203 protein-coding genes, 8 tRNA genes and 3 pseudogenes (1 of these 214 running past the window's edge) are annotated in these 190,266 nt (G+C 66.8%); 123 read left to right on the top strand and 91 right to left on the bottom strand.

Annotation, left to right across the window (positions count from 1 at the left end; all coding sequences use genetic code 11):
• The 3 genes and pseudogenes from sod to ACFQEV_RS07730 all read right to left on the bottom strand — a co-directional run.
• Nucleotides 1–178 (bottom strand): annotated as a pseudogene (gene sod / locus ACFQEV_RS07740) (superoxide dismutase [Mn]); the annotation flags it as partial.
• A gap of 244 nt (nucleotides 179–422) precedes the next feature.
• Nucleotides 423–1,070, bottom strand: a complete 648-nt coding sequence (locus ACFQEV_RS07735) for a superoxide dismutase (protein WP_379694400.1) — start codon at nucleotides 1,068–1,070, stop codon at nucleotides 423–425.
• A 70-nt stretch (nucleotides 1,071–1,140) separates the two neighbouring features.
• The gene (locus ACFQEV_RS07730; RefSeq protein ID WP_379694398.1) at nucleotides 1,141–1,776 is read right to left on the bottom strand and encodes a DJ-1/PfpI family protein; all 636 of its coding nucleotides are present in this window, start codon (nucleotides 1,774–1,776) and stop codon (nucleotides 1,141–1,143) included.
• 317 nt (nucleotides 1,777–2,093) lie between these two features.
• On the opposite strand from ACFQEV_RS07730, the gene ACFQEV_RS07725 reads away from it, so the two are divergent.
• Nucleotides 2,094–3,188 carry a DUF8054 domain-containing protein gene (locus ACFQEV_RS07725; protein ID WP_379694396.1) on the top strand — a complete coding sequence of 365 codons (1,095 nt, stop codon included), beginning with the start codon at nucleotides 2,094–2,096 and terminating at the stop codon, nucleotides 3,186–3,188.
• Nucleotides 3,189–3,194: 6 nt separating this feature from the next.
• Here the strand turns inward: ACFQEV_RS07725 and ACFQEV_RS07720 are convergent, their stop codons facing one another.
• Together ACFQEV_RS07720 and folP are read right to left on the bottom strand one after the other, a co-directional pair.
• The gene (locus ACFQEV_RS07720) at nucleotides 3,195–3,872 is read right to left on the bottom strand and encodes a 6-hydroxymethylpterin diphosphokinase MptE-like protein (protein ID WP_379694395.1); all 678 of its coding nucleotides are present in this window, start codon (nucleotides 3,870–3,872) and stop codon (nucleotides 3,195–3,197) included.
• A 190-nt stretch (nucleotides 3,873–4,062) separates the two neighbouring features.
• Nucleotides 4,063–5,205, bottom strand: a complete 1,143-nt coding sequence (gene folP, locus ACFQEV_RS07715) for a dihydropteroate synthase (protein WP_379694393.1) — start codon at nucleotides 5,203–5,205, stop codon at nucleotides 4,063–4,065.
• A gap of 158 nt (nucleotides 5,206–5,363) precedes the next feature.
• Here folP and ACFQEV_RS07710 point away from each other — a divergent pair, with 158 nt between their 5' ends.
• The gene (locus ACFQEV_RS07710) at nucleotides 5,364–5,969 is read left to right on the top strand and encodes a hypothetical protein (RefSeq protein WP_379694391.1); all 606 of its coding nucleotides are present in this window, start codon (nucleotides 5,364–5,366) and stop codon (nucleotides 5,967–5,969) included.
• The gene (locus tag ACFQEV_RS07705) at nucleotides 5,970–6,782 is read left to right on the top strand and encodes an RNA methyltransferase (protein WP_379694389.1); all 813 of its coding nucleotides are present in this window, start codon (nucleotides 5,970–5,972) and stop codon (nucleotides 6,780–6,782) included.
• Nucleotides 6,783–6,815: 33 nt separating this feature from the next.
• Here the strand turns inward: ACFQEV_RS07705 and ACFQEV_RS07700 are convergent, their stop codons facing one another.
• On the bottom strand, nucleotides 6,816–7,307 hold the full coding sequence (locus ACFQEV_RS07700) for a MaoC family dehydratase (RefSeq protein ID WP_379694386.1): 492 nt from the start codon (nucleotides 7,305–7,307) through the stop codon (nucleotides 6,816–6,818).
• A 165-nt stretch (nucleotides 7,308–7,472) separates the two neighbouring features.
• On the opposite strand from ACFQEV_RS07700, the gene ACFQEV_RS07695 reads away from it, so the two are divergent.
• From ACFQEV_RS07695 to ACFQEV_RS07685, 3 genes and pseudogenes are all read left to right on the top strand, one after another.
• Entirely contained in the window at nucleotides 7,473–8,402 is a 930-nt protein-coding gene (locus ACFQEV_RS07695; protein ID WP_379694585.1) for a M48 family metallopeptidase, read from the top strand.
• 112 nt (nucleotides 8,403–8,514) lie between these two features.
• Nucleotides 8,515–8,703: pseudogene (locus ACFQEV_RS07690) on the top strand (DUF2249 domain-containing protein); the annotation flags it as partial.
• A gap of 49 nt (nucleotides 8,704–8,752) precedes the next feature.
• Nucleotides 8,753–8,986: a DUF2249 domain-containing protein gene (locus ACFQEV_RS07685; RefSeq protein WP_379694384.1), complete on the top strand. Its 234-nt coding sequence runs from the start codon at nucleotides 8,753–8,755 to the stop codon at nucleotides 8,984–8,986.
• A gap of 6 nt (nucleotides 8,987–8,992) precedes the next feature.
• Here ACFQEV_RS07685 and gatE read toward each other — a convergent pair whose 3' ends face one another.
• The 3 genes from gatE to ACFQEV_RS07670 all read right to left on the bottom strand — a co-directional run bounded on the left by gatE (nucleotide 8,993) and on the right by ACFQEV_RS07670 (nucleotide 12,816).
• Nucleotides 8,993–10,861 carry a Glu-tRNA(Gln) amidotransferase subunit GatE gene (gene gatE, locus ACFQEV_RS07680; RefSeq protein ID WP_379694381.1) on the bottom strand — a complete coding sequence of 623 codons (1,869 nt, stop codon included), beginning with the start codon at nucleotides 10,859–10,861 and terminating at the stop codon, nucleotides 8,993–8,995.
• 172 nt (nucleotides 10,862–11,033) lie between these two features.
• Nucleotides 11,034–11,198, bottom strand: a complete 165-nt coding sequence (locus ACFQEV_RS07675; protein ID WP_309473054.1) for an HVO_2901 family zinc finger protein — start codon at nucleotides 11,196–11,198, stop codon at nucleotides 11,034–11,036.
• A 208-nt stretch (nucleotides 11,199–11,406) separates the two neighbouring features.
• Nucleotides 11,407–12,816 (bottom strand): class II fumarate hydratase, encoded by a 1,410-nt coding sequence (locus tag ACFQEV_RS07670; protein ID WP_379694378.1) that lies wholly within the window; start codon nucleotides 12,814–12,816, stop codon nucleotides 11,407–11,409.
• Nucleotides 12,817–13,173: 357 nt separating this feature from the next.
• Between ACFQEV_RS07670 and ACFQEV_RS07665 the strand changes: the two genes are divergently transcribed.
• From ACFQEV_RS07665 to ACFQEV_RS07650, 4 genes are read left to right on the top strand one after another with little or no spacing between them, the layout of a single operon-like run.
• The gene (locus tag ACFQEV_RS07665; protein ID WP_379694375.1) at nucleotides 13,174–14,547 is read left to right on the top strand and encodes an extracellular solute-binding protein; all 1,374 of its coding nucleotides are present in this window, start codon (nucleotides 13,174–13,176) and stop codon (nucleotides 14,545–14,547) included.
• Nucleotides 14,548–14,565: 18 nt separating this feature from the next.
• Nucleotides 14,566–15,582, top strand: a complete 1,017-nt coding sequence (locus ACFQEV_RS07660) for a carbohydrate ABC transporter permease (RefSeq protein WP_379694373.1) — start codon at nucleotides 14,566–14,568, stop codon at nucleotides 15,580–15,582.
• Nucleotides 15,579–16,475, top strand: a complete 897-nt coding sequence (locus tag ACFQEV_RS07655; protein ID WP_379694371.1) for a carbohydrate ABC transporter permease — start codon at nucleotides 15,579–15,581, stop codon at nucleotides 16,473–16,475. The genes ACFQEV_RS07660 and ACFQEV_RS07655 overlap by 4 nt, the downstream gene beginning before the upstream one ends.
• On the top strand, nucleotides 16,475–17,665 hold the full coding sequence (locus ACFQEV_RS07650) for an ABC transporter ATP-binding protein (RefSeq protein WP_379694369.1): 1,191 nt from the start codon (nucleotides 16,475–16,477) through the stop codon (nucleotides 17,663–17,665). Before ACFQEV_RS07655 ends, ACFQEV_RS07650 begins: the two co-directional genes overlap by 1 nt.
• Before the next feature lies 1 nt (nucleotide 17,666).
• Here ACFQEV_RS07650 and ACFQEV_RS07645 read toward each other — a convergent pair whose 3' ends face one another.
• Nucleotides 17,667–17,930 (bottom strand): BolA family protein, encoded by a 264-nt coding sequence (locus ACFQEV_RS07645; RefSeq protein ID WP_379694367.1) that lies wholly within the window; start codon nucleotides 17,928–17,930, stop codon nucleotides 17,667–17,669.
• Nucleotides 17,931–17,986: 56 nt separating this feature from the next.
• Nucleotides 17,987–18,310 carry a hypothetical protein gene (locus ACFQEV_RS07640; RefSeq protein ID WP_379694583.1) on the bottom strand — a complete coding sequence of 108 codons (324 nt, stop codon included), beginning with the start codon at nucleotides 18,308–18,310 and terminating at the stop codon, nucleotides 17,987–17,989.
• Nucleotides 18,311–18,433: 123 nt separating this feature from the next.
• Here ACFQEV_RS07640 and ACFQEV_RS07635 point away from each other — a divergent pair, with 123 nt between their 5' ends.
• Nucleotides 18,434–19,414 carry an HhH-GPD family protein gene (locus ACFQEV_RS07635; RefSeq protein WP_379694364.1) on the top strand — a complete coding sequence of 327 codons (981 nt, stop codon included), beginning with the start codon at nucleotides 18,434–18,436 and terminating at the stop codon, nucleotides 19,412–19,414.
• A gap of 27 nt (nucleotides 19,415–19,441) precedes the next feature.
• On the opposite strand, the gene ACFQEV_RS07630 is transcribed toward ACFQEV_RS07635, so the two are convergent.
• A complete protein-coding gene (locus ACFQEV_RS07630; RefSeq protein WP_379694361.1) occupies nucleotides 19,442–23,614 on the bottom strand; it encodes a PAS domain-containing sensor histidine kinase in 4,173 nt (1,390 codons plus the stop codon).
• Between the two features lie 195 nt (nucleotides 23,615–23,809).
• Between ACFQEV_RS07630 and ACFQEV_RS07625 the strand changes: the two genes are divergently transcribed.
• The 6 genes from ACFQEV_RS07625 to ACFQEV_RS07600 all read left to right on the top strand — a co-directional run bounded on the left by ACFQEV_RS07625 (nucleotide 23,810) and on the right by ACFQEV_RS07600 (nucleotide 31,633).
• Nucleotides 23,810–24,391 carry an NADPH-dependent FMN reductase gene (locus tag ACFQEV_RS07625; RefSeq protein WP_379694358.1) on the top strand — a complete coding sequence of 194 codons (582 nt, stop codon included), beginning with the start codon at nucleotides 23,810–23,812 and terminating at the stop codon, nucleotides 24,389–24,391.
• Between the two features lie 97 nt (nucleotides 24,392–24,488).
• Complete coding sequence (locus ACFQEV_RS07620; protein WP_379694356.1) at nucleotides 24,489–25,076, top strand: thymidine kinase; 588 nt, start codon at nucleotides 24,489–24,491, stop codon at nucleotides 25,074–25,076.
• Between the two features lie 9 nt (nucleotides 25,077–25,085).
• Nucleotides 25,086–25,688, top strand: a complete 603-nt coding sequence (locus ACFQEV_RS07615) for a YIP1 family protein (RefSeq protein ID WP_379694353.1) — start codon at nucleotides 25,086–25,088, stop codon at nucleotides 25,686–25,688.
• 192 nt (nucleotides 25,689–25,880) lie between these two features.
• A complete protein-coding gene (locus ACFQEV_RS07610; protein ID WP_379694350.1) occupies nucleotides 25,881–28,088 on the top strand; it encodes a DHH family phosphoesterase in 2,208 nt (735 codons plus the stop codon).
• A gap of 266 nt (nucleotides 28,089–28,354) precedes the next feature.
• Nucleotides 28,355–30,079, top strand: coding sequence for a tRNA uridine(34) 5-carboxymethylaminomethyl modification radical SAM/GNAT enzyme Elp3 (locus tag ACFQEV_RS07605; RefSeq protein WP_379694347.1), 1,725 nt, complete (start codon nucleotides 28,355–28,357; stop codon nucleotides 30,077–30,079).
• A 339-nt stretch (nucleotides 30,080–30,418) separates the two neighbouring features.
• Nucleotides 30,419–31,633: a mechanosensitive ion channel family protein gene (locus tag ACFQEV_RS07600; protein WP_379694344.1), complete on the top strand. Its 1,215-nt coding sequence runs from the start codon at nucleotides 30,419–30,421 to the stop codon at nucleotides 31,631–31,633.
• A 9-nt stretch (nucleotides 31,634–31,642) separates the two neighbouring features.
• Here the strand turns inward: ACFQEV_RS07600 and ACFQEV_RS07595 are convergent, their stop codons facing one another.
• A complete protein-coding gene (locus ACFQEV_RS07595; RefSeq protein ID WP_379694580.1) occupies nucleotides 31,643–32,086 on the bottom strand; it encodes a GNAT family N-acetyltransferase in 444 nt (147 codons plus the stop codon).
• Nucleotides 32,087–32,186: 100 nt separating this feature from the next.
• Between ACFQEV_RS07595 and rqcH the strand changes: the two genes are divergently transcribed.
• The 5 genes from rqcH to ACFQEV_RS07570 all read left to right on the top strand — a co-directional run bounded on the left by rqcH (nucleotide 32,187) and on the right by ACFQEV_RS07570 (nucleotide 37,510).
• On the top strand, nucleotides 32,187–34,286 hold the full coding sequence (gene rqcH, locus ACFQEV_RS07590) for a ribosome rescue protein RqcH (RefSeq protein ID WP_379694342.1): 2,100 nt from the start codon (nucleotides 32,187–32,189) through the stop codon (nucleotides 34,284–34,286).
• A gap of 200 nt (nucleotides 34,287–34,486) precedes the next feature.
• Complete coding sequence (locus ACFQEV_RS07585) at nucleotides 34,487–35,203, top strand: DUF4013 domain-containing protein (RefSeq protein ID WP_379694340.1); 717 nt, start codon at nucleotides 34,487–34,489, stop codon at nucleotides 35,201–35,203.
• A gap of 71 nt (nucleotides 35,204–35,274) precedes the next feature.
• Entirely contained in the window at nucleotides 35,275–35,964 is a 690-nt protein-coding gene (locus ACFQEV_RS07580; protein ID WP_379694337.1) for a DUF4013 domain-containing protein, read from the top strand.
• Between the two features lie 73 nt (nucleotides 35,965–36,037).
• Complete coding sequence (locus ACFQEV_RS07575) at nucleotides 36,038–37,105, top strand: mRNA surveillance protein pelota (RefSeq protein WP_379694334.1); 1,068 nt, start codon at nucleotides 36,038–36,040, stop codon at nucleotides 37,103–37,105.
• A gap of 201 nt (nucleotides 37,106–37,306) precedes the next feature.
• On the top strand, nucleotides 37,307–37,510 hold the full coding sequence (locus tag ACFQEV_RS07570; protein ID WP_379694331.1) for a hypothetical protein: 204 nt from the start codon (nucleotides 37,307–37,309) through the stop codon (nucleotides 37,508–37,510).
• A 306-nt stretch (nucleotides 37,511–37,816) separates the two neighbouring features.
• Here ACFQEV_RS07570 and ACFQEV_RS07565 read toward each other — a convergent pair whose 3' ends face one another.
• The gene (locus ACFQEV_RS07565; protein ID WP_379694329.1) at nucleotides 37,817–38,815 is read right to left on the bottom strand and encodes an ornithine cyclodeaminase family protein; all 999 of its coding nucleotides are present in this window, start codon (nucleotides 38,813–38,815) and stop codon (nucleotides 37,817–37,819) included.
• A 146-nt stretch (nucleotides 38,816–38,961) separates the two neighbouring features.
• The gene (locus ACFQEV_RS07560; RefSeq protein WP_379694326.1) at nucleotides 38,962–39,213 is read right to left on the bottom strand and encodes a DUF8015 family protein; all 252 of its coding nucleotides are present in this window, start codon (nucleotides 39,211–39,213) and stop codon (nucleotides 38,962–38,964) included.
• Between the two features lie 365 nt (nucleotides 39,214–39,578).
• Between ACFQEV_RS07560 and ACFQEV_RS07555 the strand changes: the two genes are divergently transcribed.
• The gene (locus ACFQEV_RS07555; RefSeq protein WP_379694323.1) at nucleotides 39,579–40,919 is read left to right on the top strand and encodes an MFS transporter; all 1,341 of its coding nucleotides are present in this window, start codon (nucleotides 39,579–39,581) and stop codon (nucleotides 40,917–40,919) included.
• Nucleotides 40,920–40,965: 46 nt separating this feature from the next.
• Nucleotides 40,966–41,307 carry a hypothetical protein gene (locus tag ACFQEV_RS07550; protein WP_379694320.1) on the top strand — a complete coding sequence of 114 codons (342 nt, stop codon included), beginning with the start codon at nucleotides 40,966–40,968 and terminating at the stop codon, nucleotides 41,305–41,307.
• Between the two features lie 54 nt (nucleotides 41,308–41,361).
• On the opposite strand, the gene ACFQEV_RS07545 is transcribed toward ACFQEV_RS07550, so the two are convergent.
• Nucleotides 41,362–41,784, bottom strand: coding sequence for a DUF3054 domain-containing protein (locus ACFQEV_RS07545; RefSeq protein WP_379694317.1), 423 nt, complete (start codon nucleotides 41,782–41,784; stop codon nucleotides 41,362–41,364).
• Nucleotides 41,785–41,899: 115 nt separating this feature from the next.
• Here ACFQEV_RS07545 and ACFQEV_RS07540 point away from each other — a divergent pair, with 115 nt between their 5' ends.
• From ACFQEV_RS07540 to ACFQEV_RS07530, 3 genes are read left to right on the top strand one after another with little or no spacing between them, the layout of a single operon-like run.
• The gene (locus ACFQEV_RS07540; protein ID WP_379694315.1) at nucleotides 41,900–42,556 is read left to right on the top strand and encodes a GNAT family N-acetyltransferase; all 657 of its coding nucleotides are present in this window, start codon (nucleotides 41,900–41,902) and stop codon (nucleotides 42,554–42,556) included.
• Between the two features lie 26 nt (nucleotides 42,557–42,582).
• Complete coding sequence (gene fen, locus ACFQEV_RS07535; protein ID WP_379694312.1) at nucleotides 42,583–43,563, top strand: flap endonuclease-1; 981 nt, start codon at nucleotides 42,583–42,585, stop codon at nucleotides 43,561–43,563.
• A 45-nt stretch (nucleotides 43,564–43,608) separates the two neighbouring features.
• A complete protein-coding gene (locus tag ACFQEV_RS07530) occupies nucleotides 43,609–44,928 on the top strand; it encodes a transcriptional initiation protein Tat (protein WP_379694309.1) in 1,320 nt (439 codons plus the stop codon).
• A gap of 9 nt (nucleotides 44,929–44,937) precedes the next feature.
• Here ACFQEV_RS07530 and ACFQEV_RS07525 read toward each other — a convergent pair whose 3' ends face one another.
• The 3 genes from ACFQEV_RS07525 to ACFQEV_RS07515 form a co-directional block, all read right to left on the bottom strand.
• Entirely contained in the window at nucleotides 44,938–45,309 is a 372-nt protein-coding gene (locus ACFQEV_RS07525; RefSeq protein ID WP_379694306.1) for a DUF7344 domain-containing protein, read from the bottom strand.
• Between the two features lie 65 nt (nucleotides 45,310–45,374).
• Complete coding sequence (locus tag ACFQEV_RS07520; protein ID WP_379694303.1) at nucleotides 45,375–46,718, bottom strand: aminotransferase class III-fold pyridoxal phosphate-dependent enzyme; 1,344 nt, start codon at nucleotides 46,716–46,718, stop codon at nucleotides 45,375–45,377.
• A 63-nt stretch (nucleotides 46,719–46,781) separates the two neighbouring features.
• Nucleotides 46,782–48,107 (bottom strand): MgtC/SapB family protein, encoded by a 1,326-nt coding sequence (locus ACFQEV_RS07515; RefSeq protein WP_379694300.1) that lies wholly within the window; start codon nucleotides 48,105–48,107, stop codon nucleotides 46,782–46,784.
• A 100-nt stretch (nucleotides 48,108–48,207) separates the two neighbouring features.
• Here ACFQEV_RS07515 and ACFQEV_RS07510 point away from each other — a divergent pair, with 100 nt between their 5' ends.
• Nucleotides 48,208–49,539, top strand: a complete 1,332-nt coding sequence (locus tag ACFQEV_RS07510; RefSeq protein WP_379694297.1) for an AI-2E family transporter — start codon at nucleotides 48,208–48,210, stop codon at nucleotides 49,537–49,539.
• Nucleotides 49,540–49,642: 103 nt separating this feature from the next.
• Here the strand turns inward: ACFQEV_RS07510 and ACFQEV_RS07505 are convergent, their stop codons facing one another.
• Complete coding sequence (locus ACFQEV_RS07505) at nucleotides 49,643–49,939, bottom strand: PadR family transcriptional regulator (RefSeq protein ID WP_379694295.1); 297 nt, start codon at nucleotides 49,937–49,939, stop codon at nucleotides 49,643–49,645.
• Nucleotides 49,940–50,189: 250 nt separating this feature from the next.
• Between ACFQEV_RS07505 and ACFQEV_RS07500 the strand changes: the two genes are divergently transcribed.
• Nucleotides 50,190–50,480, top strand: a complete 291-nt coding sequence (locus ACFQEV_RS07500; protein ID WP_379694293.1) for an amphi-Trp domain-containing protein — start codon at nucleotides 50,190–50,192, stop codon at nucleotides 50,478–50,480.
• Between the two features lie 305 nt (nucleotides 50,481–50,785).
• On the opposite strand, the gene ACFQEV_RS07495 is transcribed toward ACFQEV_RS07500, so the two are convergent.
• Nucleotides 50,786–50,932 carry a hypothetical protein gene (locus ACFQEV_RS07495; protein ID WP_379694291.1) on the bottom strand — a complete coding sequence of 49 codons (147 nt, stop codon included), beginning with the start codon at nucleotides 50,930–50,932 and terminating at the stop codon, nucleotides 50,786–50,788.
• 92 nt (nucleotides 50,933–51,024) lie between these two features.
• Here ACFQEV_RS07495 and ACFQEV_RS07490 point away from each other — a divergent pair, with 92 nt between their 5' ends.
• Nucleotides 51,025–51,765 (top strand): DUF7117 family protein, encoded by a 741-nt coding sequence (locus tag ACFQEV_RS07490; protein WP_379694289.1) that lies wholly within the window; start codon nucleotides 51,025–51,027, stop codon nucleotides 51,763–51,765.
• Between the two features lie 32 nt (nucleotides 51,766–51,797).
• Nucleotides 51,798–52,028, top strand: coding sequence for a DUF7385 family protein (locus ACFQEV_RS07485; protein WP_379694286.1), 231 nt, complete (start codon nucleotides 51,798–51,800; stop codon nucleotides 52,026–52,028).
• 25 nt (nucleotides 52,029–52,053) lie between these two features.
• On the opposite strand, the gene folD is transcribed toward ACFQEV_RS07485, so the two are convergent.
• From folD to glyA, 3 genes are all read right to left on the bottom strand, one after another.
• Entirely contained in the window at nucleotides 52,054–52,947 is an 894-nt protein-coding gene (folD, locus tag ACFQEV_RS07480) for a bifunctional methylenetetrahydrofolate dehydrogenase/methenyltetrahydrofolate cyclohydrolase FolD (RefSeq protein WP_379694284.1), read from the bottom strand.
• 96 nt (nucleotides 52,948–53,043) lie between these two features.
• Nucleotides 53,044–53,712 carry a hypothetical protein gene (locus ACFQEV_RS07475; RefSeq protein ID WP_379694281.1) on the bottom strand — a complete coding sequence of 223 codons (669 nt, stop codon included), beginning with the start codon at nucleotides 53,710–53,712 and terminating at the stop codon, nucleotides 53,044–53,046.
• A gap of 144 nt (nucleotides 53,713–53,856) precedes the next feature.
• A complete protein-coding gene (gene glyA, locus ACFQEV_RS07470; protein WP_379694278.1) occupies nucleotides 53,857–55,110 on the bottom strand; it encodes a serine hydroxymethyltransferase in 1,254 nt (417 codons plus the stop codon).
• A gap of 319 nt (nucleotides 55,111–55,429) precedes the next feature.
• Here glyA and tbsP point away from each other — a divergent pair, with 319 nt between their 5' ends.
• Together tbsP and ACFQEV_RS07460 are read left to right on the top strand one after the other, a co-directional pair.
• The gene (gene tbsP, locus ACFQEV_RS07465; RefSeq protein WP_379694275.1) at nucleotides 55,430–56,254 is read left to right on the top strand and encodes a transcriptional regulator TbsP; all 825 of its coding nucleotides are present in this window, start codon (nucleotides 55,430–55,432) and stop codon (nucleotides 56,252–56,254) included.
• A gap of 136 nt (nucleotides 56,255–56,390) precedes the next feature.
• A complete protein-coding gene (locus ACFQEV_RS07460) occupies nucleotides 56,391–58,103 on the top strand; it encodes a YcaO-like family protein (protein ID WP_379694273.1) in 1,713 nt (570 codons plus the stop codon).
• A gap of 123 nt (nucleotides 58,104–58,226) precedes the next feature.
• Here ACFQEV_RS07460 and ACFQEV_RS07455 read toward each other — a convergent pair whose 3' ends face one another.
• Together ACFQEV_RS07455 and ACFQEV_RS07450 are read right to left on the bottom strand one after the other, a co-directional pair.
• The gene (locus tag ACFQEV_RS07455) at nucleotides 58,227–59,366 is read right to left on the bottom strand and encodes a DUF63 family protein (protein ID WP_379694270.1); all 1,140 of its coding nucleotides are present in this window, start codon (nucleotides 59,364–59,366) and stop codon (nucleotides 58,227–58,229) included.
• Nucleotides 59,367–59,456: 90 nt separating this feature from the next.
• Nucleotides 59,457–59,906, bottom strand: coding sequence for an Lrp/AsnC family transcriptional regulator (locus tag ACFQEV_RS07450; protein WP_379694268.1), 450 nt, complete (start codon nucleotides 59,904–59,906; stop codon nucleotides 59,457–59,459).
• Nucleotides 59,907–60,009: 103 nt separating this feature from the next.
• Between ACFQEV_RS07450 and ACFQEV_RS07445 the strand changes: the two genes are divergently transcribed.
• Entirely contained in the window at nucleotides 60,010–60,453 is a 444-nt protein-coding gene (locus ACFQEV_RS07445; RefSeq protein ID WP_379694265.1) for a DUF8101 family protein, read from the top strand.
• Between the two features lie 158 nt (nucleotides 60,454–60,611).
• Nucleotides 60,612–60,905, top strand: coding sequence for a hypothetical protein (locus tag ACFQEV_RS07440; RefSeq protein WP_379694263.1), 294 nt, complete (start codon nucleotides 60,612–60,614; stop codon nucleotides 60,903–60,905).
• A 380-nt stretch (nucleotides 60,906–61,285) separates the two neighbouring features.
• Here ACFQEV_RS07440 and ACFQEV_RS07435 read toward each other — a convergent pair.
• Both ACFQEV_RS07435 and ACFQEV_RS07430 read right to left on the bottom strand, forming a co-directional pair.
• Nucleotides 61,286–61,369, bottom strand: a tRNA-Leu gene (locus ACFQEV_RS07435).
• A gap of 96 nt (nucleotides 61,370–61,465) precedes the next feature.
• Entirely contained in the window at nucleotides 61,466–61,792 is a 327-nt protein-coding gene (locus tag ACFQEV_RS07430; protein WP_379694261.1) for a hypothetical protein, read from the bottom strand.
• Between the two features lie 124 nt (nucleotides 61,793–61,916).
• Between ACFQEV_RS07430 and ACFQEV_RS07425 the strand changes: the two genes are divergently transcribed.
• Together ACFQEV_RS07425 and ACFQEV_RS07420 are read left to right on the top strand one after the other, a co-directional pair.
• Complete coding sequence (locus ACFQEV_RS07425) at nucleotides 61,917–62,399, top strand: DUF309 domain-containing protein (RefSeq protein WP_379694259.1); 483 nt, start codon at nucleotides 61,917–61,919, stop codon at nucleotides 62,397–62,399.
• Nucleotides 62,400–62,461: 62 nt separating this feature from the next.
• A complete protein-coding gene (locus ACFQEV_RS07420) occupies nucleotides 62,462–63,280 on the top strand; it encodes a M14 family metallopeptidase (protein ID WP_379694257.1) in 819 nt (272 codons plus the stop codon).
• A gap of 63 nt (nucleotides 63,281–63,343) precedes the next feature.
• Here the strand turns inward: ACFQEV_RS07420 and ACFQEV_RS07415 are convergent, their stop codons facing one another.
• Complete coding sequence (locus tag ACFQEV_RS07415; RefSeq protein ID WP_379694255.1) at nucleotides 63,344–63,793, bottom strand: UPF0179 family protein; 450 nt, start codon at nucleotides 63,791–63,793, stop codon at nucleotides 63,344–63,346.
• Nucleotides 63,790–64,239, bottom strand: a complete 450-nt coding sequence (locus ACFQEV_RS07410) for a DUF5820 family protein (RefSeq protein ID WP_379694253.1) — start codon at nucleotides 64,237–64,239, stop codon at nucleotides 63,790–63,792. Before ACFQEV_RS07410 ends, ACFQEV_RS07415 begins: the two co-directional genes overlap by 4 nt.
• A gap of 498 nt (nucleotides 64,240–64,737) precedes the next feature.
• Here ACFQEV_RS07410 and ACFQEV_RS07405 point away from each other — a divergent pair, with 498 nt between their 5' ends.
• The 5 genes from ACFQEV_RS07405 to ACFQEV_RS07385 all read left to right on the top strand — a co-directional run bounded on the left by ACFQEV_RS07405 (nucleotide 64,738) and on the right by ACFQEV_RS07385 (nucleotide 73,121).
• Nucleotides 64,738–66,810 carry a PrkA family serine protein kinase gene (locus tag ACFQEV_RS07405; RefSeq protein WP_379694251.1) on the top strand — a complete coding sequence of 691 codons (2,073 nt, stop codon included), beginning with the start codon at nucleotides 64,738–64,740 and terminating at the stop codon, nucleotides 66,808–66,810.
• Between the two features lie 7 nt (nucleotides 66,811–66,817).
• On the top strand, nucleotides 66,818–69,097 hold the full coding sequence (locus ACFQEV_RS07400; protein WP_379694249.1) for a PrkA family serine protein kinase: 2,280 nt from the start codon (nucleotides 66,818–66,820) through the stop codon (nucleotides 69,095–69,097).
• Entirely contained in the window at nucleotides 69,088–70,410 is a 1,323-nt protein-coding gene (locus ACFQEV_RS07395; RefSeq protein WP_379694247.1) for a YeaH/YhbH family protein, read from the top strand. Before ACFQEV_RS07400 ends, ACFQEV_RS07395 begins: the two co-directional genes overlap by 10 nt.
• The gene (locus ACFQEV_RS07390; protein ID WP_379694244.1) at nucleotides 70,407–72,458 is read left to right on the top strand and encodes a SpoVR family protein; all 2,052 of its coding nucleotides are present in this window, start codon (nucleotides 70,407–70,409) and stop codon (nucleotides 72,456–72,458) included. Before ACFQEV_RS07395 ends, ACFQEV_RS07390 begins: the two co-directional genes overlap by 4 nt.
• 99 nt (nucleotides 72,459–72,557) lie before the next feature.
• The gene (locus ACFQEV_RS07385; RefSeq protein ID WP_379694242.1) at nucleotides 72,558–73,121 is read left to right on the top strand and encodes a DUF7344 domain-containing protein; all 564 of its coding nucleotides are present in this window, start codon (nucleotides 72,558–72,560) and stop codon (nucleotides 73,119–73,121) included.
• A 27-nt stretch (nucleotides 73,122–73,148) separates the two neighbouring features.
• On the opposite strand, the gene ACFQEV_RS07380 is transcribed toward ACFQEV_RS07385, so the two are convergent.
• The 3 genes from ACFQEV_RS07380 to ACFQEV_RS07370 form a co-directional block, all read right to left on the bottom strand.
• Nucleotides 73,149–73,598 (bottom strand): disulfide bond formation protein B, encoded by a 450-nt coding sequence (locus ACFQEV_RS07380; RefSeq protein ID WP_379694240.1) that lies wholly within the window; start codon nucleotides 73,596–73,598, stop codon nucleotides 73,149–73,151.
• A gap of 42 nt (nucleotides 73,599–73,640) precedes the next feature.
• On the bottom strand, nucleotides 73,641–74,306 hold the full coding sequence (locus ACFQEV_RS07375) for a DUF7344 domain-containing protein (RefSeq protein WP_379694238.1): 666 nt from the start codon (nucleotides 74,304–74,306) through the stop codon (nucleotides 73,641–73,643).
• Nucleotides 74,307–74,515: 209 nt separating this feature from the next.
• Nucleotides 74,516–75,061 (bottom strand): metal-dependent hydrolase, encoded by a 546-nt coding sequence (locus ACFQEV_RS07370; protein WP_379694236.1) that lies wholly within the window; start codon nucleotides 75,059–75,061, stop codon nucleotides 74,516–74,518.
• A 321-nt stretch (nucleotides 75,062–75,382) separates the two neighbouring features.
• On the opposite strand from ACFQEV_RS07370, the gene ACFQEV_RS07365 reads away from it, so the two are divergent.
• Entirely contained in the window at nucleotides 75,383–76,315 is a 933-nt protein-coding gene (locus tag ACFQEV_RS07365; protein ID WP_379694234.1) for a WD40/YVTN/BNR-like repeat-containing protein, read from the top strand.
• 475 nt (nucleotides 76,316–76,790) lie between these two features.
• Here ACFQEV_RS07365 and ACFQEV_RS07360 read toward each other — a convergent pair.
• The 5 genes from ACFQEV_RS07360 to ACFQEV_RS07340 all read right to left on the bottom strand — a co-directional run bounded on the left by ACFQEV_RS07360 (nucleotide 76,791) and on the right by ACFQEV_RS07340 (nucleotide 81,889).
• Nucleotides 76,791–76,865 (bottom strand) — tRNA-Glu (locus tag ACFQEV_RS07360).
• A gap of 69 nt (nucleotides 76,866–76,934) precedes the next feature.
• On the bottom strand, nucleotides 76,935–78,914 hold the full coding sequence (locus tag ACFQEV_RS07355; protein ID WP_379694232.1) for a 3-hydroxyacyl-CoA dehydrogenase/enoyl-CoA hydratase family protein: 1,980 nt from the start codon (nucleotides 78,912–78,914) through the stop codon (nucleotides 76,935–76,937).
• A 146-nt stretch (nucleotides 78,915–79,060) separates the two neighbouring features.
• Nucleotides 79,061–79,831 (bottom strand): acetoacetate decarboxylase family protein, encoded by a 771-nt coding sequence (locus ACFQEV_RS07350; RefSeq protein ID WP_379694230.1) that lies wholly within the window; start codon nucleotides 79,829–79,831, stop codon nucleotides 79,061–79,063.
• An 18-nt stretch (nucleotides 79,832–79,849) separates the two neighbouring features.
• The gene (locus ACFQEV_RS07345) at nucleotides 79,850–80,431 is read right to left on the bottom strand and encodes a DNA-3-methyladenine glycosylase family protein (RefSeq protein WP_379694228.1); all 582 of its coding nucleotides are present in this window, start codon (nucleotides 80,429–80,431) and stop codon (nucleotides 79,850–79,852) included.
• A 96-nt stretch (nucleotides 80,432–80,527) separates the two neighbouring features.
• Nucleotides 80,528–81,889, bottom strand: coding sequence for a putative ATP-dependent zinc protease (locus tag ACFQEV_RS07340; RefSeq protein ID WP_379694225.1), 1,362 nt, complete (start codon nucleotides 81,887–81,889; stop codon nucleotides 80,528–80,530).
• A gap of 207 nt (nucleotides 81,890–82,096) precedes the next feature.
• Between ACFQEV_RS07340 and ACFQEV_RS07335 the strand changes: the two genes are divergently transcribed.
• From ACFQEV_RS07335 to ACFQEV_RS07305, 7 genes are all read left to right on the top strand, one after another.
• Nucleotides 82,097–83,125, top strand: coding sequence for a succinylglutamate desuccinylase/aspartoacylase family protein (locus tag ACFQEV_RS07335; RefSeq protein ID WP_379694223.1), 1,029 nt, complete (start codon nucleotides 82,097–82,099; stop codon nucleotides 83,123–83,125).
• 161 nt (nucleotides 83,126–83,286) lie between these two features.
• Nucleotides 83,287–83,679, top strand: coding sequence for a succinate dehydrogenase, cytochrome b556 subunit (gene sdhC / locus ACFQEV_RS07330; RefSeq protein WP_379694221.1), 393 nt, complete (start codon nucleotides 83,287–83,289; stop codon nucleotides 83,677–83,679).
• A gap of 1 nt (nucleotide 83,680) precedes the next feature.
• Nucleotides 83,681–84,058 (top strand): succinate dehydrogenase/fumarate reductase transmembrane subunit, encoded by a 378-nt coding sequence (locus tag ACFQEV_RS07325; protein ID WP_379694219.1) that lies wholly within the window; start codon nucleotides 83,681–83,683, stop codon nucleotides 84,056–84,058.
• Between the two features lies 1 nt (nucleotide 84,059).
• The gene (locus ACFQEV_RS07320) at nucleotides 84,060–84,947 is read left to right on the top strand and encodes a succinate dehydrogenase/fumarate reductase iron-sulfur subunit (RefSeq protein WP_379694216.1); all 888 of its coding nucleotides are present in this window, start codon (nucleotides 84,060–84,062) and stop codon (nucleotides 84,945–84,947) included.
• A gap of 47 nt (nucleotides 84,948–84,994) precedes the next feature.
• The gene (locus ACFQEV_RS07315) at nucleotides 84,995–86,896 is read left to right on the top strand and encodes an FAD-binding protein (protein ID WP_379694214.1); all 1,902 of its coding nucleotides are present in this window, start codon (nucleotides 84,995–84,997) and stop codon (nucleotides 86,894–86,896) included.
• Nucleotides 86,897–86,996: 100 nt separating this feature from the next.
• Nucleotides 86,997–87,091, top strand: a tRNA-OTHER gene (locus tag ACFQEV_RS07310).
• 279 nt (nucleotides 87,092–87,370) lie between these two features.
• Nucleotides 87,371–87,610 carry a TrmB family transcriptional regulator gene (locus tag ACFQEV_RS07305; RefSeq protein ID WP_379694212.1) on the top strand — a complete coding sequence of 80 codons (240 nt, stop codon included), beginning with the start codon at nucleotides 87,371–87,373 and terminating at the stop codon, nucleotides 87,608–87,610.
• 9 nt (nucleotides 87,611–87,619) lie between these two features.
• On the opposite strand, the gene ACFQEV_RS19895 is transcribed toward ACFQEV_RS07305, so the two are convergent.
• Nucleotides 87,620–87,778, bottom strand: a complete 159-nt coding sequence (locus ACFQEV_RS19895; RefSeq protein ID WP_464391798.1) for a DUF7563 family protein — start codon at nucleotides 87,776–87,778, stop codon at nucleotides 87,620–87,622.
• A 268-nt stretch (nucleotides 87,779–88,046) separates the two neighbouring features.
• Between ACFQEV_RS19895 and ACFQEV_RS07300 the strand changes: the two genes are divergently transcribed.
• The 4 genes from ACFQEV_RS07300 to ACFQEV_RS07285 all read left to right on the top strand — a co-directional run bounded on the left by ACFQEV_RS07300 (nucleotide 88,047) and on the right by ACFQEV_RS07285 (nucleotide 93,274).
• Nucleotides 88,047–89,303 carry a helix-turn-helix transcriptional regulator gene (locus ACFQEV_RS07300; RefSeq protein WP_379694209.1) on the top strand — a complete coding sequence of 419 codons (1,257 nt, stop codon included), beginning with the start codon at nucleotides 88,047–88,049 and terminating at the stop codon, nucleotides 89,301–89,303.
• A 147-nt stretch (nucleotides 89,304–89,450) separates the two neighbouring features.
• Nucleotides 89,451–90,794, top strand: a complete 1,344-nt coding sequence (locus tag ACFQEV_RS07295) for a DUF7096 domain-containing protein (RefSeq protein WP_379694207.1) — start codon at nucleotides 89,451–89,453, stop codon at nucleotides 90,792–90,794.
• 102 nt (nucleotides 90,795–90,896) lie between these two features.
• Nucleotides 90,897–91,322: a DUF8133 family membrane protein gene (locus ACFQEV_RS07290; RefSeq protein ID WP_379694205.1), complete on the top strand. Its 426-nt coding sequence runs from the start codon at nucleotides 90,897–90,899 to the stop codon at nucleotides 91,320–91,322.
• A 104-nt stretch (nucleotides 91,323–91,426) separates the two neighbouring features.
• Nucleotides 91,427–93,274, top strand: a complete 1,848-nt coding sequence (locus ACFQEV_RS07285; protein WP_379694203.1) for an SLC13 family permease — start codon at nucleotides 91,427–91,429, stop codon at nucleotides 93,272–93,274.
• Nucleotides 93,275–93,367: 93 nt separating this feature from the next.
• Here the strand turns inward: ACFQEV_RS07285 and ACFQEV_RS07280 are convergent, their stop codons facing one another.
• The 3 genes from ACFQEV_RS07280 to ACFQEV_RS07270 all read right to left on the bottom strand — a co-directional run bounded on the left by ACFQEV_RS07280 (nucleotide 93,368) and on the right by ACFQEV_RS07270 (nucleotide 94,551).
• Nucleotides 93,368–93,652, bottom strand: coding sequence for a DUF7344 domain-containing protein (locus ACFQEV_RS07280; protein ID WP_379694201.1), 285 nt, complete (start codon nucleotides 93,650–93,652; stop codon nucleotides 93,368–93,370).
• Nucleotides 93,653–93,947: 295 nt separating this feature from the next.
• Nucleotides 93,948–94,021: transfer RNA gene (locus ACFQEV_RS07275), tRNA-Thr, on the bottom strand.
• A 14-nt stretch (nucleotides 94,022–94,035) separates the two neighbouring features.
• Nucleotides 94,036–94,551: a GNAT family N-acetyltransferase gene (locus ACFQEV_RS07270; RefSeq protein ID WP_379694198.1), complete on the bottom strand. Its 516-nt coding sequence runs from the start codon at nucleotides 94,549–94,551 to the stop codon at nucleotides 94,036–94,038.
• 340 nt (nucleotides 94,552–94,891) lie between these two features.
• On the opposite strand from ACFQEV_RS07270, the gene ACFQEV_RS07265 reads away from it, so the two are divergent.
• The 4 genes from ACFQEV_RS07265 to ACFQEV_RS07250 are packed head-to-tail and all read left to right on the top strand — an operon-like array spanning nucleotide 94,892 to nucleotide 98,766.
• Nucleotides 94,892–95,830, top strand: a complete 939-nt coding sequence (locus tag ACFQEV_RS07265; protein WP_379694577.1) for a branched-chain amino acid ABC transporter permease — start codon at nucleotides 94,892–94,894, stop codon at nucleotides 95,828–95,830.
• Entirely contained in the window at nucleotides 95,827–97,152 is a 1,326-nt protein-coding gene (locus ACFQEV_RS07260) for a branched-chain amino acid ABC transporter permease (protein WP_379694195.1), read from the top strand. Before ACFQEV_RS07265 ends, ACFQEV_RS07260 begins: the two co-directional genes overlap by 4 nt.
• A complete protein-coding gene (locus ACFQEV_RS07255) occupies nucleotides 97,145–98,014 on the top strand; it encodes an ABC transporter ATP-binding protein (protein WP_379694192.1) in 870 nt (289 codons plus the stop codon). Before ACFQEV_RS07260 ends, ACFQEV_RS07255 begins: the two co-directional genes overlap by 8 nt.
• Nucleotides 98,011–98,766 carry an ABC transporter ATP-binding protein gene (locus tag ACFQEV_RS07250; protein WP_379694189.1) on the top strand — a complete coding sequence of 252 codons (756 nt, stop codon included), beginning with the start codon at nucleotides 98,011–98,013 and terminating at the stop codon, nucleotides 98,764–98,766. Before ACFQEV_RS07255 ends, ACFQEV_RS07250 begins: the two co-directional genes overlap by 4 nt.
• A 141-nt stretch (nucleotides 98,767–98,907) precedes the next feature.
• Here ACFQEV_RS07250 and ACFQEV_RS07245 read toward each other — a convergent pair whose 3' ends face one another.
• Nucleotides 98,908–100,251 (bottom strand): ABC transporter substrate-binding protein, encoded by a 1,344-nt coding sequence (locus ACFQEV_RS07245; RefSeq protein WP_379694187.1) that lies wholly within the window; start codon nucleotides 100,249–100,251, stop codon nucleotides 98,908–98,910.
• Nucleotides 100,252–100,453: 202 nt separating this feature from the next.
• Between ACFQEV_RS07245 and udk the strand changes: the two genes are divergently transcribed.
• Nucleotides 100,454–101,143 (top strand): uridine kinase, encoded by a 690-nt coding sequence (gene udk / locus ACFQEV_RS07240; RefSeq protein ID WP_379694184.1) that lies wholly within the window; start codon nucleotides 100,454–100,456, stop codon nucleotides 101,141–101,143.
• 97 nt (nucleotides 101,144–101,240) lie between these two features.
• Here udk and ACFQEV_RS07235 read toward each other — a convergent pair whose 3' ends face one another.
• Together ACFQEV_RS07235 and ACFQEV_RS07230 are read right to left on the bottom strand one after the other, a co-directional pair.
• Nucleotides 101,241–101,546: a DUF5785 family protein gene (locus ACFQEV_RS07235; protein WP_092533898.1), complete on the bottom strand. Its 306-nt coding sequence runs from the start codon at nucleotides 101,544–101,546 to the stop codon at nucleotides 101,241–101,243.
• 176 nt (nucleotides 101,547–101,722) lie between these two features.
• Nucleotides 101,723–101,805, bottom strand: a tRNA-Ser gene (locus ACFQEV_RS07230).
• 289 nt (nucleotides 101,806–102,094) lie between these two features.
• On the opposite strand from ACFQEV_RS07230, the gene ACFQEV_RS07225 reads away from it, so the two are divergent.
• A complete protein-coding gene (locus ACFQEV_RS07225; RefSeq protein WP_379694181.1) occupies nucleotides 102,095–102,613 on the top strand; it encodes an Lrp/AsnC family transcriptional regulator in 519 nt (172 codons plus the stop codon).
• A 173-nt stretch (nucleotides 102,614–102,786) separates the two neighbouring features.
• Nucleotides 102,787–103,158 carry a DUF7344 domain-containing protein gene (locus ACFQEV_RS07220; RefSeq protein WP_379694178.1) on the top strand — a complete coding sequence of 124 codons (372 nt, stop codon included), beginning with the start codon at nucleotides 102,787–102,789 and terminating at the stop codon, nucleotides 103,156–103,158.
• 376 nt (nucleotides 103,159–103,534) lie between these two features.
• Here the strand turns inward: ACFQEV_RS07220 and ACFQEV_RS07215 are convergent, their stop codons facing one another.
• Nucleotides 103,535–104,623 carry a YihY/virulence factor BrkB family protein gene (locus tag ACFQEV_RS07215; RefSeq protein WP_379694176.1) on the bottom strand — a complete coding sequence of 363 codons (1,089 nt, stop codon included), beginning with the start codon at nucleotides 104,621–104,623 and terminating at the stop codon, nucleotides 103,535–103,537.
• 109 nt (nucleotides 104,624–104,732) lie between these two features.
• The gene (locus ACFQEV_RS07210) at nucleotides 104,733–105,494 is read right to left on the bottom strand and encodes a hypothetical protein (RefSeq protein ID WP_379694173.1); all 762 of its coding nucleotides are present in this window, start codon (nucleotides 105,492–105,494) and stop codon (nucleotides 104,733–104,735) included.
• A 67-nt stretch (nucleotides 105,495–105,561) separates the two neighbouring features.
• On the opposite strand from ACFQEV_RS07210, the gene ACFQEV_RS07205 reads away from it, so the two are divergent.
• From ACFQEV_RS07205 to ACFQEV_RS07190, 4 genes are all read left to right on the top strand, one after another.
• Nucleotides 105,562–105,792: a hypothetical protein gene (locus ACFQEV_RS07205; protein ID WP_379694172.1), complete on the top strand. Its 231-nt coding sequence runs from the start codon at nucleotides 105,562–105,564 to the stop codon at nucleotides 105,790–105,792.
• Between the two features lie 82 nt (nucleotides 105,793–105,874).
• A complete protein-coding gene (locus ACFQEV_RS07200) occupies nucleotides 105,875–106,150 on the top strand; it encodes a HalOD1 output domain-containing protein (RefSeq protein ID WP_379694169.1) in 276 nt (91 codons plus the stop codon).
• A gap of 142 nt (nucleotides 106,151–106,292) precedes the next feature.
• Nucleotides 106,293–106,706 carry a hypothetical protein gene (locus ACFQEV_RS07195; protein WP_379694166.1) on the top strand — a complete coding sequence of 138 codons (414 nt, stop codon included), beginning with the start codon at nucleotides 106,293–106,295 and terminating at the stop codon, nucleotides 106,704–106,706.
• Nucleotides 106,707–106,801: 95 nt separating this feature from the next.
• A complete protein-coding gene (locus tag ACFQEV_RS07190; RefSeq protein WP_379694164.1) occupies nucleotides 106,802–107,227 on the top strand; it encodes a hypothetical protein in 426 nt (141 codons plus the stop codon).
• Between the two features lie 2 nt (nucleotides 107,228–107,229).
• Here the strand turns inward: ACFQEV_RS07190 and ACFQEV_RS07185 are convergent, their stop codons facing one another.
• The 4 genes from ACFQEV_RS07185 to ACFQEV_RS07170 form a co-directional block, all read right to left on the bottom strand.
• Entirely contained in the window at nucleotides 107,230–107,826 is a 597-nt protein-coding gene (locus tag ACFQEV_RS07185; RefSeq protein ID WP_379694575.1) for a uracil-DNA glycosylase, read from the bottom strand.
• A gap of 229 nt (nucleotides 107,827–108,055) precedes the next feature.
• Complete coding sequence (locus tag ACFQEV_RS07180) at nucleotides 108,056–108,382, bottom strand: hypothetical protein (protein ID WP_379694161.1); 327 nt, start codon at nucleotides 108,380–108,382, stop codon at nucleotides 108,056–108,058.
• Complete coding sequence (locus ACFQEV_RS07175) at nucleotides 108,379–109,425, bottom strand: Mrp/NBP35 family ATP-binding protein (RefSeq protein ID WP_379694158.1); 1,047 nt, start codon at nucleotides 109,423–109,425, stop codon at nucleotides 108,379–108,381. The genes ACFQEV_RS07180 and ACFQEV_RS07175 overlap by 4 nt, the downstream gene beginning before the upstream one ends.
• A 121-nt stretch (nucleotides 109,426–109,546) precedes the next feature.
• Nucleotides 109,547–109,924, bottom strand: coding sequence for a winged helix-turn-helix transcriptional regulator (locus tag ACFQEV_RS07170; protein ID WP_379694156.1), 378 nt, complete (start codon nucleotides 109,922–109,924; stop codon nucleotides 109,547–109,549).
• A 190-nt stretch (nucleotides 109,925–110,114) separates the two neighbouring features.
• On the opposite strand from ACFQEV_RS07170, the gene ACFQEV_RS07165 reads away from it, so the two are divergent.
• Both ACFQEV_RS07165 and moaA read left to right on the top strand, forming a co-directional pair.
• Entirely contained in the window at nucleotides 110,115–110,522 is a 408-nt protein-coding gene (locus tag ACFQEV_RS07165) for a carboxymuconolactone decarboxylase family protein (protein WP_379694154.1), read from the top strand.
• Nucleotides 110,523–110,647: 125 nt separating this feature from the next.
• Entirely contained in the window at nucleotides 110,648–111,607 is a 960-nt protein-coding gene (gene moaA / locus ACFQEV_RS07160) for a GTP 3',8-cyclase MoaA (RefSeq protein ID WP_379694572.1), read from the top strand.
• Between the two features lie 91 nt (nucleotides 111,608–111,698).
• On the opposite strand, the gene ACFQEV_RS07155 is transcribed toward moaA, so the two are convergent.
• Together ACFQEV_RS07155 and ACFQEV_RS07150 are read right to left on the bottom strand one after the other, a co-directional pair.
• Nucleotides 111,699–111,923, bottom strand: coding sequence for a DUF7130 family rubredoxin-like protein (locus ACFQEV_RS07155; RefSeq protein ID WP_379694151.1), 225 nt, complete (start codon nucleotides 111,921–111,923; stop codon nucleotides 111,699–111,701).
• A gap of 107 nt (nucleotides 111,924–112,030) precedes the next feature.
• Complete coding sequence (locus ACFQEV_RS07150) at nucleotides 112,031–112,444, bottom strand: thioredoxin family protein (RefSeq protein WP_379694148.1); 414 nt, start codon at nucleotides 112,442–112,444, stop codon at nucleotides 112,031–112,033.
• Between the two features lie 251 nt (nucleotides 112,445–112,695).
• Between ACFQEV_RS07150 and ACFQEV_RS07145 the strand changes: the two genes are divergently transcribed.
• From ACFQEV_RS07145 to ACFQEV_RS07075, 15 genes are all read left to right on the top strand, one after another.
• Nucleotides 112,696–112,781: transfer RNA gene (locus tag ACFQEV_RS07145), tRNA-Ser, on the top strand.
• Between the two features lie 20 nt (nucleotides 112,782–112,801).
• Complete coding sequence (locus ACFQEV_RS07140; RefSeq protein WP_379694145.1) at nucleotides 112,802–113,323, top strand: 30S ribosomal protein S13; 522 nt, start codon at nucleotides 112,802–112,804, stop codon at nucleotides 113,321–113,323.
• Complete coding sequence (locus ACFQEV_RS07135) at nucleotides 113,323–113,850, top strand: 30S ribosomal protein S4 (protein WP_379694142.1); 528 nt, start codon at nucleotides 113,323–113,325, stop codon at nucleotides 113,848–113,850. The genes ACFQEV_RS07140 and ACFQEV_RS07135 overlap by 1 nt, the downstream gene beginning before the upstream one ends.
• Nucleotides 113,851–113,853: 3 nt before the next feature.
• Nucleotides 113,854–114,249, top strand: coding sequence for a 30S ribosomal protein S11 (locus ACFQEV_RS07130; protein ID WP_379694139.1), 396 nt, complete (start codon nucleotides 113,854–113,856; stop codon nucleotides 114,247–114,249).
• 8 nt (nucleotides 114,250–114,257) lie between these two features.
• Nucleotides 114,258–115,040, top strand: coding sequence for a DNA-directed RNA polymerase subunit D (locus ACFQEV_RS07125; protein ID WP_379694136.1), 783 nt, complete (start codon nucleotides 114,258–114,260; stop codon nucleotides 115,038–115,040).
• A gap of 190 nt (nucleotides 115,041–115,230) precedes the next feature.
• A tRNA-Leu gene (locus ACFQEV_RS07120) sits at nucleotides 115,231–115,315 on the top strand.
• Between the two features lie 27 nt (nucleotides 115,316–115,342).
• The gene (locus tag ACFQEV_RS07115) at nucleotides 115,343–115,693 is read left to right on the top strand and encodes a 50S ribosomal protein L18e (RefSeq protein WP_092533837.1); all 351 of its coding nucleotides are present in this window, start codon (nucleotides 115,343–115,345) and stop codon (nucleotides 115,691–115,693) included.
• Nucleotides 115,690–116,127, top strand: coding sequence for a 50S ribosomal protein L13 (locus tag ACFQEV_RS07110; protein WP_379694134.1), 438 nt, complete (start codon nucleotides 115,690–115,692; stop codon nucleotides 116,125–116,127). The genes ACFQEV_RS07115 and ACFQEV_RS07110 overlap by 4 nt, the downstream gene beginning before the upstream one ends.
• Nucleotides 116,121–116,519, top strand: coding sequence for a 30S ribosomal protein S9 (locus ACFQEV_RS07105; protein WP_379694131.1), 399 nt, complete (start codon nucleotides 116,121–116,123; stop codon nucleotides 116,517–116,519). Before ACFQEV_RS07110 ends, ACFQEV_RS07105 begins: the two co-directional genes overlap by 7 nt.
• Nucleotides 116,520–116,531: 12 nt before the next feature.
• Complete coding sequence (locus ACFQEV_RS07100) at nucleotides 116,532–116,726, top strand: DNA-directed RNA polymerase subunit N (RefSeq protein WP_379694128.1); 195 nt, start codon at nucleotides 116,532–116,534, stop codon at nucleotides 116,724–116,726.
• Nucleotides 116,726–116,902, top strand: coding sequence for a DNA-directed RNA polymerase subunit K (locus tag ACFQEV_RS07095; RefSeq protein WP_092533825.1), 177 nt, complete (start codon nucleotides 116,726–116,728; stop codon nucleotides 116,900–116,902). Before ACFQEV_RS07100 ends, ACFQEV_RS07095 begins: the two co-directional genes overlap by 1 nt.
• 1 nt (nucleotide 116,903) lies before the next feature.
• On the top strand, nucleotides 116,904–118,109 hold the full coding sequence (eno, locus tag ACFQEV_RS07090) for a phosphopyruvate hydratase (protein ID WP_379694124.1): 1,206 nt from the start codon (nucleotides 116,904–116,906) through the stop codon (nucleotides 118,107–118,109).
• Complete coding sequence (rpsB, locus tag ACFQEV_RS07085) at nucleotides 118,106–118,924, top strand: 30S ribosomal protein S2 (protein WP_379694121.1); 819 nt, start codon at nucleotides 118,106–118,108, stop codon at nucleotides 118,922–118,924. Before eno ends, rpsB begins: the two co-directional genes overlap by 4 nt.
• 109 nt (nucleotides 118,925–119,033) lie before the next feature.
• Complete coding sequence (locus ACFQEV_RS07080) at nucleotides 119,034–120,191, top strand: MBL fold metallo-hydrolase (protein ID WP_379694118.1); 1,158 nt, start codon at nucleotides 119,034–119,036, stop codon at nucleotides 120,189–120,191.
• A 96-nt stretch (nucleotides 120,192–120,287) separates the two neighbouring features.
• The gene (locus tag ACFQEV_RS07075; protein WP_379694117.1) at nucleotides 120,288–121,271 is read left to right on the top strand and encodes a zinc-dependent metalloprotease; all 984 of its coding nucleotides are present in this window, start codon (nucleotides 120,288–120,290) and stop codon (nucleotides 121,269–121,271) included.
• 35 nt (nucleotides 121,272–121,306) lie between these two features.
• Here ACFQEV_RS07075 and ACFQEV_RS07070 read toward each other — a convergent pair whose 3' ends face one another.
• The 3 genes from ACFQEV_RS07070 to ACFQEV_RS07060 form a co-directional block, all read right to left on the bottom strand.
• Nucleotides 121,307–121,546, bottom strand: a complete 240-nt coding sequence (locus ACFQEV_RS07070) for a hypothetical protein (RefSeq protein WP_379694116.1) — start codon at nucleotides 121,544–121,546, stop codon at nucleotides 121,307–121,309.
• A gap of 161 nt (nucleotides 121,547–121,707) precedes the next feature.
• The gene (locus ACFQEV_RS07065) at nucleotides 121,708–122,055 is read right to left on the bottom strand and encodes a hypothetical protein (protein ID WP_379694113.1); all 348 of its coding nucleotides are present in this window, start codon (nucleotides 122,053–122,055) and stop codon (nucleotides 121,708–121,710) included.
• A gap of 89 nt (nucleotides 122,056–122,144) precedes the next feature.
• Entirely contained in the window at nucleotides 122,145–122,708 is a 564-nt protein-coding gene (locus tag ACFQEV_RS07060; RefSeq protein WP_379694111.1) for a hypothetical protein, read from the bottom strand.
• 118 nt (nucleotides 122,709–122,826) lie between these two features.
• Here ACFQEV_RS07060 and ACFQEV_RS07055 point away from each other — a divergent pair, with 118 nt between their 5' ends.
• The gene (locus tag ACFQEV_RS07055; RefSeq protein ID WP_379694108.1) at nucleotides 122,827–125,556 is read left to right on the top strand and encodes an AAA domain-containing protein; all 2,730 of its coding nucleotides are present in this window, start codon (nucleotides 122,827–122,829) and stop codon (nucleotides 125,554–125,556) included.
• Between the two features lie 39 nt (nucleotides 125,557–125,595).
• On the opposite strand, the gene ACFQEV_RS07050 is transcribed toward ACFQEV_RS07055, so the two are convergent.
• Nucleotides 125,596–127,218 carry an SLC13 family permease gene (locus ACFQEV_RS07050; protein WP_379694105.1) on the bottom strand — a complete coding sequence of 541 codons (1,623 nt, stop codon included), beginning with the start codon at nucleotides 127,216–127,218 and terminating at the stop codon, nucleotides 125,596–125,598.
• Nucleotides 127,219–127,441: 223 nt separating this feature from the next.
• On the opposite strand from ACFQEV_RS07050, the gene ACFQEV_RS07045 reads away from it, so the two are divergent.
• The gene (locus ACFQEV_RS07045; RefSeq protein WP_379694102.1) at nucleotides 127,442–127,627 is read left to right on the top strand and encodes a hypothetical protein; all 186 of its coding nucleotides are present in this window, start codon (nucleotides 127,442–127,444) and stop codon (nucleotides 127,625–127,627) included.
• A 2-nt stretch (nucleotides 127,628–127,629) separates the two neighbouring features.
• On the opposite strand, the gene ACFQEV_RS07040 is transcribed toward ACFQEV_RS07045, so the two are convergent.
• Entirely contained in the window at nucleotides 127,630–130,413 is a 2,784-nt protein-coding gene (locus ACFQEV_RS07040; RefSeq protein ID WP_379694099.1) for an ATP-dependent helicase, read from the bottom strand.
• Nucleotides 130,414–130,590: 177 nt separating this feature from the next.
• Between ACFQEV_RS07040 and ACFQEV_RS07035 the strand changes: the two genes are divergently transcribed.
• Complete coding sequence (locus ACFQEV_RS07035) at nucleotides 130,591–131,382, top strand: MBL fold metallo-hydrolase (protein WP_379694096.1); 792 nt, start codon at nucleotides 130,591–130,593, stop codon at nucleotides 131,380–131,382.
• Between the two features lie 109 nt (nucleotides 131,383–131,491).
• Here the strand turns inward: ACFQEV_RS07035 and ACFQEV_RS07030 are convergent, their stop codons facing one another.
• The 4 genes from ACFQEV_RS07030 to ACFQEV_RS07015 form a co-directional block, all read right to left on the bottom strand.
• A complete protein-coding gene (locus ACFQEV_RS07030; RefSeq protein ID WP_379694094.1) occupies nucleotides 131,492–131,815 on the bottom strand; it encodes a rhodanese-like domain-containing protein in 324 nt (107 codons plus the stop codon).
• A 197-nt stretch (nucleotides 131,816–132,012) separates the two neighbouring features.
• Nucleotides 132,013–132,786 (bottom strand): isopentenyl phosphate kinase, encoded by a 774-nt coding sequence (locus ACFQEV_RS07025; RefSeq protein WP_379694091.1) that lies wholly within the window; start codon nucleotides 132,784–132,786, stop codon nucleotides 132,013–132,015.
• 3 nt (nucleotides 132,787–132,789) lie between these two features.
• On the bottom strand, nucleotides 132,790–133,806 hold the full coding sequence (gene mvk / locus ACFQEV_RS07020; protein WP_379694089.1) for a mevalonate kinase: 1,017 nt from the start codon (nucleotides 133,804–133,806) through the stop codon (nucleotides 132,790–132,792).
• Nucleotides 133,807–133,912: 106 nt separating this feature from the next.
• Nucleotides 133,913–134,329, bottom strand: coding sequence for a hypothetical protein (locus ACFQEV_RS07015; RefSeq protein WP_379694086.1), 417 nt, complete (start codon nucleotides 134,327–134,329; stop codon nucleotides 133,913–133,915).
• Between the two features lie 82 nt (nucleotides 134,330–134,411).
• Here ACFQEV_RS07015 and ACFQEV_RS07010 point away from each other — a divergent pair, with 82 nt between their 5' ends.
• Nucleotides 134,412–135,545, top strand: a complete 1,134-nt coding sequence (locus tag ACFQEV_RS07010) for a M20/M25/M40 family metallo-hydrolase (RefSeq protein ID WP_379694084.1) — start codon at nucleotides 134,412–134,414, stop codon at nucleotides 135,543–135,545.
• Between the two features lie 7 nt (nucleotides 135,546–135,552).
• Here ACFQEV_RS07010 and ACFQEV_RS07005 read toward each other — a convergent pair whose 3' ends face one another.
• Nucleotides 135,553–136,233 (bottom strand): DUF4336 domain-containing protein, encoded by a 681-nt coding sequence (locus ACFQEV_RS07005; RefSeq protein ID WP_379694081.1) that lies wholly within the window; start codon nucleotides 136,231–136,233, stop codon nucleotides 135,553–135,555.
• 129 nt (nucleotides 136,234–136,362) lie between these two features.
• Here ACFQEV_RS07005 and ACFQEV_RS07000 point away from each other — a divergent pair, with 129 nt between their 5' ends.
• The 7 genes from ACFQEV_RS07000 to ACFQEV_RS06970 all read left to right on the top strand — a co-directional run bounded on the left by ACFQEV_RS07000 (nucleotide 136,363) and on the right by ACFQEV_RS06970 (nucleotide 141,163).
• A complete protein-coding gene (locus ACFQEV_RS07000) occupies nucleotides 136,363–136,842 on the top strand; it encodes a 50S ribosomal protein L11 (RefSeq protein ID WP_379694078.1) in 480 nt (159 codons plus the stop codon).
• A 328-nt stretch (nucleotides 136,843–137,170) separates the two neighbouring features.
• On the top strand, nucleotides 137,171–137,809 hold the full coding sequence (locus tag ACFQEV_RS06995) for a 50S ribosomal protein L1 (RefSeq protein WP_379694075.1): 639 nt from the start codon (nucleotides 137,171–137,173) through the stop codon (nucleotides 137,807–137,809).
• Nucleotides 137,806–138,858, top strand: a complete 1,053-nt coding sequence (locus ACFQEV_RS06990) for a 50S ribosomal protein L10 (RefSeq protein ID WP_379694072.1) — start codon at nucleotides 137,806–137,808, stop codon at nucleotides 138,856–138,858. The genes ACFQEV_RS06995 and ACFQEV_RS06990 overlap by 4 nt, the downstream gene beginning before the upstream one ends.
• A gap of 18 nt (nucleotides 138,859–138,876) precedes the next feature.
• Nucleotides 138,877–139,206: a 50S ribosomal protein P1 gene (rpl12p, locus tag ACFQEV_RS06985; RefSeq protein WP_379694069.1), complete on the top strand. Its 330-nt coding sequence runs from the start codon at nucleotides 138,877–138,879 to the stop codon at nucleotides 139,204–139,206.
• A 155-nt stretch (nucleotides 139,207–139,361) separates the two neighbouring features.
• Entirely contained in the window at nucleotides 139,362–140,666 is a 1,305-nt protein-coding gene (locus ACFQEV_RS06980; RefSeq protein ID WP_379694066.1) for a tripartite tricarboxylate transporter permease, read from the top strand.
• Between the two features lie 46 nt (nucleotides 140,667–140,712).
• Nucleotides 140,713–140,892: an HVO_2753 family zinc finger protein gene (locus ACFQEV_RS06975; protein ID WP_092533758.1), complete on the top strand. Its 180-nt coding sequence runs from the start codon at nucleotides 140,713–140,715 to the stop codon at nucleotides 140,890–140,892.
• 4 nt (nucleotides 140,893–140,896) lie between these two features.
• Nucleotides 140,897–141,163 (top strand): elongation factor 1-beta, encoded by a 267-nt coding sequence (locus ACFQEV_RS06970; protein WP_092533755.1) that lies wholly within the window; start codon nucleotides 140,897–140,899, stop codon nucleotides 141,161–141,163.
• Nucleotides 141,164–141,190: 27 nt separating this feature from the next.
• On the opposite strand, the gene ACFQEV_RS06965 is transcribed toward ACFQEV_RS06970, so the two are convergent.
• Nucleotides 141,191–141,490, bottom strand: a complete 300-nt coding sequence (locus tag ACFQEV_RS06965; protein WP_379694063.1) for a hypothetical protein — start codon at nucleotides 141,488–141,490, stop codon at nucleotides 141,191–141,193.
• Nucleotides 141,491–141,580: 90 nt separating this feature from the next.
• On the bottom strand, nucleotides 141,581–142,744 hold the full coding sequence (locus tag ACFQEV_RS06960; protein WP_379694061.1) for a cystathionine gamma-synthase: 1,164 nt from the start codon (nucleotides 142,742–142,744) through the stop codon (nucleotides 141,581–141,583).
• Between the two features lie 148 nt (nucleotides 142,745–142,892).
• On the opposite strand from ACFQEV_RS06960, the gene ACFQEV_RS06955 reads away from it, so the two are divergent.
• From ACFQEV_RS06955 to ACFQEV_RS06915, 9 genes are all read left to right on the top strand, one after another.
• A complete protein-coding gene (locus ACFQEV_RS06955; RefSeq protein WP_379694059.1) occupies nucleotides 142,893–143,183 on the top strand; it encodes a 50S ribosomal protein L21e in 291 nt (96 codons plus the stop codon).
• Between the two features lie 11 nt (nucleotides 143,184–143,194).
• Nucleotides 143,195–143,551, top strand: a complete 357-nt coding sequence (locus ACFQEV_RS06950; protein WP_379694057.1) for an RNA polymerase Rpb4 family protein — start codon at nucleotides 143,195–143,197, stop codon at nucleotides 143,549–143,551.
• A gap of 42 nt (nucleotides 143,552–143,593) precedes the next feature.
• Nucleotides 143,594–144,244 carry a DUF655 domain-containing protein gene (locus ACFQEV_RS06945; RefSeq protein ID WP_379694054.1) on the top strand — a complete coding sequence of 217 codons (651 nt, stop codon included), beginning with the start codon at nucleotides 143,594–143,596 and terminating at the stop codon, nucleotides 144,242–144,244.
• A gap of 82 nt (nucleotides 144,245–144,326) precedes the next feature.
• The gene (locus ACFQEV_RS06940; RefSeq protein WP_379694051.1) at nucleotides 144,327–145,190 is read left to right on the top strand and encodes a 16S ribosomal RNA methyltransferase A; all 864 of its coding nucleotides are present in this window, start codon (nucleotides 144,327–144,329) and stop codon (nucleotides 145,188–145,190) included.
• 21 nt (nucleotides 145,191–145,211) lie between these two features.
• Nucleotides 145,212–146,465: a mechanosensitive ion channel family protein gene (locus ACFQEV_RS06935; RefSeq protein ID WP_379694048.1), complete on the top strand. Its 1,254-nt coding sequence runs from the start codon at nucleotides 145,212–145,214 to the stop codon at nucleotides 146,463–146,465.
• The gene (locus tag ACFQEV_RS06930) at nucleotides 146,462–147,076 is read left to right on the top strand and encodes a HemK2/MTQ2 family protein methyltransferase (RefSeq protein WP_379694046.1); all 615 of its coding nucleotides are present in this window, start codon (nucleotides 146,462–146,464) and stop codon (nucleotides 147,074–147,076) included. Before ACFQEV_RS06935 ends, ACFQEV_RS06930 begins: the two co-directional genes overlap by 4 nt.
• Nucleotides 147,077–147,135: 59 nt before the next feature.
• Nucleotides 147,136–148,143 carry a 5-methyltetrahydropteroyltriglutamate--homocysteine methyltransferase gene (locus ACFQEV_RS06925; RefSeq protein ID WP_379694044.1) on the top strand — a complete coding sequence of 336 codons (1,008 nt, stop codon included), beginning with the start codon at nucleotides 147,136–147,138 and terminating at the stop codon, nucleotides 148,141–148,143.
• A complete protein-coding gene (locus ACFQEV_RS06920; RefSeq protein WP_379694042.1) occupies nucleotides 148,143–149,213 on the top strand; it encodes a methionine synthase in 1,071 nt (356 codons plus the stop codon). Before ACFQEV_RS06925 ends, ACFQEV_RS06920 begins: the two co-directional genes overlap by 1 nt.
• A gap of 173 nt (nucleotides 149,214–149,386) precedes the next feature.
• Nucleotides 149,387–150,418 (top strand): plastocyanin/azurin family copper-binding protein, encoded by a 1,032-nt coding sequence (locus ACFQEV_RS06915; RefSeq protein WP_379694039.1) that lies wholly within the window; start codon nucleotides 149,387–149,389, stop codon nucleotides 150,416–150,418.
• A gap of 27 nt (nucleotides 150,419–150,445) precedes the next feature.
• Here ACFQEV_RS06915 and ACFQEV_RS06910 read toward each other — a convergent pair whose 3' ends face one another.
• The 5 genes from ACFQEV_RS06910 to rpl7ae all read right to left on the bottom strand — a co-directional run bounded on the left by ACFQEV_RS06910 (nucleotide 150,446) and on the right by rpl7ae (nucleotide 152,478).
• Nucleotides 150,446–150,991 carry a hypothetical protein gene (locus ACFQEV_RS06910; protein WP_379694036.1) on the bottom strand — a complete coding sequence of 182 codons (546 nt, stop codon included), beginning with the start codon at nucleotides 150,989–150,991 and terminating at the stop codon, nucleotides 150,446–150,448.
• Nucleotides 150,992–151,193: 202 nt separating this feature from the next.
• On the bottom strand, nucleotides 151,194–151,676 hold the full coding sequence (gene ndk / locus ACFQEV_RS06905; RefSeq protein WP_379694033.1) for a nucleoside-diphosphate kinase: 483 nt from the start codon (nucleotides 151,674–151,676) through the stop codon (nucleotides 151,194–151,196).
• Complete coding sequence (locus tag ACFQEV_RS06900; RefSeq protein ID WP_379694030.1) at nucleotides 151,673–151,882, bottom strand: 50S ribosomal protein L24e; 210 nt, start codon at nucleotides 151,880–151,882, stop codon at nucleotides 151,673–151,675. The genes ndk and ACFQEV_RS06900 overlap by 4 nt, the downstream gene beginning before the upstream one ends.
• A gap of 2 nt (nucleotides 151,883–151,884) precedes the next feature.
• Nucleotides 151,885–152,109 carry a 30S ribosomal protein S28e gene (locus ACFQEV_RS06895; RefSeq protein ID WP_006054022.1) on the bottom strand — a complete coding sequence of 75 codons (225 nt, stop codon included), beginning with the start codon at nucleotides 152,107–152,109 and terminating at the stop codon, nucleotides 151,885–151,887.
• A gap of 6 nt (nucleotides 152,110–152,115) precedes the next feature.
• Nucleotides 152,116–152,478 carry a 50S ribosomal protein L7Ae gene (rpl7ae, locus tag ACFQEV_RS06890; protein WP_379694025.1) on the bottom strand — a complete coding sequence of 121 codons (363 nt, stop codon included), beginning with the start codon at nucleotides 152,476–152,478 and terminating at the stop codon, nucleotides 152,116–152,118.
• A 346-nt stretch (nucleotides 152,479–152,824) separates the two neighbouring features.
• On the opposite strand from rpl7ae, the gene tmcA reads away from it, so the two are divergent.
• Together tmcA and ACFQEV_RS06880 are read left to right on the top strand one after the other, a co-directional pair.
• Nucleotides 152,825–155,086 carry a tRNA(Met) cytidine acetyltransferase TmcA gene (tmcA, locus tag ACFQEV_RS06885; RefSeq protein ID WP_379694022.1) on the top strand — a complete coding sequence of 754 codons (2,262 nt, stop codon included), beginning with the start codon at nucleotides 152,825–152,827 and terminating at the stop codon, nucleotides 155,084–155,086.
• 72 nt (nucleotides 155,087–155,158) lie between these two features.
• On the top strand, nucleotides 155,159–155,323 hold the full coding sequence (locus ACFQEV_RS06880) for a hypothetical protein (RefSeq protein WP_379694019.1): 165 nt from the start codon (nucleotides 155,159–155,161) through the stop codon (nucleotides 155,321–155,323).
• 6 nt (nucleotides 155,324–155,329) lie between these two features.
• Here ACFQEV_RS06880 and ACFQEV_RS06875 read toward each other — a convergent pair whose 3' ends face one another.
• The 6 genes from ACFQEV_RS06875 to ACFQEV_RS06850 form a co-directional block, all read right to left on the bottom strand.
• Nucleotides 155,330–156,067: a GNAT family N-acetyltransferase gene (locus ACFQEV_RS06875; protein ID WP_379694016.1), complete on the bottom strand. Its 738-nt coding sequence runs from the start codon at nucleotides 156,065–156,067 to the stop codon at nucleotides 155,330–155,332.
• A gap of 74 nt (nucleotides 156,068–156,141) precedes the next feature.
• The gene (locus ACFQEV_RS06870) at nucleotides 156,142–156,573 is read right to left on the bottom strand and encodes a hypothetical protein (RefSeq protein ID WP_379694013.1); all 432 of its coding nucleotides are present in this window, start codon (nucleotides 156,571–156,573) and stop codon (nucleotides 156,142–156,144) included.
• A gap of 4 nt (nucleotides 156,574–156,577) precedes the next feature.
• Nucleotides 156,578–158,248 carry an FAD-dependent monooxygenase gene (locus tag ACFQEV_RS06865; RefSeq protein ID WP_379694010.1) on the bottom strand — a complete coding sequence of 557 codons (1,671 nt, stop codon included), beginning with the start codon at nucleotides 158,246–158,248 and terminating at the stop codon, nucleotides 156,578–156,580.
• Complete coding sequence (locus ACFQEV_RS06860) at nucleotides 158,241–160,025, bottom strand: FAD-binding protein (RefSeq protein WP_379694007.1); 1,785 nt, start codon at nucleotides 160,023–160,025, stop codon at nucleotides 158,241–158,243. The genes ACFQEV_RS06865 and ACFQEV_RS06860 overlap by 8 nt, the downstream gene beginning before the upstream one ends.
• Before the next feature lie 2 nt (nucleotides 160,026–160,027).
• Nucleotides 160,028–160,900 carry an electron transfer flavoprotein subunit beta/FixA family protein gene (locus tag ACFQEV_RS06855; protein ID WP_379694004.1) on the bottom strand — a complete coding sequence of 291 codons (873 nt, stop codon included), beginning with the start codon at nucleotides 160,898–160,900 and terminating at the stop codon, nucleotides 160,028–160,030.
• 123 nt (nucleotides 160,901–161,023) lie between these two features.
• Nucleotides 161,024–161,353, bottom strand: a complete 330-nt coding sequence (locus ACFQEV_RS06850) for a 4Fe-4S dicluster domain-containing protein (RefSeq protein WP_379694001.1) — start codon at nucleotides 161,351–161,353, stop codon at nucleotides 161,024–161,026.
• Nucleotides 161,354–161,460: 107 nt separating this feature from the next.
• On the opposite strand from ACFQEV_RS06850, the gene ACFQEV_RS06845 reads away from it, so the two are divergent.
• Nucleotides 161,461–161,946 carry a DUF456 family protein gene (locus tag ACFQEV_RS06845; RefSeq protein WP_379693998.1) on the top strand — a complete coding sequence of 162 codons (486 nt, stop codon included), beginning with the start codon at nucleotides 161,461–161,463 and terminating at the stop codon, nucleotides 161,944–161,946.
• Here the strand turns inward: ACFQEV_RS06845 and ACFQEV_RS06840 are convergent.
• The 5 genes from ACFQEV_RS06840 to ACFQEV_RS06820 all read right to left on the bottom strand — a co-directional run bounded on the left by ACFQEV_RS06840 (nucleotide 161,943) and on the right by ACFQEV_RS06820 (nucleotide 167,751).
• A complete protein-coding gene (locus ACFQEV_RS06840) occupies nucleotides 161,943–162,557 on the bottom strand; it encodes a cyclase family protein (RefSeq protein ID WP_379693995.1) in 615 nt (204 codons plus the stop codon). The genes ACFQEV_RS06845 and ACFQEV_RS06840 overlap by 4 nt on opposite strands.
• Nucleotides 162,558–162,645: 88 nt before the next feature.
• Nucleotides 162,646–164,382, bottom strand: a complete 1,737-nt coding sequence (locus ACFQEV_RS06835) for a glutamate--tRNA ligase (protein WP_379693992.1) — start codon at nucleotides 164,380–164,382, stop codon at nucleotides 162,646–162,648.
• A 108-nt stretch (nucleotides 164,383–164,490) separates the two neighbouring features.
• Nucleotides 164,491–165,264 (bottom strand): helix-turn-helix transcriptional regulator, encoded by a 774-nt coding sequence (locus ACFQEV_RS06830; protein WP_379693989.1) that lies wholly within the window; start codon nucleotides 165,262–165,264, stop codon nucleotides 164,491–164,493.
• Nucleotides 165,265–165,350: 86 nt separating this feature from the next.
• The gene (gene idsA3, locus ACFQEV_RS06825) at nucleotides 165,351–166,397 is read right to left on the bottom strand and encodes a geranylfarnesyl diphosphate synthase (RefSeq protein WP_379693986.1); all 1,047 of its coding nucleotides are present in this window, start codon (nucleotides 166,395–166,397) and stop codon (nucleotides 165,351–165,353) included.
• A gap of 1 nt (nucleotide 166,398) precedes the next feature.
• Nucleotides 166,399–167,751, bottom strand: coding sequence for an RNase J family beta-CASP ribonuclease (locus tag ACFQEV_RS06820; protein WP_379694569.1), 1,353 nt, complete (start codon nucleotides 167,749–167,751; stop codon nucleotides 166,399–166,401).
• Between the two features lie 405 nt (nucleotides 167,752–168,156).
• Between ACFQEV_RS06820 and ACFQEV_RS06815 the strand changes: the two are divergent.
• From ACFQEV_RS06815 to ACFQEV_RS06790, 6 genes and pseudogenes are all read left to right on the top strand, one after another.
• A pseudogene (locus ACFQEV_RS06815) lies at nucleotides 168,157–168,240 on the top strand (hypothetical protein); the annotation flags it as partial.
• Nucleotides 168,241–168,397: 157 nt separating this feature from the next.
• On the top strand, nucleotides 168,398–169,141 hold the full coding sequence (locus ACFQEV_RS06810; protein WP_379693983.1) for a sensor histidine kinase: 744 nt from the start codon (nucleotides 168,398–168,400) through the stop codon (nucleotides 169,139–169,141).
• Between the two features lie 61 nt (nucleotides 169,142–169,202).
• Nucleotides 169,203–169,439: an LSM domain-containing protein gene (locus ACFQEV_RS06805; RefSeq protein WP_379693980.1), complete on the top strand. Its 237-nt coding sequence runs from the start codon at nucleotides 169,203–169,205 to the stop codon at nucleotides 169,437–169,439.
• A complete protein-coding gene (locus tag ACFQEV_RS06800; RefSeq protein WP_379693977.1) occupies nucleotides 169,436–169,612 on the top strand; it encodes a 50S ribosomal protein L37e in 177 nt (58 codons plus the stop codon). Before ACFQEV_RS06805 ends, ACFQEV_RS06800 begins: the two co-directional genes overlap by 4 nt.
• Before the next feature lie 356 nt (nucleotides 169,613–169,968).
• A complete protein-coding gene (purF, locus tag ACFQEV_RS06795; RefSeq protein WP_379693974.1) occupies nucleotides 169,969–171,534 on the top strand; it encodes an amidophosphoribosyltransferase in 1,566 nt (521 codons plus the stop codon).
• 220 nt (nucleotides 171,535–171,754) lie between these two features.
• Nucleotides 171,755–172,258 (top strand): YciE/YciF ferroxidase family protein, encoded by a 504-nt coding sequence (locus tag ACFQEV_RS06790; protein ID WP_379693971.1) that lies wholly within the window; start codon nucleotides 171,755–171,757, stop codon nucleotides 172,256–172,258.
• Between the two features lie 62 nt (nucleotides 172,259–172,320).
• Here ACFQEV_RS06790 and ACFQEV_RS06785 read toward each other — a convergent pair whose 3' ends face one another.
• Both ACFQEV_RS06785 and ACFQEV_RS06780 read right to left on the bottom strand, forming a co-directional pair.
• Nucleotides 172,321–172,830, bottom strand: a complete 510-nt coding sequence (locus ACFQEV_RS06785) for a hypothetical protein (RefSeq protein ID WP_379693969.1) — start codon at nucleotides 172,828–172,830, stop codon at nucleotides 172,321–172,323.
• A gap of 112 nt (nucleotides 172,831–172,942) precedes the next feature.
• Nucleotides 172,943–173,503 carry a DUF420 domain-containing protein gene (locus ACFQEV_RS06780; protein ID WP_379693967.1) on the bottom strand — a complete coding sequence of 187 codons (561 nt, stop codon included), beginning with the start codon at nucleotides 173,501–173,503 and terminating at the stop codon, nucleotides 172,943–172,945.
• A 152-nt stretch (nucleotides 173,504–173,655) separates the two neighbouring features.
• Here ACFQEV_RS06780 and ACFQEV_RS06775 point away from each other — a divergent pair.
• The 7 genes from ACFQEV_RS06775 to ACFQEV_RS06745 all read left to right on the top strand — a co-directional run bounded on the left by ACFQEV_RS06775 (nucleotide 173,656) and on the right by ACFQEV_RS06745 (nucleotide 178,526).
• Nucleotides 173,656–173,740 (top strand) — tRNA-Leu (locus ACFQEV_RS06775).
• A 185-nt stretch (nucleotides 173,741–173,925) separates the two neighbouring features.
• Nucleotides 173,926–174,447 (top strand): helix-turn-helix domain-containing protein, encoded by a 522-nt coding sequence (locus tag ACFQEV_RS06770; RefSeq protein ID WP_379693964.1) that lies wholly within the window; start codon nucleotides 173,926–173,928, stop codon nucleotides 174,445–174,447.
• Between the two features lie 62 nt (nucleotides 174,448–174,509).
• Nucleotides 174,510–175,709 carry an alanyl-tRNA editing protein gene (locus ACFQEV_RS06765; protein WP_379693962.1) on the top strand — a complete coding sequence of 400 codons (1,200 nt, stop codon included), beginning with the start codon at nucleotides 174,510–174,512 and terminating at the stop codon, nucleotides 175,707–175,709.
• A 38-nt stretch (nucleotides 175,710–175,747) separates the two neighbouring features.
• On the top strand, nucleotides 175,748–176,893 hold the full coding sequence (locus ACFQEV_RS06760; RefSeq protein WP_379693959.1) for an acyl-CoA dehydrogenase family protein: 1,146 nt from the start codon (nucleotides 175,748–175,750) through the stop codon (nucleotides 176,891–176,893).
• Between the two features lie 52 nt (nucleotides 176,894–176,945).
• On the top strand, nucleotides 176,946–177,509 hold the full coding sequence (locus ACFQEV_RS06755; protein ID WP_379693956.1) for an HAD family hydrolase: 564 nt from the start codon (nucleotides 176,946–176,948) through the stop codon (nucleotides 177,507–177,509).
• Between the two features lie 190 nt (nucleotides 177,510–177,699).
• Nucleotides 177,700–178,092 (top strand): hypothetical protein, encoded by a 393-nt coding sequence (locus tag ACFQEV_RS06750; protein ID WP_379693954.1) that lies wholly within the window; start codon nucleotides 177,700–177,702, stop codon nucleotides 178,090–178,092.
• Nucleotides 178,093–178,160: 68 nt separating this feature from the next.
• Nucleotides 178,161–178,526: a hypothetical protein gene (locus ACFQEV_RS06745; protein ID WP_379693951.1), complete on the top strand. Its 366-nt coding sequence runs from the start codon at nucleotides 178,161–178,163 to the stop codon at nucleotides 178,524–178,526.
• Between the two features lie 30 nt (nucleotides 178,527–178,556).
• Here the strand turns inward: ACFQEV_RS06745 and ACFQEV_RS06740 are convergent, their stop codons facing one another.
• The 5 genes from ACFQEV_RS06740 to ACFQEV_RS06720 form a co-directional block, all read right to left on the bottom strand.
• Nucleotides 178,557–180,029 carry an RtcB family protein gene (locus ACFQEV_RS06740; RefSeq protein WP_379693949.1) on the bottom strand — a complete coding sequence of 491 codons (1,473 nt, stop codon included), beginning with the start codon at nucleotides 180,027–180,029 and terminating at the stop codon, nucleotides 178,557–178,559.
• Nucleotides 180,030–180,100: 71 nt separating this feature from the next.
• Nucleotides 180,101–181,210 (bottom strand): DoxX family protein, encoded by a 1,110-nt coding sequence (locus tag ACFQEV_RS06735; RefSeq protein WP_379693946.1) that lies wholly within the window; start codon nucleotides 181,208–181,210, stop codon nucleotides 180,101–180,103.
• A gap of 57 nt (nucleotides 181,211–181,267) precedes the next feature.
• On the bottom strand, nucleotides 181,268–182,872 hold the full coding sequence (locus ACFQEV_RS06730; RefSeq protein ID WP_379693943.1) for a sensor histidine kinase: 1,605 nt from the start codon (nucleotides 182,870–182,872) through the stop codon (nucleotides 181,268–181,270).
• 67 nt (nucleotides 182,873–182,939) lie between these two features.
• Nucleotides 182,940–183,410, bottom strand: coding sequence for an archease (locus ACFQEV_RS06725; RefSeq protein WP_379693941.1), 471 nt, complete (start codon nucleotides 183,408–183,410; stop codon nucleotides 182,940–182,942).
• Nucleotides 183,407–184,483: a DUF502 domain-containing protein gene (locus ACFQEV_RS06720; protein ID WP_379693939.1), complete on the bottom strand. Its 1,077-nt coding sequence runs from the start codon at nucleotides 184,481–184,483 to the stop codon at nucleotides 183,407–183,409. Before ACFQEV_RS06720 ends, ACFQEV_RS06725 begins: the two co-directional genes overlap by 4 nt.
• Before the next feature lie 97 nt (nucleotides 184,484–184,580).
• On the opposite strand from ACFQEV_RS06720, the gene ACFQEV_RS06715 reads away from it, so the two are divergent.
• The 4 genes from ACFQEV_RS06715 to ACFQEV_RS06700 all read left to right on the top strand — a co-directional run bounded on the left by ACFQEV_RS06715 (nucleotide 184,581) and on the right by ACFQEV_RS06700 (nucleotide 187,855).
• Nucleotides 184,581–185,057, top strand: coding sequence for a GNAT family N-acetyltransferase (locus tag ACFQEV_RS06715; RefSeq protein WP_379693937.1), 477 nt, complete (start codon nucleotides 184,581–184,583; stop codon nucleotides 185,055–185,057).
• A 150-nt stretch (nucleotides 185,058–185,207) separates the two neighbouring features.
• Entirely contained in the window at nucleotides 185,208–186,176 is a 969-nt protein-coding gene (locus ACFQEV_RS06710) for a sugar phosphate isomerase/epimerase family protein (RefSeq protein ID WP_379693934.1), read from the top strand.
• Nucleotides 186,177–186,189: 13 nt separating this feature from the next.
• Nucleotides 186,190–187,302 carry a Gfo/Idh/MocA family protein gene (locus ACFQEV_RS06705; RefSeq protein WP_379693932.1) on the top strand — a complete coding sequence of 371 codons (1,113 nt, stop codon included), beginning with the start codon at nucleotides 186,190–186,192 and terminating at the stop codon, nucleotides 187,300–187,302.
• Between the two features lie 115 nt (nucleotides 187,303–187,417).
• Nucleotides 187,418–187,855, top strand: a complete 438-nt coding sequence (locus tag ACFQEV_RS06700) for a putative immunity protein (RefSeq protein ID WP_379693930.1) — start codon at nucleotides 187,418–187,420, stop codon at nucleotides 187,853–187,855.
• 56 nt (nucleotides 187,856–187,911) lie between these two features.
• On the opposite strand, the gene ACFQEV_RS06695 is transcribed toward ACFQEV_RS06700, so the two are convergent.
• The 3 genes from ACFQEV_RS06695 to ACFQEV_RS06685 form a co-directional block, all read right to left on the bottom strand.
• Nucleotides 187,912–188,760 carry an eIF2B alpha/beta/delta subunit family protein gene (locus tag ACFQEV_RS06695; RefSeq protein WP_379693927.1) on the bottom strand — a complete coding sequence of 283 codons (849 nt, stop codon included), beginning with the start codon at nucleotides 188,758–188,760 and terminating at the stop codon, nucleotides 187,912–187,914.
• Between the two features lie 112 nt (nucleotides 188,761–188,872).
• Nucleotides 188,873–189,154, bottom strand: coding sequence for a DUF5822 domain-containing protein (locus ACFQEV_RS06690; protein WP_379693924.1), 282 nt, complete (start codon nucleotides 189,152–189,154; stop codon nucleotides 188,873–188,875).
• A gap of 64 nt (nucleotides 189,155–189,218) precedes the next feature.
• Entirely contained in the window at nucleotides 189,219–189,728 is a 510-nt protein-coding gene (locus ACFQEV_RS06685; RefSeq protein ID WP_379693921.1) for a type IV pilin domain-containing protein, read from the bottom strand.
• 143 nt (nucleotides 189,729–189,871) lie between these two features.
• Between ACFQEV_RS06685 and panB the strand changes: the two genes are divergently transcribed.
• Nucleotides 189,872–190,266, top strand: partial view of a 3-methyl-2-oxobutanoate hydroxymethyltransferase gene (gene panB / locus ACFQEV_RS06680; protein ID WP_379693919.1) — the 5' portion only. It continues 415 nt past the right edge of the window; 395 of the gene's 810 nt are visible here — the first part of the coding sequence; its start codon is at nucleotides 189,872–189,874; the stop codon falls past the right edge of the window.

Genomic DNA, 190,266 nt, shown 5'->3' with positions numbered 1-190,266 from the left:
CGGGCGACGAGGAGAAGTCGCCGTCCTCGCGGTTCTGTTCGAGGGTCTCCTCGGCGGAGTTCCAGCCGTTGACGTAGCCCTGGTGGTGGGTGTCGTGGTGCCACGTCAGCACCTGCTCGGAGATGTGCGGTTCGAGCGCGTCGTAATCGTACGGGAGAGGATCGAGTTCGTAGCTCATAGTAAGACCTCGCCCGATTGTACGTTGACAATTCTGATAAAGTTTGAGAAGCCGTATGGTACCGAGTACCAACGAGGGGGCATCGATACCGGGGGTCGGTCCAGTTCGGTAGCGGGAGGGACGCGGCGACTCGGAGGGTACGCTGGTCCGTCGAACCGAAAGGGGCACCGCCGACGGACTCGCTGTTCTCGACGTAAAACTCGGAGCGGTTTCCCGACCAGTCCGAAAAAATCGGCGGGCCGCCTCAGTGCGTGTGCTGACCGACCACGTCGGCGTTCCGCGCCTCGTCGTACCGTTGGGCCACGTCGTCCCAGTTGACGACGTCCCAGAAGCTATCGACGTACTCGCCGCGGTTGTTCTCGTACTGGAGGTAGTAGGCGTGCTCCCAGACGTCGAGGACGAGAAGCGGCGTCGAAGCGGACACCTGTTGGTTCTGGTGGTTCTCGTTCGCGACGACCAGCAGTCGGTCGGCGGCGTGGTCGTAGACGAGCTGTCCCCAACCCGACCCTTCGACGCCCTTCGAGGCGGCCGCGAAGTCGGATTTGAACTGCTCGAACCCGCCGAACTGCTCGTCGAGGGCGTCGGCGAGTTCGCCGCCGGGTTCGCCGCCGCCGTCGGGACTCATGTTCTCCCAGAAGATGGTGTGGTTGACGTGCCCCGAGAGGTTGAACGCGAGGCTCCGCTTTACGCTCTTTACGTCCCCCATGTCTCCGCTCTCGCGCATCTGTTCGAGCTGCTCCAGCGCGGAGTTGGCACCGTCCACGTAGCCTTGGTGGTGCTTGTCGTGGTGCAGTTCCATGATTCGCTCGTCGATGACCGGTTCGAGCGCGTCGTAGTCGTACGGGAGTTCCGGAAGTTCGTAGGTGGCCATGGGTGCTTCGAACGAACCCACGACAGACACCCGGTTAAATGTTAGCCAAGTTATACTTTCGGGTCACTTTCACGGTCGATAAACAGTCGCTTCAGCCGTCCGTTCGTTCGATTTCGACCGCGCTCGACGATTCCTTGCGGCGGTCGTACTCTATCTCGCGGGCGACTTTGGCGGCGATGTCGCTCCCGAACTCGCGTTCGACGACGTGGAGGGCCAGGTCGATGCCGGAGGTGACGCCCCCGGCGGTGAGTACGTCGCCGTCGTCCACGAACCGGGCGTCTCGAACCTCGGCCCCGGCGTCTTCGAGGTCTGAGAGGGCGGAGTGGTGGGTGATCGCCGGACGGTCCTCGAGGAGGCCCGCGCGGGCCAAGAGCATCCCGCCGGTACAGACGCCGGCGACGGTCATCCCGAACTCCGCGAACGCCGCGAGTGCCCCCGGAATGTCCCCTTTCTTCGCCTCCATCCCCGCCCCGGGTTCCGTGGCGTCGCTCCACCCGCCCCCGGGCACGAGGATGAGGTCGGTCGATACCGAGGCTTCGGGGTTCAGTTGGCCGTCGACGGCCACCTCGAGTCCGTGATTCGCGGTGACCGTCTCCCGGTCGTCGAGGGTGACGAGTCGCACGTCGCAGTCCGCGCCGAACCCGGCGGCGGTCCGAAACACCTCGTACGGCCCCACGGCGTCCAGTTCGTCGAACCCGTCGTAGAGCAGGATGCGAACGTTGTACACGACTCCGAATCGTCCCGCAGGGGTAAATCGGGTTCGGCTACCCCCCTCGCCAGGGGCCGCCTCGAACCGCACTCCCGCCTGAAACAGTCGGTATCTTCTTAACGTCTCGGCAGTCTCCCCGCGCCGCGGATGCTCGTATCGAGCATCCATCAAGTTGGATGAACTTTACCGCCCCGATAGCGCGGGATTAGCGGCCGGTATCTCGGTTCGGTCGCCGTTAAGAACCGATAGGGACCGACAAAAATCGGGTGACGTATCGGGAATCGTGGGTATGCAGTTCATACCTATCGGCGGGAAACGCTTCTGGGGTAGACGTAGTGCACAGAACTATCGACGACGTGGCGCGGCACACCGCGTCCCTGTTCGGGTCGATTCGGTCGACAGCGACGGCGGTGAGGCGTCGGAAAGACCCTCGCGTTATCGTGCTCGCGGTGGCGACATTCGCCGTCGTCGCGGGCGTCGTCGTGGGACTCGTCGCGCGGTGGCCCCTCGAAGGTGTCGTCCTCTCGTTCCTCCTGACGGCGACGCTCGCGGCGGTGTACGCGACGTCCGGCCCGCCGGCGTTCCGGGGCGGGGAGATTCGTGCGTTCTCGGCGACGTTCCGGCGACGGACCGGCGGTCGGACGGCCGACGAGTCCGCCGCCCGCAGCGAATCGGAGGCTGGCGACGTCTCGGCCGAACGACTCCTCCAAGAGGCGGGACTGCTCGCAGACGACGCCGGCGTGCGGAACGCCGCGGCCTACGAGGCGGCAGTTCGCGGACACGACGCCGCCGAGTTACCCCGTATCGCGCGCGACTTCGAGTCGGAGTGGCGGCGTCGAATCGTCGACATGGACGGGCGGGACGGCGACGCCGCCGCCCTCGCGTCTCTGCTCCGCGTCCCCGAGGAGGACGTGGAGTTGGAGTGGGACCCCGAAGGACCCGCGCTCGTCGCCTCCGTCCGCGGCCAACGCGCGGGTAACTGGCCGTCGCGGGCGGCGTTCGTCGCCGACGTGACCGCCGTCGCGGAGTTCCGGTCGGCGTTCCCGAAGTGGTGGTCGCTCTCGCCGGCGATGCGGACGCGCGTCCTCGCGGCGCTCAGACTCTGTCTCGACTGGTGTCCCGCCTGCGACGGATCGCTCAGCATCGACCGCCGACCGTCGCGAACCGGCGACGCGGACAGACAACGTCCGACGGGCCGCCGAGATTCTCTCGGCGACGCGGACGAGACGCGACGCGTCTCGTCAGCCCCTCAGACTGCGTCCGATGACGTTGCCGAACGGAGTTCGGCAAGCAGTCGGGCTTCGCCTGACGGCGCCACCGTCCTCGCCTTGACGTGCCAAGCCTGCGGCGCGGACGTGTTCGCGGCCGAACTCGACGACGGGAAAATCGACCCCCGGACCGCCCCCGCCGACGCGGACGTCGAACTGTAGCTACGGTCACGGGAGGGGGTCGATGGCGTCGCGCCGACCGTCGAGAACCGCGAACCGTTCCCCCCGGAGACGCTCTAACAGGTGGAGCAGACGCTCCGCCCACCGCAGTTTCCGCGCCTTCGACGCCGAGAGGGAGGGGTCGTCGAACGCCCACCCGACAAACCGGAGTTCGTCCGCGCCGAAGGCGTCGGCGGCGAACGCGGCGCGGTCGCCGTCGGTGAACCCGCCGAAGTTGTAGACGGAATCGACCGGGGCCGCCTGCGTCGTCGCGAGGACGTGCGCGGGGTCGAACGTCGGAACCCACTCCCGCACCGCGGGCACGTTGTCGCCGTGGGCGTGGGCCGCGACGGGCGTCCCCTCGCGGGTGAGTTCCCGCGCCGTCTCGGGGTTCTTGTCCAAGTCCGTCACCATCAGGTCCACGTCGAACCCGGCGTCTCGAACCGCGTCCGCGGCGGTGGAGGCGGCGAACACCCGGTCGGCGTCGCCGACGCGTTCGACGTCGTCGGGGAGAGAGGGCGCCGCGCCGACGACGGCGACGGTCCGACCGGTGCAGTCGAGCCTCTCGACGTCGAACGGCGTCGCGTACTCGGCGAGAACGTCTCTGGCGCGTTCGTCGCCGCTCCGGGGGTACCCGAACTCCGCGAGAATCGACTCGTAGACGGGTTCCCACGCTTCGAACCGCACGGCTACCGCTCTCCGAGTATAATACGGTGTGGGCCGGAATGGCACCAAGTACCCCTACCCGTATGCCCTTCCGGCGTCCAGTGGTGCGTTTTACGTCCGTCCGGCATAAGTTTTCTCTTAACTACCTCTCCGTACCCCGGACGAACGCCCGTCTGTCGGGGGTTCTCCGCGGCACTCTCTGGCACGATACTCACCTCGCCTCCGAGACGACGGCGTCGAGTGCGGCATCCGCCGCGTCCGAGGGCGAGTCCGCCGCCGCGCGCGTCGCCCGCAGGGCGTCCGGCGTCCCGAACAGGAGTGCGCCGCCGTCGCTCCCGCGGACGAACGTCGCGCCGCCGTCGGACGCCGCCGCGGCCACGGTCCGTTCGTCGGCGGCGGAGAGGCCGTCGAGTTCGAAGACCCTGACGACGGCGTCGCCCGCCATGTCGTCCTCGACGCCGAGGCGTTCGAGGTGGCGTTCGACCTCTCGGGGCGTCGTCGCGTCCAGTTCCTCGACTTCGACGTCGCCGCCGACGCGCACCCTCTCGCGGGCGAACGCCTCGCCGATGAGGGCGGCGTCGCGCGTCTCCCGGACGTCGTGGGTCCGGATCACGTGCGCGCCGCGTTCGACGGCCATCGACGTGGCCGCCAGCGACACCGGCAACGCCTCCTCGGTCGAACGCCCGGCGAACTCCCGGAGGAAGTTCTTCCGGTTGATGGAGACGAGAATCGGCCGGTCGAGTCCGCGGAACTCCCGGAGGCGGCGGAACGCCTCCCGGTCGTCTTCGAGCGTCTTTCCCTCGGACCACCCGCCGAAGGCGGGGTCCACGATGGTCTTGTCCGTGAGGCCGTTCATCGTCAACGCCTCGTAGATGTCGTCCACGTCCTCGACGGCCCCCGGGCGTTCGAGGTCCGGCGGACTCGCCATCTTCGCAACCGCGGCGTCGAACTCCTCGCAGACGCGCGGCATCTCCGGGTCGGCGAACCCGCAGATGTCGTTCACCATGTCGAACCCCCGCGAGAGGGCTTCTTCCGCGACTTCGTGGTAGCGCGTCTCGATGGAGAAGACGGCGTCGCCGGAGACGCTCTCTACGACGTCGAGGGCCGTGTCGAGTCGTTCGAGTTCCTCCTCGGCGGACAGCACCTCGAACCGCTTGTTCGCGGATTCGAGGCCCACGTCCACGATGTCCGCACCCTCGGCGACGAGTTCGGCGTCGACGTACTCGGCGGCCTCGCCCGCGTCGTTGAACACGCTCGGGTCGTACGGCGACTCCTCGGAGACGTTCAGGACGCCCATGATTCGGGGCGGGTAGTCGTCGCCGATGCCGAGTCCGGCCGCGTCGACGTTCTGCATACCCGGGCGGAAGGACGGCGGTTACATAGTCCGCACGGTCCCGGTCGCTCCGCGGGCCGCCGGGCCGGGAACCGCGAAGCCTCGGCGAGGGGCGTCTCGAACGCGTCAAGGCGGGGAAGTCACGCTCTTTTTATCCGTCCGTCGGTTACGTTCGGTCCATGGCGAAGGTCAGCATCGGACTCCGCGGGTGGCGCTTCGAGGAGTCCGAGGTGTTCACCGAGGGCGAGGAGTTCAAACCGCTCGACGAGGTTCCCGAGGACGTGCGGCGGCGACTCATCCGCCTCAGCTACCTCATGGGGAAACCGTGCGACGCCTGCTATCTCGTCCACGGCGAGGAGGAGAAGCGTCGCTGCAATCAGGCCGCCATCGTCTACGGCGAACCGATGGAGGAGGTACTCCTCTGCGACGACCACGAGGCGGACTTCCTCTACTGGTACCGCGAGGCGGGGGGCCGCGAGTTCCGCGGCGCCGAGGAGTTCCGCGACGAGTTCCACGAGTGGTTCGCCGACGGCGGCCGCGCCCCCGAGGGGTACGGCGGCCTCGAACACGTCGAGACGGACCCGAGCGAACTCCCGTCGCCGCCGGACCCCGAGGAACTGAACCGCCGACTCAACGAGAACTACGGCGGGAAGCGAAAGCGCATCAACCTCAAGACGGGAACCGTCACCTACGAGGAACCCGGCGAGGAGACGGACGAGGACGACTCGGTCGAGGAGTTAGACGACTCCGACATCGACTTCGACCAGGAGTACCCGACGAAGTAGATGCCGCCGCGCCAACACAAACCCGTCGTCGTCGTCGTCGAACCGAAGACGCCCGGTAACATCGGAACCATCGCGCGCGCGATGAAGAACTTCGGGCTCACGGACCTCAAACTCGTGAACCCGCCGGAGATGGACCGCGACAGCGAGGCGTACGGCTTCGCCGGCCACGCCCGCGAGGACGTCCTCCCGAACGCCGAGGAGGTGACCTTCGAGGAAGTCGTCGAGAACTACCACACCATCGGCACGACGGCGATAACGAACGAGGACAGTCGCCGACACGTCCGCTTCCCGTACAAGACGCCCGTCGAGGTGCGCGAGAGCCTCGAAACCGTCGAGACGAGGACGGCGCTCGTCTTCGGGCGGGAGGGGAAGGGCCTCAACAACGAGGAACTGGCCCGACTCGACGAGGTGTGCTCCATCCCCGCGAGTTCGGAGTACCCCGTCTTGAACCTCGGACAGGCCGCGACGGTGCTCATGTACGAACTCCGGAGCCTCACCGTCGAGGAGACGCAACTGCCCGACGTGGAACGCGAACGCGCCGACGAGGCGGACATCGACCGGTTCTACGACTTCTTCTCTGACTTCCTCGACTCCGTGGAACACCGCGACCACAAGCGCCCGAAGACGATGCGGATGATGCGCCGCCTCCTCGGCCGCGCCCACCCGACCGAACGGGAGGTACACACCCTCATCGGCATCTTCCGCCGGGCGAACCGCCATCTCGGCGAACGCGCCTCCCCGGACGACTCGGACGCCGCCGACGCGACGGCGGACGCCGGAGCGAACGCCGAACCGCGCCCGGACGACGACTGAGCGTCGGATCCGCGTTCCCGAACCGCCCGCGCGTCACTCCTCGCCGTCCGCTCCGTTTTCTCCGTTCTCGTCGCCCTCTCCGCTCCCGTCGCGCCGGGCGAACATCGTCAGCGCCACCATCGAACAGACGTCCTCGCCGTCCCCGTTCGAGGTCGTAATCCGCACGCGGACGAGTCCGCGACTCGGCGTCTCCTCGACTTTCTCCAGCACTTCCGTCCGAACCGAGAGCGTATCGCCCGGTCTGACGGGCCGCCGCCAGCGGAGTTCGTCCACGCCCTTCGCGCCCAGCGACGCCGACTCCGAGAGGAACTCCTCGACGAGCATCCGCATCGTCATCGCGGTGGTGTGCCACCCGCTGGCGATGAGGCCGCCGTACATCGACTCCTCCGCCGCCCGTTCGGGGTCGGTGTGGAACCACTGCGGGTCATACTTCTCCGCGAACGCCAGAATCTCGTCCTCCGTCACGTCGTACTCGCCGAACTCCTCCTCGTCGCCGACGGAGAAGTCCTCGAAGAACGTCGTCATGCCAGGCACGTCGTCCGCCGCCGGCAAGTACGTGCGGGTGACGGACGACGACGCCGGATACGGAGAAAATCGACCGACTGCGGTATCTCTCGGTAACCGTTTTGCGCGTCCCGACCCTACCGAGCGAGTATGAGCCACCGTCCACCCCGGCGACTCCGCCCGCTGATGCTGTTGGTGGGCGTCTCCATTTTGGCGTTCTACTCGCTGCTCTCGTACGGGAGTTACGTCCTCCTCGTCACCCTCTGGCGGTTGCGCCCCGACCCGGTGACGGCCGGACTCGTCGTCGGCGCGACGGCCGTCCTCTTCGGGTACGCGAGCCTCCGCTTCGGCACGCGCCGCCTCCTCTCGCGCCTCGACGCGCGCGAACTCCCGCGGAGTCGGTATCCGGGCGTCTACGGCATCTCAGACCGCCTCGCGGCCGAGATGTCCGTCGATACGCCCCGGATTCTGGTGACGCGACTCCCCGTCCCCAACGCGTTCGCACTCGACACCGCGGGCCGCGACACCGTCGTCCTCGACGCCGCCCTGTTCCGACTGCTGGACCGCGAGGAGTTCGAGGGACTGCTGGCGCACGAACTCGCGCACCTGGAGAGCAAAGACAGCCTCGTGCAGACGTTGACGTTCACGACGCTCCAGACGGCGGTCGGACTCGTCTCGCTCCTCGTCGCGCCGCCCGTCTTCCTCGTGACGGGACTCGCCCTCGCGGCGGCGTGGGTTCGGGGCGACCCCCGGTCGTGGCCGCGGACGCTCCCGGGCCGCCTCAAGGCGCGCATCGAGGAGGCGGTGTCCGTGCTCATGGTCGGCATCACGCTTCTCGCGCGCGCGCACTCGCGGCGGCGGGAGTTCGCCGCCGACGACAGGGCCGCGGAGGTGACCGGACGGCCGTTGGCGCTCGCCCGCGCCCTCCGAAAGATAGAGCGCACCGCCGAACCGCGGTTCGGCCTGCTGTCGCCCCTGTGGGTGTACGGCGAAGTCGAGTCCGAGGAGGAACGCACCCTGCGCGACCTGTTCTCGACGCACCCCCGAACGGAGGACCGGGTCGAACGGTTGCGCTCGCGCGCCGACTCCGGCCGCGTCGAGGTGGAGGTGCGGTAGCGAACACCATCGGGAGAACACCCAATACCGTCGTCGTCCGACGTCCGGCCATGTCCGACGCCACCGACGCGGCAGACGCCGCAGACGCCGCCGTCCGAACCTCGACGCCAGAGAGATAGACGGCGAACCGTTCTCTCACGTTGCGGCCGCCCTCGACGAACTCGGCGAACGGGAGACGCTCCTGTTGGTGAACAGTTTCGAACCCGAACCGCTGTACGCCGTCTTAGAACGCCGCGGCTTCCACTCCGAGACGACGGAAGTCGCGCCCGACGAGTGGCACGTCGAAATCACGCCCGCGTGAACATATTCGGGGTAATCGACACCCCGGCCGGCGCGGAACGTCCGACCGCATGACTGAGCGAAAACTCGACTTGCGCGACGTTCCCCCGCCGGAGCGACACCCGAAGATTTTCGAGACGTTCGAGGGCCTCGACGGCGGCGAGCGTCTCACCCTCGTCAACGACCATGACCCGAAACCGCTGTACTACCAGATGGAGGCCGAGGTGCCGGAGTCCGACCCGGACGCGTACGAGGTAGAGCGGGTCGGTCCGAACGAGTTCGTGGCGACGATTCCGAAGAAGTAGCGCGGGTCAGGCGCGCTTTTGAATCTCCTCGCGGAGCACGTCGCTGACGATTTCACCGTCGGCGCGGCCGCGAAGCGCGCCCATCGCCTCGCCCATGAGGGCGGAGAACGCGCCCATTCCCTCCTCTTTCACCTGTCCCTCGTTTCGCTCGACGACGCCGGAGACGGCCTCGCGGACCTCGTCCTCGGAGACGCCGGAGAGCCCGGCCTCCTCGACGGCTTCCTCGGCGGTGAGCGTCGGGTCCTCGGCGATCGTTTCGAGCACGTCGTTGACGCCCTCCTTCGCGAGTTCGTCGTCCTCGACGAGGCGCATCACGTCCAGCAGGTGGTCCTCGGTGACGTTCTCGACGGGGACGTCGTCGCGCCGCAGTTCCGTCATCGTGGACTCCAGCAGTCCGGCCGCGAACGTCGCGTCGATGCCCTCCGAAACCGCCCGCTCGAACAGGGGCATCCGCCGGCCGTAGGCGACCTGTTCCGCGAGTCCCGGCCCGAGACCGAACTCGGACTGGTAGCGTTCGACCTTCTCGGTGAGCAGTTCCGGCGTCTCCACCTCGCTCTCGTCGAGTTCGACCGGCGGCACGTCCGTCTCGGGGTACATCCGCGCTGCGCCCGGGAGGGGACGGAGGTAGCGCGTCGTGCCGTCCTCGTTCGCGCCGCGCGTCTCCTCGGGCACGCCGTCGAGCGCCGTCTCCGCGCGTTCGGCCACGGCCTCGATGGCGAGTTCGGCCGTCTCGGCGTCGGCGGCGACGATGGCCACCGCGTCGTCGTCGCCCGCGCCCACCGCGTCCTTCAGGGCCGCGACTTCCTCCTCGGTGACGCCGTAGGCGGGGAGTTCGTCCGTGTGGAAGATGCCGCCCGCGCCGTGGCGCTTGGCGTGGTCGGAGAACTCGGTGCCGAGGCGGCGGTCCGGCTGAATCTCGCGGCCGACGAGTCCGTCGAAGCCGTAGAGGGGCACCGCCGTGACCTTCCCGCCGGAGTTCACCGCGCCGCCGACGACGCCGCTTTCAGTGTCCTCGAAGACGTCGGTCACGTCCGTCGTCTCGCCGACGGAGGCGTCCCGCGACCGGAGTTCGTCGCGGATGTCCAGCAGTTCGACCTGCCGGCCGACTTCGAGGCGGACTATCTCGTCTATCTGGTCCAGCGCCTGCACGCCCTTGATTTCGACGCGCGCGCCGTCTTCGATGGAGACGTTCACGTCCTGCCGGATGGTGCCGAGTCCGCGCTTGACCGTCCCGGTCGAACGGAGGAGCATCCCGATGGTCTCGGCCGCCTCGCGCGCCTGTTCGGGCGAGGAGATGTCGGGTCGCGTGCCGATTTCGACGAGGGGGATGCCGAGGCGGTCGAGCGAGTAGACGACGCCCTCGTCGGTCTCCTCGACTCGCTGGGCGGACTCCTCTTCGAGCATCAGGTCCTCGACGCCGACGGGGCCGTCGCTCGTGGATATCTGGCCGTCCTGCGCGACGAGCGACGTTCGCTGGAAGCCGGAGGTGTTCGACCCGTCGATGACGAGCTTCCGCATGACGTGGGCTTGGTCCACCGTCTCCATGTCCAGGAGCGAGGCTATCTGGAGGACCACCTCGCGCGCCTCCTCGTCGAGGCGGTGCGGCGGTTCCTCGTCCTCCTCGACCAGACAGGTCGTGTCGTACGCGAGGTACTCGAACTCGCGTTCGACGCGGCTCTCTTCGAGGGCGGCCTCGTCGAGTTCGCCCAGTTCGCTCTTCGTCGGGTGGAGAAAGCGCGTGAACCGTCGCTCGGACTCCGAGGGTTCGCGAATCTCCGTCGGACACTCGCAGAACAACTTCGTCTCGGTGTCGAGCTGCTGGTGTATCTCCAACCCCGCGACGAGCCCCAAACTCTCGTAGTCGTACTCGCTCATTGGTGCCAACTGCGAGTGCGGGGAGTAAAAAAGGATTCAGTCCGCGACGCGGGCCGCGCGGGAGGGTCGGCGGGACGGTTCCGACGGGAGTTCCGACGGACCGTCGCACCGTGGGGGGAGGGGCGAAATCGTGCGAGCCGTGTCGTTCGGTTCCGGGTCGCCGGCCGACGCCTCAGACGCGCCGCAACCCTTGGCCGATACCTCGGCCCTCGTCGCACTCGGGGCACTCGAAGTGCCATCCGTCGTTCGTCGCTCGCCCCTCGGGGAACGTGGCTCCGCAGCTTCGACATTCGAGCATGTCTCGGCCGCTCTCCCGCCGGTATTGAAGGCTCGGCATGATTCCAATTTTGAGTGATCGTATCTTGAAAATATCGGTTCTTCGCCGGATGTGTGACTGATTCTCTCTCCCGGACATTCGCTCGCCGACGAACTCTCGGATTCGGTTCGAGAAAGGAGGGTCGTCGTACCGCCGGCCGGCGATCGCCTGGTGACCGAGGGGCGACACCCGGTCGAACGGACGGGTGCGACGAGGCGCGGTCCGTCGTTCAGTCGTCGCCGAGGATGCCGCGGTGGGTCATCCTCTCGGGGTCGAGCACTTCGTCGGCCTCCTCCTCGGTGAGGTAGCCCTCCTCGACGGCGACTTCCCGGACCGTCTTGTCCTCCGCGAGCGCCTTCTTGGCCACCTTCGACGCCTTGTCGTAGCCGATGGCGGGGTTGAGCGCCGTCGCCAGCGCCATGCTCTGTTCGACCTGCGTCTCGCAGTGCTCCTCGTTCGCCTCCAGTTTGGCGACGAACCGTTCGGCGAACACCTCCGCGGAGTTCGAGAGCAGTTCCGCCGACTGCAGGAAGTTGTGCGCGAGGACAGGCTTGTAGAGGTTGAGGTCGATCTGTCCCTCGGCGGCCCCGGCGGCGACGGCGGCGTCGTTGCCGACCACCTGCTTGTGGACCTGGTTGACCGCCTCGGCGACGACGGGGTTTATCTTACCCGGCATGATGGACGACCCGGGCTGGTTCTCGGGCTGTTCTATCTCGCCGAGGCCGTTGCGCGGCCCCGAGGCGAGCAGTCGGAGGTCGTTCGCTATCTTGTTCAGAGAGCCCGCGATGGTCCGAAGCGCGCCGTGGGCCTCGCTCATGGCGTCGTGGGCCGCCTGCGCCTCGAAGTGGTCGTCGGCCTCGCGGAACTCGACGCCCGTCTCCTCGGACATGTACTCGGCGGCCTTCTCGGGGAACTCGGGGTGGGTGTTGAGGCCCGTCCCGACGGCGGTGCCGCCGAGTGCCAACTCCGAGAGGTGCGGTTGGACGTTCTCGGCGCGTTCGATGCCCTTCTCGACCTGCGTCCGGTAGCCGCCGAACTCCTGCCCGAGGCGGACGGGGGTGGCGTCCTGCAGGTGAGTCCGGCCGGTCTTGACGACCCCGTCGAACTCCGCTTCCTTCTCCGCGAGGGCGTCGCGGAGGGTCTCCAACGCGGGCACGAGGTCCTTCACGACCGCTTCGAGGGCGGCGACGTGCATCGCCGTCGGAATCACGTCGTTCGAGGACTGCCCGTAGTTGACGTGGTCGTTCGGGTGGACGACCCGGTCGCCGATGCCCTCGCCCATGATTTCGGCGGCGCGGTTGGCGATGACCTCGTTCGCGTTCATGTTCGAGGAGGTGCCCGACCCCGTCTGGAACACGTCCACCGGGAACTCGTCGTCGTGTTTCCCGGCGATGACCTCGTCGGCCGCCTCCACGATAGCGTCGGCGACGTCGTCCTCGACGAGTCCCAAGTCGCGGTTCGCCTGCGCGGCGGCCTTCTTCACCACGCCGAGTGCGCGGACGAACCGCCGCCCGAACGTGATTCCGGATATGGGGAAGTTCTCCACCGCACGCTGGGTCTGCGCGCCCCAGTAGGCGTCCGCAGGCACTTCCATCTCGCCGAGACTGTCCCGCTCGATGCGATAGTCGTCGTCGCTCATGTCCGGGGGCACGACGGGCGGGCGCGTAAAACCCATTGATACGAATCTATCGTCAGGGTACGGACCGCGTCCGAGTCGCCCCGGCGACGCGGAATCCGAGATGCGGTGAACTGTCTCCTCACGGATCCGACGCCCGGCTGTTAAAACTGTACGAGGATTTATAATGGGACGAAGCATTACTCGGCTGTGACCTCGCTGGGCGAACGAACCTAAATGTGCCGTAAAACCGGCTCTACGCCCGCAATATTCCCTTCTTCGATGCGGAACTAAAAACTGACTCACAAATAAGTAAACTAGTAGAAATCTTTAAGTTAATCGTGCAGAATGGTAGAGTGAAACTCATACAGAGGAACGATTATGAAGGAAAATCACGATACGGACGGCGGCGTCTCCCGTCGGACGTACCTCAAGTTAAGCGGTGTCGCAGGCGCGACAGGGATCGTTGCCGGGTGTGCGGGCGGCGGCAACGAAGGCTCCACTCAGACCGACTCGGGCGGGAGCACCGACGGCGGCGAACAGACGACCGGGGGCGAGAGCACGCAGGGCGGCAGCGGTAACGCCCTCGAAATCGTCCACTGGTGGACGGCGGGGGGCGAACAGGACGCCCTCAACGCCCTCCTCGAAGGCTTCAAAGAGAAGCACCCCGACGCGACCGTCAACAACAACCCCGCGCCCGGCGGTGCGGGTTCGGCGCTGGACACGGTCATCAAGAACCGCGTCCTCAACCAGAACCCCCCGAGCACCTTCCAGATTTGGCCCGGGAAGGCGCTGACCGAGTACGTCGACGGCGACGTACTCCGCGACATCAGCGACTCGGTGTGGTCCGAGGACATGCGCAGCGCCTACCGACAGGGCGTGCAGAACCTCTCGAAACCCGGCGGCAACTACGTCGCGGTTCCCATCAACATCCACCGCCTGAACAACCTGTTCTACAACGTCTCCGTCCTCAAAGAGGCGGGCGTGGACCCGTCGAGCATCTCCGACCCCGGAGCGCTCACGAACGCCCTCAAGAAGGTCTCCGAGAACACGGACGCGGTGCCGATGGCCCACCAGACGCAGTCCCCGTGGTCGTCCGTCCAGCTGTGGGAGAACATCTTCCTCGGCTACAACGGCGTAGAGGCCTACAACTCGCTCACGCAGGGCAAGGTCTCCCAGCACGAAGACGCCGTCAGGGAATCCCTGCAGACGCTGAAGGACTACAGCCAATACTTCAACGACGACGCCGGGTCCATTGCGTGGGACCAGGCGAACAGTAAGGTCGTCAACGGCAACGCGGCGTTCATCCACCAGGGCGACTGGGCCGCGGGCCAGTACCAGTCCGCGGAGGGCTTCGAGTACGAGTCCGGCTGGAACATGGTTCCGTTCCCCGGCACGAAGGGGATGTACTCCGTCGTGACGGACTCGTTCGTCTTCCCGAAGAACAACCCGTCGCCGGAGACGACGCGGAAGTTCCTCCAGTACTGCGGGTCCGTGGACGCCCAGAAGCGCTTCAACCCCGTCAAGGGCTCCATCCCGCCGCGGACCGACGTGCCGACGGACCCGTTCGGTCCGTTCCTGCAGTCGCAGATTAAGGACTTCAAGAACTCCGAATCGCAACCGCCGACCATCGCTCACGGCACGGCCGTCACGCCCGAAGTCCACGGCAACATCGACGAGGTGTTCGCCAGCTTCAACGGGCAGTGGAAGGTTGACTCCGCGTACAACGGCCTCGTGAACGCGTTCTCTAAGTAGAGGACGGCTCACAACAAAATGTCCAACTCACTATTTCGACGACTCGTGAGCAACCGGTGGGGGGACGACAGCGACGAGAGCAGCGTGCGAACCGACGGCGGAACCGTGACCGAATCGTCCGCGGCGGGTGCGACAGCCACCCAGTCCGACCGGTCGTGGCGCGATAGCGAGTTCGTCCGGTCGCTTCCGTTCTGGCTGCCGCCCGCGCTTCTGATGGGCCTGTTCGTCTACGGAGCCATCGGCTGGAACGCCATCATCTCACTCACGGAGTGGGAGGGCTTCGGGTCGCCCGACTACGGCAACCTCGACGTTTCGATGTACGCGCGGATGCTCAGCGACCCGTCGTTCGTGGCGGCCGCGCGGAACACCGTCGTGTTGCTCGTGGTGTTTACGGTCGTCTCGCTCGTCGTCGGCCTGCTCATCGCCATCCTCATCGACCGGGGGATACGGTTCGAGAACACGCTCCGAACCATCTATCTCCTCCCGATGAGCCTCTCGTTCGTCGTGACGGCCATCTTCTGGGCGTGGATGTACAACCCCGAGATAGGCCTCGTCAACGTCGTCCTCAGGGGAATCGGACTCGACTTCCTCACGACGGCGTGGATAAGCAACCCGCAGACCAAACTCGGGGCGGTCATCTTCGCGCTGATGTGGCAGTTCAGCGGCTACTGCATGGTCGTCTACCTCGCCGGTCTGCGCGCCATCCCGACCGACCAGTTCGAGGCGGCCCGCATCGACGGTGCATCGACTGTGCGGATGTACTGGCGCGTCATCATCCCGCAACTGCGGGCCTCGACGATGAGCGCCGCCGTCGTGCTGATGGTGTTCGCGCTCAAGGCGTTCGACTTCCTGTACGTCATGTTCGGCGACACGCCCGGCCCGGCGGCCGACATCCTCGCGACGATGATGTTCAGACAGGCGTTCAGCAACTCGAACTGGGCGTACGGCGCGGCGATAGCCACCGTCCTGTTCGGGTTGGCGCTGGTCGTCATCGGACCGTACCTGTACGTGCAGTACAAGCGGGGTGACCTATGAGCGTCCGCGACAGCGTCCGGTCCGTCGCCGCGTCGAAGGCGGTGCTGTACGCCGTCCTCCTCGCGATGGCGGCGTTCTACCTCGCGCCGTTGGAGAGCGGTCTCATGACCGCCATCAAGACGCAGGACGCGTTCTTCTCGACGACGCCGTTCGCCCCGCCCCTCGGTGAGGGGTTCACCCTCGACCCGTGGTTCCAAGCGTGGGCGCGCCTGCAGGGACCGCTGACGAACTTCTCCGGCGCGATGTACAACAGCATGTTCGTCGCCGTCCCGGCGACGGTGCTGTCGGGGTTCATCGGGTCCGTCGCGGCGTACGGCCTCACCAACCTCAAGTGGCGCGGACAGGCCGGCGTGCTGATGCTGTTCGTCGCGGGGATGTTCGTCCCCTACCAGTCCGTGTTGGTTCCGCTGACCCGGTTCTGGAGCATCGTGGGCCTCAGGGACATCCTCGCGGGGGTGCCGTTCCTCAGCACGCGTGTCGGTCTCATCCAACTCGTCGTCACCCACACCGCCTACGGGATTCCCATCTGCACCATCCTGTTCCGGTCCTACTACTCCGGCTTCGACGACTCGATGCTGGAGGCGGCGCGGATAGACGGCGCGACGTTCACGCGCATCTACCGCCGCATCATCCTCCCGCTGTCGAAGCCGATGTTCGCGGTGGTCCTCATCTACCAGTTCACGCAGGTGTGGAACGACTTCCTGTTCGCACTCGTCCTCGTATCGTCGCCGAGCAACGAAGTCGCGACCATCGCCCTGAACAAACTGCAGGGGTCGATGGTCCAACAGTACAACGTCCAGATGGCCGCCGCGTTCGTCGCGGCGCTTCCGACGCTTCTGGTGTACGTCCTGTTCGGAGAACAGTTCGCAGAAGGTGTCGCAGGTAACACATAATGTCAGAACTCGTATTAGACAACGTAACGAAGGTGTTCGACGACGGCGGGGAGGACATCGTCGCGGTTGACGGCGTCTCCGTCGACATCGACGACGGTGAGTTCCTCGTCCTCGTCGGCCCATCGGGGTGTGGTAAATCGACTACTCTCCGCATGATCGCGGGGTTAGAGACGGTGTCGAGCGGCGAGATTCGCCTCGACGGCCAGGTCATCAACGGGCGGCCGCCGCGGGAACGGGACATCGCGATGGTGTTCCAGTCGTACGCGCTGTACCCGCACATGACCGTCCGCCAGAACATGAGCTTCGGGCTCGAAGAGTCCACGGAGAAGTCGGACGACGAAATCGAGTCGCTCGTCACGGAGACGGGCGAGATGCTCGGTATCTCGCCGCTCTTGGACCGCAAGCCCGGCGAACTGTCCGGCGGGCAACAGCAGCGAGTCGCCCTCGGGCGCGCCATCGTCCGCGACCCGAAGGTGTTCCTGATGGACGAACCGCTCTCGAACCTCGACGCGAAACTCCGCTCGCAGATGCGGACGGAGCTCCAGCGTCTGCAGGAGGATCTGGACGTCACCACCGTCTACGTCACGCACGACCAGACGGAGGCGATGACGATGGGCGACCGAATCGCCATCCTCAACGACGGGGTGCTCCAGCAGGTGGCGACGCCGTTGGAGGCGTACCACCAACCCGCGAACCTGTTCGTCGCGGGGTTCATCGGCGAACCGTCGATGAACTTCTTCGAGACGGAACTGCGGGGCGACAGCCTCGTCGCGGACGAGTTCGAGTACCCCCTCTCGCAGGGGACGCTGGACGCCGTCGGCGACTCGACGCGCGTCACCCTCGGAGTCCGACCCGAGGACGTCGAACTCCTCGATTCGGGGTCGGCCTCGGGCGACCACGACTTCGAGACGCTCGTGGACGTGGTCGAACCGATGGGCAACGAGAACAACGTCTACCTTTCGTTCGCGTCCGGCGGCGTCACCGAGGGAACCTCGGTGGGCGACCAGACGCAGTCCGGCAACGTGACCGATTTCGTCGCGACGATAACCGGGATGCGCTCGATGGAGGGCGGCCAGTCCGTCGTCGCGCGCTTCCCCGAGTCGGCGATTCACCTCTTCGACACCGAAAGCGGCCGCACGCTGAAGAACCGGTCGCTCGACGAGCTCGAAGAGACCGAACCGCGACTCTGAGCTAGCGTTCGCGCCCCTCGTACTCTTCGGGCGTGAACGTCTTCATCTCCAAGGCGTGGATATCCGTCGTCATCGCGTCGCCGACGGCGTCGTACACCATCTGGTGCTGTTGCACGAGGCTCTTTCCCTCGAACGCCGGCGAGACGACGACGGCGGCGAAGTGGGCGTCCTCGTGTTCCTCGTCGGGCGCGCGGGGCAACGTCACCGTCGCCTCGGCGTCCTCGATACCCTCCTCGATGAGACGTTCGACTTCCGCGGTGTCCATGTCCGTACCGTACGTCGCTCTCGGATAAAACCCTCCGGAGTCCGCGGAGTCGGCGTCTACATCTGGTAGCGGCGTTCGTCGTCGCGTTGCGGGTACTGGTTCTGGCCGGTCATCTCGTCGTACGTCATGCCCGAGAGGTACTCGTCGTACGTCACGTCGTACCCCTGCCGGAGGTGGAAATCGAGGGTGCCGCGGTCCACGGTGGTCTGAAACAGGAGGTGGACCGCCCGGCGGACGAGTTCGTCGGTGTCGTCGGTGTCGAAGACGGCCGCGAGCATCGCCAGTTCGTGCCGCGTCTCCCGGTCGAGTCCGACGGCCTCCTCGTCGTCTATCTCCTTGAACGCCGTCTCCACGTCGGCGGTGAGTTCGTCGAGTCCCATGTCGCGGCCCGAGGGCCGGTCGGCGGATACCGTTTTCGCCTCGCGTCCGACGACCCGGCGGTCGGACGCCGCGCCGACGGGCGAATCGAGGGGGATAAACCGCCTCGCACCCACGAACCGACGATGACCGACGACGTTGACGAGGGTTCCTCGTCGAGCAGTCAGGCCTCGCCCGACGACGTCTCCGAGGCGGTCGAAGCCGACGCCCCCGCCCTCCCCGAGGACGCGGACGCCGTCCGCGAGGCGCTCGTCGAGTGGTACGAGGCGGACCACCGCGAGTTCCCGTGGCGGCGGACGGAGGACCCCTACGAGATTCTCGTCTCCGAGGTGATGAGCCAACAGACGCAGTTGGGCCGCGTCGTCTCCGCGTGGGAGGACTTCCTCGACCGGTGGCCGACCGTCTCGGACCTGGCGGCCGCCGACCGGAGCGATGTGGTCGCCTTCTGGACGAACCACTCGCTGGGCTACAACAACCGCGCGAAGTACCTCCACGAGGCCGCCCGACAGGTCCGCGACGACTACGGCGGCGAGTTCCCCGAGACGCCCGAGGAGCTCTCCGAACTCATGGGCGTCGGCCCCTACACCGCCAACGCCGTCGCCTCGTTCGCGTTCAACAACGGCGACGCGGTGGTGGACACGAACGTGAAGCGCGTCCTCCACCGCGCGTTCGACGTTCCGGACGACGACGCGGCGTTCGAGCGAGTCGCGTCGTTCCTCATGCCCGCGGGCGAGTCCCGCGTCTGGAACAACGCGATAATGGAACTCGGCGGCGTCGCCTGCGGGAAGACGCCGACGTGCGACGAGTCGGGGTGTCCGTGGCGGCGGTGGTGCCACGCCTACGAGACGGGCGACTTCACCGCGCCGGACGTGCCCGAACAGCCGAGTTTCGAGGGGAGTCGGCGGCAGTTCCGGGGGCGCGTCGTCCGAACGCTCGGCGAGTACGACGAACTGACGTTAGACGCGCTGGGGCCGCGGATTCGGGTCGACTACGGCGGGGAGTACGGTCGGGAGTGGCTCCGCGAACTCGCGGCGGATTTAGCCGACGACGGACTGGTCGAAGTCGAGGAACGCGATGGCGAGGCGGTCGTACGCCTCCGTCGGTGAGGGACGGAGCGAGACGCTCGGGTCGAATCAGCGTTCGCGCTCACCGTCGGCGGGCAGCGTGAACGTGAACGTCGCTCCCTCGCCGGGTTCCGAGTCCACCCATATCTCGCCGCCGTGTCGCTCGACGATGCGCTCCGAGAGGGCGAGACCGATGCCCGTCCCGGAGTGCTCGTCGGGGGCGTGGAGGCTCTGGAACACCTCGAACACCCGGTCGGCGTCCTCGGGGGCGATGCCGATGCCCTCGTCCGTGACCGAGACTTCCCACCGGTCACCGTTCCGTTCGGCCGAGACGTGCACCCGCGGCGGTTCGTCGCCGCTGTACTCGACGGCGTTGTCCAGCAGGTTCTGAAACACCTGGCGTAACTGCCCGCGGTCACCCTCGACGCGGGGTAACTCCTCGGCGGTAATCTCGGCGTCGGTCTCCTCGATTCGGACCTGCAGGTCGTCGCGAACGTCCGCGAGAACGCGCTCCAGTTCGACCGACTCGAAGGGGTTTCCGCGGGAGTCGACGCGCGAGTACTGGAGCAACCCGTCGACCATCTCGCGCATCCGGTCGGCGCCGTCGACGGCGAACTCGACGAATTCCCGGCCGTCCTCGTCGAGTTCGTCGCCGTACCGTCGCTCTACGAGTCGGAGGTAGCTCGACACCATCCGGAGGGGCTCTTGGAGGTCGTGGGAGGCGGCGTAGGCGAACTGCTCTAAGCGCTCGTTGGACTCCTCCAGCCGTTCGATCAGCTCTTCGAGTCGCTGCTCGCGCTGTTTGCGCTCGGTGACGTCCTGGGCCGCCCCGCGGAGGGAGACGACGTCGCCGTCGGCCGTCTGCGGGACGCCCTGAAGCCGTAGCCAGCGCACCTCGCCGCTGGCCGCCGTCCGGAGCCGAACTTCGAGATCGAACGGTTCGCCGGTGGCTAACGCCTCCTCGACGGCGTCCTCGACTGCGGGCTGGTCCTCCTCGTGGTACATGTCGAGGGCCTCCCCCAGCGGCGGTTCCTCGTCGGCGTCCACCTCCAACAGCGAGAAGATGTGGTCGGTCCAGAACACGTCCTCCGTCTTGGGGTCTATCTCCCAGCCGCCGACGTCCGCTATCTGCTCGGTCCGCCCGAGCAGATCGAGCGCCCGTTCGAGTTCCGCCTCGCGTTCGACCTGTTCGGTGATGTCCTGAGACATCCCCATCGCGCCGAAGACGGTGCCGTCGTCGTCCCGGACGGGGAACGTGCGGAACTCGGTGTGCCTGTCGCCGTCCCGGTGCGCGTACTCGAAGGTGTTCGCCTCGCCGTCGAGCGCCGCCCGGTACCGCGGCGTGAGATGCTCGGCCAACGCCGGCGATAGCACCTCCCGAACCGGCCGCCCTTCGAGGTCCTCGGCCGTCAGGTCGGACTCGGTGAGGGGGCTCCCGCCGATGGTCACGTACCGCATCTCCTCGTCGACGAGGCCCACGGCGCCGTTCGGGAAGTTCTCGACGACCGTCCGGTAGCGACGCTCGCTCCGTTCGAGTTCGCGTTCGCGTTCGACTCGCTCCGTGACGTCCTCGCCGATGCCCACGATGCGGGACAGCTCCCCGCTCTCGTCGTGCACGCTGGCTCCCCGGGCGTGGACCCACCTGACCTCGCCGTCGGGTCGGACGACCCGGTACTCCTCGTCGAAGTCGGTCTCCGGGAGGGCGGCGAACCCCTCTCGGACGCGGTCGCGGTCGTCGGGGTGGACGGCGTCGAGGAACGACAGCGGTTCGTCGTACAGGGTCTGCCTGTCGATTCCCCACACCTCCTCGAACGCGGGGTTGAGGTAGACGAACTCCTCGGCGTCTGCGGTCGCCATCCAGACGATCTCGTCCAGGTTCTCGGCCAGCATCCTGAACTTCGCCTCGCTCTCGCGGAGTCCCCGTTCGGCCTCCCGGCGTTCGGTGACGTCCTGGACGACGAGCATCCCCGCGTTCACCTCGTCGTCGACGTTTCTGACGGGCAGGGTGTGCGCGAAGAGGTGTCGGCCGTGGAACTCGGTCTCGAACGAGTTCATCTCGCCGTCGAGCGCGGCTCGGAAGTGCGGTCTGATCTCGTCGAGGAGTTCGTCCGGGTATATCTCGTAGACGCTGCGCCCGATTCGCTCCTCCTTCGGAACTCCGACCTCCTCCATGAGTTGCCCGCCGACGGCGGTGTACCGGAAGTCCTCGTCGAACAGCCCCACCGCGCCGTTCGGGAAGTTCTCCACGAGCGCCCGGTAGCGCCGTTCGGACTCCTCGGTCCTGCGCTGGGCCGCTTTGCGCTCGGTGATGTCGGTGAGTGCGCCGGGGAACATGACCGGGTTGCCGTCCTCGTCGCACTCGACGTGGCCGCGCGCGACGACCCACCGAAGCTCGTCGTCGGCGTTCCGGACGCGGTACTCCGCCTCGTACTCGCCGCAGGCCTCGACGGCGCTCTCTATCTCCCGTTCGACGCGCTCTCGGTCGGCCTCGTAGACGGACGAGAGGAGGCGGTCGAGCGACACGCCCTCCCGCGCCGCCTCGGGGTCGATGCCGAACGTCCGCGCGAGGGACGCGTTGGTTACGAACTTGTCCTCGGGGACGTGCCACTCCCACGTGCCGACCGCACCGGCCTCCGCGGCGGCTTCCAGTTGCGACTTCGCGTCGCGCAGGTACTGCTCGCGTCGCTTCCGTTCGGTGACGTCCTGAACGACCCCCACGACGCGGACCGCTTCGTCGCCGCCGTAGTAGAACTCCCCGTGGACGGAGATCCACCGTCGCTCGCCGTCGGCGCGGACGATTCGGCACTCGAACACCCACTCGCCCGTCTCGTGGGCCTCCTCGAAGGTCCGCACCACTCGCTCCCGGTCGTCCGCGTGGACGTGGTCGAGGAACGTCTCGAAGTCCCAGTCGTCGAGCGGTTCCTCGTAGCCGAAGATACGGTCGTGCTGCGGCGACCGGACGGGCGCGGTGCCGGTCCGAAGGTCGAGCTCCCACATCCCCATCTCCCCGGCTTCGAGGGCGAGTTTCAACCGCTCCTCGCTCTCGCGTAACTCGTGTACCGTCTCGTCGAGTTCGCGTTCGCGCTCCTTGCGTTCGGTGATGTCCTGGGTCATCGTCATGCCCGCGAAGACGTCGCCGCGTTCGTCGGTGATGGGGACGGCGTGGACGACCCACTCGCGGCCCGCGTAGCTGACCTCGGCCGACCCCTCCTCGCCGTCGAGGGCCCCTCGGAACAGGGGTTCGAGCACGTCGGCGGCGGCATCGTCCCACAGTTCGCCGAACCGGTGCCCTTCGACCGCTCCGGGTTCGACGGGAACCCTGTCGAACCCCCGGCCCGCCGCCAGCGTGTACGTCAAGTCGTGGTCGAACAGCGTCACGAAACCGTTCGGGAAGTGCCTCGCGAGCGTTCGGTACCGATGCTCCGACCTCTCGAGTTGACGCTCGCGCTCCTTCCGTTCGGTGACGTCTCGGATGAGACAGATGAGTTCGCCGTCCCCCGTCGAGACGAGCGAATGCTGACTGCGGAACGTACTCCCGTCGCTCCGGACGCAGGTCGTCGTCCCGGTCCACTGGTCTTCCTCCAAGATGGTCGGCAGAATCTCCCTCTCGAACCGCGCCGGGTCGGCCTCAATGCCGAGTTCGTTCCAGTGTTCGCCGATCATCTCCTCGGAGTCGTATCCGAACGTCTCGGCGTAGGCGGCGTTCACGTAGACGAACTCGCCGTCGCCGTCGAGCAGGCTGATCCCCTCGCGCGCGGCCCCGAGCGCTTCGACCATGCGCTCGCGGTTCATCTCACACTCGCCCGTCTCGCCCGTCTTGTCCCCCCGGCGGTCGGCGAGTTCGCGGACGATGCCGACGGTTCCCTCCAGAGCGCCGCCGGATTCGAGCGCGCTCATCCGCACCTCGCAGGGGACCCGTCCGCCGTCGGCGGTCCGCAGGGCGAGTTCGAGGAGGGGGCCTCGTTCGGCGGAGTTCGCTCGGAGCCGGTCGATTTCGTCTTCGATACCCGACTCGTCCCACCCGTCGAAGAGGACCGAGACGTGTTCGCCGAGTAGTTCCTCGCGTTCGTACCCCGTCAGTTCGACGATGAAATCGTTGACCGCGACGACGTCGCCCTCGGTGTTCAGTTGGTAGATTCCGTCGTCGACCGCGTTCACGAGCGTCTGATAGCGTTTACAGGCGTCTCCGTCGTCTCGGTCTCCCCAAAACTCCGACCCGGAGTCACCTGCCCGGTTACTCATATCGGCGGTAAAGAACATCGAACCGGATAAGTTCACGGTCCCGCCGTCGTCCTCCGATGAGATCCCCGACGGGACGCTCTGGCTGACTCCGACTGGGTCGAAGCGGAGACGCAACCCCCGGACTGTCGGGGACGCCCGGTTCGGACGCCGCCTCCCCCGCCAGACGTTATGTCCCTCCCGTCCGTCGGCACGCCCATGACGGACACCCACGTCGTCGCCGTCTGCGGAAGCCTGCGCGAGCGAAGTTACACCCGCCTCTCGTTGGAACGCGTCTTGGAGGCGGTCGGCGAGGTGGACGCGACGGGCGAACTGCTCGATTTGCGCGAGTACGACCTGCCGCCGATGAACGCCGACAGGGAGGAACAGGGCGACAGCGCGGCGGTGGTGCGGCGGATCCGGGAGGCGGACGCCGTCGTCCTCGGGACGCCGATGTACCACGGGTCGTACTCGGGCGTCCTGAAGAACGCGCTCGACTACTGCGGATTCGAGGAGTTCGACGGCAAGACGGTCGGACTCGTCGCCGTCGCGGGCGGGTCGTTCCCCGTGACGGCCCTCGAACACCTCCGGTCGGTGTGTCGGTCGCTGAACGCGTGGGTGCTCCCGCACCAAGCGGCGGTGCCGAACGCCTCCTCGCAGTTCGACGACACCGAACTCGCGAACGACTCCATCGACGAACGACTCGCGGTCCTCGGGCGGCGGACGGTCGGGTTCGCCGACATCGAACCCGACCCGGCGACGTTCGAGAGCGAGGAGAACGTGGGGGCCGAAGGGAAGTAGCGCGGCCGAGAAGCGGGAACGCGGCGCGCGGCACGCATCCTCGAACGCCGACGCCAAGAGACAATCGTTTTGACCTTCCTTCACGCCCGACAGAGATATGCACGCCATCACGAACAGCGGGTGGATAGAGGTCATCTCGGGGTCGATGTTCTCGGGGAAGACGGAGGAACTGCTCCGCCGTCTGCGGCGGGCCGAAATCGCGGGGCAGGACGTCGCGGCGTTCAAGCCCGAACTCGACGACCGGTACGGCGAGACCATCGTCGGGTCGCACGTCGGCCGCCGGTGGGAGGCGACGGTCGTACCCGCCGAGGGCGACGGCGTCTGGGACGCCTTAGACGCCCTCAACGGCGAGGAAGTCGTGGCGATAGACGAGGCGAACTTCTTCTCGAACGAACTCGTCGAACTCTGCGAGTACCTCGCGGACGACGGCCGGCGCGTCCTCGTCTCCGGCACCGACCAGACGTACCGCGGCGAACCGTTCGAACCCCTGCCGCAACTGATGGCGGTGGCGGAGTACGTGGACAAGTTACAGGCCATCTGTACCGTCTGCGGCGAACCCGCGACGCGGAATCAGCGACTCATCGACGGCGAACCGGCCCACGCCGACGAACCTACCTACATGGTCGGCGCCGAGGAGTCCTACGAGGCGCGGTGTCGGAACTGTCATACGTTCCGACGCGAATAGTCCGACGACGTGACCACGTGGGTTCAGAACCCGGAGGGCGGGCGCGAACGCGGACCGCGCGGTGTCGCGCGGGCGTGGGTCGAAGTGCTCGTTCGGCCCCGGCGGTTCTTCCGGAACGGCGTCGCGCCGGGCGACCAAGCCCCCGGCCTCGTCTTCGCCGTCGCCGTCGCCGTCGCGTACGCCGCCGGCCTGTTCGCGTTCGTCCCCGGCAGACTCCCCGCCCTCGGCGGCGGCCCGGCCGTCTCGGCGTTCGTCGGCCTCGCGTTCGTCGCCCTCCTCGTCGCGCCCGCCGTCCTCCACCTGACCGCCGCGCTACAGACGGTGCTTCTCATCGCCCTCGTGCGGGACCGCGGCGGCGTCAGCGAGACGGTGCAGGTTCTCGCCTACGCGGCCGCCCCGTGCGTCGTCGCCGGACTCCCCGTCACTGGACTCCGAGTCGCCTGTACCGCCTACGGCGCGGCGTTGCTCGTCGTCGGCATCGCCGAGGTTCACGGGACGACGCTCCCCCGGGCGGCCGCCGCCGCGGCCCTCCCCGCGGCACTCGTCTTCGGGTACGGGTTCGGCGGGTTCGGCGCACTCGAAGCGCTCCTTCGGACGGCCGGAGTTCTCTGACGGCTGAAAGTACGCCGAAGAAGCCATTTCGCGCCGAAACGCCGACGCTCGCGGACGGAGATGTCGCCCGTATGACGCTCTTACCGGCAAAATACGGGGGGTTCGGGAAAATCGGTCGCGCCTCGGTACGAGGGCGTAGTTTTCGCAGATGTTTCGACAATCGTTTTAGGCCGCGGACTTTTGTAGCACTCAATGGATTGGATAACGCACGAAGAAGACGTGTGGTTCGATTTCAGGGGCGACTCCCCACAGCAACTCACTCCCGGGCGGTACTACAAGGGTACCGTCGACGGCTTCGCCGAATTCGGTGTGTTCGTCGACCTCTCTCCCGGCGTCACCGGCCTCCTCCACCGGAGCGAACTCGACCGCAGACTCGAGAGCCTCGATTGGGAATCCGGCGACACGGTGTTCGTTCAGGTGAAGAACATCCGAGACAACGGTAACATCGACCTCGGATGGTCCATCCGCCAGCGCGAACGAGAGTTCCGCGGCGCGCGCGTTCACGACCCGAACGGCGACGCCGACGGCGAGGAGATAACCTCCACCGACGACGACGACGGCCCGGTGAAGACGAAGCCGAAGGGGATGTCCTCCTCGTCCACCTCCTCCTCACGCACGCAGAACGGCGAAGACGAGACGACGGACGCCGACGAAACCGTCTCCGCGTCCGCGTCCGCCTCCGCCGAGGACGACGAGTCGGCGTCCGACTCCGACTCCTCGTCCGTGGAGGCGTCCGAGTCCGCGGCGGCGTCCGACGAACCCGCCGAGACGCCCGGCCGGTCCGCGGAGCAGGTCTCGGACTCCGGGTCTGACTCTGACTCTGACTCCGACTCCGACTCCGACTCCGAGGAGCCCCCCGAACGCGTCGGCATCGACTTCCTCTCTGACCGCGTCGGCGACACCGTCACCGTCGAGGGCACCATCGCGAGCGCTCGGCAGACCGGCGGACCGACCATCTTCGAGGTGCGCGACGAGACGGGCACCGTCGACTGCGCCGCCTTCGTCGAGGCGGGCGTCCGCGCCTACCCCGATGCGGGCGAGGGCGACGTCGTCCGACTCGTCGGCGAAGTCGAACGCCGCCGCGGCGAACTGCAGGTCGAAACCGAGGACCTCACCGTCCTCTCGGGCGAGGAGGCCGACGAGGTCGAACAGCGTCTCGACGACGCCCTCTCCGCGAAGGCCCGCCCCGACGACGTGACCCCCCTCGCGGCGCACGACCCCGTGGACGCCGTCTCCGAGCAACTCCTCGACGCCGCGGAGACCGTCCGCCGCGCCGTCCTGCAGTCGCGCCCCATCGTCGTCCGCCACGCCGCCACCGCCGACGGCTACGTCGCCGGCGCCGCGGTCGAACGCGCCGTCCTCCCCCTCATCCGGGACGAACACGCGCGGGACGACGCGCAGTACCACTACTTCGTCCGCCGTCCCCTCGACGAGTCCGTCTACGGCATGGACGCCGCGACGAACGACGTGACCCGGATGCTGCAGGACCGCGACCGCCACGACGAGAAACTCCCCCTCGTTCTGCTCGTCGGGACCGGCGGCACCACCGAATCGCTCGACGGCCTCGGTCTTCTCGGCGTCTACGACGCGGAACGCGTCGTGGTCGAGGCGGCCGACGCCGACGAGGAAGTCGCGGAAGAGGCGGAAGTCCTCGTCAACCCCGGTCTGGCCGGCGCGGACGCGCACGACCTCTCGACGGGCGCACTCGGCGCGAACCTCGCGGCGACCGTCAACGACGAGGTGGCCGACGACCTCGCGCACCTGCCCGCGGTGAGTTACTGGGAGGACGCGCCCGAGTCGTACGTCGAACTGGCCGAGGAGGCCGGCTTCGACGCCGAACGGGTCCGCGAACTCCGCGAGGCCGTCGCCCTCGAAGCGTACTACCAGTCCTACGAGGACAAGCGCGAACTCGTCACCGACCTCCTGTTCGAGGACGGCGTCGCGCCCGGCGCACAACGGACCGAGGGTGAGGCCGTCGACAGCGACGGACTCGCCGGCCACATCGCCGAGCAGTTCCGCATCAAACTCGACGACGAAGTCGAGACGGCGCAGGCGAACCTGGAGACGCGCGACGTGGAGGGCGTCACCGTCGCCGTCCTCGACGCCGACTCCTACACGCACCGCTACGACTTCCCGCCGACGTCGCTCCTCGTGGACGAACTCCACCGTCGCAACCGCGAGGGCGACCGGTACGTCACCGTCGCCGCCGCCATGGACGAACTGTTCGTCCGTTCGACGGACGACATCGACGTGCGCACCGCCGCGGAGGCCGCCCGCGACGCCGTCCCCGAGGGCGGCGTGACCGCAGTCGGCGTCCGCGAGAACCGCATCGAGTTCCTCTCGGGCGCACGCGACGCCGTCATCGACGCCGTCATCGACGCCGTCGTCGACCAGTTCTAACGCGCGGACATCGCGTCCTCGTCCGTTCGTCCTCTCTCCTCGCTAGCGGCGCCTCCGCGATTCTTCTCACCTCCTCTCTCGGCCGCGCGAGCGACACCCTTAACCTCGAAACGCGTCGATTCCCCGGTAATGAAACACGTCTCTCTCCCAGCGCTCCCCTCGGAGGTGTCGACGGTACGTCGACAGCGCGTCAGACGCAGTCTGACGGAGGTGCCACCGAGACGATGGCATCGCGTTGAACGAAGTTCGACGGAGGTGGGTCGGCGGTGAGCACCGACGCCGAACCCGATGCCGAGGCGGAGGACCCGACGGAGACGGAAGCGTTCCGCCGGACGTGCGAGGAGCTCGTCGAGCGCATCCTCGACGGCGAGATAGAGCGCGACGACCTCGAATCGGCGAAACTGACCGCCTGTTCGAACCACTCCTCGCCGAAGGTGCCGAAGAACTCGGACGTACTCGAACACGCGCCCGAGGCGCGCCGCGAGGAGGTCAAAGAGGTGGTCATGCGAAAGCCCGTCCGCACGGCGTCGGGCGTCTCGCCGGTGGCCATCATGACCTCCCCGCACATGTGCCCGCACGGGAAGTGCCTCTACTGCCCCGGCGGCCCCGCCTCGGAGTTCTCCTCCTCGCAGTCGTACACGGGTCACGAACCCGCCGCCGCGCGCGGCGTCCAGAACGACTACGACCCCTACGGGCAGGTCACCCTCCGCCTCGAACAGCTGCGGAACATCGGCCATCCCGTCGACAAGGTGGAACTCATCCTGATGGGCGGGACGATGACCGCGCGGAGTCACGACTACCAGGAGTGGTTCGTCAAGCGCGCGTTGGAGGCGATGAACGACTACGACCTCGACTCGGAGCCGAACCCGGCCGAGGACCGGTCGTTCAAGCCCGACCCCGAGGAGGTGGAGTTCAAATACCTCGAAGACGTCATCGCGGAGAACGAGACGGCGGACGTGCGCAACATCGGGACGACGTTCGAGACGAAACCCGACTGGTGCGACCCCGAACAGATAGACCGGATGCTCGATTTGGGCGCGACCAAAGTCGAGGTGGGCGTCCAGACCACCTACGAGCGAATCAACCGCGAGATGCACCGCGGCCACGGCGTGCAGGCCTCCATCGACGCCAACCGCCGCCTCCGCGACGCCGCGTTCAAGGTGGGCTTCCACATGATGCCGGGGCAACCGGGGATGACCAAGGAGATGATCCTCGAAGACTTCCGGCAGATATTCGAGAACGAGGACTACCGGCCCGACTACCTGAAGATATACCCGACGCTCGTCGTCCGCGGGACGCGCATCTACGACCAGTGGCGGCGCGACGAGTTCGAACCCCTCGGCAACGAGGAGGCCGCGGAGATAGTCGCCGAGGTGATGGGGATGATTCCGAAGTACACGCGCTTGCAACGCGTCCAACGCGACATCCCGGCGGACTTCATCGACGCGGGCGTCTGGAAGTCGAACCTCCGGCAACTCGCCGAACAGAAGGCCGAGGAGAAGGGCATCGAGATAACCGACATCCGCTCCCGCGAGGTCGGGATGAACGAGGCCGACCCCGACCCGGAGAACGTCGAACTCGACGTGATGACGTACGAGGTGGCGGGCGGCACCGAGCACTTCCTCTCCTTCGAGGACCGACGGCAGGACCTTCTGGTCGGCTTCTGTCGCCTCCGGTTCCCGAACGTCTCCGCGAGCGGTGCGAGCGGAGGCTCGTCGGACGCGTCCGACGGTGACCCGGTGCGCCGCGAACTCGAAAACGCCGCCCTGGTCCGCGAACTCCACGTCTACGGGAGCGAAGTCGGCATCGGCGGCGAAGGAGACTGGCAGCACAAGGGGTACGGTCGGAAACTCGTCGAACGCGCCGAAGAGATGGCCAGGGACGCCGGCTACGACAAACTGAGCATCATCAGCGGCATCGGCGTCCGCGAGTACTACAAGAACAAACTCGGCTACCACCAGGACGGCCCGTACGTCTCGAAGCGCCTCTAAGTCGGTTAGCGGTTTTTCCACCAGGTTTTCCGGCCGAACGGAGTGAGGCCGGAAAAAGTGGGTTCGTCCGTCTCGAAGCGCCTCTAAAACCCACGTTTTCTCGGAGGCGCTACGCGCCCCCGACAAAACCCGGAGGAAAAAGACCGTTTACGACGAAGAAAATCCTTCGAGACGGCGGACTCCCGCCGGGACGGAGAACATCCGGAGATAAGTAGATTCCTCCGACTATCCACTTTCGCAGAAAAAGGTAGTACCGTAGACGTTTTGTAACCGCTCCATAGGTGTAGTGACGATGAAGGGGGATGCGGCACGTATCGACGCGGAAACGAGGTGTGAGGCGTGAACCTCCCGACGTGGTTCACGTCCGCTCGGTCGGCGCTGGCGCAGTTCGCGTCCACGGAGGCACGACTCGGAGCGACGGTGGCGCTTCTCGGCGCGGCGATTTTGGCCAGTCTGCTGGTCGCGCCGCGGATAGTCTCTCGGCTCTCGCGGGAGCTCCGCCAGCGGGTAATCGCGCACCCGACGGTTCCGGACATCGTCGACGACGTGACGTGGATGTTCCCGCCGAGCGTCGTCGTTCGCCTCCTGCAGTTCGCCGTCCTCGCCGCGACGGGACTGGCTCTCCTCGTCGTCTGGGGGTTCGAGGAGGTTGCGCTCGAGGGCGCGGTGTTCCTCGCGACGCTCGCACCGTACGTCGCGCGGGCGGCCGTCACGCTGGTGCTTCTGGCGGCCGCCGTCGTCACCACCGACCTCCTCGAATCGTGGCTGGACGGCTACGCCTCGGAGTCCGAGCAGATAAACGAACACCAGGAGGGTATCGTCTTCCGCGTCCTCCAGGTGGTCGTCCTGCTGGCGGCCGGCCTCGGCACGCTCACGGTGTGGGGACTCGACCTCAGCGGGTTGCTCGTCGGGGCGGGCTTCCTCGGCATCGTCGTCGGGATGGCCGCAAGACAGACGCTCGGATCGCTCATCGCCGGGTTCGTCCTGATGTTCTCTCGCCCCTTCGAGATAGGCGACTGGGTGGAGATAGACGGCGAGGAGGGCATCGTCTCGGACATCACCATCGTCAACACGCGCCTGCGGAACTTCGACGGCGAGGAGATAGTGTTCCCGAACGACCGGGTGACGAACGCGACGGTGACGAACCGGACGCGGCGGGGACAACTCCGCCTGACCGTGGACGTCGGCGTGGACTACGCGACCGACCTCGAACGCGCCGAGGAAGTCGCGGAGGCGGCGATCGAGGGCGCGGACATGGTCACGGAGGTTCCCGCGCCGAAAGTCCTGCCCGCCACGTTCGACGACTCGGCCGTGGGGCTCAAAGTTCGGTTCTGGATACAGAACCCCTCCGCGCCGCGGCGCGCGCGCGCCCGCGCCGCCGTCGTCCGCGCGGTGAAGACGGCGTTCGACCGCGAGGGGATCAAGATTCCCTACCCGCAGCGAGAACTGCAGGGCCGCGCGGAGACCGAGGGATTTCGAATCCGACGCGATCGGTCGTTCGAGGGGCGAACCGACCGCGACCCGGAGCGACTGTCGAAGACGTCCGACGACTGATCCGGACTCTCAGAGCCGCTTTCGCATCTCAACGTGCGGGATGTCGGCCTCGACGAACTCCTCGCCCACCGACTCGTAGCCGAGCGACTCGTAGAAGCCTTCCACGCGCGTCTGCGCGTGGAGTTTGAGCCTCTCGTACCCCTCCTCCCGCGCCGTCTCCTCTACGGCCTCCATCACGCGCTTGCCCCAGTCCTCGCCGCGCCTCTCGGCGGCGACGACGACGCGTTCGACTTTCCCGACGCCGGAGTCGGCCTCGCGGAGTCGCGCCGCGCCGACCGCCTCGCCGCCGTCGTACGCGACGAAGTGGACGGCGTCCGCTCCGGGTTCGTCGTGTTCGTCGTACTCCAGTTCCTCGTCTACGCCCTGTTCGTCCACGAAGACGTCCCGCCGGACGGCGAAGGCGTCCTCGCGTTCCGCGTCGGTGGTGACGACGCGGACGCCCGTCTCGTTCATGTCCGTCGGTTCCCCGTCGGAGTACCTGACGGTTACGAACCGAGGGGCGACGACCGACCGAAGCGACACCCCTTTTCCCCCGCCGCCGAAAAGCCAGTCCATGGACCCGAAGCGGGAGTTGACGAGCATCGACCTCGCGGCCCTCGTCACCGAGTTGAACCGGTACGAGGGCGCGAAGGTCGACAAGGCCTACCTGTACGGCGACGACCTGCTTCGTCTCCGCATGCGCGACTTCGACAGGGGTCGCGTCGAACTCCTCGTCGAAGTCGGCGAGATAAAGCGCGCGCACGCGGCGAAACCCGAGAACGTCCCGGACGCGCCGGGTCGGCCGCCGAACTTCGCGATGATGCTGCGGAACCGCCTCTCGGGGGCGGACTTCGCGGGCGTCGAACAGTACGAGTTCGACCGCATCCTCACCTTCGAGTTCGAACGCGGCGACGAGAACACGAAGATCGTCGCCGAACTGTTCGGACAGGGCAACGTCGCCGTCTTAGACGAGACGGGCGAAGTCGTGCGGAGTCTCGAAACCGTCCGCCTGAAGTCGCGGACCGTCGCCCCCGGCGCGCAGTACGAGTTCCCCTCCTCGCGTCTCAACCCGCTCACGGTGAGTTACGACGCGTTCAAGCGGCAGATGGAGGAGTCCGACACCGACGTGGTGCGGACGCTGGCGACGCAGTTGAACCTCGGCGGCCTGTACGCCGAGGAACTGTGCACGCGCGCGGGCGTCGAGAAGACCACCCCTATCGAGGAGGCGGGCGACGAGGAGTACCGCGCCGTCCACGGCGCGATGGAGGAACTGCGCGCGACGGTCAAATCCGGCGACTTCGACCCCCGACTCTACGTCGAGGACGACTCCGTGGTGGACGTGACGCCGTTCCCCCTCGAAGAACACGAACGCGAGGACCTGAACGGCGAGGCGTTCGACACGTTCAACGAGGCGGTGGACGAGTACTTCCACCGACTGGACCTCTCCGACGACGAACCCGAGGAGAACGACAACCGCCCCGACTTCGAGGCGGAGATAGCGAAGAAACAGCGCATCATCGAACAGCAGGAGGGCGCGATAGAGGGCTTCGAAGAACAGGCCCAACGGGAACGTCGCCGCGCCGAACTGCTCTACGCGAACTACGAACTCGTAGACGAGGTGCTCTCGACGGTTCGCGGCGCGCGCGAGGAGGGCGTCCCGTGGGACGAGATACGCGAGACGCTCGAATCCGGCGCGGAGCGAGGCATCCCCGCCGCGGAGGCGGTCAGAGACGTGGACGGCGCGGAGGGCACAGTCACCGTCGAGATAGAGGACACGACGGTCGAACTCGACGTCTCGACGGGCGTCGAGAAGAACGCCGACCGACTGTACACGGAGGCGAAGCGGATCGAGGAGAAGAAGGAGGGCGCACTCGCGGCCATCGAGGACACCCGCGAGGACTTAGCCGACGTGAAGCGTCGCCGCGACGAGTGGGAAGAAGAGGACGACGACGAGGACGAAGAGGAGGAGGAACCCGAGGACATCGACTGGCTGAACCGCGAGTCAATACCGCTCCGGACGGAGGAACACTGGTACGAGCGGTTCCGCTGGTTCCACACCTCCGACGGCTTCCTCGTCATCGGCGGGCGCAACGCCGACCAGAACGAGGAGATAGTGAAGAAGTACACGAACAAGCACGACCTGTTCTTCCACACGCAGGCCCACGGCGGCCCCGTCACCGTCGTGAAGGCGACGGGGCCCTCCGAACCGTCGAAGGAGGTGGAGTTCCCCGACTCGACGAAGCGGGAAGCCGCGCAGTTCGCCGTCTCGTACTCCTCCATCTGGAAGGAGGGGCGCTTCGCCGACGACGCGTACATGGTGTCGCCCGACCAGGTGTCGAAGACGCCCGAGTCCGGCGAGTACATCGAGAAGGGGTCGTTCGTGGTTCGCGGCGACCGGACGTACTTCCGCGACGTGGCCGCCGAGGTGGCCGTCGGCATCCGCTGTGAGGGCGAGACGCGCGTTATCGGCGGCCCGCCGTCGGCCATCGAGGGGCAGGCGGAGACGACGGTGCGCCTCCAGCCCGGCCAGTACGCGCAGAACGACGCCGCGATGATGTGCTACCGGAAGTTCCGCGAACGCTTCGCGGACACCTCGTTCGTCCGCAAGATAGCGAGCGCGGACAAGATACAGGAGTTCCTCGCGCCCGGCGGGAGCCAGATAGTCGAGGACTGAGACGAACCGCTGGCCGTTCTCCGGCGTAATCGTCCGTTATTTCGCGGTATCGTGCTCTATATTTATCATCTCGGACTGCGTATCTGATTGACAGAGCGCGTACGAAACCCAGTACGCAGCGTCGAACGCGGCAGTTCGGATCCGACCGAGAAGCCGAAGCGACGCCGTCGTGGGGCGACGCGAGCGCTCGGTGACACACCATGATTAGCGATTCACTCAACTACCTGCGCACCAGCGAAGACTGGGTCAAGACGGTCCTCATCGGGGGTATCCTCTCCCTCCTCGGCGTCTTCGTCGTCCCGGTCGTCTTCATCCTCGGGTACTTCGTTCGCGTCATCCGCGCGACGATGCACGGCGACGAAACCGCCCCGTCGTTCGACAACTGGGGCGAACTCGGGATGGACGGTCTGAAGGCGGCGGCTATCTCCCTCGTCTACGCCATCGTCCCCACCGCCGTCGCGGGCCTCCTCATCGGCGGGAGCGTCCTGACCTTCAGCGTCGGCGGAAACGGCCCCTCGGGCGGCCTCGCGGCCCTCGGCGGCGTCGCCCTGTTCGTCGGCATCCTTGCGCTGTTCGTTCTCGGACTCCTCGCGATGTACGCGATTCCCGCAGCCATCGCCAACTTCGTGGAGACGGGTGAGGTCGGTGCCGGGTTCCGCTTCGGCGAACTCCGACCCGTGTTGACCTCCGGGAAGTACTTCACCGCGTGGGTGACCGGAGTCGCCATCGTCATCGCGGGAAGCCTCATCTCGGGCGCGCTGAACGTCGTGCCCTTCCTCGGCGTCGTCGTCGGCGGGTTCGTCGGCTTCTACGCCTCCGTCGCGGCGTACTACCTCATCGGACGCGCGTGGGGCGACCTGCGCGAAATCGAACTGCGCGAGACGGGCGGCACGCCCGAGGAACGCCCCGCCATCTGAACGGCGGAAGGCGGAGCGATGCGGTATATTTTGGGCAAGAGTTAACCCCGTTTGAAGAGTCATTTCTGTTGATGTTACGCCACGCCCTCTCGTACCCACTGAACAGCGACGACCGCATCCCCACGATACTCATCGGCGGCATCCTGAGCGTCCTCGGGGTCCTCATCGTCCCCGCGTTCATCCTGCAAGGCTACTTCGTCCGCGTCCTCCGCGGGGCGGCCAAAGGGGAGGCGGCCGCCCCGTCGTTCACCGACTGGGGCGGCCTCATCGTGGACGGCGTCAAACTGTTCGTCGTGAACGTCGCCTACGGTCTCGTCGTGGCGATTCCGACGATACTGGTTTCGGCCCTCTTCGTCCCGACCAGCGTCGAGACCGGTCCCGGTGGGGCACCTACCCAACCGGGCGCGGGGTTCGGAACCGTCGCTCTCGTCGGCGTCCTCGTCGTCCTCCTCCTCGGCCTCCTCGTCGCGTACTTGCTGCCGGCCGCGATGGCGAACTTCGCCGTCGAGGACTCCCTCGGCGCGGCGTTCGACTTCTCCACCATCTGGACCGCCGCGACGACGAGTGAGTACTTCGTCGGGTGGGTTCTGGCCCTCGTCGTCGGCGTCGTCGGCGGCCTCGTCGGGAGCGCTCTCTCCCTCGTCGTCGTCGGCATCTTCGTCCTGTTCTACACGCAGGCGGTCACCTACTACCTGTTCGGCCGCGGGTTCGCGAAGGGACTGAGCAAGAAACGTCGCGCCGTCGCGGAGACGAACTTCTGAGCGGCGGGCGCGACTCGACGCTCTTCTCTCTCGGATAGCAGGAAACTTACCCGCGGGCGTCGCACCCGAACGTATGCGAATCTCGAGTCGCGGACGCGGCGAGGAGGGCCGCGAACGCATCACGCTCGTCCCCGAGAACGTGGACGACCTCTGGCACCTCTCGCACGTCCTCGAATCGGGCGATTCGGTCTCCGGCGACACCACCCGGCGCATCCAACGGAACGAGGAGAACCTCCGCGACACCGGCGGGGAACGCGAACACCTCTTTCTCACCATCGAAGTCGAGGACGTGGAGTTCGCGCGGTTCGCCAACCGTCTCCGGGTCGGCGGTACCATCGTCTCCTGTTCCCGCGAGGACCAACTCGGCCACCACCACACGCTGAACGTCGAGGAACACGACGAGATAACCATCGAGAAGCACTTCAAGCCGGACCAACTCGACCGCATCGAGGAGGCCGAGGAGGCGGCGGAGAACCCCGACGTAGCCATCGCCACCGTCGAGGAGGGCGAGGCGCACATCCACACCGTCGCGCAGTACGGCACCGAGGAGCGATTCTCCTTCACCGCGCCGACGGGCAAAGGCGAGTACGCCCGCCCCCGGTCGGAACTGTTCGCCGAACTCGGGCAGGCCCTCGGCCGGATGGACGTGGACGCCGTCATCCTCGCCGGCCCCGGATTCACGAAACAGGACGCCCGCGATTACATCAAAGAGAACCACGCCGACGTGGCCGAGAAGATGACCGTCGTGGACACCGCGGGCGTCGGCGACAGGGGCGTCCACGAGGTGCTGAAACGCGGCGCGGTGGACGAGGTGCAGACGCAGACGCGCATCTCCAGGGAGGCGGACCTGATAGACGACCTGATGGAGGGCATCTCCAAGGGCGAGAAAGTCGCCTACGGCATCGACCAAGTGGCGGAGGCCGCCGAGTTCGGGGCCGTCGAGACGCTTCTCGTCGTGGACGAACGCCTCCGCGAGGAACGGCAGGGCGAGGGCGACTGGGACGCGGACGTCAACGACGTCATCCAGAGCGTCGAACGGCAAGGCGGCGAAGTCACCGTCTTCTCCGGCGAGTTCGACCCCGGCCGCCAACTCAGCAACCTCGGGGGTATCGCGGCGCTTCTCAGATACCGGCTTCAGTAGTCCTCGGCGGCGTCGCCGGAACTCGTAGCCGCCCCGACGCGCGGAAGCCGTCCCCGGTACGGAAGCGGTATCTACCGATGCAGAAGGCATATACTGACGGTCACGCCTCGTTACACGGATGACCGCGGACCCGCTTTCGATCCTTCAGATGGCGTTTAGGAACTATTTACGCACGCTCCCGAGAGAGGTGAGATAACTGAGATGAGTCGACCGTACCGTCGCCTCGACGAGTGGGTGCGGAGTCTCTCACGCCCCAGATACGGCGTTCTCGCGGGAACGTTGTCCGCCGTCACGATGCTCCTCGTCGGTGCGTTGCTCCGTGAATCGATGGTCGTCGAGGCGGTCGCTCTGGGAGTTTCGACGGCGGTTTTCTACGTCTGGGTCGCCCCCGACGACGAGAGTTGATCGACGGAAGATTCGCGCCTTCTACTCGAAGAGATGGTCTCTGAAAGAACGAAACTGATCGTCCTTGCGTTCCTGACGGGGATACTCTTTAGAGCCGCCGACCTGCGGGAACCGTTTTCGAGGCTCTGGTTTCTCCTTCTCCTCGGTAGCCTACTTTGCGCGGTACTTCTTCTCAAGGTGTATCGACAGTACGGATCTGAGTAGTTGCTACCGACGCGCCCGCTATTCAGCGCGGCTCCCGAAATCTCTCATCACCCAAGGATTCCAACAGAGCAAAATCGGAGAGTGCTGTCCGCGTCGCGCCGGCTACTCGCCGGTGAGCGATTCGCTGGCGGGCGAGAAGTCGATGGTCGTCCCGAGGCCCTCCTCGACGGCCTTCTCGTAGAGCAGGTACGCCCCGGCCACCGTCTCGATGCCGGTGCCGCCGCTATCGAAGACGGTTATCTCGTCGTCGTCGGTGCGGCCCGGTTCGACCCCCGCGACGACTTCGCCCAGTTCGGCGTGGACGTGGTCCTCGTCCACGACGCCCTCCTCCATCGCGTGCAGGAACGACCCCGCGTCCTGCGCGACGCGTTCTCGCAAATCGGGGACGTACGTCGCCCTCTCGATGGTCTTCGCGTCGAGTTCGCGCTTCTTCGGGTTGTACTGTCCCATCGCGGTGACGTGCGCGCCGGGTTCGAGGTTGTCGCCGTCGAACACCGGTTCCGAGGCGTTCGTCGCGGTGATGACGATATCGGCCCCCTCGACGGCCGCGGCCGAGGAGGCGACGGCGGCGACGCTGGCGTCGAGCGTCCGGTCCATCTCCCCGGCGAACTCCTCTCTGCTCTCCTTCGTCGGCGAGTACACCCAGACGGTGTCCACGTCCCTGACGGTGACCGCGGCGCGGAGTTGACCGCGGGCCTGCGACCCGCTACCGACGAGAGCTATCGAGGAGGCGTCCTTGCGGGCGAGTGCGTCCACGCCGACGGCACCCGCCGCGCCCGTCTTGAAGGGGTTCATGCTCGCCCCGTCGATGAGCGCCAGCGGTTCGCCCGACTCGGCGTCGAAAAGCGGCGTCATAAACCACGCGTCCTTCGCGCCGAACCCCGCCGAGTAGGTGTACCCGCCCATGGCACCCGTCTCGGGAAGGACGGCGGCGTACGTCGTCAGAAAGCCCGGCGGGTCGGCGTTCGTCAGTTTCGTCCGGGGTTCCGCCGGCGCGCCCTCGCCTCGTTGACGGTACGCGTCGCGGACCGCGTCTACGAACTCCGCGGGCGTCGCGAGGCCAGAAACGTCGTCGCTCGTCAGAAACAGCGTCTCCGTCATGTGCGGAAAGTGGTCGGCCAGCGTGAAAACCGTGCGGGAAGTTCGGTCGCGGCCGTCCCGTAAGGCGGCCCGGACCGGTCGAGTCGAGAGTCGAAGTGGGTCGAGAAGTGAGACGCGCGTGGCGCGCGGAGACAGGGTTCGGACGTTCAGTCCGCGTCGACCGGCGCGCCGGAACTGGCGCGCGAACGCGGTTCGGTGGCGGTCGATTCGACGGTGCGAACGGGAGTCTCGGAGACGGGGCCGTTCACGAACAACGCGTGGCCGACGATGCTCGCCGCGACGCCTGCGGCGATGGGGGCGGCTTGCGTCACGCCGAGTCCTGCAACGTACAGCGTTCCAGTGAGACCGAACAGTGCGAGCGGAATGAGACCGAGGACGTAGTCGTAATACCCTGTCATAATACATGAATATATACGAGTGGGGGTCATATAATTCTTTCCCGTGGGGGATGGATATCCCCTGCATCCGTGCTCCAAAGGATTCCTATAACTTATGAGGTGCGGACTGTCGAGTCGAGCCGGTTAAACGCACGATTTCGAGACTTTCGCGCATCTCGGGAACGTCTACGAACTTCGATACTATCGGCGGACCGGTTCTCCGCGCCGCGCCTCGCCTCGATTTCGCGGCGCGGCCCGCGCCCGACTCGCGCCGGACCCGCACTCGGTTCGCGCCGGTGTCCGCGCGTTCGCTCTCTCCGTCGGACTCACCCGCGCCGACTGCCCCCACCGGTGGGTTGAATTGGACGCTCGTGCGTACAACGCACGTGAACCGGAACGACCGCGCCATCGTGGCTCTCGTGATGCTCGCGCACGGGATGGTGCACACGTACGAACTGTCCATCCCCATCTTCGTCTCCATCTGGCTGACGGAGTTCGACGTGGTGAACCTCGGGGTGACCCAGTTGGAGGTGACCGCCGCGACGCTCGGACTGGTCGTCACCGCCGGGTACGGCCTGTTCGGCGTCGGCGCGCTTCCCGGCGGCGTCCTCGTCGATAGGGTCGGCTCCCGGCGACTCATCGGCCTCTGCCTGTTCGGGATGTCGGCGTCGTTCCTGCTTCTGGGACTCGCCCCCAGCGTGGTGGTCATCACCCTCGCGCTCCTCCTTTGGGGTGCCGCCGCGAGCGTCTACCACCCCGCCGGGCTGGCGCTCATCTCGAAGGGCGTCGAAGAACGCGGCACGGGCTTCGCCTACCACGGCATCGCGGGCAACGTCGGCATCGGACTCGGACCGCTCCTGACTGCGATACTGCTTCTCTTCTTCGAGTGGCAACTCGTCGCGGGCGTACTCGCCATCCCCGCCCTCGTCGCCGGCGCGTACGCCACGCGCGCGCAGTTCGACGAGACGGCCGCCGTCGCCGCGGACGGAGGCGACGCGGGCGACTCGAAGGCCGACAGCGGCGTCGATTCGCTGGCGGAGTTCCTCGGCGAATCGAAGCGCATGTTCGCCGGCGGGTTCGTCGTCGTCTTCCTCGTCGTGATGTGCTCGGGGCTGTACTACCGCGGTATCCTCACGTTCCTGCCGAACCTGTTGGAGGGCATCCCGACGTTCCGGCCGATTCCGCTGGCCGCGTTCCTGCCGGCGGGCGTCGCGGAGGCCCTCGGCGTCGAAGCCGGGTCCGGCCGGACGCTCCAACCGGAGCGGTACTTCTACTCCGGGCTCCTCATCGTCGGCGTCGTCGGCCAGTACGTCGGCGGCAAACTCACCGACCGCATCCCCGTCGAGTGGGGCATCGTCGGCTCCTTCGGCGTCCTCGCCGCCCTCGCCGTCGTCTTCCTCCCCGTGGCGAACGCCGGGCTGGTTCCGCTGTTGGCCCTCGGCGCAGTGCTCGGCTGCTTCCTCTTCGTCATCCAGCCGTTCTACCAAGCCACCGTCGCGGAGTACACGCCCGCCGGGACGCGCGGTCTCTCCTACGGCTTCACGTACCTCGGCGTGTTCGGCGTCGGCGCTCTCGGCGGCGCAGTCGCGGGGACGATTCTGACGTACAGCACGCCCGCGGTGCTGTTTCTGACGCTCGCAGGGTTCGCCACCGTCGGCGCGGGACTCGGCCTCTACCTGGTCCGTCAGCGCGGAAGTCGGGCCGAGGCGGGCGCGACGGCGGACTGACCCCCGCCGCCACCGCTATTGCCTCCGAACCCCACGTTCCCCTACCATGTCTCTCATCGGCGTCCACGCGGGGTTCGCGGGGTCGGTGACCGAGATTCTCCTCGCTCGCACCGGCGTCCGGCGACCGGTTCGCTGGGGCCTCGTGTTCCTCAGCGCCGTCTGGGCGATGCTCCCCGACCTGCACCACGTCCTCCCGAGCATCAGACCGTGGTACAAACCGGTCGTCCACGACACGGCGGTCGCCAACGTGTTCTGGTTCCACGGCGTGTTCGACCGCCTCGACCCGCGGGACCGCCCCGTCTACTCGCGGGGGATGATGTCGGCGTTCTTCCTCGTGTTCTCGGTCACCGAGGCGTGGACGTTCCTTCGCGCGCGCCGCCGTCGGTAGGCGGACGAACGCTGCGGACTTCCGACGAGGCCGAAAAAGAGTCGATTCGAGGGGTCAGCCGGCGATTTTGAAGTACACCCACCGCCAGACGCCGAGAGCGACGGCGCCGGTGACGAGGGTGACGAGTGCGAACACGAGGACGACGCCGCCCGCGAAGAGCGGCGTCCACCGGAGTCCGAGGCCGATGACGGCGGCGAGCACCCACCCGCGCACCGCCAGCGGAATCGCGGCCTTCGCCGACTCGGCGGCGCCCGCGGAGTACGCGCCGATGAGCGGTCCCGCGACGGCCCACCCGATGAGGAACGGGACGAGCGTCAGGAGCCACGCGACGGGGAACGCGGTGAGGTAGTCCACACCGTTGTGGTTGACGACGCCGACGGTGAGAATCGCCGACAGCGCTACCACGTCGCCCACCGCGAGTGGAAGCGCCCCGGGGTCGATACGGCGGTCGATGAACGACGCGACCGAAGTTGCCATACCCGAGGGATGCTCCCGGACCCTAATGTCTCTCCCGCTTTCGTCCGTCGGTCGTCGGCCGCCCCCGTTCGGGGGACCGACGCCCTCTTTCGGCCGCCGCCCGTACCGTCCGAGCATGGAGTTCGCCCTCCTCGGGTGGCCCCCGGACGGACCGACGCTCCGCCTCGACTACCGTCGGTTCGCCTACGCCGGGAAGTTCGTGATGTCGAACACGGGGAAGGCCGTCGTCTCCGACCGCGGAGACCCGACGGCTCCCGTCCCGAGCGAGGAGTACGAGGCGGACGCGGCCGTCCTCGCCGCCGTCGCGTTCAGCGAGGACCGCACAGACGAGGGGGTGCTGTGGCTCCGGTACGTCACCGTCCGCGACGACCGGAAGGGCGAGAATCTCGGCCCGAAACTCTGCGCGTTCGTCGTCGCCCGCGCCGCGGGACGGGGGTACGACCGCCTCCGCATCGCCGTGAACAACCCGTTCGCCTACGAGGCCCTCCACGAGGCGGGGTTCGCGTGGACGGGCGAGACGACGGGCATCGCCGAACTCGTCCTCGAACGCCCCGCGGACGCGCCCGCCGACCGAAGCGGTGAGCGCTACCGGCGCGGACTCGACGAGTTCCGACGGCGCGACCTGAGCGACGCCGAGGTGGCGTTCCTCGCCGATCGGCGCGACGCCGACCCGCCGGAACCGCTCGACGGGCGGTCGGCCGGCGGCGCCGACGGACGGTGTCCGTCGGGCCGCCGAGGTACCCTCGGCGACGACGCCGACGCGGGATATTAAAGCGAACCGGGCACCAACGGGGGGCAATGGGAAACGCAGACCTCCGGAGTCTGGCGTCGCTCTCGGACGTGTCGTTCGACGACGTGTCGGGGAGCGTCGTCGCCGTGGACGCGCACAACTGGCTGTACCGCTACCTCACGACGACGGTCAAGTTCACGCGCGAGGAGGCGTACACGACCGACGACGGCGTCGAGGTGGCGAACCTCATCGGCGTCGTGCAGGGCCTCCCGAAGTTTCTGGACCACGACATCGTCCCCGTCTTCGTCTTCGACGGCGGCGTCACCGAGTTGAAAGACGACGAGGTGGAGTCGCGCCGCGAGCAACGCGAGAAGGCGAAGGAACTGCGGGAGGCGGCGGAGGAACGCGGCGACGTCGTGGCGGCGGCGCGACTCGAAGCGCGCACTCAACGCCTCACGTCGACGATTCACGAGACGACCCGCGGCCTCCTCGAACGCCTCGACGTGCCGATGGTCGAAGCGCCCGCCGAGGGGGAAGCGCAGGCGTCGTACATGGCGAAACGGGGCGACGCGGACTACGTCGGCAGCGAGGACTACGACACCCTGCTGTTCGGCGCGCCGTACACCCTCCGGCAGATCACCTCGAAGGGCGACCCGGAACTGATGGACCTCGACGCGACGCTGTCGAACCTCGACGTGACCCAAGAGCAACTGGTAGACGTGGCCATCCTCTGCGGGACGGACTTCAACGAGGGCCTCTCGGGCGTCGGGCCGAAGACGGCGCTGAAGGCGGTCAAAGAGCACGGCGACCTCTGGGGCGTCCTCGAAGCCCGCGAGGCGTACATCGAGAACGCGGACAGGGTGCGGAGTCTGTTCGTTGACCCGCCGGTCACCGACGAGTACGAGTTCGACACCGACATCGACCCGGACGTGGCGGCCGCGCGCGAGTACGTCGTCGAGGAGTGGCAGGTCGCCGAATCGGAGGTCGAACGCGGCTTCGAGCGAATCGAGGAGGCGGCGGTCCAGACGGGACTCGACCGCTGGACCTGAACGGGGACGAAAACCTACTTGTCACCGCGGGGGAGAGTCGGTGCTATGGTCCCCGACCCGACTCTCACCCGCCGCCGACTGCTCGCGGGCGCGGGCGCGACTGCGGGTGCCGCCCTCCTCGGCGCCGGCGCCGTCGCCCCTGAGTGGCTTCCGGACGCTCTGACCGACCGCCTCGTCGTCCACGCCGCCGAACCGCCGAATCACCTCTGGCGGCAGACCGTCACCGACGAACACGCCGACGAGGCCGTCGCCGCCCTCGAATCCGCCGTCGAACGCGCGAAGCAGTCGCGTTCGCGCGTGACCCTCTCGGAGGTGTCCGACGACCTCCGGCACTACCTCAACCACAGCCCCTCCGGCGGGTGGGTAGAGAGCGCACGGACGGAGTCCGACAACTGGACGCGCCTGTTCAACGCGACGTACGGGCTCCAGTTCGCCGGCGAGGCCATCGGTTACGCCCGCGTCGCACTCGGCGAGGCGGACCCCGAGGCGTTGGTCGAACGCGGGCGGACCCTCCGGAGCGACGCCGAGGAGGTACGCGACTCCGTGAGCGACTACCGCGTCTCCGACCCCGGACGCGACTTGGCGGGCCTGTACGCCGTCGAGCGAAGCCTCTCCTTCGCGAAGTCGAACTCGTACTGGAGCGGGACGTACACGGGCGGGGAAGCCGACGTCTCGGAGTACTCCGAGCACGGACTCGTCTCCACGTGGGGGTCCCAGTTGCAGGCCGAGCAGTACCTCCGAGACGCCCGCCACTACCGCGAACGCTACCGCGAGACTCTCGGCGAGGGCGCGCGGTCGTACGCCGACGAACTCGACGCCGCCCTGAAATCGCTTCGGAGCGACGTCGAGCAGTTCCCGACGCACCGAGAGATGCGCGAACGGTTAGAGACCGACGACGTGGGACAGGCGACGCCGTACGGGGTGGTCCGGTGGCGACTGACGAGGACGTGTTTCGACGAGGACTTCCGGTTCGACGCCGACGGGTACCGCGCGAAGCACGCCGTCGAACGCCTCGTCCGCCTCGCGCGGGCGCTTTTGGACCGCCGCGCCCACGAGTACGCGGTCGGCGAACTCGGCGTCTCGCCGGACGACTCTGACTACGACGCCGGACGGGCCCTGACGGCGAAGCGCGCCGCGATGCGGACGTTCCGGCGGGTGCGGCGGACCCGAAACTCGCCGTTCGAGAGCGTCCTCGCGGAGGAGTCGGCGAATCGAATCCGCGCGGGCGACATCGGCCTCGAGTCCGCGTTCCGGGACGGCGACAGGCCGGCGTGGCGGCCCCGCGTCGAGGCGTCCGTCTCCTTCCTCGTCGGCGAGGGAGGGATGCGCGAACTCGGCGACGTCGCGGGGGCGGTACTGGAATGAGGCCTCCCCTCACCCCTCGAATCCGTGCTCCGCCTCGATGAACCGGAGCCAGTTCTCGATTCGCTCGCTCGGGTGGTAGCGGAACTTCCCCGCCTCCCTGTCTAACGTGACGAGGCGGGCCTCCTCCAGTTTCGGCAGGTGAACGTGGAGGAGCGTTATCTCGAGGTGGTCGCGACTCGGCGTCTCGCCGGACCGTCGTCGCTCCCGTTCCAACAGGTACCCGACGGCGTCGTCGGAGTCGACTGTCCGCGCCGACCGTTCTCGAAAGAGGCGAAGCAGGTCGCGCCTGTACCGGTGACCGAGCGTCTCCAGAACGGCCGCGAGCGTCAGCGTCGCCTCCTCCCCGCTCGAACCATCACTGTCACAAGTACCCCTGGTCACAACAGTCACACGCGGCTGAGGTCCATAAGTGTACGGGCGAAGGGCGAGGAAAAAACGTCGGACGCTCAGGCGCACTCCTCGATGGCCGCGACGAGGAGGTCCGCGCCGAGTTCTACCTCCCGTTCGGTCACGTCGAGGGGCGGGAGGATTCGGAGCACCTTGTAGCCGCACGCGAGGATGAGAAGCCCCTTCTGCAGGCACGCCTCCTGGACGGCGTTTCGTCGCTCCTTGGTGTCGAACTCGACGCCGAGCATGAGGCCCTTCCCGCGCACGTCCTCGACCGGTTCGAGGGCGGCGTCTTCGACCGTCTCTCTGAACTGACGGCCCCGGACGACGGCGTTCTCCATCAGGTCGTACTCGTGGATGGCGTCGATGGTGAGCGCACCCTGTAGCGAGGAGATGATGTCGCCCGCGCCCCACGTCGAGGAGAGGCGGGCCTTCTGTTCGGGGAACACCTCCTCGCGGGAGACGGTCGCGCCGACGCGAAGCGCCTTCGCGGAGGTGATGACGTCCGGCTCGATGGCGAAGTGGTCGGAGGCCCACATCTCGCCGGTGCGGCCGATGCCTGACTGGATCTCGTCGGCGACGAGGGTGATGTCGTACTCCTCGACGACGGCGGCGAGTTCATCCATGAACGCCTCCGAGGGGATTCTGTACCCGCCCTCGCCCTGAATCGGCTCCAAGATGATGTATGCCACGTCCTCGGGGTCCACGTGACCCGTCTCGGGGTTCAGTTTCTTCCGGAGTCGGGAGGTGCCGTCGGCGAAGAACCCGCAGGAACACCTCTCCGCCGAGCAGGTTCGCTCGTCGCAGAAGGGGAGATCGATGATGCCCGAGATTTCGGGGAACTTCCGGCGGTACACCGGCTTCGACCGGTTGAGCGAAAGCGCGCCGAGGGTGCGGCCGTGGAACGCCCCCTCGAACGTGATGCCGTACTTCGCGCCGTCGGAGTGGTCGTAGGATATCTTGATGGCGTTCTCCACCGCCTCCGCGCCGGAGTTCGACAGGAAGACGGTGTCCATGCCGTAGTGGTCCGTGATGTCGACGAGTCGCTGCATCAGGCCGGCCGGGCCCGGAAGTTCCTCCGACCCCGGTTCCTGGCCGCCGGAGACGTAGAAGTCCTGCCCCGCGATTTTCAGCGGGTCCACGAGGTCGAACTCCCGCATCCGGTCCATTATCTTCGGGTTATTGTATCCGAGGGGGGCGGCGGCGACGTGACTGGTGAAATCGAGGAGGACGTTGCCGTCGGCGTCGGTGCAGAAGGGACCTTCCGCCTCGGCGGTGACGTCCCAGACGAAATCGTAGACGTAGGTGCTCTGCGCCGCCGTCTCGTGGTGGTAATCGACCCACTCGCGCGCGCGTTCGCCGGGGAGGGAATCGACCCGCGGGACGGCCGTGTCTCGGTCCATGACCCGGCGTACGGTGACTTCCGGGTTAAACGGTTCGTTCCCCGAACTGTCGGGCGTTCTTCGCTATATCGCACCCGCCCAGACGACGACTCCGGTGAGTGCCCCCGCCCCCGCGAGGAGGCCGACGGACCACCCGGTGACGCTCCGCGCGAACGCTCTGGGACCGGTCGCGGCGAGAAACACCTTCACGCCGACGCTGGCCGCCGTTGCCAGGAGGATGGACACCACCGCTGGCGCGGTGCCGATGGTTCCGCCCCGGTAGAGTAGCACCGCCGTCGTCGTCGCGCCCGCCGAGGAGACGAACCCCGAGAGGAGGGCGCTGACGTACAGACCGTACGTCCCGAACTCGCTCTGTGCGGCCGTCCCGCCGACGAGGATGAACAGGAACACCAGACCGAACGCGAGGGCGTTCCTGAGCGAGAAGGGGCTCTCCAGCGGGATATCGACCTGCTGTCGCCAGTCCGTGACGTACCACGCGGCGGCGACGCTCCCGACCACGAGTGCGCCGAGGGGGACGAGGACGCCGACGAGCGTCTGGTCGGGGAACGTGAAGGCCAGCGCGATGGCGAGGTTGCGAAGCGCCATCGCGGCGTCCGCGAGGAGGACGGCGGCGACGCCGTACATCCGGGCGTCGGGTTGCTGTTTGACGTGGTCGAGCATCGTCCCGACGACGGCCGACGAGGAGGCGAGCCCGCCGAAGAAGCCGGTGACGGCGACGCCGCGGCCCCCGTACTGCTGGACGACGGCGTAGTTGACGATGCCGATGCCGGCGACGGTGACGACCATCAACCACGCGACGCGGGGTTCGAAATCGACGCCGAGCACCGTCACAGGCCCCGCGGGGAGCAACGGGTACGCGACGAACGCGAGGATGGCGAACTCCGTCGTCGAGCGGAGTTCCTGCCGGTCGAGACGTCCGGCGAGGCTGTGGAGTTCCCGCTTCAACACGAGCAGCATCGACGAGACGACGGCGACGGTCACCCCCGCGAGCACCTCGCCGGAGGCGACGAGAGCGCCGACGCCGTACGCCGCCATGAGCGAGACGGCCGTCGTCAGAGAGAGGGCGTCCTCGCCCTCGCGTCTGAGTCCCTGCACGGCGAGGAGGATACCCTGCACGATGACGAGGACGCCCCCGACGCCGAGGAGGACGATACCGAAGGGGTACTCCACCGCGACGAGGGTGAAGACGGCGGCGACGAGACTCGTCAGCGAGAACGTCCGAATCCCCGCCGTCTTCTCGGACCACTCCCGTTCCAGTCCGAGAAACAACCCGAGCAGGGCCGCGAGAACGAGGCGAACCACCGGATTCGTCAGCGGTGCCGCGCCGACGCCCTCCAGTTGGAGGGCGTCGCCGAGCGGAACCGACCCGAAGAGAGCGAGGAGAGACATGCGGTTTCGTTGAACCAATCGGCACTTGAACCCGCTGGCTAGTTCGGTGACTGGTCAGTTGCGCGATAGACTTTTGCACCGCGGGAGTCCGTACACGGATATGACACTCCTGGAGATGGAACGTTCCCGCTTGGCGTGGTGGTCCCTCGGGAGTCTCCTCGCCGTCGCCTTCCTCTACGTCCTCTACTCGTTCGTCGGAACCGTGGTGTTCGGCGTGTTCATCTACTACGCCACGCGGCCCATCTACCGCCGCCTCAGGCAGCGCGTCCGCCCGGCGAGTCTCGCCGCCGCCATCGCCCTGTTCGCACTCGCGTTGCCCGTCCTCTCCTTGGTCTCCTACGCGCTCGCGATCGCGGCGGGCGAGGCGCTGAAACTCACCGACAGCGGCGTGTTCGACCTCTCGAACTACCCCATCACCGCCGACCAGTTCTACCGATTCGCCGACCCGTACGCCCTCCTCTCGCTCGAACTGACGGACCTCTCCCCGGAGCAGCTCCGCTCGGTCTTCGACTCGCTGAACTCCGCCGCCGGAACCGTCGCCTTCCTCGGCGTCGGCGCGGTGCACCTGTTCGTCATGATCGCGCTGGCGTTCTACCTCCTCCGCGACGACCACCGCCTCGCGAAGTGGACCTGCGTCCGCTTCGCGGACGACCGCGGCGTCTTCGAGGCGTACGCGAAGGCCGTGGACCGCGACTTCCACAACATCTTCTTCGGGAACATCCTCAACGCCGTCCTCACCGGGACGATCGGCGTCATCGCCTACGTCGGGTTGAACATGGCCGCCCCGCCGGGAATCGCGATTCCCGCGGCCGCCCTCGTCGGCTTGCTCGCGGGCGCGGCCAGCCTCGTCCCCGTCGTCGGCATGAAGCTCGTCTACGTCCCCGTCGCGGCGTACCTCGGCGTCACCACCTACCTCTCGGACCCGGGGACGCTGTGGTTCGTCTTCGCCTTCGTCGCCGTCTCGTTCGTCGTCGTCGATACCATCCCCGACCTCGTTCTGCGACCGTACGTCTCCGGGCGGTCGCTCCACGTCGGTGCGGTGATGATCGCCTACACGCTCGGTCCCCTGCTGTTCGGGTGGTACGGCATCTTCCTCCTGCCGATGGCTCTCGTCCTCCTCGTGAACTTCGCGAAGTACGTGCTCCCAGAGCTTCTCAGCGGAACGCCCGTCCAACCGTACGCGGTGGACCCCGCGGCGATAGACCCCACCGAACCGGCGGTGACGGCGGACGCCGAACCGACGGCCGACGAACCCGTCGGTACCGACGGGGCGACGACGGACGGGGGCGCAGAAACGGAGCGTGGACCCGAACCCGGACTCGGCGCGGGCGCGGAGACGCGCGCGTCCGCGCGGTCGAGCGTCGAACCGGAGGCGGGCGAGAGCGCGGAACGAATCGACCCGACGGACGACGACGGCCCGACGCCGTCGTGACCGGCGGCGGACGCCGTCTCAGCGTAGACGTCGCTCAGAGGGCGCTATCGTTCGGACGAACCGTTCGAACGGGGGCGGGGCGGTCTCACCGCGAACCGGCCGCTCAGGCGCTGATTCCGTCGTACTTGATGTCGATGTAGTCCGCTTCCCAGTCCTTCCGGGCCTTTATCTCGCGGCGGCCGCGGCGGGTGAGCGTGTAGTAGTTGGTCCGGCGGTCACGCTGACCCTTGTCGACGAGTCCCTTCTCGACGAGGGTATCGAGGTTGGGGTAGAGACGCCCGTGGTGGATCTCCTTCTCGTAGTACTCCTCTAGCTCTTCCTTGATGGCGAGGCCGTGTGGTTCGTCCAGTCCCGCAATCACGTACAGCAGGTCACGCTGAAACCCTGTCAGGTCGTACATCGGTAAATTCAGATGATGTGTTACTGTGTGGTTGAAATAAACATATCGAACTAGACGTCCCCAATCCGACGAGGTACCGCCGCATCGTTCGAGATAGATGTCGTCATCGGCGTGACAACTGCTGTCTGTGGCCCGCGCGAACGAGCCACGCGCGCGAGGAAATGTCGTCTCACTAACCACACTCGCCGAACCGCGCTCGCGGCCGGCGGTCGGTGTACGACTTATGCCCTTCCGGTACGTCTGTGTCGGTATGCCGGAAGAAGTACTCTTCGAGACGGAATCGTCGCACAGTCGCGCCGAAATCGCCGCCTACCTGCGGTCGGTGGCCGACCGCCTCGACGACGACGGGAGCGTCTCGTTGCGCGCGGGCGAGGAATCGCTGGACGTGCAGGTCCCCGGAAACCTGACGTTCGAGGTGAAAGCGGAACGCGAGACGTCGAGCGGAGCGTCCACCGGCGAACTCAGCATCGAGTTCGAACTGGAGTGGGACGAGGACGCCGACGCAAGCAGCGCGGGACGCGGCGAACTCAGCATCGAGTAACGCCGTCGCTACGATTCACGCCGCCGCCGCGATTCGCGTCGCCGCTACGGCGCTTTTCGGGTCACGTTGGTACAGAACAGAGCGAACGCTCGCAGGTTCGTATCGTCGAAAAGGAAGCAAGACACGCGGAAAATCCGCGTGTTGCTTGCCGCCCTGAATTGGTCCCCGCTGACGCTTCGGCCCTCCAAAGCGAAGCGTCGATATCAACTATCGGCCGGTCGGGCTTAAAGATACCGACCGATGTCAATGTTTGTCACAGAATCACAGTCTCAGCGGGGCCGAACTGTTGGTCCGTCGGGTTCGACTCACATGTGCTCTTCTTCCAACACCCACCCGAGGGCGCGCTTGTAGTGGGTGAAGAGCTCCCGAACGCCTTGGTGGCGCATCTCCTCGGACTCCAACTGTTCTGCCAGAAACTCGTACTGGTCGCGGATGTCCTCCTCGGAGCGCATACCCGTTCGTAGGCGTCTCCGAGCCAAGAAGGTGGCGCGCGTCGGCGGGCCGTGGCGTCGGGCTTTTCATCCGGGGAGCCCCACCGATACGTATGCGCATCCGGGGCCGCAGACGTTGTAAGGACTGCGAACGGGAGTGGTCGTACTACGACACGGGGAGCATCACGTGTCCGAACTGCGGAAGCCTCCGGAGCGTCGGCGTCGGCGACCGGGAGCGCCACACGGACGCCGCGGCGGAACTCGACCTCTCGCCGCACAGGAACGCCGTCGGGGAGTTCGACGAGGACGCTTCGACGGGCCGCCACGCGCTTCCCGAAGACGTACTCGACGACCTGAAGTCCGACCTCCGCGCGTACGTTCGCGAACGGGGGTTCATCAACGGCGGCGAGCTCCGCGACGTAGACGACGCCCACCTCGCGGCGAACGAACTCCTCCACGCCGGCGACGCGTACGCCCGACTGCGCGACGTGAGCGAGGACGAACACCTGTACGTCATCTCGCTCCTGCGGGGCGCAGACCGCGGCGAACGCCCGTCTCCCGAGGAGGTACCGCCCTCGATGACCGCCGCGCGCGGACTGGCCTACGCGCAGGCCGTCTCCGCGTTCCGCCGCGACTTCTCCCTTTGGCTCGACGACAACCCGGACTCCGACGCGCGGCGGACGCTCGAAACGCTCGGCGACCACGTGACGCGGGTCGAAGCCCTCGAAGGCGACGTGTCGCTCCGAGAGTCCGAGACGCTCGTCCGCGTCGCGCGGGAGCTCGCCGCGTACGCCCGAGACGGAGACGAAACGGCGCTGGCCACCGCCCGCGACAGACTCGCTCGGCTTTCCTAACCTCTTTGCCCCGTCGGGACGCGTCTGGACCGATGGCCGACCGATTCGACCAGCACGCGGTTCGTCACCGGATGAAACTGCTCCGAGACACCGGCGAGACGACGCTGTACGAGAACAGAGACGGCGTCGCCTGTCCGGCCTGCGGCGACCCGTTCGACCGCCTCCTGCTTTCGGAACGCGACGCGCACAGCTTCGATATCGACGGCGGGACGCTCTGCGTCCGGCGCGAAGAAGGGCGGTTGGTCGTCTCGATGCACCGGTAGTCCGGCGAACTCGTCCGTCCGCCGGTCAGGGGAGGTTCACGTCGACGTCCGCGGCGTCGCCGGCGGACTTGACCGTGTTCCAAAGCAGCATCGCGCGCGTCATCGGGCCGACGCCGCCGGGGACGGGAGTGATGGCGCTCGCTTTCTCCTCGGCGGAGTCGTACTCCACGTCGCCGACGAGTTCGTACCCCTTCTCGTTGTCCGCGTCGACGCGGTTGATGCCCACGTCGACGACGACGACGCCCTCAGAGAGCATCTCGCCGGTGACGAGTTCGGGGACGCCGCAGGCCGCGATGACCACGTCCGCCTGCTTCGTCTTCGCCGCCACGTCGTCGGTCCGGGAGTGACAGACCGTCACCGTGGCGTTGCCGCCCTCGGCCTTCTGTATCAGGAGGTTCGCCATCGGCTTGCCGACGATGTTCGACCGGCCGACGACGACCACGTCCTTGCCCTCGGTGTCCACCTCGGTGGCGTCGAGGAGTTTCTGGACGCCGTGGGGCGTGCAGGGCTTGAATCGGGGGTTGCCGGCGACGAGGCGGCCCACGTTCTCGGGGTGGAAGCCGTCGACGTCCTTCGCGGGGTCGATGCGGCGGAGCACCTCGCGTTCGTCCACGTGGTCGGGGAGGGGCATCTGGACGAGGACGCCGTGGACCGAGTCGTCCTCGTTCAGGTCGTCGATGAGTTCGTACAGTTCCTCGGCGGGGGCGTCTGGGTCGAGTTCGTAGTCGAAGGCGTCGATGCCCACCTCCTCGCAGTCTCGCTGTTTCATCGAGACGTACGTCTGACTCGCCGGGTCCTCGCTCATCAGCACCGTCGCCAGACCGGGCGTCACGCCCGCCTCGTCGAGGGCGTCGATGGCGTCGGTCAGGCCCGCGCGCACGTCCTCGGCCACCGCGTTGCCGTCGATGATGTCGGTCATACCTACACCGGCGTCCCCCTCGCACTTCAAACTCGCGGATTCGTGCATATCTGCAGGTCGGAATCGGAGAAGATAGACACGTTCGTGGATAGTCGCTCAGCAGATGCCGTCGGCGACGCCGGGGTTCAGGTTGGGCCCCTGCCGGACGGGCGTCGTCTCCCCCGTCTCCAGATTCACGACCATCGCCTGCCCGCCGAACCCGTGCGTCTGGTCGTGACCCCGGACGACGACGCACGTCACGCCGTCCGGCAACCTGACGCTCTCCGACCGCGTGAACTCGCGCGTCCCGTGGGAGTGCAGTAGGTCGCGTCTGGCGAGGACCGTCCCGTCTGTCGTCTCTACCTGCCACCAGTCCGCGTACCCCTCCTCGCCGTCGTCGTCGTGGTAGAGCGTCACATCGAACCGGTGGACGCCGTTCATCACCCGCCAGTCGACGGCAACGACGTTCGCCTCCCGGAGGTCCAACCCCTCCGGCGTCGCAGTCGCGGTGGTCGTCCCGTCCGTCTCGTTCGTCGCCGTCTCGTTCGTCGCCGTCTCGTTCGTCGCCGTCCCGTTCGTCGCCGTCTCGGCGGGCGTCTCCGTCTCCGTCGGCGTCTCCGTCTCGGTCTCGGAGACGCTCACCCCGGTGGCGGTGTCGCCGCGGGGCGTGCCGAACCCGCCCGGCGGGTTCTCGGTTCCCGGCGTTCGACGTTCGCGGTCGGAACACCCGGCGAACGGAACGCTCGCCGCGCCGAGCAGAGCGAGGAGGCGTCTCCGAGTCACCATGCGTCCGCTTGGCGCCGGCGAAGCAAAAAGCAGGGGCGACACGTCAGCGCCTGCGAACGAGAGAGAACGCGCGAGAGCGACGGCGGAGACGAGAGCAGAGGCGGCGCGGAGTCGCGTCCGGCGCGCCGGGCGCGGACGACCCGGTTACTCCTCTTCGTACAGGGGGAACTCGTCGCAGAGTTCCTGCACCTGGTCGGACACCTCGGCGACGACGGCCTCGTCGTCGTAGTTGTCCACGACGCGGGCGATGAGTTCACCCACCTCGCGGGTGGCCTCCTCGTCGAACCCGCGGGTCGTAAGCGCCGCCGTGCCGGCGCGGATACCGCTGGGGTTGAACGCCGAACGCGTCTCGCCGGGGACGGTGTTGGCGTTGAGGACGATGCCGGCGTCCTCCAACGCCGCCTCGACGTCCTTGCCGGTAGTGTCGGGGTTCGAGGGGCGCAGGTCCACGAGGACGAGGTGGTTGTCGGTGCCGCCGGAGACGGCTTCGAGGCCCTCCTCTTTGAACGTCTCCGCGAGGGCCCTCGCGTTGGCGACGGTCTGCTCGGCGTACTCGTCGAACTCCGGTTGCAGGGCCTCCTGGAAGCCGACGGCCTTGCCCGCGATGTTGTGCATGAGGGGGCCGCCCTGCCCGCCGGGGAAGACGGCCTTGTCGATGTCGTCGGCGTACTCCTCGGAGGACATGATGATGCCGCCGCGGCCCGCGCGGATGGTCTTGTGCGTCGAACCGGTCACGAAGTCGGCGACGCCGACGGGCGAGGGGTGGACGCCCGCGGCGACCAAACCCGTGATGTGAGCGATGTCCGCGAGGTGGTAGGCGTCGGCGTCGTCGGCCACCTCCTGAATGCGCTCCCACTCCACCGTGCGCGGGTACGCGGAGTACCCGGAGACGATGATGTCGGGGTCGAACTCCTCGGCTTTCGCCTCCAAGTCGTCGTAGTCGATGTACCCCGTCTCGGGGTCCACCTGATACTGCTCTACCTCGTATAGTTGGCCCGTGAAGTTCGCGGGGTGGCCGTGGCTGAGGTGGCCGCCGTGGCTCAGTTCCAAGGAGAGAATCTTGTCGCCGGCGTCGAGCATGGCGAGGTAGACGCCCATGTTCGCCTGCGTCCCCGAGTGCGGTTGGACGTTGACGTACTCCGCGCCCCACAGTTCCTTCGCGCGTTCGACGGCGAGTTCCTCCACCTCGTCGGCGTACTCGCAACCCGCGTAGTACCGAGAGCCGGGGTACCCCTCGGCGTACTTGTTCGTGAGGGTGCTCCCTTGGGCTTCGAGGACCGCGCGACTGACGTGGTTCTCGCTCGCTATCATCGCCAGCGTGTTCCGTTGCCGTTCATCTTCGCCCGACAGCGCATCTGCGACGGCGGGGTCGGCGTCGCGGACGTGACTGTAATCCATGTATGAGACGGGACGCGTTCGGCCAATAAGTGTGTTCACTTTGGCGACGACTGCCCCTTCTTCTGTACACGTCGGTGCAACGGACGCCCGGGAGGAGGGTCGCAGGACACCATCCCGGCAGACGACAGATTCAAATTACGACGCGCCGAACAACTGAATACGTTCACACACCGAGTTTATTAATTGGGTATCCGAACAGTATACTTCCCGGATTGAAAACAGAATTTCCTCTTGTTGGGCTTGTTACAACACCGTAGGAAGGTGATTACGACCTCCTTTCTGCGTTAATATTAAATAATCTCGCGCTCATATTGTGGGTATGGCTATCCGTTCTAATATGCTCGCAGAGGGGGTCGAGGAGATTCTCCGCTCCGCCCTCTCGGCGGGCGGCGAGGAGGTTCTCGTCGTCGACCCGACGGCGGACGTGGTCGAGACTCTCGTCAACGTCGCGTCCGAACTCGGCGGAGACACTCCGACCGTCCGGATGGTGGCCGACGAATCGCTTCTGAAAGACGTGATGGACGACTTCATCGTCGCGAGCAACGCGGCCGACCTCGTCGAGTCGGAGACGCTGTCGATGCGGACGACGACCGAGGGGGCGGAGAACGCCCTCCTCGTGACCGGCGATTCGGTCGTCGCACTCGTCACCGCGGGCGACCGGGTTGCCGGACTCGTCACCGAAGACGAGGAGTTCGTCTCGCAGGCGCGCGAGACGTACCGCACTCAGTGGGAGGAGTCCCCGACGTTCAAACTCCGAACGCCGCCGATATCGAAGGTTCGCTCGACCCTGGAGGCCGACATCGGGCCGGAGGCGCGCGACGACTTCGACGCCGTCCTCTCGTCGCTTCGGACTGCCCGCGGCGACGGCGACGGACTCGACGAGGTGACCATCAGCCTCCTCGTCGCCGCGCGGAACGACGTCCTCCTCTACGACATCTCGAAGTGGGGCGAGGACGTCGGCATCGCCAGCAAGGCGACGTTCTCCCGGACGAAGACGAAACTCGAAGACACGGGCCTCATCGACACCGAGAAGGTACTCATCGACGTCGGCCGCCCCCGACTCCGCCTCAAACTCGGCGACGACCGACTGGTCGACGCCGACTCGACGCAACTCGCCGGCGTCGCCCAGGATCTCCTCTCGTAGGCGTCGCCGGGCGTCCAATCTCACTTCGCTCTCGGTTCCTGCGTTCTCCCCATTCCGGCGTCTCACTCCGCCTCCCACCACCGCGTCCCGCCGTACATCCCCGCGCTTTTTCCCCGATTCGTGCGTCTATCGGCCCGTGATATCCAACGACATCGCTCTCGTCGGGAGTGGCCCGGCCGCCGAGGCGGTTCGCGCGGCGTTCGAGGACGTGGACGCCGCCGTCGCCGACGTCTCGCCGGACGAGGCGGGAGACGCGAACCTGAGCGTCGTCGTCGCGCCCGCGGGGGCGAACGCCCCGCACGCGGTGGACGAACGCGGCGGCCGACTCGTGGTCGTCGAAATCGGCGGCGTCGGCGGCCGTCCCGTCGCCGCCGTGGACGCCACCGTCTCCGCGTTCGGAACCGACGGCGCGCGGTTCTCCGACCTCTGCGCCCGCGTCGCCGCGACGACGGACGACGAGGGGTCGCCGTCGGGGGACAGAAGCGCCGTCCGACTCGCGGGCGCACTCGCCGGTCGGCGGGCCGTCGCCCTCCTCGCGGGCGAGGGGGCGGTGGTCGGTACGGTCGCGGAAGTCGCCGGAACGGGCGTCGTCGCCGAGCGACCGATTCTGCCGGTGCCGGACCCCGCGACCCGCGACCGGCGGGTGCGACGGGAGTACCGCGAGGCGAGCGTGGACGACTCGCTGGCGCGGGCGGAACGCACACTCGACGACCGAACCGGCGTCGTCGCACAGGTGGGCGAACGCGAGTCGTTCCCGGTCCCCTACTACCTCGCGCAGACGACGGAGACGCGGGGGTTCAGCGACGCTCGCGCCGCCGAGTTCGCGGCGGGCGTGGACCCCGACTGGGACGCCGCGTTCATGAAAGCCCTCGGCGAGGGCCTCGAACGCTACTGCGCGGGCGTCTACCGGTCGTCGGAGTTCACCGTCGCGCCGGAGCGAACGCGCGCGAACCCCGTCTCCCCGTCGCGGTTCGTGCGTCCCGACTCGTACCGCGCGCCCGACCCCGAGGAGCCGATTCCGTGGGTCGCGGGCGAACGCCTCGACACGGGCGCGGAGGTGTCTCTCCCCGCCGAGTTCGTCCACTACCCGCCGCCGAACGAGCGACACAAACCCTCCATCACGACCGGGTTGGGCCTCGGGAACTCGGGCGCGGAGGCGCTTCTGTCGGGCTTCTACGAGGTGGTCGAACGCGACGCCGCGATGCTGTCGTGGTACTCGACGTTCGACCCCCTCGCCCTCGACGTGGACGACGAGGGCTACGCCGAACTGGAGAAGCGGGCGCGCGCGGAGGATCTGACCGCGACGCCGCTTTTGGTCACGCAGGACGTGGACGTTCCGGTCGTCGCCGCGGCGGTCCACCGCGACGGCGAGTGGCCGAACTTCGCCGTCGGGTCGGGCGCGTCGCTGGACCCCGCAGACGCCGCGCGGTCCGCACTCGCGGAGGCGTTGCAGAACTGGATGGAACTCCGTGCGTTGGGACCGGAGCAGGCGAGTTCGGAAGGCGGCGCTATCGGCGCGTACGCGGACTTCCCCGACGCCGCCCGCGAGTTCGTGGACGCCGGCCCGGCGGTTCCGGCGTCGAGCGTCGGCCCCGACGAGGTGCCGACTGGCGAGGCGGAACTCGACGCCGTGGTCGAACGCGTCGCCGACGCGGGGTTAGACGCCTACGCCGCGCGGACGACGACGGAGGACGTGGAGCGACTCGGGTTCGAGGCGGTCCGCGTCGCGGTTCCGGAGGCCCAACCGCTGTTTCAGGGCGACCCCTTCTTCGGCGACAGGGCGGCGTCGGTGCCCGAGGAGATGGGCTTCGAGTCCCGACTCGACGGCCCGTACCACCCGTATCCGTAGGCGAACAGCCGACACGATGCCCGCCCGCACGGCGGCGTGTCGGACGCTCGCGGGTCGCCGTGCGGTAATTCCGCGGCGGATGCGGCGAGTGGCCGCCCCTTCCGAGAAAAAGTCTCGCCCCTTTCAGACGCCGAACGTCGCGCGGAGCATGTCGCGCGTCCCCGGGCCGAGTCCGACGGCGAGGACGGCGACGAGGAGCAGCATCGAGTAGCGGGGGCTCTCCTCGAAGATGCCCTCCTCGAACACCCAGACGACGAACGTCGCCGCCGCGAGTTTGATGAGGAGGAACGGCCACGTGTCGCCCGTCACCGCGAGGACGCTCGCGGGCAGGACGCTCGACGTGAAGTCCACGACGAACTGGTTGACGGGGTGTTTCGGCACGAGGTTCCGCCCGGCGTTCAGCGCCGGCATCCAGTCGAGACCGATGACGTTGGCGACGCCGTCTACGGCGTGGCCCCAGATGATGACGAGGCCGATGAGGCCCGTTCCGGCGTTTATCTCCGGCGCGAAGCGTTCGATGAGCCACCACGTCGCGCCCGCCGAGAGCGTCGCCCCGACGAGCGTCGCGACCAGCACCTGCGGGTAGAACTCCACGCCCGGCGCGCCGGTGACGACCAGCGAGACGAGGTAGCCGAGCGTGAGTACGAGCGCGCCCGTTCCGAGGCCGAACAGCGGCTTCTCGTACCCGTCTACGAGTCCGGCCCTGTCCGCCGTGACGCTCGCGACGACGGCGGCGAGCGTGATGCCGAAGACGGTGAAGTAGATTATCGGGCTGATGACGAGCGTGTTCCACGGGTAACTGATGAGTGCGTCCGTCGCGCCGGGCGTGTCGTTGGCGTCCTCGACGACGCGCAGGGCGCCGCCGAAGAACATGAACGGCAGGAGAGCGTAGAAGAAGCGCCGCTCCGTCCCGATGTCGAGGCGGCGGAGGAGGAAGACGAGACCCGAGAGGGCGACCAGCAGGGTGACCATGTACCCGACTTCCGAGACGAGCGTGTAGCCGGGGTAGGCCACGGGTTCGGGCGCGGCGGCGCACGCCTGCGCGCTGTCGAGGTACTGCGTGACGCCGTTCGTCCGCACCGCACAGACCGCCGAGTTGGCGTCGGCCTGCACCGGTCCCCAGAAGTAGTGCCAGATGAAGCGGTCGTAGACGAGTTCGGGGAAGGCGAGCCATCCGCCGACGAGAACCGCGAGGATGACCGCCACCGAACCGCCCCACAGACGTTCGGGGTCGGCGCCGACCCGTTCTGCAACCGTTGCCATACCCCAATTCCCGGCGTCGGTGGTGTTGAGGATTCCGGTCTCTGACGCGTCGGCGGACCGGCCAGCGCTCGGATTCCGCGGGGACGCCCCTCAGATGGGGAGCGAGCGGTCCTCGAAGTCGGTTCCGAGGATAACCATCGTCTGCGAGCGCGAGAATCCATCCATCTCGGCGATTTCGTCGAACATGAGTTCCCGCAGGCCGTCGGTGTCCTCGGCGAACACGCGGAGCATCACGTCCCATTCGCCCGTCGTGAGGTGAACCTCTTGGACGCCCTTGATCTCGCGGAGGCGTTCGAGCGCGTCCTCCTCGCGGCCCTGTTGGACGCGGAGACCGACGAGCGCGGAGGTGCCGAAATCCACCTCTCGGGCGTTTACTTTCGCGTGGTACCCCTCGATGACGCCCGCTTCTTCCATCCGACCGACTCGGTCGTGGACGGTGGCGCTGGACATGTCGATTTGACGCGCGATTTCGCTGAACGGGGTTCGCGCGTCCGCCTGGAGGATGCGGAGGATCGCCCGATCCGTCTCGTCGAGTTCCATAGTAATGCGTGGAGGAGCCGCGACTTTTGGTTTGCGAATCGCACACTCGCTCCGCCGACCGAACCCAGCAGATTTTACCCTCGCTGTCGCGTCTCTCCCGGACGTGTCCGAGGAGTTGCCGCCAGACGTTCGCGCGACGCTCGCTCGACTGTTCGAGGAGGCCGCGGAGGACGCGCGCACCCGTGAGGGGGAGTCGGTTCGGACGCGCCTCGAAACCGTCGAGGCGGTCACGGACGAGGAAGTGCCGCCCGGCGCCGGGAAGGAGCGACTCCGGCACGGATGCGCGCAGGTCCGAAAGACCGTCGAGAACGAACCGCTGGTCGCCGCCGAGTACCTACAGGCGATGCGACGACTCGTCGACGAGGACGACGCCGGGCCGGGGGCCGACGGCGGAACCGAAGACGGCGGCGACGGCGGCGAAGGCGAAGACGGAAACGAGGCCGACGGGAGCGAACGCGACGCCGAAGGAGGAACCGACGAAGGCGAAGGAGAGAACGGCGACGAGAACGCCGGTCCCGACGGCGGGCGGGACACCGACCCAACCTGACCGACAACCGCGCTCGGAGACGCTCCGTCTCGCTTTCGAGCTCGCCGCTCCGGGGTCGTACCCGCCCGTCCCTGGTGGTCTCTCCCATACTCTGCCCGACAATTAACTCAATTACGAGTCCGAGTACCTTTTTGTGGTTCCCGACCTTGCATTTGGGTATGCGCCCCGCCGATGCAGTCCGACAACTCGAGTACGCGGTTGCACCGACCACCGGTACGTACGACTACGAACTCACTCACTGGGCGAGCGCGTACGAAGAGGCGTTCGCCGACGTGACGGAGCGCGGCGACCTCCACGACGTGATGAACGTCATCGAGCAGGTGTGCGAGGAGTGCTCCGAGGACTCCCGTCCGTCCCCGGAGCAGGTGGAGGTAGTGGCCGACTCCGTCCTCACGAGCGGCGGACGCCCCCTCACCGACGGCGGCGACGGTGCGGACGCATCGGATCGGTAACGACCTTTCTCTCTCCGACTCGCCGCAGTTTCGTCGCGCCCGGCGTACTTTCTTCGGCCGTAACGTGTATCACCGTCGGCCCTCGTTTACGTAGACGCTCCCGCGAATTGGCTCCGCCTCTCTCGCGGGAGTTGCGACGCTCGCCGCCGGATTCCCCGTCGTGCGGGCGTCTTCTGGTCCCCGTTTTCGAACTCGCTGAGCGACCGCTGTCTCCTTCGGTCGGGTGCGGAGAATCTCCGTCCGTAGTTTGCACTCCTCGTTTTACTCGTCGGCAAAAGTGCGAGGGGAGGGATTTGAACCACGGTCACTCACTTCGTTCGCTCCCTGATTCAAATCCTCCGTCAGATACACGCTCCTCGCTGTCGCTCGGAGACGTAGAATGCGAGGGGAGGGATTTGAACCCACGGACTCCTACGAGAGCGGATCTTGAGTCCGCCGCCTTTTCCAGACTCGGCCACCCTCGCGCGTGTACTCGTGGGGAACCGCGCCGCTAAAACGTTCCGAATCCCGCTCTCCGCGGGGACGGTTCGGCGGGACGAAGCGCCGCCCCGCGAGGCCCCTCACTCGCCCGCCGCGGGCCGTCGTTCGACGGCGGACGGGGGCGCTTCGTCGAACCGTCGCGGCTCCGTCGGCCCGAGTTTCTGACGGAGGAGACTCGGGACCTTCTCCTTCGCAAGGAGAAACCCGCCGACGCCGAGAGCGGGGAGGACGACGGCGAAGAGAACCGCGAGGAGTCCCGCGCCGAACGGGGCGAACCCGACGCCCAAGAACATGAACACGAACACGGCCGCGCGGGGGAGATTCTCCTCGACGACCCCCGCGATTCCCGCCGCCCAGTCCACCGCCGCAGTCGGAACCTCCGCCAGACGCTCGCCGGTCGTAGCCATACCGACACGATGAACGACGGGAACCATAGCCCTTGGCCCGGTGCGCCGCCTCGCCGCGCTTCGTCGCCGCTCGGCCGACCCGTTCGAGCGATGGGATTACGTCGCTCACGAACGGAAGGACGGTATGGACGAACACACCCGCGACCCGAGCGTCGCCCCGCCGCTCGGGAATCCGACGGGGTGGCGAACGGACGACCGCGTGTGGGAGCACGCGACGCTCCGCCGCGCGGTCGAACACGGTGTCCGCCTGTTCAACTCCGGCGACTACCACGAGAGCCACGACTGCTTCGAAGACGAGTGGTACAACTACGGATCCGGGAGCGCGGAATCGGCGTTCCTCCACGGGATGGTCCAGGTCGCCGCCGGCGCGTACAAGCACTTCGACTTCGAGAACGACGCGGGTATGCGGTCGCTCTTCACCACCGCGCTGCAGTACCTCCGGGGGATACCCGACGACTTCTACGGCGTGGACCTCGCGGACGTGCGCGGGACGCTCGAATCGGCGCTCGAAGACCCGACTGCGCTCCACGGCTGGCAGATCACGATAGACGACCAACGGCCGGAGGCGTACGACGTGGACTACGAGTACGTCGAGCGACTCCACTAGCGCGTCGGCGCGTATCGGCCCGAATCTTAACCCATTTCCCGCTCCGCCGTTTGAATGTCTCCATGCGAATTTACGAACTGGGAGAGGGAAAGCCGGAGGTGGCCGTCGTCGGAACTATCCACGGCGACGAACCCTGCGGCGTCCGGGCGATAGAGCGCTTCATCGAAACCGAACCCGACGTGGAGCGTCCGGTGAAGCTCATCGTCGCCAACGAGGAGGCCCTCGAAGCGAACGTCCGCTACCTCGAGGAGGACCTCAACCGCGTGTTCCCCGGCGACCCGAACGCCGACAGCCACGAACGCCGCCTCGCGCACGACGTGCTTCGGGAGGTCCGCGACTGCACGACGCTCTCGCTTCACTCCACGCAGTCGTACGGGAGACCGTTCGCGCTCGTGGACACCGTCGGGGCCGCCTCGCGCGCCATCTGCCCGCACCTCCCCATCGAGGAACTGGTCGAGACGGCCGAGTTCGTCGGCGGCCGCCTCATCGACCACACGCACAACATCGACGTCGAGTGCGGTCTGCAGGGTACCGAGGAGGCGGCCGAGAACGCCTACTGGCTCGTCCGGGCGTTCCTCGCCGCGACGGGCGTCCTCGCCGCGCCGTTGGAAGAAGGGGCCGAATCGCCCGTCTCCCTGGAACGGCGCAACGCCGACGAGGTGTCGGTGTACCGGATGCTCGAACGCATCCCCAAGGAACCCGCGAACAAGTACGAGGTGTTCGTGGACAACTTCGAACTCGTCGAGGCGGGCGACCGCTTCGCGGCGGCGGATGACCGGGAGTTCACCGCCGACCGCGACTTCTACCCGGTGTTGCTCTCGGCGTACGGCTACGAGGACGTGTTCGGCTACGCCGCGGACAAAGTCGGAACGCTCGCCTGAGTCGCCGCGGTTCGCTCCCCTTTCCTTCGCTCTCGCCCCGCGTTCCCTCCGGCGCGGACGGGGTTACTCCTCTTTCGGCGCGAACTCGACCATCGTCAGGTCCCTGTCGAGGTGACAGACCTCGTGCGGCGGGTCGCCGAGGACCTCGCTGATGCGGTACTCCTCGTCGAACGCCGCGCCGTCCGGAACGCAGTACTCGTGGCTCGGACACTGCGTGTGCGGACAGGGACCTTCGAGGCGCGCTTTGCTCCCCGCGTAGGACCCCTTGGTGGCGACGTTCGCCGTCACGGGGGCCGGTTCGACTTCGACCGCTCGGACGCCGCTGTCGTGGACGGCGCAGTCGAGCAGTTGGGCGTTCTCCCGGACGTCGGTCACCCGATAGCGGGTCCCCTCTGTGAGGTTCAGACACTGCTTGCGGTACGGGCACCCTTCGCACAGTTCGGACGGACCCTCGTAGACGAACTCGCGTCCGACGTCGGCGAGGCGGTCCCCGATGAGCGTGACCTTCGTCATTCGTCGTCACTAGTCGAGCCGTCCGCATAACGTTGTGCGTCCCGCCCGGTCAACTCGTCGAGTCTCTCGAAGTACTCCTCGCGCGGCACCTGATACAGCGACCGGTAGTCCACCTCGCCGGCGTCGAACCGCCGCGCGAGTTCCTCCGCGGCGGCCACCGCCTCGTCCCGGCTATCGTACGTCTCCGGGGCCGCCTCCACCTGCGGTTCGAGGTACAGCGTCACGTTCCACGTCGTCCCCGCCAGTTGGGCGGCCCCCGGACGCCTCGCGCGCGACCCGTTCGAGACGAAGATGGTCGGCAGGCACTCGGCGGGGAACTCCCCCTCCCTGAACACGTCGGGCCGGTAGACGAGAATTCGCCGCCCGCCCGGTTCGTCGTTCCACAGCGTCCACCCCGCGGGGGCGTCGCCCTCCGCGGCGGCGTCTGCGGTGTCGTCGGCGTTCATACGCGTCCGTTGGCGGCGGACGGGGAACACCCCTTCGGTCGCCCGTTCGCCCACCCCGTCGGACTCCTGTCAGACATAAAGGAACCGAACTGTGGGAAGATTCTGAGGGTTCACCCCGCTCAGGTGCCGCATTTAGACGTACGGCAAAAATTACTCGCGGAAAGACTTATGTATGTCGCTCACTCACACACATTTAGTCTCGGTCGACCGGACCGAGCGACCGACCCTCTCCGAACCGTCCGCCGAACCCCAGACGTTCTGTCGCTATTCGTCGACTCGTCGCCGTCGCCCGTCGCAGACCCGTCGCGCGTTCGAGGAGGGTGGTATGGACAAGCATGCCACGAAACCGGACTTCGACGAGCCGAACTCAGACGACCGGGAGCGAGAGCTCCGGCGCTGAGCGTCGCTCGCCGGCGTCTACCAACGTTCGCTGCGACGCTCTCCGGGCGCGTCGCGGGCGTACGGTCGCTCAGTCCCTCGGGACTCCGTCTATCAACAATGAACGGTGATATCGAAACCCTCGCAGACCTGAGCAAGCACTACAAAGACTCCGTGCCCGCGGACCTCCGCGAGGCTAAGAGCTTCGATTGGTACCTGCAAGAGGTCTACGACGACCCCAGAATCGCTCGCAACGCGCACCAGCGCGTTGCCGACATGTTCGACCACTACGGCACCGCCTACGACGAGGAAGCCGGCGTCGTCGAGTACCTGATGGCCTCGGAGGACCCCATACACGACGGGGAGAACACCTTCTACGGCCGCGAAGTTCACGAGTCCATCCACGAGTTCGTGAACAAGGTGAAGTCGGGCGCTCGCGGCCTCGGGCCGGAGAAGCGTATCAAACTGCTGCTCGGCCCCGTCGGCTCCGGGAAGTCGCACTTCGACTGGATGGTCCGCCGCTACTTCGAGGACTACACGATGCGCGACGACGGTCGGATGTACACCTTCCGGTGGACGAACCTGACCGACGTCATCCGCGACCAAGACCCCGCGGACGCCGTCGTGCAGTCGCCCATGAACCAAGACCCGCTCGTGCTGATTCCGCAGGAGCAGCGCGACGTGATAATCGAGCGCCTCAACGAGCAGCTCGACGCGCCGTACACCATCCGCAACGACCAGGCGCTGGACCCGGCGTCGGAGTTCTACATGGACACCCTGCTGGCGTACTACGACGACGACTTACAGCAGGTGTTGGAGAACCACGTCGAGGTGATCCGCCTCGTCGCCTCCGAGAACAAGCGCCAGTGCGTCGAGACGTTCGAACCGAAGGACAAGAAGAACCAAGACGAGACCGAACTCACCGGCGACGTCAACTACTCGAAACTCGCCGTGTACGGCGAGTCCGACCCCCGCGCGTTCGACTACTCCGGGGCGTTCTGTAACGCCAACCGCGGGCTGTTCTCCGGCGAGGAACTGCTGAAGCTGCAACGGGAGTTCCTCTACGACTTCCTGCACGCGTCGCAGGAACAGACCATCAAGCCCTCGAACAACCCGCGCATCGACATCGACCAGGTCATCGTCGGCCGGACGAACATGCCCGAGTACCGCGAGAAGAAGGGCGACGAGAAGATGGAGGCGTTCAACGACCGGACCAAGCGCATCGACTTCCCGTACGTCCTGGAGTACGAGCAGGAGTCGGAGATTTACCGCAAGATGCTCCGGAACGCCGACGTTCCGGACATGCACATCGAACCGCACACCTTGGAGATGGCCGGCCTGTTCGGCGTCCTCACCCGCATCGTCGAACCCGACGGCAGCAACATCACGCTCACGCAGAAGGCGAAAGCCTACAACGGCGAAATCGACGACGCCGACGACGTGGACGTGAAGAAGCTCCGCGAGGAGGGCGAGTCGAAGGCCGACATCGCCGAGGGGATGGAGGGCATCTCCGCCCGCTTCATCGGCGACGAGATAGCCGAGGCCATCATGGACTCGACCCACCGCGGTCGGTCGTACCTCTCGCCGTTGAACGTCTTCAGCCACTTCGAGGAGAACTTGGAGAACCACGGCTCGATCCCCGAGGACAACCTCGAACGCTACCACCGCTACCTCGAGATGGTGCGCGAGGAGTACAAGGAACGCGCCATCGAGGACGTCCGCCACGCCCTGGCGTACGACTTAGACGAGATCCAGCGGCAGGGCGAGAAGTACATGGACCACGTCATGGCGTACATCGACGACTCGACGGTCCAAGACGAGCTCACCGGCCGCGAACAGGAACCCGACGAGAAGTTCCTCCGCTCCGTCGAGGAGAAGCTGGAGATCCCCGAGGACCGCAAGGACGACTTCCGCCAAGAGGTGTCGAACTGGGTCTCGCGGCGCGCCCGCGAGGGGCAGGCGTTCGACCCGCAGGACAACGACAGACTCCGCCGCGCCCTCGAACGCAAGCTCTGGGAGGACAAGAAGCACAACATCAACTTCTCGGCGTTGGTGTCGGCGAACGAGCTCGACGACGACGAGCGCAACGCGTGGATAGACGCCCTCGTCGAACAGGGCTACTCCCGCGAGGGAGCCCGCGAAGTGCTCGAGTTCGCCGGTGCAGAAGTCGCAAAGAGCGAACTCGAGGCGTGATACAGTAATGGGACCGAAGAAGAACTACATCCGTCGGGCGGACGAACGCCTCCGCGGCACCTACGAGGAGCCGATGAGCCTCGGCGAGTACGTCGACGCGGCGTTCGAACAGCCGTCTATCGCCTCCCACGCCTCGAAGTACCTCGTCGAGGCCATCGAGTCGAAGGGCACGCGGACCGTGATCGAGGAGGGCGAGGAGCGACAGCGCTACCGCTTCTTCGACGACCCCGCCAACGACGGCGAACACGCCATCCTCGGCAACACCGAGGTGCTCAACCGGTTCGTGGATGACCTGCGGACCATCGCCGCCGAGCGAGGGAAGGGCGAGAAGATAATCTGGTTCGACGGTCCCACGGCGACGGGGAAGTCGGAGCTGAAGCGCTGTCTCGTCAACGGCCTCCGCGAGTACTCGAAGACTGAGGCCGGCCGCCGCTACACCGTCGAGTGGAACGTCGCGGCCGCCTCCTCGGACACACGCGGCCTCTCCTATGGCGGCGACGCCGACGAGCAACGCGAGGACGACTGGTACGAGAGTCCGGTGCAGTCGCACCCGCTGTCGGTGTTCCCGGACGACGTGAAGCGCGAACTGCTCGCCGACCTGAACGACAGGGGCGGCGACCACATCCCGGTGTCGCTGAACGAGAGCCTCGACCCGTTCTGCCGGGAGGCGTACGACTACCTCGAAGAGATGTACCGCCGCGCGGGCAAGCGCGAACTGTTCAGCGAGGTCACCGACCCGAAACACCTGCGCGTGAAGAACTACGTCGTGGACGTGGGGCAGGGCATCGGCGTCCTCCACTCGGAGGACGACGGCACGCCCAAGGAGCGACTGGTCGGGTCGTGGATGCCGAGCATGCTCCGCGAACTCGACTCCCGCGGCCGGAAGAACCCGCAGGCGTTCAGCTACGACGGCGTGCTCTCGCAGGGTAACAGCCTCCTGACGATCGTCGAGGACGCCACCCAGCACGCCGACCTGCTCCAGAAACTGCTGAACGTCCCCGACGAGGGGCACGTGAAGCTCGACAAGGGAATCGGGATGGACATCGACACCCAGATGGTCATCATCTCGAACCCGGACCTCGACGTCGAACTCGACAAGTACGCCGACAGGAACGGGCGCGACCCGTTGAAGGCGCTGAAGCGCCGCCTCGACAAACACGAGTTCCGGTACCTGACGAACCTCTCTCTGGAGACGGAGCTCATCCACCGCGAACTGACGAACCAGCGGCCGGTCTGGGACATCGAGGACGAAGAGGAGATACGGGAGCGCATCGAGCAGCCCGTCTTCCTCGACGTGCGCGAGGGACCGGGGTCGATACGGCGACGCGAACTCGCGCCCCACGCCGTCGAGGCCGCCGCGATGTACAGCGTCGTGACGCGCCTCGAATCCGAGGACGTGCCCGGCGAGTACGACATCGTGGACAAGGCGCTCCTGTTCGACAGGGGCTACATCCAGGAGGGCGACACCCGCGTCGGAATCGACGAGTTCGACTTCGACTCCGACGCCGAGGGGACGCACGGCATCCCCGTGACGTTCACCCGCGATATCATCGCCGACCTCCTCCACGACGACAGGGACAGACACCACCCCCACCTCGACGTGGGCGGGGTAGTGATGCCCGAGGACGTCTTGGACGCGATGGCCGAGGGCCTCCACGACGCCCCAGTGTTCTCGCGCGCGGAACGCGCCGAGTACGAGGGCCGCGTCGCACTCGTCAAGGAGTACATCCTCGACAGGCAGGAGGAGGACGTGCTGTCGGCGGTCCTCGCGGAGAAGAACGTCGAACAGGAGACGGTCGAGCAGTACGTCGAACACGTGTACGCGTGGGCGGCGGACGAACAGGTGGAGACCGAACGCGGACCCGTCGACCCCGACCCCCTCATCATGAAACTGTTCGAGACGGAACACCTCGGCCGATTCGACGAGAGCGCGTACGCCGGCAACACCCCCTCCTCGACCGTCGAGGAGTTCCGCCGCGAGAAGGTCATCACGGCGCTGAACCGCTACGCGTGGGAGAACCGTGACGAGGGATTCACCGTCCAGGACGTGGAGCTCTCGGAGATTCCGGTCATCCGCGCGGTGCTGGAGTCGCACGACTGGGACGACGTTCGCCGCCTCTTCGAGGACTTCGACCCCGCACAGTGGGACGACCCGCCGGCGAACACGGAGACCGAACAGGTGAAAGAAAACACGATAGAGCGGATGGTCGACGCCGGGTACACGGAAGCGTCGGCCGAGCTCACGAGTCGCGCAGTCATGCGCGAGGTGCGTTACAGATGGGACTGAGAGAAGACCTCGAACGGTTCCGCGAAGTCGGCGAGGAACGCCGCGAAGACCTCCAAGAGTTCATCAGCTACGGCAACCTCGGCGGGTCGGGACCAGAGAGCATCCAGATACCGATAAAGGTCGTCGACCTCCCGGAGTTCAAGTACGACCGCCTCGACCAGGGCGGCGTCGGACAGGGGAAAGGCGACACGCCCGACGTCGGCCAACCCGTCGGTCCGCCGCAACCCGGCGACGGGGACGGCGACGGCGACGAGGACGGCGACCCGGGCGAGGAGGGCGCAGAGCACGAGTACTACGAGATGGACCCCGAGGAGTTCGCCGAGCAGCTCGACGAGGAGCTCGGCCTCGACCTCGAACCGAAGGGCAAGGAGGTAATCGAGGAGATAGAGGGCGACTTCACCGACGTGACGCGCACCGGCCCCAACAGCACGCTCGACTTCGAGCGCCTGTTCAAGGAGGGGTTGAAGCGCAAGCTGTCGATGGACTTCGACGACGAGTTCGTCCGCGAGGCGATGAAAGTCGAGGGCGAGACGCCCGAGTCCGTCTACCGGTGGTGCCGCGAGCAGAACATCCTCGTCTCCCACGCGTGGATAAACAACGAGTGGGACGACATCGACGAGGACGAACGCGGGAAGTGGAGCTCCTTCGAGGAGATGGAGGAGAACGTCGAACGCCAGACGACGCTCCAGCGCATCCGCCGCGAGGGACTCCGCGACGTGCCGTTCCGACAGGAGGACGAGCGCTACCGCCACCCCGAGATAATCGAGAAGAAGCAGAAGAACGTCGTCGTGGTGAACATCCGCGACGTGTCGGGGTCGATGCGCGAACGCAAGCGCGAACTCGTCGAGCGGACGTTCACGCCGCTGGACTGGTACCTCACGGGCAAGTACGACAACGCCGAGTTCGTCTACATCGCCCACGACGCCGACGCGTGGGAGGTCGAACGCGAGGAGTTCTTCGGCATCCGCTCCGGCGGCGGTACCCGCATCTCCAGCGCGTACGACCTCGCGAAGGAGATCCTCGACGAGCAGTACCCGTGGAGCGAGTGGAACCGCTACGTCTTCGCGGCGGGCGACTCGGAGAACTCCTCGAACGACACGACGGAGAACGTCATCCCCCGGATGCGCGAGATAGACGCGAACCTCCACGCGTACGTCGAGACGCAACCCGGCGGCACCGCCATCAACGCGACGCACGCCGAGGAGGTCGAGCGCTCGTTGAGCGACCAAGGCAACGTCGTCGTCTCGTACGTCTCCTCGCCGGAGGACGTGATGGACGCGATATACGAGATACTGAGCACGGAGCAAGAATGAGCACGAAACGTTTCAGACTGACCGCGCGGCGCGAGGCAGAGTCGCTGGAGGAACCCGTCGAGGAGGCGGGCAACCTTGCGCGAAAACTCGGACTCGAACCGTACCCGGTCAACTACTGGGTCGTAGACCACGACGAGATGAACCAACTCATCGCCTACGGCGGGTTCCAACGGCGCTACCCGCACTGGCGGTGGGGCATGACGTACGACCGCCAGCGCAAGCAGGACCAGTTCGGCATGGGCAAGGCGTTCGAGATCGTCAACAACGACAACCCGAGCCACGCCTTCCTGCAGGAGTCGAACTCGCTGGCCGACCAGAAGGCGGTCATCACCCACGTCGAGGCGCACGCGGACTTCTTCCGCAACAACGACTGGTTCGGCATGTTCGTCGGCGACACCGAACTCGACGCCGCGGCGATGCTCGAACGCCACGGCGAGGCTATCCAGAAGTACATGGAGGACCCCGAGATAGACCGCGAGGAGGTCGAACGGTTCATCGACGCCGCGCTCTGTCTCGAAGACACCATCGACCAACACCGGACCCTCGCGGACGCCTTAGAGGGACGCGAACGCGTCCAACCCGAGGACCTCCGGAAGCGCCTCGAAGACATGGACATCTCCTCGGACGTGCGCCGGCAGGTGTTCGACGAGGAGTGGTTGGACGACTTCGCCGAGGCCGAAGCGGAGGCCGCCAAACTCGACGAACCGCGCAAGGACGTGCTGGCGTTCGTCCGCCAACACGGCATGCGCTACGACGAGGAGGAGGGCAAGGCCGTCGAGATGGAACCGTGGCAGAAGGACGTGCTGGACATGCTCCGCACGGAGGCGTACTACTTCGCCGCTCAGAAGATGACGAAGGTGATGAACGAGGGCTGGGCCGCCTACTGGGAGTCGCTCATGATGGGCGAGGAACAGTTCGCCGGCACGGACGAGTTCATCACGTACGCCGACCACCAAGCGCGCGTCCTCGGGTCGCCCGGCCTCAACCCCTACAAGCTGGGGAAGGAGCTGTGGGAGTACATCGAGAACACGACGAACCGCAGCGAGGTGGCCGACAAGCTGCTCCGCGTGAAGGGCGTCACGTGGCGGAACTTCCACGAGGTCATCGACTTCGGGGAGGTCCAAGAGCTCATCCAGCCGAACCCCGCCATCGACTCCGTCCGCCCGGAGACGCTGGACGAACTCGCCGAACTCGACGAGGGCGACCCGCGCATCGACTGGTCCGCCCTCGACGCCGCCCTCTCGGGCGACGTCGCCGAGGACACCTCGGCGGGCCACCAGACGCAGTCTGGTGACGTGGACGTCGAGACGTACCCGTGGAAGGTGCTGACGTACGAGGGGCTGGCGGAGCGACACTTCTCGCTCGTGAAGCCGCAGAACCGCGGGTTCCTCCGACGCATCCGCCGGTCCGAGCTCGAACAGCTGTCGCGGTACATGTTCGACGACGAGCAGTACGACACCGTCGAGGAGGCACTCGACGACGTGGACTACGCCGCCGGCTGGGACCGGATGCGCGAGATTCGGGAGAGCCACAACGACGTGACGTTCCTCGACGCGTTCCTCACGCAGGAGTTCGTCACCGACAACAACTACTTCACCTACGAGTTCACGCGCTCGACCGACCAGTTCCGCGTCGCCAGCGTGGACTACGAGGACGTCAAGAAGAAGCTGCTCCTGCAGTTCACGAACTTCGGGAAGCCCACCATCGCCGTCTACGACGGCAACTTCCACAACCGCAACGAACTGCTGTTGGGTCACCAGTACAACGGCATCATGCTGGACGTCAGGCAGGCGAAGGGCGTCCTCGAACGCCTCTACGACATCTGGGGTCGGCCGGTCAACCTCATGACCATCGTCAAGGAGTTCGACGAACACGAGGTGGAGGTGGCCCGCCGCCGCAACCGCGAACCCGTCCCCAAGGAGGTCGGAAAGCGCATCCGGTACGACGGGTCGGCGTTCGAGACGTACGACCTCGACCCGGAACTGGAGGAGCGCATCCAAGCGACCGACATTGACTACGACACCAAACCCGACGAGTGGTTGTCGTAGTCCGACCGATCTTCTCCCGTCTCCCCGACTCCTGTCTTACCGGGTGAATGTCAGTATAGGATATATTCTTAACCCCGGCGACGAGACTCTGAGCCGAACATGCCTGCGGGAGGGGTCGAGTCGCGGGGGGCGACGGACGACGGAGACGGAGCGACGCTCGGCGAGGCGGAGATACACGACGTTCTTAGAAACGACCGGCGCAGGCTGGTCATCGAACGTCTCCGCGACGACAGCGGCGAGGAGTCCGTCGCCGACTTGGCCGAGCTGATAGCGAGCATCGAGTCCGGCGAGTCGCCGCCGCCGCGGAACGTCAGACAGAGCGTCTACGTGTCGCTCCACCAGACGCACCTCCCGAAACTCGACGAACTGGGAATCGTGACGTACGACGACGAGGAGAAGCGAGTCGCCATCGCCGACGGCGCGGACGAGGTGGCCGTCTACATGGAAGTCGTCCCGAAGTACGGCATCTCGTGGGCGGAGTACTACCTCGGCGTCGGCGTCCTCGGCCTCCTGTCGGTCCTCGGGCAGGCCGTCGGCGTCCCGACGCTCGCCGCACTCGACCCGACGCTCGTCGCCGCCGCGTTTCTCGTTCTCGTCGTCCTCTCGGCGGCGTACCAACTGCTCGACCAGCGGAGTTCGCTCCTCCACCGACTGCAGGAGTGAGCGCCGAGAAGGGGGCGCCGTCGGCCGTTACGAGATGCTTCGCCGGGCGTCCGCCGCCCACGCGTCCTCGCGAGCGAACGCGAGCGTCGCCACGAGTCCCGTTATCAGGACGAACGCTATCAGCGAGAGGCGCGGAATCGTGAGCAGTCCGCCGAGCATCGCGTACTGAATCGACGCGCACCCGCCGCCGAGCGAACACGTCCCCCCGCCGGGCGCGACTTGGAGGTAGACGTGGTACGCGGCGACGACGGTGCCGAGTCCCGACAACGGGAGCACGGTTCGGTACACCTCTGACCGTCGTTCGACGGCGGCGACGCCGAGGACGACGACGAGAGGGTACATCAGGATCCGCTGATACCAACAGAGGTCGCACGGCACCAATCCGAGTCCGAGGCTGAAGTAGAGGCTGCCGGCGGTGGCGACGGCGGCGACGGTCGTCGCACCCCCGAGGACGGCCCGCGTCCGACGTGTGGCCATGTCTTCGACGGCGCGGCGAACGCTCTTGAACGTGTCGTTGGTTCAGTCGCCTCCGTCTTCGCCGCCGTCGGCGACCGTTTCGTCGAGCGGGTTCCGACTCGGGCGGGCGGAGTCCGGCGGCGCGGAGTCGGGGTCAACCGTCGCCGATCGGACCTGGTACGTGTGTACCGCCGCCGACGCCGCGAAGACGACGGTCACGACGCCGGCGTAGACGATGTCGGGGAGCATCGGGAACGGGAAGAACCCCACCCACGCGAAGAAGACGATGAGCGCGGAGAGGCCCGCGAGCGCGAGGTAGTAGACGGACCACGACTCCGTGGGTTCGCTCTGGATGTTGAGGTACGGTTCCAACTGGCCCGCCCGTTCCGTCAGTTCGACCGTCCCCCTGTCTCGGTCGTAGACGACGACGCCGATGTCGTCGAGTTTCGGGAGGTGCGTCTGGTGGAGCGACGTGTACACCCGCTTTCGCTGTTTGTACTTCAGTTCGTCCGTCGAGACTCCGTTCTCCCACGCTGCGACCTGTTGGGAGAGTTCCCGAACCGACGCGGTTCCGGACTGGCGGTGGAGGTGGTGGAGGACCAGACGACGCCTGCGGTTGCTCAGCATCGAGAAGATGTCGTCTTTCGTCAGACTATCGTCGTCGGCCACCTGCGTAAACAACCGCTCGGTCTCTAACACATCTTCCCTCCCCTCAATGTACCTGTACATATTTTGGCGGTTGATATAAACCATCCCCTAAACCGCAACCCGTCGGGCTTGCGAACTCGTCCGGAAGCGGAAAAACCGCCTGTCGCCGTTGCAGAAGCTCCCTCGTATATATGTGTGGATTTCCGTGAACGGAACCGATCGCTCCGGTTGCGCTCGGCGGGACTCCGCGAGAACCGACCTCGGGTCGCCGACGGCCGCGGGCCGCGGCGTCACGTTCGCTTCGAGCGTTCGGTGTTGGCCGTCTCGCGCAGGTAGAGGGCGATGTGAATCGCGAGTGCCGCCGCGAGGAGGCCGCCGTTCCAGACGAACGCGCTGTAGTAGATGAAGTCGATGGAGATGGACCGGACGACGAACGGCCAGAGCGGTTCCAAGGGCGGGTTCCCGCCGGCCCCGGCCGACAGCATGTCGATGAACAGGTGACTCAAGCCGCCGAGGAGGAGGCCCCCCGCGACGAAGAGGTACACCGTCGACGACGACGGCACTTTGCCGGCGTCTCGACGCCACCACCGCCGAAGCGTCGGCCCCGCGAGGGGCGCGAGGACCGCGCCTCCGAGGAGGGCGACCGTCCCGACGAACAGCACGGTGTGCGTGGGCCCGTGGTGGACGACGCCGGGGAGATAGAGGTCGATATCGGGAACCATCACCGTCAGCAGGACGACGCCGACGAACGCGAGACTGAGCCGCCTCCCCGGGAACGCCCACGCCGGAACCGCCCACAGGAGGCCCATCGCAACGTGTCCCAGAACGTCGACCACGGTACCGTACACACCGCGGGTCAGACTGAAAACGAGTGTGGCCGTCGGTGGGGATTCGAACCTCACCCGCAAATCGAAGATTTGCTCGCTGGCTCACGTCCCCTGTCCGCATCTTCAGCCTCGTCAGCGTGAGTGACTTTGTGGAGGAACTTGCTTGGTCTGAGAGCCACAGATTCCCAGAAAGGAACCGGTCACCCACTCCGCTTGAGAGCGACACAAGCATCACGCAATTGCCGACGTTTTGGCGCGGTACAGCACGCTCTCATGCCACGAAACGGCCTCCCCCATAAATTGACAGTCAGCTGGAACCAACACCCACTCATGACACTGTTGCTCGGAACCAACGACGGCGTGTATCGTGTTTCGGATATCCATTTCAACGACGCGAGCCAAGTGTTGGACGCTGGCCGAGTAATGCGAGTCCAACAGTTCGAATGGGCCGACGGAACCTACGCGTGCTCGAAGACGGGACTCTACCGTTCCACGGACGGGGGCGAAACCTGGTCCGATCAGGGCGTCCCGCAGAACGAGGTCTATTCGGTTCTCGTCAGTCCGGACAACGAACGCCTTTACACGGGAACGCATCCAGCCCATCTCTACGTTAGCGAGGACGACGGTGATTCGTGGCGTGAGCTCGAAGGGTTTCAGGAGTTACCTTCGCGCGACGAATGGTACACTCCTCGCCATCGCAACGAGGCCCACATCCGAAGCTTAGGCGCTCATCCCGACACGCCGAATCGAGTTATTGCGGGCGTCGAAGTCGGCGGCGTCCACGTCAGTGAAGACCGCGGCGAAACGTGGGCAGAACGACGTGATGGCGTTCAAGACGACGTTCACCACGTGCTGATCCGAGATGACGAGGAATACATCGCCTCGTGCGGTGATGGGCTCTATCGAACGACAGATGCAGGTCGCTCGTGGACACGGTTAGACGAGGAACTCTCGCATCGATACTTCCGCGAGGCGACTATTCGCAACGGACGACTGTACGCCGCCGCAGCCCGATCATCGCCGGGAACGTGGGAGGGCGAGTCCGGTGCGGACGGGGCCATGTTCGTCTCCGAAAACGACGGCGAAACGTTCGCGTCTGTGTCCTACCCCGGTGCGCCGCAAGAAGTGATACTCGCGTGGGCGTCTTCGGACATTCACCTCGTCGCGGGGACGAACGAAGGGCGGGTGATCGTAGAACGTGACGACGACTGGGAGACCGTTGGGACAGTGCCTGCGGGGATTCGCTCGCTCTGTCTTCTCTGATCCGCTTTCTGTCGGTAGATCTGCGAATTACCGATTACGAGATCCGAAACGGTTCTCGTGGCGACCCCGCGAATATCGTCGTCGGAAACGAACGTATCACCGTCAACTCGCCCGATACGAAGCGTCCTCAAATCAAAAATCGAATTCGAACCGTCGACGATACCGCGGGCGAGTTCCGAAACCGTCACTGGTGGCAGGTGACCTCTTGATCACGTATTTTCCGACCCGTCAAGTCTGTACGGCGTCGGGGTACGGCTTCCGCCGAGTCGACTCGGTGTTACGCACGGTTTTGTCGTTGTCCATGCGACGGTCGATATCGGCACGTAGAATGCCTGAGGAGGGCCTGTAGTGGATTTGTACCTCACTCGCAAATCTTCGATTTGCTCGCTGGCTCAAATCCCCTGTCGCGCATCCACTCCACACAGCCGTCGCAGCGCGACGAGACGTGCTGCTTGGGCGGTTGTTCCGAGAGAAGTGCTCGGTAGGGGATTTGAACCCCTGTCCTCGGCTCGAAAGGCCAAGATGATTGGCCGGACTACACCAACCGAGCCTGCACTCTTTCGTCATTCGCAGAATTGTTTAAAGATTCCGTTCCCGGCCCGCCGAGGGTGTGAACCTCTTACTTGCCCTCGAACTCGGGTTCGCGGTCGCCCATGAACGCCGTGACGCCCTCCATCAGGTCGTCGGTGTTGTAGAGGAGGCCGAACGCCTGCGATTCGACTTCCAGTCCGGCGTCGGCGCTCTCCCATCCGCTCCGCATCGCGCGCTTGGTGTATCGCTGGGCGATGGGCGGGCCGGACGCGAGGTCGCGGGCCAGTTCCCACGCCCGGTCGTCGAGTTCGCCGTTGCCGACGACTTCGTTGAGGAAGCCATACTCGCGCATCGTCTCCGCGTCGTAGCGTTCGGCGGTGAAGATAATCTCCTTGGCCCGCCCCGCGCCGACGATACGCTGGAGGCGGACGGTGCCGCCCCACCCCGGAAGCAGGCCGAGGTTGTGCTCCGGTTGCCCCAGTTCCGAGCGCTCGGAGGCGATGCGGAGGTCGGCGCAGGTGGCCAGTTCCATCCCGCCGCCGAGGCAGTAGCCGTCGATGGCCGCGAGGACGGGCTTGTCGCTCTGTTCGAGTTTCCCGAACGTCCGCTGGCCCTTCCGGGAGAGTTCGGCGGCGGCGACGGGTTGGCCCCCGCCGCTAGCCATCGACTGCACGTCCGCGCCCGCGGAGAACGCCCGGTCGCCCGCGCCCGACAGGAGGATGGCGCGAACGCCGTCGTCGTCGTTCAACGCGTCTATCGCGGCCGAGAGTTCGTCCAGCAGTTCCTCGCTGATCGTGTTCATCCGGTGCGGGCGGTCGAGTTCGACGTGACCCACGTTGTCGCGAACCTCCACCGAGAGCGTCTCGTAGTCGTGTCCTTCGGACTCCTCGCCGGCGTCGCCCCCGCGGAAGCCCTCGCCGGACTCGCCGAGTTCGCGGAGCAGTTCGACCGCCTCGTACCGCGCCGCGCCCGTCTCCTCGTGGAGTTCGTCCAGCGTCTCGACCAACGAACCGAGGCCCGCCCGGTCGGCCATCTTCGCCGGGCCGTCGGGGAAGCCGGCGCCGAGCATCACGGCGCGGTCGATGGCCTCGGCGTCGGCCACGTCGTTCTGGACGAGTCCGGCGACTTCGTTCGCCATCACGGCCATCAGGCGTCGTTCGACGTCCTCGCGCACCTCGTCGGAGGGAATCTGCGCGCCCTCGCCGCCCTCGTAGTCGTAGAACCCCTTCCCGGTCTTCTTCCCGAGTTCCTCGGCTTCGACCTTCTCTTCGAGGAGGGGACACGGTTCGTAGGCGTCGCCGAGAACCTCGTTCATGTAGTCGAGGACGTGGTAGCCCACGTCGATGCCGACCTGGTCGGCGAGTTCGAAGGTGCCCATCGGGAGGCCGATGCCGTACTTCGTCGTCGAATCGACTTCGGCGACGGTGGCGTCGCCGGACTCGACTATCCACGCCGCCTCGTTCATCTGGGGGACGAGGATGCGGTTGACGACGAACCCCGGGCTGTCCTTGTGGACGCGGACGGGCGTCTTCCCCATCTCCTCGGCCAACTCGACTATCAGGTCCATCGTCTCGTCGGCCGTCTCCGCGCCGGAGATGACCTCGACCAGTTGCATCCGGACCGGCGGGTTGAAGAAGTGCATCCCGCAGAACTGCTCCGGTCGGTCGGTCACCTCCGCGAGTTCGGTGACCGAGAGGCTGGAGGTGTTCGTCGCGAACACGGTTCGCTCGGGGGCGGCGGCCTCCAACTCCGTGTACACGTCCTTCTTTATCTCCATCTTCTCCGGCACCGCTTCGACGACGACGTCCGCGTCGGAGACGGACTCCGCGAGGTCCACGTACGTCGTGACGCGTTCGAGGGCGGCGTCGGCGTCCGACTCGGATATCTGCTCTTTCTCGGCCAACTTGCCGAGGCTCCACTCTATCTGGTCGTACCCCTTCTGGACGAACTCCTCCTCGATGTCGCGGAGGTTGACGTCGTACCCCGCGAGCGCCGCGACTTCGGCGATACCGTGGCCCATGCTGCCCGCGCCGAGAACCGTGATACTGTTGACGTCGTCTATCTCCATGCGCGTATCCTCTCTTGCTCGGGGTTTCAACGTTTCCCTCGGGTAAAAAGAAAACCCGTAGTCAGTTCATTAATCGTTTTTACTGAAATAGTCGGGGAGGGAATCGCTGCCCCGCGAATCGGCCGATGTGACGATTTTCAGTCGGGTCATCTCGCGGGTTCGACCGGTTCGCCGACGGCGAAGACGGTCTCGCCGTCCACGACGAACCGCGCGAGGGCCCGGCCGCCGATATCGAGCGAGCGAAGCCGTCTCGCCCGCGGGTGGTCGCCGAACTCGACCGACGCCGCGCCGGTGTACGGCCAGACGCCGACGTCTCCGTCCACCTCGACGGGCGCGCGGAGCAGTCGTCCGCCTTCGACCGAGTAAGCGCCGCCCGACTCCCGCCGGCGAACCGCCTTCGGGCGCTTCGCCTCGAAGGCGAGGAGGCGTTCGCCGTCGACGGTCACGGTCGTCCGCCGCCGGGACGCGTCGTCCTCGTGGGAGATGTCCGCGACGACTTTCGGGAACCCCCACACGTCGGTTCCGAGGGCTCTGGCCGGGTCGGTCGTCACCGGGAGGAACCAGACGTACCCGCTCGCGCCCCGCCGCAGTAACGACGCGAACGGGACCGCGGTCGGTTTGTGGACCGCCGGGACGACGACGGCGAACTCGTCGTACGGCGCTATCGTCCCGTCGCCGACGCGGCGGTACGACGCGCTCAGAAACGTCACCGCGGCGCGGCGAGGTGCGACCCGAATCGGTTCGAGTCCCGCCGGCAGGAGTTCCCGGAGGCCGTCGCGGCGCGCCGAGAACACCGCCCCGAGAACGGTCCCCTCCGTCGAGAGGGGGAGCGAGACGGTTTCGCCCGTCGAGAGCGTCACCGACCGTTCGCCCCGCCCGTCGTTCGGTCCGCCGGTTGGGGAGTCGCGGCGGGTCACGTGCGAACGCTCACCCCGTCAACTCTCGTAGTGTTCCCAGACGTAGAGCGTCCCGTACGACCGGTACGGACGCCACGACTCGGCGATTTCGCGCATCTCGGCGCGGTCCGCGGCGCCGTACAGTTCCTCGATGCCGCGCCGAACCGCCAGGTCGCCCAACGGGAGGACGTCCTCCCGGCCGAGGGTGAAGATGAGGTACATGTGGGCGGACCACTCGCCGATGCCCTTGATTTCGGTGAGGGCGTCGATGACCTCCTCGTCGGTGTACTCGGCGAGGGCTTCGCGGGTGAAGTCCCGTTCGCGGAACGCCTCCGCGGCGTTGCGCAGGTATTCGACTTTCGTCCGGGAGAGGCCGGCCTCCCGGAGTTCGTCGGCGTCGGCCGCGAGGATAGTGGTCGGCGTCACGTCGCCGAGGAGGGCGAAGACGCGCTTTCGGATGGCCTTCGCCGAGGCGGTCGAGAGTTGTTGGTTGACGATGGCGACGCAGAGGCGTTCGAACTCGTCCTCCGCGGGGGCGAGTTCGACGTCTCCGTGCCGCCGAACGAGGTCCGCCATCACGGGGTCGTCGAGGAGCGTCTGTTTCCACGGTGTCGTCTGCATGTGGTGACGGCCCGTATGTCGCGCAGACGTAAATGCCGTTCACCCCACCCCAGCGTCCCGTCGAGGCCGGGGCGTCCGCCGAGACCCGCGAGCGTCTTACTCCAAGTACTCCTCTTCGCGTTCGTCGTCGTCCTTCGAACCGCCGGAGTCGGCGCGGCGGCGCACGTCGACGCGGTAGTGTTCGAGGATGTCCCGCCCGAGGAGTATCGGGTAGTCCATGTGCGAGCGGTCTTCGACGCTCGCGGTCACGGTGTGTTGGGTCCCGCCGATGCCGATGACGAGGTCCACAACGGGGCGGGCCTTCCCGGACTTGTGGCTCCCCGACCGGACGCGCGTCATGCTCTTTATCGGCCCCGCGCCGATTTCCGCCGCCAGCGACGTGTCGATGCTCGTCCGGGTCGCGCCGGTGTCGGACTTCGCGAGCGTCTGCTTCGAACCGCTCGTCCCCGAGACGATTATCTCCTCGATGTAGCCGATGGTCGGCGTCTCCCCCTCGGCGGAGGGGTCCACGCGGGGCATGCTGGCGGGACGGGAGTCGTCGAGGGTCGCGGTGAGTTCCTCCACCCGGTCGTCGTCCACCTCGCCGCCCGCGCGTTCGATCGCGGTCTTGGCGATGTACGGGGCGGGACTCCTCCCGGTCGCCTTGTGGAGCCCCTTGAACCCGGCCGTGGGGTTCACTTCGAGGACGAACCAGCCCTCGTCGCCCTCCACGAGGTCCACGCCCACGTAGTCCAAGTCCATGACCTCCGCTGCGTAGAGAGCGGTGTCGCGGGCCTCCTTCGGCATCTCGTCGGTCGCGTCGAGGACGTCGCCGCCGAGGGCGACGTTCGTCCGCCAGTCGCCGTCGGGGGCGTAGCGGTACATCGCGCCGATTATCTCGCCGTCCACGATGTAGACGCGCAGGTCGCGGTGCTTGTCCGCGTCGCGTTCGATGAGGTCCTGCAGGAACGCCTGCCTGTTGCCGACCTTCGGGTTGACCGTCTCCGTGAGGTCCACCTTCCACGTGCCGCCGCCGTGGGTGCCGATCGCGCTCTTGTAGACGCCGACGTCGCCGAACCGTTCGCGGCCGGCGTTCAGCTTCTCGTTCGAGAGCGCGAGCAGGGCGTCGGGCACCTTGATGTTCCAGTTCGCCAGCGTCGCCGCCGTCGCGAACTTGTGAATCGCCGTCAGCACGTTCGCGGGTTCGTTCAGCATCGGACGGATTCGCTCGAACGTCGTGGCGAGACCGAGCAGTTCCGCCGGTTCCTCCGTGTTCGAGAGGAGGAGGCGGTTCGCGATGATGTCCACGTCGGGTTCGATAGTCACCTCGCCGCCCTCGATGCTTATCGCCGTGTTCTCCTGCCGCAGCCACAACCCCTCGTGGCCGAGATCGTCGACCGCGTTGAGTATCGCCTTCGTCTCCTTGCTGTTGTGGAGAGAGAGTACACCCACTCGGACTTCGTCTCCGTCCGTAGACATACACGTCAGTAACATACCGCTGTTTCAAAGGCATGCCGGTGAAGTGATCCGTCAGCGAGAGAGACGCAGATCGTCGGACCGCTAACTCCGGGGGCCGAACCCGAACCGTCGCGCGCGTCCGACCGTGCGGACGAACAGGTTCGGTTCCCGGCGCGACGCCGACGCGCGGTGCGGGAGCGTTATGTACCACCCACCCGGAGACCGGGTATGAGCGACGATGTGACCTTCACGTACAACGGCGGGAAGGTCGCGCCGGGCGAGACTCAGAACATCCGGTACGGTATCAGCGAGACGTACCTCGGTGACCCCGTCCGCATCCCGGTTACAATCATCAACGGCGAACGGCCCGGACCGACGGTGTTCCTCTCGGCCGCCGCCCACGGCGACGAACTAAACGGCATCGAAGTGGTCCGCGAAGTCGCCTTCGAGTGGGACCTCTCGGACCTCGCGGGGACGCTCGTCTGCCTCCCCGTGATGAACGTCCCCGGCTTCCTCGCGCAGCAGCGGTATCTCCCCATCTACGACCGCGACCTGAACCGATCGTTCCCCGGTAAGCACGACTCCACGAGCGCGAAGCGCATGGCCGCCAGAATCTTCGACAACTTCATCGCGCCCTGCGACTTCGGCCTCGACTTCCACACCTCGACGCGGGGCCGGACGAACATGCTGCACGTCCGCGCCGACATGTCCGACCCCGGCGTCGAACGACTCGCGCGGGCGTACGGGCCGAACGTCATCATCGACAGCACCGGCAGCGACGGCGTCCTCCGGACGGAGGCGACGCGCGTCGGCATCCCCACCATCACCATCGAGATGGGCGAGGCCCACCGGTTCCAACGCGAACTCATCGACGACGCCCTCGCGGGCGTCGAGTCGGTGTTCGCAGAGTACGGCCTGCGCGACACCACCGTCGTCCGGTGGCCGGGGTGGCAGACGGTCATCGACGACGCGAACGAGAAGACGTGGATTCGCGCCGACGCGGGCGGCATCGTGGACATGCACCACGACCGGGGGTCTCTCGTCCACGAGAGCGACCGCATCTGCACCATCACCAACCCGTTCAAGGACGACAACGTCACCATCGACGCGCCGTTCACGGGGCTTCTCGTCGGCGTCCTCGAAAACCCGGTCGTCTACCCGGGGAACCCGCTCTGCCACCTCGTGGAACTCGAAGAACCGGTTCGGCGCGTCGTCGAGCGGGAGCAGTCCCCGCACGGGGCCGACGCCCGGTCGTGACGGCGGCGTCGCGTCGCCGGCGGCGTCGCGCGCGGCCGACGACTTAAACGACGGCGCGACGCGGGCGAGAGTGGCCGATGCCGTCCACCGATTCGGGCCCCCCTCCCGCGCGTCCGTACACGTAAGTTCTATACGATACCAGTACCCAGACTCACGAGAGCATGAGTCAGTCTTACAATCGGGGCCTCATCGAGGACTTCGGCCGGTGGCGGGAGTTCTCAGCTGGTATGTGGGCCTGGGTTTTCCACAAGTTCACGGGCTGGGTGTTAGTGGGCTACCTGTTCACCCACATCGCCGTCCTCTCGACGGCGCTTCAGAGCCCGGATGCGTACACGACCACCATCCGGACGCTGGAGAGTCTCCTGGTGGTCCGTATCATGGAAGTGGGACTCCTCGCCGTGGCGGTGTTCCACATCCTCAACGGGCTTCGTCTCCTGTTCGTGGACCTCGGCGTCGGGCTGGAATCGCAGGACAAGAGCTTCTACGCGTCGCTGATACTGACGGGGGCGATAGTCGTCGCCAGCGTCCCGACGTTCGTCGCGGGGGTGTTCTGAGATGGCGGAACGCTACTCCTCGTTCGAACGCGGCGGGCGCCGGTGGCTCTGGCAGCGAATCACGGCCGCGTTCCTCGTGGTCGTCCTGGCGTTCCACTTCTTCCTGCTTCACTTCGTCCACCACGCGGACGAGGTGACGTTCGCCATGTCGTCGGCGCGGATGGAGACGTGGACGTACTACTCGCTTATGGTGCTGTTCCTCGTGACAGCGACGTTCCACGGGGTCAACGGCGTCTTCAACGCCCTCGTCAACCAGGGACTCACCGGGTCGCGCAAGACGGCCGTGAAGTGGACGCTCGTCGCGGCGAGTCTCCTCCTCGTGGTGCAGGGCATCCGAACCGCGAACGCATGGGCCGGTATCACCATCCTTCCGTTCTAACATGAGCACGCAAGTTCCCGAACAGTCCGAGCAAGAATCGTCCGCGGCGGAGTCGGAAACCTCCGTCGCTCAGGAAGAGCGCATGCGGCAGAAGCGCGACCGGGCCCAAGCTCGAGAGCGTCAGCGCCAGAAAGAAGAGTCCGAGATATCCCCGGACGACGAGGACACGTACCAGCTGAAGGTGTTCCGGTACGACCCCGAAGTCGCCGGGAAGCAGGAGCCTCGCTTCGACGACTTCTACGTCCCCTACCACAAGGGGATGACCGTCCTCGACGCGCTGATGTACGCGCGGGACAACTACGACTCGAGTCTGACCTTCCGGCACTCCTGTCGGCAGGCCATCTGCGGGTCCGACGCCCTGTTCATCAACGGGCGTCAGAAACTCGGGTGCAAGACCCAGTTGTCGGACCTCGACGAGCCCGTTCGCGTCGAACCGCTCCCCCACGCCGAAGTCGTGAAGGACCTCGTCGTGGACATGGAGCACTTCTACGACCAGATGCACGCCGTTGAGCCGTACTTCCAGACGAACGACCTGCCGGACGACGAACTGGCGGAACAGAAGCAGTCCCGAGAGAACCGCGAGAAGGTCAAGATGTCCACGCGCTGCATCTGGTGCGCGGCGTGTATGTCCTCCTGTAACATCGCCGCGGGCGACAACGAGTACCTCGGCCCGGCGGCCATCAACAAGGCGTACCGCTTCACGATGGACGAACGCGAGGGCGAGGACATCAAGCAGCACCGGATGGAGATTCTGGAACAGGAACACGGCGTCTGGCGCTGTCAGACCCAGTTCTCCTGCAGCACCGTCTGTCCGAAGGACATCCCGCTGACGGAGCACATCCAGGAGCTGAAGCGCGAAGCCGTCAAGAGCAACCTGAAGTTCTGGTGAGATAGCCGAGTCGAACCAGCCTCAACAACGAAACACAAACTCACACCATGTACGAACACGACGTTATCGTGGTCGGCGCGGGCGGCGCGGGCCTCCGCGCGGCCATCGCGGCGCAGGAAGCAGGAGCGGACGTGGCCATCGTCTCGAAGCTCCACCCGGTCCGAAGCCACACCGGTGCCGCCGAGGGCGGCATCAACGCGGCCATCCGAGAGGGTGACTCGTGGGAGGACCACGCGTACGACACGATGAAAGGCTCGGACTACCTCGGGGACGCCCCTGCGGTGGAGGCACTCTGCAAGGAGAGTCCCAAGGAGACGATGCAGTTGGAACACTGGGGGATGGCGTTCTCCCGCGAGGAGGACGGAACCGTCTCTCAGCGGCCGTTCGGCGGCCTCTCGTTCCCACGGACGACGTACGCGGGCGCAGAGACGGGCCACCAACTGCTCCACACGATGTACGAACAGTTGGTCAAACGGGGCATCCAGGTGTACGACGAGTGGTACGTCACGCGACTCGCCGTCACCGACGAGGCGGACCCCGAAGAGCGGACGTGTCACGGCGTCGTCGCCTACGACATCCAGTCCGGCGAGGTGTCGGGTTTCCGCGCCCGCGACGGGGTCATCCTCGCGACGGGCGGCCTCGGGCAGGTGTACGACCACACCACGAACGCCGTCTCCAACACCGGCGACGGCGTCGCCATGGCGTACCGCGCGGGCGTCCCCATCGAGGACATGGAGTTCATCCAGTTCCATCCGACCACCCTGCCTTCGACGGGCGTTCTCATCTCCGAGGGCGTCCGCGGCGAGGGCGGCATCCTCTACAACGAGGACGGCGAGCGGTTCATGTTCGAGTACGGGTACGCGAACAACGCCGGGGAACTGGCCTCCCGCGACGTGGTGTCGCGCGCCGAGTTGACGGAGGTCAACGAGGGCCGCGGCATCGAGGACGAGTACGTCCACCTCGACATGCGCCACCTCGGCGAGGAGCGCATCCTCGACCGTCTGGAGAACATCCTCCACCTCGCGGAGGACTTCGAGGGCGTCGACGGCCTCGAAGAACCAATGCCGGTCAAGCCCGGCCAGCACTACGCGATGGGCGGCATCGAGACGGACGAGAACGGCGAGACGTGCATCGACGGCCTGTACGCGGCCGGCGAGTGCGCCTGCGCCTCCGTCCACGGGTCGAACCGCTTAGGCGGCAACGCCCTCCCCGAACTCATCGTCTTCGGCAAGCGCGCCGGCTACCACGCCGCGGGCCGAGAGATGGAGGACGCGGAGATACAGACCGGTCAGCGCGGCGAGTGGGAACGCGGCGAAGTCGATACGCCCGTCGAACCGGGCGCGGTGTCGTCCGGCGGCGACGTCGTCGCTGACGGGGGTGAGCGAACCGACGGTTCGCGATCCTCGTCGGAACCGCGTTCTGACGGCGGCGCGGCGGCGTCCGGCGGGTCCTCCTCGCTCACGCCCGAGGGCTACGTCGAACGCGCGCTGGAAGCCGAGAGAGAGCGCATCGAGTACCTCCTCGGGAAGGACGAGGGCATCCAGCAGGCCGAAATCCGCGCGGACGTCCAGATGTCGATGACGCGGAACGTCAACGTCTTCCGCGAGGAGGGGGGCCTCAAGCAGGCGCTCCGGGACATCCGCGAGGCGCGCGAACGCTACGAGGACGTCTACGTCGCCGACAAGTCGCGCACGTTCAACACCGACCTCGTCCAGACCATCGAGATGCAGAACATCCTCGACGTGGCCGAGGCCATCACGCTCGGCGCGCTCGCCCGCAAGGAGTTCCGCGGCGCGCACTGGCGCAAGGAGGCCCAAGAGCGACGCGACGAGGAGTGGCTGAAGCACACGATGCTCTCGTGGAACGACGGGACGCCGGAACTGTGGTACCGCCCGGTCATCCTCGAGGGCGAGAGCAAGACGTACGAGCCGAAGGTTCGGAGCTACTGAACCCGCCTTTCTCCCTCTCCGGGGCGTTTCGTCCTCGCCCGACCGAACCGTCGCCCGACCCACCGAGGCTATTTGTGTCGCTCCCACGTACTCCGAGACAGGAAGGGTAGCTCAGTGGTAGAGCGTCTCCGACGGCGACCGCTCCGCGGTCCGCCCGGAGCACGGCTTCGCGTGGTTCGACTCCCGCCCCTTCCACTTCCGCCGGGCGCGTTCGGACTCGCTTCGCTCGTCTTTGCTCGTCTCCGCTCCCCGCCGACCGCCACTCCCCGCCGCTGCCGGACCCCCGTCGAACCGACTCTCGTCGGTAGTCGAAAATCGGACGGACGAACGACCGCGGTTCGACCGTGAATATCCCTGACAGTTTCGGAGTTCACCGTCGAGACGGCCGCTCCCCCACGTTTTCCGATTCCGTCCTTTCGACAATCGTCGTGGATTGGTTTTATTATCGTCGAACCCAATCGGTCGGTAACAACTATGCAACGGTCCATCCACTCCGACTCGTCCTCCGGCACAGGTCTTTCGACGATCCCCGCGGAACTGGAGTCGCCCCGGGCGAAACTCGTCTACCTCTATCTCTCGACGCAGGGCGACGCGTCGATAACGGACCTACAGAAGGGATTGGAGATGAAGAAGCTCTCCCTGTACAGCATCCTCAGCACCCTGTGCGAGCGAGGACTCGTCGATCAGGACGCCGAACGGTACCGAATCGCCTGACGGAGTGCGTCAGGAGTTTCGCGGAGAACGGGCCTTTCTCACGTCCGCACCGTCTCTAACCATATCGTCGCAGTACGGACAGACGCGGGGGTCGTCCATGTTCGTCGGGGCGAAAACGCGCGCGTAAGCGGGCGTCACGAACGAACCACAGTTCTGACACTCGGGCATGGGACGTCTAATCTCTTATACCTGTTTGCTATAAAACTTCGCCCCGCTTTCAATAGACGGCGCCGAGTCTCAGCCGAGAGCGCCGATGAGCGATTCTGCGGGCGTGTTAGACGGACGCGAGACGACGCAGGCGCCTCTTCGGTTCGTCGGACATCTTGTCGCTGGTGTGACACTCTCGACCCCTTATCGTCCGTTCTCCTCCCTCTCTCGGTCGCCGGTCGTTCCGTTGCGGAAGTGGTTTGTTCCCCCCCGTTCGATTTCCGCCGAAATGACTCGTCCCGAATCACGAACGACGCGCGCTCTCGTCGTTCTCCTCGCCGTCGCCCTCGTCTTCGGCGGCGTCCCGAACCCCGCGTCCGCCCAATCGACGGCGACCATCGCGGGGACGCAGATAGCCCCCGACGACGTCTCCCTCCGCGTCGCCCTCCAACCCGACGGCACCGCGGAGTGGGAAGTCGAGTACCGAGTCCGACTGGACGAGGAGAACAAGACCGAGGCGTTCGAATCCGTCCAACGCGACATCCGAGCGAACGAATCGGCCTACGTCTCGGAGTTCCGGTCGCGGATGGAGGCGACCGCTGCGACGGCCGAGAACGCCACCGGGCGACAGATGAGCGTCGGGAACGTCAGCGTCTCCACGTCCCGACAGCAACTGCCGCAGGAGTACGGCATCATCACGTACTCGTTCACGTGGACGAACTTCGCCGCTGTCGAGGACGGACGCATTCGGGCGGGCGACGCCCTCGCGGGCTTCTTCCTCGACGGCGAAACGTCGCTGCTCATGACGTGGCCCGAGGGGTACGAAGTCGAGTCGGTGTCGCCCAACCCGAACGACCGGCGGACGCGGACCGTCGCCTGGAACGGTCCCCTCGACTTCGGCCCGGGCGAACCGACGCTTCTCCTCGCCGAGTCGCCGTCGGCCGGGTCCCCGTCGCCCTCGGAGACGCCGACCGGCGGCGGCGACGGCGCGTCCTCCGGGAACGATATCGCCGTCATCGGCGGATTCGCGCTCCTCGTCGTCGGCGTCGTCGCCGGGGGCGGGTGGATGCTGTATCGCCGACGCGAGGACGGTGCCGAAGCGGATAGTTCGCGCACGCGCGCGACGCCCGGCGGCGCGACGGACGACGGCGGGGCCGTCGGCGGACGCGCCGGTACCGACGCCGACGTTCCCCCCGCGGCGGACGATTCGTCCGACGAGGACGACGGGGGCGCCCGCGAGAGCGACGACGCCTCCGAAGGCGACGAGGGCGGGAGCGACGAGAGACAGATGCCGTGGGAGGACGAACTGCTGAGCAACGAGGAGTGCGTGCTGGCGCTCATCGAACACGAGGACGGTCGGCTGAAACAGCAGGAGGTCGCACAGACGTTGGATTGGACCGACGCCAAGACGAGCCAAGTCGTCCGGAAGATGCGAGACGAGGGGACGCTCGACGCGTTCCGACTCGGCCGCGAGAACGTCCTCGTGTTGCCGGACGACGACGGCGACGAGGCGGACGACGAGGACGCCGGCCCCGGGCCCAGGTAAAAACCTTTCGACTGTTTACGTCAACAGCCTGATTTTAACACCCGGAAATCGCGCGACGGCGGCGACCTTCAACTCCGCTTGATTGGGGCTAAATCCGGACGAAGATAGTCGGTGTATATGTCCGTCCGGCTAGTACGGAGAGACGAGATGAGGCGAGTGACTGCGCTCCTCGTGGCCGTACTCGTCGTCGTCGCAACCGTTCCGGCCGGCGTCGCCGCCGCCGGAACCCAAGCGACTTCGACGCAGACGAGTGCGACGACGACGGAGACGACGGAGACGGGGAACGCGATGACAGACACCGGCGCGAACGAGATGACGACGGCGAACGACTCGGCGGGCGAGAACGGGTCCGACGGCATCGCGCCCGGCGAGCAACTCGCGGGCATCCTCGCCGTCCAGCGGGCTGAAATCGACGGCGAACTCGACTCTCGGTCGTTCGACCACCGCGTGGCGAGTGCGGCGAGCAACGACTCGAAGGCTCGCGTCGTCGCAGACCAGTTGAACGAGAGCCGAGAGCGTCTCGAGACGCTTCGAGAACGGCGGAGCGAACTCCGCGAGGCCCGCGAGGCGGGGAACCTCTCGCGGGGACGGTACCAGGCGCAGGCGGCCCGACTGACTGCGGAGATACGGTCGCTTCAGCGCCTCCTGAACCGGTCGTCCGACGCGGCGCAGGAACTGCCCGCGGACGTGAAGCGGGCGAACGGCATCGGCTCCGAGGAGGTCGAACGACTGCGAACCGAGGCGCGCAACCTCTCCGGGGACGAGGTGTCCGACATCGCAAAGCGCGTCGCCGGATCGAACGTCGGTAACGGACTCGCGGACGACGAAGACAAGAAGGAGCAGCGAACCGGCAACGGTAACCGTAACGGTCATGACGGCGCGCCCGGCCGTTCGGGTGAACGCGGACAGCCCTCAACGAACGAATCCGACCGCGGTTCGAGTACCGACGCCGTTCCCGGCCGGTTCGACGGCGAAAACGACAGCGACAACCTGACGGTCGAGGCGCCGGATTTATCAGGCGAGACACCCGCTAACCATAGCCGCCGAGGAAACCACAGCGTACCCGGCCGGCCGACCGAGACGATCAAAACGAACGGTACAACCGAGACGACTGAGGTGAACCAGACGACCGAGGCGACTCAGACGACCGAGACGATTGAAGTGAATCAGACGACCGAGGTGACTGAGGCGGCTCAGACGACCGAGGTGACTGAAGTGAATCAGACGACCGAGGCGACTGAGGCGATTCAAACGACCGAGGCGACTGAGGTGAATCAGACGACCAAGACGACCGAGGCGACTCAGACGACCGAGACGACCGAGGCGACTCAGACGACCGAGACGACCGAGGCGACTCAGACGACCGAGACGAACGAGACGGACGGCGCGAACGGCACCAGAAACGGATGGTCCGACGACGGCTACCTGATCGGTCAGAAGGGAGACTCAGGTGACGGTAGTGGACTGTACGGCCCCGGCGAACTGTTCTGAGACGCAGTCGACGATGAGCGACCCTGACGAATGAGCCCGAAATTCAGTTCTGATAGCAGAGAGGAAACACTATATTCTGTCGAATAGTTCGACACTGTGAGAATGGAGTACGTGTATCCGATAGTAGGCCTCGTCGCCGGCGCTTGTCTCGTAGGACTGAGCGTCGTGACGGCGTTCGTCTACACACCGTACACGACTTCTCTCGTCGATAGCGTGGTGACCGCCTTCACCGGCGTCACCCTCCAAATCGGCGACTTCGTCGCCGTCTCTTCGGTCACCGCGATACTGTTCGACGTGCTGGCCGGCCAGTTCGGCGTGCGCTACCCCATCATCGTCCCGTGCGTCTTCGCGTACGTCATCACGCACGTGGTCGTCTACTACTCCTGTCTCCGCATCACGGACCTCCAGAGCGAACCGCTCGACCCGAACTTCGACATCCGGCAGAACCCGATGAAACTGATGGCGCTCTCGATTCCGGGCGCGCTCATCCTTCTGGCCCCGCGGGACAGGGACCACTCGAACCGCTGACCCGCGGCCGGAATCGTCGCGTTTCCGTCCCGTTTCAGTCGCGTTTCGCTACCGTCAGCGAAATTCGCAATAACGCTGTTGCGTCCGGGCGGCGTCCACTCTGTGTGTTTCTGACCGCGGTTTTCCCCCTCCAACCGACGCCGGACGTGACCGTCGGCACGGTGGTGGTGTTCGCCGTCGTCCTCGGGGCGTTGGTGCTCTTCACGACGGAACTGCTCCCTGTTGACGTTACCGCGATTCTCGTGTTGGTCTCGCTCGTCGTGTTGGAGCCGTGGACCCGAATCTCCGTGGAGGAGGGACTCTCGGGGTTCTCCAACGAGGCGACCATCACCGTCCTCGCGATGCTCATCCTCAGCGCCGGCGTCTCCCGGTCGGGTGCGGTCCAGCGACTCGGTCGGCGACTCTCCGGTTTCGCCGGGAGCGACCGGTTTCGGCAGGTCCTCGCCACCGTCGCCGTGGGGAGCGTCCCCTCCGGGTTCATCAACAACACGCCCGTGGTGGCGATGCTCGTCCCCGTCGTCTCCGACATCGCGCACGGCGGCCGAACGTCCCCGTCGAAACTGCTCATCCCCCTCTCGTTCGCCTCCCAACTCGGCGGGATGCTCACGCTCATCGGCACCTCGACGAACATCCTCGCCAGCGACGTGGCCGGGCGACTCTCCGCGCAGTACCCCCGACTGCACGAGTTCTCGATGTTCGAGTTCACGGGCCTCGGAGCCATCGTCCTCCTCGTCGGCGGAACGTACCTCGTGACGGTCGGCCACCGACTCCTCCCGGAACGCGTCCCGCCCGAGGAGAGCTACATCGAGGAGTACGAGGTGGCGGACTACCTCGTCGCCGTCGTCGTCGGCGAGGACGCTCCGGTCGCGGGCCGCACCGTCGCCGAAGCGACCGAGGAGACCCTCGCCGACGCCGACGTCCTGCAACTCGTCCGCGGCGGCCGGTGGTTCGGCGACCCCCTCGCCCGGAAGACGATTCGGTCGGGCGACCGCCTCCGCCTCCGCACCGACCGCGACACGCTCCGCCGCCTCATGTCGATGGACGGCCTCTCTCTGGCCGAAACGCCCACGGCCGTCGACTTCGACACCGCGAGCGGCGAATCGACGCTGTTCGAGGTCGTCATCCCCTCGCGGTCGGCGCTCGTCGGCGAGACGCTCAGCAGTTCCTCCTTCGCGGAGCGGTACGACGCGACGGTGCTCGCCTTCCGCACGCGGGGAGAACTCGTCCACGAACGGCTGGAGGAGACGACCATCAGACCCGGCGACACGCTCCTCGTGCAGGCGCTACCGGACAGCGTGGACCGCCTCTCGCGCAACCGCGACTTCATCCTCGCGCTCGAAGCCGAGGACCCCCAGTACGAGACGGAGAAGATTCCGCACGCCGTCGCCGTCGTCCTCGCCGTCGTCGTCCTCGCGGCGGCCGAGATTCTACCCATCGTCATCGCCGCACTCGCGGGCGTCGTCGCCATGGTGGCTCTCGGCGTCCTCCAGCCGAACGAACTGTACGACGCCGTCGATTGGAACGTCATCTTCCTCTTGGCGGGCGTCATCCCCCTCGGCATCGCTCTCGAACAGACCGGCGGCGCGGCGTTCGTCGGCGCTCTCGTCGCGTCCACCGCGGGGTTCCTTCCGATAATCGGCGTCCTCTGGACGTTCTACCTCGCCACCGGACTCATCACGGAACTCATCTCGAACAACGCGAGCGTCGTCCTCATGATTCCCGTCGCCGCCGACGTGGCCGCCCGCATCGGCGCGAACCCGTTCGCGTTCGTCCTCGCGGTGACGTTCGCCGCCTCGACGGCGTTCCTCTCGCCCATCGGCTATCAGACGAACCTCTTCGTCTTCGGTCCCGGCGGCTACAAGTTCACCGACTACCTCCGCGTCGGCCTGCCGCTTCAACTCCTCCTCTCGGTGGTGACGGTGGTCGGAATCGTCGCGTTCTGGGGGGTGTGAGGGCTCGATTCGGAACGCTGTTGCGCACGGTGTTCGGAGAGACGTCCTCCCGGTCTGCGTGGGCGTACACGCCGCGACTTCACGAGAAGCACTCTAGGAGGCTGTAAGCCACCGACGTTCCGTCCGTCGGTCTGATGAGGGCTCCTCCGAGGAGTAGTCGACCAGTCCCGCCGCGTCCAACTCCGGGAGATGAAGGTGGTGCAGTTCTTTCTTCACCCGTTCGACGTCCTCCGTTCCGGCGATCCACCCCGCGAGAAGAACGAGGTCCAGCGGACGGTCCTCCTCCGCGACCACTTTCACGATGGCCCTGCGACGCTCGCGGCCGAGGACGGTAAAGTACGCTACGAGGGTGTCCTCGGAGACGTCAGTCTCGTCCATCTTCCGTCTCCCGTGTCGTTTCGATGCACGCACATAAACCGGCGGACTAAAGCGATAGGTGGTACCACTAGTATACTGCTCTCTGCGAGCAACTGCTCGCCGACGCGTGCGAACGCATCGAAGGCGACCTCGTTCGGCGAATCCCGTTTCGAGGGCGTCGCGCAGGCTACGGAGGCGGCACACCGGTCGAGAAGGTTCCGTCCGAAGCGAAGGTGCGAGGAGACGAGCGAGGCACGTCTCGTCGGGTCACGAATCCGCGTCTGACGTTTCGTCCTCGCTGTCGCTCGGACAGAAGAGCCAGGGGCGGGATTCGAACCCGCGAAGTCTCGATTACAAGTCGAGTGCATGAACCGCCCATGCTCCCCTGGCGCGACTCCGAATAGTCAGTCCTCCTTTGAGTGTGTATCGCTTTCGACCCGTTTCTCGATTTCTACGCGGTGGGGGCTGTAACCGTGCTGTTCGTAGAAGCGCCGCGCCTCCTCGTTTCCGGCCATCACGTCCAGCGTTATCGCGTCGGCGTCCGCGTCGCGGAGTTCCCGCTCTGCTGTCGAGAGCAGCTTCGACCCGACGCCGCGGTTCCGCGCCGACGGTTCGACGTAGATGTTTCGGACGACGCCGCGGGTCACGTCCTGCACGTACTCGCCGCGTTCGAGGCCGAACATGACGAAGCCGACTATCTCGTCGTCGATTCGGGCGACCCGCAGGCCGTCGGTGACGACGTGCCGCGCCATCGCGTCCCGAATCGTCCCTCTGTTCTCCGGGCCGCGGATGTGCGACCGGTACGCCCGCTGACTCGCGGCGAGGTCCACCCACATGTCGGCGACGGCGTCTACCTCCTCCATCGACGGCCGGTCGACGACTGCGGAGCTCGGCGCGGACCCCTCGTCGGCTTCCCTCATCGGTCCCCGGTTGGTGCGCGGGTGCGATAGAACTACTCCCTGTTGCCGCCCGCGAGTGCGGCGATTTCCGCGTTCCTCGCTCGCTGCTGTCACATTTTACCGCGAATTTCCAACGTGTGAAGAAAGACTTATCACTCAATCACGTTCGCACATAGCGTGAGGATAGTTATCAATGGGGATTGCTGAAACATACTCGCGCGGACGCCGGTTCGCGGTGGACCGCCCGTTCGCCCTCGCAGTGGGGTTCGTCGCCGTTCTGTTGGCGCTGGACCTACTTGTCGGCCTGGCGACTGGCCGAACCGCATTCAGCGACGTGGGGTCTCTCGTCTGGGACGGGGTGATGCGCGGACTGGTTATCGGTCTGGCGGGTATCGGACTGTCGATGACGTACAGCATCCTGAACTTCGCGAACTTCGCTCACGGCGACTACATCACCGCCGGGGCGTTCTCCGGGTGGGCGACGACGTACCTCGTCGCCGGACTCGGACGCGCCGACGTCGGCGCACTCCTCCTCGTCGGGGCCGGGGGGTCCGTCTACGGCGGAACACTCGACATCGGCATCGTCTCTACGCCGCTGGCCATCGTTCTCGGACTGCTCGTGGCGGGCGTTTTCACCGTCGCGCTCTCGTTGTTCGTCGACCGAACCGTCTTCCGACCGATTCGAGACGAGGACGGAATCACCCTTCTCATCACCAGTATCGGCGTCGCGTTCGCGCTCCGCTACCTGATACAGTTCGTCTTCGGGTCCGACGTGCGGGGCACGACCGCTCAACCGCCGTCGTTCTCGCTGTACTTCGTGGACGGCGCGGTCAGGATCAACATGCACGACCTGACGCTGGCCGTCGTCGCGGGCGGACTGATGCTCGCCGTGCATCTGCTCCTCCAGCGGACGAAACTCGGGAAGGCGATGCGGGCGATGTCCGACAACGAGGACCTCGCGCGCGTCACCGGCATCCCGACCGAACGGGTCGTCCGTTCGGTGTGGATTATCGGCGGTGCCCTCACCGGCGTCGCGGGCTACACGTTCATCCTCTGGAAGGGGACGCTCGGCTTCAACGACGGCTGGTTACTCTTGCTTCTCATCTTCGCCGCGGTCATCCTCGGCGGCATCGGCTCCGTCTACGGGGCCATCACCGGCGGACTCGTCATCGGTCTCACGGCGTCGCTGTCGGTCATCTGGATACCCTCCGCCTTCGCCCGGGCGGCGGCGTTCGTCGTGATGATCCTCATCCTGCTCGTGAAGCCCGAAGGTCTCTTTAGCGGGAGGTCGACGGCATGAGCGTCCGAGCGGACTTCACCGACCGGGTGCCCGGCGGCGACGCGGGCCTCATCCTCGCGTCGCTGGCGGTCGTCTACGCCGCGTACGTCGCCGTGGGGGTGGCTCTCGGTTACTCGCTCCGCGGCCAACTCAACACCATCGCCGTGCTGACGTTCTACGTCGGCGTGTTCGCCATGCTGAGCCTCGCGTTGAACCTCCACTGGGGGTACACCGGGCAGTTCAACATCGGCATCGTCGGCTTCATGGCCGTCGGCGTCTACGTGATGGCTCTCGTCTCGAAGCCGGTGTACGAGGGCGGCGGCGCGGCGCAGGTGGGCGGACTCGGCCTACCGCTTATCGTCGGCGTCCTCGCCGGCATGCTCGCCGCCGCGCTTCTCGGGTTGGTGGTCGCCTTACCGGCGCTTCGGTTGCGCGCGGACTACCTCGCGATAGTCACCATCGCCATGTCGGAAATCGTCCGCTTCTCGTTTCTCTCCGGCGAGTTCCAGCAGTTCCAACTGTTCGGCAACCGCGTCGGCTTCGGGGGCGGGTCGGGGCTCATCCTGAACTACACCGGCCCGATCCGGGCGTTCTTCTCGTTCTTCGGCCTGTGGGACGCGTACCTCGGCTTCGTCGGCGCGTTCGGAACCGCGCTCGGCCTGAATAACCCGAAACCGGTCGTGGACGGACTCGTCTACGGCGCGGTGCTCTTGGCGATGGTCGCGGGGTACTACTGGCTCCTGAAGCGGACCGGGGAGTCGCCGTTCGGCCGCGTCCTCAAGGCCATCCGCGAGGACGAGGACGTGGCGAACTCCCTCGGGAAGGACACCGACCAGTTCAAAATCAAGTCGTTCATGCTCGGGTGCGCCCTGATGGGGTTGGCCGGCATCTTCTGGCTGATGACGCAGGGCGCGGTGACGCCGAACTTCTTCCGCCCGCGCGTGACGTTCTTCGTCTGGATAGCGCTCATCATCGGCGGCGCGGGGTCGAACACCGGCAGCGTCCTCGGCGGCGCGATATTCGCGGCCGTCCTCTATCAGGGGCCGCGCTACTTCAAGAACCTCGTCGAGATGGTGCTCCCGGCGTCGAACGCGCCGAACGGGTTTGGGCCGGCGGTCGCACCCCTCGCCTCGAACCTCGACCCGCTTCCGTTCGTCCTCTACACCATCGACAGCATCCGACAGCTCCAACTCGTCATCATGGGTCTCGTCCTCATCTGGCTGATGCACAACCGCCCCGAAGGCCTCATGGGCCACCGCAAGGAGACGGCCGCGAGCATCCCGCTCAGCAGGCCGAAGACGTCTCGGACGGCCGTATCGGATGGGGGTGAGAGCGATGAGTGAGACCGAACGCGGGCGCGAAGCCGACCCCGACGACGCCGCGGCGGCGACCGGGTCGGCGTCCCTCGACCTCGGAACCGGCCCGGACGTCACGACCGAGTACCCGCTGAAAGTCGAAGGTCTGCGGAAGTCCTTCGGCGGCATCACCGCCGTGGACGGCGCGTCCTTCGAGGTCGAACGCGGGACCCTCACCGGCCTCATCGGCCCGAACGGCGCGGGCAAGTCCACGACGTTCAACCTCATCACGGGCATGCTGAAGCCCGACTCGGGAACGGTCACGTTCAACGGCGAGAACGTGACGGGACTCGAACCGCACCGGATAGCGAACCGCGGGATGGTCCGGACGTTCCAAATCGCCCGCGAACTCGGCGAGATGACCGTCTTGGAGAACATGATGCTCGCGCCGAAGGCCCAACGGGGCGAGAAACTGTGGCGGTCGGTCACGCCCGGCGTGCGCGACGACGTGATCGAACAGGAGGAAGAGCTCCTCGAACGCGTCTGGAAGGTGTTGGACTTCTTCGACATCGACCACATCGCCGAGGAGTACGCGGAGAACCTCTCCGGCGGGCAGCGCAAACTGCTGGAGATGGCGCGCGCGTTGCTGACGGACCCGGACATGCTGCTCTTGGACGAACCGTTCGCGGGGGTCAATCCGACGTTGGAACGGCGACTCCTCGACCACATCCACGAACTCCGCGAACGGGGCTACACCTTCCTCCTGGTCGAACACGACATGGACCTCATCATGGAGAACTGCGAACACGTCATCGTCCTCCACCAGGGGCGCGTCCTCACGGAGGGCGACCCCGAGGCGGTCAAAGCGAACGAAGACGTCATCGAGGCGTACCTCGGAGGGGACGTATGAGCGCAGACGACGTCGCCGTCGAGACGGAGGCGACGCCGCGGGAGGAGGAAGCCCTCCTCGAAGTCCGAAACCTGGACGCCGGCTACGGCGACTTACAGATTCTCACCGACGTGGACATGGACGTCTACGACGGCGAGTACGTCACCATCGTCGGTCCGAACGGCGCGGGCAAATCGACGATGATGAAGTCCGTCTTCGGACTCACCACCCACATGGGCGGGACGGTCACGTTCGACGGCGAGGACGTCACCGGCCTCGAACCGGAGGACATCATCCACAAGGGAATCGGCTACGTCCCGCAGAACGACAACGTGTTCTCCTCGCTGACGGTCGAGGAGAACTTGGAGATGGGCGCGTACATCCTCGACGAGGTGCCGCGGGACGCCGTGCGGGCGGTGTACGACCGCTTCCCCATCCTCGAAGAACGGAGCGACCAGAAGGCGGGCACGATGTCCGGCGGGCAACAGCAGATGCTGGCGATGGGGCGCGCGTTGATGCTCCAACCCGACCTGCTCTTGCTCGACGAACCGTCGGCGGGCCTCGCACCCGACCTGGTGGACGACATGTTCGACCGCATCGACGCCATCAACGACGACGGTACGGCCATCCTGATGGTCGAGCAGAACGCGAAGGAGGCGCTTCGGCGCTGTGACCGCGGCTACGTCCTCGCGAACGGGCGGAACCGCTACGTCGATACCGGCGACGCGTTGCTCGGCGACGAACGGGTCCGCAGGGACTTCCTCGGCGGGTAAGCGCGTCCGTCGCGTTCGCTCTTTCTCGGTCGGTTCCGCGCCTCCGTTCGTCTCGCACCCGATGTCGAGTGAGGTCGAAAACTCGGACGTAGCCGTCGCTGGGTGCGGTACGTCGAAAGAAGATCGGATTCGATTCGCCGCTCAGTTCTCCGGCGGCGACAGGGCCTTCTCGATGACCGACGAGTAGGAGGACTCGCCGATGTTGAACGCGACTTGGTGGTACACCTCGCCGTCGAACTGGTCTTTGAACACGCTGGCGAAGCGTTCCGAGAGTTGCTGGCCGTAGTCGTTGTTGACGTACAGCGTCGAGACGGAACTCGCTCCGAGGCGTTCGGACATGACCTGCGCCATGACGCGGCCCTGCAGGAAGTCCGACGGCGCCGTCCGGAAGATGTAGTCGTTGTCGTCGAGGTTCGACACCGACAGCGCCGTCGAGGACGGCGAACAGCCCACGACTTCGTTCGGGATGAACGCCTCCTGTGAGACGGGGACGTTCACGCCGGAGGACGCCGACCCACAGACGCCCGGGACGCCGGCGCTCACGAGCGACTGCGCCGCCGAGATGCCGGCGTCGGGCGACGTCTGCGTGTCCTCGATTTTGGCGTTCGCGGAGAGGCCCGCGGGATTCGCGTCGTTAACCTGCTTGACCGGCAACTGCGCGGCCCGAATCATCGGCTGGCCCACGGATGCGAGGTCACCCGTTTCGGGCAGGAGGATGCCGACGGAGAGTTGGCGGTCGGAGCCGCCGGGTCCGCTGTCGGCGGACGGGCCCTTGCCTTCGGGGTTCTCGCCTTCGAAGTTCTGCGTCTCGACGGTCTTCGTGCTGTTCTCGTCCGGAGCGAACTTCCAGATGGAGTACGCCGCAGACGCCGGGTCGCCGTTCTGGTCGAAGTTGGTCGACGAGGATGCGCCCTGATAGTTGATATCTTCGCCGTTCGCGGCCGCCTCCATCCCCTCGACGAAGTTGTCCGGACCGACTTCCATCCCGCCGGGGTTGGCGATACGCCGCATCTGTTCTTTCAGTTTCGAACCGCTGTTCTCCCCCGCGGCGGCGTTCGCCAGCAACAGGATTGCGACCGAGTCGTACGACTGCGCCGTGAACACGCCCGGCGCACTTCCGTACTCCTCTTCGAACATCGAGGTGAACGCCTCCTGCTTCGGGCCGCCCGCTGCGGGTGCGGTACCCGTGACGTTCGCCATGTCGTTGCCGACCTGACCGGGCATCGCGCCGTCGCGAAGCCCGTCGGGGACCAGAATCTTCTCGTCTCCGTCGCTCGCGCTGTAATAGTCGCGGAACAGTTGGATACCACTCTCGGGGTAGCCGATGACGACGAGGCCGTTCGGGCCGTCGCCGCTACCGCCGCCACCGCCGCCACCGCCGCTTCCGCCCGGGCTTCCGATACAGCCCGATAGCCCCGCTGCTCCCACGGCGCCCGCCGCGCCGACTCGTTTCAGGAAATCTCGTCGTACGATATCACGTGCCATGTGGCACGCAAAGGCATTACCCGTTTATAAAATTACCCCTTGATGTACCTAGATCGGGCGATTCTACCCTTCTCGGAGGGAATAGTGGGCATCCGGCCAAAATGACTATACGTTATCATTTCGTCCCCGGGTCGCGTGTCCGCACGCCTCGGACGGGCGGCGAACCACCACGTTCAAACCGCTCGCCGCGCGTTCTCCACCGATGACCATCCCCTCGTTCGTCATCGGTATCGCCGGCGGGACCGGTGCGGGGAAGACGACGGTGGCGCGACTCATCACCGAGAACGTCGGTGAGTCGGTCACGCGAATTCCGCTCGACAACTACTACGAGGACCAGAGCCACCTCGACGTCCGAGAACGCGAGTCGGTCAACTACGACCACCCCTCGGCGTTCGAGTGGGAACTGCTCCGCGAGCAGTTATCGACGCTCCTCGAAGGCAGAGCGATAGAGATGCCGCAGTACGACTTCGAGATACACAACCGGAGAGACGAGACGGTTCGGGTCGAACCGACGGACGTCGTCATCCTCGAAGGCATCCTCGCGCTCTACGACGAGGAGATAAACGAGATGCTCGACCTCCGCCTGTACGTCGAGACGGACGCCGACGTCCGCATCCTCCGGCGCATCCAACGCGACGTCATCGACAGGGGCCGCGATCTGGAGGGCGTCATCGACCAGTACCTCTCGACGGTCAAACCGATGCACGAACAGTTCATCGAACCCTCGAAGAAGCACGCCGACCTCATCATCCCCGAGGGGGCAAACAGCGTCGCCGTCAACCTCCTAGAGGAGAAGGTGCAGGCCGAAGTCGGCGGCGACGCTCCCCGCAACTGGGAGCGCACGTCGCCCGAGAGGGAGATTGCGGACCGCGTCTCCCTCGACGAAGAGTGAGCGTCCGTACCGCAGACGCGGCGCGAGCGTCGTCCGCCGACACCCGTCGCTCACGGCGGTTCGGCGACGCAGTCGAGGGTCGCGCGCCCGTCGCGCTTCAGACGAACGCCTCGGAACCCTCGTAGAACCAGTACCCCTCGCGTCGCATCGCGCGGCCCAGCGCCTGATGGAACTCCACGAAGTCGTCGAACTCCTCCTCCTCGACGTGGTCGAAGATTTCGCGCATCGGGACGACTCGTTCGTAGTCGATGCGAATGGGGTCGTCGCCGTACTCGGCGACGAACTCGTCACGCGAGAGGGGGAAGTCCTCCTCTTCGTCTATCTTCTTCGCGATTATCGCGTGGCCGAACTTCCGCATTCCCTCTGACCCCGCTTCGCCGTCCGGGTCGTGTGGCCAGTCCATACCTCCCTGTTGGAAGGCCAACTCAAAGCCGTTACGCATCTGCGGGAGAGTGTCACGCGAAGCGCGGCCCTCTCGGACCGCGTCGCTCCCTGCGTCGAATCCAGTCGTACAAGCAGTCAGACGCTCACGGGGAGGCGAGCACACGAGGTGATCGCTGGATAGTTCGCGTTAGAATGCGGTGGGACTGGGATTTGAACCCAGGAGGCCGAAGGCCACCTGCTTTCAAGGCAGGCGCGTTAGTCCACTCCGCCATCCCACCGGGTTGATATGTTCGCACCTCGGCACTGTCATGCGATTTCGCGGCTTCAAACCACGACACCGGTGACGACCGCTCGGACCATCGAGGCACGATTGGACGGCCTCGAAAGTCGAGGAATCGCCACCGTCGAGGTGTGTACTCATGTCTAAGCCCGAAAAAGTTGAAGGTGTCGTTCTCATCCCCGACGCGGGAGTACCCCGACGAGCGAGTGAGGTACCGGATCGAGCGGAGAATCCGCCGCTGAACCGACGATACGGCCTGATACGGTTTACGGCGAGGCTCTATTAGCGTGGCAGTCGATGACTCCGGCATGGTCGAACTTGACAACGTGGATAGGGGTATCCTGCACGAACTCCAACTCGACGCCCGGAATCGGACGGCCCAGGAGATCGCCGACAAGGTGGACGTCTCCGCCAGCACCGTTCGGAATCGAATCAACGAACTCGAATCCGACGGAATCATCGAAGGCTACCACCCGAAAATCGACTACGAGAAGGCGAATCTCCCCCTTCAGATACTCTTCGTCTGCTCGGCACCGCCGACGGACCGGTCGGAGATGGTCGAACAGGTACTCAACATCCGGGGCGTCGTGGACGTTCGAGAGACGTTGACCGGCCGGCGGAACCTGTTCGTCGAAGCCGTCGGAGTCAACACGTCTGACACCGTCCGCATGACCGACGCGATGCACGAAATCGGACTCTCGATAGAGAGTTCGGAACTCCTCCGTCAGCGACGAGTACAACCGTTCAACCACTTCTTCTTCACCGACCCCTACGACGACGGGCAGGGCGACGACGAGGGCGAGTGAACACCCACCCCCGATCCGCCCCTGTGGAAAGCGCCTCTTCGAGGTTCGAAAATGCGAGTCGCCGCACAGAAGACTGTGGTAAACCTGATCTGAGCACCACGGACTGCTATTTTAGCAACATTCAATATATACGCAGAATAACAGTTATCCGGACGAGGGCACTCCGGTTAGACGTGACTACTGAGCTCTCAGACAGGGACCTATCGGAGTTCGATGCGGGCGGCGACCATCAGGACGAACTCTTCGACGTCCTGTCCAACCCGCGACGCCGGTTCGTGCTCGATAACCTACTGACCGTCGAGATGCCGGTACCCGTCGAAACGTTGGCGACGGAACTCGTCGAGTGGGAGGCTTCCCTCACCGACCTCGACCGTCGGGGTGGCGAGAGGGACGCCGTCGAAATCTCCCTCGTGCACAACCACCTCCCGAAGATGGCCGATTCGGAGTTCGTCGAGTACGACGCCGAGGATCGAACTGTGACGCTCGGGGACCGAACGGACGAGCTTCGGGCGCACCTCCGGCCGACGGTACCGGGCGGTGAGTGACCGTGAAGGCCATCTCCAAGTGGGTGGACTCGGTCGGCGGATGGTTCGGAGGCCCCGGGGAACGAGCGACCCCGGGAAGTACCCCGGAAGCACCGCAAGAGGAGTCAGCGGTATCGTTGTTTCGCTGTCCGGACTGCGAGTCGGTGTACGTCGCCATCGACAAAGACACCTGCTCAACGTGCGAGACGCGCGTCGAGGAAGTTCCATAAGCGGTGTCTGAAACGGTGATATCGGACGTCTTTTCTTTCGAGCCGTACTGACCGGGTTCGTTCTGCGGATATCGCACGACGGAAATCCGATCGGGATAGGTGGTCCCCGATACCTCTCTTCGAGGCCCTCCTCCCCCGTCTTCGGTCGGACTGTCACGGCGACTTCCTCAGTCGTCCGCGGGCGCGGGCGTCCGTTCCCGGTCCGACCCGTCGGCCGGGCTCCGCCAACGGAACGCGACGGACCACTCCTCGTCGTCGCCGTCGCGCTTGGACTGCTCTATCAGCTTCACTTCGCCGCGCGGGCGGGGGCGTCGCTCGTCGTCCTCGCCGCCGATTGTCGGCCGCATCTCCTCGTAGTGGCCGGTCACGTCCTCCCGGAGTTCGGTGAGGTACCGGGCGAACTCGTCGGGGTCGAGCTCCTCCTCGCGCCGCGTTCGGTACCCGGACGCACCCGTGCCGACGCCGCCGGCGCGCCCCGACGACTGCCCGGTGAGCACGGAGTTTATCACCGCGCCGAGGAGCAGGACCATCCCCGAGAAGTACAGCCACGTGACGACGACGATGACGCCGCCGAAGAAGCCCTCCGACCCGCCGCCTTTGAACGAGAGGTACACCTGAAACAGCGCCTGCAGCGCCGCCCATCCGACCGCCGCGAACGCCGCGCCGGGGAGGGCTTCCTTCCACCCGAGGTTCGCGTCGGGGAAGCGGACGTACATCGGGAGGAACGCGATGAGCAGTCCGCCGACGAGCACTAACGGTGTCAGGACGCCGATGTACGGAATCTGATCCGAGAGCCAGGCGAAGGCGATGCTCGCTCCCGCCGTCGCCACGATGGCGACGAGGAGGGCCACGAGGACGACGAGTCCGTCCTTCAGTTGGTCCACGATGGAGTTCTGCCCCTCGGTCTCGTAAATCTCCGAGAAGGCGGTGTCGAGGCCGCGGAATATCTTCAGCGTCCCCCACACGAGCACGACCAGCCCGATGGCCGACGCGCCGGCGGCGCTCGACCCGCCGCTGAACACGCTGGTGATGACGTCCGCGATGGGACCCGGAAGCGATGTCTGTGCGAGCGTGACGAGTCGCTCCTCCAGACCGCCGCCGAACGTCGAGACTATCAGGAGCAAGAGGAGCAACATCGGGACGAGCGAGACGAACGCGTTGTAGGCGATGCCCGCCGCCATGAACGTCACGTTCTTGTTCGAGAAGTCCGACGCGATGTGTTTCCCCGTCCGTTTTGCGCCGCCGAAGCTGACCATACGGGACGTTCGGAAGGAACGCGGAAAGTCGATGTGGCCCCCGAACGGACGCGTTAGTCGGCCTAGAGGACCGACGGACGCGTCCCGGACTCGGCGGCGCGCGCCCGACTCACTCCGCGACGAGCGTCGGGGCGCCGTCCTCCTCGACGACGCGGAGGCCGCGTTCGACGACGAACTCCGCGGTGTGGGCGGGGACGATGCGACTCGCCTGCCACCGGGCGCGGACCATCGGGACGACCGACAGGAGGTCCTCGCCGCGTTCGACCGACGGTTGCATCTCCATGAACCCCGCGTCCAAGCCGGCGTCGTTCGCGCGGGCGACCAACGTCTCCAGTTCGGGCGTCCGGAACGCCTCGGCGTAGTCCACGGGTTCGGAGAACCCCGCGTAGTACGTCCGACCGCGCGGCGACGGACCGAGGACGACCGAGTTGCTCCGCAGTTTCATCGCCGCGGAGTCGACGGTCGAACGGAAGAGGAACGGGGCGGTGCCGCGGACGATGGCGACGGACTGAACGCCCTCCTCGCGGAGGAGGTGCGTCGCCGTGTTGCCCGCGCGCGCTGAGAAGGAGGACCCGACCTGCACCTCGTACCGGACGGCGGTCGGGTCTTCGAGCGCGTCGGCGGCGAGCGCTCGAACCTCCGCCTCGGCGTCGGAGTCGCCCGTCCCCGCGTGTGCCTCGGGCAGGAGGTCCTCGGGGCGGTAGTTCACCAGCAGGTCGCCGCCGGAGCGTTCGACGGCGCTCATCGTGTCCTTCAGCAACGCGGCGTAGAGTTCGGCGGCCTCGGCCTCGGTCAGCGGACTCGTCTCTGCGAGTTCCGGCAGGACGAGGCCCGGCCGCGGGGGGTCCGCGAGAACGGCGACGACTGTCATACCCGCCCCTCGGTGTGGCGCGCCCTTCAAGCCGCCGCTTCAAGTCTCCCCGGGGCCAAGGCACCGTATGTCCAACCGCGACGCGACATCCGGCGGGGTCGCCCTGCGACTCGTCGCCGTCGTCTCCGTGGCGGCCGTCGCCGTCCTCGGCGTCGGGGCCGTCGCCACGCTACTCCTCGGCGCGCCCGACAGTTCGACGCTGGCCGTCGCCGCCGCCGTCCTCGGGGGCGTCTGTGCGCTCGGACTGTACGCGACCCGAAAGGCCCGACGCACGGAGACGCCGTACTGGCGGTCGTAGCACGAACGGTGCCGTAGAAGGCTCATCTCATCTGCCGAGAAGAATTTGGCGGTGGAGCGATGAACCCTAGGGAAGACGCAGCATGGACGACCACCCCGAACGCCGACGGTACTACCCCGAGAACGAGGATATCTCGCTCAGCGAGGCCGTACTCGAAGCCGTCCAAGCGCACGAGAACGCGTCGTTTCAGGACGACGAGTTCCCCCTCTACGACCACATCCACCCCGACGCCATCGACATGCTGTTCAAAGATACGTCCGGCGTCGACGTGAGCGTCCGGATTCACCTCACGAACGTCACCGTGAGCCTCTGGAGCGACGGCGGAGTCGACATCCGCGTCACCGACAGCGTGGACTGAGAGCCGCGACGGTTCCGTCGCCCTAGACTTCGAGCGGTCGGTCATCCACCGGGAGAGCACGCACTCCGGAAGAGGTAGGCGACGAAGACAGTAGACTTCGGGGGCAACCAGCCTCTTGCGTCTTACGGACGAACCGTGAGTCATGTTCGGCGCGTACACGATAGGGAAGAAAGCGGTGAAGTTCGGCTACAAACGGTACGGCATCCCCGGGGCGGTGGCGTCGGGCGGGGCGGCACTCGCCGGGTACGTGGCCGTGCGACGGGCGTTGAAGTCCTCCACGAACTCGAAGGACGAGAACGTCGCGTCGGCCATCGACGCGGGGAAGATAAAGAGCGCGGTGGACGAGAGGGGCCTCGGTGCGGTGACCGACAAGGAGACGCTCAACACCGCCATAGACGAGGAGAAGTTGAACACCCCCGTCGATATGGACGAGGTCCAATCGTCGGCGGCGGAGGAGTCCGACGAGATGACCGACTCTCCGGACGAAACGACCGATTCGTCCGGTGGAACGACCGATTCGACCGACGAGATGGGCGACGAGAAGTCGGCGGAGTGAGCCTCGTCCCCGACTGATTTTCGACCGCAGTCACCGACCTACCGCGGCGCGGGCTTACAGAAGGGATTTACCGATGCTTCGCTGAACGAGCGGAAATGCCCCATCACGCCGTCCGAAACGCCCTCCCGATACTCGTGGGAACGACGCTCGTCGCAGTAGGTGCGTACCTCCGGTGGTTGGGAACGAACCCCGCGCTTCCGCCCGACGCCGAGATCCCGACGGTACACTACCCCGGTATGGGTACCGGAATCGAAAGTTGGGACTTCGTCGTACTCGGCGCGACGAGTCTCGCCCTCTTCGCACTCGCTTTCCGCCCGCGAACGCGGTTGCAGTCCGCCATCACGTTTCTTTCGGGAGGTACGGCGATGTTTCTCTGCGCGTTCTACCTGCGGACGTTCTCTCCCCTCGTCGGGTTCGACGCCACGTTCGTCCCCGCAGTCGGATGGTACCTGACGGTCCTCGGAGGGATTCTCTTGACCGGCACCGGCGGACTCCGCCTCCGCAATCGAATGCGGAACTGACGTTACCGACCGCGGCGACCCTTCGTCTGCCGGTAGTCCCGCGAGAAGACGTTCTCCACGAGGTGTTCGACGAACTCGTCGGTCTGGTCGTCGGTCTGTCTGTCGAGTCCGACCATCGGCACGAGTTCGAAGCCCCGGCCCCGGATGGTCGTCGCGTGTTCCTCGTCGACGTCGAAACTGTCGGGGCGGCGCGTCGTGTAGTCGATGGCAAGCGCTTCGAGGGCGCGTTGCCCGACGGGGACGATAATCTCGGGGTTTATCATCCGCACCTCGGCGTTGAGGTACGGTTCGCACGTCCGTATCTCCTCGTCGGTCGGCGGGCGTTCCGGGTGCCGACACCGCGTCAGGTACGTCAGAAAGACGTTCTGGAGGTCGGGTTCATCGGCGTCCGGCGGGGAACGCGAGAAGCCCAACTCCCCGAGGACTCCTTGGAGCCTCTCGCCCTCCGCGTCGCCGGTGAAGGGTATTCCCGTGCGGTCCGCCCCCTCGCTCGGGTGTTCCCCGACGAAGAGGAACTCCGCGCCCACGTCGCCGTACCCGTGGGCGATAGACGTCCGAGTCTCGCAGAGTTCCGGGCAGTTCGTGCACTCGGCGTCCATGTTGAACGGATTTTCGAGCGTGTCCTGTTCTGCGTCCACGTTCGGCCCTGGGGCGCGACGGGGAAAAGCGTCCCTCTCCGGGCCGCCCGGCGCGGCATGCGCGTCGGCAGTGCGTAGTGAATGTGAAATCCGGCGGTTCAGTCCCGAAACGATACAATTTCGGTCGGAGAATCGCTACGGAGCATCCGAGGGCGTCGGACGAGCGGTGAAAGTGAAGCGGGGGGAGGCGTCAGTCCTTCCGGAGGCCGCCCTGCTCTTTGATGTCCATGATGTGACGGACGTTGAGGTAAATCTCCTCGGGCGAGGTGTCCTCGTCGGGGTCGTACAGGTCGCTGACGCGGTAGAGGATGGCCGCCACCTGCTTGCTCTCGGAGGTGTCGCCGTACACGTCGTCGGCCACCTCGCGGAGGACGGCGCGCCGTTCCGCGTCCGGTTCGAACTCGGCGTCGGAGTCGGGGGCCATCTCCCAGTCGGGTTCCTCCTCGGCGACTTCCTCGGGGAGGGCGTCATCCGCCTCCGGATGCTCGCCCTCCTCGGAGTCGTGCGTTCCGCTCATCGTCTCGTGGCCTCGCGCCGGCGGACGACGCCGGCCATGTCCGCGACGTTCTCGGTCATCCGCCGGAAGGCGTCCGCGGTGTCGCTGTCGTCGTCTAAGACGACGGGTTCGCCGCCGTCGCCGCCGGTTCGCACCGCCGGGTCCAACGGAAGCGATCCGAGGAACGGCATCTGGTTCTCCGCGGCGAACGCCTCGCCGCCGCCCGTCCCGAAGATGTCGTGTTCGCCCCCGCAGTCCGGGCAGACGAACGTGGACATGTTCTCGACGATGCCGAGGACGTTGGTGTCGTGTTTGCCGAACATGCGGAGTCCCTTGCGGGCGTCGTCCACGGCCACGTCCTGCGGCGTCGTGACGATGACCGCGCCCGTAAGCGGGAGGGTCTGGAGGATGGTCAACTGCGTGTCGCCCGTCCCCGGCGGTAAGTCCAGCACCATGTAGTCGAGTTCGCCCCACTCCACGTCCTCGACGAGTTGGGTCAGAATCTTGTGGACCATCGGGCCGCGCCAGATGACCGGGTCGTCCTCGCCGACGAGGAAGGCCATCGACATGAGTTTCACGCCGTACCGCTCCGGGGGGATGATGCTCTCGGATTCGGTGGCCTGCGGCGCCTCGTCGGCGGCGACCATCCGGGGGACGTTCGGCCCGTACACGTCGGCGTCGAACAGGCCGACCCTCGCGCCCAACTGCGAGAGTCCGGCCGCGAGGTTGACGGCGACGGTGGACTTGCCGACGCCGCCCTTGCCGGAGGCGACGGCGATGACGTTCTTCACGCCCGGCAACACTGTCTCGTCCGCCGAGAGGTCGGACGGGACGGCGGCGGTGAGTTCCACGTCGAGACCGGTGTCTGCGAGCGCCTCACGAACGTCCGCGGCGATTTCGCTCTCGGTCGGCGAGTACGGCGCGCCGAGGGCGAGCGAGATGCGGGCGACGCCCGCCTCCTCGTCCACCTCGACGGCGTTGACGAGTCCGAGCGAGACGATATCGTCGCCGAGGTCCGGGTCCTCGACGCCCCTGAGACGGTCGCGTACCGCTTCGTCGTCCATGGTTCTACGTCCGGGTGAAATCCCGATAAGGGTTTTGAAGGGGGAGGGTCAGACACTCCGCTCTCAGTCCAGCCACCACGAGGAACCGCTGTCGAACGAGACGACGGGAGGGGACCTGCTCTCAGTACTCCCACTCGTACTGTTCCACCCAGAGGCTCAAACACCTGAACGTCGGCCTGAGGGCGATCGCGCTCTCGGTCGCGCTATACTCCACCCGCGGCGGAATTTCGTCGTACGACCGACGGTTCAAAAGACCCGCGGCCGTTAACTCCCGAAGTCTGTCTGTCAGCGTTGTCGGTGGGACGGTGAGATGCTCGCGTAGCTCCGTAAACCGCCACGGCCCGGGATCAACTGCGAAGAAATGAAGAATCGCTATCATATGTGCCCTCCCGAGGAACTCGAAAAAATCGGCCTTCGCATCGACATCGACCTCCGGCGCCGGTAACTCCTCGAATAGCGTTCCGAAGAACTCAGCTCGTTCGGCCTCGGTACGTTCCATGTCGTGGCTACGGTGAGGATAGCTAATACAGATGTCGGTGCGAAGAAGGGAGTAACACCGAACGTTCGGCCTTGATTCCCCGTTTCGGTCTCGACACCATATCTACACAGCGCTCGTTTGTTCAGCCGACGATGGAGTGTACGACCAGTGGAACGACGGGCGTGACCGTCAATCAGCGGACCGATAGACTATGAAACCCAGTTCAAACACGGACTCGGAACGATACGAGCGCGGGTGGCGGAAACTTCAGGAAATCGACGGGAAGGCGGGCGAACGGGTCATCGAGAGTCTCGACGAAATCGCTCCGGACTTAGGGCGGTACACGATCGAGTTCCCGTTCGGGGACGTCTACTCGCGATCCAGCCTCGACCTCCGATCGCGCGAAATCGCGACGGTGGCTTCCCTGACGACGCTCGGAAACGCCCAGGATCAACTCAGGGTCCACATCCACGGGGCACTGAACGTCGGATGCACGCGCGAGGAGATCATCGAAGTTATCATCCAGATGGCAGTGTACGCGGGATTCCCTGCGGCACTCAACGGAATGAATGCTGCAAAGGAAGTATTCGAAGAACGGGACGAAGAAGGTACTGAGTGAGTCTGCGGTACAACTCGCACGACTGCCGGGTGGTCGCCGAATCGGGGACGTTCGTAACCGGTCGCAGTTACGTCCGCACCCCGAGCGACGGCGAACTTATCAACGACGCCGGCCAGACTCCGCATATGCTCGTGGACGACTTCGGACGAGAGGTTACGGGCGTCCGCATCTCCCTCACCGACCGGTGTAACTTCGACTGCGTCTACTGCCACAACGAGGGACTGGGGGACACGCGGGGACCGATGGAACCGAGCGACGACGAGATGGGGACCGACGACGTGGTGCGCTTCCTCGAAGTCGCCGAGGAGTTCGACGTCGAGAAGGTGAAGTTCACCGGCGGGGAACCGATGCTCCGACAGGACCTCGAAGAGATCATCGAACGCACCCCCGACTCGATGGAGACGTCGCTGACGACGAACGGGACGTTCCTCCCCGGCCGCGCGGAATCGTTGAAGGAAGCGGGCCTCTCGCGGGTGAACGTCTCCCAAGACGCCTTAGACCCCGACGCGTTCGCGGAGATAACCAAATCGGGCGCGTACGAGAAGGTCATCGAAGGGGTGGAGGCGGCACTCGACGCCGGTCTGGACCCGGTGAAACTGAACATGGTCGTCTTCGAACACACCGCCGGCTACGTCGAGGGGATGGTGGACCACGTCGCCGAGAACCCCGGCCTCCAACTGCAACTCATCGAGTACATGCCCGAACTGACGGGCAAGCCGGAGTGGAACATCGACATCGGACGCGTCCACGACTGGTTGGAGGAGAAGGCCGACAGGGTGGAACGGCGGGAGATGCACCACCGACGCCGCTACTACGTGGGAGAAGGGATGGTCGAGATCGTAGACCCCGTGGGCAACGCCGACTTCTGCGCGAACTGCCACCGCGTGCGCGTCACCCACGAGGGCTACCTCAAGGGCTGTCTGAACCGAAACGACGACCTGCGGCCGATGGGCGAGATGACGAAGCCCGAAGTTAGAGACGCGTTCCGCGAAGTCGTATCGAACCGCGTCCCCTACTACGGCGAGTACCTCGTCGAGGACGAGGAGGACGGGTGGGTCGTAAACGAGGAGTACATCGGGGCCTGATGCGTCTCTCCGTCCCCGTTGTCGGTAGGCAGTAGCGCAGCATCTCCGGTCGAAGCCGTCCGTGAAAATTACGGCGAGTGCGGGGCGAGGTTCAATCCTCCACCCAGTAGAACAGTTCCTCCTTCGCGGTGTCACACCCCGGACACCGTTCCGGGAGGGCGTCTCGGATTCTCCCCATCTCACCGCACTCGCCGCACCGCCACATGGCGTTACTCCGCGCTTCGATGTCCTGTACGTCGCCTATCGGGACCTCGGTCTCGTCCTTGTTGCCGTCCGTCAGGTTGTCCAGATAGGACTGGTCGTTCTCGTAGCTCATCACGTTCGAACTACGGTGTGTGGTGTGTTAAAACATAACATTGGTGGGGGTGACGAATCTGGCGTTTCGGTTCGCACGTCACGCGAACGAAGAAACCGTCGTTCCGACTACCGTCGCTCCGACCGACCGTCCTCGACGTCGCCGGGCCGGGCCCCGTGGTCCGCCGACGTCCCTTCGTCGATGAAGTCCACGATGGCCTGCGCGCCCTGGAACCCCTCCGCGAGTCGCCCGACTTCCTCGCCGTCCTCGAACAGAACCAGCGTCGGGACGCTCCGAATGGAGAATCGCTCCACCAGCGACAGGTCCTCGCGCGGGTTGCACAACGAGACGACTACCTCCTTCGCGCGCGCGACGTTCCCCAAGACGGGTTCGATGCTCTGACAGAGCGTACAGCCCTTCGTGTAGAAGTCCACGAGGACGAGTTCGTGCTCCGAAACGAGGGCGTCGAGTTCAGCTTCGCTCTCGACGTGGACGGGCTTCGTCGGCGTCTCGGCGTTCGAGGGGGCGGTGTCCGTGCTCATCGCCTTATATACGCCCGCGAAGGGTAAAGCGGTTCTGCGGTCCGTCGAACCCGGCGCACGCCCGCGTCGAGGTAGCGCGGCGCACGGGGACGAGAGGCGGGAACGCCGTCGCCGCGGCGGGTCCGTCGCCCGGTGCCACCCCCGGCGGGGTATCGTGATGCTTAAGTAATCACCACGTTTTGTTTCGACTGCGATAGATACACTGTAGGGGCGGACGCCCCGAGTCCGTACGGGCGAAAGTGAATGACCGTGTTGCGGTAGCCAAGCATGGCCCAAGGCGCTGGGTTGCTAACTCAGTGGCGTTAATGCCTCCGGGGTTCGAATCCCCGCCGCAACGCTCATCGCGACTTTCCAGTCATGAGTGCAGAAGAACCACAGGACGACGCTCCCGACGAGGAGGAAAACCTCCGATACTTCGTCCGAATAGGTCAGACGGACCTTGACGGAACGAAATCGGTAGAGCGGAGTCTGACAGACATGAAGGGTATCGGCAAGCGCACGGCGCGTATCATTGTCGACGCCGCGGGTGTGGACCGAACGGCGACCTTCGGTCTTCTCGACGAAGAGGAAATCGACTCGGTCGTCGATGCCGTCGAGAACTACGATAACCACGCCCCCGAGTGGATGGTCAACCGCCGCGAAGACTTCTACAGCGGAGAGACCAGCCACGAAACCGGGTCGGACCTCGAACAGGCACGCCGCCACGACATCAACCGCATGAAGATGATAAGCTCCTACAGGGGCGTCCGTCACAAGCGCGGACAGAAGGTTCGCGGACAGCGAACGAAGTCCACCGGACGTTCCGAGGGGACCATCGGCGTCAACGTCGAGGCTATCAAAGAAGAACAGGCAGAGGAAGCAGCGGGTGACGAGGAATAATGGCGACTGGTAACAACACCAAGTTCTACGAGACGCCGAACCATCCGTGGCAGGGCGAGCGTATCGCTCAGGAGTCCGACCTTCTGGGCCGCTACGGCCTGAAGAACAAAGAGGAACTCTGGCGCGCGCAGTCCGAACTGCGCGACTACCGCCGCGAGGCGCGACGCCTCATCGGCGACGCGCAGGGTGACTTAGACGTCGCGGAGGAGGAGGGCGAGGACTTCCTCGACCGCCTCCGCCGCCTCGGCATCCTCTCGGAGGACGACAACATCAACCGCGTCCTGCGACTGGACGTGACCGACATCCTCGAACGCCGCCTCCAGACCGTCGCGTACCGCAAGGGCCTCGCGCAGACGCCCCAGCAGGCGCGGCAGTTCATCACCCACGGCCACGTGGTCGTCGGCGACGCCCGCGTCACCGCGCCCTCGAAGAAGGTCGAGGCCGTCGAAGAGGACCGAGTGGCGTTCGACGAGACGAGTCCGCTCTCGGACGACCTTCACCCCGCACGCGCGGAGGGACAGGAGTAACACATGAGCGAATCTGAGAACACCCAAGACAAGTGGGGTATCGCCCACGTCCACGCATCGTTCAACAACACGCTCATCACCATCACCGACCAGACGGGCGCGGAGACGATCGCGAAGTCGTCCGGCGGTACCGTGGTGAAGCAGAACCGAGACGAGGCGTCTCCGTACGCCGCGATGCAGATGGCCGAGACGGTGGCCGAGGAAGTCAAAGCCGCCGGCATCGAGGGTCTCCACGTTCGCGTGCGCGGCCCCGGCGGCAACGGTAACAAGAGCCCCGGCCCCGGCGCGCAGGCGACGATTCGCGCGCTGGCCCGCGCCGGACTCGAAATCGGGCGCATCGAGGACGTGACGCCCATCCCGCACGACGGGACCCGAGCGCCGAAAAACAGCCGACTCTAAGATAATCCATGGCAAACGACTTCGAGGTCGAGTTCATCGAACGCGACGAGCGAGCGGCCCGCTTCCTCGTTCGGGGTCTCACCCCGGCGGTCGCGAACGGCATCCGCCGAGCAATGATCGCGGACGTGCCGACGTTCAGCGTCGACACCGTCCGGTTCGTCGAGAACTCGTCGGTGATGTTCGACGAGATGATCGGGCTTCGACTCGGCCTTGTTCCGCTCACGACCCCCCTCGACGACTTCGAGGAGGGTGACACCGTGACGCTGTCCCTCGACGTCGAGGGACCCGCCACGGCGTACTCCGGGGACATCCGGTCCGCGGACCCGATGGTGCAACCCGCGGACGACAACATCCCCATCATCGAACTGAAGGAGGGCCAACGCCTCGAGTTCGAGGCCGACGCGGTCCTCGGACGCGGCAAGGAACACGCCAAGCACCAGGGCGGAGTCGCCGTCGGCTACCGACACCTCCAACGCGTGGAGGTCGTCGGCGACGCCGGCGAGTTCGAAGAACAGGAACCGAACATCCTCCGTGGCGTCATCGAGGAGCAGGCGGCCGAACACGCCGCAGACGACACCGCCGCGAACGGTGACCTCGTGGCCACGGACGAGTTCGACAACGACCTCACGAAGCGGTACCCCGGCAAGGACGTCGAGGTGCACGACGTAGACGGCGCGTTCGTCTTCCACGTGGAGACGGACGGGTCGTTCACGGTCGAGGAACTCGTCCGCCGCGCCGCCGAGAGTCTCGGCGCGCGCGCGGCCGAACTCGAAGAAAAGGTCGCAATCTAAGTATCGATGACTGTCCCTTCACCAACCCGACGCTCGTTCGCCGCACGCAACCCGGCGACATCGCCGAACGGAGTTCGGCGGGCCGCCAGACGCAGTCCGGCGAGAGCGTCGTCTCCCGCGAACGAAACGGGCGGACTCACAAGCCAGACCGAAAGGGGTTTGAAGGGGCACGCAGTAAATCGGAGTGCGAGCAGGGATAGCCAAGTCTGGCCAACGGCGCAGCGTTCAGGGCGCTGTCTCGTAGGAGTCCGCAGGTTCAAATCCTGCTCCCTGCACTCCATTTTCTCGAAAGGAGGTAGACAATGAGTAAGACCAACCCGAGACTCAACAGTCTCATCGCCGAGCTGAAGGCGGTCTCTCGTGAGTCCGGCGCCAACGTGTGGCAGGACGTCGCGGACCGTCTAGAAAAGCCCCGGCGCACCCACGCGGAGGTCAACCTTGGGCGCATCGAACGGTACGCCAAGGAAGACGAGACCGTCGTCGTTCCCGGCAAAGTGCTGGGTAGCGGTGTGCTGGAGAAGAACGTCACCGTCGCCGCGGTGGACTTCTCTTCGTCCGCGCGCAAGAAGATCGAACAGGTCGGAGACGCCGTGGCACTGGAACAGATCGCAGAGAACAATCCCGAAGGATCCAACGTGCGGGTGATTCGATGAACCTTGCCGAATTCGACGCCGACGTCGTCGTCGACGCCCGGAACTGTATCGTCGGTCGCGTCGCCAGCGAGGTCGCACAACGCGCGCTCGCGGGCGAGAAAGTGGCCGTCGTCAACGCGGAGGACGCCGTCATCACGGGGTCGGAAGACGACGTGATGGACGTCTACCGCAAGCGCGTCGAAGTCGGGTCGGACCGAGGGCCGTACTACCCGAAGCGTCCGGACCGCATCTTCAAGCGCGCCATCCGCGGCATGCTCCCGTACAAGACGACTCGCGGACGCGAGGCGTTCGAGAACGTGCGCGTCTACGTGGACAACCCGTTCGACGAGGACGGCGACGTCCTCGACGACACCTCGCTGGACCGCCTCTCGAACATCAAGTTCATCTCGCTCGGAGAGATCTCCGAGAAACTGGGTGCTAACGTCACATGGTAACGAACACGTCCGGTAAGAAGAAGACCGCCATCGCCCGCGCCACCGTGCGCGAGGGCGAGGGGCGCGTCCGAATCAACTCCCAACCCGTCGAGCTCGTCGAGCCGGAGATGGCCCGCCTGAAGATGCTGGAACCGTTCCGCATCGCCGGCGAGGACCTCCGCTCGCAGGTCGACATCGACGTCAGCATCTCCGGCGGCGGTTTCGCCGGACAGGCTGACGCCGCTCGTACGGCCATCGCGCGAGGGCTGGTGCAGCATCTCAACGACGCGGAGCTCCGCGACGCCTACATGGAGTTCGACCGGTCGCTCCTCGTCAACGACGTCCGGCAGTCCGAACCCAAAAAGTGGGGCGGACCGGGCGCTCGCGCTCGCTACCAGAAATCCTACCGCTGAGGTGATCTACCCATGATGATACCTGTCCGGTGTTTCACCTGTGGAAGCGTCGTGGGCGAACACTGGGAGGAGTTCAAAGCTCGCGCCCGCGAGGGCGACGAAGACCCGGCCGAGGTCCTCGACGAACTGGGCGTCGAGCGGCACTGCTGCCGCCGCATGCTCGTCTCGCACAAGGACCTCGTCGACGTCGTCGCACCGTACCAATAATGCAACAGCGCTACAATCGGTACGAGAAGGCACGCATCCTCGGCGCGCGAGCGCTGCAGGTGTCGTACGGGGCGCCGGTCCTCATCGAGACGGACCAGAGCGAACCCATCCTCATCGCGGCCGAGGAGTACGACGCTGGCGTCCTTCCGTTCACGGTACAACGAGAGGGTAAGTGATATGACACTAATCTCCAACGTTTCGCTCCGACGCGTCCTCGACTCGCGCGGTAACCCGACGGTCGAGGCCGACGTGCTCACCGAATCCGGCGGCTTCGGCCGCGCGGCAGCGCCGAGCGGCGCGAGCACGGGCGAGTACGAAGCGATAGAACTGCAGCCCTCGGAGGCCATCGCATCGGCGCGGCGTCACGCGATTCCGCGCCTCGTCGGCGAGGTTCACGCGGGCAACCAACGAGAGGTGGACGCCGCACTCCGCGCCGCCGACGGCACGGACAACTTCTCCGAAATCGGCGCGAACAGCGCCGTCGCCATCTCGATGGCGGCCGCGAAGGCCGGCGCGGACGTGCTCGGTGCGCCGTTGTACCAGCACCTCGGCGGCACCTTCCGCGGCGAGAACTTCCCGATTCCGCTCGGGAACATCGTCGGCGGCGGCGAACACGCCAAGGAGGCGACCAACATCCAGGAGTTCCTCGCCGCGCCGGTCGGCGCGCCGAGCGTCTCCGAGGCCGTCTTCGCCAACGCGGCGGTCCACGCCCGCGCGTCCGAGATCCTGGACGAACGTGGCACGCCCGCGGCGAAGGGCGACGAAGGCGCGTGGGCCCCGCCCATCTCGGACGCCGAGGCGTTCGAGGTGATGGACGAGGCGGTGTCCGACGTCGCAGACGAACTCGGCTTCGAGATTCGCTTCGGCCTCGACGTGGCCGCGGCGGAACTGTACGACGAGGACGAGGACGGCTACGTCTACGGCGACGAGGTCAAATCGACCGACGAGCAGATCGAGTACGTCGCCGACCTGGTGGACGAGTACGAACTCGTCTACGTCGAGGACCCCCTCGACGAGAACGACTACGAAGGGTTCGCGGAACTCACCGACCGCGTCGGTGACCGCACCCTCATCTGCGGCGACGACTTGTTCGTCACGAACGTCGAACGGTTGCAGGACGGCATCGACGCCGACGCCGCGAACTCCATCCTCATCAAGCCGAACCAGATCGGGACGCTCTCGGACGCGTTCGACGCCATCGAACTCGCGAACCGGAACGGCTACGAGACGATCATCTCGCACCGCTCCGGCGAAACCGAGGACACGACCATCGCACACCTCGCCGTTGCAACCGACGCCGCGTTCATCAAGACCGGTACGGTGCAGGGCGAGCGAACCGCCAAGCTCAACGAACTCATCCGCATCGCGGACGACGCAGTATGACAGACAACGATAACGAAGCGGTCGAAGTCGTCGACGAGGACGCTCCGGAGGCCGAAGAAGCGGCCGCCGAGGAGTCCGACGCGACCGAGACCGAAGCCGAGACGACGGAAGAAGTCGCCGAGGCCGCCGAGGACGAGGCCGCCGCCGACGAGGGCGCGGCCGAGGACGAGGCCGCCGAGGCCGAAGAAGAGGAGGCCGAACCGGTCTTCGACGAGGACGTCATGCCGGACGAGGAGGCGGACCTCCTCATCCCGGTCGAGGACTACCTCGGTGCCGGTGTCCACATCGGTACCCAACAGAAGACCAAGGACATGGAGCGGTTCATCCACCGCGTCCGTGACGACGGTCTGTACGTCCTCGACGTGAGTCAGACCGACTCGCGCATCCGGACGGCCGCGAACTTCCTGTCGGGGTACGACCCCGAGCAGATTCTGGTCACCAGTTCGCGCCAGTACGGCCGGTTCCCGGCCAAGAAGTTCGCCGACGCCGTCGGCGCGCGCGCCCGCACGGGTCGCTTCATCCCGGGGACGCTGACGAACCCCGACTACGCCGGCTACATCGAACCCGACGTGGTCGTCGTCACCGACCCCATCGGCGACGCGCAGGCGGTCAAGGAGGCCATCACGGTCGGCATCCCGGTCATCGCGATGTGCGACTCGAACAACCAGACGAGCAACGTCGACCTCGTCGTTCCGACGAACAACAAGGGTCGACGGGCGCTGTCGGTCGTCTACTGGCTCTTGGCCAACGAGACGCTCGACCGCCGCGGTTCCGAACCGACCTACGCCCTCGAAGACTTCGAGGCCGAGGTCTAACCCCGCCGGCAGTTTCGTTTCTCCATTTCTCGCGTCCGTCAGCGGTCGCGCTACCTGATGCTCGCGGACGGCAAGAACGGTTATGCGACTCGTTCGCCTACGTCGGCGTATGTGCGCCCTCCACCAGACGACAGTCGAGGAACTGGCCGATTCGGTCGATTCGGGGGAGTCGGTCACCGTCGTCGACACGCGCCCGCCCGACAGTTTCGAGGCGTGGCACGTCGGCGGCGCGGTGAACGTCCCGTACAGTCCGACGGACGGACTCGGCGACGAGTGGGACTGGGACCGCGTGGACGAACGACTCGGCGACGGACCGGTCGTCGCCATCTGCGGGAAGGGTATCTCCTCCACCGCCTTCGGCCTCGAACTGGGGAAGCGCGGCCGGGAGGACGTGAGCGTCGTCAAAGGCGGCATGCAGGAGTGGAGCAAGCTGTACGAGGTGGTCGAAGTCGAAACCGACAGCGACGACCTGTTTCTCGCGCAGGTGCAACGGCGCGCGAAGGGGTGTCTCGGCTACGTCGTCGGGTCGCGTTCGGCGGGCGAGGCGGTGGTCGTGGACGCGACGCGTCAGCACCACGAGTTCGAACTCGTCGCCGCCGACGAGGGGATGCGCGTGACCGGCGTCTTCGACACGCACGTCCACGCCGACCACATCTCCGGCGGCCCGGAACTGGCCGAGAGACTGGGCGTCCCGTACCACCTCGGCGAACGCGCCGCCGAACGCGAGGTGGAGTACGACTACCGACCGCTCTCGGACGGGGAGACGTTCTCCGTCGGCGACGTGGAAATCGAGGTGCTGGCCGCCCCCGGTCACACGACGGAGATGGTGAACTACCTCGTGGACGGCGAGTACCTGCTCTCGGGCGACACCCTGTTCGTCGAGTCCGTCGGCCGGACGGAACTGCAGTTCGGCGACGACGACGCATCGACGGGTGCGGAACTCCTCTATGAGACGCTCCACGAGACGATTCTGGAACTCCCCGGGGAGACGCGCGTCCTCCCCGGCCACGTCACCGTGGCCGAAGACGGCGAGTACGCCGCCGCCTCGCCCGGCGAACTCGTCTCGGCGACGCTGGACGAACTGCGGGAGGAACTGGACCTGTTGAGCCTCGACGAGGAGGAGTTCGTGGACCGACTCACCGACGACACGCCGGAGAAGCCCGCGAACTACGAGACGGTCATCGCCGTCAACACCGGCCGCGAGACGCCCGACAACGAGGAGTCGGCGACGGAACTCGAAACCGGACCGAACAACTGCGCGGCCTGAGGCGGCCTCGAATCACGGTCCGCGCGAACAACCTTCGTCGGCGCACACCCGCCCATCGGAACAAGCGTTTTGTCCCCGCACCCCCCACGGATTCACATGAATATCTTCCGTAGCGTCCGCGCGGTCGCGGGCGCGGAAGGCGACGGCGACGGCACTGGGAGCATCGACTGGGCCGCCGTGGCCGACGCGGCGAAGAACGCAACCGACCCCGGCCCCTTGGAGTTGGCCGCGAAGGAACGCGAGGGCTACGCGACGGACGTGCGCGACGCCCGGCGACGCCTCCGAGAGGTCGGCGAAGTGGAGTTCGAGGTGCCGGCGACGATAGAGGTGCAGAACCGCCACCACTGGATAGACGCGAACATCCGCACGTTCGAACGCGTGATGCGTCCCGTCGAGATGCGCGGGCAGGTCCCCCTCCCGGGTCTCACCCGCGTCGTCAACACCGGGACGATGGCGTTCATGCTCTCTTTCCTCGGGAAGAACGTCCTCGGGCAGTACGACCCGTTGCTGTTGGCCGAACCGCCGGCCGAGGGGGAGGAGGCGGAGCACGGCCTCTACTTCGTCCACCCGAACATCGTCCGCGTCGCAGAGATGCTCGACGTGGACTACCCCCGGTTCCGCCGGTGGATAGCGTTCCACGAGGTGTCGCACGCCGCCGAGTTTGGCGCCGCGCCGTGGCTTTCGGACCACCTCGAACGCCGGATGGAGGACGGGCTTGAGGGCCTCGCCGAGGGACAGTTCGACCGCGAGGCGTTCAAGGACCTCGACACCGCGATGACGGCGGTGGAAGGGTACGCGGAACTGCTGATGGACCGCGCCTTCGACGACGACTACGAGGACCTGCGCGAGAAGTTAGACGAGAAGCGAAAGAGCGGCGGCCCCGTCGGCATCCTCGTGCGCCGCCTCCTCGGGTTGGGCCTCAAGCGCCGACAGTACGAACGCGGCGCGGCGTTCTTCGAGGCCGTCGCCGACGAACGCGGCGTCGCCGCCGCCTCCGCCGTCTGGGAGGGCCCGGAGAACCTCCCGACGGACGAAGAACTCGACAGCCCGTGGATGTGGATATCGCGCGTGGACCCCTGAGCGGAGGAGACACCCGGAGGAACCGGGCGGCACGTTCAGCGCGGCGGGCGGCGGTTCACGTCGGGTTTGAACTCCCGAAGCCAGCGCATGAGAAACCACAGCAGGGAGAGGCCGGCGACCAGACCGCCGACGAACCCCGCCGCAACGAAGGTGAGGCCGCCGCCCGACTGGAAGGCGACGAGTGCGCCGGAGGCAGCGACGAGGAGGACGAACCCCGCCCGCAGGAGTCGGTTGGCCTCGTCGCGTTCCTCGTCCGTCATGCTCGGTCCGACCATCCGTCAGCCTCCGACCCCGTCTGCGCGTTCGGCGGCGGCGGCATCGGACGCAGTCCGATGAACCGTCGAGGGTTCCTCGGCGGCGTCGTCGGTCCCTTCGGTCATACGAATCTCCAACGAAGCGGAGGGATTTGAAAGCGCTGTTCGCCGTCGGGGGCGCCCTACGTCGGCGTCTCGCCGTCGGAGTCGCGCCGGAAGATCAAAAGACCGTACCCCGCGAAGAGGAGGCCGACGACGACCCAGACAGCCGCCCACGCGTCATCCACTCGGAGATATCGGACGAAACTGAATGCGGCGGTTACTCCGCCGGCGAGGAAGGGATACGTCCACGAACGGACGAATCCCTCCACGAACGCTCCGACGGTGAACAGTGCGAGTATCGAGACGACGAACGCCGTTTCGAGCGCCGTCGGCGGGTTCCCGCGGACGAGAGCGTGGTACGCGTAAATGAAGAGGACGCACAACGCGAAGAGCAGGTCGCCGCCGTCCGGTCGTTGGAACTCCACCACGCGCACACTACCCCGCATCGGACGATAAAACGCCCTTTCCTGTCGATTTACGTACCACCTCGGACCGAAGAGAACGGAGTCCGGCGGGTCTACTGGAACCCGCGGCCGACGCCGTCTTCCGCCACCAAGTCGTCTAAGTCCTTCGTCAGCAACTCGTCGGCGTCGGCGAACTCGTCGGTCAACCCGTCTAAGGCGTCGGGTCGGCCGTCGAACTCGTACTCCATCGGGCCAAACGCCGGACTCTCCAAAGCGTCCATCACGTCCTCGAAGAAGTCGTCCGGCGTCGTCGGGGCCTCGGCGTGGACTCTGACCGTCTCTTCGAGTCGCTTGGCCATCTCGGAGGCGTGTTCCTCGTCCTCGGGGCCGTTCCGGACGGCGAACAGGCCGGGCACGTCGTCGTCGCGTTCGCGCCTCGGGAGCAACGGTTCGATGTCCTCGTCGATGCGCCGGGCGACGCGTCTGCCGACGCCGCGAACCTCGTAGGGGTTCTTCGTGTACGTCTTCAGTTCGTAGACGCCGACGTCGGGGTGTCCGAGGAAGAGGTCCTCGCCGACTCCGCGGCGGCGGTCGCCGGCGACGGCCCGCCACCCGTCCGGGTCGGCGTCCGACTCCACGACATCTTCGAGGATGTCCTGCCAGTCCCTGACGCGCATGTTCGTCGTTCCGGTGCGAGAGAGAAAGAGCGTGACGGTCCCCGCCGACCGCGGCGGGAGGGTGCGAAGGGTTCCCGCGACCGACAGCGTTTTTCGCGCCCACGCGCACCGTTCTGTCGTGAACGTCCGCGGCCGCATCGTCGAGGTAGGCGAAGAGCGAGAAGTGGAGACGTCGTACGGACCGCGCTCTCTCGCCGAGTTGTCGGTGGTCCGAACCGACGGCGACGTACGGAGAGACGCGGCCGCGGACACGGAGGAACGCGACGGCGCGGACCCGGTTCGGGTGACGCTCTGGGGGAAGTGGACCCAGAGCGCCGAACTCGCCGAACCGGGGATGGACGTGTTGGTGACCGAAGCCGAGGAGTCGGAGTTCCGCGGCGAGACGACGTACGGCACCTCCAAGGAGTCGTACGTCGTCCTCGAACCGGGCTTTCTGGTGGACGTGACGAACATCCGGTCGTGGGTGCAGTGCCCGCGGATGTACTACCTGAACAAGCTGTCGGGCATCCCGCTGAACTACCCGGTGGTGAAGGGGACCATCGTCCACGAGGTGTTCGGCGACTTGCTCCGCCGCGCGGACGCCGAGGAGGCCCTCGACGAGGGCGTCTTGGAGGAGTCCATCGAGGAACGCGTCCGCGAGGCGGGCCTCCAACTCGGCCTGTTGGGCTACGACGCCGAGGAGGTGCGCGACGAGGTGCGGCGCAACGCCGCCGCCATCCAAGGGTGGTTGTCGCAGGGGACGCTGACGGAGACGGACGAGTGGCGTTCGGAGTACACGCTCATCTCGCCGACGTTCGGCGTCAAGGGCCGCGCCGACGCCCTCCGCCGCGGGATGCCGGTCGAACTGAAGACCGGCAAGAACACGAACCGCGAACCGCGCTTTCAGGACAAGATTCAGGCCGCGGCGTACGCCCTCATGCTCGACGAACGCGGCGTCTCCGCGGACACGGGCACCCTCCTGTACACAAAGAACACCGCCCTCGAACGCAACGAGGAGACGGGCGACCTCTCGCCCGCAAAGGAGTTCTCCATCGGGAAGGGACTGCTCGATTTCGTCGTCCGCACGCGCAACCAAATCGCGGCCATGGAGTTCGATACGTCCGTTCCGACGGGGTTCGAGGCCGACTCGAAGTGCGAGTACTGCTTCGAGAAGGACACCTGCATGGTCGTCTCGGGCCGCCTCGACCAGGAGTCGAAGGCGGGCAAGATAGGCGAACCGCTCCCCGAGGCGGAACGCGAGTACTTCGACCGACTCTACCGCGCCGTCGAGGAGGAACGCCGCGAGACGCACCGGGAGTACCGGAAACTGTGGGAGCAGACGGCCGAGGAACGCGCCGACGACGACAGGGCACTCATCGGGTTGGAACCCCTCGACCGGACCGAAATCGAGGGCGGGCGGTGGCGACTCCGCGCCCGGAAGTCGGACGACGCGGTGTCGAAACTCCGCGAGGGCGACGTCGCACTCGCCAGCGACGGCGACCCGGTGTCCGGCCACGCGGAACTCGTCCGCATCGAACGACTCGACGACGAGGTGGTCGTCACCGCCGACGAACCGGTGACGCTCCGCCGCCTCGACGTCTACCCCTCGGAACTCTCCGTCGACCGGATGCTCACCGCCGTCCACGACGCCCTCCTGAAGGGCGACCCGGGCCGCAAGGACGTGCTGTTCGGCCGGCGCGACCCCGAGTTCTCGACTCGGAGCGAGGAGACGTACATCGACAACAACGGCGCGCAGAACGAGGCGGTGAAACTCGCGGTGGACGCCGACGACTTCGCCCTCGTCCACGGGCCGCCGGGGACGGGCAAGACGTACACCATCGCCCAGATAATCCGCGCCCTCGTCGCCGACGGCAACCGCGTCCTCCTCTCCGCGTTCACCAACCGCGCGGTGGACAACGCCCTCGAAGCCCTCCGCGACCAAGGGTTCGGGGCCGACGAAATCGTCCGCGTCGGCACCGAGAACGGCATCCGCGAGGACATGCTCGACGTGCGCCTCGAACGCTCGGGCGACCCGAACGAACGCGCGGCCGCCCTCCGCGACGCCCCCGTCGTCGCGGCGACGACGGCCACCTGCGGGTCGCGCGTCGTCCGCGAACAGGCGTTCGACGTGGCACTCGTGGACGAGGCGTCGCAACTCACCGAACCGGGGACGCTCGCGGCCGTGAATCTCGCAGAGAAGTTCGTCCTCGTCGGCGACCACGAGCAACTCCCGCCGGTCGTCCGCGCCGAGAACGACCTGCAGACCTCCCTGTTCGAACGTCTCGTCACCGACCACCCCGAGGCGTCGGTGATGCTCGACCGACAGTACCGCATGTCCCAGCGGATTCAGGCGTTCTCCTCGGCGGAGTTCTACGACGGCGAACTCCGCCCCGCGACGGGCGAGGTGGCCGCCCAGCGATTAGGCGACCTGCCGGGCGTCGACGAGGGTACCCTGCCGCCGGAACTGCGTGACCCCGTCTCGTTCGTGGACCCCGGGGGCCGCCGCGTCGGCAACACGAACCCGACGGAGGCGGACCGAATCGCGGAGTTGGTCGAGGCGTACGAGGCGGCCGGCGTCGACTCCGACGACATCGGCGTCATCGCGCCGTTCCGCGCGCAGGTGGCCGAGATATCCCGCCGGACGGACGTGACCGTCGACACCGTCGACCGGTTCCAAGGCTCCTCAAAGGAGGTCGTACTCGTCTCGTTCGTCGCAAGCGGGTCCTTGGACGGCCCCATCTTCGACGACCACCGGCGCATCAACGTCGCCCTCACGCGGGCGAAGAAGGCGCTGACGCTCGTCGGCGACGCCGACGCCCTCGCCTCGGACCCCTTCTACCGCCGGATGCTCGATTGGGCGAGGCGGTAGGCCGCCCCGGCGGCGCGAACCGGCAGCGCAGGGGCGGCGTCACCAGAGGATGAGGGGCCAGACGAACTGGAACAGGAGCCAGATGAGGCCCGTCAGCACGACGGTCATCACGACGTTCAGGATGACGCCCGCCCGCATCATGTGCCCCTGTTCGATGTAGCCCGACCCGAACACGATGGCGTTCGGCGGCGTCGCCACGGGAAGCGCGAAGGCGAAACTCGCTGCGACGGCACCCGAGACGGAGAGGAAGACGGCGGCCGCCACTCGCGGGAGGCCGAGCGTCGAGGCGAACACGCCGCCGATGCCGATGAGGATGGGGACGATGATGGTCGCCGTCGCGGTGTTGGAGGTCATCTCCGTGAGGAAGATGACGAGGAGGACGACGGCCCCGACGACCAGGACGATGGGCGCGCCGGTCAGGGAGTTGAAGACGCTGTTCGCTATCCAGTCGGTCGCGCCCGTCGCGGCGAGGGCGTCCGCCAGCGCGATACCGCCGCCGAAGAGCAGAATCGTCCCCCAGTCGATGTCGACGAGTTCGTCCCACTCCATCGTGTCCGCGAGGACGAGAGCCGGAATCGCCGCGAGGCCGACCATCACGTAGTAGAGGATTCCCTGGTGCCCCTCGACGCCGAGAACCGTCGCGCCCTCGCCGCCGAAGATGGTCGTCGCCCACGCGTCGGGCAGGTACCCGCCGAGGAGTTCGCCGAGGCCGCCGAGAACCCACAGCGACGCCGTCACCGTGAAGATGACGGCGACGCGCTTGCCCCGCGTGCTCAGCGGACCCTCCTCGTCGAGATAGCGCGCCGCCTCCTCGCGCGCCGACTCCACGTCGTCTATCTGCGGCGGGTAGATGCGGAAGGTGAGGAGGTACCAGATGATGGGCAGGGTGACGACGACGATGGGGATGCCGATGAGCAACCACCGCGCGAAGCCGATCTCGTAGCCGAGAATCTGGTTGAGTTGCCCGGCGAGGATGGCGTTCGGCGGCGTGCCGATGAGCGTTCCGACGCCGCCGACGCTGGCGGCGTAGGCGGTGCCGAGCAGCATCGATATCTGGAGGTTCGTGAACTCGTCCACCTCGCCCGCGCCGCCGAATCCGTCGGCGGCCACGTCGGCGTCGAACTCGGCGTCGGGGTCGGCGGCGGCGGCCGCCACCTCGTCGCGGCCGAGAACCTGCGTCAGAACCCCGAGGGCGATGGGCGTCATCATGGCCGTCGTCGCCGTGTTCGACACCCACATCGAGAGGAACGCCGTCGAAATCATCATGGCTCCGACGAGTCGCCGCGGCGACGACCCCATCACCGACATTATCCACAGCGCGATTCTGCGGTCGATGTCGTACTTCTGCAGCGCGTTCGCCAGCATGAACCCGGCGATGAACAGGAAGATGAGGTGGTCCGCGAACCCGACCAACGCGTCGTCAAGGTCGGGATACACGCCGAGGGCCGTGAGGACGAACGGGATGGACAACGCCGTCACGGCCAAGGGAATCGCGCCGGTCACCCAGAGGAACCCGGCGAAGAACATCGTCGCCATCGCGTACTGGCCCTTCACCGACAACCCTTCCACCGAGGGACCGAAGGCGATCACCGCCGTGCCGAGGACGGCGACGGCGAACAGTATCAGACGTCGTCGCTCGTTCGACTCGTCGTTCTGGCTCATCGATATGCGTCCAATACGGAACTACATAATTAACTACTTATGACCAGATAGACAGACGTTTCCGCGCGTCCGGACAGTCACGGGGGAAATCCAGTCGCGAGCGATCCGACGCGTTCGGGGCCGAGTTCGCTCGCCCGCGGGCGAGTAATACCTCGGCGGCGCGGCCGTCGAACGACTCCGGTCGGAGCGTTCTTCTCCCTCGGCGACCTATCGCCACCGATCCATGGCCACGCTGCGAGAACGGTTCGAACGGTCAGACACGTTCAGGCGAGGCGTCATCGGGGCCGTCTCCGGCGCTCTCGCCGGCGTGACGCTCACCCTCCTCGATGCGAGCACGGCCGGCGACTACTTCGCCGCCATCTTCATCGGCGCCGTCGCCTTCGTCGCCCTCTGGCTTCTGACGAGCTAGACTCAGTCGTCGTCCGTCGAGACGGCGGGGTGCTCGGCGGCCTCCTCGTCGCCGATTTCGTCGAGGACGCGGGCGTGGAAGTCTCTGAGCACCGCGTTCTCGTCCTCGGCGAGGACCACGTCGCTGGCCATCAGGGTGGCGAGGCCGAACGACCGGGGCGTCGGCGACTCCACGCGCGTGGACGCGACGTCCACGTCGCCCGCCCGCACGTCGCCGAACACCTCCTTCAGGCCTGCCACGTCGAGTTTGTCTTCGAGTATCTCGCGGTACGTCTCCTCCATCACGGCGAAGGAGTCCAACTCCTGCGCGAACGAGAGGAGCATCTCCGAGGACACCTGCTGTTGGGCGGCGGACTTCTCGTACCCCTTGTAGCGCTTCAGAATCATCAGCGAACGCGTCGCGTTGATGCGGAAGTAGCGCTTCAGCAGGTCCGTCCCGTCGAGGGCGGCGCGCAGGTCCGACTCCACGTCCTCGGGGGCGATGTCCCCGACGATGGCCTCGATGTCCACCTTCCGATTCAGCGGCATCGAGACGGTGAACCCGTTGTCGGCGACGGCGACTTGGACGTTCGTGTTGGCCCGCCGCGAGCAGTGGTACGCCACGAGGCGGGAGAAGCCGTCGTTGAACTTCCGGCCGTAGTTCGAGTGGACGTAGAACTTCCGCCGGTACTCCTCGCGGTCCATCTGCTCCTCGATGGCGATTCGCCCGTCCGTCGAGACGCTCTCTGTCCCGGCGTAGCGCACCTGTTCGTCGAACATCCGCGCGATGGCCCGGACGCTGTTCTCGTCTACGGGGAACGCGCGCAACCACTCGCGGGCCGCCGGCCGTCCCCCGCGTTCGAGGCGGTCCAACAGGTCGCGCTGGAACGCCGTAATCTCCCGGCCGAGGTCGTACGAGAGGGGGAGGCGTTCGGAGAACCACGACGGAACCGTGGGACTGGCGCTCGTCCGATCGACGTACACCTTCGACCCGCGGCGGTAGCGGTACTCGAAATGGTCGCCGCCGAGGACGAACACGTCGCCCTTCTCCAAGGTGTCGAGGTAGTTCTCGTCTAAGTTGCCGACCCACTCGTTCGTCCCGCGCGTCTTCACGTCGCAGGTGAACGAGTCGGGGATGGTCCCGATGTTCGTCATGTAGATGACGCGCGCGAGTCGCCCCCGCTTTCCGATTAACCGCTCGCCCACGTCGAACTCCTCGTAGTGGTGTTCGCCGTCCGGCGCGTCGTTCGTGTCGCGCCACACCTTCGCGTAGACGTTCTTGTCCTCCAGTCCCTCGTAATCGGCGGTGAGGTAGCGGAACAACCGCTCGAACTCCTCGTCGCCGAAGTCGCGGTACGGGTACGCCCGGCGGAGCGTCCGCCGCACGTCCGCCTCGCGCATCGGGCCGTTGATGGCCATCCCGTAGACGTGCTGGGCGGCCACGTCGTAGGCGTTCTCCGGGACGAACACCCGGTCTACGAACCCCTCCTCGGCCTTCTTCAGCATCACCGCGCACTCGACGAGTTCGTCCCTGTCGAGGGCGATGACCCGCCCCTCGACTGTCTGGCCGAGTCTGTGGCCCGCCCGGCCGACGCGTTGGAGGAGGGAGGCGACGGACTTCGGCGATCCGACCTGTACCACCAGGTCGATGTGCGGCATGTCGATGCCGAGTTCGAGGCTGGTGGAGGTGGTCACCACGTCCAACTCGCCCTCCTTCAACTGGCCCTCTATCTCCTGTCTGCGCTCCTTCGAGAGACTGCCGTGGTGACACCCGGAGTTGCCCTCGTCGTACTCGTCGTAGTACTCCCGGAGGTTGTGCAGGACGCGTTCGGCCCCCGACCGGGTGTTCGTGAACACGAGCGTGTTCGTGTGGGACTGCACGAGTTCGTGCACCCGGTCGTAGAACCGCGATTGGACCACGCCGTGCGGCGTGTCTATCAGGTCGTCCGTGGGGCACTCCAACCGCAGGTCGAAGTCGCGCACGAACCGCGTGTCCACGAGTTCGTAGTCGCGCGTCTCGCCCGAGTTATTCTGCCCGACGAGGAACTCCGCCATCGTCGAGAGGGGTTCCACGGTCGCCGAACAGCCGATTCGGGTTGGCGACTCCTCGGCGATGTTCTCCAGACGCTCCAGCGACACCGACAGGTGCGTCCCGCGCTTGTTCTCGGCGAGACTGTGTATCTCGTCCACGACGACGTACTCGACGGTGCGGAGTTTCTCCCTGAACTTCGGGGAGTTGAGCAGGATGGCCAGCGTCTCCGGCGTCGTGTTGAGGATGTGCGGCGTCTCCGAGAGCATCTTCTGTCTGGCGGCGTCGTCGGTGTCGCCGTGGCGGATGGCGTGGCGGATGTCCACCGCGTCGCCCCTCTCGTCCAGCAGGTCGGTGATGCCCGAGAGCGGTTCCGTCAGGTTGCGGTGGATGTCGTTCGCGAGCGATTTCAGCGGCGAGACGTAGATGCAGTAGACGGAGTTTTCGAGGCCGTCCGCCAACTCGCGGTCCCGGCGGAACAGTTCGTTTATGATGGCCGTGAAGGAGGCCAGCGTCTTGCCCGACCCGGTAGGAGCGCAGATGAGCGCGTTCTCCCTGTCGTCTATGAGGGGAATCGCCTCGCGTTGCGGCGGCGTGAAGAATCCGCCGTTGCCGCCGACGTACCGTCCGAACCGCTCGACCCACCACTCCCGGACCGACGGTTCCAGTCGGTCTAAGACGGCCTCGTCGGCGAGTTCGACCGTCTCGGGGTCGAACTCGTAGGGGTCGTCGGCGTTCGCCGCGGTTTCCACGAGAAGTTCCCGTCCGCGCCCACTCATTATCCAGTGGGAGGTGCCCGAGGGGTAAGTGGGTTGTGCCGTCGGCCCCGGTCGAAACGCGGAAATCACGCCGGAAACGCGGCCGAAGCTCGTGTTCCGGGTTCCGAGCGACCGCTCGATTCGGGGCCGCCGCCGTCATCCCGAACGTCTAACCGCGCGGTGGGAGTAGACGGGCGTATGCGCGTCACGTTTCTCGGAACCGGGAGCGCGATGCCCCTGCCGGACCGCGCCCAGACGGGACTCCTCCTTGAATCGGACGACCGGGCGCTCCTCGTGGACTGCGGGAGCGGCGTCCTCGGACGCCTCAGCGCCACCGACGTCGGCTACGAGGGCGTCGGAACGGTCCTCCTCACGCACCACCACCTCGACCACGTCTCCGACCTGATCCCCCTGCTGAAGGCCAGGTGGCTTGCGGGCGAGGAACACCTCGAAGTCGTCGGCCCCGAGGGGACGAAATCGCTGGTCGACGATCTCGTGGACGTTTACGACTACCTGCAGGGGCGGATGGACCTCACGGTGCGGGAGGTGACCGCCGGGGGCGACTCCTTCGAGGCGGCCGGCTTCGAAATCGAGGCGACGGAGACGCGCCACTCGATTCAGTGCCTCGCCTACCGGTTCGAGGGTGAGGAGGGGGACAACGCCGAGGAAACCTCGGCGAGCCGCCAGACGTTGTCTGGCGATTTCGTCTTCTCCGGGGATTCCGAGGCGTTCGAGGGACTGGCGAACTTCGCCGACGGCGCGGCCGTCCTCGCGCACGACTGCTCGTTCCCCGACGACGTGGACGTGTCGAACCACCCGACGCCGTCGCAGTTGGGCGAGGCGTTGGCGGGCCGCGATATCGGGCGGGTGTACCTCACCCACCTCTACCCCCACACCGAGGGGCGACACGAGGAGATGCTCGACTCCGTGGCGTCGGCGTACGACGGCGACGTGCGGTTCGCCCGCGACGGCCTGCGGGTGGACATCTGAACCGGGTACGGACCGACGTCGGAGGACGCGTCCGCCCTCCCGTTCATATCAGTAGTCGAGTGTGAGACTGAACCGCTCAAAGTGCGAAGTAGGCGTGCGAATCTCTCGATTACTCTTGTTCCTGCTCCCACGCATTCAATCCGCCATCAAGGGCACTCGCGTTCTTCCCTTGGTCTTGGAGTTGCTGAGCGGTTTCGGTTGATGCGACCCCCGCATCACACACCATGACGAGTTCCTTGTCGTCCGGGAGGTCGTCCAATTTCGCCAACGCCTCCTCCACGTTCCCTGAGAGGAGTGCTTCTCGAATAGGGCGGTTCTCGCTATTCTCAATATGGTTCTCCTCATAGTCCTCTTCTGACCGAATATCGACTACACATACATCTTCGCCGTTCTCCAACTTCGTTCGAAGCGTTTCGGGGTCAATAGTAGCCATCTACGCCATCTCTCTCCTCACGGACCAAGAGGACGGTGATTCGGGTGACGAAGGAACGACGGTTATGCCCCCCGTGTGTAACGGCTGTTTCGAGCCGTATCCCGAATAACGAAACTGTACTACTGACTACCGTTATCGGACGGCGGCGCTTCTCGAACTACTCGTCGTCGTACTCGGCCCCGGCGTCGTCGGACGCGCTACCCGCGAATCACGGTGCCCGCGTCCTCGCCCGCCAAGAAGTCCGAGAGCGAGTCGGGGCCGAACACGTGCGCCGGTGCGCCGAGTTCGAGGAGTGCGCGCACCTTCGCGGCCATCCCGCCGGTCACGTCCGTCGCGTCGGACCCGCCGAGGGCGTCGGCCACGTCAGAGAACGCCGTGATCTCGGGGACGACCTCCTCGTTCTCGTCGTATACGCCCGGAACCGTAGAGCAGAGACCCACCCGGTCGGCCGAGAGGCCGCGGGCGAGTCGCGTCACGAGTTCGTCGCCGCTGACGACCGTCGCGCCCTCGCCCGCGTGCGCTATCACGTCGCCGTGGAGGACCGGGACGAACCCCTCGCCGAGCATCGTCGCCGTCGAATCGAGGGGAAGCGAGAGGGCGGCGTCGTCGTCTCGCGCGCCCGCGGAGAGGGGGTGGACGGGGAGGGCGGGCACGCCCGCGTCCTGCAGGCGGCCGACGACGGCGTCGTTGAGGCGGCGCATGGCGTCGTGAATCTCGTAGATTCCGCGGGCGTCGCGCGTCCCCGCGGCGGAACTGACGCCGTGTTTCTCCGCATTGGGGTGGCCAAAACTGCCGCCGCCGTGGACGACGACGAGGTTCTCCACCCCGGCGTCGGCGACGGCCGAGACGGCGGCGTCGAGTGCGTCCTCGTCCAGCGTCTCCGGGGACTCCTTCTCCGTGACGACGCTCCCGCCGAGTTTGAGGACGACCGGCGCGAGCGACTCCGTCGAATCCGACGGCGACGACGGCACCGTCTACGCCCCCTCCACGCGGACGCCCTCTCTGTCGAGTTCCGCGCGGAACGCGTTCTCGCACTCGGCGGTGTAGCGAAGCGCGGTGCTCGTCTCCTGCGTCTCGTCGAGGGCGACGATGCATCCGCCGCCGCCCGCGCCGGTGAGTTTCGCGCCGTGCGCGCCCGCCTCGCGGGCGGCCCACACCATGTTGTCCAGCGTCCGCGAGGAGACGCCGAGGGCCTCCAAGAGGCCGTGGTCGAAGTCCATCAGGCGGCCGAGTTCCGTCAGGAGACCCTCCGTCGGCGTCGCCTCGGGGTCGGCGTCCGCGAGGAGTGCCTCGCCGCGGCGGACGATGTCGCCGATGCTCTCGACGGTGTCGGCGGCGAAGCCGTACTCCTCGCGGAGGGCGCGGACGCCCGCGACGAGTTCGCCCGTGTCGCCCGCGCCGCCGTCGAATCCGACGACGAACGGCAGGTTCGGCGCGTCGATGCGGCGGCAGTCGTCGCCCTCGATTCGGACGGCCCCGCCCATCGTCGAACAGAACGTGTCCGCGCGGGACGCCTCGCCGTCCTGCACCTCGTACTCGGCGCGGTACGCCCTGTCGGCGAGTTCCTCCCTGTCGAGTGGCGCGCCGAGTTCCCGCGTCGCGGCGTCGATGCCGGCGACGACGACGGCGGCGGAGGACCCGAGGCCCGCCCCGAGGGGGATGTCGCTCTCGATGGTCACGTCGAACCCGGCGTCCGGCGCGTCGGCGGCGTCGCGAGCCTGTTCGACCGCCGCGTCGATGTACCCCGTCGCGGCGTCGAGGAGCGACGCGGGCACGTCCACGTCCGGTCTCCGGTCGGTCGTGCCGCCGTACTCGACGGTGAACCCGTCGAGGCTCAGGTCGCTGGCTTCGACGCGGATGCGGTCGTCCTCGCGCGCCTCCACGGTGACGGTCGCCCGTCGCTCGACTGCGCAGGGGACCGCGGGCTCTCCGTAGACGACTGCGTGCTCCCCGAACAGGTACACCTTCCCGGGAGCGCTGGAGACGGTCATGTTCGTGGAATTTCTCGGCCGCCGCTTAAGACTATCCGACCGCGTCGGCGCGCGAGTCGTCGGCGCGTCGAAGAAAAAGCCCGGGTGTCGGCGTCGCGGAGGCGGGTTACTCGCCCGCTTCGACGTCCATCTCCGAGAGGTCGTCGAGCTCCTCTAACTCCTCGACATCCTCGTCGCCGCCGCCCATGAGCGTCCGGGCGGCCACCGCGAGGGCGGCCAAGAGGAGCAACCCGAGGAGGGGCGCGGCCTTTCCGCGGCCGCCGGACGAGTCGGACCCGGAGTCGCCGGACTGGGGCTCCGAGTCGCCGGACAGGGACTTCAATTCGGGCCCGGAGTCGGAACCGGACTCGGAGTCGGAGTCGGACGTCCCGCTTATGCCGCCGATTTCGAGGCCGGACGACTGCGAGTCGTCGGACTGCTCGCCCTCGTCTTTCCCGCGGCCGCCGATGAGCGGTACCATGTTACTCGCGTTGAACGACGTTCCCTCTGGGAGATTGATCTCGAAGAGCGTGATGTCTACCATAGCAATATCACTACGCCGACAAGTGTATTAGAGGTTGTGCCCGACCGGTGCGTTAATCCGCCGTTTGTTCGAACCGTCGGGCATGGACGACGAGCGACGAGCCTTCCTCGACGACCTGTTGACGACGCCGAGTCCCTCGGGGTTCGAGACCCGCGGGCAACGCGTCTGGGTCGACTACGTCGAACAGTTCGCCGACGAGGTGCGGGTGGACGCCTACGGCAACGCAGTCGCGGTCCACGAGGGGTCCGGCGAGGGCCCGGAGATAGCCTTCACCGGCCACGCCGACGAAATCGGCTACATCGTCCGCGACGTGACCGACGACGGGTTCCTCCGCATCGGCCCCCTCGGCGGGGCGGACCGAACCGTCTCGCAGGGCCAACACGTGACGGTCCACACCTCGAACGGAACCGGCGGCACCGGTGACAGCACGGGACAGAGTCCCGCGAGCAACCGGACGCAGTCCGGTGACACCGAGGGCGTTCCGGGCGTCGTCGGCCAGACGGCCATCCACCTCCGCGACGGGGGCGAGGAGTCCTACGAGGACATCGAAGAGCAGTTCGTGGACGTCGGGGCGGAGAGCGCCGAGGAGGCGTCCGACCTCGTGGAAATCGGCGACCCGGTGACCATCGAGACGCGCGTCCGCGAGTTGCACGGGACGCGCGTCGCCGCCCGCGGGATGGACAACCGCGTCGGGACGTGGGCCGCCGCCGCGGGCCTCCGACGCGCCGCCGAGTCCGACGCCGAGGCGACGGTGTACGCCGTCAGCACCGTCCAAGAGGAGGTGGGCGCGCAGGGCGCGAAGATGGTCGGCTACGACCTCCACCCCGACGCCGTCGTCGCGGTGGACGTGACGCACGCGACGGACAACCCGGACGTGCCGGGCAAGCGCATCGGCCCCGTCGAACTCGGCGGCGGACCGGTCGTCTGCCGCGGAAGCGCGAACCACCCCGCCGTCGTGACCCTCGCGCGGAACGCCGCCGAGGATGCGGGCGTCTCCGTCCAACTGGAAGCGACGGGCATCCGAACCGGGACGGACGCCGACGCGTTCTACACGTCCCGAAGCGGCATCCCCTCGCTGAACGTCGGCATCCCGAACCGCTACATGCACACGCCCGTCGAAGTCGTCGACACGGAGGACCTAGACGGCGCGGCGGCGCTTCTCGGCGCGATGGCGGAGTCCGCCGCCGACGCCGCGCCGTTCGCCGTCGAACTCTGAGGCGGGGTCAGTAGAGCCACTCGAACGCCTCGCGCACCCGACGCTTCGCGTCGCGTTCGACGACCCGGCCGTGGCCGACGACGACTCGCTCGAAGTCCCACGCCAGTATCCGTTCGACGGACCGCCGCGCGGCGGCCTCGTTCTTCACGGTGTACCGCAGGTCGAGGGGCACGGAGACGCCTCCGAACATCCCGAAGAGTCGGGCCGCGAGTCGAGTCTTCAGGGGCGCGTCGGGGCCAAGGTTGTAGCAGACGTCGCCCAGAATCAACGTCCCGGTCGGGCGGTGGAAGAACTCTATCTCGGTGAGCCACCGGTGCCCGAGAAACGCCGTCTGGTCGACGGAGTCGGCCCACCGGGGGTCGGGTGACCCGCCGAGCAAGCCGTCGAACGCGAGGTCCGCGCGGCGGCGGTCGAGTCCGGGCGCGGCGAACAGTTCCGCGTCCGGGAAGGCGCGTTCGTACTCCTCCATGTGGAGGTGACCGTGGAGTTTGCTCGACGGCGTGACGTACCGAACCGTCCCGAGGTCGTTCAGCGCAGCGACGCGGTCCGGGGTCAACCCCGCCGGCGAGTTGACGAACAGGTCGCCGTCCGGGAGGCGGACGACGACCATGTTCCGACCGATCTCGAAGCCGTGGAACGACAGCGGTTCGGAGAGGACGAACAGGTCTGGGGCCAGTTCCGAGAACATACCGTATACGGGACCGGAGGGGCGAAATTCGTTCCGCCGCGACGGATGCGCTCTCGCACCCTGTGTCGGCGTGACAGGCCGTTCGACCGAAAGAAAACCGTTAAAAGTCGCGGATTGGTCCTTTGAGGTATGGCTGGAACTATCGAAGTGCTCGTTCCCGGCGGGCAGGCCAACCCAGGTCCGCCGCTCGGTCCCGAACTCGGGCCGACGCCCGTGAACGTGCAAGACGTCGTGCAGGAGATAAACGACGAGACCGCTGCCTTCGACGGCATGGAGGTCCCCGTCACCGTCGAGTACGACGACGACGGTTCCTTCAGCATCGAAGTCGGCGTCCCCCCGACGGCGGAGCTCATAAAGGACGAGGCCGGATTCGAAACCGGCTCCGGCGAACCCCAGAAGGACTTCGTCGCCGACCTGAGCGCCGATCAGGTGAAGAAGATCGCCGACCAGAAGTCGACGGACCTCCTCTCGTACGACTCGCTCAACGCGGCGAAGGAAGTCGTCGGGACGTGCACGTCCCTCGGCGTCACCATCGAAGGCAACAACCCGCGCGAGTTCAAGAAGCGTATCGACGACGGCGAGTACGACGACGTATTCGCCGACGAGTAACGCTCTCTGCTCGCTCGGGACCAGAGCGGTTCTTCTCTTCGGAACGTCGCCGCCGATAGCCGCGGGCCCGTCTCCGCGCCGTTCGTCTCTCCGTGGTTCGTCTCTTCCGTTTTCGTCCGCACGTGGCGTCGGGCGCCGTTCGTCCACCGGGCGTTTCGACGTGGGGGACGTTCACACGGAAACGGGCGTTTCCGCCGCAAAAACCGCCGTTCGAGGGGCGATTGCTTCGACGGACTTAAGGCCGAAACTCTCCTCGCGTCGTACGAGGCAGGCAGTAGCCTGTTTCACTGACCCGTAGGAGCAATCCTGCGTACTACGGAGGTGAATAATGGCAGATACGATAGTTGACGCAGTCTCTCGCGCAATTGAGGAGGCCCCCCCGCGGAACTTCCGTGAGACGGTGGACCTCGCAATCAACCTGCGCGATTTAGACCTTAACGACCCGTCGCAGCGTGTCGACGAAAGCGTCGTTCTTCCATCCGGTACCGGCCAGGACACACAGATTGTGGTGTTCGCTACCGGAGAAACCGCGCTCCGCGCGGAGGACGTCGCTGACCAAGTACTGGACGGTAACGACCTCGAGGACCTCGGTGACGACACCGACGAAGCCAAGGACCTCGCGGACGAGACCGACTTCTTCGTGGCCGAAGCCAGCATGATGCAGGACATCGGTCGGTACCTCGGTACCGTCCTCGGTCCTCGCGGTAAGATGCCGACGCCACTCCAGCCCGACGACGATGTTGTCGAGACCGTGAACCGCATGAAGAACACGGTCCAACTCCGCAGTCGTGACCGCCGGACGTTCCACACCCGCGTGGGTGCCGAGGACATGTCGTCCGACGAAATCGCGGAGAACATCGACGTCATCATCCGCCGTCTCGAAGCGGACCTCGAAAAGGGCCCGCTCAACATCGACGGCATCTACGTGAAGACGACCATGGGTCCGTCCGTGGAGGTGCCCGCATGAGCGAGTCCGAGTCCGTCCGCAAGACGGAGACCATCCCCGAGTGGAAGCGCGTCGAGGTCGGTGAGCTCACCGACTTCCTCGAACGCTACTCCTCCGTCGGCGTCGTCGACGTCGCCGGCATCCCGAGCCGCCAGCTACAGTCGATGCGGCGAGAGCTCCACGGCAGCGCCGAAGTCCGGATGAGCCGGAACACGCTGACCGTCCGCGCTCTCGAAGCGGTCGACGACGGTCTGGAGGAACTCGTCGACTACGTGGAGGGGCAGGTCGCACTCATCGGGACGAACGACAACCCGTTCGCCCTGTACAAGGAACTCGAAGCGTCGAAGACGCCCGCCCCCATCAACGCGGGCGAAGTCGCGCCGAACGACATCGTCATCCCCGAAGGCGACACGGGCGTGGACCCCGGTCCCTTCGTCGGCGAGCTTCAGCAGGTCGGCGCGAACGCCCGCATCATGGAGGGGTCCATCAAGGTCACCGAAGACTCCCACGTCCTCGACGAGGGCGAGGTCGTCTCCGAGGACCTTGCGAACGTGCTGAGCGAACTCGGTATCGAGCCGAAGGAGGTCGGTCTCGACCTCCGCGGCGTCTACTCCGAGGGCGTTCTGTTCGAGCCGGACGAACTCGCCATCGACGTCGAGGAGTACCGCGCGGACATCCAGTCCGCCGCGGCCGGCGCACGTAACCTCTCTATCAACGCGGTCTACCCGACGGCCCAGACCGCGCCCGCGCTGCTCGGCAAGGCGACCGGCGAAGCCAAGGCCCTCGGCCTGTTCGCCGCCATCGAGGACCCGGACCTCATGCCGGACCTCGTCGCCAAGGCCGACGCGCAGCTCCGTTCGCTCGCGGCGCAGATCGACGACGAGGAGGCCCTCCCCGAGGAGCTCCGCGGCGTCGAGGCCCCCGCGGCCCAGCCCGAAGCGGACGAGGCGGACGAAGAATCGGCAGACGAAGAAGAAGCCGAGGCGGAAGCCGACGCCGACGACGACGACGACGACGACGACGAAGACGACGGCGACGGTGCGGACGGCCTCGGAGCGATGTTCGGATAACAACGGAGGAATTCAACAATGGAATACGTTTACGCAGCTCTCATCCTGAACGAGTCGGGCGAAGAGATCAACGAAGACAACGTCACCGCGGTGCTCGATGCCGCCGGTGTGGACGTCGAGGAATCCCGCGTCAAGGCGCTCGTCGCCGCGCTGGAGGACATCGACATCGAGGAGGCCGTCGAGACGGCCGCCGCCGCTCCCGCGCCCGCCGCGGGCGGTGCCGGTGGCGAAGTCGAGACCGCCGACGAGGACGAGGACGAGGCCGAAGCCGAGGAAGACGAGGCCGAAGCCGAGGAAGACGAGGAAGACGAGGCCGACGGCGAGGGCCTCGGCGAACTCTTCGGGTAACTCCCGGAACCTCGGGCGTCTCACCGACGCCTCGTATCGTCTCGGAATCCGCATTTCTTTCGATACCGCCCGACCAGCGACGGCCACCGTACTCCGAACCGACGGCACCTAATCGAGCGAACGTTCAAGTAGGGTGAGGCGGCCACTCCGCCGCGATGCCCGCGTCGACGTTCGAACCGGCGACGACTGCACTCGCCCCAGCGGCCGCCGTCTCCGTCGCGCCCGCGGCGACGACGCTCGCGTTCGCCCTCTGCGGCGTCGCCCTCGGCTCCGTGAGCGGACTCGTCCCCGGCCTGCACGCCAACGCGTTCGCCCTCGCTCTTGCCGCCGCCGCGCCGTCGCTCCCGGGGCCGCCGGCGGCCGTCGCCGCCGCGATCCTCGCCGCCGGGATCGTCCACACGTTCCTCGACGTGGTGCCGGGACTCGTCCTCGGCGTCCCCGACGCCGCGACGGCCCCGGCGTCGCTTCCGGGACACAGGCTCGTCCTCGCGGGGTGCGGGACGGAGGCGCTCCGACTGTCGGCGCTGGGGAGCGTCGCCGCCCTCCTCGTCGCCGTTCCGCTCTCCGTCCCCCTCTCGCACCTCGTCTCGGAGTGGTCCCACCTGCTCCGGACGTGGCTCCCCCTGCTTCTGGCGGCCGTCGTCTGTCTCCTCGTGTGGGCCGAACCGACCCGCCGGGCGCGCGTCGCCGGCGTCGGCTGTTTCCTCCTCGCGGCCGCACTCGGGTTTCTGACGCTGGACCTCCCGCCCGGCGGCCCGTTGGCCGCCGCGGACGCGGCGTCGATGCTCGCGCCGCTCTTCGCCGGGCTGTTCGGCGCGCCGGTCGTCCTCGATTCGGTGGACGCGTCCGGGCCGATTCCCCCGCAGGCGGAGGGGCGGGTGGGCCTCTCGCCGGGTATCGTCGTCCGCTCGGCGCTCTCCGGCGTCGGCGGCGGCGTCCTCGTCGGCTACCTGCCGGGCGTCTCCGCGGGCGTCGCCGCGGTGTTGGCACTCGGCGGAAGCGGCGGCGCGACGCCGAACGCCGAGGGGGCGACGGACCGGGCGTACCTCGTCGCGACCAGCGGAGCGAACACCGCGACGGCCGTCTTCGCGCTCGGATCGCTCGCCGTCGTCGGCGCGCCCCGAAGCGGCGTCACCGTCGCCCTCGCGTCCGCCGCGCCCGGCGGCGTGCCCCTCGGTCTGACCGGCCTGTTGGCCGTCGTCGTCCTCGCGGGCGGCGCGGGCGCGGTTCTCGTCCCCCTCGTCGGGGACCGGTACCTCCGCGCCGCCCGGTCGTTCTCCCACCGGCGGCTCTCGCTCTCGGTGCTCGCGCTCCTGTGGTCGCTGTCGTTTCTGTTCGCCGGGGTCGTCGGCGCGTGCGCGTTCGCCGTCGCCGCCGTCATCGGCCTCCTGCCGCCGCGATTCGGCGCGCGGCGCGTCCACCTGATGGGCGTCCTCGTCGGCCCCGTCCTCGTCGGGTGACCCGGAAAGACAACCGTTAAAAGTCGCGGACGGCTTTATCGACTACATGAGCGAGTCCGAACAGCGACACGCCCACCAGTGCGTGTCCTGTGGCATCAACATCTCCGGCATGTCCGCCGCGACGTTCGACTGCCCGGAGTGCGGCCACGAAATTTCGCGTTGTTCCAAGTGCCGCAAGCAGAGTAACCTCTACGAATGTCCCGACTGCGGCTTCATGGGACCCTAGAACGATGGGAAAGGTCGCTGCGAAACTCAAGGTCATGCCGAGTAGCCCGGAGATCGACCTCGACGAACTCCAAGAGCGTCTGGAGGAGTCCCTCCCCGAGGGCGCGAAGATAAACGGATTCGAGCGCGACAACGTCGCGTTCGGCCTCATCGCGCTTCTCCCGACGGTCATCGTCCCGGACGACGCGGGCGGCACGGAAGCCGTCGAAGAGGCGTTCAACGGCGTCGACGACGTCGAGAGCGTCTCCGTCGAGAACGTCGGCCGTATCTGAGGGCGCGGACGGCGTTCGCGCGCCGACCTATTCTCCGCGTTCCGACGCCGCGATACCCACCAGCGGAGCGAGTATCAGTCCGACGCCCGACGCGATGACGAGCGCCGCCCCCGCGGACGTGCCGAGTGCGGCCATCGCCCCGACGCCGGCGAGAGCGCCGACCAGTACCGCGACGGAGGCACCCGCGCCGAACTGCTCGGCGATGTGGGTCGTGTCGGGGTGAGTCGCGTCCGACTGCGACTCCCCGTGCGGAACGTCCACGTCGGCGTGCGCCGTCTCGCTCTCTTTCGGAAGCGCTTCGCTGCCCGTCGCGTACTCTTGCGCCATGCGCAGACGTACGTGCTCCGAAAGAATATCTTTTTTCGTGTTTCTCGAACGCTTAGGTGTCTGCCGCGCACCGGGAGCGTCCGCGTTGGGTTACAGCGCCGCGTCGAACGCCCGTTCGAGGTCGGCCTTCAGGTCGTCGACGTGTTCGACGCCGACGCTGACGCGGACGAGTCCGTCCGAGAGTCCGGCGGCGACGCGTTCCTCGCGGGGAATCGCCGCGTGCGTCATCGCCGCGGGTTGCTCGATGAGGCTCTCGACGCCGCCGAGACTCTCCGCGAGCGTGAACACCTCCGTCTCGGAGACGAGCGTGGAGGCCTGTTCGAGCGTTCCGTCGAGTTCGAAAGAGAGCATGCCGCCGAAGTCGTCCATCTGCTTCTTCGCGACATCGTGTTGGGGGTGCGACTCCAGTCCGGGGTAGTACACCCTGTCCACGGCGTCGTGGTCCTCCAACCACCGCGCCAGTTCGCGGGCGTTGTCGCAGTGGCGGTCCATCCGCACGGGGAGCGTCTTCGTCCCGCGGAGGACGAGGAAGCAGTCGAACGGCGAGGGCGTCGCGCCGACGGAGTTCTGATAGAAGCCGAGTCGTTCGTCCAACTCCTCGTCGTTCGTGACGAGTGCGCCGCCCACCACGTCGGAGTGGCCGCCGAGGTACTTCGTCAGCGAGTGCGAGACGATGTCCGCGCCGAGTTCCAGCGGTCGCTGGAGGTACGGCGTCGCGAACGTGTTGTCCACCGCGCAGAGGGCGTCGTACTCGTGGGCGACGTCCGCGAGGGCCTCGATGTCGTTGACGCGCATGAGCGGGTTCGTCGGCGTCTCCACCCACAGCAGTTCCGTCTCCTCGCGCATCGCCTCCTCGACGGCGTCGTGGTCGGTGGTGTCCACGAAGTCGAACTCCAAGTCGTAGTCCTCGTACACCTGCGTGAAGATGCGGTGCGTCCCGCCGTACACGTCGTCGCCGGTGACGACGTGGTCACCCGCCTCCAGCAGGTTCAACACCGTGTTGATAGAGCCCATCCCCGAGGAGAACGCCCGGCCGTGGGACCCGCCTTCGAGCGACGCGATGTTCGCTTCGAGGTCGGTCCGCGTCGGGTTGCCCGTCCGGGAGTACTCGTACCCGCGGTGGTCGCCGGGACCGTCCTGCACGTACGTCGAGTTGGCGAAGATGGGCGTCATGAGCGCACCCGTCTCCTCGTCGGGGTCCTGGCCGGCGTGGATGGCGCGCGTCTCGATTCGCTCCTCGCTTTCGTCGGTCATACCTTCCCTTCGGTGGACGGCACCCAAATTCCTTCCCGTCCGGTCGGAGAACGCCGCCCGTCGCGGGCGCGTCCACGTGGGTTCGACGCACGCTCCGGACGGGAACGTGCCTTTTATAACTTCGACCCCTGTATTCGTCTTCACGACTATGCCGAGTTCCAACGGTCCGCTCAAGGGCACGCGAGGAAAGCTTTCGAACAAGGCGCGCGAGCGCGGCACCTCCCCGCCGCAGCGTGCGATTCAGGAGTTCGAGGAGGGCGAGAAGGTCCACCTCAAGATCGACCCGAGCGTCCGAGGCGGGCGCTTCCACCCGCGCTTCAACGGGCACACGGGCGAAGTCATCGGTAAGCAGGGCCGCGCGTTCAAGATCCAGATCAACGACGGTGGGAAGGACAAGACGATCATCGCCAAGGCCGCCCACCTCCGCGCGCAGCAGTAAACCCCACGCCGATGACCATCTTCAAACAGAAGGTAGACGAGGAGTACCTCACCGTCTCCGAGGTCAAGTCGCTCCTCCAGGATGTCGAGGCCGAACGCGCCGCGGACGAAGAGCGCGACATCCGCTACGAACTCGCACGCGCCATCGAACACGTCAACCGATTCGCCGTCCTCGACCCCGAGGAGTCGCGCGAACTCGTCGAGGAGCTCCTCGAACTGGAGAAGGTGGACGAACAGACGGCGTTCAAAATCGCCGACTTGCTGCCGCAGAGTCGAGACGAACTTCGTTCGCTGTACGCGCAGCAGCGGTACGCCCTGAGCGGCGACGAACTCGACGAGATTCTGAACGTGGTAGCGAAGTACGCCTGAGACGGCCAACTTTTTAAATACGCCGTCGGCGTATCTATTGACATGACGCCCCCTGACAGCGGAGACGCCGACGCCGGCGAGCACGGCTCGTCGGGCCACGAGGCCTCGTCTCGTGACGCCGACACGGAGGCGACAGGCGATTCCGACGTCCGCTACGCGGTCATCTTGGACTACCTCGCTCACGGTAAGGCGGACAGTCGCAGTTACGACGAATCCCCCTTAGCGTACGCCCTCGGCATCGACAACTTCCGTCTGTTCGAACTCCGCCTCGACGAGGAGGCCGGCCTCGGTATCGGGGACCGGGTCGCCGTCGGCCCGCCGGGCGAACGCGACGCGGTGGAGGAACTGTACGAAATCGAGTACGACGACCTCTCGAACACCGCCAACGCCGAACTGGAGTACGTGGTCGAGGAGGTTGTCGAGGACGACGAACGCCGGTTCGTCGACTTCTACAACGACGCCCAACCGATAACCCTCAGGCTCCACCAGCTGAACCTGCTCCCCGGAATCGGGAAGAAGCTCCGAAACAACATCCTCGACGAACGGAAGCGCGGGCCGTTCGAGAGCTTCGAGGACTTGGAGGAACGCGTCTCCGGACTCCACCACCCGAAAGACGTGCTGGTCGAGCGAATCATGGAGGAACTGCGCGACGACGACCTGAAGTACAAGACGTTCGTCGGTCGAAACGAGTAGCCCCGAGCTGTTTCTCCGGCGTCGAGTCGTCGTTACGCGGCGACCCGAGACGTTTACACCCGCGCGGACGAAACGGCGAACGATGACAGAGCAGCAGTCGGACGCCGAGACGGGCGTCCCCCCGCGCGACCCAGACGAGCTCGTCCGTCGGGCGGGCGTCCGGGGCGACCCGGAGCAGGACCAACACTTTCTGGTCGACGACCGAGTTCTCGACCGGGTCCCCGGCTACCTCCCGGACGACGCCGACACGTCGCACGTGCTCGAAGTCGGCGGCGGGACCGGAGCGCTCACGGACCGGTTGCTCCGCGTCGCAGACCGGGTGACGGTCGTCGAACGCGACCGTCGGCTGGCGGCGTTCCTGCGCGAGGAGTTCGAGGACGACGTAGAGAGCGGTCGGCTGACCGTGCTGGAGGGCGACGCCCTCTCGGTCGAACTGCCGGAGTTCACCGCCTGCGTCTCGAACCTCCCGTACGGCATCTCCTCGGAGATAGCGTTCCGACTGCTCCCGCGGGGCCGACCGCTCGTGTTGATGTTCCAAAAGGAGTTCGCCGAACGGATGGCCGCCGACGCGGGCACCGACGACTACGGCCGCCTCTCGGTGAGCGCACAGCACTACGGCGACGTGGAGGTGGTCGAAACCGTCCCGCGTAAGGCGTTCTCCCCGAAACCGGCGGTGCAGAGCGCCGTCGTCCGCGTGACGCCGCGGGAGCCAGACTACGAAGTCGAGGACGAGGCGTTCTTCCTCGACTTCGTGAAGGCGCTTTTCACCCAACGGCGCAAGACCATCCGGAACGGCATCCGCAACACGGCGCACATCTCCGGCCTCTCGGACCCCGAGGCGGTCGTCGAGGCGGCCGACGAGGACGTGCTTCGGAAGCGCGCCGGAAACATGGCTCCCGGAGATTTCGCCGCCTTGGCGACGCTCGCGGACGAACACGGCCGGTAGCGAACACGCTCATCTCCCCCGATGCAGACGCACACATCCACGACGGCGGCGACGGTGGCGTTCGCGGAGAGCGGCCTCCCCCTCGCCGTACCGCGGATGTTCATCCCCTCGCTGACGGCGAGAGTCGCCGTGACCGTCGCCGTCGTCGCCGTCGTCACGTTCGTACTGGGGCGGACGAACACGTTCCACGACCGGGTGCCGTCGCGGGTACCCCCCACAGTCTGGCACGTCGGCGTCACGCTGGCGACGATGGCGGTCACCGTCGGCGGCGCGCTACTCCTCGTCGGCGTCTGGGGCTTCTCGGCCCAACTCGTCGAGGTGTACGAACAGTACCAGTTCGGCAGGCGGGTGGTCGTCCAACTCGCCCTCTCGGGGTTGCTCCTCGTGAGTGCGTACACGGTGACCGGCCTCGTCCACCAACTCACCGACGAGGTGGCGCAGAGTCAACCGAATATCAGCGACCACCAACGCGAGGTCATCTACCGCCTCGCCCAACTGACGGTGTACTTCGTGACCACCGTGGTCGTCCTCGGCGTCTGGAACGCCGACTTGGGCGGGTTGCTCGTCGGGGCGGGCTTCCTCGGCATCGTCGTCGGGATGGCCGCGAGACAGACGCTTGGCGCACTCATCGCCGGGTTCGTCCTCATGTTCTCGCGCCCCTTCGAGATAGGCGACTGGATAGAAGTCGGCGAACACGAGGGTATCGTGACGGACATCACCATCGTGAACACGCGCATCCAGTCGTTCGACGGCGAGTACGTGATGGTCCCGAACGACGTCATCTCCGCGGAGACGCTCGTCAACCGGAGTCGGAAGGGCAGACTCCGCATCGAAGTCGAAGTCGGCGTGGACTACGACGCCGACGTGAACCGCGCCGCCGAGGTGGCCCAAGAGGCCGTCGCCGAACTGGACGACGTGCTCTCGCTCCCCTCGCCGCAGGTGGTCCTCAAGGAGTTCGGCGACTCGGCGGTGCTCCTCGGCGTCCGCGCGTGGATAGACCGACCCAGCGCCCGCCGCAAGTGGCGGACGCAGACGGCCATCGTCGGCGCGGTCAAGGAGGCGTTCGACCGCGAGGGAATCAAGATACCCTACCCGCAACAGGAACTCATGGCGCGCGAAGAGAAGGAGGGGTTCGTCCTCGCGGGCGGCGAGGGCCCGACCCCCGACGAGGGACCGGACGCCCGACGCGACCAATCGCAGACGCCCGCGACCGACGGGAGAGGCGACGACGGCGAGTCGTCGTCGCGGACGAGGCAGGGAGATGAGGGGTCGTGACGGGCGACGACTTGGCGGAGCGACGCGGGATGGAGACGGACGTCTACCAACCCGCCGAGGACTCCGGACTCCTCGCGGAGGCCGTCGTCGAACGCGGCCGCGGGCGGTTCTTGGAGGTCGGCACTGGGTCCGGGTGGGTCGCGGAGCAGGCGGCGACGGAGGCGGCGGACGTAGCGAGCGTCGTCGCCACCGACGTGAACCCGCACGCGTGCCGAAGCGCGCGCGAACGCGGGCGGGCGGCGGCCCCGGAGGGGAACGGCGGCATCGAGGTGGTCCGCGCGAACCTGCTCGATCCGTTCGCCGACGATTCGTTCGACACCGTGGCGTTCAACCCGCCCTATCTCCCGACGGACCCGGACAACAAGTGGTCCGACTGGATGGAACGGGCCCTCTCGGGCGGCGAGACGGGCCGAGAACTCATCGATCCGTTCGTGGACGACGTGGGGCGGGTACTCGCGCCCGGCGGCGTCGTCCTGCTCTTGGTGAGTTCGCTGACCGGGTACGACGAGGTGGTCGAGAGGGCCGAACGCCGGGGGTTCGACCACGACGTGGTCGTCCGGGAGTCGTACCCCTTCGAGACGCTGAGCGTCCTCGCGCTCTCGGGGAAATAACCGAGAGGCATTAGATGCATTAGCAAATATTAAGCAGCGGCATTTCCAACGGGGAGACGATGACAGAGTTCGTCGCCACGACGCCCGGGTTGTATCCCCTCCCCGATTGGGCGAAGACAGACCTCTCGGACCTGAAAGGCCACCAGAAACACGACCTCATCTCGGGCGACGAATCCGACGATATCGTCGCCGTCTACGAGGACGCCCGCGCCGAGGTCGTAGACGCTCAACTCGACGCCGGCCTGGACCGCATCGTCGAGGGGCAACTCCGCTGGGACGACATGCTCGCGCACCCCCTCACCGTCCACCAGAACGTCGAGACGGGCGGCATCGTGCGCTACTACGACAACAACAACTTCTACCGCGACCCGCGCGTCGTCGGCGATCTGACGTTCTCCGGCGACGTGGCGGACGAACTGGAGGCGACCGCGGACCGACTCGACGGCGAACCGCTTCAGGCGGTCCTCCCCGGTCCGTACTCGCTTTCCGAACTGGCCTCCGACGAACACTACGGCGACGAGGCCGAGTTCCTCGACGCCGTCGCCGAGTTCCTCGGCGGCGAGGTCGAGGCGTTCCCCGACCACGAGACGCTCTACCTTCTGGAACCCTCCTTGGTCACCGACGCGCCCGACGAGGACATCGCCGAACGCGTCCCCGACGCCGTCGACGCCGTCGCGGACGCCACCGACGCCGACGTCGTCGTCCACACCTACTGGGAGGCGTTCGACGAGAAGACGTACGCTCACCTGATGGACGCCGATGTGGACGCCATCGGCTTCGACTTCGTGGAGGCCGACCGCGAACAGACGCTGTACAACGTCAACGAGTACGGGACGAAGGACTCGATTTCGCTCGGCCTCGTGGACGGCCAGAACACGCTGGTCGAAGACCCCCAGACGGTCCGCGAACGCGTCGAGTGGGTCCTCGACCAAGTGCAGATGGCGACGTTCGACACGACGTACCTCACGACGAACACCGAACCGTTCTACCTACCCGTGAACAAGCACCGAGAGAAACTCGCCGTCCTCGCAGAGGCGGCCGACCTCCAGACGGAGGTGGAGGCGTAATGGCACGAAACGCAGACAACCGCGAGCAGTTCCGACCGAACGGCCACGAGAACGACCACTTCCTCCTGACCACGGTGGTCGGGAGCTACCCCAAGCCGAAGTGGCTGAACCGCTCGAAGGAACTCGCGGAGGACGAGGGGTCGAAGTTCGACGACGACGACTTGGCGGAGGCGTACGACGACGCCGCGCGCGTCATCACTCACGAACACGAGAACGCCGGCCTCGACACCGTCGTGGACGGCGAGATGCGCCGCGAGGAGATGGTCGAGTACTTCGCCCACCGCATCCCCGGCTACGAGTTCAACGGCCCGGTGAAGGTGTGGGGACACAACTACTTCGATAAGCCCTCCGTCGCGAGCGAAGTCGAGTACGACGAACCGTGGCTGGTCGACGAGTTCGAGTTCACCTCCGACGTGGCCGAAAAGCCCGTGAAGGTGCCTATCACCGGCCCGTACACCCTCGCTCGCTGGTCGTTCAACGAGGCGTACGACACCGAGGAGGACCTCGCCTACGACCTCGCCGACCTCGTCAACACGGAAGTCGAGAAACTCGTCGAGGCGGGCGCGCGCTACATCCAGATAGACGAACCCGCCCTCGCGACGACGCCCGACGACCACGCCATCGTCGGCGAGTGTCTCGAACGCATCGTCGACGGCATCGACGACGAGGTGCGCATCGGCCTCCACGTCTGTTACGGCGACTACTCGCGCATCTACCCCGAACTCAACGACTTCCCCATCGACGAGTTCGACGTGGAACTGTGCAACGGCGGCTACGAGCAGATAGACGTGTTCACCGACCCCGAGTTCGAACCGGACCTCGCACTCGGGGTCGTGGACGTCCACACCGCCGAGGTGGAGTCCGTCGAGGAGATAAAGGAGAACATCCAGCAGGGTCTGAAGGTGGTCCCGCCGGAGAAACTCACCGTCTCGCCCGACTGTGGCGTGAAGCTTCTCCCCCGCGAAGTCGCCTACCGGAAGATGGAGAACATGGTGACGGCCGCGCGGGAAGTCGAAGCGGAACTCGATTCGGGCGAAATCGATGTAGCGGCGACGCCGAAGGCCGACTGAGACTGACCCCGCGTTCGCTGACTCTTTTCCGACCGTAGACGACGCCGTTTCTCGACTTCCTTCCGGTCAGTCGCGACCCTCGAACGCCGCGCCGGTGATACGTCTCGCCGAGAATGTCATACGGTTGCCAAGATGCGCATGATTATGTGGGTTAGGAATCATTTTCCGTGCGTATGCCACCCGAGAGCGACGAACACGGTTCGACAGGAGGCGAGCGGAACAGTTCTTCGAGGCGACAGATTCCGCGGCGGACGGTGCTGCGCGTCGCCGGCGCGTCGACGGCGCTTTCGCTCGGTGCGGGGGCGGCGACGGCGACGGGAGACGACGGATGCGGCGACGGCGACGGCGACGGGTCCGAGGGGTCGGACGGCCCGGCGGCGCCGCGGCGTCCGAAAGACATCGACCCCGTCTTCGGGTACGCCTCCGCGGCGGAGAGTCCCTGCCTCGGCGAGGCGTCCGAGGACTGCTTCGAGGCGTTCGGGAAGTCGGTCCGCCCGTCGCACGAAGTCGAGATGTACACGGACCTCCCGGAACCGTTGCTCGCCGTCGGCGGGCGGGGGTCGCTCTCCGACTCCACGCTCCGAAACGTCAACGAGGCGGCGGCCGACGGCTCCGTGGACGAGGGCGAACTGTCGAACCCGAACTCGGAGGTGACGGTACAGTTGCCGGACGGGTCCTCGAAGTCGGTGACCGTCCGCGAAATCGCGGCGTTGCTCGCCGAGACGATGGGCTTCCACTTCGAACCGGCGGGACTGCGGGTGAGTCCGGGCGACGTAGTGCTGTACAGTGCGGAAGCGCCCGACCACGGCGTGACGGCCTACCACGAACGCCACGGCCGACAGCACCGCGTCCCCGACGGGGCCGAACCCGTCTCCTCGCCCATCGTGCCGGTCGGCGGGTACTGGCTCTACCGCTTTGAGGAGGAGGGCGTCTACGACTTCTACTGTCCGCCGCACGAACCGTTCGGCATGGTCCACCGCGTCGTCGTCACCGACGAGGAGGGCGACGCGCCGGAACTCAGCATCGAACAGACAGGTCGGCCGCCGCAGGATACGAACAACCTCGCGTCCGTCCTCGGCGGTTTGGACCCGAACCTCCCGAGTGCGCTGGCCGCGTTGGAATCGGACGCACTCAACCCCGAGCGAATCGTCGAGGAGGGCACCGTCTCGTGGGAGGCCGTGGTCGAAGCGTACCGAACCGGGTGACGGCGAACGGAGGCTCGACGCCCGGATTCAGGCGAGTTCGGTCTCCGGTCCCGCGGCGGCGGCGTCGTTCGACGGCGAGCGAATCACCCACTGCCCGTCGCCGGCGTACGTCAGTGGGAGTTCCCGGCCGACGGCGTCGGAGAGGCGGGACGGTTCGACGCCGCAGGCGGCGGCGACGCGTTCGAGCTCCGTCTCGCCGGTGAGGTGGTTCGGCGTCGGCACCCACACCGACGCGACCCGGTCCTCGGGCGATTCGAGGGGGAGAGCCACGTCGAAGCGGACGCCGGACCGCCGCCCGAACCGCGAGTCGCCCGCCCCGCGCCGCGCCTCGGGGACCACCCGGCGAATCACGCCGCTGTCGATTCGCGGCGCGTTCCGGAGGTCGGCGAGGTGCGCCTCGACGTCGCGTATCGCGGCGGGGTCCGCCGTCGAAGTCGGCGCGAGTACCGCGCTCGCCGCCCTCGTCAGGCGCGCCGCGGCGACGGCGAAGACGGACGCGACGAGGAGGACGGCGACGCCGCCCGCGAGGAGAGCGCTCGCGAAGAACCACAGGAGCAGTTCGAGTTCCGTCATCGGACCTCGTTTCGCGCCCGTAACGAATACGGTTTTTCTGCCCCGGGAGAGACCGTCAGCGCCGCCCGACGGTCGCTCCGGCGGGAAGTTCCCGGCGGCGTGCGCTCGGCGGGACACGGCGGTCGGACGACACGGTGGTCGGACGGCAAAGCGGCGCGGCGGCTATCGGAACGGAGGAAAGAGAAAACTGCGTCGGGGGCGGTTAGTGGTCGTCCGCGTCCTCGTAGAGCCACGTCTCGTCGACGCGGTCATAGTCGACGAGTTCGTCCTCGTCGAAGAACAGCGAGATCTCTCGCTCGTTCGCGCCCTCGTCCTCGTGGTCGGAGGCGTGGATGACGTTCCGACCGAGGTCCAGACCGTAGTCGCCGCGGATGGTGCCCGGGGCGGACTCCGCGGGGTCGGTCTCGCCGACCATCGAGCGGACCTGTCGGGTCGCGTCCGCGCCTTCCCAGACCATCGCGAAGACGGGGCCGGACGTGATGAACTCGACGAGGTCCTCGAAGAACGGCTTGTCCTCGTGTTCGCCGTAGTGTTCCTGCGCCAGGTCATCGTCTATCTGCATGAACTTCCCGGCGACGAGCTTCAGACCGCGGTCCTCGAAGCGGGAGACGACGTCGCCCACGAGTCCGCGCTGGACGCCGTCGGGCTTGACCATCACGAAGGTGCGTTCGTCGTGGTGGCTCATTCGTTAGTCTCCTCGCCGGAAGGGCCGCCGGCGGCCTGTCCTTCGGCGGTCCACTCCACGTCGCGGGCCTCGCGGCCGAGGAAGTAGTTCTTCTCGGCCTTCGAGTCCTTGAAGTGGAGGACGGTACCGTCGTTCTTCACGTACATCGTGCCCGTTCCGGGCTCGATTTCCTCGCCGCTGAAGTCGCACGTGCGCTTTTCGACCATTGTTACTGACCTCCGATGGAGTCGGCGTCGCGCTGGGTCTCACGAAGCTGCAGGATGTCGCCCTCGCGGACGGGGCCCAGCACGTTGCGCGTGATGATCCGGCCCTGGTTCGAGCCTTCGCGGATGCGGCACTTGACCTGCATGGCCTCGCCGTGCATCCCGGTCTTGCCAACGATCTCGATGACCTCGGCGGACGTCGAGTCGCTGGCAGTCTCTTCTGCGCTCATGGTGGATTACCGGAGTTCCTCGACCTTCGAGCCGATGTCCTCGACCTGCTCTTGGGCCTCGCCGGCGTTGACGATGGCGGCGGCGGCGGAGCCGACTTCGAGGCCGGCGGCCTGACCGACTTCGTCCTGCGTCTCGATGAAGATGTACGGAATACCCTTCTCGTCGGCGAGTTCGGGCAGGTGCATGACGATCTCCTCGGGGGAGACGTCTTCCGCGATGAGGACGAGCTCGGCGTTGCCGCGCTCGATGGACTTGGTGGTCTCGTTGGTTCCTTTCTTCACTGTACCGGTGTCTCGGGCGACCTCGAGCGCCTCGAGGGCGTTCTCTGCGAGGTCGGCTGGGACGTCAAATTCTACGTAGACTGGCATGGGTTGTTCACCTTTCCTGCTCGCGGGCTCGACTGCCCCGCCGGCTGACCACATTGGTCGCGGTCTTCCCTGACGGCGGGGAGAATCATCAACCCCGGGCAGGCTGTACACCTCGATAGCGTCGGACCCCATAAAAGCGCTTTCAATGCTCGCCTGCCGTGTTATTCGGCCACATGCGCTATTTCGGCCGATACCGTCCGTTCGCGCCGCCGCGGTTTCACAGGAACGGTAACGGGTCGAGACCAGACACGACCGGGGACGATCGACGACCCGACCGCCGAAAGCGGACGCGGAGACGCCCGACGGGAACGGAACGGCCTTACGTGGCCGCGGACAACCGCGGGGCATGGATATCGCCGCCCTCGCCGCCGAGGTACGGGCGGCGGCGACGCGGGCGAACCACCGACGACTGGTCGTCCTCGCGGGCGACAGGGACGCCTGCATCGACGCCGCCTTCGACGTTCTCGACGGGGCCGACGTCCCGGACGGGGAGACGACTATCGTCACCTCCCGGGAGGGCTTTCGCTTCGAGCGTCTGCACCCGAAGCGCGCGGGCGAACTCCTCGGTTCGACGCGAACCGCCGTCGTCTGCGACGCCCATGAGGAGTTCTCGCCGAACGTCGTCGGCCGACTCGTCGGCGCGGTGGACGGCGGCGGCCTGTTCGTCCTCCTCGCGCCACCCCTCGACGAGTGGCCCGCCCGAACGGGGTCGTTCGACGAATCGCTCGCCGTCCCCCCGTTCCCCGTTTCGGCGGTGACCGGCCGGTTCCGCGAACGCTTCGTCTCGACGCTCCGAGACCACCCCGGCGTGGCTATCGTAAACGTCGACGAGGGCGTCGTCGAACGCGACGGGTCGGCCCCGTCGCCGCCCGACGTCGGCGACCGGTCGCCGTCGATTCCGCGCGAACGCGAGCGTCGCTTTCCCCGCCTCGCCTACGAGTCCTGCCTGACCGGGGACCAATCGCGGGCGCTCCGGTCGTTAGAACGCCTCGCCGACCCGGGCGAGGCGGTGGTCGTCGAGGCGGACCGGGGGCGCGGGAAGTCCGCCGCCGCCGGGTTGGCGGCCGCCTGCCTCGCGGCCGACGGGCGCGACGTGCTGGTGACCGCGCCGTCGTACCGGAGCGCAGAGGAGGTGTTCGTCCGCGCGGAGACGCTTCTCTCAGACCTCGGCGCACTCGCCGACTCCGCCGAGGAGAACCGCGTCTTGCAGGCAACGGCGGACGCGGGCGCTGAGGGCGGGCGCGTCCGCTTCGCCGACCCGCCGACGGCGGCGACGCTCCCGGCGGACCCGGACGTCGTCCTCGTGGACGAGGCGGCGGCGCTCCCGGTTCGTCTCCTCTCGTCGTTCCTCGACGCTCCGGCGGCGGGCTTTTTCACCACCGTCCACGGCTACGAGGGCGCGGGCCGGGGGTTCTCGGTCCGCTTCCGCGACAGACTGGCGGAGAGCGACTTCGCTGTCACCGACGCGCAGTTGGACGAACCGATTCGCTACGCCCGCGGCGACCCGGTGGAGACGTGGGCGTTCCGCGCCCTCCTCCTCGACGCGCGCCCGCCCGTGGACCCCCTCGTCGAGGACGCGACGCCCGAAACCGTCGAGTACCGCGCCGTCTCGCCCGAGGAACTCCTCGCGGACGACCACCTGCTCTCGGAGGCGTTCGGCCTCCTCGTGTTCGCGCACTACCGGACGGAACCGAACGACCTGGCGCGCCTGTTGGACGCGCCGAACCTCGAACTCCGCGCGCTCTGCTCGGAGGGGCACGTCGTCAGCGTCGCCCTCCTCGCCCGCGAGGGCGGGTTAACGGTGGAGACGCGCCGGAGCATGTACGAGGGGGCCCGCGTCCGGGGGAACATGCTGCCGGACGTGTTCACGAGCCAACTCCGCGACGAGGAGGCGGGCGTCCCCGTCGGCTACCGCGTGATGCGCATCGCCACCCACCACGCCGTTCGCTCCCGCGGACTCGGCTCTCGACTCCTGACGGAGGTGCGGCGGGAGTTCTCGGGCGAGGCGGACTACCTCGGCGTCGGGTACGGCGCGACGCCGGAACTGCTCTCGTTCTGGGAGGCGAACGGCTACTCGACGGTCCACCTCTCGACGACGAGAAACGACACCAGCGGCGAGTACTCCGCGCTCATGCTCCTCCCCCTCTCGGAGGCGGGCGAAGCCCTCCGCGACAGGCACGCCTCGTACTTCCGCGACCGAATCGCCGCAGTCCTCTCAGACCCCCTCCGGGACGTAGACCCAGACGTGGCGCGGGCGGCGATTCGCGCCTGCGAGGCGGACGCCGACCCGTCGCTCTCGGACCGCGAGTGGCGCGTCGTCGTCGGGGCGTCGTACGGTCCCGGCATTTACAGCGCCGCCCCCGAGGCGTTCCGGCGACTCGCACTCGCGCACCTCGTCTCGCCGCATCGGGCGAGCCTCGACGCCCGCGAGGAGCGATTGCTCGTCCGCAAGGTCCTGCAGGGCCGCCCGTGGACGCCCGTCTCGGAGGAACTCGGCTACGTCTCGCAGGGGCAGTGCATGCGAGCGCTCGGCGACGCGTACAAACCGCTCGTGGACGAGTACGGCCCCGAGAGCGCCCGCGAGGAGCGGTCGCGGTTCGCCGACTGAGGCGTCCGGCGGTTCGACGGTTCGACGGTTCGGACGGTACACCGAAGCGTCTGGGCGTGGTACTATCCTCCGATGGCAATGTGTAGCGAACCGGGCTGCGAGAACGAGGCGTCCGTTAGACTGTACGTCCCGTGGGACGAGGACAGGGACGTCTGTCCGGCCCACGGGCGGGCACTCGTGCAACGGGAGGGCGTCGTCGCCGAACCCTTGGAGGGCGCGGACGACGCGTGGGAGTAGGGCGTCTCAGCGGAGTTCGACGGCCATCATCACCTCGTCCACGTACTCGCCGTCTATCTTGTAGTGGTCCTCCCGCACCGCCTCCGTCTCCCAGTCGTGGGCTTCGAGGAAGTCGATGGCCTCCTCGTTCGTCGCGGGAACGCTGTTGTACAGTTTCTCGAACTCGTGTTCGCGCGCCCAGCGGATGCCGCGTTCGAGGAGGGCTGAGCCGATGCCCGACCCGCGGTGTTCCGATCGAACGCCGACGGTGAGGACGGCGGTGTGGCTGAGTTTCGCCGTCTCCGGCAGGTCCAGATGGACCCAGCCGACGAGTTCGTCGCCGACGGTGGCGACGAAGAACATCCGCGAGCGAACGTCGTTGTGGCGGATGATGACCTCCTCGTGGTCCACCACGTCCGCCACCGTCTCGGCTTCGATGTACGTCCCCTCCTGGGCCACCTCGCGGATGGCGTCCACGAGACTGTCTAAGTCCACCTCTTGGGCCATCCGGATGGTGTACTCCGTCCCGTCGTCGGCCTCGTGCGTCTCGGCGTCGTCTCGCTGGTAGGCGACTTCGAGCTTGTCGCCCATCTTCCGGACGTAGCCGTCTCGGCGGAGGATGGTCAGGTGCGCGCCCAACGCGCCGGGTTCGAAGTTGAGGCTCCGCCGCAGGTCGTCCTCGCGGACGATGCCGTGACTCTCGATGTACTCGTAGATGTCTTTGCGGTCCCCGTGGTCGAAGTTCAGCGCCTCCGTTACTTCCATGCCATCTAATACCACACAGCGAACCATAACAGTTATTCGTTAACGTATGACTGTCGCCCGGAGCGGACGGCTCGTTACCGCTCCGGGACGCGCGTGAGGAGTTCGGCGGTGTCCCGCGCGTCGCGCGTCTCGACGAGCAGTTCCGCCGCCGCGCGCACCGAGAAGTCGGCGTCGAGTTCGACGCCGTGGCACCGCGCGTAGAGGCCGAGCCAGTCGTTCAGCGCCCGCCGGAGCAGTCGGTGCTCCGCGGCGGAGAACCGGACGGGCCGCGCCGCCGTGCGCGCCTCGACGTAGACGGCGACGACCGGTCCGACGCCGTCTCTGGCGCACTCCGTGGCCCTCTCTGCCCCCTCGCCGTCCTCGGGCGGGACGAACGTCTCTCTCGCCCGTCGGGCGTCCGCGGCGAGTTCGCGTATTCGGTTGGCGTACGCCGACTCCTCGTCGTTCGCTCCGCCGGTGGTTGCTCCGCCGGCGTCTTCCCCGGCGACCGGTTCGTCCGTCGGCATCGGCTCAGCCCTCCTCGAACTGGACGCCCTTGCCGCCGGCGGGGTGCGTCCACTCCGTGTCGGCGACGACGGCGCAGGTGCCGCACTCGATGCAGGGTTGGGTGTCGAGGCTGACGACGCGTTCCTCGTCGCCGTTCGTCCGTATCAGTTCGTCGCGGTAACAACCGCCGCCGAAGTCCTCGGCGCTGACCGGACAGGTCGTCACGGCGTCTCCGCTGGACTCGTAGGAGTCGTCGCGCAGTTCGATGTGGGGGTTCCCCACGTCGGTGTCGTAGGTCAACTCCCCGATTCGCTCTTCGAGGCTCGGCGGTTCGATTCGGTTCCTGTCCGTGACGCGCGTGCCCAACTCCTCGGCGATGACCGTCGGGAGCGTGACGTACGGCGTCCGCGTGTCCGGAATCAGCGTCGAGAGCGTCGGCGACGCGTACAGTCCTTCGAGTCGCCCGGACAACGCCCGCACGCCTAACCGGCCGACGGGCGAGGTGAGGACGCCGTCGAGTACGTCGGTCACGCGTTCGCGTTCGCCGAGGCGTCGGACGACGTCGTACCCGCGGGGGCGGAGTTTCTCCATCACGCCCTCGTCGCGGAGTTTCTTCGCGTACAGTTTCCCGGCGAGTTCGGGCTTCCCGCCGGCCTTCGCCTTCCCGAACGCCTCGCCCGCGAGTGCGCCGGCGGTGACGGCGTGGTTCATCCCCTTGATGATGGGCCCCTGCGCCTGCATCTGCCCCGCCGCGTCGCCGACGACGAGGAGTCTCCCCCGGTGCGGTTCGCGCAGGGCCACCTTCTTCGAGTCGGGGACGAGTTTCGCGCTGTACTCGCGTTCGCGGTAGTCGTCGCCCAGCCACTTCGCCAGGAGGGGGTGCGTCAGGAGAGAATCGAGGAGTTCGTGCGGTTCCGCCTCGCGGGCGACGAGGCTGTCGAGGTGGAACACTGTTCCGACGGAGAGCGAATCGCGGTTCGTGTAGAGGAACCCGCCGCCGCGGACGCCCTCGAACAGGTCGCCGGAGAACAGGTGCGCCACGCCGGTGTCTCCCTTGACGGCGAAGCGGTCCTCTATTGTCTCCTCGGGCATATCGACGACGGCTTTGACGCCCTGATACCACTCTTCGGGCTCCTCCCAGTCCATCAACCCGGCGTCGCGGGCCAGTTCGGAGTTCACCCCGTCGGCGGCGATGACCACGTCGGCGCGTATCGGGTCGAGTTCGTCGCAGGTGACGCCGACTATCTCGCCGTCCTCCCGGAGCAGTCCGTTCACGTGCACGTCCGTTAAGAGGCCGCCGCCCGTCTCTCTGGTCATCTCGTGAACCCGGTCTTCGAGCCACGAGTCCATCTTCCGGCGGAGGACGGCGTCGGACCACTCGGTGTCGTGTTCGTGAAGCGAGGTGATGTCGAACGTCTCCACCGTCTCGCCGGCGACGTTATGGATGTAGTAGCGCGTGACGGGGCGTTCGGTCGCCTCCTCGCGGAAGCCGTCGAACAGGTCGTCTATCGTGTACGGCGCGGACTCCTCGGCGTAGATGAGGCCGCCGGAGACGTTCTTCGACCCCGCCTCGACGCCGCGTTCGAGGACCAACGTCTCCACGCCGTAGTTCGCGAGTGCCGCCGCGGCGGCGGCCCCGCCCGGCCCCGCGCCGACGACCACCGCCTCGTAGTGTTCGCTCGGCGTCTCACTCATCGGCCTCACCCCCCGTCGGCCGCGCGTCGGCGTCGCCGGGCTTCGTCCGGCGGGCAGGCGAGCGTTGCTCGTCGAGGTGTGAATCGGACCGTCTGCCGCCGTCCGTGGCGGCGGCGTCGCCCGAGACGGCGACGGACGCGAAGTCCGTACGCCCTTCCTTCAACGCGGCCGTCAGTCGGGGGAGCACCTCGAACAGGTCGCCCTCGACGAAGTAGTCGGAGAAGTCGCGGATGCGCGCCTCGGGGTCGGTGTTGACGGCGACGATGGTCTCGGACTCGTCCATGCCGACCTTGTGCTGGACGGCCCCCGAGATGCCCGCCGCGACGTACAGGTCCGGGGCGACGACCTGTCCGGTCTCCCCGATTTGGCGGTCCTCCGTGGTGTACTGTTCGACGTGGCCCTCGAACTGGTAGGACCCGGTGACGATGCCGCGGGAGACGCCCACGTCGGCGTTCTCGAACTGGTCCGCGAGTTCGAGGGCGAGTTCCATCCCCCGGGTCGGCGCATCGCCGATACCCCGCCCCACTGCGACGATGACGTCGTTGCCGGTCAGGTCCACGCCCTCGTCCAACCGGTCGTAGTCCGTCACGGAGACGCGGAACCAGTCGTCGTCTACGGGCGCGTCGTGTTCGATCACCTCGCCCTCGCGTTCGGCGTCGGGTTCCGGCACGTCGAAGCTACCGGGGATGACGGACGCCCCCTGCGGGTGGAACTCCCGGGTCGGGTTGTCCAGACAGAGGATGGTCGAGTACTCGAACCCCGAGAAGTCGGGGCGCTTCATGTGCAGGACGCGTTCGAACTTCTTCTTGTCGCCCGCCGTGCCCGTCTTGACGGGGTTCGATATCACCTCGTCTTCGATGTAGAGCCCCGAACAGTCGCTTGCGAGGCCCGAGTCCAGTTCAGCCTGCACCAACGCCGACAGGTCGCGGCCGTTGTTCGTCGCCGGGAAGAGGACGTACCGCGGTTTGTCGTAGTCGCGCCACGCCTCGTCTCGGCCGCCGCGGGCCTCGCCGTCCTCGTGCGTCGCGCCCGCGCGGGCCGCGTCGCAGAATATCTCCGTGTACGGCTTGTGCTGGAACCGCGACAGTCGCGGGTCCTCGTGGTAGACGACCACGTCCGCGCCGCGGGCTATCACGTCCTCGGTGTGCTTCTCCACGTCGTCGCCGACGAGGACGGCCACGACGCGTTCGTCCTCCCCGTACGCCTCGTTGTAGTCGTCCATCAGTTCGCGGGCCTTCCCGAGCATCTCCTTGGACACGTCCACGAGCTCGCCCGCCTGCGTCTCGCAGTACACCCACATGTCGCGGTAGACGCCGCCCTCCAACGCTCTGACGTGCCGCTTGTCGTTCGTCGGGTGGTCGAGTTCGGGGTGTCGCTCCTCGGGCGAGGCCCGTTCCTCACCGGCCTCCTCGCCCTCCTCGCTCCCGCGGACGGAGTCGAGGCGGTTCCGAACGAGGCGCTTGACGCCGTCTCTGTCCTCGCCGGCCTCCTCGCGTTCGAGGATGGACTCCAACTCCTCGGGGTCGTCGACGTCGGTGAGGGCGTTGCCCACCTCGGCCGTGCTCATCTCCGTCAGATCGAGGGCGTCGGCGTCCGTCTCCGCCTCGTCGCCCTCGAACTTCTCGATTCGGCTCTCGATGAGCGATATCACGGCGTCGCGGTCCTTTCCGTCGCGTTCCGCCGCGAGAATCTCGCGGAGTTCCTCCGCGTCCTCTATCTCGCGCAGTTCCGGGCCGAGGGCGGATATCTCGTACTCGCCGGGGTCGATTTCGGGCACGGTCAGTCACCCCCCGCGGCCGCCGCGTCGTTCTCGGCCAACGGTTGCATCGCTTCGAGCACGTCGGTCATCGCCTCGGCGTCCTCGGGGTCCACCATCGTCGCCTCGCGTTCGGCGGGCGGTTTGGGGATGGGGTCCACGGAGGAGACGATGGTGGGCGACCCGTCGAGTCCGATGTAGTCGGGGTCGAGGTTCAGGTCGGCGTGGTCCCACACCGTCAGGTACTCCTCGTACTCCTCGGCGCGTACCTCCGCCTCGGCGCGTTTGTCCTTCAGCGTGAGTCTGTGCTCCGCCGTGCGGTAGGACGGTTCGAACTCGGGGTCGGCGACGACGAACGCCGGAAGCGACAGTTCGACCGTCTCCACCTCCGCGATGTCGCCCTCGACGAGGCGTTCCGCGCGGAGGGTGCCCGCTTCCTCGTCCACGTCCATCGAAATCACGTGGGTCACGAGGGGCATGTCCAGGCACCACGACGCCTGCGGACCGGTGTGGCCCGTCTCCCCGTCGGCGGTTTTGAACCCCGCGAACACGATGTCGGGGTCGCCCAGTCTCTCGATGCCCGCGCTGAGCGTGATGGCCGTCGCCCACGTGTCCGCCGCGGCCATCTCTCGGTCCGAGACCAACAGGAGGTCGTCGGCGTACGCCGTCTCCATCGCCTCCCGAAGGACCTCCTTGTACCCCGGCGGCCCCATGCTCACGACGCTCATCCGACCCCCGCGGCGGACGTGCGTCTGCAGGGCGGCGTCGAGGGCGTGCGCGTCGTTCGGGTTCATCACCGTCGGCGTCTTCCCGCGTTCGAGGTGGCCGTCCTCGTCGAACGACACCTGACCCTCTCGGAAGTCGGGGACGCCTTTGGTCAAGGTGACTACGTGCATTGTTAATTCCTCACACGATAATTCCCACCACGTATTTATAATAGTCTTTTGTGAGGTATTCGAAACAGTCACCGTCGGGAGGACGACGGATGCGCGTGCCCGAGAACGGAGGGCGGGACGGATTCAGGTCCGGCCGGCGCGTCCGGGGTCCACGTCGATGGCGTCCACCGGACAGACGTCCACGCAGAGCATGCAGTCGATGCACTGGTCCTCGCGCGTCGGTTCGACCTTTATCTCCGACTCGGGGTGGCCGGGCGTGTCCACCCACGTGAACACGTCCACGGGGCAGTCCTCCAGACAGGCCCCGTCCGCGATGCAGATGTCGTAATCGACGGCGACGTGGGTGCCGTGGATGCCGAGTTGCTCCGGCGGGTCCACCGGCCCCCACACGGTGACGCCGTTCTCCTCGCCCACTCTCTCGCGGTTCGTCTCGAAGTTCGGGTCGATAGGCATGATATACCCTAACAAACTTTCGTGAGGGTAATAAATCATACTCCGAATCGCTTTGGCCCCTCGGAGACGGGCACCGGCGTTATGCCGCAGGCGGACCACCTCGGACTATGGCCGTCACTCCCGTCGCGTTGCTCGCGTTGGCCCTACTCGTCCTGGGCGTCGTCGGAACCGTCGCCCCACTCGTTCCGGGTGCACTGCTCTCGCTGTCCGGGGTACTGCTCTACTGGTGGTCCACGGGGTTCACCGACCCGAGTCTCCCCGTCCTCGCCGCGTTGGTACTCGTGGGTATCGTCACCGTCGTCGTCGACTACGCGGGCGGCGCAGTCGCCGCCAAGGCGGCGGGCGCGTCGACGCTCACGACGGGTCTCGCCGTCGTCGTCGGGTTCGTCCTCCTGTTCGTGACGGGGCCGGTCGGATTCCTCGTCGGCATCGCCGTCACCGTGTTCGTCGCCGAGTTCGCCCGGAACCGGAACGCCGAACAGAGCGGGAAGGCCGCCCTCTACGCGACGGTGGGCGTCCTCGCCTCCACCGCGGCGCAGATTCTCCTCACGGCGTCGATGCTCGTCGCGTTCGTCTTCGTCCTCTTCTTCTAACGCCGCGCGACGGCGCGAACCGGCGCGCCGTCCGCGTCGACGCGCATCGGCAACGCCAGCAACTCGAACGCCTCGGGCACGGAGTCGAGATTCCGCAGGTTCTCGACGACGAGGAGTCCCGCCCCGAGTATCGCGCGGTGCGCGGGCACGCCCTCGCCGTCCGTCGGGTCCGGACTCAACGCGTCCGTCGCCACCGCGTACCCCCGTTCGGCGCACAGTCGCGCCGCCTCGGGCGCGAGGGCCGGGTGGTCGGTCATCCGCTCCGTCCCCCACTCCGCCTCCCACCCGGTGCGGAAGACGACTATCTCCGCGTCCGGGTCCTCGGGTACCGCGCCGGGCCCTATCGTCCCGTTCGCGCCCGCGCCGCGGCAGTCCGCGAGTCGCGCGTCGAACCGGAAGTCCTCGGCGTCGAACGCGTCCAGCGAGTCGCCGTCGGGTTCGGTGTGGGCGGGCGCGTCCACGTGCGTCCCGGCGTGCGTCCCGAGTTCCACTCTGGAGACGCGGTAGCCGTCCGTCTCGAAGTCGGCGTGCGGTTCGACGGTCACGGCGGGGTCGCCGGGGTAGACGGGCATTCTGGATTCGACCCGGCGGGTGAGGTCAACGAGGGTCACGCGCCGACGGTACGCGCCGCGGAGAAAAGACCTGCCGCCTCCGGAATCCGCGTCCGCGAGGGAAGAGAGCGGGAGAGCCGAGGCGCGACTACTTGTGCGCCCAGTAGACGACGGACTCGTCGCCCTCCGCGTCCCGCGAACTGCCGTCGTGGCCGTCCACGCGGACGAACCCGAGACGCTCGAACTGGACCACCTCGTCGACCTCCGTCTCGGCGAAGTCGGGTTCCGCGACGCCAACCACGTCGCCGTCGGGCGTCCGCATCCGGACGGGGACGTTGTCGGTGGCGGGGGCCCAGTGGATGACGTCCACGTCGCCGGAGCGAACCGCCTTGATGGTGTCGTCGGTGTGGACGAGGGTGTCGCCCTCGCGGCGGACGCACCCGTAGCCTTTCAGCCAGACGCGTTCGCCCGCCGCGGGCGCGTCCTCGGACTCGACTGCGACGCCGTTCGACGCCGGGACGGTCCGGTCGCCGCGTTCCTCGTGGTCGGGGTGGAGTGCGGGGTGGCCCGCGTCGGGGCCGCCCTCGGTGGCGAACACCTCGCCCTCGCGGACGAAGAAGTAGCGGTCCGCCTCGTCGTCCACGATGTCGCGGTTGTTCGCGTAGACGGCCGACATCGAGAGGTCCACGTTCGAGGTGGACGTGCCGAGGCCGACCATCGCCTCGACGATGGCCTCCCCGCGGATGCCCCGCCGCCGGAGACTCTTCAGCGTCGGCGCGCGCGGGTCGTCCCAGCCGTCGAGTTCGCCCTCCTCTACGAGTTCCTTGATGGTCGAGGTGGAGAGTTTGATATCGTACTCGTCCACCTGGACGTGCCCCCAGTGGATGACCTCGGGGTACTCCCAGTCGAAGTAGTCGTAGACGAACTGCTGGCGCTTCGCCGAATCCTGCAGGTCGATGCCGCGGATGATGTGCGTGACGCCTGTGAGGTGGTCGTCCACGCCGGACTGGAAGTCCAGCATCGGCCACGCGCGGTACTCCGCGGCCTCCTCGCGCGGGTGCGGCGTGTCAACCATGCGGAACGCCACCCAGTCGCGGAGGGCGGGATTCTTGTGCTCGATGTCGGTCTTCACCCGGAGAACCATCTCGCCGGAGTCGTACTCGCCCTCGACCATCGACTCGAACTCCGCCATCGTCGTCTCGGGCTCTTTGTCGCGGTGGGGACACGCCTCGCCGGCGTTCTTCAACTCCGAGAACGTCTCGCCCGAACACGAACAGGTGTACGCGCCGCTCTTCTCGATGAGTTCGCGGGCGTAGTCGTAGTACGTCTCCACCCGGTCGGAGGCGAGGATGACGTCGTCCGGTTCGAAGCCGAGGTACTCGATATCTTCGAGGATGGCGTCGTAGGCGTCTAAGTTGGGACGCTTCGTCTCGGGGTCGGTGTCGTCGAAGCGGACGATGAAAGAGCCGTCGTACAGGTCCTTGTACGTCCCGATGACCGCGGGCATCCGCGCGTGGCCGATGTGCCACGGACCGTTCGGGTTGGGGGCCGCGCGCATCCGCACCTCGTCGTACGCCTCGGCGTTCGGCAGGTCCGGAAGCACCGTCTCGTCCTCCTCCTCTTCGGCTTCGAGTTCCGCGAGTTCCTCGGGCGCGAGTTCCTCCAGTCGGTCGCGCTTCTCCGCCGTCGGGAGGTCGTTGACCCGCCCGACGACGCCGCCGACGATTCCCGGAATCTCGTCACCGTGGGGACGGAACTCCGGGTTCTCCCCCATGAGCGGACCCATCACCGCGCCCACGTCGGCGTCGCTTTCGTACTTGACCGCGTTGAGCAGGGCGTGCTTCTCGGCCGCTCGCTCGACGCGTTCGCGTAACTCGTCGTCCATTGGCGTTCGCTTCTTCGCCGCGGGTAAAAACAGGCCCGGATTGGGGACACACAGGCAGGGGTACGGTAACTGATAGCACGCCGAGGCGCTTATGGGTTTCGCGCCGACTCACCCGAGCAACTCCGAGATCGGCACGCCCGCCTCGAACCGTTCCGCGAACCGCGCCTCGGCCCACGCGACGGCGTCCGGGCGGTCGTTTTCGACCTGCCCGACGAACGACCCCGTCTCGTCCACGACGAGGAGGTGCGCCACCGTCCGGCCCTCGATGTCGAAGAGGAACATCTCGAACGGGAGCGACTCGCAGACGCGAATCCGGTAGTCGTCGGCGGCGAGGTACTCCTCCACCTTGTCGTCGTACCGGTCGAGGACGTACTCGGCCATCCGGCGGGTGACGGCGACGCTCACCGTCATCGACCCGTCGGTGGCCCTCTCGTGCAGTATTCGCGTCCACCGCGGGTCGTTGTCGGCGATGCCGAACCCGCGAACCCGGTCCGCGCGCCGAAGTCGGTCGAACGCGTCGTCGACGCCCGAGTACGGCGCGGCCGAATCGCCGGTGACGACGTGCGCGCCGACGAGGAACCGGTGCGAGACGTGCGATTCCAGCGGGACGTTCGAGAGCACGTCGCTCGACTCGCGTATCGTCCGTATCGTCTCCGACGTCTCCGTCACCACGTCCAAGGAGAGTCGCCCGGGCGTCGTCGTCCGAAAGCCGCCGTCGACCCGTTCGACCAGACCGAGCGAGGAGAGTTCCGAGACGGCGCGGTTCACCGTCGAACGCGACGATTCCGTCGTCGCCACGATGTCGCGCTTCGGTGCCGCACCTTCGCAGAGGTACTCGAGGATGCGCCGTCGCCGCCGGACGACGGTCAGTGCGTCGGTCATACGCGGTAGTCGAGTGCCTTCGGTATATATCTTCGATTGGCCGCGACGCGGCGTCTGCCGGAGAAAAAGCGACCCGTACCGCCGGGTCAGTACCCGCGCGTGATGAGGTAGTCGGCGATGTCGCGCAGGAGCGACCGCGCCTCGTTGTCCGGGAGGACTTCGAGGTGGTCCTTCGCCCGGTCGGTGAGCTCGTGGGCCTTCTCGCGGGCGAAGTCGATGGAGCCGGCGTCGTCCAGCTCCGCGACGGCCTCCTCGACCGCCTCCTCCGTCACGTCCTCGACGCCCGAGGCGTCGAGAAGCGAGTCCACGTCCACGCCCTGTTGGCGGGCGTGGAGCGTGATGATGGTCTCTTTGTTCTCGACGAGGTCCGACCCGCGCTGTTTACCCAGCTTCTCGGAGGGCACCGTCAGGTCGAGCACGTCGTCCTGTATCTGGAACGCGCAGCCCGAGTCGATGCCGTACCGGTAGAGCGCTTCGACCACGTCCTCGCCGGCGCCCATGAGGACGCCGGCCGTCGCCGCCGCCGCGCCGTAGAGGACGGCGGTTTTCAGCTCTATCATCTCCAGATACTCGTCGGGCAACACCTCGGTGCGTCGCTCGAACTCGACGTCGAGCGCCTGCCCCTCGCAGATCTGGGTGCAGGTCGTCGCGAGCATCCGGACGGCCTCCAGCCCGTTCTCGGGGTCCGCGCCCGTGTGCGTCATCAGCTCGAACGCCTTCGCATAGAGCGTGTCGCCCGCGAGGATGGCCGTCTCGGTGTCGTACTCTTTGTGAACCGCGGGGACGCCGCGACGGAGGTCGTCGTCGTCCATGATGTCGTCGTGGATGAGCGTGAACGACTGGATGACCTCGATGCTCGCCGCGGCCGTCATCACGTCTATCTCGCGGGAGTCGAGTGTCGGAAACGCGCGGTAGTCCGTCGAGAGCGGCTCGACGTCCGCGAGCGCTTCGGCCGCGAGGAGCGTCACGGTCGGCCGGAGGCGCTTGCCGCCGGCCTGAAGCAGGTAGCGGGTCGCCTCGTAGAGCCGTTCGGGCTCCTCCAGCGGGATGTCCTCGTCCAGCGCCTCGTTGACGAGTTCGCGCCGCTGTCGGACCGCTTCGAGCACCCGTTCCTCCGTCGCTTCCGAGTTCATCTTACTCCACCAGCTGGATCATGTTCCCGTTGCGCGTGACGTGAAGGTCACGGCCCAGCGCGTACCCCTGCGACTCCGCGAGGTCGACGTACGGCGCGAAGCCCTTGAGGTTCTGGTGGGCGGGAATGACGTGCTGGGGCTGAAGCGCGTCGAGCATCTGGTAGTGACCCTCCTCGCGGAGGTGGCCCGAAACGTGAATCTCGTCGTAGATCCGGGCGCCCTGCATCTTCAGGAGGCGTTCGGACTGGTAGCGCTGCCCCTCGTTGGTCGGCTCCGGGATGACCCGCGCGGAGAAGATGACCTTGTCGCCCTCGTCGAGTTCGTACGGCGTCTCGCCGCGGCCCATCCGGGTGAGCATCGCGCGCGGTTCGCCCTGGTGACCCGTGACGATGGGCAGGTAGTCCTCCTTACCCTCCTTCATGATGCGCTTGAACGTCCGGTCGACGGACTTGCGGTGGCCGTACATGCCGACGTCGTCGGGGATGTCGACGAAGCCGAGACGCTCCGCGGTGCCGGAGTACTTCTCCATCGACCGGCCGAGCAGGACGGGTTGCCGCCCGATGTCCTTGGCGAACTCGATGAGCGAGGAGACGCGGGAGATGTGCGACGAGAACGTCGTCGCCACGATGCCGCCGTCGTAGTCCTCGATGCTCGTCATCACGTCCTGGAGGTGGCGGCGCGCGACGGACTCGGAGGGCGTCCGGCCCTTCCGACCCGCGTTCGTGCAGTCCTCGATGTAACAGAGGACGCCGTTGCCCTCGCGGCCGATCTCGCGGAAGCGCTTCATGTCGATGGGATCCTCCAGGACCGGCGAGTGGTCCATCCGCTTGTCGAGGCCGTAGACGACGGCCCCCTCGGGCGTGTGGAGGACGGGGTTGATGGCGTCGATGATGGAGTGGGTCACGTGGACGAACTCCAGTTCGACCTGTCCCGAGTCCCCGATGGACATCGTCTCGCCGGCGCTCATCTTCACGAGGTCGTTGCCGACGTTGAACTTGCTCTCGCCTTCGACCTGCTGTTTCACCAGTTCGATGGTGAACGGCGTGGCCACGACGGGCGCGTCGTAGCGGTGCGCCAGCTTCGAGATGGCGCCGATGTGGTCGAGGTGGCCGTGCGTCGGCACGATGGCCTTCACGTCGCCCTCTAAGTCCGACATGATGCGGTCGTCCGGAATCGCACCCATGTCGATGAGGTCGAGGCTGTGCATCTTTTCGGTCTCCACGTTGTCGTGGATCAGGACCTGAGACAGGTTCAGGCCCATGTCGAAGACGACGACGTCGTCGCCCGCGCGAACGGCCGTCATCTGTCGACCGACTTCTTCGTATCCGCCGATTGTCGCAATTTCGATTTCCATGGTTGGTCCGAGCATTGAAAGCCACAGGCGTGGCGCGGTTGCTCACGTAAAGTCCCGCCGGCGGACGCCGCGCCGCCGCAAATCAGCGGCGCGGACCCGTCGGGACCGAACGGCCCCGGCGTCTTACAGCGCGTCGGTCGTCGGTCCCGCGTGCGGTAGTCACAACCACCACACTTACCCGCGGGAATCTCGGTACGTGGGGCTACACACTGGGGTATTAAAAACTACGTGGGTTGGCCGTCCGCGCCCGCCCCGAGAGCGCCGCGCGCGCTCCGAAATTCGATTTTGATACTCGCAGCAAAGATTAATCGTGTGACAGGCTGACTCCGGAACGGTACGGAGGTTCCCGTGGACAAGAATTCCCCACCGAGACGGGCCGATGATCTGTTCGACCACCTTCCGGTGATGTTCGTCGCCACCCATTCCGGAGCCTCGGACGGGCGAGACCCCGTTATCGAGGACTGTAACGAGCGGTTCGCTTCGCGGCTCGGATACGAGAGGGAGAGCGTCCTCGGGCGACCCGTCGGGGAGTTCTACGCACCCGACTCCGCCGACGCCCTCCGCGGCGGCGGGTACGAACGCGCGCTTCGCGGCGAGTTCGACCGCGCGGAACGCGAACTCCTCGCCCGCGACGGCACTGTCGGTCGTGCACGCGGTTCCCCGCCGCGACGGCACCGAGGGCGTGACGGCCCTCTACGTGGACGTCACGGAGCGAAAGCGGCGGGAGGAACACGTGCAGGTGCTCAATCGGGTGATGCGGCACAACATCCGAAACGACCTGAACGTGCTGTACGGGCACACGGAGATGTTGCTCCGCTCGGACGACGCCGACGTTCGGGAGTCGGCGCGGGTCATCGGGCGGACGGTCGAACGCTGGTTGGACCTCACGGAGAAGGCAAAGGAGATAGAGCGACTGTTCGACGACGCGCCCGCCGGAACCCGTCCGGTCGGCGAGATGGTCCACGAGACGCAGACGAACGTCGAGTTGGCGTTCCTCTCGGCCACCGTGGAGACGCGGATAGACGTAGATCCGGACCTGCGCGTGTCGGACCGACTGCACGCCGCAGTCGAGGAACTCTGCGAGAACGGCGTCAAGCACGACGACGACCCCGAACCGACGGTTCTCCTCCGGGTGCGGCGCTCCGACTCCGGCGAGCACCTCGAACTCTCCGTCGCCGACCGGGGGCCGGGCGTCCCCGAACACGAACGGGCCATCCTGCGCGAGGGAGAGGAGACCCCCCTCGTCCACGGGAGCGGACTGGGCTTTTGGCTCGTCAGGACGGTGGTTCGGCGCGTCGGCGGCCGCGTCACCGTGAGCGACCGAGCGGGCGGCGGGAGCGTCGTCACGCTTCGAGTGCCGGTCCGAGGGGCGCTAAACGGAACTGAGTGACCGAACGCCGGCCATCCGATGGTTCGGCACATTTAATACCGAAACGGGATGCGGTTCTGTCATGAGCGGACGACCCCTCGACGTGCTTGAGGCTTCCCTGCAGGAGCCCGTCACGGTCAACCTGAAGGACGGGAGCGCATACTACGGCACCCTCGCCGGGTACGACCAACACATGAACGTCGTTCTCGAACCGCCCGCGGCGGACGAGGAGGAGGACGTTCTCGGCGAAATAGAGGTCACGCCGGTTGAAGACACAACCATTATACGCGGCGATAACGTCGTCACGATCAAAGCATGACGGGCGCAGGAACCCCCAGTCAAGGAAAGAAGAACAAGACGACGCACGTGAAATGCCGTCGGTGCGGCGAGAAATCGTACCACGTCAAGAAGAAGGCCTGCTCGTCTTGCGGCTTCGGCAAGTCGGCGAAGCGCCGCGGATACGAGTGGCAGTCCAAAGCGGGCGACAACTGAACCGTCGGTCCGGACTCTCACTCTCCTTTACTCTCGACTCTCCGCCGTCGTAGCCCCCGCTCCGCCCGTCGATTCTCTCTGCAAGTCCCGTCTCCGGGTTCGGTGAACCTTCCCTTCGTCTCGGTGAGTCCCGTTTCTCCCGCCGTCTTCCAAGCCCTCTCTCCGGGTCATCCGGGCCGTCTCCCACTCCCGTCGAAGCGCCGTGTTTCGACCCCCCTCGTTCGGTCCGCAGACCGCACGACGACGCCCGCGCGACGCGCCGAGATATGCACGGTTGTGCATATTCGTGGCCCGTAGATGCGACGGAGAGTGCACAAGGACGGGTTTTTTACCCCCTGAACCCCCTACCATCGACTATGCCTGACGGGCGGGACTCTCCGAATCCCACATCCGGACGCGACGACGGCGCGGACCGACTGACTGCGGCCGACCTCTCGGGGCCGACCGAGAAGTGCGGCGTCGTCGGCGTCTCCCTCTCGGACCGCGCGGCGTCGCGGCCGTTGTACTACTCCCTGTATGCACTCCAACACCGGGGGCAGGAGTCGGCGGGTATCGTCACCCACGACGGGTTCCAACAGCACAGTCACGTCGAGGTGGGCCTCGTCGGCGACGTGTTCGATGAGTCGGACCTCGACTCTCTCGCCGGAACGGGCGGCATCGGTCACGTCCGCTACCCCACCTCGGGCGGCCTGAACGCCTGTTGCGCCCAACCGTTCTCCGTCTCCTTTAAGTCGGGGTCGCTCGGACTCGCGCACAACGGCAACCTCGTCAACGCCGACGAGATACGCGACGAACTGGAGGCTCTCGGCCACGCGTTCACCTCGACGGGCGACACGGAGGTCATCGCCCACGACTTGGCGCGCAACCTCCTGAACGAGGACCTCGTGCGGGCGGTCAAGCGCACGATGCAACGCATCCACGGGTCGTACTCGTTGACCATCATGCACGACGAGACGGTCCTCGGCGTGCGCGACCCGCAGGGGAACCGACCGCTCTGCATCGGGGAGGTCGACGGCGGGTACGTCATCGCCTCCGAATCCGCCGCCATCGACACCCTCGACGGCGAACTCGTCCGCGACGTCCGCCCGGGCGAACTCGTCGTCCTCGAACCCGACGGCTCCGGGTTCGACTCCTACCAACTCGTCGAGGAGGAGAACACCGCCCACTGCTTCTTCGAACACGTCTACTTCGCCCGTCCCGACTCCGTCATCGACGGCACCCTCGTCTACGAGGCGCGCCGCAACCTCGGCCGGAAGCTCTGGGAGGAGTCCGGCATCGAGACGGACGTGGTGATGCCCGTCCCCGACTCCGGCCGCGCCTTCGCCTCGGGGTACGCCGAGGCGGCCAACGAGACGACGGCCGACGGCGAGGAACGACCCGACGGCGCGGCCGCCGTCGAGTTCGCGGAGGGCCTGATGAAGAACCGCTACGTCGGCCGGACGTTCATCATGCCGACGCAGGACGAACGCGAACGCGCCGTCCGCCTGAAGCTCAACCCGATAAAGAACACCATCGAGGGGCGGTCGGTCACCATCATCGACGACAGCATCGTCCGCGGCACCACCTCCCGGCAACTCGTCCAACTCGTCCGCGACGCGGGCGCGGAGGAGGTGCACGTCCGCATCGGCGCGCCGCCCATCGTCGCCCCCTGCTACATGGGCATCGACATGGCCACCCGCGAGGAGCTCATCGCCTCGGACAAGTCCGCCGAGGAGATACGCGAGGAAATCAGCGCGGACAGTCTAGCGTACCTCTCCATCGACGCCATCGCGGACGTCCTCGAACGGTCGCGCGCGGACCTCTGTCTCGGGTGCGTCACCGGCGAGTACCCCTACGACATCGACGACGAGGAGACGGACCGCGACGTCACCCGCCCCGCCATCGACGGCGCGGACGCCGAAATCACGCCCGCCGACGACTGAGACGACCGCCCGTCGAGACCCGCCCGTCGCCTTCTCTCTCCGCGGGCGGGGTGCGCCGATTCGACGCGCCCGGACGCCCGCCGTCGCGGGACTGATTACTCCGAGAACAGGTCGCCTCTCGACGACGGTTTCGCCCCTATACCAGAGCCGGAGTGACTGTCAGCATCGCGGCCGAGGCCGTTTATCGGCTTCGCGCGACCACGTGCGGACGGTGACATCAATGGCGCTCGAAACATCCCGCGACCTGTTCGTCTACAACCTGAAGGAGATGTACTACATCGAGAACCAACTCGTCGAGATGCTGGACGAACTCGCGTCCGACACGCCGGACGAGAAACTGGCGAAGGGATTCGCCGACCACCGCGACGAGACGCGACGGCAGGTCGAACGCCTCGAAACGGTGTTCCGAGAGATTCACGAGACGCCGGAGACGAGAGAGAGCGGCGTCCTCGACGGTCTGAAGCGCGACCACGAGGAGTTCAAGCGCGAGGTCGCGTCGAACGACCTCAAGACGCCGTACCACCTCGCGGCGGGCATCAAGACGGAGCGGATGGAGATCACGGGCTATCAGGGCCTCATCATGCTCGCCAACGAGATAGACTTCGACGGCGACGTGAAGGGTCCCCTCAAGGAGAACTTAGACGAAGAGGAGGACACGCTCCAGACGCTGACGACGATGCAGAAGGGTTCGAACATCAAGAAAGCGATTCAGAACCTGCTGTAAGCGGTCCGTAGCGTCTCGTCGGACGCCTCCCTTTCTCGCGCCCGGAGTTTTTCATCGGCCGTCTACCGGCCGGACGCGGTCGAGTTCGCCCGCTGGTTCCGCTTCGCCACCTGCTCTTCGACGTCCGAAATCGACACGAACGCCCGCGCGTCGTCGGACTCCAGTAGCCCGAGTATCGCTCCGGCCTCGCCCTCGATCGCCACCACGCCGAAGGAGTCGTACGTCTTGCCGACGCTCACGCCATCCGTCTCCTCGACGGTTCCGGTGAGGGCGTCCACGGCGTCGCTCACGTACTTCTTCTGGAGGCTGGCCATCTTCTGTTGCGCCTCCGTCTGGTTCATCTCGCCGCTCTGGACCTTCTGTCGGATGGCAGCGTGCTCCTTCTGCATCGCCTGCTGGTTCACGGACGCGACGGCGGCGACGCCGTCGTTTCCGCTCGTCCCGGCGTCTCCCTGGATGTCGTCCTGAGTGTCTCCCCCTAACCGGCCCGCGCATCCGGCCAAGAGCACTCCGCCGCCGACACTGACGCCTTCGAGAAACCGCCTGCGGTTCTGCAGAGTCGAATCGTCCATTGACGCGTCGAGGTGACGGGTCCGGACGAATAACGGTTGGCATTCCGCTATCCCGACTCGCGGTGAGCGTCGGCGTCCGCCCCCGCTCCGCCTCCGCGATTCCGACGCACGGTCAGTACACCACGTACAGCATCGCGTACACGACGTTTCCGAGGAAGAACGAGATCAGCCACAGCGACGCGGCGACTCGGCCCACCGTGCGGTGTCGCGTCCGGTAGATCTCGCTCACGGGGCGCGTGACCGCCAGCAGGAGGACGTAGTAGAGCAGGGGGATGCAGACGATGGCGAGGAGGATGTGGACGGCCAGCGTCGGCAGGTAGACGTACTGGTAGACGGCCTCTGGACCGGGGAACTCCGCGGTACCCCGCAGGACGATTCTGTACAGGTAGAGGGCGAGAAACGCGGCGAACAGGCCGACGGACGCGACCATCATCGCCCGGTGTCTGCGGACGTTCCCCCGCCGAATCGCGCGCACGCCGAGGAGAATCGTCGCGATGGCGACGGTGCTGACGGCGGCGTTGACGTGCGGAATGGCGTCTAAGACGCCGTCGGACGCCTGCGGGAGGAGCGCCTCCGGAATCGCACCGAGCACCGCCCCGAAGACGAGGGCCAGAGACGCGACGGTCAGAATCGCCGTCAGACCCGGGACGTGGTCTCGAACGCTCCGTTCCATACGTAATCGGTCGCCCGTGCGGACAAAACGGTTCCCCTCTCGTCGCGGCGCGCGGCCGAGAAATGCCGACTGCGAACGCCCGACACTCCGGCGTGGAAAGGAAACTCATATAAATTACCCCGGACAACGTGGAGTTGCACACGACACAGCGAGCGTGGGTAGCCAAGCCAGGCCAACGGCGCAGCGTTGAGGGCGCTGTCTCGTAGGAGTCCGCCGGTTCAAATCCGGTCCCACGCATCGCACGGCGGCACACCCGCCACAACGATGCAGGTGATTCCCTCCCGGGACATCACCCACGCACAATCCTTCCGACGCTACACTTCGTAGCGTCGGCTCTCTCGTTTCCGACCCGACCGTCCGAGAGCGACGGCGACGCCGGATCCGGCCGCGGTTTTAAAAGCGTAGAGACGATACGAGATGGCATGCCCAAGTACTCCACCGGAGGGGGTGGCGGCGGAGGAGACGGCGACAGCTGCGAACTCTGCGGTCGCACCGCCGGTAAACTCCGGCGCGCCAACGTCGAGGGAGCGAACCTGCTCGTCTGTTCCGACTGCGCGCCCCACGACGACAACCGCCACAAGGACAAGAAGAAGGGGGACGCGACGCCCCGAACCGACGATAGTCCGCGGAACCGCCGCAAGCGGGCGGCCCAACGGACGGCGAAACTGTACGACCAATCGAAGGGCGACTCCTCCCACTGGGAGAAGAAGGGGACGAACTACGAGAAGGACCGCCTCCCGTACCTCGTCTCCGGGTACGGCGGCGTCGTCGAGTCGGCGCGGCAGGACGCCGGCCTGACCGCCGAGGAACTCGCCGAGGAACTGGACATAGAGGAGTCCGACGTCGTCGCCATCGAACAGGGCCGCGCGACGCGGACGGACGTGGGCGGGTCGGTCATCCGCGCACTCGAAGAACGACTTGACGTGGACATCGTAGACGAGTGACCTGCCTTCGGACGCGGCCGTAACCGGGTCGTTTTTCTCCGCCGACCGTCTCACCGACACCCATGCTAACGCATGCCCCGGAGGAACCCGGCGTCCGCCGGTTCGAAGCCGAAGTCGCGAGCGTCGATGGACGGAACGTCACGCTCTCGGAGACGTACTTCTACGCCGAGAGCGGCGGCCAACCCGCCGACAGGGGAACGCTCGGCGGCGTCCCCGTCGCGGACGTACAGAAGGGCGAAGAAGCGGTCGTCCACACCCTCGAAGAAGCGCCCGATTTCGACGTGGGCGACGAGGTGGCGGGCGTCGTGGACGACGACTTCCGGACGTACTGCATGCGCGCCCACACCGCCAGTCACGTCCTCTACGGCGCGGGCCGCCGACTCCTCGACGACTTGGGGTACGGCGGGTTCGACATCGGCGAGGAGAAGGTGCGGGTGGACTTCGCCACCGCCACCGACATCGACGACGAGGTGGTGGTCGAACTCGAACGACTGACGAACCGGGCCGTCTGGGACTCCCGCGAGGTGACGTGGGAGGAGGTGCCCGCCGAGGAGGCGACGGCGCGCGACGACGTGGCGTTCAACACGAAGACCGAAGAGGGCGTGATGGCCGACGCGGACGCCGTTCGACTGGTCGATATCGACGGCTGGGACGTGGCCGCCTGCGGCGGGACGCACGTCTCGAACACGAGCGAAATCGGACCCGTGACCGTCGTCGGGCGGTCGAATCCCGGCGAGGGACTCACCCGCGTCGAGTTCGCCGTCGGCCCCTCGGGCGTCGAACGGCGCGCGGACGTCCACCGCGCCGCCCTCGACGCGTCGCGGGAACTCGGGACGGCCGTCGAGGACGTGGGGGAGGCGGCGGCCGAACTCCGCGCCGAGAAGGAGTCGCTGGAGAGCGACCTCCGCGAACTCGAATCGGACCTCATCGAGGGGAAACTCGCCGAGTTGGACGCCGTCGAACGCGACGGCGCGACGTGGCGTGTCGGGGTCGTCGACGAGTTCGGCCCGAACGACGTGGGCGAGGCGGCGAAGGACGCCGTGGCGGACGGCGAGGACGTGGTGGTGGCCGTCGGCGGCGGTGACAGTCCCTTCGTCGTCGTCGCGGCGGCCGAGGACGCGGACGCGAACGCCGGCGACGTCGTCTCGGACCTCACCGACGAGTTCGGCGGCGGCGGGGGCGGCGGGGCCGCCTTCGCGCAGGGCGGCGGACTCGACGCCGCCCCCGAGGACGTCGTCGCCCGCGTCCGCGACGGCGAGTAGTCACTCATCTTTTTCCATGTGAGATACGACTCCGAGGCATGGCACTCGCAGACGCCGGTTCGGCACTCACCGAGGAACAACGCGCGGTGCGCGACGTGGTGCGGACGTTCGCGGAACGGGAGATTCGTCCCACCGCCGCGGCGGCCGACGCCGAAGAACGGTTCCCCGAGGAGGTGTGGGACGGCCTCTCGGAACTCGATCTGACCGGGCTGACGGTCCCCGAGGCGTACGGCGGCGTCGGCGCGGACCGGACGACGTACGCCGTGGTCAACGAGGAGGTGGCGCACGGCCAACTCGCCGTCGCCACCGCCCTCTCGGTTCACTGCCTCGCCACCTCCTGCATCGCGGAGTTCGGGTCCGCAGAGCAGAAGGAGCGGTGGCTTCCCGAGATGGCGTCCGGCCGGCCGGTCGGGATGTTCGCGCTCTCGGAACCGCACGCGGGGTCGAACCCCGCGGAGATGTCCACCGTCGCTCGTCGGGAGGGCGACGAGTACGTTCTGAACGGCGAGAAACAGTGGATAACGAACGGTGAACGCGGCGAGGTGTGCATCGTCTTCGCGAAGACGGACCCCGACGACCCGAACTCGGTCACGCAGTTTCTCGTCCCGAAGGACGCCGGTATCGAGGTGGGAAAGAAAGAGCACAAACTCGGCCTCCGGGCGTCGGACACGACGAGTCTCCTGTTCGACGACGTGCGCGTCCCCGCGGAGAACCGCCTCACCGAGGAGGGCGCGGGCCTCTCCGCCGCGTTCCGCATCCTCACGGGCGGTCGCATCGGCATCGCGGCGCAGGCGGTCGGACTCGCGCAGGCCGCCCTCGACGAGGCGAAGTCCTACGCCCTCGAACGAGAGCAGTTCGGCGAACCCATCGCCGAGATACAGACCATCCGGCACAAGGTGGCCGACATGGCGACGGACGTCCACGCCGCGCGCCTGATGGTCCGCGAGGCGGCCAGACTCGAAGACGAGGGCGAAGATCCCCGAACCGCCGCCGCGATGGCGAAGTACGCGGCCAGCGAAACCGCCGTGGACGTGACGAACGAGGCGGTCCAGATACACGGCGGGTACGGCTACACCGCGGAGTTCGACGTGGAGCGGTTCTACCGCGACGCGAAGATAACGACCATCTACGAGGGGACCTCCGAGATTCAGAAGGAGATTATCGCCCGCGGCGTCTTCGAGTGAGTCGTTCCCGCCGACCGAAGCCGTCTTTCCGGTGGGGGCCCGACTCCCGTGCGTGAAACCGACGAAGACGGACCTCGAAGCGTTCGACGCCGTCGTCTGGGACTTGGACGGAACCCTCGTCCACCTCGCGGTCGATTGGGACGAGGTGGCGAACGAGGTGATAGAGGCGTTCGACGGTCACGGCGTGGACGCCGGCGGGATGGACCTCTGGGCGATGCTCGACCTCGCGGACGAGGAGGGCATCCGCGGCGAAATCGAGGCGATAATCGCCGACCACGAACACGAGGGCGCGCGCGAGTCTGAACGACTCCCGCACGCCGACGCACTCGGCGCGAACGGCGCCGCCGAGGGCGTCTGCTCGCTCAACTGCGAGGACGCCTGCAACGTCGCACTCGACGCGCACGACCTGTCCGAACACGTCGACGCCGTCGTGGGCCGCGACTCCGTGGCGACCCGGAAGCCCGACCCCAAACCCCTGCTGGAGACGATAGACCGAATCGGCGCGGACACAGAATCGACCGTCTTCGTCGGCGACTCCCTCACCGACGAACACGCCGCGGACCGCGCGGGCGTCGAGTTCCTGTACGTCGGCGGCCGCCCGTCGTCCCTCGGCTAACTCGGCTTACAGTCGGCACGTCGTCGTCGGACCGGCGGCGGCGTGCCGAGCAACCGCGTCTCGCCGCCGGGTCGAACTCAGCGCACGCGGCGTCTGGCCGCGGCATCGCGGATAAACGTTCGGCGGGCGGAGTGACGGAGGCGCGGAGCCGACGCGGGCGTTAAGTCGCCCTGTCTCCTATCGTCCGCCGATGAGCTATCCGGTGAGTTACTACTGCCCGCACTGCGGCGCACTCGTCGAAATTCTGCGCGAGGGCTACCTCGCGGACAAGTCCGTCACGCCGTACCCCCTCGTCGGGTGGGAGTACGCCGAACCGGACGAGGAGTTCGAGGACGATGCCGAGGGAACCTCGGCAAGCAGTGGGACGGTGTCCGACGACGCGGACGGCGTTCACTTCGTCTGCGGCGAGAGCGACGCGCCCGGCCTGACGTGGACGGGAGAGCGGATCGAGGCGGACGATGTGGACGACCCGCACGGGGAGTCGCCGTGCGGCCGCGACTTCTACCTCTCGTTCGTCCGGTACGAGGACGGCGAGGCGGTGGAGTCGGTTCCCGAGAGCGAGTACGTCGATATCGGCCTCTAACCCCGCCGGCGTCCTCGGCCACTACCTGTCACGGTAGAGATATCTCCTCGTCGAGCGTATAGGTGGACATGAGCCTCTTACAAATTGGTCTCGCACTCGACGACGCGTTGTTCTTACTGCCCTTCCTCACCCTCGTGTTCGCGGTGGTGGTGCTGACCGGCGGGATAGTCTACCTCGAGCACAGAAAGGAGATGGCCCTCATCGAGGCGGGGATGTACGACCCCGAGGCGGCCGACCCGCGGGCGTGGGTTCTCGGCGGCGGCCTCGTCGCCCTCGCTCTCGGCCTCGCGGACGTGACGACGACGCTCCTCGCCGGCGGCGTCCCGCAGGAGGGTATCGCGGCGACGTTCGTCGGCCTCGCGGCGCTCGCGTACTACTTCTACAAGCGCCGCGCGAGCGAACGCCGCGCGCCCGACTCGGCGAGTCGGTCCTGAGTCGGCCGTCCCCGGGTCGGTCGCCCGCGCTCAGCCCTTGATGTTGCAGACGGGGAACGTCCGCACCACCTTGTCGCCGATGCCGAGTTCGTCGGAGACGCGGACCACCTCGTCCACGTCCTTGTAGACGCCCGGAGCCTCCTCGGCCACCGTCGCGCCCGACTGCGCCTTGACGTATATCTTCTCTTGGTCGCGCAGTTCGTTCTGCACCGTCTCGCCCCAGTACTCCTGTTTGGCCTGCGTCCGACTCATCGTCCGGCCCGCGCCGTGGGCGGTAGAGCCGAACGTGAGGTCCAAGGAGTTCTCGCCGCCGCGGAGGACGTACGACCCCGCGCCCATGCTCCCGGGGATGATGATGGGTTGGCCCACGTCGCGGTACGCGGAGGGGAGTTCCGGACGGCCCGCCGGGAACGCCCGCGTCGCGCCCTTCCGGTGGACGTACAGTTCCCTGTCCTCACCGTCTACCGCGTGTACCTCCTTCTTGGCGATGTTGTGCGCCACGTCGTACAGCAGGTGCATCTCCATCTCCTCCCAGTCGCGTTCGAAGACGCGTTCGAACACCTGCCGCGTGCGGTGCATGATGAGTTGGCGGTTCACCCACGCGAAGTTGATGGCGGCGCACATCGCGCCGTAGTACTCCTCGGCCAGTTCGGACCCGGCGGGCGCGGCGGCGAGTTCCTTGTCCGGCAGGTCCGCCAACAGGTCGCCGTGTTCCTTCTCTATCCGCCGGAGGTAGTCGGAGCACACCTGGTGGCCGAGTCCGCGCGACCCGCAGTGGATGAGGACCACTATCTGGTCGTCGAACAGACCGAAGGAGTCGGCCACCTCTTCGCGGAACACGTCCGTCACCCGCTGAACTTCGAGGAAGTGGTTACCGGAGCCGAGACTGCCGAGTTGGTTCTTCCCCCTGTCTTTTGCCTTCTGGGACACCGCACTCGGGTCCGCGTCGGGGCGCATCCCCTCGTCCTCGCAGTGGGCTAAGTCCTCCTTCACGGCCCAGCCCTCTTCGAGGGCCCAGTCCATCCCGCGGGCGAGGACGCCCTCGACGGCGTCGATGTCCCCTTGGACGACGCCGCCGCCGCCCAGTCCGGACGGGACGTTCGCGAACAGGGCCTCGACGAGTTCCTCCTCGCGGCCCTGCACGTCGTCGTAGGTGAGGTTCGTCTTCATCATTCTGACGCCGCAGTTGATGTCGTAGCCCACGCTGCCGGGCGAGATACAGCCGTCTTCGACGTCCGTCGCGCCGACGCCGCCGACGGGGAAGCCGTACCCTTGGTGGCCGTCGGGCATGCAGATGGCGTACTTGGCGATGCCGGGCAAGTGCGTCGCGTTCCGCAACTGCTGGAGCGTCTTGTCTCCCCCGATCTGTTCGAGGAGTCCCTCGCTGGCGAGTACCCGCGCCGGGACGCGCATGTCGCCCTCGCGGGGAATCTCCCACACGTAGTCTCGGACGCGTTCGAGGCGGATGCCGTCGAACTCTCGCACGTCGGCGTCGTCTGTCATACGCGGCTAGTCGGCCGGCCGCCACGAAAGGATTCCGTCACGGGGATTTCCCCGGGACTCACTGTCACGCGTCAGTCCGCCGCGGTCGCGTCGGCGGACCGGTCGCGCCGCGCGGCCCAGTACTCCAACCACTCGTCCACCGAGAAGGGGCCCGCGCCGGTCACGAGAAGCGCCGAGACGAGGCCGAACAGCGAGACGTGCGCCAGCACCGGGTCGTCCGGGAGGCCGAACAGCGTCGTCGTGAAGAGGAGGAAGGCGGTCAGCGACGCCACGCGGGTGAACGCGCCGGTGATCAGGAGGACGCCCACGAGCGCTTCAGTCAGTCCCGCGCCGACGACCCACAGTTCGGGCGAGACGGGGACCACGGCGGTGAGGTTGTACTTCGCGACGACGGAGAGCGCTTCGCCGGGGTTCATCAGCTTCTGGGCGACGCCGAGGTAGACGAACGAGACGCCGACGCCGACGCGGAGGACGAGGGGGACGAGCGACGCGAACGGCTGGACGCGTTCGACGAACGGCACCGCGATCGCGCGGTAGAACGGGTCCACGTTCGAGTACAGCGTCCGGTCGTCCGCCGCCATCCGCGAGACGACGTGGTCGGCGCTCGGACGCCCGCCGCCGAGGAGGGCAATGGCGATGAAACCCGGTACGTACTCGAACGCGAGCATCAGCGCCGGTTCGAAGGCGAAGCCGACGAGGTAGACGGCGAGTCCGGCGGCGGCGACGAGGCGCGTGCCGAACCCGAACAGGAGGAGGAACCCGACAGTGATGCCGAACAGGCGCACGAACGTCGGGTCGGCGAGGTGGACGACGGGCGAGAAGAAGTAGCCCGAGAAGCCGGCACCGATGAGCGGGATCCCCACGCTCAGACGGAGGAGCCACGGCAACAGGTCGCGGTAACTCTCGATGGTCTCGCGGAACACCGCCACGTCCCGCCTCGCCGGGCGGACGGCGAGGTACCCGCCGAGGAGTGCGACGACGAACGCCGCGCCGCCGAGGAGGACGGCGACGTTGAACGGGTCCGAGAGGGCCCCCGCGAGGAATTCGGCGACCGCCACGGGGTCGCTCCCGGGCGTGACGTACTTCACGTGCGCGCTCGCGCGTCCGGCGAACGCGACGAGGGCGAGCGAACAGACGAGGGCGAACGTCCCCGCGCGACCAACGGACGGTCGGAGCTTCATGTAGGCGGTTACGACTCGGCCGCCGTAAGGCTCTCGAACGAAGCGTCGCGCCGGCGGTCAGTCGGTGCGCGCGTCCGCTTCGTCCGCGCGTTCGTCGCCGTCTCCGCCGGGAGAGCGAACCTTACGCGCCGACGAGGTGCGGGGGAGGGTGAAGTAGAACGTCGCCCCTCGGCCGGCGTCGGACTCGACCCAGATGTCGCCGCCGTGACGCTCGACGATTCGCTCGCAGAGCGCCAACCCGATGCCGGTCCCCGGGTACTCGTCTATCGTGTGGAGGCGGTTGAACACCCCGAACACCCGGTCGTGGTACCGCGGGCGGATGCCGATGCCCTCGTCGGCGACGGAGAACCGCCACTCGTCGCCGGACTCGGCCGCGCTCACGTGCACCCGCGGCGATTCGTCTCCGGAGTACGTGACGGCGTTCGAGAGGAGGTTCCGGAACACCTGCGCGAGTTGGCGGGAGTCCGCGGCCACCGTGGGCAGTTCGTCGCTCGTGACCGTGGCGTCCGTCTCCTCGATTCGCGGGCGCAGGTCGTCGAGGACGTCGTCGAGGACCGCCCCGGCGTCCGTCGGTTCGAGCGGGTCCCCGTCCGTACCGACGCGCGAGTACTCGAGGAGATTGTCTATCATCGCCCGCATGCGCTCTGCGCCGTCCACGGCGTAGTCGAGGAACTCCCGCGACTCGCCGTCTACCTCGTCGGCGTGTCGGGATTCGAGGAGTCGGAGGTAGCTCGACACCATCCGAAGCGGTTCCTGTAGGTCGTGGGAGGCGGCGTACGCGAACCGCTCTAACCGCTCGTTCGACGCCTCCAGGCGCTCTATCGTCTCTCGAAGCTCCTCGTCCATCCGCTTTCGCTCGGTGACGTCCTCGAACGCGAAGACGACCGACGCCACGTCGCCGGACGCGTCGTAGAGGGGGCTACCGCTCACGGACAGGTGGATTCGCTCGCCGCGGGGGCAGGTAATCCGTCGCTCCTCGTCGTACACCGGTTCGCCGGACGAGCGGATGCGTTCGAAGAGGCTGTCGGCGGCGGGGCCCTCCTCGCAGTCCGTCTCGACGAACAGGGGGCCGTCGGCGAACGCCCCGCTCTCGTCCGCCGTGAGTCCGACGATCTCCCTCGCGCGCCGGTTGACGAGCAACACGTCGCCGTCGGTATCGACGACTTCGATGCCGACCGGACTCGTCTGGACGATTCGCTCCCGCAGGTCGCGTTCGCGGAGCAGTTCGTCCTTGTTGCGTTCGGTCTCTCGGGCGCGCGCGAGGGCCCGGGCTTCGTTCACCCCGATGACGAACCCGCCGGCGCAGCCGAGACCCGTGGCGAGGATGCCGGATATCATCCACCGGTCTACGCCCCCGCCGGTCACGGTCTGTACGAGGGCGAGGACGACGAGCATCACTGCGAACCCGCCGAGCGACCAGCCCACGATGCGCGGGTGCAGGTCGGGGCTGAGGTCCGTCTCCGCCAGCCACCGCCCCCCGAACAGGACGACGAGCCACGGACTCGTCGTCAGGAGCAGGCTGACACCGACCGTCGTGACCGTCCCGCCGTTCGCTACCACGAGAACCGTCCGTCCGACGGCCAACAGGACGAACAGAGCGCTCAGCGCTACGAGGAGCGCGCGACCGCCCGCAGCGGAGACGAAACGCGTCAACCGCGACATGGCGAGAGAATGGCGCGGATACTACAAGAACTGCTTGGGAGCGACCCCCCCCGCGCCGAACGCGCGGTCACACGTCGAAGACGACGTACGCTCGCCACCCGTCGGCCGTCTCTTCGAGGGACATCTCCGAGTAGGTGACGGCCTTTATCTCTCTGGCGTCCACCGCCGAGAGCGGAACGCCGCGCGCCGACCCGTCGAGAATCCACTCGCCGTCGTCGTCGTCGTTACCGTCGTCGTCGTTACCGTCGTCGCCGAATCCCGCTCCGTCGTCGGGCGCGCGAACCTCGGCGTCGTTGTCCACCGGGAGGACGCCGCGCACGTCCCGTTCGTAGATGAGTTGGTCGAGGTAGTCGAACAGGAGAGCCTCAGGGCCCTCCGCGCGCACCTCGACGCCGAATCGTTCGCCGCCGGTCGGGGGGACGGCGTCGCACCCGGCGGCGGCGAGTCCGTCGGCGACGGCGGCGAACGCCCCCGAGAGGTCGGACGCCGTCGCCTCGACGGCCACGTCGGCCGTGTGGTCCCGGAGTTCGAAGCTCATGCGGACGACTCTCCGTCGCCGCCGTCCTGTCTCTTCCGGTCCGTCTCGACGCCCGCCGCCGCGTCGAACGGTTCCGGGTCGACGTCGGCCGTCGCTCCCTCTCCCGAGTCCGCCGGCAGTCGGTCGTCGGCGTTCCCGCCGCCGACCGCGTCGTTCTCGTCGGACGCCTCCCCGCGGCGCGCGAGTTCCTGCGGCGTATCGACGTGCTCGGGTTCCACCCGCTCGTCGTACCGTTCGAACCGCTCGGCTCCGGGGCCGTCGCCGAACGGCGCGCTCCCCGTCCATCTCGGCGCGGACTCCTCGTCGCGTCCATTCGCGCCGATACCGCCGCGCGTCCGGGTCAACTCCCGAAGTTCCGACGCCGAGAGACCGCTCGACCGCCCCTCCTCGCCCATCGCGACGCCGCTCGTGACGATGGCCTGCACCCCCTCCTCGACGCTCATGTCCACGTCTATCACCCGCGACGCAGGCACGTGGACGAGGTGCCCGCCCATCACCGGGTTCGGCGCGAGGGGGAGAAACAGCGTCAGCATCCTCTCGTGGTCCGTCTCCTCCGAGAGGACGTCGGGCGTCTCCGTGGTGACGAACCCGAGCGTGTAGGCGTCCTCGTGGGGGAACTCCACGAGCTTCACGTCGCGGAAGTTCTGCACCTCGCTGTCGAGCATCGCGTCGCTCATCCGCCGGAAGCTCTCGTAAACGCTGCCGACTCCCGGTATCTGCGACATCACGTAGTCGAAGTAGTCCACCGCGCGTTCGCCGTACCGCGAGCTGTTCACCACCAGTCCGACCGCGATGACCGCGAGGAAGACGGCGACGGGTACCGTCAGTTCGACGATGGTCTCCGGGGAGACGCCGATGATGTCGGGGATGAGGCCGAGAACCGGCAGGGCGACGATGACGTCCGAGACGATGTTGACGTAGGGGTAGACGGCGTTGAGCAGGAAGGCGAAGACGAAGACGGTGATGACGACGGGGACGACGACCGCCGTCCCGGTGATGGCCGCCTCGCGGAGCACGTCGCGCACCGACCGTCCGACCCACCTCATCCGTCGAGGGCGTCGGTCGTCTGACATTCGTTCGCACGTTCGACTGAGCGGTACAAAACGCTCGCGGCCGTGAACCCTCCGAAACGACGGTGGAGTTATATTCGTGACCCCACTACCCGTGGGCGTGAGTGTCAACGTCGAAAAGCGGGTGGACGGGCCGGGGTCCGACGAGCACGCCGAGCAGGCGTGGGAGTTGAAAGAGCGGATTCGCAGCGACGAGGGCGTCCTCAAGCAGCGACGGCGGTTCTTCGTGGACGCCTACCGTCGCTCGAAGACGCACCTCCTCTTTCTCGACGAGGACCTCATCGCGTTCGCATCCGCGCGCCGAGACGGCTATATCCTCTTTCTCGCCGTCGCGCCCGAGGTGCGCGGCGAGGGACTCGGAAAGCGCCTCGTCGCGGAGGTCGCGAACGACCACGGGTCCGTCTCCTGTCACGCGCGAGCGACGAACGAGGAAGCGTTGGCGTTCTACGAACACATCGGGTTCGAGATCGAACGCCTGATAGAGAACTACTACGAGGACGGCGGCGAGGCGTACTACCTCCGCCTCGGGGAGAAGTCCGGACTCCGCGAGAAGTTTTCGGACTTGTTCAGACGCTAAACGACACCGCCCCGCGGACCCGAACCGCCGCCCTGCGCCCTCGAACGCCCGCCTACCCACTCACTCTCTCTCCGCCCGCCTCCTACGAACATCTAATAGTTACTACTGTTATGCTAACCTTTTATTCAAACGCTCTCTGTACGTCGGTGTATGTACATCGGCGTACTCACCGTTCCGCTCGGAGGCGAATCGCTCTCCGACGCCCTGTCGTACCTCGACGACATCGGCGTCGACGGGGTCGAACTCGGCGTCGGCGGCCACCCCGGACAGGCCCACGTCGACCGACGGGAGATGCTGGACGACGAAGACGCGCAGGACGAACTGCACGATACGCTCTCGGAGCACGACATGCAGGTCAGCGCCCTCGCGACGCACAACAACCCCCTCCACCCCGACGACGACACCGCGGAGGAGGCGGACACGGAACTCCGCGAGGCGATTCGACTCGCCGCGCAGTTGGACGTGAACACGATCACCTGCTTCTCCGGCCTGCCCGCGGGCGGTCCGAACGACGAGGTGCCGAACTGGATCACGGCCCCGTGGCCGACCGAACACGCCGACGCCCACGAGTACCAGTGGGAGGTCGCAGTCGACTACTGGTCCGACGTTGCGGAGTTCGCCGACGAACAGGGCGTCGATATTGCCATCGAGATGCACCCGAACATGCTCGTCTACGAACCGACGGGGATGCTCCAACTGCGGGAGGCGACGAACGAGCGAATCGGCGCGAACTTCGACCCCTCGCACCTCTACTGGCAGGGCATCGAGGTGACGGACGCCATCCGGTTCCTCGGCGAACGCGACGCCATCCACCACTTCCACGCGAAGGACACGAAGGTGTACGAGCCGAAATCGCGCATCAAGGGCGTCCTCGACACCACCGACTACACCGACGAACCCGACCGGTCGTGGCTGTTCCGCTCCATCGGCTACGGCCACGACGAGGGCCACTGGAAGGACGTGGTGTCCACCCTCCGGATGGTCGGCTACGAGGGTGCCCTCTCCATCGAACACGAGGACTCCCTGACCTCCTCGACGGAGGGGCTGGAGAAGGCCGTGGACGTGCTCGACCGCGCCGTCTTCGAGACGCAACCCGGCGACGCCTACTGGGCGGAGTGAGGAGGTCCGAAAAATGACACTCGACGTCGGAATGCTGGGGTACCGCTTCATGGGGAAGGCGCACTCGAACGCGCTGGCGCGACTGCCGATGTTCTTCCCGGACGCGCCGGAGGTGAACCGTCACACCCTCGTCGGGCGCGACGAGGAGGCACTCGCCGACGCCGCCGACCGGTTCGGCTTCGAGCGCACCGCCACCGACTGGGAGGACGTGATCGAGGAGGTGGACGTGTTCTACAACCTCGGCCCGAACCACCTCCACGCCGAACCCTCCATCGCCGCCCTCGAAGCGGGCGTGCCGGTGTTCTGCGAGAAACCGCTCGCGCGGACGCTCGACGAGGCGGAACCGATGCGCGACGCCGCGGCGGACGCGGACGTGCCCGCGGGGTGCGCGTTCAACTACCGGTTCGTCCCGGCGATCCGGTACGCGAAGGGCCTCATCGAGGACGGCGAACTCGGCGAGATTCACCACGTCCGCGGCCGCTACCTGCAGGATTGGCTCGTCGACCCCGACGCGCCGTGGGCGTGGCGGATGGACAAGGAACTGGCCGGAAGCGGCGCGCTCGGCGACTTGGGCGCGCACACGGTGGACCTCGTTCGGTTCCTCGTCGGCGAGACGGCAGGCGACATCGAACGCATCAGCGGGCACCTCCAGACGTTCGTGGAGGAACGCCCCGTCCCCGGGTCCGACGAGACGAAACCCGTCACCGTGGACGACGCATACACCGCCCAGGCGGAGTTCGAGAACGGCGCGATAGGTACCTTGGAGGCGTCGCGCTTCGCCAACGGGCACAAGAACGACCACACCGTCGAGATTCAGGGCTCCGAGGGGAGTCTGAAGTTCTCCCTGGAACGCCTGAACGAACTGGAGTACAAGGGTCCGGACCACCGCGGGTACGAGACGATTCTGGTGACAGACGAGTCCGACCCGTACGTCGACCACTGGTGGCCGCCGGGCCACGTCATCGGGTGGGAACACACGTTCGTCCACGAGAACTACGAGTTCCTCTCCGCGGTCGAGGAGGGCGGCGAGTTCCACCCGTCGTTCGAGGACGCCTACGAGGTCCAAGCGGTCCTGGACGCGATAGAGCGGTCGGACGAAACTGGCGAGTGGGTCACGCTCGGCTAAGGCCGAGCGAGATACTCGCGAGACAGTTTTTAGGCGAGTGGATCGCTCTCGACTGAGTTCGACAGAAGCATCCGCGGGAGGAACGCCCGGTGGCTGAAGCGGACGGGAGACGAGAATGACGATCGACGAAGGAGACCACAGGACGCTGGCGCTCTGGGCCGCCGACTGCGCCGAGCGCGTACTGCCGTATTTCGAAGCGGAGCGTCCGAACGACAGCCGACCTCGAGACGGTATCGAAGCGGCGCGTGCGTGGGTTCGCGACGAGATAGGGGTGAGCGAGGCGCGCGACGCCGCCTTCGCCGCCCACGCCGCCGCCCGCGACGTCGAGCGATCCGCGGCCCGCGAAGCCGCCCGTGCCGCCGGGCACGCCGCCGCAACCGCCCACGTCGCCGACCACGCCCCTCACGCCGGTACCTACGCTGTCAAAGCTGCCGCCGCAACCGCCGATGCCGCCGCCGACACCACCGCTCCCGAGAGCGAACGTGAGTGGCAACGGAGACAACTTCCCAAGCACCTCCGACCGGTCGCGTTTGGCGACCGAGAAACCGACTGAGAGAGAGAACGAGTTCGAGGAGACGCGCCGTCCGCCGTCCGACCGCAGGGTCCGACTCAGTACGATTCGACGGCGGAGTCAGTGACGACTTCGTCCACGAGTTCCATCGGCGTGGCGTCGTAGGCGGGGTTCTCGATGACGACGTCTTCGAGGGGTTCCAGCGACACCTCCGACGGCGAGCGGTGTTCGTTCTCGAAGGCGAACCCGTCGCCCACTATCTTCGCGCCGGACCCGATGACGACGACGGGGACGCCGAGTCGGTTCGCCGTCGCGGCGATGGGGAACGTGCCGACGCGGTTGTACAGCGTCTCGTCCACGATGCAGTCCATCCCGATGACGACCCGGTCGCACCCCTCTAACACCATCCCGACGGCGCTATCGACCAACAGGTGCGTTTCGACCCGGTCGATGGCGGCGAGCGTTCGGGCGGTCTTCCGGCCGAGGAACCGCGGGCGCGCCTCGCTCACGTACGCCGTCATGTGCGTCCCCTCGGCGGCCGCGCGTTCGACGGCCTCCAGCACCGTCGAGGAGTAGTCGTGCGTGAGGAACACGTCGCCGTCGTCGAATATCTCGACGGCGTTCTCGGCGGCGCGGGACTTCCCGTGTTCGACGTCCTCGACGATGCGGTCGATTATCTCCTCGGTGAGCGACTTCGACTCCTCGACGGTGTCGGCGCGGCCGACGACGTTCCGGAGGATGCCCTGCATCGCGTTGTACAGCGACGCGTGGGAGGGGTTCGCCCGCCGGAGTGCGCTGGCGTTTCGCTCCAAGTCGCGTTCGAAGTCTTCGACCGTGGCGTGGTCGCGGTCGAGAAGTTCCTGAAGCGACCGGGCGGCCTTGATGGCGACGACCGAGGAACTGTGCGTCTGCATCTCCTTGATTTCCTCTATCGTCTCGTCTATCATTACGTAGACCTCACCGAGACGCGCCAAAGTCCTTCCGGGAAGGAGGGGCCGTCGCTGGTCGGGCGGGGTCGCGCCGCGGCGCCCGCGTGGCACCCGCCGGTACCGTTCTCGGTCAGTCGCCGTCCGCGCCTAACTCGACCTCGTCGGGGTCGCTCCCCCCGTCGCCCGCGTCCGTTCGCTTCGCGTACGCGAAGACGGCGACGGCGGTGAGGAACCAGATGATGGCCCCCACTCTGACGGCGAAACTGACGCGCGCCTCCCACGTCGGGAGCGTCACGCCCGTCGAGAGGAGTGCGACGACGGGTGCGCCGACGAGGATGGTGACGACGAACGTCGTCTGCATCACCCACCCGTAATCGACCCCGTCCGGGTTCGACCGTTCGACCGGTTGCACGGTCGAGGGTTAGACGGCGGGGGCTAATGCGTGCCGGTTCGTCCCCGGGCGTCGCGCGACGCCGTCAGCACTCGGGACTCGTGGACGTCGGGTCGCGCGGAATCGTCACCTCTCGGAGAATCGCCGACGTGTCGTCCGGCCGTTCGACGACGACGTAGTACGTCTGACCGGCCTCGCAGACGGCGTCGAGGACGCCGTCGCTCCCGCGCCCGTCGATGTGGACGCGGCCGCCGGGCGAGACGGTCGATTCGCCCGCCCGGATGCTCCGCCACGCGATTTCGTTCCCCGACTCGTCGCGGACGTAGACGATGGACCCGTCCGCCACGTCGCCGGCGACGTGGGAGACGTTGACGTACGCGCCGTTACCGCCGTTCCCCGCGCCGTCGGCGACGTACTCCGTCTCGAAGGCGACCTGCGGCGTCGGTTCCCGGAGGGCGTCGGCGAACTCGAACGCCATCACCGCGAGGGTGGTCGCGAGGAGGATAGCGACGACGAACAGCAACGCCGCGCCGACGACGGGCGAGACGCCCCGGGTCGGACGGAGGAGAGGGCGAGAGGGACCGAGAGAGCACATCGTACAGTTCGAACTACTGTCAAGACAAGTAAAACTACTGTTATGATGAAAGTGTTTCTGGATGACTGTTACGGCGACGGCCGTGAGCCGTCCGAACGGCCGACAACGAGCGATTTAACGCGGTGCCGACACACGAAGCGGGTATGACGACGGTACGTGACGTCCGCGAGAAGGCGGGGACCGAGCCGATAACGATGCTGACCGCGTACGACGCGACGACGGCGGGAATCGTGGACGAGGCGGGCATCGACGTCGTCCTCGTGGGGGACAGCATGGGGAACACGGCGCTCGGGTACGACACGACGCTCCCCGTGACCGTCGCGGAGGTCGAGTCGCGGACGGCGGCCGTCGCGCGGGCGACGACGGACGCCCTCGTCGTCGCCGACATGCCGTTTCTCTCCGTCGGCGTCGACGAGGCGTCGAGCATCGAGAACTGCGGGCGGATGCTCAAGGAGGCGCGCGCCGACGCGGTGAAACTGGAGTCCGGCCCCCACACCGTCGACCTGACCGAACGACTCGTCGAACTCGGCATCCCGGT

Source organism: Halopelagius fulvigenes (genome assembly GCF_042662625.1).
GTDB lineage: Archaea > Halobacteriota > Halobacteria > Halobacteriales > Haloferacaceae > Halopelagius > Halopelagius fulvigenes.
This window is presented reverse-complemented; position numbering and strand designations above follow the sequence as displayed.

Bases quoted from the DNA above. Each gene is read 5' to 3' on its own strand.
- ACFQEV_RS07265 (WP_379694577.1), top strand. From the start codon at position 94,892: ATGCGCGGACTGGTTATCGGTCTGGCGGGTATCGGACTGTCGATGACG.
- ndk (WP_379694033.1), bottom strand. From the start codon at position 151,676: ATGAGCCACCACGACGAACGCACCTTCGTGATGGTCAAGCCCGACGGC.
- ACFQEV_RS07655 (WP_379694371.1), top strand. From the start codon at position 15,579: ATGAGCGTCCGCGACAGCGTCCGGTCCGTCGCCGCGTCGAAGGCGGTG.
- ACFQEV_RS06935 (WP_379694048.1), top strand. From the start codon at position 145,212: ATGCAGACGCACACATCCACGACGGCGGCGACGGTGGCGTTCGCGGAG.
- ACFQEV_RS07045 (WP_379694102.1), top strand. From the start codon at position 127,442: ATGGCCACGCTGCGAGAACGGTTCGAACGGTCAGACACGTTCAGGCGA.
- ACFQEV_RS07075 (WP_379694117.1), top strand. From the start codon at position 120,288: ATGAATATCTTCCGTAGCGTCCGCGCGGTCGCGGGCGCGGAAGGCGAC.
- ACFQEV_RS06870 (WP_379694013.1), bottom strand. From the start codon at position 156,573: ATGCCGACGGACGAACCGGTCGCCGGGGAAGACGCCGGCGGAGCAACC.
- ACFQEV_RS07280 (WP_379694201.1), bottom strand. From the start codon at position 93,652: ATGGACGAGACTGACGTCTCCGAGGACACCCTCGTAGCGTACTTTACC.
- ACFQEV_RS07125 (WP_379694136.1), top strand. From the start codon at position 114,258: ATGGCAAACGACTTCGAGGTCGAGTTCATCGAACGCGACGAGCGAGCG.
- glyA (WP_379694278.1), bottom strand. From the start codon at position 55,110: ATGGATTACAGTCACGTCCGCGACGCCGACCCCGCCGTCGCAGATGCG.
- rpl12p (WP_379694069.1), top strand. From the start codon at position 138,877: ATGGAATACGTTTACGCAGCTCTCATCCTGAACGAGTCGGGCGAAGAG.
- fen (WP_379694312.1), top strand. From the start codon at position 42,583: ATGGGAAACGCAGACCTCCGGAGTCTGGCGTCGCTCTCGGACGTGTCG.
- ACFQEV_RS07270 (WP_379694198.1), bottom strand. From the start codon at position 94,551: ATGAGGGAAGCCGACGAGGGGTCCGCGCCGAGCTCCGCAGTCGTCGAC.
- ACFQEV_RS07195 (WP_379694166.1), top strand. From the start codon at position 106,293: ATGTTCGGCGCGTACACGATAGGGAAGAAAGCGGTGAAGTTCGGCTAC.
- ACFQEV_RS07540 (WP_379694315.1), top strand. From the start codon at position 41,900: ATGGAGTTCGCCCTCCTCGGGTGGCCCCCGGACGGACCGACGCTCCGC.
- ACFQEV_RS07135 (WP_379694142.1), top strand. From the start codon at position 113,323: ATGGCGACTGGTAACAACACCAAGTTCTACGAGACGCCGAACCATCCG.
- ACFQEV_RS07710 (WP_379694391.1), top strand. From the start codon at position 5,364: ATGGCGAAGGTCAGCATCGGACTCCGCGGGTGGCGCTTCGAGGAGTCC.
- ACFQEV_RS07355 (WP_379694232.1), bottom strand. From the start codon at position 78,914: ATGGAGATAGACGACGTCAACAGTATCACGGTTCTCGGCGCGGGCAGC.
- ACFQEV_RS07255 (WP_379694192.1), top strand. From the start codon at position 97,145: ATGAGTGAGACCGAACGCGGGCGCGAAGCCGACCCCGACGACGCCGCG.
- ACFQEV_RS07050 (WP_379694105.1), bottom strand. From the start codon at position 127,218: ATGAGCCAGAACGACGAGTCGAACGAGCGACGACGTCTGATACTGTTC.
- tbsP (WP_379694275.1), top strand. From the start codon at position 55,430: ATGGCTATCCGTTCTAATATGCTCGCAGAGGGGGTCGAGGAGATTCTC.
- ACFQEV_RS07630 (WP_379694361.1), bottom strand. From the start codon at position 23,614: ATGAGTAACCGGGCAGGTGACTCCGGGTCGGAGTTTTGGGGAGACCGA.
- ACFQEV_RS06720 (WP_379693939.1), bottom strand. From the start codon at position 184,483: ATGTCAGACGACCGACGCCCTCGACGGATGAGGTGGGTCGGACGGTCG.
- ACFQEV_RS07040 (WP_379694099.1), bottom strand. From the start codon at position 130,413: ATGAGTGGGCGCGGACGGGAACTTCTCGTGGAAACCGCGGCGAACGCC.
- folD (WP_379694284.1), bottom strand. From the start codon at position 52,947: ATGACCGACATCATCGACGGCAACGCGGTGGCCGAGGACGTGCGCGCG.
- ACFQEV_RS06700 (WP_379693930.1), top strand. From the start codon at position 187,418: ATGACGATCGACGAAGGAGACCACAGGACGCTGGCGCTCTGGGCCGCC.
- ACFQEV_RS07380 (WP_379694240.1), bottom strand. From the start codon at position 73,598: ATGGCCACACGTCGGACGCGGGCCGTCCTCGGGGGTGCGACGACCGTC.
- ACFQEV_RS07510 (WP_379694297.1), top strand. From the start codon at position 48,208: ATGACACTCCTGGAGATGGAACGTTCCCGCTTGGCGTGGTGGTCCCTC.
- ACFQEV_RS07515 (WP_379694300.1), bottom strand. From the start codon at position 48,107: ATGTCTCTCCTCGCTCTCTTCGGGTCGGTTCCGCTCGGCGACGCCCTC.
- ACFQEV_RS06725 (WP_379693941.1), bottom strand. From the start codon at position 183,410: ATGAGCTTCGAACTCCGGGACCACACGGCCGACGTGGCCGTCGAGGCG.
- ACFQEV_RS07565 (WP_379694329.1), bottom strand. From the start codon at position 38,815: ATGACGGAGACGCTGTTTCTGACGAGCGACGACGTTTCTGGCCTCGCG.
- ACFQEV_RS07415 (WP_379694255.1), bottom strand. From the start codon at position 63,793: ATGACGAAGGTCACGCTCATCGGGGACCGCCTCGCCGACGTCGGACGC.
- ACFQEV_RS06920 (WP_379694042.1), top strand. From the start codon at position 148,143: ATGGCACGAAACGCAGACAACCGCGAGCAGTTCCGACCGAACGGCCAC.
- ACFQEV_RS06760 (WP_379693959.1), top strand. From the start codon at position 175,748: ATGGCACTCGCAGACGCCGGTTCGGCACTCACCGAGGAACAACGCGCG.
- ACFQEV_RS07625 (WP_379694358.1), top strand. From the start codon at position 23,810: ATGACGGACACCCACGTCGTCGCCGTCTGCGGAAGCCTGCGCGAGCGA.
- ACFQEV_RS07585 (WP_379694340.1), top strand. From the start codon at position 34,487: ATGATTAGCGATTCACTCAACTACCTGCGCACCAGCGAAGACTGGGTC.
- ACFQEV_RS07150 (WP_379694148.1), bottom strand. From the start codon at position 112,444: ATGAGCACGGACACCGCCCCCTCGAACGCCGAGACGCCGACGAAGCCC.
- ACFQEV_RS07210 (WP_379694173.1), bottom strand. From the start codon at position 105,494: ATGACAGTCGTCGCCGTTCTCGCGGACCCCCCGCGGCCGGGCCTCGTC.
- ACFQEV_RS07200 (WP_379694169.1), top strand. From the start codon at position 105,875: ATGGACGACCACCCCGAACGCCGACGGTACTACCCCGAGAACGAGGAT.
- ACFQEV_RS07660 (WP_379694373.1), top strand. From the start codon at position 14,566: ATGTCCAACTCACTATTTCGACGACTCGTGAGCAACCGGTGGGGGGAC.
- ACFQEV_RS06865 (WP_379694010.1), bottom strand. From the start codon at position 158,248: ATGAGTGAGACGCCGAGCGAACACTACGAGGCGGTGGTCGTCGGCGCG.
- ACFQEV_RS06770 (WP_379693964.1), top strand. From the start codon at position 173,926: ATGCCCAAGTACTCCACCGGAGGGGGTGGCGGCGGAGGAGACGGCGAC.
- ACFQEV_RS07595 (WP_379694580.1), bottom strand. From the start codon at position 32,086: ATGAACGAGACGGGCGTCCGCGTCGTCACCACCGACGCGGAACGCGAG.
- ACFQEV_RS07300 (WP_379694209.1), top strand. From the start codon at position 88,047: ATGACTCGTCCCGAATCACGAACGACGCGCGCTCTCGTCGTTCTCCTC.
- ACFQEV_RS07665 (WP_379694375.1), top strand. From the start codon at position 13,174: ATGAAGGAAAATCACGATACGGACGGCGGCGTCTCCCGTCGGACGTAC.
- ACFQEV_RS07420 (WP_379694257.1), top strand. From the start codon at position 62,462: ATGCGAATTTACGAACTGGGAGAGGGAAAGCCGGAGGTGGCCGTCGTC.
- ACFQEV_RS07700 (WP_379694386.1), bottom strand. From the start codon at position 7,307: ATGACGACGTTCTTCGAGGACTTCTCCGTCGGCGACGAGGAGGAGTTC.
- ACFQEV_RS06965 (WP_379694063.1), bottom strand. From the start codon at position 141,490: ATGGCGCAAGAGTACGCGACGGGCAGCGAAGCGCTTCCGAAAGAGAGC.
- ACFQEV_RS07245 (WP_379694187.1), bottom strand. From the start codon at position 100,251: ATGGCACGTGATATCGTACGACGAGATTTCCTGAAACGAGTCGGCGCG.
- ACFQEV_RS06970 (WP_092533755.1), top strand. From the start codon at position 140,897: ATGGGAAAGGTCGCTGCGAAACTCAAGGTCATGCCGAGTAGCCCGGAG.
- ACFQEV_RS07140 (WP_379694145.1), top strand. From the start codon at position 112,802: ATGAGTGCAGAAGAACCACAGGACGACGCTCCCGACGAGGAGGAAAAC.
- folP (WP_379694393.1), bottom strand. From the start codon at position 5,205: ATGCAGAACGTCGACGCGGCCGGACTCGGCATCGGCGACGACTACCCG.
- ACFQEV_RS07405 (WP_379694251.1), top strand. From the start codon at position 64,738: ATGAACGGTGATATCGAAACCCTCGCAGACCTGAGCAAGCACTACAAA.
- sdhC (WP_379694221.1), top strand. From the start codon at position 83,287: ATGAGTCAGTCTTACAATCGGGGCCTCATCGAGGACTTCGGCCGGTGG.
- ACFQEV_RS06915 (WP_379694039.1), top strand. From the start codon at position 149,387: ATGCCACCCGAGAGCGACGAACACGGTTCGACAGGAGGCGAGCGGAAC.
- ACFQEV_RS06875 (WP_379694016.1), bottom strand. From the start codon at position 156,067: ATGGAAGTAACGGAGGCGCTGAACTTCGACCACGGGGACCGCAAAGAC.
- ACFQEV_RS07375 (WP_379694238.1), bottom strand. From the start codon at position 74,306: ATGTACAGGTACATTGAGGGGAGGGAAGATGTGTTAGAGACCGAGCGG.
- ACFQEV_RS06710 (WP_379693934.1), top strand. From the start codon at position 185,208: ATGTACATCGGCGTACTCACCGTTCCGCTCGGAGGCGAATCGCTCTCC.
- ACFQEV_RS07520 (WP_379694303.1), bottom strand. From the start codon at position 46,718: ATGGACCGAGACACGGCCGTCCCGCGGGTCGATTCCCTCCCCGGCGAA.
- ACFQEV_RS06805 (WP_379693980.1), top strand. From the start codon at position 169,203: ATGAGCGGACGACCCCTCGACGTGCTTGAGGCTTCCCTGCAGGAGCCC.
- ACFQEV_RS07530 (WP_379694309.1), top strand. From the start codon at position 43,609: ATGGTCCCCGACCCGACTCTCACCCGCCGCCGACTGCTCGCGGGCGCG.
- ACFQEV_RS07685 (WP_379694384.1), top strand. From the start codon at position 8,753: ATGACTGAGCGAAAACTCGACTTGCGCGACGTTCCCCCGCCGGAGCGA.
- ACFQEV_RS06730 (WP_379693943.1), bottom strand. From the start codon at position 182,872: ATGTCGCGGTTGACGCGTTTCGTCTCCGCTGCGGGCGGTCGCGCGCTC.
- moaA (WP_379694572.1), top strand. From the start codon at position 110,648: ATGCTCGTGGACGACTTCGGACGAGAGGTTACGGGCGTCCGCATCTCC.
- ACFQEV_RS07035 (WP_379694096.1), top strand. From the start codon at position 130,591: ATGCGCGTCACGTTTCTCGGAACCGGGAGCGCGATGCCCCTGCCGGAC.
- ACFQEV_RS07695 (WP_379694585.1), top strand. From the start codon at position 7,473: ATGCTGTTGGTGGGCGTCTCCATTTTGGCGTTCTACTCGCTGCTCTCG.
- idsA3 (WP_379693986.1), bottom strand. From the start codon at position 166,397: ATGAACTCGGAAGCGACGGAGGAACGGGTGCTCGAAGCGGTCCGACAG.
- ACFQEV_RS07495 (WP_379694291.1), bottom strand. From the start codon at position 50,932: ATGCGCTCCGAGGAGGACATCCGCGACCAGTACGAGTTTCTGGCAGAA.
- ACFQEV_RS07640 (WP_379694583.1), bottom strand. From the start codon at position 18,310: ATGGGACTCGACGAACTCACCGCCGACGTGGAGACGGCGTTCAAGGAG.
- ACFQEV_RS07575 (WP_379694334.1), top strand. From the start codon at position 36,038: ATGCGAATCTCGAGTCGCGGACGCGGCGAGGAGGGCCGCGAACGCATC.
- ACFQEV_RS06850 (WP_379694001.1), bottom strand. From the start codon at position 161,353: ATGCCTATCGACCCGAACTTCGAGACGAACCGCGAGAGAGTGGGCGAG.
- ACFQEV_RS07205 (WP_379694172.1), top strand. From the start codon at position 105,562: ATGTCCAACCGCGACGCGACATCCGGCGGGGTCGCCCTGCGACTCGTC.
- ACFQEV_RS07095 (WP_092533825.1), top strand. From the start codon at position 116,726: ATGCAACAGCGCTACAATCGGTACGAGAAGGCACGCATCCTCGGCGCG.
- ACFQEV_RS06785 (WP_379693969.1), bottom strand. From the start codon at position 172,830: ATGGACGATTCGACTCTGCAGAACCGCAGGCGGTTTCTCGAAGGCGTC.
- ACFQEV_RS07635 (WP_379694364.1), top strand. From the start codon at position 18,434: ATGACCGACGACGTTGACGAGGGTTCCTCGTCGAGCAGTCAGGCCTCG.
- ACFQEV_RS07365 (WP_379694234.1), top strand. From the start codon at position 75,383: ATGACACTGTTGCTCGGAACCAACGACGGCGTGTATCGTGTTTCGGAT.
- ACFQEV_RS07260 (WP_379694195.1), top strand. From the start codon at position 95,827: ATGAGCGTCCGAGCGGACTTCACCGACCGGGTGCCCGGCGGCGACGCG.
- ACFQEV_RS06845 (WP_379693998.1), top strand. From the start codon at position 161,461: ATGGCCGTCACTCCCGTCGCGTTGCTCGCGTTGGCCCTACTCGTCCTG.
- ACFQEV_RS06765 (WP_379693962.1), top strand. From the start codon at position 174,510: ATGCTAACGCATGCCCCGGAGGAACCCGGCGTCCGCCGGTTCGAAGCC.
- eno (WP_379694124.1), top strand. From the start codon at position 116,904: ATGACACTAATCTCCAACGTTTCGCTCCGACGCGTCCTCGACTCGCGC.
- ACFQEV_RS07325 (WP_379694219.1), top strand. From the start codon at position 83,681: ATGGCGGAACGCTACTCCTCGTTCGAACGCGGCGGGCGCCGGTGGCTC.
- rpsB (WP_379694121.1), top strand. From the start codon at position 118,106: ATGACAGACAACGATAACGAAGCGGTCGAAGTCGTCGACGAGGACGCT.
- ACFQEV_RS06960 (WP_379694061.1), bottom strand. From the start codon at position 142,744: ATGACCGACGAAAGCGAGGAGCGAATCGAGACGCGCGCCATCCACGCC.
- ACFQEV_RS06940 (WP_379694051.1), top strand. From the start codon at position 144,327: ATGACAGAGCAGCAGTCGGACGCCGAGACGGGCGTCCCCCCGCGCGAC.
- ACFQEV_RS07610 (WP_379694350.1), top strand. From the start codon at position 25,881: ATGGATTGGATAACGCACGAAGAAGACGTGTGGTTCGATTTCAGGGGC.
- ACFQEV_RS07100 (WP_379694128.1), top strand. From the start codon at position 116,532: ATGATGATACCTGTCCGGTGTTTCACCTGTGGAAGCGTCGTGGGCGAA.
- ACFQEV_RS07290 (WP_379694205.1), top strand. From the start codon at position 90,897: ATGGAGTACGTGTATCCGATAGTAGGCCTCGTCGCCGGCGCTTGTCTC.
- udk (WP_379694184.1), top strand. From the start codon at position 100,454: ATGACCATCCCCTCGTTCGTCATCGGTATCGCCGGCGGGACCGGTGCG.
- ACFQEV_RS07130 (WP_379694139.1), top strand. From the start codon at position 113,854: ATGAGCGAATCTGAGAACACCCAAGACAAGTGGGGTATCGCCCACGTC.
- ACFQEV_RS07620 (WP_379694356.1), top strand. From the start codon at position 24,489: ATGCACGCCATCACGAACAGCGGGTGGATAGAGGTCATCTCGGGGTCG.
- ACFQEV_RS07235 (WP_092533898.1), bottom strand. From the start codon at position 101,546: ATGGACTGGCCACACGACCCGGACGGCGAAGCGGGGTCAGAGGGAATG.
- ACFQEV_RS07570 (WP_379694331.1), top strand. From the start codon at position 37,307: ATGAGTCGACCGTACCGTCGCCTCGACGAGTGGGTGCGGAGTCTCTCA.
- ACFQEV_RS07430 (WP_379694261.1), bottom strand. From the start codon at position 61,792: ATGGCTACGACCGGCGAGCGTCTGGCGGAGGTTCCGACTGCGGCGGTG.
- ACFQEV_RS06685 (WP_379693921.1), bottom strand. From the start codon at position 189,728: ATGTGCTCTCTCGGTCCCTCTCGCCCTCTCCTCCGTCCGACCCGGGGC.
- ACFQEV_RS07110 (WP_379694134.1), top strand. From the start codon at position 115,690: ATGAACCTTGCCGAATTCGACGCCGACGTCGTCGTCGACGCCCGGAAC.
- ACFQEV_RS07410 (WP_379694253.1), bottom strand. From the start codon at position 64,239: ATGAACGCCGACGACACCGCAGACGCCGCCGCGGAGGGCGACGCCCCC.
- ACFQEV_RS06745 (WP_379693951.1), top strand. From the start codon at position 178,161: ATGAGCCTCTTACAAATTGGTCTCGCACTCGACGACGCGTTGTTCTTA.
- ACFQEV_RS07345 (WP_379694228.1), bottom strand. From the start codon at position 80,431: ATGCAGACGACACCGTGGAAACAGACGCTCCTCGACGACCCCGTGATG.
- ACFQEV_RS06820 (WP_379694569.1), bottom strand. From the start codon at position 167,751: ATGGAAATCGAAATTGCGACAATCGGCGGATACGAAGAAGTCGGTCGA.
- ACFQEV_RS07170 (WP_379694156.1), bottom strand. From the start codon at position 109,924: ATGGAACGTACCGAGGCCGAACGAGCTGAGTTCTTCGGAACGCTATTC.
- ACFQEV_RS07115 (WP_092533837.1), top strand. From the start codon at position 115,343: ATGAGTAAGACCAACCCGAGACTCAACAGTCTCATCGCCGAGCTGAAG.
- ACFQEV_RS07185 (WP_379694575.1), bottom strand. From the start codon at position 107,826: ATGGACGCCGAGTGCACGAACTGCCCGGAACTCTGCGAGACTCGGACG.
- ACFQEV_RS07450 (WP_379694268.1), bottom strand. From the start codon at position 59,906: ATGGAACTCGACGAGACGGATCGGGCGATCCTCCGCATCCTCCAGGCG.
- ACFQEV_RS07320 (WP_379694216.1), top strand. From the start codon at position 84,060: ATGAGCACGCAAGTTCCCGAACAGTCCGAGCAAGAATCGTCCGCGGCG.
- ACFQEV_RS07560 (WP_379694326.1), bottom strand. From the start codon at position 39,213: ATGACAGGGTATTACGACTACGTCCTCGGTCTCATTCCGCTCGCACTG.
- ACFQEV_RS06995 (WP_379694075.1), top strand. From the start codon at position 137,171: ATGGCAGATACGATAGTTGACGCAGTCTCTCGCGCAATTGAGGAGGCC.
- ACFQEV_RS19895 (WP_464391798.1), bottom strand. From the start codon at position 87,778: ATGCCCGAGTGTCAGAACTGTGGTTCGTTCGTGACGCCCGCTTACGCG.
- ACFQEV_RS06955 (WP_379694059.1), top strand. From the start codon at position 142,893: ATGCCGAGTTCCAACGGTCCGCTCAAGGGCACGCGAGGAAAGCTTTCG.
- ACFQEV_RS06910 (WP_379694036.1), bottom strand. From the start codon at position 150,991: ATGACGGAACTCGAACTGCTCCTGTGGTTCTTCGCGAGCGCTCTCCTC.
- ACFQEV_RS07190 (WP_379694164.1), top strand. From the start codon at position 106,802: ATGCCCCATCACGCCGTCCGAAACGCCCTCCCGATACTCGTGGGAACG.
- ACFQEV_RS07215 (WP_379694176.1), bottom strand. From the start codon at position 104,623: ATGGTCAGCTTCGGCGGCGCAAAACGGACGGGGAAACACATCGCGTCG.
- ACFQEV_RS06790 (WP_379693971.1), top strand. From the start codon at position 171,755: ATGGCGCTCGAAACATCCCGCGACCTGTTCGTCTACAACCTGAAGGAG.
- ACFQEV_RS06705 (WP_379693932.1), top strand. From the start codon at position 186,190: ATGACACTCGACGTCGGAATGCTGGGGTACCGCTTCATGGGGAAGGCG.
- gatE (WP_379694381.1), bottom strand. From the start codon at position 10,861: ATGAGCGAGTACGACTACGAGAGTTTGGGGCTCGTCGCGGGGTTGGAG.
- ACFQEV_RS07340 (WP_379694225.1), bottom strand. From the start codon at position 81,889: ATGTCTACGGACGGAGACGAAGTCCGAGTGGGTGTACTCTCTCTCCAC.
- ACFQEV_RS06945 (WP_379694054.1), top strand. From the start codon at position 143,594: ATGACGCCCCCTGACAGCGGAGACGCCGACGCCGGCGAGCACGGCTCG.
- ACFQEV_RS06735 (WP_379693946.1), bottom strand. From the start codon at position 181,210: ATGAAGCTCCGACCGTCCGTTGGTCGCGCGGGGACGTTCGCCCTCGTC.
- ACFQEV_RS07070 (WP_379694116.1), bottom strand. From the start codon at position 121,546: ATGGTCGGACCGAGCATGACGGACGAGGAACGCGACGAGGCCAACCGA.
- tmcA (WP_379694022.1), top strand. From the start codon at position 152,825: ATGGATATCGCCGCCCTCGCCGCCGAGGTACGGGCGGCGGCGACGCGG.
- ACFQEV_RS07545 (WP_379694317.1), bottom strand. From the start codon at position 41,784: ATGGCAACTTCGGTCGCGTCGTTCATCGACCGCCGTATCGACCCCGGG.
- ACFQEV_RS07000 (WP_379694078.1), top strand. From the start codon at position 136,363: ATGGCTGGAACTATCGAAGTGCTCGTTCCCGGCGGGCAGGCCAACCCA.
- ACFQEV_RS07385 (WP_379694242.1), top strand. From the start codon at position 72,558: ATGCCTGCGGGAGGGGTCGAGTCGCGGGGGGCGACGGACGACGGAGAC.
- ACFQEV_RS07550 (WP_379694320.1), top strand. From the start codon at position 40,966: ATGTCTCTCATCGGCGTCCACGCGGGGTTCGCGGGGTCGGTGACCGAG.
- ACFQEV_RS07305 (WP_379694212.1), top strand. From the start codon at position 87,371: ATGCAACGGTCCATCCACTCCGACTCGTCCTCCGGCACAGGTCTTTCG.
- ACFQEV_RS07705 (WP_379694389.1), top strand. From the start codon at position 5,970: ATGCCGCCGCGCCAACACAAACCCGTCGTCGTCGTCGTCGAACCGAAG.
- ACFQEV_RS06855 (WP_379694004.1), bottom strand. From the start codon at position 160,900: ATGCACGTAGTCACCTTGACCAAAGGCGTCCCCGACTTCCGAGAGGGT.
- ACFQEV_RS07675 (WP_309473054.1), bottom strand. From the start codon at position 11,198: ATGCCGAGCCTTCAATACCGGCGGGAGAGCGGCCGAGACATGCTCGAA.
- ACFQEV_RS07060 (WP_379694111.1), bottom strand. From the start codon at position 122,708: ATGCGCGTCAGGGACTGGCAGGACATCCTCGAAGATGTCGTGGAGTCG.
- ACFQEV_RS06900 (WP_379694030.1), bottom strand. From the start codon at position 151,882: ATGGTCGAAAAGCGCACGTGCGACTTCAGCGGCGAGGAAATCGAGCCC.
- ACFQEV_RS07155 (WP_379694151.1), bottom strand. From the start codon at position 111,923: ATGAGCTACGAGAACGACCAGTCCTATCTGGACAACCTGACGGACGGC.
- ACFQEV_RS07580 (WP_379694337.1), top strand. From the start codon at position 35,275: ATGTTACGCCACGCCCTCTCGTACCCACTGAACAGCGACGACCGCATC.
- ACFQEV_RS06835 (WP_379693992.1), bottom strand. From the start codon at position 164,382: ATGGACGACGAGTTACGCGAACGCGTCGAGCGAGCGGCCGAGAAGCAC.
- ACFQEV_RS06990 (WP_379694072.1), top strand. From the start codon at position 137,806: ATGAGCGAGTCCGAGTCCGTCCGCAAGACGGAGACCATCCCCGAGTGG.
- ACFQEV_RS07500 (WP_379694293.1), top strand. From the start codon at position 50,190: ATGCCGGAAGAAGTACTCTTCGAGACGGAATCGTCGCACAGTCGCGCC.
- rpl7ae (WP_379694025.1), bottom strand. From the start codon at position 152,478: ATGCCAGTCTACGTAGAATTTGACGTCCCAGCCGACCTCGCAGAGAAC.
- ACFQEV_RS07390 (WP_379694244.1), top strand. From the start codon at position 70,407: ATGAGCACGAAACGTTTCAGACTGACCGCGCGGCGCGAGGCAGAGTCG.
- ACFQEV_RS07505 (WP_379694295.1), bottom strand. From the start codon at position 49,939: ATGTACGACCTGACAGGGTTTCAGCGTGACCTGCTGTACGTGATTGCG.
- ACFQEV_RS06695 (WP_379693927.1), bottom strand. From the start codon at position 188,760: ATGATAGACGAGACGATAGAGGAAATCAAGGAGATGCAGACGCACAGT.
- ACFQEV_RS07440 (WP_379694263.1), top strand. From the start codon at position 60,612: ATGCGCCCCGCCGATGCAGTCCGACAACTCGAGTACGCGGTTGCACCG.
- ACFQEV_RS06780 (WP_379693967.1), bottom strand. From the start codon at position 173,503: ATGGAACGGAGCGTTCGAGACCACGTCCCGGGTCTGACGGCGATTCTG.
- ACFQEV_RS07645 (WP_379694367.1), bottom strand. From the start codon at position 17,930: ATGGACACCGCGGAAGTCGAACGTCTCATCGAGGAGGGTATCGAGGAC.
- ACFQEV_RS07015 (WP_379694086.1), bottom strand. From the start codon at position 134,329: ATGGTAGACATCACGCTCTTCGAGATCAATCTCCCAGAGGGAACGTCG.
- ACFQEV_RS07175 (WP_379694158.1), bottom strand. From the start codon at position 109,425: ATGGACGACGAAGCGGTACGCGACCGTCTCAGGGGCGTCGAGGACCCG.
- ACFQEV_RS07650 (WP_379694369.1), top strand. From the start codon at position 16,475: ATGTCAGAACTCGTATTAGACAACGTAACGAAGGTGTTCGACGACGGC.
- ACFQEV_RS07080 (WP_379694118.1), top strand. From the start codon at position 119,034: ATGTGCGCCCTCCACCAGACGACAGTCGAGGAACTGGCCGATTCGGTC.
- ACFQEV_RS07455 (WP_379694270.1), bottom strand. From the start codon at position 59,366: ATGGCAACGGTTGCAGAACGGGTCGGCGCCGACCCCGAACGTCTGTGG.
- ACFQEV_RS07485 (WP_379694286.1), top strand. From the start codon at position 51,798: ATGGCCGACCGATTCGACCAGCACGCGGTTCGTCACCGGATGAAACTG.
- ACFQEV_RS06975 (WP_092533758.1), top strand. From the start codon at position 140,713: ATGAGCGAGTCCGAACAGCGACACGCCCACCAGTGCGTGTCCTGTGGC.
- rqcH (WP_379694342.1), top strand. From the start codon at position 32,187: ATGGACCCGAAGCGGGAGTTGACGAGCATCGACCTCGCGGCCCTCGTC.
- ACFQEV_RS07030 (WP_379694094.1), bottom strand. From the start codon at position 131,815: ATGGCTACTATTGACCCCGAAACGCTTCGAACGAAGTTGGAGAACGGC.
- ACFQEV_RS06880 (WP_379694019.1), top strand. From the start codon at position 155,159: ATGGCAATGTGTAGCGAACCGGGCTGCGAGAACGAGGCGTCCGTTAGA.
- ACFQEV_RS06830 (WP_379693989.1), bottom strand. From the start codon at position 165,264: ATGACCGACGCACTGACCGTCGTCCGGCGGCGACGGCGCATCCTCGAG.
- ACFQEV_RS07475 (WP_379694281.1), bottom strand. From the start codon at position 53,712: ATGGTGACTCGGAGACGCCTCCTCGCTCTGCTCGGCGCGGCGAGCGTT.
- ACFQEV_RS07670 (WP_379694378.1), bottom strand. From the start codon at position 12,816: ATGAGCGACGACGACTATCGCATCGAGCGGGACAGTCTCGGCGAGATG.
- ACFQEV_RS07180 (WP_379694161.1), bottom strand. From the start codon at position 108,382: ATGAGCGGAACGCACGACTCCGAGGAGGGCGAGCATCCGGAGGCGGAT.
- ACFQEV_RS07165 (WP_379694154.1), top strand. From the start codon at position 110,115: ATGAAACCCAGTTCAAACACGGACTCGGAACGATACGAGCGCGGGTGG.
- ACFQEV_RS06750 (WP_379693954.1), top strand. From the start codon at position 177,700: ATGAGCTATCCGGTGAGTTACTACTGCCCGCACTGCGGCGCACTCGTC.
- ACFQEV_RS06980 (WP_379694066.1), top strand. From the start codon at position 139,362: ATGCCCGCGTCGACGTTCGAACCGGCGACGACTGCACTCGCCCCAGCG.
- ACFQEV_RS07315 (WP_379694214.1), top strand. From the start codon at position 84,995: ATGTACGAACACGACGTTATCGTGGTCGGCGCGGGCGGCGCGGGCCTC.
- ACFQEV_RS07425 (WP_379694259.1), top strand. From the start codon at position 61,917: ATGGACGAACACACCCGCGACCCGAGCGTCGCCCCGCCGCTCGGGAAT.
- ACFQEV_RS07295 (WP_379694207.1), top strand. From the start codon at position 89,451: ATGAGGCGAGTGACTGCGCTCCTCGTGGCCGTACTCGTCGTCGTCGCA.
- ACFQEV_RS06800 (WP_379693977.1), top strand. From the start codon at position 169,436: ATGACGGGCGCAGGAACCCCCAGTCAAGGAAAGAAGAACAAGACGACG.
- purF (WP_379693974.1), top strand. From the start codon at position 169,969: ATGCCTGACGGGCGGGACTCTCCGAATCCCACATCCGGACGCGACGAC.
- ACFQEV_RS06895 (WP_006054022.1), bottom strand. From the start codon at position 152,109: ATGAGCGCAGAAGAGACTGCCAGCGACTCGACGTCCGCCGAGGTCATC.
- ACFQEV_RS07395 (WP_379694247.1), top strand. From the start codon at position 69,088: ATGGGACTGAGAGAAGACCTCGAACGGTTCCGCGAAGTCGGCGAGGAA.
- ACFQEV_RS06740 (WP_379693949.1), bottom strand. From the start codon at position 180,029: ATGACAGACGACGCCGACGTGCGAGAGTTCGACGGCATCCGCCTCGAA.
- ACFQEV_RS07005 (WP_379694081.1), bottom strand. From the start codon at position 136,233: ATGTTCTCGGAACTGGCCCCAGACCTGTTCGTCCTCTCCGAACCGCTG.
- ACFQEV_RS07105 (WP_379694131.1), top strand. From the start codon at position 116,121: ATGGTAACGAACACGTCCGGTAAGAAGAAGACCGCCATCGCCCGCGCC.
- ACFQEV_RS07010 (WP_379694084.1), top strand. From the start codon at position 134,412: ATGGACGACGAGCGACGAGCCTTCCTCGACGACCTGTTGACGACGCCG.
- ACFQEV_RS07400 (WP_379694249.1), top strand. From the start codon at position 66,818: ATGGGACCGAAGAAGAACTACATCCGTCGGGCGGACGAACGCCTCCGC.
- ACFQEV_RS07250 (WP_379694189.1), top strand. From the start codon at position 98,011: ATGAGCGCAGACGACGTCGCCGTCGAGACGGAGGCGACGCCGCGGGAG.
- ACFQEV_RS06925 (WP_379694044.1), top strand. From the start codon at position 147,136: ATGACAGAGTTCGTCGCCACGACGCCCGGGTTGTATCCCCTCCCCGAT.
- ACFQEV_RS07490 (WP_379694289.1), top strand. From the start codon at position 51,025: ATGCGCATCCGGGGCCGCAGACGTTGTAAGGACTGCGAACGGGAGTGG.
- mvk (WP_379694089.1), bottom strand. From the start codon at position 133,806: ATGACCGTCTCCAGCGCTCCCGGGAAGGTGTACCTGTTCGGGGAGCAC.
- ACFQEV_RS06950 (WP_379694057.1), top strand. From the start codon at position 143,195: ATGACCATCTTCAAACAGAAGGTAGACGAGGAGTACCTCACCGTCTCC.
- ACFQEV_RS07335 (WP_379694223.1), top strand. From the start codon at position 82,097: ATGAGCGACGATGTGACCTTCACGTACAACGGCGGGAAGGTCGCGCCG.